Genomic DNA, 163,485 nt, shown 5'->3' on the forward strand with positions numbered 1-163,485 from the left:
GAATCGCTGCTGAATCCACAATTTATAGGGATTAAATATTTTGCACAACATTATAAGGCAAAAGAAAATTTATTTGTAAAGGACCTGACACAGGATCAGTATTTTAATACCCTACAGCTTTGGGGTAAAATTCCTCTGACAAAAAAGGTAAGTGTCTATGCGAGTCTTCCATACCACTTCCATGAGAAAAAAACAATGCAGGGAGATATCAGGATCAGTGGAATCGGGGACTTGAACCTGATGGGAATCTATCAGATTCTTAATTCAAAAAACAGTTTCCATCAGTTGAGTGGAGGTCTGGGGATAAAGATTCCTCTCGGGAAATTTGATGAAAAAGGAATTTCCGGGGTGAATCCGAGTTTTCAATTGGGAACAGGCAGTTGGGATTATCAGGCAGTTTTGAACTATAAATTTCAAAAAAATAAAATTGCCGTTCTGGTCAATACCGATTATACCGTTAAAACTGAAAACAGGAAAAATTACCGCTTTGGCAACCAGTGGAATTATGCCGCTACAGGGTTTTACCAGATTACAGGTAATGAAAAATCAGTTTTTTCAGCCAAAACAGGCCTGCAGGGAGAGATATATGCAGGGAACAAACAATTTGATGAAGAATTGCCCAATACTGCCGGAAGTGCATTATATGCAAAACTGGGATTTGAAACTTCTTATAAAAAATTGAGCCTGGGAAGTGAAATCATGCTTCCGGTATATACCCGTCTTGCCGGAGGGGATATTGAAGCGAGATCAAGATTCAGTATCTTCCTGAATATTGGTATTTAAAAACATGAAGCTGTCTCATTGAGGCAGCTTTTTTTACATCAGAAATTTTTCCGGCATAGTGAATTTCAAGGCTTGGATAAGCTAATCGGTTTTTTTCTATGCTATAAATGTAAAAATGACCTCGGAGTAATGTATTTATTTTTTGTCTGGTTTTAAAATAATTCAATACTGTTTCTGTTTATTTTTTAAATTGATTGTATACTTTAATGGGAATATAAATGAATATTATCTTGTAATTGTCTGTTTTGTTTTAAAAAAAATATATAAAATTAATTTCTCTTAAGGGAGTGGGAAATGGATTTTTTTAAGTTCCATTAAAAAGATAAATAGCAACGTATAATTCCTGTTTAAAGGATTTTATTTTGCGTGTAGTAGGTTTGTGATCTCTGTTAGTGGGAGAAATAAATTAATATGTTGTATCTGTGTATTAGCATGTGTTTAATAGAGTATGATCTATGTGGCAAAAATGATGTAGGGCTCTTTAAGGTAAATTACTGTTGGATATGGTAGTTTTGCCTCAAAATAATACAAATGGGAAACAAAAAAAATTATTTATTATTGATGGTGTTCTTTATGAATACCGTTTTTTCTCAAGTGGGAATAGGCACTGCTAATCCCAGAGGAGCTTTGGATGTTAATAAGGGGACGGCAAACAATATGGGGCTGGTCCTTCCTACGAATGCAGACCCGAAAAACCTTGTCAACCCGATGGGTGGCGATGTGGCAATAGGTACTATTATGTATGATTCTACCTTAAGCTGTGTACGGGTATTTAAACCTACAGGATGGTCAAATTGTTTATGTGACCAATGCGGCCCGACACCGGGGTTTACGTTAGATTGTTCCAGCGGAGCACTTTCCGGAACTTTTACAGCAGGTATGGCAGGAGCCGGTTCTAAAGTAATTAATTATACTAACGCAACCGGTCAGTCCTACGGTGCGATTTCGATTGCTTCCACAGGCGTAACCGGTCTTACAGCCACCGCACCGGCAGGAACCCTGGTTACCGGAAACGGAAGTTTGACACTTGCCATTACAGGAACTCCTTCTTCATCAGGTACTGCCAGTTTTGCCGTAACAATTGCCGGACAAACGTGTACTTTTAATGTGCAGGTAAATGGGAGCTCACCTTCGTTTACCCTGGATTGCGCGAGCGGGGCTGTTTCCGGGACATTTGCAGCGGGTACACCAGCCAGCGGGTCTAAAGTAATCAATTATACTAATGCAACAGGCCAGTCCTATGGTACTATTTCAGTTGCTTCCACGGGAGTAACAGGACTTACCGCTACAGCACCGGCTGGAACACTGGCTAACGGAAATGGAAGTATTACTCTTGCTATTACAGGAACCCCTTCTGCTGCAGGAACCGCAAACTTTACATTGAACCTTGCCGGACAGACTTGTACATTCAGTGTTACTATTCAATCTTCATTAAGGACTATCAGAGTATTAAGTTTTATTCCAGATTCATGGAATGCGAATTTATCCAACGGGGTTTATTCCCAGGTAGCAAGAGCCAAGATGAATAATCCTGCTAATTTTGGTCCGTTTGGAACGGTGAAAGTAGCTAATTTTTCTTATTCCACAATTAATGTAAGTTCTGCCTCTGCTGCAGAGATAGGAGCAGCAATTGATAATGCTGATATTGTATGGATCGGATATATTGCTACAGGTTATTTACCGGAAAACTCAGACAAAAGACAGATTCTGGAGCAAAAAATTGCAGATAAAAAGAAATTTTTCTTTATAGGAAATGATAATTATAATGGTAGCTTTTTCCCGGCCAAAACCTCTTTCGCAGGTAGCACTTATGATTACTTTGAGTTTGGAACACGTCAGATTTTTATAATAGGCGGAGGGCTTGCTAACGGAATCTTCGGTAATGTTTCACCTGGAGCTACCATACAACAGAGCCGTGCTATAGGAAAAATGACACAATATTCTGGAACACCATTCCTCAGGAACCCTGACGGAAGTGTAAATGCGGTAGAAGGAGATAACTACGTGATTGTAGGAGATACAAACTGGTATACTTCAAACGAAACGACAGATGGCTTTTACAATGGAACGCCAAGCTGTAGTGAAAATAATTCTTCAATTATATTCTGTAATATAGTTGAAAAGGGAGTTAAATATATTCTGGCCCACTAAATACTATATTTATTATTGTTAAAAAAGGTATTAAAGCAATTTAAAGGAAACCGCTTCTACTTATGAAGCGGTTTTTTCTATTTGATTTAAAATTGAGCCGGGTTATAAAATTTTCAGGTTCCGCTGATGAAAGGTACCATAAGACGGAATAAAATAGCTCAGGCAGGCCGAGAGGCCTGCCTGAGCTTTATCTGACATATAATTTATTTAATCATGACCTTTTGTGAGTAAGATTTCCCTTCTTTAGTCTGAAGTGTCATAATGTATACTCCTTCCGGTTGATTGGTTTCAAATGTATTGGATTGTAGTTTGGTTCTAAATACTTCTTTTCCTGAAGTATTGACTAAGGTTACCTCTGAGCCTGCTAACGGAAGATCTCCCCCGATCGTTACCTGTCCATTTTTGCTATGAGCCATGAAGCTGATATAAGGATCTTTATACTGGTAAGCATAGTAAAGTCTAAGGGCTCCGTTTACGCTAAGCAATCCTCCATTCAGGTTAATTTTAATACGGTCATAGGGTTTGTTCATTGTAAATTCAATTTCACCTTTGCTTGGATCGCTGCCTCCTAGCTTGATATTATTGGAATCAAGGTATTGGTAATCATTGTTGGAGACGTTACCATTAAACGTTTCTATTGAAATACTGCTTGCTATCTGTGCTGCAAGCATTGTTTTGTCAGCACCGAAACCAATGACAAGTTTATTTGTACCGGCAGCGACATTAGTTTGAGGGAAAATCAATGTTTGTTCCGTTCTTGCGATAAGTCCCACGGAAACTTCCAGGGTAGAGTAAGTGATTTCATTACCATCTACGGCATTATCCGGATTCAGAACACCACAACCCAGACAAATACCCACTACCTGGTTGGTTTGGCTGGTTGCATAGATTTTGGTGATTTGTGCAAAAGACAGTGAAGTCATCAGGAGCATCGATGAAGCCAATACTACTGTTTTCTTCATAAACTGGCTTGCTAATAAATTTGCTTTCATATGTTTAAAATTTAGTTTTCTGGTTTTATTTTTACAAATGTACACATAAAATGATTATGTTGGTATATTTATTTCATTTTTGTGTGATATTGTAATAATTCACTTTTTTTATATATAAAAATTAAATTTTATTGAATTTAATGTTGGTTGGTCAAACGATTAGGAGAAGAGATTTTCAAAGCCTGGATAGAGACGCGTTCTGCTGTAAATTAAAGAAAAAGTTTATGTCGAACTAAAATGTTGATTATAAGTTTTTTATGGTAAAAATATTTTCTGATAATGAGTTTGATTTCATTGTTTACATTTTTGACTAATAGTTAAAATCAAATGTAAGAATTAAATGAAAAAATAAAAAATAATATTTCATTTTACGGTGATATTTATTGTTTATTTATAAAAAATTAACAATATATTCATGTTATATGAAATATATTTATAAGATTAAAGACAGGTGGGGCCTGTCTTTAATAAGTCTGATTTGAGACAAAACTATCTTGTCAGGATGATCTTACGGGTGTATATTTTTTGATCTTTCGTCTGCACGGTTAATATGTAGACTCCTCCGGGAAGGTTGGCCGGTACATCAAATGTTTTGGTTTTAAAATCGGTACGATAGACTTCCTTTCCGGATGTATTCCTGATAGAAATATTTGAACCGACTAAAAGGAAGTTCCCGTTTAAAGTGATTTGGCCTGCGGTCGGATTGGGAGAAACCGTGAACAGGTAACTCTCTGTAGCCGCTTTTTGAATTGGAGATGAGATAAGGGTTGAGGGTTGATTGTATGACTGTGCCAACTGTAAGATCTCATCTGGCCCAAGTATCCGGTTATAAACAAGAAGTTCGTCAATTTGAGAGCCATTCGGAAGCCGCACCAGTATCTGATTATTCGGATTGGGTAAACTCTCTTCTTCCTCTGTACAACCGACATAATTCCCATTTTTGTATAGGCATTGGCGGGTATCGGCTCCATTATCAATATAAACTATCGCATAATGATTCCATTGATTAAGAGGACTTGTGGTATGTACCGCTATCTCATCTATACTTTTATCAGGGCTGAAAGTATGGGGATAGGATTTAACCTGCTCGTGGTTAATGAGGGTAATGGTGTTGAACGCTGTTACTTCCACACCGGATGAGTTTCCATCTGTGCGACCCCAAAAAGCAATTGTTTTGGAATGCTTTAAAGAGTCAGGCAGTGTAGTAGTTGATAAATCTCCTGAGGTTATAGCTTTACTACAGATTGTTCCGTCAGGGAATGTTTTAGTAGCATTTGTAATCTCGTTCAGGTTAAAACCATTAATGATGTCTTTAGCATCCCCATTGAACGGATAATAGGCAATAGGATTAAGTGGTAGTTTGCCACATGTAGTGAATGTTCCATGGGTGTAATAAGTATAATATATCCTAAATTCTTCACCCAAGCCAAGCAAACCGCTGTTAAAATATACTTTTACTCTGTCAAAACGCTTAGGAGAAGTGAATTCTATGGTTCCTGTTTGCGAATTGGGGGTGAATTTCAGCATGTTGCTGTCTACTTTTTTATAATCATTATTAGAGGTGTTTCCAAGGAATGTTTCTACAAACATTTTACCTGGCAATTGAATATTAAAAACGTCTTTATTGGTTCCTATTCCTATGACTATTTTTTTGTAATTAGAAGGAGTAGGAGTTGGGTATATTAATGTTTGTACCATTCCTCCGGCAATGCCCACAGGAATTTTTATGGATGTATAATCATATTCATTATTTCCTACAGCGTTCTGCTGATTTTCTATAGAGCATAGAAGGCAAACTCCGGAAGTTTGGTTTGTTTGGGAAGCTGCATAGGTTTTCGGATTGGGTGTCTGGTAAGCATAATATATTCTGCGGGGATTATCATTTAATACATCGTGGAAATAGAGTTTAATGCGATCATAGCGTTTATAAGGTATAAATTCAATCATTCCTTTATTTGAACCTAAGGATTTTAACATATTGTGATCGACTTGTACCAGGTCATTGTTAGAGTTATTTCCTAAAAAGGATTCTATGGAGATTCCTCCAAGATTTAAGATGTCTAGAGATGCATTTTCAATTTCTATACCAACGATTACCTTATTAAAATGTGCTTCTTTAGCAGCAGGGAAAATCAATGTTTGTTCAACCAATCCGTTGCTTTTATAGGGAACTTTTATGGTGGTATAATCATTTTCATTATTTCCCACAGCGTTTTGTGGAGACTGGATTGAACATTGCGGGCATGTATCAATAATTTGGGTAATCTGACTGCTTGCATAAATCTTGTTTTGTGCATACAATATAGCACCGGTAACGAGCAGGGAAACGAAAAATGCTATTTTTCCGATCATGCTTTGTTGTAAAAATGAATTTTTCATATAATTAAAAATTTAGGTGTCGTCTGAATAAAAATTTTTAAGTTAATCTGATATCAATTACTGCTGCATTTGCTCTTTCTTTCAGAGTAATTTTCAGGTTAGTCATATTGGATTAAAACAGTATAGTAAAGCTCTATCTGAAGTATTTCAGTTAGAGTCTATAATACCTCCGGAGTAATATTCTGCTCAGGATAGGTTGTATTGTTGTTGTGCTGGTGGTACAATGGTTTATAGGAGATTCAGCTGCCTGAAGGGTATTTGAAGTAGCTCGTCCTCGTTTTCTCCTTATCGGAGTAATATTCCATAATCAGATGTGCTGTAGTTTTGTTTATTAATAAGAAACCTATAGCAGGCGGTAAAATAAAATAATGAGGGATTGGGAAATTCCGTAAATAAATTGATTTTCATATTTTGAGATCTGAGTGTTTGGTGATATAAATTTACATATAAAATGATTATGCTAACTATTTTTTTTAATGTTTTTAGATTATTTAATAGTATGTTCATTATATCATTCAAATATTAAATATTCTTTAATGTTTGAAGGTGGGTTTCAGGTAATTTTAAAAAGATTCCGGCAGGCTTCAGCCTGCCGGAATCTTTTTAAAATTTGATCAGAATACGGTATGTCTTTATCGTGTCAAAATAATTTTACGGGTATATACTTTTTGGTCTTTTGTCTGAAGAGTAAGTATATAGATTCCTCCGGGAAGATTGGCAGGTAGTTCAAATGTTTTGGTTTTGAAAGCGGAGTGATAAACTTCCATTCCTGATACATTCCTGATAGAAATGTCAGAGCCGGTTAAAGGGATGTCTCCATCGATGGTAATCTGTCCTGTGGTTGGATTAGGAGAAACGGCTAATGTTTTGCTTTCTATCTGAAATGATGTTTTTGCCAAAATGGATGAACCGCTGTTATTTTGTGGGTAAGTATTAAACAGCAGTTTTGGATCAGCCTTTTTATCATAAATAAGAAACTCATCCAGCTGTGCCCGTTTAAAGGAAATACTAAACTCGTTATTCATCAGGTCTGCCCCCTTAGTGTAATAAGGAGCCCAATGGGTAGTGTAAATAACCGTAGGATAGCTGCTGGTGGCACCTGTAAAAAACAGATAAGGACCGGGAAGGCCTTCTCCATTTACAGTTGGATAAACATCTACAGGATAATACGGAGGATTGACTTCTGCATTATTTTTTATGTAGAACGTACTTGAAATAGAATAAGGAGGAGTTGGATCATTGTTGAAGTTTATGGTATAGAGGTTTAATCTTCCTGAAGTGGCCGGATTACGTCTGAACATTCTCCCAAAATAGCTTTTTTGAAAACTATGGTTCTCGTTGACTGGTTTTATAATGATGCTATCTGGAGTAATTTTTACTTTTTCTCCGTAAATGGTGAGATCAATATAACCACCCTGATCAATTTGTGCCCAGAATGAAACCGTTCTTGGAGCCCGTGGAAACGGTACATTCAGATAATCTTTACCTTTGAATGTGTAGGTAGGATCTGTTGTAGAGTAGCTAAGTCCCTGGCCGCATATCATATTAGGTTTAAACAGTTCTGTATCTATACTGGTACGGGTTAAATCAAAGTTTCCGGCATGGTCATAAGTTGTACCATCAAAGGGATAATAATGAACAGGATTATGGGGAGGCGGGCACATGCTGGTGTGCTCTGTGTAATAAGCGTAATAAATACGAAGTCCGCCCGTTAATGTGAGAAGTCCTCCCAGCAACGTTATTTTGGCATATGAAAATTGGCTGATTCCAAGGTCTAGTTCAATGGTGGCTCTTTTTTGATCTTGTGAGCTGACTTTGAGGATGCTGTTGCTGATGGTTTTGACATTCACATTGGATTTTGTTCCCAAAAGATCTCTGTCCCCGGTCTCTACAGTAAGAGATCCCAGTAGTTCAATGAATAAGGGAGTGCTCTCAGTACCGATGCCAATTACGAGCTTTCCGGGCATTTTCGTTGTTGGTTCAAAGAGTAAAGTTTGCTCAACTCCGGCAACTACCCCTGCATTAAGTTTCAGGGTAGAATACGTATCTTCATTAGCATCAACCGCGTTTTCAGGGTTCTCTACCCCACAACCCAGGCATAGTAAAGCATTGGTATTGTTTTCTTGCTGATAAGCATACTTTTTAGTTTGGGAAGGGAACAATGTGCTCACTATGAATAACAGAAAAGCCATTGCCTTAGTTTTTTTTGAACAGTGTTTTGTCAATAAATTGATTTTCATATCGTTGGGATTTAGGTGTTTTAGTTTTTATAAATTTATACATAAAATTATTATGTTGATATTTTTATTTCATTTTTTAATGATTTATTAAGATTTTGATTGTAGTATTTGACAGTTTTAGAAAATGTCATTCTTAGGGGGATATGAAATCACTGATGTTGATTCTTGTTGTGGATGGCTAGCCATATGGTTTCATCCCGGAAGTTTCTTCTATTCAGATTAACTAAACTTTTGTCTGGTCCTCAGCTTTTGTAACTGATCCCAGCAAAGTCAGTGAAAGTGGATGAATATGCGTATGCTTAGAAAAGATTAAATGAACTTGGCCAGATCGTAGTATAGGAAGAAATAGAAGGAAAGTAGAGAAAACAAAAAAAGGACCTTATAAAAGTCCTTTTTTGTAGCCCGTAGGGGAATCGAACCCCTCTTACCAGAATGAAAATCTGAGGTCCTAACCGATAGACGAACGGGCCCTCTATCTTCCACTGAATTTTTCAGTGTGTTAGCTTTTGTTTTTATAAGTATCAACTCTTAGTTTGTAGCCCGTAGGGGAATCGAACCCCTCTTACCAGAATGAAAATCTGAGGTCCTAACCGATAGACGAACGGGCCTACTATATTCTTACGCTAATTTATTAACGTGTTTTGTTAATTTGCTTTTCAAGTTAGCAGCTTTGTTCTTGTGGATAATATTTTTCTTAGCTAATTTATCCAATAAAGCGATAACTTTTGGCAGTTGCTCTGTAGCAGCAGCTTTGTTCTCCTCATTTCTCAAGGCTTTCAACGCTGTTCTAGCAGTCTTGTGATAATATCTGTTACGAAGTCTTCTAGTTTCGTTTTGTCTGATTCTCTTTAATGCTGATTTATGATTTGCCATATCGTTCAAATGTGAGTGCAAAACTATAAACTTTTTTTTTATCTGCCAAATTTTTTTTCAAAAATTTTTAATTTTCTTCTGACAGGTATTTTCTGAGTTTATCTATTGCTTGTTCTATTTTTAAATTTTCTTGTTCCTTTTCAATTTTCTTGATTGTGTTTCCCAACATAATCATTGCATTGTTCCATTCTCCAGTCGTATTGGTGAAAGTAAGTTCATCTATTGTTACTTCGAAAGCTACCCTTTCTCCGGTCCTGTAAAGCCTGAAACTTATTTTATCATCCCTGCCTGTAATCCCGTCTTCATTGATTTGTAAATCATAACTTTTTGGGTTAGAGTGGATTTTCTTAAAAAGCAATTTTGCTTCTTGTATTTTTAAATCCGGCATGATATAAAATTTGGTAGCCTATAGGGGAATCGAACCCCTGTTGCAAGAATGAAAATCTTGAGTCCTAACCACTAGACGAATAGGCCAAATTTTGAGGTTGCAAAAGTAATCATTAACTTCTAAACTTCAAAATTATTTTAACATTATTTATACACTTTTTGTATTACCGTATTTTTAATTCCTTTAGTCTCAAGTTCTTTCTGAAGTTTTACAGCATCTTCTAAAGTATACACTTTTCCATAGGTGTAATAGAAGACTCCGCTGTCTTTTTGCCTTTCCACATCTTTTAAGGTTTGAAGAATATAAGAGTTTCCATTAAGTTTATCTCCTGCATAAACCTCTATGGTATAATACCCCATGCTGATTCTCTGGTTAGGCATAAATCCTACTGCAAAGGCATTTCTGAAGCCTGCATCCTTAGCTGTCTTAAGATTGATGTCTTTTACGGAAGCCATATTGGTTACAGCGTAATAGTACTTGTATTGTCCGTTTTCTTTAAGGGTAAGAATATAATTTAAACCTTTAAGGGCGGGATCTCCATCATTGTATTTCGTAGGGGAGCTCATCAGTAATATTCTGAAATCATTTTTCAGAGGAACTTCCGCCGGTTTTTCAGGTTCAGGCTTTTTGGCAGCAATAGCGCCTCCTGTTTTTCTGTCAATAGCTTTTTTGTAATCAATGACAGCATTGTAAATACTTTCTGCAATTTCATTCTGTCCTTTTTCGGAAGCGATATAATGGCTTTCTTCAGGGTGATTGATAAAGCCGGTTTCTATCAGAACGGAAGGCATCGCGTTCATACGGAGAACGTGAAGGTTTTTCTGGAAAACACCTCTTGAAAATCTTTTGTCCTTATTTACAAAATTGTCTTCCACCAGGCCGCCCAAAAGAAGGCTTGATTCGAGATATTTGCTTTGCTGAAGTTTTAAAGCAATTAAAGATTCCGGGGAATCCGGATTATAAGAGCCGAAGATCTGTCTGTCTTTTTCGTCCAGGTAGATCACATCATTTTCCCTTTTAGCTACCTCAAGGTTTTCATTATTCTGGTTGGGGCCCTGTACATAGGTTTCCGTTCCATAAGCGGTAGGCCTTTGTGAAGAATTGCAATGTATGGATATAAAAAGATCCGCTTTGCTCCTGTTGGCCAGGTTGGTCCTTTCGGATAAAGAAGGGTATTCATCAATTTTACGGGTGTAAATTACTTTGAAATCCCTGTTTTTCTCCAGCATTGCACCTACCTTTAAGGTAATGGCAAGGGTAATGTCTTTTTCTGCGACCCTTCCAATATCAGCATAGGTTCTGTTGGCTCCATGGTCACTTCCCCCGTGTCCTGCATCCAGAACGATGGTAAACTTCTTCTGAGAGAATATAAAGTTGGAGATAAGGATAAGGAGAAATGATAAAATTATTTTAAAATTTTGTTTGTGCATCTTACAGTTATAAAAATTATATTAATTTTGGACCTTAATTATATAGAATAAAATTGGCCAAAACCGTCTTCAAAAATATATTACAAATTTTAATTATCCTAATTTTTAACAATTTTTTAGCACAGAAAACACCTGAAAAATTGCCTAAAAATGCGGTTAACGATACTATTCCCAAAAAGGATACCATTGTTGTAAAAAAAGAAGCCTTAGAGGATGTTCTGCGTACCAAAGCTGATGATCAGAGAAGGGACGTTCCTAAAAAAATGACATTCCTTAATAAAAATGCGCAGGTAAAGTATCAGGATATGCAGATCGATGCAGATTATATCTCTATTGATGATAATAAAAATATAATCTATGCCCGGGGAAAACAGGATTCTTTAGGGAAAATCATTGAGCCGGTGATTACTACACAAGCCGGAAAAAAATATGAAACCAATGAGTTCAGCTATAATACCAAAACCAGACAGGCCATTGCTTTTAATGCGAGAACTGAGGAAAGTGAGGGGGTGATTATAGCTCAGAAAACAAAGAAATATAACGACTCGGTATTCGCCATGAGAAGAGCGGATTATACCACTGATGATTATTTCATCAAAAAGAAAGATACGGCAGCAGACTATTTTATGAGGGCTTCTAATATCAAACTCATAAAATCCAAAAGTAAATCTCAGATTGTTACAGGGCCTATTCAAATGTATATAGAAAAAGTTCCTACACCGTTGGTTTTACCATTTGCTGTTTTGCCGTTTTCGGATAAAAGGGCGGCCGGAATTTTGATTCCGAGTTTTGGTGAAAGGGAAGATGTAGGTTTTTTCCTGAACGGAATAGGATATTACCAGCCGATAGGAGAACATTTTGACCTTAAGGTGCTTGCGGATATTTATACAAAAGGAAGCTGGAACCTGCGGCCACAGATGAACTATCAGAAAAAGTACAGGTATTCCGGTAACTTTACAGCCGATATAGGAACTATGGTCCGAGGAATAAAGGGCCTGGATGATTATACCAAAAACAGTACCTACAGAATTTCCTGGACACACTCACAGGATACTAAGGCTAATCCTTTCCTTACATTCAGTGCTTCTGTAGATATTGTAAGCACTAAATTTTACAATAATCCGCTCAACAACAATTATATTTTCAACCAGAATGTGTTAAATACACAGCAAAATTCAACAGTTACAGTAACGAAGAGATTCCTGAAACTTCCGATGACGATTACCGGGACGGCTTCTTATTCACAGAATTTTGCAACCGGTTTAGCAGACCTGCGTCTTCCACAAATGAATGTGGCCATCAACCAGTTCTATTTATTCAAATCCAAAACAGGGATCAGAAGTGGACTTCTTGAAAATATTACTGTGAATACCGGGTTTAACCTAACCAATTTTGTAAATACCCAGGAGAATGAGCTCTTTACGAAAGCTATGTGGGATAAGATGCAGACAGGATTAAAAAACAATATTGCCATTGCCACCAATACTACTTTAGCGAAGTTCTTTACATTCAGCTTAAGTGCCAATATTGATAATGCATTAACGACAAAATCATTGAACAGGTATTATGATCCTATCAAAAACGTGACAGTAGATGAAATCAGGAAGAACTTTACAGGATATTCCTATTTCTCCACTACAGCTAGTCTTCAGACAACATTGTACGGGATGATGAAGTTTAAAAAAGGATCTGCCGTGGAAGCGGTGAGGCATATGATGACCCCAAGTATCGGGTTTACCTATTCACCGGATTTCTCAAGCCCAAATTTCGGCTATTATAAAAATTACTATAATGCCTCGGGAGCTCTTACCCCTTACTCTATTTTCGAAAAAGGAATTGTAGGAAGTCCTACTAACGGAATGGTGGGTGCTCTTGGCTTTAATATCGGGAACAATATCGAAATGAAGGTGAAGTCTAAGAAGGATTCCACGGGAGTAAAGAAAATCAAGATTTTTGAATCTTTAAACCTTTCAGGAAGCTATAACTTTGCAGCCAAAGATCATCCCTGGTCTGTACTTTCCATCAATGGTCAGTCTTCTTTCTTTAATAACAAGCTTACCGTTAATACAAGCCTTAGCCTGGATCCCTATAAAATTGTTTTTCTTCCGGGACAGGATACGGGAATCAGATCGGAGCAGTTCGGACATTTCAGTGTACAGGGATTCAATGTTCAGATGTCATATCCTTTAAGCAGTGAGCTTTTTGGAGAAAAAACAGATTATGCCAAGAAATATTCTTCGAAGGGAGAGGTACGAAATGAAAATTACTACTTTGATGATGACAATTATGCTCACTTCGACCAAGCGTGGACACTGAACGTAAACGCCAATTATGCTTATACCAAAGGTCTTAGCAGGGTAGGCTCAAAAATTGCATCTATAGGTCTGGATGGAAGCATAAAACTGACGCCTTACTGGAATGTAAACGGAAGTACCCATTATGATTTGGTGACTAAACAACTGGCCTATACAAGAATCGGATTCTCCAGGGATCAGCGAAGCTTTACCATTAATTTTAACTGGGTTCCTTTTGGACAATATAAAGTATATGACTTCTTTATCGGGATTAAAGCCAATATCCTGAGTGATGCTTTGAAATATAAAGACAGAAGTTTTACCCAGCCTAACGCACCTTTCTAATGTCACATTGGCATTTGAAAATATAAATTTTATATTTGCAATCGAAATATATTCTAAAAAAATCACTGTTGAAAAGATTCCCAACGGTAAATACAGAGATGGTGATTGGAAGATAACCCTGAAAAAAAAATAAATATCCAGATATGAAACAAATAATCAACATAGTTAATGCACCTGCGGCTATCGGGCCTTATTCACAAGCTAATATGGCAAACGGGGTTTTATATATCTCCGGACAGATTCCTGTAGATCCTGCAACTGGTAAATTGGTAGAAGGGATTGAAAAGGAAACGCATCAGGTAATGAAAAACCTTGAAGCTATTCTTACAGAAGCAGGAATGACTTTTAAAAATGTGGTAAAAGCAACAATCTTCCTGAAAAGTATGGATGACTTTGCGGTAATGAATGATATCTATGCATCTTATCTGGACGCAGAAAGTTACCCTGCACGTGAAACAGTACAGGTTTCTTGCCTGCCTAAAAATGTGGATATCGAAATTTCTATGATTGCACATCAGGATTAATGAATTTTTTAAGAAATACAATTGCGGTGTTGTTGGGTCTTGCTATAGCAGGGCTTATTATCACTCTTGGGATAAGGGCTTTTCCGCAATGGGTTACTTTTGAAGCTTTCGCTCCTTTTGAGCACTGGCAAAGATTTCTTTACAGTATGAAAGACGATAAAGCTTTTTTTGGCTTCCTGCTGTTTATTTCAGGATTAGGAACAACAATTGGCGGCGTCGCTACAGCAATTATCGTTAAATATGCCAAAGTAGCCTATGCTATTCTTATTGGTTTTATCATGCTGTTCATTGCGATGCTGGACATAATTATATATCCTTATCATCCTACATTTTATAAAATTTCTATTTTCCTTACCTTTTTCCCGTTTTCATGGGTTGGAGGTAAAATTGTAGAAGTGATGTATGAGCGGAATAAAAAGAAAAGGATCGCTGAGAAAATGAATAAACCCCAATAAATAAAAACGCTGTAGATTTTCTACAGCGTTTTTTATGAAGTATTTTATTACTGGTTATGGCATTTTGAAACCTTTTGTATAGATTCTACCATAGTCATCTACAAATTTTACTTGTACATTCCCCTGGTATTTATCCAGAACTTTTTCTACATCTTTTTGAGAGTTGACAGGTTTACCATTGATCTCAATAATGATATAGTTGTCTACAATTCCGATTTTAGCCATTTCGCTGCCTTCAGATACATTTTTAGCCACTACACCGCTTGTCAGTCCATATTCGGTTTTAAATCTGTCATTCAGCGGGTCAAATTCAGCTCCTATCTTTTCCGTTACGCTAAGATCAGCCTTGGTTCTTGTGGAAGTACCTCCTTTCTGATCTCTAAGGGTTACGGTAGTAGTAGATTCTTTACCGTTTCTGGAATACGTTACCTGAACTTTATCTCCAGGACGTTTGCTTCCGATGGACATTGACAGATCAGCGAAATCAGTGATATCATAATTGTCTACTTTGGTAATGATGTCTCCTTTTTTCAGGCCGGCATCTTCTGCTCCACTGTTATCACCAAATCCGGTTACATATACTCCTGAACCTACCTTCAGACTTGTTTTGTTCTGCCTGTTATAAGCCTGAACCAACTGATCATTGGACAGGTCTAATGACTGAACTCCAAGGAAACCTCTTTGTACAATCCCGAATTTCTTGATATCCTCAACAATTTTTCTCGCCAGGTTAGCAGGAACGGCAAATCCATATCCCTGGTAGTATCCTGTGGTAGACTGAATAGCAGAGTTGATACCGATAAGTTCACCATTTGTATTCACCAATGCTCCTCCCGAGTTTCCAGGGTTGATGGCAGCATCCGTTTGAATAAAGCTTTCAATAGGATTGGCAGCTTTTCCCTGGCTTCCCAAGATTCCAATACCTCTTCCTTTAGCAGAAACAATACCTGCCGTTACAGTCGAATTTAAGCCCAGCGGATTTCCTACAGCCAATACCCATTGTCCTACTTCGATATTGTCTGAGTTGGCAAAATTTAAATAAGGAAGCCCTTTTTCTTCAATCTTTAGTAAGGAAATATCCGTGTTAGGATCAGTACCTACTAAAGTGGCTATATATGATTTTTTATTACTCAGCACCACTTCCAGTTTATTGGCACCCGCCACTACGTGGTTGTTGGAAATAATATACCCATCCGGAGAGATAATTACCCCGGAACCCATTCCTGAAGGCATATTATCCGGAGCCTGCTGCTTTTGTCTCTGTTGACCTCTTCCTCCGAAAGGATCTCCGAAGAAGAAATCAAATAAATCCTGCTCTGAAGCTCTGCTGGATGTTCTGTTCTGGTAATTTTTAATGGTAACTACAGCGGGAACGGTTGTTTTGGCTGCTTTTACAAAATCATCACCTACTGCTCCGGTATTCATGCCTGCAAATGAGGCTGTAGGAGCTGATGTGGTAAAATAAGATTGATCTCCATTGTTGGAACCATGACCGAAATATTGTATTGCTCCAACGGTAGTAGCTCCTGAAACGACTCCAACTACTGCAAATGGTAATAGTTTTTTTAAAGTACTCTTCATTGTATATCTTTCTTGTTTATTAATTAATTTTTATATATGTTTTTGAGTAAACAAATTTAATGTTAAATAAGTAAGCAATTAGTATGCTATGTTTCAATTTTAACTAAAATTTAACGGGTATTGTGTCATTTTATACATTATGTCATAATTATTAATGTCACAGTTAACAAAACTTAAAAAAATATTAAAGATTGCCTGATTAAAAAGCAATGATAACCTTTTTTATCCGTATCCCTATGCGCTGATCGGTTAGGACTATAAATATACTTATTTAAAAATGATTATCTTTGCAAAAATATTTTTCTCACTTAAAACGTTTATAGCATGCAACTGTATAACACCTTAAGCGCAGAAGAAAGAGCTAGACTTATTGATGAAGCTGGTAAGGAACGTCTTACTTTATCTTTCTATGCGTATGCCAAAATTGAAGATCCAAAAAAATTTCGCGACGATTTATTTATAGCCTGGGATGCTCTTGATGCCCTTGGCCGTATTTATGTTGCCCATGAAGGAATTAACGCTCAGATGAGTATTCCGGCGGACAATTTTGAGGCTTTTCGTGATACGCTGGAAGCATATGATTTTATGAAAGGCATTCGTCTGAATGTAGCAGTGGAGCAAGATAACCATTCCTTTTTAAAATTAACAATAAAGGTCAGAAATAAGATCGTTGCCGATGGATTGAATGATGATACTTTCGATGTTACCAATAAAGGAATCCACTTAAAAGCACATGAATTTAATACTATGCTGGAAGACCCGAATACGATTGTAGTAGATTTTAGAAATCACTACGAAAGTGAAGTAGGGCATTTCGAAGGCGCTATTACTCCTGATGTAGAAAACTTCAGGGAAAGCTTGCCGATTATTAATGAACAGTTACAAAACTTTAAAGAAGACAAAAACTTACTGATGTATTGTACAGGAGGAATCCGTTGTGAAAAGGCGAGTGCATACTTCAAACATCAGGGCTTTAAAAATGTTTATCAGCTGGAAGGCGGAATTATTGAATATACACGCCAGATAAAAGAAGAAGGAATAAAAAGTAAGTTCATTGGAAAGAACTTTGTATTCGACCATAGATTAGGAGAGAGAATTACAGATGATATTATTGCACAATGCCATCAATGTGGTAAACCTTGTGATAATCATACGAACTGTGCCAATGATGCCTGTCATTTGTTGTTTATTCAATGTGATGAATGCAAAGCTGCAATGGAAAACTGTTGTTCTACAGAATGCCAGGAAATTATACATTTACCGTGGGAAGAACAGGTAAAACTAAGAAAAGGCTTGCAGGTTGGAAATAAAGTATTCAGAAAAGGGAAATCAGAAGCCTTAAAATTCAAAAAATCCGGAGATCTGCCCACTCAGCCTTTAGCCAAAGCTACAAAAGCTGAAACAAAAGATATCCGCCAGAAAATAAAAACCAAGAAAACTTTAATCGGAAAAGCTGAGCATTACTATTCAAAATCGAAAATTGCCCAGTTCTTAATTGAAAACAAAGAGCTTTCAATTGGGGATAAAGTTTTAATATCAGGACCTACAACCGGTGAGCAGGAGGTTATTATTACTCAGATTTATGCCAACGGTGGGTCTGCTGAAACAGCAAAAGCAGGAGATCAGATTACTTTTAAACTCCCTTTCAGGGTTCGCTTATCAGATAAGTTATATAAAATTTTAGAAGCTGAAAACGCATAGATCCATGTTGAAAGCTGAACTTAGAAAAAAATATATGCAAAAAAGAAAAGCCTTGTCTTATGATGAGGCTTTCTTGTTATCCGGAAAAATACTGGAGCATTTTATCGAATATTTTAATCCTGAAGCAGGACAAAAGATACATGTTTTTATTCCTATTGAGAAGTTCAATGAGATAGATACCCGGCTCTTTATTCACTATTTTTTATCACATGATATCCGTGTTTTCGTCCCTAAAGTAATAGAAGGTCAGTTGCTTAATATTGAGATATTTGAAGAAACAGAGTTTGAGGTAAGCAGTTGGGGAATCCCGGAGCCTGTTTCGGGACAGGATTCCGGGGAGACATTTTTTGATTATGTGATTACTCCTTTACTATATTGCGACAGAAGAGGAAACAGGGTAGGTTATGGTAAAGGCTTTTATGACAGGCTTTTTCAAAGTATTTCGCCGAGCGCAAAAAAAATCGGAGTCAATTATTTTGACCCCGAAGAATATATCGATGATGTCTGGGAGAATGATATTCCCCTGGACTATTTGGTCACTCCTGTGGAAGTGCTGTCCTTTTTAAGCGGCTTGGAATAGAAATCCAGGAAATAAAATTTGAACTCCTTTTTAAATTTTGGAGTTGAAATTAAAATATACTGTGCATTCTTCTCAAAATTTCCCAAGGATTTATTTTTGTTATCAAAATATTCTACATTGAATCTGGCATAGTCAAGGGTATCCTTTTTATAAAATTCTTTGTAGACATTCAGATTATTTACTTTTACCGATTTTACTTTCATGCTGTCCAGTTCTTTGAACAGCCTTTTAAATGTTAAGGAATCGGGTTTGTGGAAATAGCTCTGCATCTGTGAATAGATCACAGTATCTATTTCTGTATTTCTGTTCCCGGACAGGTAGAGTGTCGACAGATCGAGAAGCTCCTGTACTTTTTGTTTGGTAATGGAATTGATGGCCTGCATGCTGTCCATTTGTACGGCAGGATAACTTTTTGCGTTATTGCTGTTTCTTAATTTATCGAGATCGCTTACTTCTGTTTTTTTATTATTGCAGGCAACAAATGCTAAAAGAAGCATTGCGGAGATTAAAAAATTAGGGATTCTTTTCATCTGTGGAGGCAATTTTAAATTTGATGGATATGATCTTTCCTTTGTCTTTTTTCATTTCTATTACGCTCAGGTTTTTCAAAGAGGTAGTAGGAGTGGTTACAAGTGTAATATATTTTTGTTTATCGAGTCTTTCAATTCCGTAAGTATTATTATCATACACCTGATAAATAACTGCATTGTTACTGATCAGGTTTTCCAATTGACTTCTTTTCTGCTTAAGGAGTTCCGGATTTCCATTGGCATCTTTTACTGAGAAATAATTGACAGCCATTTTATAATCATCGGGTTTTAGCTCTATCATTTCCTCTTCAGGAGCATTTTCCAGATTCCTGTTGATTTCCATGTATTCATAAAAAGGAGCATTGATCTGCATTTTTATATTTTTATCTTTTGTAGAATAATAAAAGCATTCGCCCGGTTTTATTTTATAGAGAAGAGGAGATTCATTTTGTTTGATAACCCGTATTTCAAGTGTGTTAATTACAGCAACCCCGCGATCTTTATCGGTGAAGCAATATTTATATGTTTTAGAAAAAAGGACATCTTTAAATCCTAATACTCCGGTTATGGCAATAAGAACTGAAGTAACAAGAGCCCATGCATTTTTTTTGAAGAAATTTTTCTCAGGTAATGCTGGCGGAATTTCAGAAGGGTGTGGAATTTCTGTATTTTTTGTAACTATTTGATTGTCAATAGTTGTTTTTTGTAAATCAGTAATTTCCTGAATAGTATTCTCTTCTTTTTTGGGTGAAAACTCCGTTTTTGGAAGATCCTGAGCTTCGGAAACAACTTTTTCCAATTCATTGATATCTTCTTCTTCCAGATTATCATTTTCCTGTAACAATTCTCCTGCAAAAAGATGTTGCTTTTTGAATTCGTACCATGAGTCGTATCCTGCATAAATACTCAATAAATTGAGCATATCAATTCTTGGTAATTTGGTTACCGGTGAGGTTTTGAAATAGGTGTAAAATGATTTTTCACTGATGTTACCTTTGGCTTTTTTGCGAAGGTCTTCCTGGAAATATATGATATCTATACCCTTCCACTTTGAAATATCATCGTGAGAAGGGGTGTGTTCTTTTAAATATTGCCCCTGAACATCCTTTTTCAACTGTTCAAAGTGTAATAGATCTAAATCTGTCAATTTTTTAAAAAATGATTAAATTATTGATTATCAGTTATGTTTTTTTGTAAAACTATTTTACAAAGGTATTACAATTATTTTTCATAGACAAATTTCATATCTGCTCTACCTTTGTCTTGTTCAAATAACAGAACAGAAGAAAATTTTATAAAACAATATTAACAAAATTAAATTTAATTTATTATGAAAAAGTCATTATTCGTAGCTGCTATCGCTGCAATCTCTCTAGTTGCTTGTAAAAAAACTGAAGCTACTTCTACTGAAGGTGCTACTGATTCTGCTGCTGCTCAAGTAGCTGATTCTGCTGCTGTAGTTTCTGATTCTGCTGCTAAAGTTGTTGATTCTGCTGCTACTGCTGCTGTAGGTGCTACTAAAGATGCTGCTGCTGCTACAACTGCTGCTGGTGCTGAAGTTGCTAAAGATGCTGCTAAAGGAGCTGCTGACGCTGCTAAAGGAGCTGCTGATGCTGCTAAAGGAGCTGCTGACGCTGCTAAAGATGCTGCAAAAGACGCTGCTAAGAAATAATTTTAGCTTACGCTTAACAATAAAAGAACCGTTTCACCCAGTGAGACGGTTTTTTATGTTTTACACTCAAGTCTCGTATCAGTCTCAAAAATTGGGGACATAATAAATTGGGTCTGAATATAAAAAATTCTGTCCATTATTGATTAGCATCAAAATTATCGAGCTCGTTTTTCACGCAAAGTTTTAAAAAATAATGTCTATTTCAAGTAGGCAAAGAAGGCAGCATAGCTCCTACGAATTATGGGATACCTCCGAAAATAATATATTATTTAGCCCTTCTTCTGTCTTAACGATTCATAGCAAGTAATTGCCACGGCATTGCTCAGGTTCAGTGAATCAATGCTGCCGGCCATTGGGATCAGCGTATTCTTTCCTTTTCCCATCCAAAAATCACTGAGTCCTGAATGCTCAGTGCCAAACAGAACAGCTGAACGCTGCTTAAAATCTCTTTTATAAAGGTCTTCAGCACTTTCGTCCATTAAGGTCGTATAAATATTGAATTGGTTTTGCTGAAGAAATGCCAGCGTTTCTTCATTTTCAGCCTGGTACACTTCCATACCGAAAAGACATCCCACACTGGAACGGATCACATTGGGATTGTAAAAGTCTGTTTTCCCGTCAGCAACAATTAATGCATCGATTCCGAATGCTTCACAGCTTCTTAGAATGGCACCAAGATTTCCGGGTTTTTCCACTCCTTCTACTATGATTACAGTAGCATTGTCTTTAGGAATAAACGAAGAGAGAGATACTTCTTTTGTCTGATATATTCCGATAATACCTTCTGAAGTTCCCCTATAGGCTATTTTTTCATATACTTTTTCACTTACAAAATGAATTTTACCGGCGGGAATCTTCCCCTTAAAGATATTTTCACAGATAAAATATTCTACAGGTTCATAATGGAATTGTTCAGCCCTTTCATTTTCCTGCTTACCTTCTACGACAAAGACCTTTGATTTTTTACGGAATCTGTTGTCAGTAAGAAGCTTAGTGACATTTTTTATTTTTTCGTTTTGAAAACTTTCTATCAACATGCCGCAAAATTATGCAAAATTTATGATTGAATTTCCCTGATTTTGATAAAATGGCCTCCGCATACTGAGAGAAGTTGATATTGCCGGTAAGTAGGAAAGAGGACCTATCACCCGGAAGAAACTGTTTTATTCTAATATATTGCTGTTGTCAATCAGGCTCGGAGGAAGGTCTTTTTTATTTTTAATACCCAGTGATTTCAGTTTCTGGGTTTGGAGTACCAGATTATCATTTCCGGTATGAAGCTGCTTATAGGCTTCATTATATACATTCTTAGCCTGGTCAAGATTTCTTCCTACCCTCTCAAGATTTTCCACAAACCCAACGAATTTATCATATAACCGGGCACCACGTTCTGCGATTTCAAGGGAGTTTCTGTTTTGGTATTCCCGTTTCCAAAGGTCGGCAATCAATTTTAAAGAAGTAATCAGGTTGCTTGGATTTAGTAAGAGAATCCTTCTCTCGTAGGCATAATTCCAAAGGTTCTGGTCTGCCTGCATGGCCGCAATATACGCAGGTTCACTCGGAATGAACATCATCACGAAATCCAGAGATTTTCCATAATCATCGTAAGCTTTCTGACTAAGCTGTGTGATATGGTTTTTAATAGAGCTCAGATGTTGATTCAGTTTCATCAGATAAACATCCTGGTCCGTTTCATCTACCAATTCTGTGAAAGCTGTGAGGGATACTTTGGAGTCTATGATGACATTTCTTTCATCGGGATATTTTACCACGGCATCGGGACGCATCTTCTTACCTGAAAACTCTGAATACAGGGCTTTATTATCTTCATCACGGAGCTCATGTTCCAGAAAATACTCCCTGCCTTTTACCAATCCTGATTTTTCAAGGATGCTTTCAAGAATCATTTCACCCCAATTTCCCTGGGTTTTACTTTCCCCTTTTAAGGCTCTGGTCAGTTTTTTAGCATCCTCGGAGATTTGCTGATTCAGCTCCGCAAGTTCCTTTACTTTTTCAGCCAAGGAGAAGCGCTCTTTATTTTCTTTTTCGTAGGCCTCATTGACCTTGTTCTTCAGATCTGCGATTTTTTCCTGGAAAGGCTCAAGGATGTTTTTCAGGTTATTTTGATTCAAAGTAGTGAACTTTTCCGTTTTTTCTTCCAGAATCTTATTAGCCAGATTTTCAAACTGCAATTTTGATTCTTCCTGAATTCTTGTAATTTCTTCTTTCTGAGACTCCAGAGATTTCTGAAGGCTTTCATTTTGAGCTGAAAGCTCAGAGTTCTTAGCAAAAAGCTCCTGTTTTTCGTTGATGAGTGTTTCGATATGGGAGCCCTGTTTAATATTAAGTTGTTTCAGCTCCTGGAACTGGAGATTCAATGATGAATATTCCGCCGAAATTTTTGAAAACTCGTTTTTCAGATCATTCATCAGGTCCTGATGAAGAAGATGCTGTTCTCTTTCTTTTTGAATGTCAAGATTCAGCTCCTGGATTTTCGTTGTCGCGTTGGAAAAGTCTGAATTACTTTTAATATATAAAGTATTCAGTTCATCATAAGAGCTTCTTGAAACCATTGATGATTTCAGGGCAAAATATAAAATAACCGCCCCCAGTATTCCGCCGGCAATACAACCTATAATTAAATATATCATCTCCATCTTCCAAAATTATGAAAAAAGGGCGTAAGTTGTAGAAAAGGTGGCAGGAATAGCTGAACCATTTGATTTTTTATGTCTTCGGAAACTTCTGTGCTGCGGGTTCCTTTTTCGAAAGATTACCTATATTTATGGGAAATTTCTGAAAGTATGAATATTTTGTTGGTAGAAGATGATCAAAGAATCAGTAATTTCCTGGTAAAGGGCCTTTCTGAAGCAGGCTACAATATGACGCTGGCAGATTCAGGTGAAAAGGCCAGGAAGTTTCTCAACGATTATGATTTTGACATTATTCTTATGGATATCATGCTTCCGGGATTGGATGGTATGCAGCTCACTCAAATTATAAGGTTTAAAGGAAACTATACTCCAATTATTGTTCTGAGCGCCTTAAACAGCCCGGATGATAAGATCAAAATGCTTGATCTGGGAGCTGATGATTATTTATCCAAACCTTTCCATTTTGAAGAACTTATTTCCCGTATTAAGGCCTTGACAAGGCGTAATAAATTAAGTTACCAGAAAGATAGTAAGCTTTTGACCTGTGGAAATATTGTGATTGATACAGACCTTTATAAGGTAACCCAAAACGGAAAGGATATAGAGTTTTCTCCTACAGAATATAAACTTTTTGCTTTCCTGATGGAAAATAAAAATAAAGTATTAAGCAGGACCCAGATTTTACATGCGGTATGGGGAATAGATTTTGATAACAGCACCAATGTGGTGGATGTATATATTTCTTATATCCGGAATAAAATTGATGAAAATGAACAGAAAATTATTCACACAGTGAAGGGAACAGGATATCTGATCAAAGACTGATATGACTTTAAGAAACAGATTTACTCTTATTTCGAGCCTGTCGTTTGGTATTGTGTCTATCATTACTTTTGGGGTGATATTTTTTGCCTATTACGATAGTACCAAAATTTTTTATTTTGAAAAATTAAGGAATACGGCTCTTATTTCTGCGATTTATTATCTTGAAAAAGATGAGCTTCCCAAAGACAGGCATGACCAGATAAAAAAGGAATACAATCATCTTATTCAGAATAACAGAGTAGCGGTTTATAATCAGAACAATGAAGTTACATTCGGGCAAAATCTGAATGATAAGAATATCCGGCCTTTTCATTTACAAGCTGTCAGGAATAACAAAGGAATGCAGTTTATGTCTGACAACCAGTTTTACTATGGAATCTTTTATCCTGACAACCAGGGAGACTTTGTTGTATTTGTAAAGTCACCCAATGATTCCTTCCGTTCACAGATCCTGAGACTCTCTATTATTATGCTTTCCGTATTGGTGATTGGTTTGCTGGCTATTTATTTTTTAAGCAGATATTTGTCAAAGATCGTTTACAAACCTATCTCCAACGTTGTTGCACGTATCAATAAAGTAGATTACAATAATATTTCTACAGCCATTACCTCTACCCATACGAATGATGAAGTTGATGAACTCATCAAATCTTATAATAAACTGATAGGGAGAATTTCTGAAAATGTATTGCTGCAGCAGAATTTTATTAATTATGTATCTCATGAATTTAAAACCCCGCTGGCAGCTATATCCGGAAACCTGGAAGTATTTGCCCAAAAGGACCGAACCCCTGAAGAATATAGAAAAGTAGCCAAAGAATCCCTGGATAATGTATATGAGATTGAAAATATTCTCAATAATCTTCTTCTGATGTCAGGAATGACCAAGCTTGAATCTTCACATCAACAGGTAAGAGTGGATGAGCTGGTCTGGAAGATTTATGAAAAGCTGGAAGCCAGAGCAAAGGAAAACCGCTCTGCAATTAAAATTCAGCTTGAAGTGACGAAGCCTGCATTACTGGAATTTCCCGGGAATGAAACCCTTTTATACCTGGCTTTATACAATATTGTGGAAAATGCCATTAAATATTCTGAAGATCATCCTGTCACGATCCGTTTGCTGGAGAAAGAAGACAGGCTGAATATTGAAGTGAAAGATCAGGGGAGGGGAATTCCTGCAGATGATCTTATTAAAATCTCTGAAACTTTTTACAGAGGAAAAAATGTAGATCAGGTTAAGGGAAGTGGTATTGGCTTATCATTATCCAAAAGTATTTTTGACCACCATCATATTGCCATGAAAATTGATTCTGAAATAGGGGTTGGCACAAATGTTTTGCTTGTGTTTCCTTCTGATGTTTAAAATTGCTGCACCTTCTAAGTTTTGGCTGAAGCCAATTGAATTTTAATTAAAAGATAAACGGACTAAAGTCCGTTTGATATTCTTAAAAGGATGAGTGGTATTCCTGTTAAACCTGCCCTTTTTTGATTGTTCTAATCAAACTCTAATGTTGGGCTAATTGAATTTTAATCCCATTCGAAATTGGGTCTAATACTGGAAAAATAGTTTTGTAGTCCTAAATATGAGACTTTGAAGAAGACTATTTTTATTTTATTGTATATCCATTTTTTCAGTTTTTTCTCAGCACAGGTTTCTGACACTCTGACGATCGGCAGAAAAGATGCTGAAGCTATGTTTCTTGCGAGAAATCTTGATCTTATTGCCCAAAAACTAGAGATTTCCCAGGCTGAAGCCCGTGCCGTACAGGCTAAATATTGGCCTAACCCTAAATTAAGCGTCAGCGAAGTTAATCTATGGCGGACTTACGACATTGAAGAACAGCCAGCCCTTATTGGAAACTGGGGGAAAAACACCCAGATTTCTGCGGAAATAGAACAGGTGATTCAGACTGCCGGTAAACGAAGGAAAAATATAGAACTTCAAAAAATAGAGGTAGAAGGAGAAAAATATGAATTACAGGAAGTATTGCGAGAGCTGAAAAAGAGTTTAAGAAATACTATTACCGAAATTCTTTACAATCAGGAACAGCAAAAAGTCTATCAGGGGCAGATTGCATCCATCGATAAATTAACAAAGTCCTATCAGAATCAATTAAATCTTGGGAATATCAGTAAAGCGGAATATGTCCGTTTAAAAGCGCAGGAAATTGAATTCAGGAAAAAACTGGTTTCATTAAAACAGGAAATTGAAGATCAGCAGGTAGAGCTGAAAGCTTTACTAATGATTCCGTCCCATTCTTATGTGATTATTTCTGATTCTTTGCATATGCCAGAAAGAGAGCTTTCGGAAATAGAGCTTACCCAATGGCTGGAGAAAGCGAAAGAAAACCGCCCGGATATTCTGATTTCTAAAAATAAAGAGAAACATGCCGAAAAAAACCTGGAAATACAAAATGCAATGAAGACCCCTGATATTGCTGTTTCCATAGGATATGACCGGGGTGGAAACATTATGAAGGATTTCATAGGGCTGGGGCTGTCTGTTGATCTTCCCATTTTCGACAGAAATAAAGGAAACATTCAGGAAGCGAAACTGGAAATAGAAAAAATGAAAAATGAAACCCGCAAAAATGTCCTGAAGTCTGAAAATGAAATAGTTTCCGTTTTCAGGAATTATATCCGGACCCAAAAGGTATCTGAAGAAATTGATGAGTCATATGAGTCTGTCCTGGACGGATTATTGGTAAGCCATGAGAAAAATTTCAGACTCAGAAATATCAGTATGCTGGAATATATGGACTTCTTGGATACATATATCGGCAATAAAATGATCATCCTGGATACTAAAAAAGAACTTAATCAATATTACGAAAACCTGCAATATGTTGTAGGACAAGATTTATAAGATATGAAATCACCATTAGTGAAATTTCCTCACCAACCGATACAAATGAAAATGAAAACAACCCGATATATTGCTGTGATTTACCTGTCCGCATTAGTGGCTTTCACAGGCTGTAAGGATATGAAGCAAAATGACGAAGTTAATAAAAGTTACTGCATTAGTAAAGAGCTTAAAAAAGATCTTAAACTGGTAAGAGTGGAAAGGCTGCCCATTGAAGAAAGTATTACCCTTACCGGTGAGGTTGAAAGTAATTCGGACAAAACTGTTCCTTTTGTAAGTCTTGTAGATGGGGTAGTGACAGATACTTATTTTTCTTTAGGAGATTATGTGAAAAAAGGCCAGGTACTGGCAACGGTAAAAAGTACAGCAGTCAATGAAATGCAGGATGATACCCAGACTTTACAGGCACAGCTGGCTGTAGCCAGGAGAAAACTGGCCTCCGTGGAAGCAATGTATAAAGATGATATTGCTTCTCAGAAAGATTTGCAGGAAGCCCGGTCTGAAGTAGCCATATTACAGTCCAATATTTCCAAAACCCGGAAAAACATGCAGCTGTATTCTGCAGGAGGAAATACAATTCAGATTAAAGCCCCGGCAGATGGATATGTTATCTCAAAGAATGTATCTAAAGGAATGCCGGTTACTGCAGGAGGAGATCAGCTCTTTACAATTTCCAATCTGGATAAAGTCTGGGTAATGGCGAATGTGTATGCCACCAATATGCGGAATGTATATGTAGATCAGCCGGTAGTGGTGAAAACACTGGCGTATCCGGATGAAAGTTTTTCAGGAAAAATCAATACAATTTCACAAGTGTTTAATGAAAATGAAAGAGTGTTGAAAGCTAAAATCATTATGGATAACAATGGGATGAAGCTAAGGCCGGGAATGTCGGCAGATGTTGTTTTACCAATCAATTCACAGAACAAAAATGCCCTGGCCATTCCTGCAAAAGCTTTGATTTTTGATAACAATCAAAGCTATGTAGTAGTGTATAAAAAAGACTGTGAGCTGGAAATAAGACCGGTAACGGAGATCGCATCCAACAGTCAGTATATTTATGTAGAAGGAAACCTGAAGGAAGGAGAAAACGTGATTGCTTCCAATGGCCTGCTTATTTATGAAAACCTGAAAAATCAATTCAATAACACTACGAAGTAATGCGAAAATTTGTACAGAATATAGTTTCCTTTTCTTTAAAAAACTCCCTGATTGTTCTCCTGGGAACTTTCCTTTTGCTGGCCGGAGGGATCTATTCCTACATACATACTCCTATTGAAGCCTTTCCTGACGTTACCAATACGAGAGTAAGGGTAATCACCCAATGGCCGGGAAGAAGTGCGGAGGAGATTGAAAAATTCGTCACGTTGCCGATTTCTAAAGAAATGAATGCCATCCCGAATAAAACTTCGGTACGGTCTATTTCATTATTCGGATTGTCGGTGGTTACAGTGATTTTTGATGATCATGTGAATGATTTTTATGCACAGCAATATGCTTCCAATAAACTAGGAAACGTAAGCCTTCCCAATGGAGCCGAATACAGCATTGAGCCGCCTTCCGGGGCTACCGGTGAAATTTACCGGTATATTATTAAAAGCAAGCTTCCCATTAAAGAAATAACATCTGTACAGGATTGGGTAATTGAGAGGGAATTGCTGGCAGTGCCGGGAGTTGCAGATGTTGTAAGTTTTGGTGGGGAAGAAAAGATATATGAAATAAAAATTAATCCTACGGAATTACACAATTATGACCTTTCCCCCCTGGATGTGTATGAAGCGGTATCGAAGAGTAATATCAATGTAGGTGGAGATGTGGTGGCAAAAGGAGATCAGGCGTATGTAGTGCGGGGGATTGGTCTTTTGGAAAGGAAGGAAGATATTGAAAATATCCAGATTGAGGTGAAAGGATCTACCCCTATTTTGGTAAAGCATGTTGCAGAGGTAAAAGTTTCTGCAAAACCAAGATTAGGGCAGGTAGGCTATAATAAAGAAAATGATGTTGTTGAAGGAATTGTCATCATGCTTCGGGGAGAAAACCCCAATGATGTTATTGCCAGGCTTAAAGAGCGGATAGAACAGCTGAATGGAGGAGAATTGCCGGGAGATATCCAGATTGTACCGATTGTTGATCGTACAGAACTGGTAAATACCACCGTTCATACTGTTTCCAAAAACCTGATTGAAGGTGTGGTTCTGGTATCCATTATTGTATTTATATTCCTGTACAACTGGAGAACCACCTTTATTGTGGCTTCAGTTATCCCACTGGCTTTTCTTTTTGCGATCATTATGCTGAGAATACAGGGACTCCCTGCAAACCTCATTTCCATGGGAGCGCTGGATTTTGGTTTACTGCTGGAAGGAACCCTTGTGATCGTTGAACATGTATTTGTTGCCCTTGAGCATAAGGCAAGAAAAATCGGGTTGAGGAGATTCAATAAAATCTCAAAACTTGGGATTATTAAGAAAAGTGCCGGAAGCGTGGCAAGTTATATATTCTTTGCATTGCTGATACTCATTGTTGCCCTGATGCCTATCTTCTCTTTCCAGAAGGTGGAAGGGAAAATGTTTTCACCTCTGGCATTCACGTTAGGCTATGCATTATTAGGATCCTTGATTTTAAGTTTAACGTATGTTCCGGCAATGTGTAAGCTTTTACTGACAAAAAATATTGAAGAAAAAGAAAACTTTATCTCGAGGTTCTTCAGAGTTAATATCTTCAGGATTTACGAGTTCAGTGACCGTTATAAAAAAGGCTTTATTATAGGGTTTGTAGCATTGCTGGCCGTTTGCGGATGGAAATTTTCCAATTATGGATCCGAGTTTTTACCGAAGCTGAATGAAGGGGCTATTTATGTGAGAGCCACACTGCCCAATAGTGTAAACCTAGATGAATCAGTACGGCTGACTAAAGAAATGAAAGAACTTCTGATGAAATATGACGAAGTACAGTTTATTATGACGCAGACCGGAAGGCCTAATGACGGAACCGATCCCACAGGTTTCTTTAATATTGAATTCAATATCCAGCTGAAACCGGAGAGCGAATGGAAGAAAAAGATATCCAAGGAAGAACTTCTCGAAGAAATGAGAGTGTCTCTTGAAAAATATCCGGGAATCAATTTTGGATTCAGCCAGCCTATTCAGGATAATGTAGAAGAATACGTGGCAGGGGTAAAAGCCCCGTTGGTCATTAAAATATTCGGAAACGATTTGTTCGAGCTTGAAAATTATGCCAATAAGGTAGCCAATTCTATCAGAACCGTTCCGGGGATTTCAGATGTGAACGTTTTTAAAAATATTGGCCTCCCGGAATTGAGAATTCAGCTCCATGATTCAAAAATGGCAAAATATGGGGTCTCTACAGCCGATGCACAGGCGGTCATCGAAATGACCATCGGTGGTCAGGCAGCAACTAAGTTTTATGAACAGGAAAGAATGTTTGATGTCATGCTGAGGTTTGAAAAACAATACCGGGATACTCCTGAAAAAATGGGAAATATTTTGATTCCGACCCAGGATAACAAAAAAGTACCTTTAAAGGAAATTGCTACAATTGATTATCATACCGGGCCTTCATTCATTTACCGTGAAGGGAACAGCAGGTATATCGGTGTAGGCTTTAATATTGAAGGGCGTGACCTGGGCAGTACCATTAAAGAAGCTAAAGCTAAAGTGGATAAAGAAGTGAAGCTTCCGAAGAATCATAAAATGACCTGGGCAGGAGAGTTTGAGAGTAAGGAAAGAGCTGCAAAACAGCTGGCAATGGTGGTTCCGATTTCACTGACGCTTATTTTAATGCTGCTGTATTTTAATTTTGGTAATATAAAAGATACGCTGATTTCTTCCATTACCCTGGCTTTTGCTTTTATCGGCGGGTTTTTATCCCTCTGGTTTACGGGTACTATTTTCGGAATTTCCGCAGGAATCGGTTTTATAATCCTTTTTGGAGTGGCTACTATTGACGGTATTGTTCTGATAGGAGTAATGAAAGAAAACCTTCAAAACAGGATGTCACTGAAAGAATCCATATCCAGGGGAGTTCAAAGCAGGATCCGACCTGTTGTTATGATCGCTCTCATGGGATCTATGGGGCTTTTTCCTGCGGCGATGTCCAACGGAATGGGGTCGGAAATTCAAAAGCCTTTAGCCATTATGATTGTAGGAGGACTGATTATCTGTATGCTGTTGTCCTTTACCATACTGCCTGCTGTGTTCTATTTTGCCTATCGTAAAAAACATAGGGAAGCAATATAGTTTCTCATCATTTTGTTCATTCTTTAGGCCGGGATTTTGAGGAAGGTCCCGGCCTTTTTGTTGTACCAGAATTCAAAAAGAGCTGTAATGGCTCACTATATTTATTTTTCAGGGACGGATTCTATTGGATTATTATTATCATACATTTTTCTGATGGCTTTTTCCTGTTCCTTCAGAAACTCACTCAATGTTTTTCCATCATTGTAGGGCTTATTCATCATATCTTCCGGAAACATGCCGCGTAGGCTGCTTAACGGATCTTTTTTATAGGCTGTTTGTACTTTTAAGAACTTTTCCGGGGTGATTTCTATGAGCTTTTCACTATTGGGAAGCTGTTTTTCAGCCAAAGAAATTTCGCTGTAATTTTCAATTTTTTTATTTCCTTTCAATGTCCAGGAATAATTCTGAGAACTATCACTGATTCTAACGATCAATCCTGGCAATCCGTAAAATTTATAAGGCCCGTCCTGAAAAGGAATGTCTTTTGAAAACCATGCGGTCCATTTTCTTCCTCCGAAGTCGACTTCTGCTTTTTGTGTATCATATTCCCCGATTTTTTCTTTTTCCGGAAGAATCTTCCATTGCAAAGTGGTAGATAAAGGATAAGAGAAATTGGCCTCCAGGAGGTATTCCTGGTACTTCTGCTTCATAGAAGGATATTCTTTAATGATCTTATACGGTATAGAAGGTTTTTTCAGTGAGGCTGAAAGATCATAATACACCCCGTTTTTTTGCCGGGCTTCAATCTTCGCTGAGATTAAAGAATCCTGTGAATAATAAGTATAATCCTGATATATTGATCCTTTATCGGTAATATCCAATATCGTATATGCTTTTTCTGTTGCTTCTGAATTCTTTTGAGGCTTAAAAATCAGCTCATAAAAAAATCTGTTTGCTGTTTGGGCATTCAGGAAGAAAGGAATAAAGATAATATTTAGTAGGAAGATTTTCATAAGATTAATCAGTCTATATATTTTTCTGTTAAATTATACAGCGGGAGGTTAAAAATAATATAAAAGTGAGCCATATGACTCACTGTATTTTAAATGTTCAAGATTATTCTATGGGTACTAAAAGTCCGGGATCAATGGGACCAATGGGGCCGATAGGACCAATAGGTACATTTGGGCCGCAGAATCCGGTTTCAAGCATACATTTTCCTCCCATACAGGAATAACCGGTCATGGAAGTTGTGCCGTTAGGACATTGAACCATAGCTTCACCATAGCGGCTGCAATCTCTGTTGGAGTAGCATTCTAAAGCAGGATACAAAGTTCCTCCGGAAACATTTTTCAATTCTTTTCTTGAAAGTTTTGTTACGTTCATTTTTTTCATGGAATTAATTTTTTATGTTGGTAATAATTAGTGGGTAAATGGGTTAATGAATTGTTTACGTAAGCTAAAATAATAAAAAAAATCAACTCATTATAGGTTAATGGGTTGATTTTTAATTTTTTATGATTTTAAATAAAACATTACAGATTTTCTTTTGTTATCTCTTTATGGTGTTTAAGATATAATGGAAGTGCGGCAGAGCCGTACCAGGGAAAAATCTCATAACTGAAAATGCCGGCCTGAACCGCGGGATCTGTCTTTACCCATTGTTCCGCCTCTTCTTTTGATTGAGTATTGAAGATAAACATACCACGGTAGTTTTCTTTATTCTTTTCTAAAAAAGGACCTGCTACAATCACTTTTCCTTCATCAGCCAATTTCCCGATATTAGTCATATGACCTTTCATCAGTTCCGCCATTTTGGTTTCATCTGCAATCTGTGTTGCACCGGTTGTAAGCATTACAATAGTATAACCTTTCATCCCGTATCTGTCGGCTCCAAGCGAAGTGGCCAGTTCCTGGTTGAATTTTGACTTTTCATTGGCCTTTTTCTGAGCAGAAGATAAACTGAACGTCAGAATACTGAGGATTACATAAAATTTTACTTTCATAACAATAACTTTTATTATAGGATCTGTAACCGGATTCTAAGCTTTTATTCTTAAGAACTCTTTAGCCAGTTCGATCATTTTAGGATCTCCCGTATATTTTCCATGTTCGTCAGAAAGTTTTACCGTAGGAATCCATTCTTTATTGGGAGCCTGTACTCCAATCAATTTCATTACAATATTCATGGGTTTTAGTCCTACATCATTGGTAAGGTTGGTTCCTATTCCAAAAGAGATTCCTATCTTTCCACGGCAATAATTGGTGATTTCCTCTACTTTTTCCAGATTCAGCGCATCTGAGAAAATAATGTATTTAAACATTGGATTAATGCCGTTTTTCTGATAGTGAGCAATGGTTTTATCGGCAAATTCCAAAGCATCCCCACTGTCATGACGGACACCGTCAAACAGTTTAGCAAACTTTTTGTCAAACTGCTGGAAGAAAACATCCGTCGTGTACGTATCGGAAAGAGCCACTCCCAGATCCCCCCTGTAGACATCCACCCAATGTTCCAGTGCCAGTTCATTGGCCATTTTGAAACCATACTCCGCTGCATGGAACATAAACCACTCATGAGCATGGGTCCCTATAGGTTTTACCCCGTATTTCATGGCAAAATGCACATTGGAGCTTCCTATAAAAGTAGAATCTTTTTTCTGGGTTAAGGCTTCCATCACCAGGTTTTGAACTTTGTAAGAATGTCTTCTCCGGGTTCCGAATTCTGCAAAGGTCACCCCAAGCCTTCCCAATGAATCAGCCTTTTCTATGGTTTTGCTCATAACTACCCCGTTGGAATCTCTCTCCATATGATTCATTTCGTAATGAAGCTCGCTGATCAGCGCCAATAAAGGAACTTCCCAAAGAATAGTCCTGTACCAAAGCCCCTCTACCACTACAGAAAGATCGCCTCCTTCCTGATGAATCTTTACTTCAGACGGATCATAATGGTAGCCTTCAAGAAAATCCAGATAAGGAAGGTCGATATAAGGGCAGGTTCTCGCCATGAACTTTTTCTCATCCTTGGTTAATTTAAGCTCTGCCATTTTATTGACTGCTTCCTTCAAAGCTACATCAAAACCTTCCGGAAAGTGATGTTTCCCTCTGTTGATAAATTCATATTTTACAATAGAATTAGGAAAGAGTTTCACCACTGCATTTTGCATGGTTATTTTATAAAAGTCATTATCTAGAATAGAATTCAGTCTCACGTCATTCATAATATGTGTAATTTTAACGCAAATATAAAAAAATAAAAATAAAATCGCCTAAATGTAAGGCGATTTTTTTGAAATATTCCGATGATGTATCGATTTACTTTCCTAAATACGAGTTGTACATCCAAACTTCTTTTTCCTGTTCAGTGATGTAGTCGCTCATCTGAGAGTTGGTCCCTTCATCCCCGGCTTCATCCGTAATATCTAAAAGTTCCCTCTGAAGATCAATCACTACTTTAAATGAGCTTAGAATTTGTTCAACACTTTTATTTCCGTCAGTTACTTCTTTGCTTTCCTTGATGGTAGCTACTTGTAAATAATCTGAATAATTATGTGCCGGAGTTGCCCCAAGTGTAAGAATTCTTTCAGCAATTTCATCGATCTTTAAAACTAAGCTGTTATAAAGCTCTTCGAACTTTGGATGAAGCGTGAAAAACTGATCTCCTTTAATATTCCAGTGAGAGCCTCTTGTGTTCTGATAAAATACGGAATAATTAGCTAACAGTACATTCAGTTTTTCTGCGATTTTCTTACAGTCGGCTTCTTTAAGGCCGATAATACTAGCGTTTTTCATATGTATATATTTATTTTTAGGTCAATGTGATCACCGTTTTCTGTCTGTAGCAGGGTACAAAAGTTAAAAAAATGGTGATTTTATTTAAGTCAATCATTTGCCTGTAACAAATTTAGAAAATATTATGCCGAATACGGTTGATTATTAATAGATGATAACTATAAGAAAATTTTTTAAAATAGTTTGGAAGTATTAATATTGCAGATGATGAAAACCTTTCTGATAACAGCAGCTGTTTTTTTTGGAGTTTGCCTGATCTATATCCTGATCATGCTTTCTTCTACCGATAATTATTTTACTTATCTTTTAGACGATGCTTATATTCATATGTCAATTGCCAAGAATTTTTCCACTTATGGAGTGTGGGGAATTACCAGATATGCATTTTCATCATCTTCCTCATCTCCTGTTTTTACTTTTATTCTTAGTGTTTTAATTGCTGTTTTCGGGAACCAGATTTTGATACCGCTGATTTTTAATTTAATTACAGCCGGTTTTCTTATTTTTTTGCTCAATAAGTATTACATCCATTTTTTTGGTCAGAAACCAATTGTTATTGTTGCTAGTCTGTTTACTCTTTTTCTGGCGGTATTGCATGTACAGGTTATGACCGGGATGGAGCATATCTTACATGCACTGATGGTTGCAATCAATATATATTACTTTCAGCAATGGTCGGAAAGCCATTTTAAAAACAACCGTTTTTCTTATGGTTTTTATACAACCATTGCACTATTGGGGTTGATACGTTTTGAAAGTATGTTTTATTTCGTGGCTCTTGCTTTTGTTTTTTTTATTACCAAGAATGTTAGAAATGCATTGCTTGTCCTTATTTTAGGTTTTGCACCTGTTTTTGTCTTTGGCTATTTTAATTATGGCAAAACGGGGTATTTTCTTCCCAATTCAGTTGTCTTAAAAGGCCCTCTGTTGGATTTATCAGAAAATATGGGTAAACAGATCATAGAAATTTTTGTTGAAAGAATCCTTATTAACCTTAGTTTTTATAAAATAGGCCTCTTCCCGTTACTGATCAGTATAGCTTTAGTGGCTAAAGATTATAAAAAGGGAACCGGTCTGCAAAAAATTATTTTACATCATTTTCTTATTATAGCCTGGTGCCTGGTTTTATTAATGCATAGTATATCGGGCCGTCTAACGGGTATTTTCAGGTATGAGGCCTACCTTTTAGTTGCTTTTTCTATGATTTTAATTCCGAAACTGAAGCTTTTTTTAGTACATCCTCTGGCTGCATTGAAAGCAGAGAAAGTAATTGGTCTTTTTGTTGTTGCCAATTTCATATTGCTTATCTATAAATCCGGATATGCCCATCTTATCATTGCCAACGGTAGTGCCAATGTGTATCAACAACAGATACAGTCTGCAAGATTTTTAAAGAAATATTATAATAATTCTAAGGTGGTTGCCAATGATATAGGGGCGATCAGCTATTTTACCGATATTCATTTACTGGATTTTATGGGGTTGGGGTCTAACGAAATTGTACATTTCAGAGCTAATACTAAAAAGCTTGATGAAGATTTTTATGGCTTTTTGTCCCAATATTCTGAAAAGGAGAACTATAAACTGGCTATAGCTTATGAAGAATGGCTGGATTGGCAGACTCCTGAAAACTGGAGAAAAGTGGCGCGTCTGGAAATAAGTGGAAGAAATCTGGTCCTTGGGGAAAAACATTTGTTTATTTATTCTATTGATCCCCGAATTCATGATTCGCTGAAACAAAATATAAAATCTTTCCGGTGGGACAAAAATGTAAAGGTTACCCTGTTGGAATAAGTGGGAGGCTTTATATATAAGGTGTGAAATTTCCCTTGTTGTTGAATTTTTAAGAAATAGATAATAATCTGTTAACAAAAACTCGGATCCTGTTTTCCTAGCTTTGCACTCAAAATCCACAAATATAAAAAGCTATGAAAAAAATCTTCATGTATTTAATCCTGTCAGTTGCTGTTTTCTCATGCAGCAATGATAAAGACGAAACAATCAGAATTGAAGAAAAGTATCAAACAAAAAATGTTGTTCTTTTAGTTGTTGACGGACCCCGTATTTCAGAAACCTGGGAAGCGCAGGGTAAGGAGAATATTCCCAACAGGGTTGCTCTTTTAAACCAGGGGGTATTTATCAGCAATTTTAAAAATAACGGAACCACGAATACCAACCCGGGGCATAGTGCTATGTGTTCGGGAGTATATGAAAATATCAAAAATGATGGAACTGAATTGCCAGGGTTCCCATCTGTAATGCAGCAATGGCTGAAGTTTACCGGTGCGGATAAAACCAAAGCCTGGGTAATTGCATCAAAAGATAAGCTGGAGGTTTTGAATGACTGTAAACTTGCAGACTGGAAAGGCAAATTCCAGCCTAGTACTGATTGCGGGGTGAGTGGAAACGGATCAGACTATCGTGATGATGTTATTACCATGACCAATACAAAAAAAGTAATGAAAGAATATAGCCCGAATATTATCGTAATCAATCTTAAAGATGTAGATTCCTACGGACACGCTAATAATTGGAATGAATATATTAAGGCTATAAAAACCACTGATGCTTCAATAAAAGAAATCTGGGATTATATTCAATCACTTCCTGCCTATAAAGACAAAACGACTTTGATTGTTTCTAACGATCATGGAAGACATCTTGATGCTAAAGGCGGGTTTAAAAGTCACGGAGATAGCTGTGAAGGATGCAGGCACATCGAATTTTTTGCAATAGGGCCGGATTTTAAAAAGAATACCATCATTACTACCGGAAATTACGAGCAGATTGATATTACCAGTACTATTGCCGAGCTTCTGAGATTCCCTTTACAATATGGAAAAGGAAAAGTAATAAAAGATGCCTTTAAATAAAATAAAAAATATTTTTTCTACCAGCCTTCATGATTTTAAACCGTTTTAAATCATGAAGGTTTTTGTTAGTTATGGAGACAAATAAAAATATTGTGAAGAAATAAAAATACATAACTGCTTGTCAATTAAAAAAATATTATTATTTTTGCAGCCTAAAATAAAAAGCAATTAAATGCCTACTATTCAACAATTAGTAAGAAAAGGAAGAGCCACGCTTGCCAAGAAGAGCAAATCGGCTGCCCTTGATTCTTGTCCACAAAGACGTGGTGTATGTACGAGAGTATATACGACTACACCTAAGAAACCTAACTCAGCACTTAGAAAAGTTGCAAGGGTAAGACTTTCTAACGGTAAAGAAGTGAATGCCTATATCCCGGGCGAAGGACATAATCTTCAAGAGCACTCGATAGTATTGGTTAGAGGCGGAAGGGTGAAAGACCTACCGGGAGTACGTTACCACATCGTAAGAGGTGCATTAGACACAGCTGGTGTAAATGGAAGAACACAGAGAAGATCTAAGTACGGAGCTAAGAGACCTAAACCAGGACAAGCAGCTGCTGCACCTGCAAAAGGAAAGAAAAAATAATCATTAAATAAGGTACAGAAACAATGAGAAAGACAAAAGCGAAAAAAAGACCGTTGTTACCAGATCCGAAATTTAATGATCAATTGGTAACTAGATTCGTAAACAATTTAATGCTTGACGGTAAGAAGTCAATCGCATTCAAAATTTTCTATGATGCATTAGATATCGTAGAAACTAAAAAAGGAGATAGTGAAAAAACTGCACTTGAAATCTGGAAAGACGCACTTACAAATGTAATGCCTCACGTAGAAGTACGTTCCAGAAGAGTAGGTGGAGCTAACTTCCAGATTCCTATGCCAATCAGAGCTGATAGAAAAATTTCTATGGCGATGAAATGGTTAATCAAATATTCTAAAGCCAGAAATGATAAGTCTATGGCTTTGAAATTAGCTAACGAAGTTGTAGCTGCTTCAAGAGAAGAAGGTGCCGCTTTCAAAAAGAAAACAGATACTCACAAAATGGCGGAAGCTAACAAGGCTTTCTCACACTTCAAATTCTAATCTGAAATGGGAAGAGATCTTAAATATACAAGAAATATTGGTATCGCTGCTCACATTGACGCAGGTAAGACTACCACTACAGAAAGAATTCTATTCTATACAGGTAAAACTCACAAAATTGGTGAGGTTCACGAAGGTGCATCTACGATGGACTGGATGGAGCAGGAAGCAGAAAGAGGGATCACCATTACTTCTGCTGCCACTACTTGTACTTGGAATTTCCCAACAGATCAGGGACAAAATTTACCTGAAACTAAAGGATATCACTTCAACATCATCGATACACCGGGACACGTTGACTTCACCGTAGAGGTAAACAGATCTTTAAGAGTATTAGATGGTCTTGTATTCTTATTCTCTGCGGTAGATGGAGTAGAGCCTCAGTCTGAAACCAACTGGAGACTTGCGGACAACTATAAAGTTGCTCGTATGGGATTCGTTAACAAAATGGACAGACAAGGTGCTGACTTCCTTAACGTTTGTAAGCAAGTAAAAGAAATGCTTGGATCTAACGCAGTTCCAATCGTTCTTCCAATTGGTGCAGAAGAGGATTTCAAAGGAGTTGTTGACTTGATCAAAAACAGAGCTATCGTATGGGATGAAGCAGGACAAGGAGCAACTTTTGAAGTAGTTCCAATTCCTGAGGACATGAAAGACGAAGTTCTTGAATATAGAGAGAAATTAGTAGAAGCTGTAGCTGACTATGACGAGACTTTGATGGAGAAATTCTTCGAAGATCCGGATTCAATTTCTGAAGAAGAGATCAACGAAGCATTAAGAAAAGCTACTATCGACCTTTCTATCATTCCAATGACTTGTGGTTCTTCTTTCAAGAACAAAGGAGTACAGTTCATGCTTGACGCTGTTTGTAAATATCTTCCTTCTCCAATGGATAAAGATGATATCAAAGGAACAGACCCAAGAACTGACGCTGAGATCACAAGAAAGCCAGATGTAAACGAACCTTTCGCTGCATTAGCATTTAAGATTGCTACTGACCCGTTCGTAGGTAGATTAGCATTCTTCAGAGCTTATTCAGGAAGATTAGATGCTGGTTCTTATGTATTGAACACCCGTTCAAACAACAAAGAAAGAATCTCAAGAATCTATCAAATGCACGCTAACAAGCAAAACCCAGTAGAATTCATTGAAGCTGGAGATATCGGTGCAGCTGTAGGATTTAAAGATATTAAAACAGGAGATACCCTATCTGATGAAAAGAACCCAATCGTTCTTGAATCTATGATCTTCCCGGATCCGGTAATCGGTATTGCTGTTGAACCTAAAACTAAAGCTGACCAGGATAAAATGGGTAACGCTTTAGCTAAATTGGCAGAAGAAGATCCTACTTTCACAGTGAAAACTGACGAAGCTTCCGGACAAACTATTATCTCTGGTATGGGTGAGCTTCACCTTGACATCATCGTTGACCGTATGAGAAGAGAGTTCAAAGTAGAAGTTAACCAAGGACAGCCGCAGGTAGAATACAAAGAAGCTCTTACTCAAAAAGCTAACCACAGAGAGGTTTACAAAAAGCAATCTGGAGGTAGAGGTAAGTTCGCAGATATCGTATTCGAAATCGGTCCAGCTGACGAAGGTAAGACAGGTCTTGAATTCATCAACGAAATTAAAGGGGGTAACATTCCTAAGGAATTCGTTCCTTCAGTTGAAAAAGGATTCAGAGAAGCAATGAAGAATGGTCCATTAGCTGGATTCGAAGTTGAATCAATGAAAGTGACATTGAAAGATGGATCTTTCCACGCGGTTGACTCTGACCAGTTATCATTCGAATTAGCTGCTAAATTAGGATTCAAAGAATCCGGTAGAGCTGCTAAAGCTGTTATCATGGAACCAATCATGAAACTTGAGGTAGTAACTCCTGAAGAATACATGGGTGATATCGTAGGTGACCTTAACAGAAGAAGAGGTACTGTAAACGGTATGGATGACAGAAACAATGCTAAGGTAATCAAAGCTTTCGTTCCACTTTCTGAAATGTTTGGTTATGTAACTTCATTAAGAACATTATCTTCTGGTAGAGCTACATCTTCTATGGAGTTTGAAAGATATGAAGCTGCTCCGCAAAACATTGCTGAAGAAGTAATCGCTAAAGCTAAAGGTTAATATTAAATTAGATTAAAATGTCACAAAGAATCAGAATAAAACTTAAGTCTTACGATTACAATTTGGTAGATAAGTCTGCAGAGAAAATCGTAAAAACGGTAAAGGCTACTGGTGCTGTTGTAAACGGACCCATTCCATTGCCAACCAATAAGAGAATCTTCACTGTGTTGAGATCTCCGCACGTAAACAAGAAAGCAAGAGAGCAGTTCCAACTTTCCGCTCACAAGAGATTGATGGATATCTACTCTTCTTCTTCTAAAACTGTTGATGCTCTAATGAAATTGGAGTTACCTTCAGGTGTAGACGTAGAAATTAAAGTGTGATACTTGCATACTTTGCAATGATTATAGAATCCGTTCCTTTTCAGGAGCGGATTTTTATTTTTAAAACTTATTTTTGTATTTAAGCTAAGATTATAACTAATTTCTATGAACCAACAAATAAAAAGAACGGCAGAATCATTTGGAATTTACTATGACAGCTTTTATTATGAAACCAATAGTTCCGGAGAAGTTATTGAGCTGGAGCTATATGAACCGGAATATAATAGACTTACTGATGAAGACAGGGCAAACCATCTGCGTTTTGCGACAACATTCGATAAACTTGAAAGCCTTGAAATTTCCTTTTACGATTATGAAATTACCGACCTTAGCTTCCTGTCCGGTCTAAAAAAACTTAAATACCTGTCGATAGATTGTAATTCGCAATTTTTTGACCTGAGCGGTTTCCTTCATCTGACGGAGCTTGAGATGCTTCATATCCAGGGATCAAAATTAGAGTCTATAGCAGGTATAGAATTATTTCATAAGCTTGAATATCTGAGTTTGGGATATAGTAAAATTAAAGATATCAGCCTGCTTGCAAAATTATCAGCTACTTTAAAGGGAATTTATTTAAGTGATAATCAGATTACAGATATATCATGTTTTGCTTTGTTACATCAACTTGAATATTTTCATGTATCCAAGAATTATATTTCCGAAATCCCTGATCTGACCGATTTAACTGATCTGACTGAAATAATGGTAGATGATAATCAGATCAGTTCCCTTGAAGGTTTGAGTAATTTGAAAAAGCTTACAAAACTTGAAGCAAGTGGTAACAGACTTACTAATATTGATTCGCTTACCAATCTTCCCGCAATTCAGGAGCTTTATTTGAAAAACAATCTGATTTCTGATATTTCATGTCTTTCCGGCCTGCAGACACTTGTCAATCTTGATATTTCAGATAATAAAATTGAATCTTTAATTTCCGTAAGCAGCTTGAAAAAACTCAATTTTTTAAGCTGTAATAATAATGCAATTAAAGATTTTGACAAGACCCAACTAAGTTCCTCCATAAAGTTTTTATATCTGAATAATTGTGGCATACGTGACATTCGATTTTTGAACAGACTGGCAGAATTGAACACATTGTATTTAAATGATAACCATATATCAGAATTTTCATCTTTTAAAAATACAGGCTGCTTAAGGTATTTGTCTTTAGAGAATAATAATATTGCGGAACCATTCTCTCTTAATGATTATCCTAATATTCATATGGTTTCTCTTTCTGGTAATACATTTGGTAATAAAAAATTTGCTGTAAATCCGTCTGATAGATCTGTAGGAACAATCAAAGAGCTTTCAGCAATGAGTAATCATTCTACATCGGATAAGGTAACCCATGAACTTGATAAGGGACCTTCAGACTTTGTATTCAATAAAGTTAGGAATGAACATCACCCTTTTATAAAAGCTGTGAGAATAGCTCTTCTTGTTTTTCTCATCGTAATGCTGATAATCTTAGTCAAAGCAATTGGTTTTGGCTTATAAATGTTATCGTATGAATATCTTTAGTGTTTCCAGTTATACCTTTAACAACGTTTTTTTGACACCATAAAACTCCCCTTTTTTATTTTTAGTTAAAAGAAATATTTTACGTACTAAGTTAAATTATAATTATAGTCGTTTATATGCTTTTGCTGATAAATTCAGAGTTGATACTATGATATTGATTTTTTTTGTAGGTGACATATGTCATCCGACTTTCTTTATTTAGAATCAATAAAAACAATAAATTTGCAAAAAATTATCAGATGAATAAAGTAGTATCCTTTTCTCTGCTTGTATTGGGTGGGGTTTTTGTAAATGCACAGAAAGTAAATGATTCAATTAAGCATAAAAAAATTGAAGAAATAGAGCTATTTGGAGACAGAAAAAAACAACCGGAGGGCTTAGAGGCTATTACAAGGCTGCCTTTGAAAACCAGGGATCAGATTCAGAGTATTTCTGTCATCTCCCATAAAGCAATTGAAGAGTTAGGAGCACTTACCGTTACCGATGTTGCTAAAAATGTACCGGGGGTTACTTTATTCTCCAGCTATGGAGGAGGTAGTGAAAGTATGTCAATCAGAGGGTACAGAGGGGTTCCTGTTTTAAAAAACGGAGTTCAGATGGATTCGGATTTCCGTACAGCCGGAATGATGACTGATATGCAGGGAGTAGAAAGCATTCAGGTGATCAAAGGATCTGCGGCAGTAAGCCAGGGAATAGGAAATGGTTTAGGCTCTGCAGGAGGTGTAATCAATGTAGTGACCAAAAGACCTCAGTTTATTGATCAGACTAATATAGGATTTCGTTATGGAAGCTGGGACTTTTACAGACCTACACTAGATTTCCAGAGAGTATTGGATTCTCAGGGGAAAGTAGCCGTAAGATTCAATGGAGCTTATCAGAATAACAATTCATTCAGAAGTCATGTTTCAGGCGAAAGAATTTATGTAAACCCATCAGTAGCATTCCGCCCGGATGATAAAACTTACATCAATGTTGAGCTGGATTATTTGCATGATAAAAGAACTCCGGACAGGGGAACCATCAATACGGCTCCGGGAGATGTGGAAGCACTATACCATATGCCGAAAGGTAAATTCTTAGGATATTCTTCGGATTATTTAAAAACACAGACTTATAATTTTGCTACTACTGCAGTAAGGAAACTTACCAATAAATTGAAGGTAAGAGCAGCTTTTGTAAACTCTGTTACCAATACAGATAATCTGGCTTCTTCCATTGCATTGCCAAAAGGAGAAACCAATTACAATATAAGACAGCGTACCATTGGAAGGTCAGAATCAGAGGATATCAATAGAGTATTGCAGCTGGACTTCATTGGTGAGCAAATTAAAACAGGCATCATCAACCATACCTTCCAGGTTGGGTTTGACTGGCGCGAAACAGAAACCTCTTCAGTAGGATATAAAATTTATAAAAACTTTGTTTCCCCTGAGAATCTTCTTAGCTCTGCTGCTCCGGTTAATGGAAAACCTTTTACTTCTGTTCCGCTTGATCGTTTTGATGTAGTGAACGGGACAATTCCAAATGAACTTCCGTTCAATCTTGTATTCCAGAGCTTAGACCGTTCCAATCCTATTATGACTCCAAGTATTGGGGCAATGGCCCAGGATGTGATGTCAATCGGGAAATATGTAAAAGCACATTTGGGTATCCGTTATAGCAGGCTTAATGGTTCATCGAGCCAAACGGTAGATGCATGGAATCCGTCTTTGGGATTAATTGTTTCCCCTATTGAAAATATTAATGTTTTCGGATCATATACCACCACCACTTCATTGAGGGCTGCCAATAATATTTTACAGGCAGGCGGATTTGTCGGAGCATCAAACACAAAGCAATGGGAGGCGGGAATTAAATCAGATTGGTTTAATGAGCGTTTGAGATTTAATGTTACATGGTTCGATATTAATACAGAAAATTTATCCTTCCAGATATTGGATGATTCTTACCAGCCGATCAGAGATGCCAACAATAATGTGCTGTATGGGCTGGCCGGTAATTTAAGAAGAAAAGGTTTGGAAGTGGAGCTTATCGGAAGAATCTTACCGAATCTGCAGGTAATGTCAGGATGGGCGTACCTTGATGCCCAATATCAGGACAGCCCGGCGTATGTAAACGGTTCAAGACCTATGAATGCCCCGAAACATACAGCCAATGCATGGTTGAACTACAAATTTAACAGGGGAATATTGGATGGCCTGGATCTGGGTGCCGGGATTTATTATGTTGGCAGCCGTCCGGTAGATGAATGGACTCAGAAAACATTTACAGCAGCCCATGTGAATAGTGTACAACCCGGGGTAAAGCCATTTAATATGCCGGAATATACAACGGTAGATGCCCAGGTAGGATATTCTTTGAAAAATGGTATGGGAGTACGGGTATTCTTTAATAACATCTTTGACGCTGTGGGATATAGTTCTTATTTCCGAGGTGGATATATCGATCAGATTCAACCTAGAAACTTTGCCGTACAGGTAAACTATAAATTTTAATAAACGAACAGGCCTTTATAGCCACTCTTATATTAACTTTTTTTAATTATTCATATCAATTTTAATTTTGGAAACATTAAGGCAGTAAACTGTCTTAATGTTTTTTTATATGGATACTCTATGAATATCAATCTAAAGTGATTTTAAGCTATTTTGATTCCTCTTTCCAGTTTTATGTTCTTCATTTTAATTTTATTTTTTGAATTCATGTTAATTTTATACATTTATTAATAGAAAAATAAATATTATGAATCGGAATAATAATAATTTTTTTGAAAAATTTTCAAACTGGGCCGTAAAATTTACCGGGAGTGCCAGTGCTTTTATAGGAGCAATGCTTATTGTGGTAATTTGGGGTATTTCAGGGCCTCTTTTTAACTATTCCGAGACCTGGCAGCTTGTCATCAATACCGGAACGACCATCATTACCTTTCTAATGGTTTTCCTGATTCAAAAGGCACAAAATAAAGATTCGAAAGCCATACAGATCAAGCTGAACGAGCTCCTTGCTGCCCATGAAAAAGCCAGCAACAGAATTGTAGATATTGAGGAGCTTACAGAAGAAGAGCTGGATCAGATTCATCATTATTATGAAAATCTGGCACAATTTGCCAAGAAAGATGCCGATATCCATACCTCGCATTCCATTGATGCTGCACAGAGGAACCAGGATTACAAATATGAGTTCTTTAAAAAGAAACATGAGGAATGGCTGCAAAAGCAGGAACAACAAAAAAAGGAATCTTAACGATTCCTTTTTTATAAGCCTTAGCCTATCTTATTTTGTAATAATTATCTCTTCATAAAGTAACTGAAATAAGAACAGCTTCCCATCAATCCTTTTGCAACTTCAGTATCAGAATACTGGGCTTTCAGCTGGGTAAAGTAAGTTCTGTACTTTTGGTTTCTGAGGTTGTTAAGCTCTTTCTGGTAGGCCTCTTCTTTTTCAGACCACTTCGGGTCAGAATAGTCATACTCCTTTTGGTTTTTTGCCTCATACTGGTAATACTTACCCTGCTCGGCACTTGCCATCTGGAATAAAATCCTGGCTTTTTCTTCTTTATTGCCGGAAAGCTTCAGGGCTTTCTGATAATACCCGATGGACAGATCAAAATTATCCGGTTCAATATAAGAGGTATCCAGGAAATTTTTATAGTAATATTGATAAGGGTTGGATCTTTCTGTGTTCCAGAAGTTATATTTCCCTCCATTGCTATTGTCGATATCCATAACGAATAATTCACGATAATACCCTAAAATGGAGGTGTTGTATAACAGGTTTCCGATAAGTTGGTTCGCTTTTGCCGCTTTTTCATCAGTTCCGTTTCCAATTTTTTTAAGCTGTATTAAAATATCGGCTAATTCCAGTTTATTCATGCTGTTTTTGATAAACGGGAAATAAGAATAGTCCTCTGCCTTCATACTTTCGGTATCGGGACTTTGGTAACTTTCCCAGACATTATGTCCAAAGACAAGACTGGAGATATTTTTAAAGCCATTGTATTCCGTACTGCTGTACTGTTTGGTGGTGATTTTTTCCCCTTTGTCTGTCCAGTCATAATTGAGCCTTGGAATTCCTGTAAAATTCTGAGCTTTTTCATAATATGATCTCGCTTTTTCAAAGTCTGCCTGCCTCATTGCCCTGTCTCCGTAGATCGTATTGAAGAATGCATCAATATTGCCTACACTGTCCATATTTTTAGCGATGATCTGCTGCTCAAACCGGGTTTTATTGGCTTTCCTGTAGAAATCTTCAACACTTTTCACCAGGCTGGAATTTGGGTTGTACTGAAGATCAGAAAGCTTATTGCTCATCAGGAAAGATTTTCCGTCTTCACCTTGCAGGAAGTAACGGTTGGCAAGCACATCTCTAAGGAAATCTGCGGTAGAGGGAACCTCTCCGTAATAATCAAAATTATCGGTAATGGTACTATCTTTTTTTACTTCTTTCTCTACAAAATATTCAGGATAATCTTTCATCAGATGGTCTTCATAAGCGGCATCAATTTTAGGCTGGGAAACAATATCGTTAAGAACCTTCATCCTTTTGATCTGTTCCTGATATTCGGGATTGGAAGTTTTGATATTAGCAAGGACCTCACTGCTTCCCTTATAATCCTTTTTCAAAAATTTTAGATAGGCATCAGCGATCTGCCAGTATTCATCTTTAGACTTTTCCTTTGTTTTTTCTGTGAATTTTTCCAGATCATCAAGAAAGTCCTGCGTTTTATTATCATAATAATAAGCAGTTCTGTTGTAAAACGGAATCCGGTCCGGATTGCTGAACAATTCATCATCGCTTTGATCAGCTTTGGTACTATTTCCGGCTTTATCCGATTTTGAGCCCCCGAAAAGATTTTTAAAGAATCTTACAATTTTTTGCCAGAACGAAAGTTTTTCTTCTTTTACTTCAGTGGTAGAACTGCCTTTGCCGGCATCTTTTGTATCACCGGTTCCTGTATTCCCTTTTTGGGCAGAAGCCTTTTGGGATGCATCAGAGGAATAATAATAGGTGGGAAGATAGCTTCTTTCCAGCTCATTAATACTTCTCACCGCCATTACTTTCAGGATTTCAGAATCAGGATTGATGTCATACATTTTTTCCATAATAGGAATCGGATTGTTGAAGTCCTCATAACCCAGAAGGAAATAAGCCATATTTTTTTCCTCATTCGTGTTGGCTCTTTTCATAATATTACTGAAAGAGGCTGTATCAGAAAGTTTCATCGAAACGAAAGCAGACTCTTTGCGGTCCTTACTATTCATAAACACCTGGAAAAAGTTCCAGTTGGCTTCATTATTCATAGACAGGCCTCTTTGAGCTCCTGCCAGCTGATCCAGAGCCATAAAATAGACCGTGCCTTTCAGTCTGACTGGTTCCACATACATTTTGAATGCCTGCAGTGCCGAGTCATAATTTCTTGTATAATGATTCAAACGTACCAGCTGATAACCGTAGCGTTGTTTGATCTCGGGATTTCTTGCAGCATTATATAACGAAGTCAGCGCAGAGATGGTTTTATTATAGTCAAGGCCTGTAGCATCCTTTCTGTTGGCGTCTCTGTCATAATAAAATGAATTCTCACTTTCGACATAATTGATGCTCATGTAAGGCTCGAGGTATTTGGCCTCAATCAAATAGTCAATCCCTTCTCTATATTTTTGGTAAAAACCCGTACCTAACTTTTGCAGCAGGGGGTTGGTGGGTGCCCCGTTCTTTAGGGCATTAAGGTCATTCATGCTTACCTTGTAGACCAGGTTCTCTGTTTCGGCATAGCTGAGCTGGTTATTAAAATATTTTTTCCATGACTCCACATTATCGTCAGGAACCAGAGCAGCATTGTATCCCGTATAAAACCTTGTAGAATAACTGTGTAAAAAAGGCAGATATGATTTGTCTTTAATGATGCTTTGCGTAAAAAGATTGAAATACTCATAATCAGGATCTGACCAGGCACAGGCATCAGATTTTGTATAGAAAAGTGATGCAACAGCAATTGAAAGAATATACTTTTTCATATGGGTTGTGGTTTTTTATTTAAAATAGTTAATAGTAAAGTCGTGACGGGGATAATATGAGCTTGGTAAATATTCCTCCTACAACTGGCCGACTGATTTTCCTCCGGGATTAAAACTGCCGATCTAACACAAATTTACTATCTAATTGATAATATATAATGTTAAAATGAGGTATTTTTTTCTGGAGAAACAGAATGACATCTTCCAGCTGTTCAGGGGATATTTCTTCTACTTTTATTCTGAACCCTTTGTTCAGGTAATTCCCGAAATAAAACCCGTCTTTCAGAATTTCAGCTTCGTTTTCAGTAATTTTTTTAAAGTCCGGATTGTTCAGATCGTTTTTGGATAGTGCATTGATCAATCTGTGTTTTTCGAGATGATTAGTCACGATTCCCCATGAATAGATGGGCAAGGCTACTTCAATTTTCTTAATGGGATAGTCTTCAATTTTAGAAAGGTAACTTTTTAAAACGCCAACATCCAGAATGGAATTCTTATCAGATTTTTCCAACGGTGAGGAAGTGGAGTAGCACATCAGGTATACCTTTTCTACAGGAGGAATCCCTGTTTGCTTTTTATCCTTTACCTGATGAAGGCGCAGGGTACAGGTGACTTCTTTTCCTGAAATTTTTTTCAGTTCCTTTAAAAATTTGAAATAATCATTTCGTGTTCCGGCTGTCCAGTCGCAGTCGATCTGGATTTCGTTTGCTGTTTTTAAGTGATATTCTTTCGTTTTCTTCTGTATTAATTGATAAATTCTTTCCGCCAGAAACCTGATCTCTCCTGGCGAGATATTGAATAAGGCCTGATTGGTAATAAATACAGTGGGAACAATTTGTTTTTCGGTTTGAAAGCTTGGATCTTTTGTAATCACAGCTACCGGCTGAAATCTTCCATTGATTTTATCCACATCGAAAAACCTTGTATATAAATAAGGAACAGAAGACTGGTCCAAGACTTTTTTTTCCTCCCGGTCCAACCTGAGATTGGTTTTCCAATAATAAAAAGTATGAGCATGGTCGTCCTTCTTACTGCATGAGACAATAAAAAATAAAATCCATAAAGCCAGTAGTCTTTTCATGCTTTGGTCAATATAATTCTTCAAAAGTAAAATTATTTAAGCAAAGAATAAACCGTAAAATCCCGGTAATTCTTTATTCAAGGCTATTTCTGTAAATTCTCTGTTCTGCTTTCCTTAAAAATTCATATTTATATACCTGCCTTTCACCGGAAGGAAGCAAGTCACAGATGTACGGATGGTATCTCATAACAATAAAAATCCACTCCCGGGGAGTGGCTATGATTTTATTCGTATAATTCGCTTTCGCATTTACAGGTGTCTTTATCAATGCTTTCCCTGGAAGAGCAGCAGCCTTCAAGGCTTTTAATATTTCCTTTTTCGTCGGTAAGATAGATCTTATCCTTATTAAATTTTACGAAGAATGTTTCTTTGAATTTCTTAAATTGTACTTTCATCACCTTGTTGGGGATATACTTGCCGGCATTCATTTCCTCTGTTGTCTCTTTCCCATTTGCCTGGTTGACCTGAATGTATCCGAAAAAGACATCTCCATTCTTTTTTACATCCAGGTAATAATGAGGAGTGCCGGTACCACTGTAACCTTTCATGATATCAAAAACCCTGCGTCCCGTAAAAGGAGTTTTTACCTGTGCTAGCGCGAAAATACTGATGCATAAGATGATTACACTTAAAACCTTTTTCATAGTTTCTTTTTTTCAAAATTAAAAATATTTGTTTAAACCATAAGCCGTAAAATCCCGGTGATTCTTATCCGGTATCAATTGCATATCCGACTCTTTTCAATATACCTGGTGATTTGTATAACTACTCCGTTCACAGGTATTGGTGTAACAAAAACCACCCCAAAAAAGGAATGGTTTTCTATATAATTTCAGCTGAAATTAAAAAACAGTCGCAGCCAATTGAATCCTTGCATACTTATTAGAAGGATTCCACATGGCCATCATAGCAACAGGAAGACTGTAATGATCGGATATTTTAATAACTTTTCCTGCTTTTAGACCTACGTTTACGATATCAAAACTATTCTTTCCGTTTCCGTACAGAAAGGTGTTGTCATTAAGTGCAAAACCGGCACCTACAAAAGCATCCAGATTTACTTTCTGATCTTTGATTACCGGATAGCTTGCCTGGATATAAGTAGAATATCTGTTTTTCTTATAACTTCCGTCCGGTTCAAGAATAACCTCTCCGGCGTTGGCGCCACCATACAACATGATATCGGCTTCTATATTGATCGGAAAAGAAGGCCCGAAAGTATAATTGGTTCTCAGATCTATAATATGGGCCGTTCTCCTTTGGGAATAACTGAAGATATCATCAGCAGCCACTGCTGTATTGATGTTTCTGGAATTATAGAGATCCCATAAACCTATATAAAAACGACCGTCAGAATACTGAACGTAATAATTGATCTCTTTGTAATGAGTGTTGTCCTTATCATCTGCCAATGCTGATGCACCCCAGATCCCTACCTTCCATTTCTTTTCTGCATCCAGGGCATAAGATAGATTTCCCATTACCACGGGTTTGTCTGTAATAATCAGTCCTCTCCATAAATGGTTGTTTTGAATGTTGGCTGTAAAATCGAGCCTGCCTTCTTTAGCTTCTGTGTTTTCCTGAGAAAACAATCTTCCGATGCTTAAGGCAGAGAGAAAGATTCCTTGTAAGATTTTTTTCATCATTTGTCTTTTATTTTAAAAATCCATATAAAAAAGCAGCGATAATAGCGCCTATTACAGGTCCTATCACCGGAACCCAGGCATAGCTCCAGTCGCTGCTGCCTTTTACGGGCAAAATAGCATGCATGATTCTTGGGGCAAGATCTCTGGCGGGGTTAATGGCGTACCCTGTTGTCCCCCCTAAAGACAAGCCTATTACCCATACAACAAAAGTAACCGGTATGGCTCCTATGGAACCTAGCCCTACTTTCGCTGTAGGATCAGCCTGTAAAGAAAGGCTGGGATCTGCAAAATAAAAAATCGTAAATACCAATACAAATGTTCCGATAATCTCACTGATCAGATTGGAAGAGAACTTCCTGATAGCGGGTCCTGTGCTGAAACATGCCAGTTTGGCTCCTTCGTCCTCTGTAATGGCAAAATGGTCTTTATGAAATAGCCATACCAGAAAAGCCCCCAGCATTCCTCCGATCATCTGGGCAGCAATATAAGAAGGTACCAAATCCCAGGAAAATTTTCCTGCAGTAGCGAGACCAATGGTGACAGCGGGGTTCAGGTGCGCACCACTTACCGGTCCTGCTACGGTTACTCCTACAAATACAGCCAGTGCCCATGCAGTCGTAATAACAATCCATCCGGAATTATTCCCTTTAGTATCTTTTAATACAACATTGGCCACAACGCCGTTGCCTAGCAATATAAGAAGCATCGTGCCGATAACTTCTGCAATAAATGGGGTCATATAAGTTTTTTTAGGTGAGGTAAATTAATCTTCTATCCAGCTTTGTGCACTCTTGATGGCCTTCTTCCAAAAGTGAATCATTTTATCCACTTGATCTTTACCCAGTTGAGGGTGGAAATCTTTGTCTACAATCCATTGCTCCTGGATTTCGTCAATGTTTTTCCAGTATCCTACTGCAAGTCCGGCCAGGTAGGCTGCTCCAAGGGCTGTCGTTTCAAGGGTTTTCGGGCGGGTTATTTTAAAGCCGAAAAGGTCAGATTGTATCTGCATCAACAGGTCGCTTGCCGACGCGCCGCCGTCTACTCTCAGCTCAAGACTCTCTCTTCCCGAATCTGCCTCCATTGCTTTCACAATATCATACACCTGGAATGCTATTCCTTCCAATGTAGCTCTTGCAATATGTCCGTCAGTGGTACCACGGGTCATTCCCACAATAGTTCCGCGGGCATATTGATCCCAGTAGGGAGCACCAAGGCCAGTAAGTGCCGGAACGAAATAAACTCCCCCGTTATCTTTTACAGAAGCAGCCAGCTTATTGACTTCCTCAGAAGAGTGAATAATTTTAAGCCCGTCTCTCAGCCATTGAATAGCCGCACCACCTACAAATACACTCCCTTCCAGGGCATAGTTTACTTCCCCGTTAATTTTCCAGGCTACAGTGGTAAGCAGGTTGTTTTTGGAAGAAACAGCTTCTTTACCTGTATTCATGAGTAGGAAACATCCTGTTCCATAGGTGTTTTTTACCATTCCAGGAGTGGTACACATCTGCCCGAATAAAGCTGCCTGCTGATCTCCGGCAATACCAGCTATTGGAATTTTTGTAGAGAAAAGGGTTGTGGCCGTCTCTCCGTATATTTCGCTGCTTTGCTTCACTTCAGGAAGAATAGCTTCAGGAATATCAAATAGTTCCAACAGGTCGTTGTCCCATTCCAAAGTGTGAATGTTCAGAAGCATAGTTCTGCTGGCATTGGAAACATCTGTAATAAACATTTTTCCCCGGGTCAGTTTCCATACCAACCAGGTGTCTACAGTTCCGAAACATAATTTCCCCTCTTCAGCCTTTTGCCTTGCTCCTTCTACATGATCAAGGATCCATTTCAGCTTGGTGGCCGAGAAGTAGGCATCAAGGACCAGTCCTGTTTTTTCTTTAATCGTTTCTGCGTGCCCTTGTTCTTTCAGTTCATCACAGTATTTTGAGGTTCTGCGGTCCTGCCATACGATAGCGTTGTAAATAGGGTCACCTGTTTCCTTATCCCATACAATAGTAGTTTCACGTTGATTGGTAATTCCGATTGCAGCAACTTCCAGTCCGGATATTCCGGCTTTTGCTATCACTTCTGCAGCTACGGATATCTGTGAAGACCAGATTTCATTGGGATCATGTTCTACCCAGCCCGGAGTAGGGAATATCTGTCTGAAATCTTTCTGAGAAACATATTTTATTTCTCCGCTGTGATTGAAGAGAATCGCTCTGGAGGAAGTTGTTCCCTGGTCTAGAGCGAGAATTAATTTTTCATTCATATAAAGCGTGTTAATTTAGGTTAGTAACTTTAGGTGAATAAGGAGTTAATAAATATCCTTTTGCCAGTTCAATAAATTCGTTTTCCTGCTGCTGTGCCCACTCTTCAGAATATCCTTTTTCTTCAGCAATAATTCTGGCTACATGATGAGCGCTGTCTATCGCTGCCCTTGCATCCAGGAATAACAGGCGGACTCTTCTTGCCAGGATATCCTCAATGGTTTCTGCCATCTCATTTCTTACAGCCCAAACCACTTCTGCAACAGTAAAGGGATGGTCAGGATGTATTTTTTGAGCATAACGCGGGTTGCTTTCCTGTAAAGCTTTTATAGCTGGAATATCAGAACCGTAAACATATAGATGATTGGTCCTGTCTACCTGTTCAGGTTTTACATTTCCATGGATGGAAAGATGTTCTGTTTTAGAAGGGGTATTGCCTAACCGGTGAACTTTCATGGCTTCATTCACAGTATCTTCAGCCATTTTACGGTAAGTAGTCCACTTACCTCCGATAATGGAGACCAATCCTGTGTCAGAAGCAATCACCTTATGGCTCCGGGAAACTTCTTTGGTGCTTTTGCTTCCATCTTTAGGAGCGGCAAGGGGACGAAGCCCTGCAAAAACTGATTTTACATCTTCGCGGGTTGGTTTTTTGGCAAGGTATTGTCTTGCGGTATTCAAAACAAAGCTGATTTCTTCTTCCAAAGCGCGAGGCTCAAAACTTTCATTTTCCAAAAGCGTGTCTGTAGTTCCTACTAATGCCCTGTCGTGCCATGGAACGACAAACAGAACCCTGCCGTCTGATGTTTTCGGGATCATGATCGCGTCATCACTTTTCAGGAATGACTTATCCAGCACCAGATGGATCCCCTGACTTGGAACAACAAGCTTTCCGTGCTTAGGATTGTTCATATTGAGGATATCATTAGTAAACACGCCTGTCGCATTGATCACGACATTCCCATGAATCTGATATTGCTGTTGGGTAAACTGGTCTTCAGCGGTAACCCCGATAATCTTACCTGAGTCATTTTTCAGAAGTCCGACTACTTTCATATAGTTGATAGCGGTTCCCCCTTTTTCAATAATAGTCTGGGTTAAGTTGATCGCTAATCTGGCATCATCAAACTGTCCGTCCTGGTAAACAACACCACTCATCAAGTGGTTTTGTTCAATAGTAGGGAGTTTTTCAACGGTTTTCGATTTGCTGATGTATTTTGTTTTCCCCAAGCTCAGTTTCCCGGCAAGAAAGTCATAGATTGATAGTCCTATTTTATAGTAAATTCCGCCCCACCAGGTATAATTAGGGATAATAAAAGACTGGTTTTTGACAATATGAGCTGCATTTTTTGCCAATAATCCTCTTTCTTTTAAGGCTTCTTTTACCAGGCCAACATCTCCCTGTGCCAGATATCTTACTCCACCATGTACCAATTTGGTACTTCTGCTGGACGTTGCTTTTGCAAAATCATGTGATTCAAGCAATAAGGTTTTAAAGCCTCTGCTTACTGCGTCTAAAGCTGAACCTAAACCACTGGCTCCTCCTCCTATGACTATAAAGTCCCATTCTTTTACATGGTTTAATTTGCTGAGTTCTTCGTTTCGTTTCATAAATGTTTCGTTTATGTTTCGTTTTCAAATATATAAATTAAAAATGAAAGCAAAAAGAAAATAAATGAAATTTCAGCATATAAGAAAAAAATGGTATTTTTGAGCAAACGAATAAAATGGAGAAGCTGATACACAGGCATGACCAAATATTAAAAGAGCTTGATGAAAAAGGCCATGTGCTTGTTCAGGACTTGTGTGAGAAACTGAACGTATCTTCAGTTACGATCCGAAAGGATCTGAACTATCTCGAAAGTCTCGGACTGCTCTTTAGAAACCATGGGGGAGCGAGCAAACAGGTAAGATATGCATATGAAAAAAATGTAGGAGAGAAGGAAAATATCAATGTGGAAGCCAAACAGGCTATTGCAAAAGCTGCTTTGTCTCTGATTCAGGAGAATGACTGTATTATACTGGCTTCGGGAACAACAATGCATTATCTGGCAAGGATGCTGGTGAATTCCGGGCCGCTTACCGTATTGACATCTTCCCTGCGGGTGGCCATTGAATTATGCAATAATCCCAATATTAATATTATACAACTGGGAGGTGAAGTTAGGAAGAGTTCCACTTCTATAGTAGGATCCATTTCGGAAGGCATTCTTAAACAGTTTTCCTGCAATAAACTTTTCCTGGGAGTAGACGGGATTGATCCCGAATTCGGAATCAGTACTTCTAATGCGGCCGAAGCCCATTTGAACCAGGTGATGATAGAGTGTGCTGATCAAACGGTAATCCTTGCTGATTCTTCCAAGCTGAACAAAAAGGGATTTGGTAAAATTGCCTCGTTGGATAAAATAGATTATCTGATTACTGATGCGGGAATTTCTGATGAAGATAAACTTGGTCTTGAAGAGCTGGGAGTAAATGTTATGATGTAAAACCGGACCCTTTCCGGCTTCTTTTTTTAAAATCAAAATAATTTCCGGGAAAATTTGTTCTGAATTTTTTCAAAATCATCTAATTGATTAAAAATCAAAATATTTTAGTCAAAATATTTGTCAGTTATAAAATTATTCATAAATTTGCACACTCATTTTAGGGGCGTAGTATGCCTATATCAAAAGTAGAAATTACTTCAGACTCCCGGGAAATGGTGATAAATAAAGGATAAATTTTATTATAATATAAACAATGTCAGGTATTATTGGTAAAAAAATCGGTATGACATCTTTGTTTAACGAAGAAGGGAAAAACATTCCTTGTACAGTTATTCAGGCTGGTCCATGCTCGGTTTTACAGGTCAGAACCTTAGAAAAAGACGGTTATAAAGCTGTTCAATTAGGTTTCGATGACAAGAGTGAGAAGAACGTTGGTAAAGCGTTAGCTGGTCATTTTAAAAAGGCTGGTTCTGCTCCTAAAGCTAAATTGGTTGAATTCTACAGAGAATTCGTTGATGAAGTGAAAGTAGGAGAAGAAGTGAAAGTTGATTTATTCACAGAAGGTGAGTATGTTGACGTAACAGGAACTTCAAAAGGTAAAGGCTTCCAGGGTGTTGTTAAAAGACACGGATTTGGAGGTGTAATGCAGGCAACTCATGGTCAGCACAACAGACTTAGAGCTCCAGGTTCTATCGGTGCTGGTTCAGACCCTTCAAGAGTATTCAAAGGGATGAGAATGGCTGGAAGAATGGGAGGTAAGCAGGTAACTGTTCAAAACCTTCAAGTGTTAAAAGTTGATCAAGAACAAAATCTTTTAGTAGTAAAAGGTGCTGTTCCGGGAGCTAAAAATTCTTATGTAATTATCAGAAAATGGAACTAGTAGTATTAAATACATCAGGAAAAGAGACCGGAAGAAAAGTAACTCTAGACGAAACAGTATTCGGAATTGAGCCAAATCAGCACGCGGTTTACTTAGAAGTTAAACAGTATCTTGCTGCTCAAAGACAAGGTACTCATAAAGCGAAAGAAAGAAGCGAAATTACTGCTTCTACTAAAAAGCTTAAGAAGCAAAAAGGATCAGGATCTGCTAGATACGGGGATATCAAGTCTCCAGTATTCAGAGGTGGAGGTAGAGTATTCGGACCAAAACCAAGAGATTACAGATTCAAATTGAACAAAGCTCTTAAGAGATTAGCTAAAAAATCTGTTTTATCTCAGAAAATGAGAGACAACAGCATCAAGGTTTTAGAAGATATGAGCTTTGCAGCTCCTAAGACTAAAGATTTCATCAATGTATTAAACGCATTGGAACTTAACGGTAAAAAATCTTTATTCGTTCTTCCTGAAGCTAATAAGAATGTGTATTTATCTTCAAGAAACTTACCTAAAGCTAAAGTAATGAACTACAATGAAATCAGTTCTTACGATTTAGTAAATGCTGGTGAGATCATTTTCTTTGAAGGTGCAGTTGAAAAATTCCAGGAAAATTTAAAGAAATAAGTCATGTCAGTTATTATTAAACCAGTTATTTCAGAAAAGGCTAATTACCTTACAGATTTAAGAGGTTCTTATTCTTTCTTAGTGAATCCTAAGGCGAATAAAATCGAGATCAAAAAGGCTGTTGAAGCAGCTTACGGTGTAAAAGTAGCAGACGTTAACACAATGATTTATGCTCCGAAGGTTTCTTCAAAATACACTAAAAAAGGTCTTCAAGTAGGAAAGACAAACAAATTGAAAAAAGCGGTAATCAAACTTGCTGAAGGTGAGGTTATCGATATTTTTGCTGTAAATTAATTATTAATTATAAATAATAGTAATGTCTGTTAGAAAATTAAAACCTATCACCCCGGGACAGAGATTCAGAATTGTAAACAATTTTGAGGAAATTACTACTAACAAGCCAGAGAAATCTCTAGTAGTTGGTATTAAAAAGTCAGGTGGACGTAACAACACAGGTAAAATGACCATGCGTTACACCGGAGGTGGACACAAAAAGAAATACAGAATTATTGACTTCAAAAGAAACAAAGCAAACGTTGAAGCTACTGTAAAATCTGTAGAATACGATCCAAACAGAACTGCATTTATCGCTTTATTAGAATACGCAGACGGAGAGAAGAGATATATCATCGCTCCAAACGGTATCAAAGTAGATCAGAAAGTAGTATCAGGAGAAAGCGTTGAACCAAACGTAGGTAACGCAATGAAATTGAAAAATATTCCATTGGGTACTGTAATCTCTTGCGTTGAAATGAAGCCTGGACAAGGTGCTATTTTAGCAAGAAGTGCTGGTTCTTCAGCTCAATTAACTTCCAGAGATGGTAAATATGCAATCATCAAGTTACCTTCAGGAGAATCAAGAATGATCCTTACTGAGTGTATGGCAATGATTGGTTCAGTTTCCAACTCAGATCACCAATTAACGGTATCAGGTAAGGCTGGTAGAAGCAGATGGTTAGGTAGAAGACCAAGAACAAGAGCGGTTGTAATGAACCCTGTAGATCACCCGATGGGTGGTGGTGAAGGACGTTCTTCAGGAGGTCACCCAAGATCTAGAAACGGTAAACCGGCTAAAGGTTACAAAACTAGAAAGAAAAACAAAGTGTCTAACCGTTACATCGTATCTAAAAGAAAATAATTATGGCAAGATCACTTAAAAAAGGACCGTTCATTCATCATACTTTAGATAAGAAGGTTCAGGCAAATATAGAGTCTGGTAAGAAGACAGTTATCAAAACTTGGTCTAGAGCATCTATGATCTCTCCGGACTTCGTAGGACAAACTATCGCTGTACACAACGGGAAATCTTTTATCCCTGTTTACGTTACAGAAAACATGGTTGGTCACAAGTTAGGCGAATTTTCTCCAACAAGATCTTTCAGAGGTCATGGTGGTAACAAAAACAAAGGAAGCAGATAAACATGGGATCTAGAAAACAAGATAGCGCAATCGCAAGAAAAGAAGCAAACAAAGACGTTGTTAAAGCTTCATTAAATAATTGCCCGTCTTCTCCAAGAAAAATGAGATTAGTTGCTGATATCATCAGAGGAGAGCAGGTAGACAAAGCACTTTATATCCTAAAGTATTCTAAGAAAGAAGCTTCTAACAAATTAGAAAAATTACTTCTTTCTGCAATTGCCAACTGGCAAGTGAAAAACGAAGGAGCTGACATTGAGGAAGCCAACCTTATCGTTAAAGAAATCTTCGTGGATAGTGCAAGACAATTGAAGAGACTAAGACCAGCTCCACAAGGTAGAGGGTATAGAATCAGAAAAAGATCTAACCACGTTACATTAATCTTAGGTAACAAAGAAAATTAATCAAGGTATGGGACAGAAGACAAATCCAATTGGTAACAGATTAGGTATCATCAGAGGATGGGATTCTAACTGGTTTGGTGGAAACGATTATGGAGACAGAATCGCTGAAGACTACAAAATCAGAAGATACCTTGAAGCTAGATTATCTAAAGGTGGTATTTCAAAAATTTATATTGAAAGAACTTTAAAATTAGTTACAGTAACTATTACTACTGCTAGACCGGGACTTATCATCGGTAAAGGAGGTCAGGAAGTTGATAAATTGAAAGAAGAGTTGAAAAAACTTACAGGTAAGGATATTCAAATCAACATCTTCGAAATCAAAAGACCTGAATTAGATGCTGTATTGGTTGCTGATAGTATTTCTAAGCAAATTGAAAACAGAATTTCTTACAGAAGAGCTGTTAAAATGGCAATGGCAAGTACTATGAGAATGGGTGCTGAAGGTATCAAAGTTCAGATCTCTGGTAGATTAAACGGTGCTGAAATGGCAAGATCAGAATCTTTCAAAGAAGGAAGAATTCCATTGTCAACTTTCAGAGCTGATATCGATTACCACTGGGCTGAAGCTCACACTACTTACGGTAGACTAGGTGTAAAAGTTTGGATCATGAAAGGTGAGGTTTACGGTAAAAGAGAACTTTCTCCACTAGTGGGACAACAGAAAAAAGGTGGTCAGTCTGACAGAGGAAACAGAGGAGGAGACAGAGACAACAGAAGACCTAGAAAAAACAACAATAACAATAATAATTAATTAGAAGTTAGAAGATAGAAACTAGAAATTAGATCTTCCGTTACAAGAACTGATTCAATTTTATCTAACATCTAACATCTAACGTCTAACATCTAATATTAAATTATGTTACAACCAAAAAGAACCAAATTCCGTAGAGTTCACAAGATGAAGATGAAGGGGAATGCCCAGAGAGGTAGTCAACTTGCATACGGAACTTTTGGGATCAAAGCTACTGAAGGAGCTTGGATCACTGCAAGACAAATTGAAGCGGCTCGTATCGCTGCGACAAGATATATGAAGAGAGAAGGTCAACTATGGATCAAAATCTTCCCGGATAAGCCAATTACTAAGAAACCAGCTGAAGTAAGGATGGGTAAAGGTAAAGGTGCTGTTGAATACTGGGTAGCTGTAGTAAAACCAGGTAAAATTATGTTCGAAGTAGGAGGAGTTCCTTACGAAGTTGCGAAAGAAGCTCTTAGACTTGCTGCACAGAAATTACCAGTAGTTACTAAATTCATCGTTGCTAACGATTTTGTTAAACCTCTATAATCTTTGAATACAATGAAAAAAGCTGATATTAAAAATCTAAGCGCGGGTGATATTCAAGCTCAATTAACTGAAGCAAAAGCTCAATATTCTAAATTGAAATTGGCTCATGCTATCAGCCCAATTGAAAACCCTATTCAAATCAAAGATTTGAGAAAAACAATCGCAAGACTAAACACTGAGTTAACTAACAAACAATAATTTCATTTTACAATGGATAGAAATTTAAGAAAAGAAAGAATCGGAGTGGTTTCCAGCAATAAAATGGAAAAGACCATTGTTGTTAGTGAAACGATGAGAATGAAGCACCCGATGTACGGTAAATTCGTATTAAAAACGAAAAAATATACTGCACACGACGAGAACAATGAGTGCAACGAAGGAGATACAGTTTTGATCCAGGAAACTAGACCTTTGAGCAAGAACAAGAGATGGAGATTAGTAAGAATCATTGAAAAAGCTAAGTAATAATGTTACAAACAGAATCAAGATTAAAAGTTGCTGATAACACAGGTGCAAAAGAAGTACTGGTTATCAGAGTTCTGGGAGGAACCAGAAGAAGATATGCTTCAGTTGGTGATAAAATCGTTGTTACTATCAAGGATTCTACACCATCAGGAAACGCTAAAAAAGGTCAGGTATCTAAAGCTGTAGTAGTAAGAACGAAAAAAGCAGTAAGAAGAAAAGATGGTTCATACATCAAATTCGACGACAATGCTTGTGTATTACTAAACGCAGCGGGAGAAATGAGAGGAACGCGTGTTTTCGGACCAGTTGCTCGTGAGTTGAGAGACAAAGAATATATGAAAATCATTTCATTAGCTCCTGAAGTACTTTAATTTTTAAAATTTTTTAAAGAAATGTCAAAGTTAAAAATAAAAAGAGGAGATAACGTCATCATTACTACTGGTAAGAAAGATATCAAAGGTAAGACTGGTGAAGTTATTGAAGTGATCAAGAAAGAAGGTAGAGACCCTAGAGTAGTTGTTGCAGGACTTAACATCATCAAAAAGCACGTTAAGCCTTCAGCTTCAAATCCTCAAGGAGGAATCGTTGAAAGAGAAGCTTCTATTCATATCTCAAACGTAGCTTTAGTAGGTAAAGACGGAAAAGCTATCAAAGTAGGTTACAAAATCGAAGGAGATAAGAAAGTAAGAATCAACAAAAAAACGGGTGAAACTTTATAATTTTAAATAACACATGGAATATATAGCAAGACCCAAAAAAGCATATAAAGAGAAAATTGTTCCTGCAATGATGGAAGAATTCGGGTACAAGTCAGTAATGCAAGTACCTAGATTAGAGAAAATCGTTGTATCACAAGGTTTAGGTGATGCTACTGCAGACAAGAAAATCATTGACTATGCTGTAGAAGAACTTACAAATATCACTGGTCAAAAGGCTGTTGGTACGATCTCTAAGAAAGACGAAGCTGCTTTCAAATTGAGAAAAGGAATGCCTGTAGGTGCTAAAGTAACATTGAGAGCTGACAAGATGTATGAGTTCTTAGACAGACTTACTTCTTCTGCTTTACCACGTATCAGAGATTTCTCTGGTATCAAAGCAGATGGTTTCGATGGTAGAGGTAACTACAACTTAGGGATTACTGAGCAGATTATCTTCCCTGAAATCGTAATTGACAAAGTGAAAAAAATCCAGGGGATGGACATCACTTTCGTAACAACTGCGAAAACAGATAAAGAAGCTAAAGCATTATTAACTCACTTCGGTTTACCATTTAAAAAGAACTAAGAAATGGCTAAAGAATCAATGAAAGCGCGTGAGCGCAAAAGAGAAGCACTAGTTGCTAAATACGCTGCTAAAAGACAAGCTCTTAAAGAAGCAGGTGATTACGAAGGGCTTCAAAAATTACCTAAAAATGCTTCTCCTGTAAGATTACACAACAGATGTAAACTAACAGGTAGACCAAGAGGATATATGAGAACGTTCGGTATTTCCAGAGTAACTTTCAGAGAAATGGCAAACAACGGTCTTATCCCGGGAGTAAGAAAAGCTAGTTGGTAACAATTACAAATTAATCGGGACAATTAAGTTGTTCAGATACTAAAGATAAAAATATCAGACCTAAGATTTTCTGAAGTCTGATATTTTACTCTTCAAGTCTTTGCAAAACTGATTGTTCTTTAACCAATAATTTATAAAAGAAAAATGGTAACAGATCCAATTTCAGATTTCCTAACAAGAGTAAGGAACGCACAAAGCGCAGGCCACAAAGTGGTGGAAATTCCTGCATCGAAAATCAAAAAGGAGATTACTAAGATCTTATTTGATCAAGGGTATATCTTAAACTACAAGTTTGAAGATAACGCTGTTCAAGGAGTGATCAAAATCGCTTTAAAGTACGACAAGCAAACCAACAAACCAGCTATCAAGTCTATCCAAAGAGCTTCTAGACCAGGTTTGAGACAGTACAAAGGTTCAACTGAACTTCCAAGAGTACTAAACGGTTTGGGTATTTCTATCATCTCTACTTCAAAAGGAGTAATGACTGACAAGAAAGCTAGAGAAGAGAAAGTAGGCGGTGAAGTAATCTGCTATGTTTATTAATTTTTAATCAGAGGAAAATGTCAAGAATTGGTAAAGCAATTATAACAATTCCAGCAGGAGTTACAATCACTGAAAACAACGGTGTGGTAACTGTAAAAGGAGCGAAAGGAGAACTTTCCCAGGAGCTTACAGCAGGAATTACTTTAGAACAAAAAGATGGTGAGCTTAACGTAAACAGACCATCTGATTCTAAACAACACAAAGCGCTTCACGGTTTATACAGAGCGTTGATCGCTAACATGGTCGTTGGTGTATCAGAAGGTTTCGAAAAGAAACTAGAACTAGTAGGAGTAGGATACAGAGCTTCTCACTCAGGTCAAAAACTTGAGTTAGCTTTAGGATTCTCTCACGGTATCGTATTAGAACTTCCAAGTGAAGTAAAAGTAGATACATTGACTGAAAAAGGTAAAAACCCAATTATTACTTTAACGTCTCATGACAAGCAACTTCTAGGAATGGTTACTGCAAAGATCCGTTCTTTCAGAAAGCCTGAGCCATACAAAGGAAAAGGTGTAAGATTCGTTGGTGAAAATGTTAGACGTAAAGCTGGTAAATCTGCTTAATAAATTATAAGTATTATGGCATTAAGTAAATTAGAAAAAAGAATAAGAATCAAAAGAAGAGTAAGAGGAAAAATCTCTGGTTCTTCTGAATTGCCAAGATTATCTGTATACAAAAGTAATAAGGAAATTTACGCTCAGTTAATCGACGATAAAAATGGTAAAACTTTAGCATCAGCTTCTTCCAGAGAGAAAGGCGTAGACGCTAAAGGGACTAAGACAGAAGTTTCTACAGCTGTTGGTAAAGCTATTGCTGCTAAAGCTATCGCTGCAGGAATCGAAAATATTGTATTCGACAGAAACGGATTCGTATACCACGGTAGAGTAAAAGCTTTAGCGGATGGTGCGAGAGAAGGAGGACTTAAATTCTAATCATTAAATTTCGGAAATATGTTAGGACTAGATAATATAGAAAGAGTAAAACCGGGAGGATTAGAATTAAAAGATCGTCTCGTAGCTGTTAACAGAGTAACAAAAGTAACTAAAGGAGGTAGGGCTTTCGGATTTTCTGCTATCGTTGTAGTAGGAAATGAAGAAGGTATTATCGGTTTCGGTTTAGGGAAATCTAAAGAAGTTGCTTCTGCAATTGCTAAAGCAGTTGAAGATGCTAAGAAAAACCTTGTGAAAGTTCCTGTAATGAACCATACTATTCCTCACCAGACTACTGCCAGATACGGTGGTGCAGATATCTTCCTGAGACCTGCTTCTCACGGTACCGGATTGATCGCTGGTGGTGCGGTAAGAGCAGTATTGGAATCAGCTGGTATTCACGATATCCTTTCAAAATCTAAAGGATCTTCTAACCCTCACAACGTGGTGAAAGCTACTTTCAAAGCGTTATTGGATATCAGAAGACCTGAAGAAATCGCTAGAATGAGAGGAGTTTCTCTAAGTAAAGTGTTTAACGGTTAATAATTAAAACAATGGCAACAATTAAAGTAAAGCAAGTAAGAAGCGCTATTGGTAGAACAAAAACCCAAAAGAGAACGCTTGAAGCATTAGGATTAAAGAAACTTCACCAAGTTGTAGAACACGAAGCTACTCCTTCTATCTTAGGAATGATAGCTGCAGTAAGTCACTTACTTGAAGTTCAAAAATAATTTTATAAAAGAGAAATTAAAATGAATTTAAATAATATACAACCAGCTGCAGGATCTACTTTCAATTCAAAAAGAATTGGTAGAGGTCAGGGTTCCGGAAAAGGAGGTACTTCAACAAAAGGACATAAAGGTCAAAAATCCAGAGCTGGTTATTCTCAGAAGATCGGTTTTGAAGGTGGACAGATGCCTTTACAAAGAAGATTACCTAAATTCGGATTCAAAAACGTAAACAGAAAAGAGTTTAGAGGAATTAACCTTGATACTATCCAGACTTTAATCGAGAACAAATCCATCACAGGAGATATCACGAAAGAAGTTTTAGTAGAAAACGGTTTAGTTTCTAAAAACGAATTAGTGAAAATTATGGGTAGAGGAGAATTGAAATCTGCGGTTTCAATCTCTGCTGACAAATTCACTAAATCTGCTGAAGAGCTTATTGCTAAGGCAGGTGGAAAAGCAATTACCTTATAATACTTACTAATGAAAGAATTTATACAAACACTTAAAAATATTTGGAGTCTTAAAGAATTGAGAGATAAAATTCTCTTCACTTTAGGGATAATCCTTGTGTATAGATTCGCATCTTATATCTCACTTCCGGCAATTAACCTTGCAGAAGTGGGAGATCTCTTAGAGCATTATAAAAATCAAGGCGGTAACAAGCAAGGAGCAGGTCTCCTTGGCTTGCTTTCGTCGTTTACGGGGGGAGCTTTCAGCCACGCTTCCGTAATGGCGTTGGGTATCATGCCTTATATTTCTGCTTCTATTATTGTTCAGTTGATGGGGATGGCTATTCCTTATCTTCAGAAGCTTCAGAAAGATGGAGAGTCAGGTAGAAATACATTGAACCAAATTACAAGATGGTTAACGATCGGGGTTTGTCTGGTACAGGCACCTTCTTACTTAACTTCTATTACTCAATTATTCTTACCGTATGCTCAGTTCCAGTCTGCATACTATGTAGAGCCAAATTCAATCATGTTCTGGTTACCAAGTATTGTTATTTTGGTTGCCGGTTCAGTATTTGCAATGTGGCTAGGTGAAAAGATTACCGATAAGGGAATCGGAAATGGTATCTCTATCCTGATTATGGTGGGGATCCTTTCAAGATTACCTGAGGCATTCGTACAGGAGATAGCCGTGCAGAACGGAAAAGGGGGAATGGGATCTATCATGATCCTTATTGAAGTATTATTCTGGATGTTAGTAGTTCTTTTAGCAGTGATCTTATCAGTAGCTGTTAGAAAAATTCCCATTCAGTATGTAAGCAGAGCTCAAGCAAGAGGAGGTGTAAACAGAAATCTTATGCAGGGAGCAAGACAATGGATTCCATTGAAAGTAAATGCTGCTGGTGTAATGCCGATTATCTTTGCCCAGGCATTGATGTTCGTACCAGGATTATTAACCAAATTCGATGAGTCTAATACTTTTCTTGCAGGTTTCAAGAATGTTTTTAGCTGGCAGTACAACGTATTGTTTGCGCTATTAATTATTATCTTCTCATTTTTCTATACTGCGATTACAATTCCGGTAAACCAGATGGCTGATGATTTAAAGAGAAACGGAGGTTTAGTACCAAAAGTAAGACCCGGAAAAGAAACCGCTGATTATTTAGATGATATTTTATCAAAAATTACCTTGCCAGGTGCAATTTTTTTATCTATCTTTGCAGTCCTTCCGGCAATTGTGCATGGAAGCTTTGTTCAGACAGATGCGTTTGCCCTATTTTTCGGGGGAACGTCCCTATTAATTATGGTGGGTGTAATTTTAGATACAGTTCAACAGATTAATACATATCTGCTGAACCATCATTATGATGGCTTAATGCAGTCTAAATTATCAAGAACGACTGGATATTAATTTATGGCAAAACAAAAACATATTGAACAGGATGGCGTGATCGTGGAAGCACTTTCGAACGCCATGTTCCGTGTAGAGCTGGAAAATGGGCATATCCTTATTGCTCATATCTCCGGCAAAATGAGAATGCATTATATTAAACTTTTACCTGGAGATAAGGTGAAACTAGAAATGTCTCCTTATGATTTAACGAAAGGGAGAATCACATTTAGATATTAAACAATTAGCCAAATGGAATACTCATTCCATTTGGCATTTGTAAAAAATAAATACTATCAAAAATGAAATCTCATGATTCCATTCGATAGTTATAAAAAAATAAATATTTTCAAATGAAAGTAAGAGCATCAATTAAAAAAAGAAGCGCTGATTGCAAAATCGTACGCAGAAAAGGTGTACTGTTCGTAATCAACAAGAAGAACCCAAAATTTAAACAAAGACAAGGTTAACATTAAATTATGGCGAGAATTGCAGGTATTGATTTACCAAAAAACAAAAGAGGTGTTATCGGTTTAACTTACATCTATGGAATAGGAAGAAGTACTTCTTCTGAAATCCTTAAAGCTGCCGGTATCAGCGAAGACAAGAAAGTCAACGAATGGAATGACGATGAATTGGCTGCAATCAGAACCTATATCTCTGAAAACATAAAAGTAGAAGGAGAATTGAGATCTGAAGTGCAATTGAACATCAAGAGATTGATGGACATAGGATGCCAACGAGGAATACGTCACAGACTTGGATTACCTTTAAGAGGCCAGAGAACGAAAAACAACTCTAGAACACGTAAAGGGAAGAGAAAAACTGTTGCTAACAAGAAAAAAGCTAGTAAATAATCGTTAGGAATTATGGCAAAACAAACTAAAGTAGTTAAGAAAAGAAAAGTAAAAGTTGAAGCTATTGGTGAAGCTCATATTCAGGCTTCTTTCAATAACATCATCATTTCTTTAACAAATAAAAACGGAGAGGTTATCTCTTGGGCTTCTGCCGGTAAAATGGGTTTCAGAGGTTCTAAAAAGAATACTCCATTTGCTGCTCAGATGGCAGCTGAAAATTGCTCTGCTGTAGCTCACGAAGCTGGTTTAAGAAGAGTAAAGGTGTTTGTGAAAGGACCAGGTGCAGGTAGAGAATCTGCCATCAGATCTATCCACAATTCAGGAATTGAAGTTAGCGAAATCATTGATGTGACTCCAATGCCACACAATGGATGTAGACCACCAAAAAGAAGAAGAGTTTAATTTTTAGAATTTACCCATTATGGCAAGATATATTGGACCTAAAACTAAGATTGCTAGAAAGTTTGGTGCTGCAATCTACGGAGATGATAAAAACTTCGAAAAAAGAAAGAACCAACCGCCAGGACAACACGGTCCTAACAAGAGAAGAGGTGCTAAAAAATCTGAATACGCAGTTCAGTTGGCTGAAAAGCAAAAAGCTAAATATACTTATGGTATTTTAGAAAGACAGTTTGCTAACTTATTTGATAAAGCACACAGAAGTAAAGGTGTAACAGGTGAAGTACTATTACAACTTTGCGAATCCAGATTGGATAACGTAGTATACAGATTAGGTTTTGCTAAAACAAGATCTGCTGCTAGACAATTGGTTTCTCACAGACACATCACTGTGAACGGAGAACTGGTAAACATTCCATCTTATTTGCTTAAAGCTGGTGATGTAATCGCTGTAAGAGAAAAGTCTAAGTCTCTTGAAGTGGTAACCAATGCATTAGCTTCTAAAGCAAACTATGAGTGGTTACAATTCAACGATGAGAAGAAAGAAGGTACTTTCGTTTCTGCTCCTGAAAGAATCCAGATTCCGGAGGACATTAAGGAACAGCTTATCGTCGAACTTTACTCTAAATAATTTTTTAATCAAATTTTTGCTCAACCCAATAATATGGCAATTTTACAATTCATAAAACCCGATAAAGTAATTTTACTTAACTCTGATGAATTTAAAGGTCAATTTGAATTCAGACCTTTAGAACCAGGTTTCGGGCTTACAATCGGTAATGCTTTGAGAAGAGTGTTGCTTTCTTCTCTGGAAGGATACGCTATTTCATCTATCAAAATAGAAGGTGTAGAGCACGAATTTTCAACTATTCCAGGAGTAATCGAAGACGTTACCGAAATTATTCTTAACCTTAAGCAGGTAAGATTAAAAGCTGCAGCAGAAAACCAGGCTAACGAGCAGGTAGTTGCTAAAGTTTCAGGTCAAACGGTTATTACTGCTGGTGATTTAGGAAAATCGATCAACGGATTCGAGGTTTTAAACCCGGATTTAGTGATTTGTAACCTAAATACTGATGTAACTTTCGAAATTACTTTCAATATTGAAAAAGGTAGAGGATATGTTCCTTCAGAACAAAATAAGTCAAACAATGCGCCTGTAGGTACTATTGCTATTGACTCTATTTTCACGCCAATCAAGAAAGTACAATACAGCATTGAAAATTATCGTGTAGAGCAAAAAACAGACTACGAAAAACTTGTATTAGATATAGAAACTGACGGGTCTATCAGCCCTCAGAATGCTTTAACTGAAGCTTCTAAGATATTAATTTATCATTTCATGTTATTCTCTGATGAGAGAATCACGCTTGAAACAGAAGCGGTAAAAGCATCTATCCAATACGATGAAGAAACTCTTCATACAAGACAATTACTTAAGTCTAAATTAGCAGATATGGATCTTTCCGTAAGAGCCCTTAACTGTCTGAAAGCTGCTGAAGTAGAAACTCTTGGAGAGCTGGTTTCTTACAGTAAGTCTGATTTGATGAAATTCAGAAATTTTGGTAAAAAATCTTTGACAGAACTAGAAGAATTAGTGCATTCAAAAGGTCTTAACTTCGGTTTCGACGTTGCAAAATATAAGTTAGACGCTGATAAATAATTAATAATGAGACACGGTAAAAAATTCAATCACTTAGGAAGAACAGCTTCTCACAGAAGTGCTTTACTTTCTAATATGGCTTGTTCTCTAATTGAGCATAAAAGAATCAACACTACTGTAGCTAAAGCTAAAGCTTTAAGAGTATATGTTGAGCCTCTATTAACAAAAGCAAAAGAAGATACTACACACAATAGAAGAGTAGTATTCTCTTACCTTCAAAATAAATATGCGGTTGCTGAATTATTCAGAACTGTAGCTCCTAAAATCGCTGAAAGAAACGGTGGTTATACAAGAATCATCAAAACAGGATTCAGACCAGGTGATGCTGCTGATACTGCTCTTATCGAATTGGTAGATTTCAACGAGCTTTACAACCCTAATGCTGAAGAGAAAAAAGCTACAAGAAGAAGCAGAAGATCTACATCTGCTAAAAAAGCTGAAGCAGTAGTTGCTGAAGCTCCAAAAGCAGAAGAGAAAGTTGAAGAGCCTAAGGCTGAAGCAGCTGACTCTGCTGAAGAAAAAACTGAAGAATAATATTCATTCAGATATTGAAAAACCATCCGGATCCCGGATGGTTTTTTGTTTTCTGTTTATTCGGATTTTGATGGAAATTCATCAAAAAGTTTATGGTTGTAAAGTAAATGTCCCTCAACATTGGAGGGACATCCTTATTCTAGATCTTTGTTCTTTTTAACTCAATAATGTTATCCCCCTGTTCAAGATGCAGACTGTCTCCCTTTACCCTTGCTGTCATATCATCTTTCTTATAGATGGTTTCATCACCTTTGGTTTCCGCTTTAGGTAAGGTAAAAGTTTTCTTATTGCTGGTAATAGCTACCGTACTTTCTTTCGGATCATTTTTGAATACGACTTTTACCAGGGTGCCATCCGTTGCTTTATAGACAAAATCGGTTTTTTCATACCTTTTCCCGTTTACATCTACTGTTGAAGAACTCTGGCTTACAGAATCAATTTTACCATTGGTATCCGTAACAATTGTTGCAGTACTATCGGTTTTGATAACGCTTTTATTTCCGCTTTCACTTTTTTTACAGCTGATCACTGCCAATGAAAGAATAGCGCCAAATGTTAAGAGGCTTTTTTTCATGATTATTTTTATTTGATATCCAATATAATTTTTTCATCTTTAATTTTACAAAAATCATGCCTTATCATATGAGAATTTTCAGCAGATATTTTTACATAATTCTTTTTATTTCCTCAATAAATCTCATGTTTTGCCAAAAAGGAAAGTTTGGGATTGAAGATGGTCATTTCATGTTAAATGGAAAACCTTTCAGCATCTATTCGGGAGAAATGCATTACCCCCGGGTTCCGTCACAATATTGGAAGCACCGTTTACAAATGATGAAAGCAATGGGGCTGAATACTGTTACCACATATGTATTCTGGAATTACCATGAAGAAGAACCCGGCAAATGGAATTTTTCAGGAGAGAAAGATCTACAGAGATTTATTAAAACAGCACAGGAAGCAGGCTTATTTGTGATAATACGCCCGGGGCCATATGTTTGCGCGGAATGGGAGTTTGGAGGATATCCCTGGTGGCTGCAAAAGAACAAAGGATTGGAAATAAGAAGAGATAATCAAGCATTTCTGGAAGAATGTGAGAACTATATCAGGCAGCTTGCAAAACAGATCGTTCCATTACAGATTGATCATGGAGGTCCTGTCATCATGGTTCAGGCCGAAAATGAATTTGGGTCTTATGTTGCCCAAAGAAAAGATATCTCCCTGGAAGAACACCGTAAATACAGCCATAAGATCAAGGAAATGCTTTTGAAAAGCGGAATTTCGGTACCATTATTTACTTCAGACGGGAGTTCACTGTTTAAAGGAGGCTCCATTGAGGGAGCTCTGCCAACTGCCAACGGAGAAGGTGATATTGATGTTTTAAAGAAAAGTATTAATGAATACACCGGAGGAAAGGGCCCCTACATGGTTGCTGAATATTACCCGGGATGGCTGGATCATTGGGCGGAGCCTTTTGTAAAAGTGAGTACAGAAGAAGTGGTAAAGCAAACAGAGCTCTATTTAAAAAATGGTGTTTCTTTCAATTATTATATGGTTCATGGAGGAACTAATTTCGGTTTTACCAGTGGGGCCAATTATGATAAAGACCATGATATTCAGCCGGATCTTACCAGCTATGATTATGATGCCCCGATCAGTGAGCCGGGATGGGCTACTCCAAAATATAAAGCTTTACGGGAGATCTTTCAGAAAATAAATCATGAAAAGCTTCCGGATATTCCCCTGCCTGCAAAAGTAATTACAATTCCGGAAATCAGGTTTACAAAAATAAATAACCTATTTGATTTAATTGCTCAAAAGAAACCCATTGTGAGTAATGTGCCTCTTACCTTTGAGGATCTGAATATTGGAAATGGATATGTATTGTACAGGAGAAAGTTTGATAAAAATCAAAACGGAGTTCTTGATTTGTCGGGGCTGAGAGATTATGCCAATATTTATATTAACGGAATCTGGAAAGGAGAAGTAAACCGGGTCTTCAAAAAATATAATCTTAATATTGACATCAAGGTAGGTGACCAGCTGGACATTTTGGTTGAAAACATGGGCAGAATCAATTACGGAGCCAATATCATTCATAATCTAAAAGGGATTATAAGTCCTGTGAAAATTAACGGTGTTGAGATTTCCGGAAATTGGGAAATGTTCCCGTTACCTTTTGATAAGTTTCCCAGCTACAATTACCAATTTAAAAATATTGCAGACCATTCACCGGTTATTCAGGAAGCAGAATTTAATCTTTACGAAACAGGAGATACATTTCTCGATATGAGAAAACTGGGAAAAGGAATTGTTTTTATTAATGGCAGGAATATAGGCAGATATTGGAGTAAGGTTGGTCCCCAGCAGACCTTATATATCCCGGGTGTCTGGCTAAAGAAAGGTAAGAACACCATTCAGGTTTTTGAGCAGATTTTTGAGGGAACCCGTTCCATTAACAGTATTGATCATCCTATTCTGGATCAGCTTGTGAAATAACAAGCAACATTTATTAATTAACGTCAGTTCAGGAGAGAAATTCTGATTTAATCAGGTTTGAAACAAGAAGGTTTTTATACTTAATTTCCTTAACCAGATCTCAGATTAATTATTTAAAATGAAATTGAATTTATAGTGAATAAATAACTAAATTTAATCAAAAATTAAAAATATAACCGCGAACTCAATCATTAAGATTACACAAAGGGGTAATTGTTTCCGATCTGTTTTCTGTTGAAATTTGCTTCAAACAAAAAAGACATGAGCATTTCTATAGTCATAGTGGAAGATGAGAAAAACTACAACAATGCGTTGAAGAAGATCATCAATTATCAGCATGATATGAAAGTAATTGCTCAGTTTTTTGATGGCAATGAAGCATTGAAAAATCTTCCCGGTCTTGCTCCCGATGTTGTAATGATGGATATCCAGCTGCAGGATATGCTGGGAATTGAAATTATCGGAAAGCTTAAAAAAGAAATGCCGGGAACCCAATTCATCATGTGTACCAGTTTTGAAGATGATGAGAAAATATTCAGTTCTTTAAAAGCCGGTGCTATGGGATATCTTGTGAAAGGAGAAAGTATGGACAAAATCCTATCTTCGATCCGGGATGTATATAACGGAGGTGCTCCGATGAGTTTTTCCATCGCCAGAAGAGTCCTGAGCCATTTTGAAAGAAAGCTTCCCGAAATTAAAAATTTTGGTGCACTTACTGCACGCGAAAAAGAGATCCTCGAACTTCTTTCCGAAGGGCTGCTATACAAAGAAATTGCCGATAAAAAATGTATCAGTATGGATACGGTGAAAAAACATGTAGGCAATATCTATAGAAAACTGCACGTCAGCAATAAAGTAGAAGCAGTTAATAAATTTAACCATTTTAAAAACTAAGAAATCATGGAGAACTTAAATGAAACCAACCAGACAGCTATTATTGAAACGATGTTGTACAACGGACCAATCGGAAATAAATTTGAACAACTGGTTGAAGGAGTAGAATTTACACCAATCAGTCGTATTATAGCAGAAAGTTTTATTGATAACGCAAAAAGAGGAACCTTATCTTTTTTGAAAGCTCAAAACGTGAATTTTAATCTCGGAGGCATTTATGAGATAAAATACTCGCTGCTGAAGGACATTTGTGAGGTTATGGAAGAAATTCAGGCCACTTATTTAACATTTACTTTTGTACAGATAGATCCCCGGGATCAGAGATTGCAGTGTAAACCATATTCTGAAAACAAAATGATGTATATGATTGCCTCTTTACAAACGCAGTCTAAAGAAACTATTGAAGAAAATAATTACCTGATCATTAATGTAAAACAGGATCTTTCGCTCGGGGATTTGAAAATTTCAGATGAAGACCTAAACGGTTTTAGGGAATCTTATCTTAAGAATGGTCACCTGCTTTTGACGGATTACCTAAAGAATAACAATACGCTTTATATAAGCTATCATATTGTTGATCTGCTGGATACTTTATCAAAGGATGTTTGTGAACAATTTATAATCAACCTTTGTGAGATCAGTGATGTGAAGAAAGTGATTTTTGAAAATAATCTCGGAGACAGACTTCTGCAGGACCAGTATAAAAAATTCTTTGAAAGCCGCGAAAAACAAATGACACTGGTTTTTGGTACAGACAAAGGGTATTACGATATGGGCTCATTATATCCATAGCATGCTGATTCAGATCCTGTATATTGCAGTACTCTTTGCAGCTACTGTAAAGTCTGTAGTTTTAGCTGGAAAAAAGGGCCTTTCCAGCCAAAACTTTCTGGCAGCTTTTTTAATAATTTCGCTGGGACTGGAGTTGTATGGGCATTATAAAATTTATATCAAAGAATTTGATTTTGCTTTTCTGTTCAACTACTACAGTATCTTTATGATTGTATTTTTTTACAGCTATTACAGTAAAATATTTCCGGGTAAATTAAAAACAGCCTCTTTGTGTATTGTTATTGCTATCCTTGTTTATATTTTGTTGTTCGTAAAATTTTATGAGGAAAATTATCAGAACGAGCTCGGCATCCTGGTTTGCCTTTACTTTATCATGAACACTCTGGTCTGGTTTTATTTCAGGCTTAAAAATTTTGATGAAATTAAAATAACACATGACCCTCATTTTTGGGTGTCATGTGGGCTGCTTTTTTGGAGCATCTTTTTTATTTTCCGGTCCATTCCGATGTTTTTTCTTAAAGATAACGATCCCGCTTTCCTGGAGGTTTTAAAGAATATGCAATATGGAGTGAATATTGTCATGTATGGAATGTTCTATATTGCCTTGACCCAATTTGACAAATCAACAAAATAGGAGATTACCATGAAACAGCTGCCGGATACAATCAGATTGACATACATTATTGCAGCGATTTTGTTAATTGCATTTGTGGTATTCATTGTTTTGATGGTAATTTTATATAATAAGAGACAGATTTTTTTCATACAGCAGCAAAGACTTAGAGATATGGAACATCAAAACGAGCTGCTGCAGAAAGAACTTGAAAAACAAAAATCAATAGAAAAAGAAAGGGAACGGATTTCCCATGATATGCATGACGATCTGGGAGCAGGCATCTCAGCAATAAAACTGCAGGCAGAATTTTTAAGACAGAGGGTCCGCAATGAGGAATTTCAGGCTGATATTGATGAGTTGCTGAAAACTTCTGAAGAAATGAACATTTCTATGAGGGAAATGCTCTGGAGTCTTAATTCAGGAAATGATACTCTGGGAGGTTTTATAGATTATGCCATCCTTTATACCGGTAGCTTTTTAAAAAAAACAACAATTCTGCTGCATTCAGAGTGTGAAGGTATTGCTGTCGAAACCCCTATCTCTACAGAATTGAGACGTAACCTTTTTCTGTGTTTAAAAGAAGCCGTCAATAATGTTTATAAGCATAGTGGTGCAGATTGTCTCAACCTTTCTTTTTTCCAGGAAAAAAATAATTTCATTATGAAAATAGCAGATAATGGAATCGGAATCTCGGAGAGCCGGCAGGAAGGTAACGGACTCAGGAATATGAGGCGAAGAATGACAGAACAAAAAGGTGAGTTCAGGTATTTGTCCGGAAGCCCCGGGACCTGCTTATTTTTTAAAATAACCGTGTAACTGATGGCCGGAAGAATGATACAGACTTTTATAATTACCCTTTTGTGTAATTGACAGGTGTATTTTTTTTGTGGAACTTTGAAGTGCAAAACCAAAACAATTAGCCATGGAACTTTATTCCAACTGTGATATATTACAGGGAGGAAAGCAATGACTCCCGGATATAGAGGAGTATTGTCATAAATCAGGTAGTCCCATTATCTATAAACAATATTTAAAACCGGAATCATGAAAAAATTAACATTAAACCTTACCGTATATGGCGGAATTTCTGTTTTAGGAATTATTTTTAAACTTTTTAAAAAAGGAATCGCCGATCCGGTAGTTGAGGAAACAAAAAGCGGATCTTTCTCTTATGATTTTGAATTAGAACCCGATACAGAATATGACCTTTACATCATTGGCTCAAATCCTATTTCTGAAAATAAGAGGACATTCATAAAACTTGATCACGATCACTTTACTTTTGATCCGACATCTGATAAAAATCCTGTCACTAAAACAGGAAAAGCATATCTGGTAACCTATTCATTTAATACGAATTAATATCATGAAAACACTGTTTTATAAACTTCTTATCTTAGTTTCTCTCCACAACCTGATTATGACGTCAGCCCAGGAAACCCAATTGAATACGCGGGCCATAAGCTCAGATGAAGTGTATAAGAGTATGCAGGAAATGAAATCAGGCAACTGGAAGGATGTAATGACTGATTTTATGCAGGCAGCAGTTAAAGATCTTACGGGTGATAAAAAATCCTTTCAGTATAAAGCGAGTATTTTTTCCATAAAATCAAAGGCGGACAGTACATTATTAACTGACTATAATTATACAAAAGAAACATTCAGCAGAAACTTTCAGGTAGCCATTGGACTGAATCTCGATAATGATTATAAATTCACAGGCTTTGAATACGGATTTGACTGGGCAATTATTAATAAAAGAGACCTGAGTGTTGCAAAGCCGGCCCAAAACCTGCAAAAAATGTTTCAGGATTCTAACCTGCTTCTTATTGAAAAATTACAACTTTACAAAGAAAAAATAAATGATAGCAAGGAGTTCCTAAGAGTAAAAAAAATAATTGATGATGCTCTGGATAAAGGAGAATACATTCCCCGTGAGAATTTACCGGAAGAATTTTTAAGTTTATTGCCGGATAGCTATAACGATACCTCTGTAAGATTTGAAAAGGAATTTAATGAAGAAATTGAAAAAATTAAAATGCGCCCGCTACTTACATTGGGATTTCGGAGTAACTTCCGGAAAGATGCTAAGTTTTTAGATGAGTTTAATGCAGATCTGGTCTACTTGCAAGGATTGAAATCAAAAAACAACAGTAAGCTGGAAATTGATTTTAGAAACCGGTTCAGCGCCAAAGATAGTATGACAACCTCCATAATTAAAAGAAAAGAATTTTCTTCTCAATTGGGTTTGAATATTTCCGTCCTTAAAAAAGGAAATAAATCTTTGATAGAGTTCAAACCTAATTTTGAATTTAAGAGGGTTATTTCAGGATTAATGGATGAAGAAAAAAATAATCAGTTTCTGGCCAACGCAGATCTGAGGCTGAGAGTTTTAAAAAATCTTTGGATTCCTCTGGTATTAAAGTATGATATTGAAAATAATAACCTTTTCGGGTTTTTGAATGTTAGTTTCAATTTTGAAGCAATAAAAAATGATTAGAATTCAACAAAAAACTCCTGGTATTAAATCTCCGGGAGTTTTTTGGATATCAGGTTCCAGAACCCAATATTCCGTATAATAGCCTTGAATAAATTGACAGATTTATCATAATATAAAGTAACTGTAATTTAACTTTGAATTGTTTCAAAAAGATACTTCCAAAATACCCTTAAAAGTTAAATTTTGATTAAATTTGTCTAAACTAAAAAAAATAAAAAATGAGTGCAATTTCTTACATAGAAGCAAGACAGATTTTAGATTCCAGGGGTAATCCTACCATTGAAGTAGATGTATTTACAGAAAACGGAGCAATGGGCCGTGCTGCTGTACCATCAGGGGCATCTACAGGAGAACATGAAGCCGTGGAATTACGTGACGGAGGTTCAGACTACCAGGGGAAAGGAGTCCTGAAAGCTGTTGAAAATGTAAAAGAAATAATTGCAGAAAATTTAGTTGGCCAGCCTGTTTTTGAACAAAACTATATCGATCAGATTATGATTGATCTTGACGGATCGGCAAACAAAGGAAATCTTGGTGCTAATGCAATTTTAGGAGTTTCCCTGGCGGTGGCTAAAGCAGCGGCGGCAGAATTAGGAATGCCTTTATACAAATATGTAGGTGGTGTGAATGCCAATACACTTCCTGTTCCGATGATGAATGTAATCAATGGAGGATCTCACTCTGATGCTCCTATTGCGTTCCAGGAATTTATGATTATGCCGGTAAAAGCAGATTCTTTCTCTCACGCTTTGAGAAAAGGAACTGAAATTTTCCACAATCTTAAATCAATCCTTAAATCAAGAGGACTTTCTACAGCAGTAGGAGATGAAGGTGGTTTCGCTCCGACGTTCAATGGAACTGAAGATGCCCTGGATACCTTATTGCAGGCTATTGAAAAAGCAGGTTATAAGCCTGGTGACGATATTATGTTGGCATTAGACTGTGCTTCTTCAGAATTCTATAAGGACGGTACGTATGATTACAGAAAATTTGAAGGAGATAAAGGAGCTCACAGAACAAGAGAAGAGCAGGTTTCTTACCTTGCTGAGCTTACCCAGAAATACCCGATCATCTCCATCGAAGACGGAATGCAGGAAAATGACTGGGAAGGTTGGAAAATGCTAACAGATAAAATCGGGGACAGAGTACAATTGGTAGGGGATGACCTGTTCGTAACCAATGTGGAAAGACTATCCAGAGGAGTGAAAGAAGGTATTGCCAATTCAATCCTTGTAAAAGTAAACCAGATCGGTTCCCTTTCTGAAACTATGGCCGCTGTACAAATGGCTCAGAATAACAAATTCACTTCAGTAATGTCTCACAGATCAGGGGAAACTGAAGATGCTACCATCGCAGATTTGGCAGTAGCAATGAACTGTGGGCAGATCAAAACAGGTTCTGCTTCAAGATCAGACAGAATGGCAAAATACAACCAGCTATTGAGAATTGAAGAAGCCTTAGGTGAAACTGCAATTTTCCCAGGATTAGAAGCATTTAAAATCAAAAGATAATCGAATTTATAAATAACGGCAAGCGATAATTTTTGTTTGCCGTATTTTATGGAAAGTAGTATATTTAAAAAAAAATAAATAAATGTCAGACAACAAAGTAATATTGAATTACGACGGTAATTCATATGAATATCCAATCGTGGATAGTACTATCGGAGACAGAGGGATTGATATTTCAAAATTAAGAGACCAGACAGGTTTAATCACTCTGGATTTAGGTTACAAAAATACAGGAGCTACCATTAGCGACATCACTTACTTAGACGGAGATAAAGGAGAATTATTCTACAGAGGTTATCCAATCGAACAGATTGCTGAAAAATCAAACTTCACAGAAGTAATGTATCTTTTATTACATGGAGAATTACCTACTCAGGATCAGTACACGTCTTTCGAAAACAATATCAAAAAATATAACTTTATTGCAGACGAGATGAAAAAAATCATCGATGTTTTCCCTCGTTCTGCTCACCCTATGGGAGTTTTATCTTCTTTAACTTCTGCATTGACTGCCTTCAACCCGAAAGCCGTTAACGTAAACTCTAAAGAGGAAATGGATCATGCTGCTGAGCTAATGATCGCTAAGTTCTCTCACCTTTGTGCCTGGACTTACAGAAAAACTCAAGGTTTACCATTAAACCACGGAGACAACAACCTAAACTACGTAGAAAACTTCTACAAAATGGCATTCAGATTGCCAAATGCCGATTTCGAAATCGATCCGGTAGTTGTAGATGCATTGGATAAATTATTAATCCTTCACGCTGACCACGAACAAAACTGTTCTACTTCTACAGTAAGAATGGTAGGTTCTGCTCATACCGGTCTTTTCGCTTCTATCTCTGCAGGGGTGTCTGCACTTTGGGGACCTCTTCACGGTGGAGCTAACCAGGCGGTAATCGAAATGCTTGAGCTTATCGAAAAAGATGGTGGTGACGTAGCTAAATATGTAGCTAAAGCTAAAGATAAAAACGATAGCTTCCGTCTAATGGGATTCGGACACAGAGTATACAAAAACTTCGACCCGAGAGCAAAAATCATCAAGAAAGCTGCTGACGATATCCTTAAAGCTTTAGGAATCCAGGATAAAGCTCTTGATATTGCAATGCAGTTGGAAAGAGTAGCCCTTGAAGATGAGTACTTCGTAGAAAGAAAACTATACCCGAACGTAGATTTCTATTCAGGAATTATCTACAGAGCGCTAGGAATTCCTACAGAAATGTTTACCGTAATGTTCGCATTAGGAAGATTACCAGGATGGATCTCTCAATGGAAAGAAATGAGATTAAAAGGAGACCCGATCGGAAGACCAAGACAGGTTTACCAGGGTGCTCAGCAAAGAAACTACATCGATATTGCAAGCAGATAATATTTGCTTTTACCATATCAGAATCCCAAAGCTTGCTTTGGGATTTTTTGTTGCTTTAATACTCCAATGGAACGTTCATTTTAAAATATTTATTCAATAGGCTTTAGCCCCAAGCGTACAACGGGAATAAAATTTTCAGTAAATAAAAGGTATCTTGTTGAAATTGAATTCAATAAAATTACTAAATTTACTCTTGCAGAATATAAGGTTTTGGCTGAAGCCCGACAGATGATCTTTATTGATTAACGGACTAAAGTTCGTTTCTATTTAAATTGTCAATTATAGGAATTAGTAAAGGTTGTTTAATAAATAGCTGGTTCATTATGACTTTCGGACAACAGATGTTATTTTTTTTCAGTGCAGTGGGAGCTTTCAATGGGCTTTTGCTGGGGATTTATCTGCTGTTTATCAAAAAACTAAGGTACCTGCCGGATTTTTTTCTGGGGCTTCTTCTGTTAATGTTGAGTATCAAGGTCGGAATCTCGGTTTGCTTTTATTTTTATCCTGACTGGCCGGGGATCATCGGACATCTGGGATTATCAGCATTGTTTTTTACAGGACCGGCTCTGTTTTATTACATTAAAGCTTCTTTTCAGCAGGAAGAATTTGATTTGAAAAACTGTCGGAAAATATTCGGAATATTAACGCTTGTATTAGGGGCTGTAGGATTATTGTATTTGTTTTTCCCCATTATCTGGAACCATTATTATGGAACCTTTATCTATACAGTCTGGTCAATATTTATAGTCTTGGCGGTGTATCAGTTTTATGTTTTTTCAAAACAGAATACTAAAAGCTCACATCCGTTTGTTTTCCCTGTTGTATTCAGCAATGTAATTATTTTTCTAACTTATCAGTTAATTTCTACAGGCTGGGTACAGATTTATTGTGCAGGCGGAAGCCTGGTGTTTACATTCGTATTATATGCTAATTTCCTCATTTTATTTGATAATAAATATCAGCGGATATCAGCTAAAGAGCCCAATAAATATTCCAATAAAAAAATTCCGGGGGAAAAGGCCGGTAATTTTGCTTCAAAACTGGAACAATTGATGGATTCAGAAGAATTGTATAAAAATCCTAATCTTAAGCTAAGTGATCTTGCTGCCAGAATGAATATACCGGCACATCAGCTTTCCCAATTGCTGAATGATAACCTGGGAAAAAGTTTTTCCACTTATATCAATGAATACAGAATCAGTGAAGCCTGTGAAAAAATAGAAAATGGTTCTTATCTGAAAATTGAAGAAATAGGATATGAGGTAGGATTTAATTCCAAATCAACTTTCTTTTCAACATTTAAAAAAATTAAAAATACAACCCCGCTTTTGTATAAACAAACACAAACCCCTTCTGAGCCGAGACTTCAGGGTTCAAATTTATAATTCCGTACTGCGGAATTTAGAATTCAAAACCTTATTTTTTCATCAAGCCGTTACTTTTGATTTCATAAAATATAAAATTTATGATGTTCAAATTATGGCTGTTCCTGCTGCTTTTATTTCTTTCTCTTTTTGGCAAAGCGCAGGAGATTGCAAAAGGAAAAATATCAGATTCCCTGAAAGAAGAATCTTCAACAACAAGTATCTCAGAAGTCGTTCTTCGGGCCGCTCCCCGGAATCTGAAACTGAATGACGGAAATATCGTAATGTCTGTTGCCGGTAACAAGAATTTTAAAACTTCTACCAATCTTCTCGAAGTTTTGAGGAAAACACCTGGCGTAACTATAGATCAGGAGGAAGGAATCTTCATCGGCGGCAGGATAGCACCGGCAATTTTTATTGATGGAAAAGCAGTGGTAATGAGTAGCCAGGAACTGCAGGGCTATTTGCGGTCACTGTCTCCGGAAATGGTAGAATCTGTAGAAATCAATACTAACCCGTCTTCCCGTTATGATGCAGAATTTAAAGGAATCATTGATATAAAACTGAAAAAAAATATGAACCTTGGCTGGAAGGGTAACTATAATGGAAATATGTATATCAATAAGTTCACTTACAGGGAAAATTCCTTAAACCTGTCATATAATACTGAGAAAGTCGCTTATCATTTTCTGACAGGCTATAACAACGGAATTTATACTTACCGTTATAATGCTTTGCAGAATCTTGCCAATACCAATATCATGAGGACCCGTATGTATCAGATTGATGATGGAGCTGTATACAATATTCAGGCAGGCATGGATTTCAGACTGAATGAAAAAAACAGGTTAGGAATTAATATAAGAAGAAATCTGCGGGAAAGTCACCGGACACGGTCAGGAACCTTATACATTACTGGGAAAAACGAGTCTGAGGTGGTTCTTAATAGCGAGAACGATAATCCTACAGATTATTCACAGGGAAATTATGGTATAACAGCGGATTATACTTTTCAGAACAAGGATTTTAAGCTTAACTTTCTGGGAAATTATCTTGCTGTAAAAAATAAACAGCAGGATGACTTTATTAACAGGGATAAGCCCACATCTGACCTCTTATCATACTGGAAGTCCGATCTTTTGAATAAAATTAATATCCAGACTGTTCAGGCAGATGCTTCCTACAAGGCCGGAAATGCTGATTTTGAAGCAGGAGTTAAATACAGCCATTCTGATACGAACAACAATATCAGATACGATACATTATCTACCGGCAATCAGTTTGTATTTGATCCTACAAGGAGTAATATATTCAGATACAAGGAAAAAATACTGGCAGGATACATTGCCTACAAGCAAAAATTTGGTCAGCTACAGATTAATGCCGGACTAAGATTTGAAAACACGCAAAGTATTTCCAACGCAGTGACCGTTGACTCCGTTGTTTCAAGAAATTACCTCGAATGGCTGCCTTCTTTCAGTGCCAGTTACTCATTCAATTCATCCCATGAACTGTCTTTTTCCTATAGCAGAAAAATAACAAGACCTGTTTTTTCACAGCTGAATCCGTTCAGGTTCTATTTCAGCCCATTGAATTATTGGATCGGAAATCCCTACCTGCAGCCATCCTTCACCAGCCAGATTAAAGCGACCTACCGGCATAAAAACTGGGTTATAAGTTTCACGATTGGAAAAGAAAAAGATGTAATGACCCGTTATCCGCTGTATAATCCAGTGACCAATGTACTGGAATATTTGGGGACCAATCTCCCTTACCGGAACTTTGCTATCATGGAGACGAGCTTTCCTGTGAAGATTGCAAAATGGTGGAATATTACAGGACAGGTTACGGGATATTATAACTATGAATTCAGGCCGTATCTGGATGAAGTTTTTGCTTTAGATACTTATAACTATGAAATCAGAATCAATCAGGTTTTTTCGCTTCCCAAGGGGTATACCATTAATTTATTTGGGAATTACGAATCAAAATCAGGAAACAGTCTTTATCGTATTAAGCCACGTTATTCAATTGACTTGTCAGTACATAAATCCTGGTTTAATAATACGTTACATACAAAAATTGGTTATAATAATATTTTCGACTCCTATGATCAACGGCTGGAATTCAGGCATAAACAAATTATGGACAATCAGTTTACACATTGGTGGGATAGCAGCCGCGTATTTTTTTCGCTGAGCTATAATTTCGGAGATTCAAAATATCAGACTAAAGAAATCCAGAAGACGGACGAAGAAAATAGGACAAGATAAAGAAAACCTGCTTTTTAGGCAGGTTCTTCTTTTTATGGACATGCACAGTTACCACATGTCCAGATGCTGCAGCTGCCATCATCATTCCATTCACAGCAGTACCTTGGTTTGGTGATACCTGCTCCTCCAATAATAGATTTCTGTTCATCTCTTCCTAACTTTTGTGCATTTTTAGCACTGATTTACTCTTGTTCATGATTTTGTTGTTTGATGTTAATAGTAAAGTTTTAATGGGTATAATTCCGCGAAAATTATATCACTAAAGTATGAAATTAAATTGTAAAAATATCTGTTTTATTATGTTTATGTAGATGAAATATAGTAGGTTGTAGATGTTTTTGTATACTGTTTACTACAGTTTGTTTAATAGAAGGAGATTTTTGCTGAAGAATGTGTTTTGGAGCGGCTAAAATTCATACATAAAATAATCCAAAAGTTTTATAGGTAGAGACCTTTACTTATATTTGTAGTATTGCATAAATCTTTATGAGACTAAACATTAAAAACGAAACAGGAAGGCTAAAGTCAGTAGTTTTGGGCCAGCCTAATTCTTTGGGGCCGGTTCCCACGCTGGAGGAAAGTTATGACGCCAAGTCATATTACTCAATCGAGCACAACATTTATCCTAAAGAAGAGGATATTATCAATGAAATGAACGCTTTTGAAGCGGTTTTAAAAAAGTATGACGTGGAAGTACTGCGTCCAAGCATTATAGAGGACTATAATCAGGTTTTTTCAAGAGATGTAGCCTTTGTAATTGATGATAAAATGATCATTTCCAATGTGATTGCAGACAGGGCTGATGAGCAGGAAGCCTATAAAAACGTCTTCGAAAAAGTAGCCTGGAGGAAAATAATCAACCTTCCGGAAACTGCGCATATTGAAGGAGGGGATGTGATTGTATGGAATGATTTCCTTTTTATCGGAACCTGCTTTAGTGAAGATTACAGAAACTATAAAACGGCAAGAACCAATGAGTATGCTATCGAAATATTAAAAGAATATTTTCCGAAGAAAAGAATCATTGACCTGGAGCTGAAAAAGAATGATAAAGTTCCGCTTGAGGGCATTCTTCATTTAGACTGTACTTTTAATCCCGTAGGAGAAGACAAGTGTATTATTTATAAAAATGGATTTGTAGACGAAAGCGACTACCGTCTGATTATCGATATTTTCGGAGAAGAAAACTGCTTCCATATTAATGATGAAGAGATGTTTGAGATGTTCCCGAATATTTTTTCCATTTCGCCAGAAGTCGTTGTGTCTGACAAAACATTCACGAGAATGAATAATCATCTGAGAAACGAATGGGGAATGACCGTAGAAGAAATTCCTTACCGGGAAATCTCTAAAATGGGCGGTTTGTTGAGATGCTCCACAATGCCGCTTGTGAGAGAGTAATGGTGTGGGAGAGTTTAAGGGGTGAGAGTCGGAGTGTTGACGTGTATTAGAAACAGCTCAACTGATTTACGAACTTTCAAAATCCTTTCCGAAAGAAGAACTTACTCTCTTACAGACCAGATTCAGAGGGAAAGGCATGAGAACCAGATATGGCTTCAGTTTGCTTTTATCTGTAATTATATGAATGAAGAGCAATATGAAAATTTGCACAAAGAATATAACCAAATAATAGGAATGTTAGTTAATATGATGAGTCAGTCAGAAAAATGGTGTTCATTTTCTCCAGGCAATAAAGAAGAGAAAAATCCATAAACGATAGCAAAAACTCTCATACTCTAACATCCTCAAAATTATTAAATAATGCAAACAACAGATACCGTATTAATGATAGAACCGATAGCATTCGGTTACAATGCAGAAACTGCAAAAAATAATTACTTTCAGGTTGAACAGACAGGTTCCGATATCCAGTCGAAAGCCTTGGCAGAGTTCAATACCTTTGTTGGGAAACTGAGAGAAAAAGGCATCAATGTTATCACGATAAAAGATACATTGGATCCACATACGCCGGATTCGATTTTCCCGAATAACTGGGTGAGCTTCCATAAGGATGGGAAAGTGGTTTTATACCCGATGTTCGCGTCGAACAGAAGAGTAGAAAGAAGAGAAGATATTATTGAAAGTATCGAGAAGCAAGGATTTGAAGTTGCTGAAATTGACGACTGGTCATTTTCTGAAACTCAGGGACATTTCCTGGAAGGAACGGGAAGTATGATTTTCGATCACGATAATAAAATTGCTTACGGCTCCGTTTCTTTGAGACTGGATGAAAAACTGTTCAGAGAATTCTGTACAAAATACGGGTTTACTCCTGTTGTTTTCCATTCTTTTCAGACGGTAGGAACAGAAAGGCTTCCAATCTACCACACCAATGTAATGATGTGTGTAGCAGACAGGTTTGTGGTAATCTGCCTTGATTGTATCGATGATGAGCTGGAAAGGGAAAAGGTAGTAGAAACTATCAAAGGTTCCGGAAAAGAAATCATCGAAATTTCAGAAGAACAAATGCAGCAGTTTGCAGGAAACATGCTTCAGGTTCAAAATAAAGAAGGTAAAAAGTTTTTGGTGATGAGCCAGACCGCTTATCAGTCATTGACTCCGGAACAGGTAGCCGCTATTGAAAAATACTGCGAAATTATTTACTCAGACCTGAATACCATTGAAGTAAATGGTGGAGGAAGCGCAAGATGTATGCTTGCCGAGGTCTTTCTTCCAAAAAAATAATTGAAATATTCTTAAGTAAACTATATCTTCTGATTCTGGAAACAGGGTCGGAAGTTTTTTTTAAAAGAATGGACTATCAAGGCCACATTTCATGGCTTCAGATATAAAGTAAGAAACCCGAAAAGTTGTTAACTTTGCCCTGAATGTAAAAAATCTAAAAATGAGACAATACTTTTTATTATTAGCAATTTTCCTTGGAATGGTTGTAGGAGCTCAGCAAAAAACCTTCTGTAATCCTATCAACATAGATTATGGATATACTCCTTTTGAAGCCTTTTCAAAACAAGGAAAGCACCGTGCCACGGCAGATCCGGTGATTGTTAATTTTAAGAATAAATTGTTTCTTTTTTCTACCAATCAGGAAGGATACTGGTATAGTGATGATATGCTGGACTGGAAGTTTGTTAAAAGGAAATTTCTCAGGGATAACAAATACATTCACGACCTTAACGCTCCGGCAGTGTGGGCAATGAAAGACACCCTGTATGTATATGGCTCTACCTGGGAACAGGATTTTCCGATCTGGAAAAGTACCAACCCTACTAAAGATGACTGGAAAATTGCCGTGGATACTTTAAAAGTCGGTGCATGGGATCCGGCATTCCATTATGATGAAGATAAAAATAAGCTGTATTTGTATTGGGGTTCCAGTAATGAATGGCCTTTATTGGGAACAGAAGTTAAGGTTAAAAATCTTCAGTCCGAAGGTTTCGTAAAGCCGATCATTAAGCTGAAATCGGAAGACCATGGCTGGGAAAGATTCGGGGAATACAATGATAATGTTTTCCTTCAGCCTTTTGTAGAAGGAGCGTGGATGACAAAGCATAACGGGAAATATTATATGCAGTACGGAGCACCGGCCACAGAATTCAGCGGATATTCAGACGGAGTATATGTAAGTAAAAATCCACTGGAAGGTTTCGAATACCAGCAGCACAATCCATTTTCATATAAGCCGGGAGGTTTTGCAAGGGGAGCAGGGCATGGTGCTACCTTTGAAGATAATTACAAAAACTGGTGGCATGTTTCAACTATTTTTATTTCCACCAAAAATAATTTTGAAAGAAGGCTGGGAATCTGGCCCGCAGGTTTTGATAAAGATGATGTGATGTACTGTAATACGGCCTATGGTGATTATCCTACTTATCTTCCGCAATATGCACGGGGAAAGGATTTTACCAAAGGACTTTTTGCCGGATGGATGTTGCTGAACTATAACAAGCCTGTCCAGGTTTCCTCTACCCTAGGAAGTTATCAGCCCAATTTTGCGGTAGATGAAGATATTAAAACGTATTGGAGCGCCAAAACAGGAAATGCAGGAGAATGGTTTCAGACAGATCTCGGTGAAATTTCTACCATCAACGCAATACAAATCAATTATGCAGATCAGGATGCAGAATTTATGGGTAAAACCTTAGGAAAAATGCATCAGTATAAAATCTACGGATCCAATGACGGAAAGAAATGGAGTGTCATTGTTGATAAAAGCAAAAATACTAAAGATGTTCCCCACGATTATGTTGAATTAGAGAAGCCGGCAACGGCAAGATTCCTTAAAATGGAAAATCTGAAAATGCCTACCGGGAAATTTGCTCTGAGTGGTTTCCGGGTATTTGGAAAAGGGGCAGGTGAGAAGCCTGAAAAAGTAAAAGGGTTTGTTCCTCTGAGAGCAGATCCTAAGAAATATGGTGAAAGAAGAAGCATCTGGATGAAATGGCAACAGAATCCTGAAGCAGACGGCTATGTAATTTATTGGGGTAAATCTCCTGATAAAATGTACGGAAGCATTATGGTCTATGGTAAAAATGAATATTTCTTTACCGGTGCAGACAGGACGGATGCCTATTATTTTCAGATTGAAGCCTTCAGTAGCAATGGTATTTCAGACAGAACGGAAATTGTAAAATCTGAATAAATAAAAAAATAATTAAAGACAAGTTTTGAATTATCAAAGCTTGTCTTTAATTTGAACTAATTCTAAGGAATTACATTGAAAGTTAAATTACTATTAAACCTTCAATTGGAAAAGATTGATGCTGATATTCTGGTAATGTGCGGGTAGCCCTTGAGTATTAGCAGGTGTTTTAACGCCCAGGTAAGTGAATCCGCAGTTGACATAATAATTAACCAGCTTAGGGTTTAAACCAACAGTATCCATTCTTACATATTGCTTATTATTTTGCTCTGCAAATGATTTTGCCCATATAGCAATTTGCTCAACAAATTTTTGTCCTCTGAAGCTTGGATGAGTTGCAATCCTGTGAATGTAAAGGGATGGATCCGAATTTTGTTCTTCCCAAATTTGAGGATCTTCAAAAGCTATACTCCATATACAGGCTATTTTACCTTCTATCGTGAATTTGTATAAGCGGTTTTCCTTTATTTCGGTTTCTATCATATTATAACCGAATTCCGGCCATTGAATATTTGATTTTACTTTTTTAAAATCAGATGCTTGTTTGTACAGGCTGAAAATTTCATCAATATCCTGTAAGGTGTTGGTTGTGATCATTGGTATTTTTTAATTATTTATATCAAAAATAATTAAATATTCACTTAATAGTGAAAATAATTATATGATATAAATATTAAATTATATGGGCACAATTATTCATAATAATGTAATATACTGCAATAATATATTATCATAATGCCTTATTTATCATGTATTTGTATGTTTAAATAAGCTATGTGAGAATAAAATTATAAACACATTACCAATAAAAATGTTAATCATTACTATTCATAAAAATTAAAAAATCCGATGAAGATCACCGGATTATACAAAATAATTTGATTGATATGAAGAAAGATAACTTTTATCTTGTTCTGCTTTTAATAGAATCGGAAGCTCCTTCAATGTCTCTTACTTTTTTCACTTTCTGATTTCCAAAATTATAGGTAAGGCTTACGGTTAAACTTCTTGGATATTGATTTTGATGAATATAGTTGTAGTTCCCGTTCGATTGATAATCTTCAATTTTAACAATATTGGTTCTTAAAATATCGTTTACATTCACTGCAAAGGTCCATTCATTCCATGTTTTTTTGATGCTGAGGTCCAGGCTCATCAGGCTTTTCAATGTACCCAGCTCAATCTGTTGCTTGTCTACAAAGAAATAATTGATCCCCAGGAACCATGTTTTCTTTTTATCCAGCCGGATGGTGTTATTAGTCTGGATAATAAGACTGGTAGAATTGTTTTTATTGGTATACACGATTAACTCTCCCTGTTTATTTTTGAATCTGTCTCCTGTAGTAGGATCGGTGTCAAGGCTTCCATCATTAATGTTGTGCTGAACCCCAATATTGAAATTTGTAGTCCAGTATTGTTTGAAGAAAGATTTCTGAATGCCTAACATTGCAGACATTTCCTGTTTATCCCCAAAATTTGTTCTGATATACCTTAATACCGGATTTTCTCCTACGCTTCCATCGGGAGCTACAGGATAGCCTTGCAATGGTACCTGGGTAATAGCATCCTTAAAATAAGAATGATTTAAAATCAGGAAATATGAATTTTTATACATATAGGTAAGTTCCTGGTTATAGGTAGAAGAGGCCTTTACAAAAGGGTTATTCTGTGTATAATTATAATCTGTCAGAATATTTTTTACCGGATTGATTTCCCAGAAGCTTGGTCTTCTCATTCTGCTTGAAAACGAGTATGAGATGTTATTTTTATCATTGATGGCATAATTAAAACTTAGATACGGAAGAAGATTATTATAATTTCTTTCAATTCTTCTGAGATCCGCTGTAGGCGCATTGTCGGATGTGCCTAAACTGTTGGTGATTTCATATCTTGCCCCGATTTTTCCAGAGAATTTATCGGAAAACTTTTTTTCAGCTGTTACATAAAAGCCATAAATGTTTTCATCATAAATAAAATGATTCGGTTTTGAATCCGGATCTTTTGCCGGATCAAAAAAATAAGTAATGTTTTTAGAATCGTTGTCTGTTTTGGTTTTGTTATAATTTCCTCCTACTGAAATGGTGAGATCATTTTTGAATTTCTGGATGTAATCTACCATTCCCGAAAAGTTGTTAATGATCTGGGGCAAATCCTGAAATACCTGCGTCGTCATGTTTCCCAGCCCTCTGTTGATATTGGAGGCGTAAGTCCTGTTATCAGTAAACTGAAATCTCTTATAGTTCAGGTAGGCTGCATTTACATTTATTTTACTGCCCAGGGAATCTGTTTTTAATTCATAATTTAAATTGACAGAATTATTGTAAGATCTTGCATCCTCCTTATTTTTCGACCAGGTATATATTGTGTTCTCCCCGCTTTTGACAGTATTGAACAAGCTTACCGTAGAATTATAACTTTTGTTGGCCCACGTGTTCCAGGAGAGGGCAATATTGCTCTTATCAGTAAGTTGATAATCAATATTCAGATAGCCCCCGATATTCTTGTTCGGATCATCAATATCTCCGGTAGATTCATTTGAGGTAGTGGCGGTACCGTTTCTTAAAGTATAGGTCTGGGCTTGTATATTTTCGCCCCCGTTGAGGTTGGCACTGATTCCCAGTTTATCCTTTCTGTAATTGGCAGAAAAGCTGGCCTGGCTTCCGTTGTATTTACTTTGTGTATTGGAGAATCTCATATTCCCGTTCAGCCCGTCACTCATTTTTTTCTTTAAAACAATATTGATGATTCCATCAGATGATTCTACCTGATATTCACTTCCCGGAACGGTGATTACCTCAATTTTCTGAATGTTTTCCGCAGGTGTATTTTTTAGAAACTGAACCAATGATTCGGCATCCATATTCGTTTTTCTTCCGTTGATATAGATTAAAGCATTGTTTTTTCCTGCAATTTTCAATGTCTTATCATCAGTTGAGGACAACAGTGGAGTTTGCTTCAGAAGATCAAAGGTTGTGTTTCCTTTAGCAACAGGGGATGCGGCAACATCATATACAAAACGGTCGCTTTGTTTTTTAAAGACCTGTTTCGTCAGGGTGATACCTTCTATACTTTTTGTTTTTGCCGTATCGGATTTCTTTTCCTGGGCAAAAGCACAGGTTCCGGAGAGAATAACTATGGCAAAGAGAATACGTTTCATGTTTTTGTTTTTAGAGTGGTGAATAAATGATATAATTAGGTTCTTGATTTTACAGCATCATTAGCAGACTTCATTTCCCGTGCTTTTTTCAGTTTCTGATTTCCGAAATTGTAGGTAACTCCTATATTCAGCAACCTTGGATAATAGAAGTTCGTTATATTATTATAGCTTCCGTTGGGTTGTACTCCCTGAACCCGGTAATAACTTTGATTAAATAAGTCGTTTACTTCCGCTACAATAGTCCAGTCGCCTATAATTTTTTTAAGGCTGATATCAAAACTTTGCCGTACTCCTATTGTACCGGCTTCCATTGCAGTTTTACTGGCAAAGAAATAATTAACCCCTAGAAACCAGTCTTTTTTGGAAGAAAGCCGGATCACATTATTAATGGTAGCAGACATATTATAGTTTTTAACATCAATAATGTAAGGCTCGATAATTTCGGTTTCTCCAGGAACCGGTATAGACGTAGGGTCTTCCAGTACTGCACCCTTGAAAGCAATATAACCCAGGTTGACAGAGTAATTGGTGGTCCAGATATCTTTGAACCAGGATTTGTTCATCCCAAGAGTTAAACCAAGTTCTCTGCTCTTTCCATAATTGGTTCTTATATATCTCAGAAACTTTGTTGTTGACATAATCTGATTGCCACTGCCATCATATATGATATTGCCGTCAGCATCTTTTTTAGGAGCAGTTACCGTTCCCTGTAACGGAATCAGATCCGTAGCCATGGCATCCTCTACCATCGTGAAGCTGAGGTTGGCATAGAATGCATTATTATACATATAATTGAGCTCCTGATTGTAATACTTGGCAGCCAGAATGAATGGATTGTTCTGAGTATAATTAGTAGGAGTGAAGTAAGTTCTTGAAGGATTTAACTCCCAGAATCTGGGTCTTCTGATCCTGCTGGAAAAAGTATAGCTGAGATTATGATTGGCATTGATGGCATAATTCAAATTCAGGGAAGGCAATAGATTATTATAATTTCTTTCAAACCCGGTTTTTTCTACAATATCTCCGGTGCTTCGGGTCATTTCGTAACGTGCTCCTATTTTTCCGGTAAGCTTCTCTGTTAGTTTTCTTTCATAATTAAGATAAATACCTAAGATGTTTTCCTTATAAATAAAGTGGTTGGTTTGATTGGGATCAATGATAAAATCTCCGTTAATAAGCTTATCCTGCTGGGTGTCATTATCCGTTTCGGTGTGGTTGTAGCTTACTCCGGTCAGCCAAGTTGCCCCATTAGCCGTCTTTTTCATATAATCTATATTGCCGGCGTAGTTATTGATGATCTGTGGTACCGATTGATGTAGTGCAGAATATTTATTATTGGGATCACTATTCAAAGGAAAACTTTCATTAAGGCTTACTTTATCCCTGTTATACCAGAAATAAGAGACATTGGAAGTAAGCTTACTGCCTATAGAATCTGTTTTGAGTTCATAGTTTAAATTAAAAGAATGATATCGTGTCTGAGCATCTTCGTTATTCACAGTCCTGTTGGCTAATACTCCATTTTGCCAGTTGGTAATGTCCAGCACTGAGTTGAAACTCTTGTTATACCGCATGTTGTAAGAAAATCCTAAGCTCTGCTTCCTGTTAATTTCATAATCAATATTAAAGCCTCCTGTGAAGTTTTTATTAGGATCATCATTATACCCGTAAGACTCATTTCTGAAGGTTGGATCTCCATTGGATAACGTGTATTTCTGACGGTCTGTCCAGCTTCCCATTCTGAAATTAGAATTCCCGGACCATTTGCCCTGCCTGAAGTTGAAAGAACCTCCAGCTGATGGATTATTATAATAAGCCTGCTCATTCTGCATTTTCATTGTCCCATTGTACCCGTTATTCCTGTTCTTTTTCATGACTATATTAATAACCCCTTCTTTAGACTCCACCTGGAATTCACTTCCCGGAACAGTAATCACTTCAATTTTTTGTATATCCTCTGACGGGGTAGACTTCAGCATTTCAATTAATGCTTCAGAATCCATATTGGTTTTTTTATTATTGATATAAATGACAGCGTCAGACTTTCCTAGAATTTTTAATGTTTTCCCATCTATACTGGAAATCATAGGAGTCTGTTTCAAAAGATTGAATGTATTAGTGCCTTTAGCGATAGGTGAGGAAGCCACATCATAAACCAACCGGTCCCCTTCTTTTTTGAAAACCTGTTTTCTGATAGTAACAGCTTCGATCGTGTTCACTTTCAAACTGTCTTTCTTTTGCTGGGCTGCAGCAAATCCACTGAAAAATAAAGCGGCAATAAGAAGTTGAGTTTTCATGATTATTATTTTTTAATTTTTAATAGCTTGTATGGATAGTTATTTAACATAGCAAAGATATATAATAAATTTAGTATTATGCAATACAAAGTACTTAAAAATGATTATTTAAAATTTTAACTATTTGATTTTCAGTATGTAAAATTTTAACTAAAAAAATAAGTAGCTTAACTTTCTACATAATAAGACACCTGTAACAATAATTTTGTTACATAAAAATTGACGTTTTTTTAAAAAAAGAAATTATTCTCTGTCGAATCGGGCTAATTTTTTATCAACCCAAACAGTGGCAAAAGGGAAAAATGCAGCCAGTAAAGCGAATACAAAATCTTCATCATCCCAATTAAAGATTTTTCTTACAGGAAGGCAAAATAATAAATAGAGCGTAAAAAATAAACCGTGGATATTACCAACGATTATAATAAAAATAGTAGGCAGAATACCTTCATCATCATATCTCTTCCAGATCATGGCAATTCCGTAAAGAAGAAAACAGGTAATTGCTTCAGCAAGGCAAATTTGCTTAAACCATTTAATGATTTTTTCCTGGGGATACTTTGAGAAAAATTTATTAATGAAGTCCATTCTATATTGATAAGTTGAATAGTAGAAGTGAAGAGTCTTTCTCTAACTTCCGGCTTCTGATTTCTTATTGCCAAAATTACTTATAAAAACTGCTTCCATCCAAATATTCAAAAACTTCAGGAGGAAGCATGGGCCTTACATTTTTTCCATCCCTGATCATATTGCGGATTTCCGTAGCAGAAAGCTCTATGACAGGGGCTTTTATCAGAGATATATTTTCATGCTGCAAATATTCAGAGTCCTTTTTCTCACCTACAAAAACCCTGGGATACACTATAATATGATGATTTTTGATCAGGATGTCAGAATTTTTCCATTTATGCAGGCTTTCCAGATTATCTTCTCCCATAATAAGGCTGAAAGAATATTCGGGATATTTTTCATGAAGATAAGTGAGAGTATCAATTGTATAACTAGGTTTTGGGAGTGAAAATTCTACATTGGAAGCCCTCATATTAGGATAGTTTTTTACAGCAAGCTGTACCATGTCTAATCTGTTGTGGTCTTTTAATAAAGACTTTTTATCTTTAAAAGGATTTTGAGGGCTTACCACAAACCACAATTCATCCATATCAGAATTTTCCAATATATAATTGGCTAAAATAAGATGTCCGATATGAATAGGATTGAATGATCCGAAAAATAAACCTATTTTTTTCATTGTTTAAGGAGTAGATGGCAGGCAGCGGAAAGCAGTTGCTAATCTCTGAACTTTACATCTTTAATATTAAGATAATGGGTGACATTGCCTTTCCAATGGTTTTCTTCCAAAGTGAAAGCAAGATCAAAATTCTTGTTTTTAAAATCTTCGGCAAAAGGGCCCAGCTTAAAACCTACACATTCAATATTCCTTCCTGTAGATTCCTGTTTAATATAAAACTTAAGGTGATTATTGTCTTTTCCCATGGTTTTCACATAGCCTGAAAGCTTTTGATTCGTCAGGGTAAAGATAGGTTTCATATTGTGAGGTCCAAAAGGAGCTAATTTTCTATGGAAGTTAATAAACTCTCTGTTGATGTCATCAATCCGGATTTCAGAATCAATTGTGATAGAAGGTTCTTTCTGATGTTCCTGAATTTTTTCAGAAACAATTCTCTCAAACTTTTCTTTAAATGCATCAAATTTATCTTTTTCCATGGATAGCCCGGCAGCTGCGTGGTGCCCTCCGAATTTCAGAAAGTATTCTGAACACATATCCAGTGCTTCATGTACATCAAAATCAGAAACAGACCTTGCTGATGCTACCATTTCTCCGTTATTTCCATCTGTAAATACCAGGGTGGGTTTATAATAAGTTTCGATAAGTCTTGAAGCAACGATACCGATAACTCCTTTATTCCATTCAGGATGGTAAACAATGGTTGTATGTTTTGTTTCCTGCTGTGATTCAATAATCTGATTCAGGGCAGAAAGGGTAGAATTCATGTCCAGTTCACGCCTTTCATCGTTGAGGTTCATGATATCATTTACGATCTGATTGGCATGTTTTAGGTTATCAGAAACCATTAGCTCAACGGCTGCTTTACCATGTGAAATTCTTCCGGCAGCATTGATTTTAGGAGCAATTTCAAAAACAATATTTGAAATTTCAAAATGAGAGAGTTTGTCTTCCGGGATTAATAGCCTTAATCCCATATTTCTTGTTTTCCGGAGGATTTTTAGACCCATTTTGGCCAGTACCCTGTTTTCCCCGGTCATCGATACGATGTCGGCAGCAATGGAAATGGCTAAAAGGTCCGTTAATTCAAATAATTCCGCTTCAGGAATTTTATAAATGGTATTTAATCCCTGGCATAGCTTGAAGCCTACACCACAACCGGAAAGTTCTTTAAAAGGATATCTGCAGTCGCTTCGTTTGGGATCCAGAACCGCTGCGGCATTGGGAATTTCCTCACCCGGAAGGTGATGATCGCAGATGATAAAATCTATTCCCAGACTGGCGGCATAATTGATCATATCAATTGCCTTGATTCCACAATCCAGAGCGATAATCAAAGAAAAACCGTTCTCCTTGGCGAAATCAATTCCCTCGGTAGAAATTCCATATCCTTCAGAATTTCTGTCCGGAATATAATAATCCAGATATTTTTTTTCTACAATTTTGCTGAGATAAAGGTACATTAAGGCAACAGCCGTAGTTCCGTCTACATCGTAATCGCCATATACCAATATTTTTTCGCCATTTTCAATTGCAGTGGCAATACGTTCTACCGCTTTTTGCATATCTGCCATTAAAAACGGGCTGTGTATATCGTTAAGGTTCGGTTTAAAAAACTCTCTGGCCTTTTGATAATTGTCAATCCCTCTCAGAACAAGAAGTTTAGATTCAAAAGTACCAAAACCGAGTGACGAACTTAATCCGTCCACAATTTCCTCATCGGGTTCGGGTTTATAAATCCATTTTTGACTCATTTCACAAAAATAAGGAAAAAAAATAGCATTTTGAAATGATATAGAACGAAGTTTTGCCTTTGTAATTATTAAAAATTATCTATCTTCGTGCACCAATTAAATGACTATGAAAAAAATTATTGTCTGTCTGTTGTTTTTAGGAACAATGCATTCGATGGATGCTCAAAAAATTAATCTCGGAAAAGCAGCCGGAATCGTTTCAAACGGAGCAAAAGCTTTAACATTCACTAATGAAGACGCTATTAAGTTATCCAAAGAATCTGTAGATTGGATGGATAAGAATAATCCTGTAGCCGGACCAAAAGATCCGTATACCGTGAGACTGAATAAATTGTTTGGTAAACATAAGTCCCAGGACGGACTGAACCTGAATTATAAGGTTTACAAGGTAAAAGATATTAATGCTTTTGCCTGCGCAGACGGTAGTGTAAGAGTATTTTCTTCTTTGATGGATATCATGACGGATAATGAGCTTTTGGCAGTTATCGGACATGAAATTGGACATGTTAAAAATCAGGATACAAAAGATGCAATGAAATCCGCCTATTTAAAGGCTGCGGCATTAGATGCTGCATCATCGGCTTCTTCTGCAGTGGCTACCCTTAATGACAGCCAGATCGGTAAAATGGCAAACGCCTTTTTAGATGCTTCCCACAGTAAAAAACAAGAATCTGAAGCTGATACATATTCTTATGATTTTATGAAAGCCAATAAGTATGATGTGGTAGGCGCTTATTCTGCTTTCAAAAAACTGGCATTGCTTTCAGAAGGAAGCAAGCAATCAGGATTTGAGAAAATGTTTAACTCTCATCCGGATAGTGAGAAAAGAGCCCAGGCTATCAAAAAAAGAGCAGAAAAGGATGGGTTATGGAAAGATCCGGGAACTATTTCTATTCCGACTACGAAATTGACAAAATAATTAATTATTTATTTATTGTTTAAACAAAAATACCTCAAAGCTCTGCTTTGAGGTATTTTTATAATGTATTGATGATGGTTTCAGATTAAGAATACATTTTTTCTCTTAATTCTTTTACCTTTTTATCAGCAAGATATTCATCATAAGTCATTTCTCTGTCAATAATTCCTTTAGGAGTCAATTCTATGATTCTGTTACAAACCGTCTGAAGCATTTCATGGTCATGAGAAGCCAATAAAATATTTCCTTTAAAGTTAGACAAGGAGTTGTTCAAAGTCGTAATACTTTCAAGATCCAGGTGGTTGGTAGGTTCATCCAATAAAAGTACGTTGGCTTTCTGAAGCATCATTCTGCTGAACATACATCTCATTTTCTCACCTCCCGAAAGTACTTTACATGACTTCAATGCTTCATCGCCCGAGAAGAGCATTCTTCCTAAGAATCCTCTTACAAATTCTTCATGGCGCTCTTCATCATTTTTTGTAAATTGTCTCAGCCAGTCTACCAGGCTTAAATCTTCCTGGAAGAAATTAGTGTTATCTAAAGGCATATGAGATTGGTTAGTAGTAACCCCCCATGCGAAAGTTCCTTTATCAGGCTCAACATTTCCTGCCAGAATTTCAAAAAATTCTGTAATTGCTAAAGAGTTTTTAGAAAGGACAGCTACTTTATCTCCTTTTTTAAGATTCAGGTCGATGTTTGAGAATAGCAATTCACCGTCTTTAGTTTTTTCAAGTCCCTTTACGTCCAGGATCTGATCTCCGGCTTCTCTTTCCATTTCAAAAATAATTGCCGGGTATCTTCGTGAAGTTGGTTTAATGTCATCGATGTTTAATTTATCGATCATTTTCTTTCTTGCGGTAGCTTGTTTTGCTTTTGCTACGTTAGAGCTGAATCTTGCAATGAAGTCCTGAAGTTCTTTTTTCTTCTCTTCAGCCTTTTTATTGGCTTGTGCTCTCTGTTTGGTTGCCAGCTGGGAAGCCTGGTACCAGAAAGAGTAGTTACCTGTATAAAGATTAAGTTTGGAATAATCCAGGTCACCAATGTGTGTACATACTGTATCCAGGAAGTGACGGTCGTGAGAAACTACGATTACGGTGTTTTCATAATCAGCAAGGAAATCCTCCAACCAGGAGATTGTATCAATGTCAAGGTCGTTGGTAGGCTCATCCAGGATTAGAACATCAGGGTTACCGAATAATGCCTGAGCCAATAGAACTTTTACCTTGTCCTTGTTCTCAAGTTCACCCATCAGCTGCCAGTGCATATCTTCTGTAATACCTACGTTTGAAAGCATGGTTTGTGCATCAGATTCGGCAGTCCATCCACCCATTTCATCGTAAAGTACCCCCAGTTCACCTGCTTTAATACCATCTGCGTCAGAGAAATCTTCTTTTGCGTATAACGCATCCATTTCCTCTTTTATCTCAAATAATTTTTTGTTTCCTCTCAAAACCGTTTCAAGAACAGTAAACTGATCATAAGCAAAGTGATCCTGCTCCAAAACTGACATTCTTTTTCCTGGCTCAAGAGATACATTTCCTGTTGTGGGATCCTGCTTTCCTGTTAATATTTTAAGGAATGTAGACTTTCCCGCACCGTTTGCTCCGATGATCCCGTAGCAGTTTCCTTTGGTAAACATAATATTTACCTCGTCAAAAAGAACTCTTTTCCCGAATTGTAAAGATAAGTTAGATACTGTTAACATATAGTTTTGTAAATTTGGCGCAAAAATACAAAAAGAATTTGGGTATTGTGTAATAATATAATAGTCAAGTTTTTAAATGTACGGTATTTTTTATTATATTTCATTAACGAAATTTTAAAATGATGAAGATTGAGAAAACAGTTAATATATTAAATAGAAGAGCCAGGTTTGAATATGAAATTCTGGAAGAATATGAAGCCGGAATGGTTTTGACGGGAACCGAAATAAAATCTTTACGTTCTTCAAAAGCATCTATCACAGAATCGTTCTGTCAGTTTATTGATGGGGAATTGTACATCATCAACATGATGATTGATGAGTATAAATTAGGAACTTTTTACAACCATAAGACAAAAAGGGAACGGAAATTGCTGTTGCACAAAAAAGAATTGCAAAAACTTGAGAAAAAGTTAAAGGATGCCGGAAATACTATTATCCCTTTAAAATTATATATCACCGATAGAGGGAAAGCAAAGGTGCTGATAGCGCTGGGTAGAGGGAAAAAGCTTTTCGATAAAAGGGAGGCCATAAAAGATAGAGAAAATAAACGGAACCTGGACAGAATATTAAAGAAAAGTTAAAAATCATTTGAAAAACTTTGTGTATAAAGAAAAATTATATTTATTTTGCATTATCAATTATTTAATCATTTAATTCTATGAAAAATCTAAAATTAGGAATTTCAGCATTGGCGCTTACTGTTGCCTCTACTGTTTTCGCACAGACTACCAACAACCCGTGGTTAATCGGTGTTGGTGCTCATGCAGAAAACCACGTAGCAGCAAGAGGTAATTTCAGTAATACGTTCTCTGCTCAAAATTTAACAAAGAGAATGTTCAATGTGAACAATTTCTCTATTACACCTCCATTATCTAAGTTAACAGTTGCTAGAAACGTTGGAAAAGGTTTAGTTATCGACTGGCAAACTTCTGTTGGAAATGTTGAAAACAAAAGATTCAACATGGGGAAAGAATTTTTCCTAATGACAGGTCTTGGTTTCCAGGCTCACGCTGCAGGTCTTTTATGGAACGAAGAATCTTGGTTTGATCCATATTTAAGAGTTGGTGCTAACTACTTAAGACATGATTATACTGCACTTAGTTTCCCAAGAACAAGTGTAGATGCTAACGGTAATCCAATCGAAACTGTATCAAACGGTAAGGATGGTAACGAAAACGGTAAAGCTAACCACTTTGCAGTAGCTACAGGTGCTGGTGCTAACTTCTGGGTAACTAAAAACTTCGGTCTTGGTATCCAGGGAGATTATGTATCAACTCCAGGTGATAAATCTACAGTTGCTAATTTCTGGCAAGCTTCTGCATCTATCCTATTCAGATTCGGAAACAGAGATAGAGATAAGGATGGTATCCTAGATAAAGATGACCTTTGTCCAGATACTCCAGGTTTACCAGAATTCCAGGGATGTCCTGATACAGATGGTGACGGAGTTCCAGATAAAGACGATCAATGTCCAGATGTTGCTGGTCCAGTTGAAAACAATGGTTGTCCTTGGCCAGATACAGATGGTGACGGTGTAATCGATAAAGATGATGCTTGTCCTACAGTAGCAGGTCCAAAAGAAAACAACGGTTGTCCTTGGCCAGATACAGATGGTGACGGTATCCTAGATAAAGACGATGCTTGTCCTACAGTTCCAGGTCTTCCAGAATACAACGGATGTCCTAAGCCAAAAGATGTTATCGCTAAAGAAGCTACTGGTGCGCTTAAAGATATCTTATTTGATTTCAACAAAGCTACTATCAGACCAGAGTCTAGTACTAAATTAGATCAAGCTGCTACAATCATCAAGCAATCTAACGATGGTACATTCTTAGTAACTGGTCACACAGATAAGAAAGGTGCTGATGCTTACAACTTGAAACTTTCAAGACAAAGAGCTGCTGCTGTAGTTGCTGCTCTTGAAACTAGAGGTGTTAGCGGAACTCAATTGAAATCTGTAGGAGTTGGTGAAAGAGACGCTACTGTTTCTGAAAAAGCTTCTGATGCTGAAAGAATGGTAGACAGAAAAGTAGTTGTTGAAGCTGTAAACGGTGCTGCCTGGGATGCACTTAAGAAATCTGATCTAGATGTAGTAGAGAAGAAGACTGTAGTGAAAAAAGGGAAAAAAGCTCCAGTTAAAAGAAAAGCTCCAGCTAAAAAAAGAAAATAATTAATTTTTCTAAATAATGAATACCTCCAATTTTTTGGAGGTATTTTTTTTTTGTTGACTTTTAAGTAATTTTGTTGAAAATTTAAAAATTAAAATGGGAAGAGCATTTGAATATAGAAAAGCTTCTAAAATGGCCAGATGGGATAAAATGGCCAAAACATTCTCCAAAATAGGTAAAGACATTGCATTGGCAGTAAAAGCAGGAGGGCCGGATCCGGAATCAAACCCTGCCTTAAGGAGATGTATCCAAAATGCAAAAGGGGCCAATATGCCTAAAGATAACGTAGAAAGAGCCATCAAAAAGGCCAGCGGTGCAGATGCAGAGAACTATGAAGAAGTTACTTATGAAGGATATGGGCAGGGAGGTGTTGCCTTCTTCGTAGAATGTACCACTAATAACACCACAAGAACCGTAGCTAATGTAAGAGCCGTTTTCAATAAGTTTGACGGAAATCTTGGTAAGAATGGTGAGCTTGCATTTATCTTTGACAGAAAAGGAATTTTTACTATTGACCTGGCTCAGATCAAAATGGATTGGGATGATTTTGAAATGGAAATGATTGATGGGGGTGCAGAAGATGTAGAAAAAGATGAAGAAGAGGTAATGATTACAACTGCCTTTGAAGATTTCGGTTCTTTATCCCACAAACTGGATGAACTTGGCATAGAAGCCAAAAGTGCCGAGCTGCAAAGAATTCCAAACAATACAAAAGAGGTAAGTGAAGAGCAATTCAAAGCTAATATGAAAATGCTTGAACGTTTCGAAGAAGATGACGATGTTCAGAATGTTTATCACAATATGGAAATTACAGAAGAGTTAATGAACTCTCTATAAAAAATAATATAGCATTCATATACAGTTAACTTTCAATGAGTTTCTTTGTATAAAATCTGGGAATGCCTTGTTCAGCTTTTTTATATTTTAAAAAACATTCGGACATTCCCCTGGCTAATTAAAAGCTGAAAATTATACGGATGAAAAGAAACGTAGAGTTAGTTGTTATTTCGGATGTTCATTTGGGAACTTATGGATGTAAGGCTAAAGAATTGCTAAGATACCTTAATTCTATACAGCCTAAAACGTTAGTATTGAATGGTGATATCATTGATATCTGGCAATTCAAAAAGTCTTACTTCCCTAAACCTCATTTGAAAGTGATCAGGAAGATCCTTTCATTCGCTACCAAAAGTACGGATGTCTATTATATTACGGGTAATCACGATGAAATGTTTCGTAAGTTTACCGATTTTGAGCTTGGTAAGCTTAAGGTCTGTAATAAAATATGCCTGACTATAGATGAAAAGAAAACCTGGATCTTTCACGGTGATGTTTTTGATGCATCGGTACAACATTCCAAATGGATCGCCAAACTTGGCGGGAAAGGGTATGATCTTTTAATTGTTATCAATAACATTGTCAATTGGTTTTTAGAAAAAATGGGTAAGGAAAAATATTCATTTTCAAAGAAAATCAAAAACAATGTGAAAAAAGCAGTCAAATATATCGGGGATTTTGAACTTACCGCTTCTGAATTGGCTATTGACAACAATTATGATTACGTCATTTGCGGACATATTCATCAACCGCAAATTCGGGAGGTTATCAATAAAAAGGGGTCTTGTACCTATCTGAATTCCGGAGACTGGATAGAAAACCTGTCAGCATTGGAATACCATGATAAGCAATGGAAGATCTTTTATTACGATGAGCATAAACATTTGCTGAAAGATGATGAAGCAGAAGAAATTCAGGAAATGGACAGCTCAACACTTTTAAAAATGGTAACTAACTTTTCCTGATGAAGATCTTGTATGCCTTTCAAGGAACCGGAAACGGACATGTAGCAAGAGCTCAGGAAATTATTCCGATTCTCAAAAAATACGCATCGGTAGATACTTTAATCAGCGGACATCAATCACAATTAAAGGCTGATTTTGACATTAATTTCCAGCATAGGGGCATTTCCCTGCTTTATAATAAAACAGGCGGATTATCCTACCTCAAAACATTTACTGAGAATAAGTTTCTGGAGGCGATAAAAACCATACATGAGCTGGAACTTACCAAGTATGATCTGATTATTAATGATTATGAACCTTTAACGGGATGGGCTTGTAAGCTAAAAAAGCTCTCAATGATAGAGCTCAGCCATCAGGCATCCATGAGTTTTCCGGAAACTCCAAAACCTGAAAAGAAGGATTTTCTGGGGGAACTGATCCTGAAATATTATGTTCCTGGCGAAAAGAAGATCGGCTTTCATTTTGAAAACTATCACCCGCAGATCAAAAAACCGGTAATCCGTAAGAAAATCAGAAACCTTAATCCTTATAAGCAGGGATATTACCTTGTATATCTGCCGAGTTTTGCCGACGAGAATATCATTAAAGTACTTAGAAAAATCCCGGTACAATGGAAAGTCTTTTCAAAGTACAGCAAAGTACATGTCAAATTGAAAAATATTGAAGTATTTCCTATTGATGAACTTCAGTATCTGAAATATTTTGAAGGATGTGACGGGATTCTATGCAATGCAGGCTTTGAAACTCCTGCAGAAGCTTTATTCATGAACAAAAAACTATTTGTAATTCCTATTCATAATCAATACGAGCAGGAGTGTAATGCATGTGCCCTTGACCGAATGGGAATCCCAAATTCCAAAGTTTTAAATCTCCGGGAAATTATGGAATGGGTAGCTTCTGACCATCATCTCCAAGTGGATTATCCTGATAATATTGAAGAGATCCTGGTCAATGAAGTTTTAATTCTTTAAAAAAATATCTTCCACATCATTCATTCTCATCATGACAGACCTTGCATAGGAACAATGAGGATAAACTTTCCAGTTGTTTTCCCTGGCAAACCTGATTGCTTCTTCCACCAGATATTTTCCCATTCCTCTACCCTCAAATTCTGGATGCACCAGTACAAAGGAAATAATCAGCCTGTTATCTTCCGGAAAAATGGTATAAGTAAGCCTTCCAATTTCTTTAGTTTCGTTATTCAGGGTAAGAACTCCTCCATTTCCTGATTTGTTATTTTCAAATTTCATAATTCAGAACTTTACTGTTAAAGATACAAAAATTACACCGGGCTCAATGATGGATAAAAACAGACCTTATTACAAACTGTTACATTAGGACAAAAAGTAAAATTGGAAAAAATGGTTATAGCTTAATTGTCTTTACCTGTATAGTAGTTGTAATCTTTTATGATGATGTTAATAAACTGCCTTTCCGTCATTTTGGTAGGATCGATCTCGAGTTTCAGAATACTTTTGATTTTATCGGAAAGTTTACTGATAATCTGACGGTCATCGATTTTTAAGGCTTTGGTATAATTGTCCTTGATAATTCTCATATCGTTATCACTCAATGCAATAACCTGAGGAAAAGAAGGAATATAATCTTCGTGAATATTTTCCAGGATGGTATGGGAAATATTGATGTTATTTTTTAAAGAAATCACTGCTGTCCCGGCTGCAATATCCCCTAAACGCTGATTGTTTTTCGAGATAATCATTGACGTTAAGCCTACAATTCCTCCAGAAGTTACATCAATGAGCCTGAATACCCACCGGATGAGATAATCTCCAAAACTTGCCTGATACCCGTCAATCTTTACGACTTTAATTTTCAAAAGCTTTTTTCCGGGAGTCTGTCCTTCCATCAGGCTTTCCAGCACAAGAGGATAAATATAAACAGGAAAGGTGAGAATAATGTAAATGGCCATTACAGACCACTGATCGAGGCCGCTCAATAAATATCCCAAATCAAAAATATTAAAGAAAAGATACATGACAATAATGACATACGCAACCCTGATCAGAAGATCGATGATAAATGCAAGCATCCTTTCTCCCACACTGGCTGTATTGAAGTTAATATTTACATTTTGTGAAGTATTTATCGCAATTTGAGACATAATTTTTATTATTTTAGCCTTTACAATTATGAGAGAAGTTTATTTCATTAAACAAAATAAAGAAAAATGGTTGGGAATTGAACAGGTTATTCAAGGGAAAATTAAAAAAAATCCTGATGACCTGTCTTCATTGTATATCAATCTGATCAATGATCTTTCTTTTGCCCAGACCTACTATCCTAAAAGCAATACAACGGTCTACCTGAATCATTTATCAGCCCAGGTATTCCAGAAGATCTATAAGACAAAAAGGGTAGAGGAGAACAGGATTCTTTATTTTTTCAAAACAGAAGTCCCTTTATTGGTGTATCAGTATAGAAGATACCTGATGTATGCCTTCCTTTTCTTTATTCTGTTTACATCAATAGGTGTGCTTTCAGCAATGTATGATAAGGATTTTGCCAATATTATTCTTGGAGAAAGTTATGTGAACGAAACTATTGAAAACATAAAGAATAATAATGCTGTAGGGATTTATCAAAGCGGTTCCACATGGGGGAGTACCATTGGAATAATTTTTAATAATATTCAGGTAGGTGCAAAATTGTATATCTACGGAATTACAGGAGGAGTGGGGACATTATTTGCACTTCTTTCCAATAGTGTGATGCTGGGGTCTTTTCAGTATTTTTTCTATGATTATGGAGCCTTGAAAGATAGTGCGAGAGGGATCTGGCTTCACGGCGTTTTTGAAATTTTTGCTATGGTTGTCGAGGCCATGTGCGGATTGATTCTCGGAGCTTCTATTCTTTTCCCGAGAACATTTTCAAGATTTAATTCTTTTAAAAAAGGATTTAAAGATTCTTTTAAAATATTTCTGAGTACGATTCCATTTACAATTTGTGCCGGAATCATTGAAGGCTACGTTACGAGACATGCTTTAAAGATGCCTTTAACTTTAAATCTGGCGATCATTATCAGTTCGCTTACGATTATAGGATTTTACTATTTTGTATATCCGTCCATTGTTAATAAAAAAATGAATAACCATACCCATGATACAATTTTATAAAAAAAGAGATTTCGGAACTTTCATCAGTGATAGTTTTAATTTCTTCAAATTATATGGAAAAAACTATTTTAAGAATTATATTCTGATAAATGGTTTGCTGTTGATTTTAATCATTACCATTTTTATTTTTGGATATAAAGAGCTCTTTTCACAGATATTCGGCTCCAATTTAAGAGGAGAAACCTATTATTTTGAGCAATACTTTTCAGATAATGCCGGGATGCTGATTGTAGTTGGTATACTGACATTTTTACTTTTTATTGTGCTGGCAATTGTCAATTATCTATATCCTGTTTTTTACCTGAAAAGGATTGCACAGGGTGCAGAAAAAATAAAAACTGATGATATTTTAAGTGATTTTAAAAACAATACAGGCAGAATTGCAAGGCTCTGTCTCGGAATGATCTTTATTGTAGTTCCGCTTACTCTTTTTGTTGTAGGATTTTCTTATATGCTGGTTTTCATTATCATAGGCTTGTTTCTGATATTGCTTCTTTATCCTACTATTTTTAATGTCAACACCTTTTTAATGTATGATTATTTTAACTCAAACAGAGGTTTTTTAGAAAGTCTGAGTTATTCAATACGTGCCCAGTTTTCTTATCCCAACGGAAGTGAGAAATCTCCCTACTGGAAGTATTGGGGATCGGCATTTGTTATGTTTATTATTATATACATCGCAACTTCGGTTTTTACAGTTATTCCTATGATTTTTTTTTACGGATCTGTTCTCACCTCTTCTCCGGATGGAAACTTTGAACAAAATCCGTTTACCGGAGTTGCCGGAGTTATATTTTTTATATTCTACGGAATTTCTATTTTGTTATCATTAGTTCTTTCCAACCTGATGTATATAAATGCAGGATTGATGTATTATGACAGCAGAACGGATCTTCATCAGAAAGCTGAATTGGCAGAAATAGATACTATTGGTAGCAATGAATAATTTCTTTTCTTTTCTGATACTGCTTTTCACTCTTGGAACTTTTCAGGCCCAGGAAGCTTCTCCCGTAGATGATTATCTGGGAGATTCTTTAGGCATGGGACACTATCGCAATATGCTGCGTGCAGACTCTGTTCTGATGAAAAACCCGGTTTCAGAAAATACAGTCTATCCTAAACAATTTAAAGAAAATATCCCGGCAAGATACAAAGGGAATGAATTTGATTATTCCGTATCAAAACCAAGAGAATCGTTTTGGCAAAAATTATTAAGAAAAATAGACCGGGTTCTGAGAGGAATCTTTGGAGATACAGTTTTTACCAGATCCGAGCAGTTTACAACAAATCTTATCCGTTTCTTTGCCATTATTCTCGTAGGATTCCTGCTTTATTTTATTATTAAATACATCTTAGGAAAAGACGGTAGCTTTATTTTTGGCAAAAAGAATAAAAAACTGGATTTAAATGTAGAAGAACTTCATGAAAATATTCATGAAATCAATTTTCCGGAAAGCATTGCAAAGTTTGAGCACACCGGAGATTACCGGTCTGCAGTTCGTTACCAGTTTTTATTTATTTTAAAAAAGTTAAGTGACAAAAAACTGATCAGCTGGAATCCGGAAAAAACCAATAAGGATTATGTTGCAGAGATGAAGGCAGATCACCTTAAAGAAGCTTTTGCAGACCTTTCCTATATTTTCGATTATGTTTGGTATGGGGAATTTAAGATTGAAGAACAAAGCTACCGGAAATTTAAAGATCAATACCAGGCATTTAAACCATAACAAAACTGACCATGAACAAAACTTTCAAAATATATGCTGTAATTTTCATCGTAATGATGCTTATTCTGGCATTGCTTGAAGTTAATAAAAAAGAAACTACAGACTGGCGTAAGAATTTTGATCCCAATGAGAAGTCCCCTTTTGGGTTATTTGTTTTTAGTAACGAAGCCAAAGATCTTTTTAAGAATAAGCTGAAAGAGATTGAGCAGACTCCTTATGAATATTATAACCAGAAAAAAGGAGCTCACAATATTATCGTTATCGAGCATGATATTGACAGGGAATCATGGAAGAAAATTCTGGAACAGGTATCTGCCGGCTCAGATGCAATGCTGATGGTAAGCAATATTCCTAAGGAAATTTCCGATAGTATTGGCTTCTATGATTCAGATATTTCTTTTGAAGAAGAAAATGTTCTGAAACTTACGGATAAAAAATATCAGAATGACTTCATTCAATTAGACAAATTTCCGTCGGGAAGAGGATTTTCTTACATCAAACCTCAAGCTGAGATATTGGGGAAAACGGTGGAGAAAAAGAATACCGATCAGGCAAACTTTATTAAGGTACAATTTGGAAAAGGAACCATTTATGCTCATAGCGAACCTCTTTTCCTGACGAATTACTATCTCCTTAAACCCGGAAATGTAAAATATGCACAGGATGTATTTTCTTACCTTCCGGATAGGGAGACACTTTGGTTTGTAGAAAGCAAATCAAAAGTTTCCCGCTTCTTTATGAGATTTGTATTGTCTAATCCGGCATTAAAGTATGCATGGTGGATATTCCTGGGAGGGCTAATCCTGTTTATCTTCTTTAATGCAAAAAGAAAACAAAGAATCGTGCCTGTGATTGAACCTTTACGGAATACCTCTGTCGATTTTGTGAAAAGTATCGGAAATCTCTATCTTCAGGAAGGCGATTTTCATGATATGATGGCTAAAAAAGCCCAATACTTTCTGAATAAAGTAAGAATGGATCTTCTGATCGATACCCAAAACATCGACGAAGAATTTGCTAAGAAGCTCCAGATGAAAACCGGAAAACCTATTGAAAAGATTAATGAAGCAATCAGCCTTATCAAAAGAGCACAGGATCCTTATGCGAGTGTAATGAAGGAAGACCTGGAAAAAATCAATAAACTACTAGACGAAATATTAAAATAAGAGTCCCGAAGGGACGATTTAGTCAAAGATAGAACGAAGACCTATCAAACCCAAAATAAAAAATTATGGAAAATCTTGATAACCCGAACATAGAAAATCAACCCCCAATCAATCTAAATAAAAACGAAGAACAGTTCCAGTCGAGAATTGATATGATAGAACTTCGTGCAAGTTTAGATAAGGTAAAAGCAGAAATAGGAAAAGTAATTGTAGGGCAGGAGAACATGATAGAGCATCTTCTTGCAGCATTACTTTCAAACGGTCACGTTTTGATAGAAGGTGTTCCCGGAGTAGCCAAAACCATTACAGCAAAATTGCTGGCTAAAACCATCGATGTGGGATTCAGCAGGATCCAGTTTACACCGGATCTTATGCCTTCTGATATTCTGGGGACCTCTGTTTTCAATGTGAAAAATTCAGAATTTGAATTTAAAAAAGGACCTGTTTTTTCCAATTTTATTTTAATTGATGAAATCAACAGATCTCCAGCGAAAACACAGGCTGCTTTATTTGAAGTGATGGAAGAAAGGCAGATTACTATGGATGGCGTCCGTTATATCATGGATGAACCGTTTCTGGTTGTAGCTACCCAAAATCCAATAGAGCATGAAGGAACCTACAGGCTTCCAGAGGCACAGCTGGATCGTTTTTTATTCAAAATCAATGTAGGATATCCCAACCTTGAGCAGGAAATTGCCATCATCAGAAATCAGCACGAAAGTAAAAAAGAAGATAAAACAGAGGGAGTCAATCGTGTAATTACTGCAGAGCAGCTGAGAAACTATCAGCATTTGGTAAAAGAAATCATTGTGGAAACTCAGTTGATGGAATATATTGCTAAAATTATTATTAATACCAGGGAAAACCAGTTTTTATACCTGGGGGCTTCGCCAAGAGCCTCTCTCGCACTTCTTACTGCTTCAAAAGCATTTGCTGCACTAAGGGGAAGAGATTTCGTCACTCCGGAAGATATTAAAGAAGCAAGCAATGCTGTGTTACGCCACAGGGTTATTGTATCTCCTGAAAGAGAAATGGAGGGTCTTACAGCAGATGAAATTATCCGCCAGATTTTAGAGGGAATAGAGATCCCCAGATAAAACATCATTCATTATTGCAAAGAATTTCAAATTTTAAAAAAGATGTTAAAGAAGGGGGTTGATATAAATATCTAAATGTTGAACAAACCCATTAATCCCTGCAATAATATTGATGGTGAAAAATATAATAAATATACTCCCAAGACCTGGGATCTATAATCAGCAACCCTGACCAATGAAAGACCTATACATCAATACCCGTTTTTTCTTTACACTCATCGGAGTGGGAGTTTTGTATGTCCTGGCATTTTTCTTTCCGTTTCTGATGTGGGTGGCACATATTGTTCTATTGATATGTTTTCTGGCAGCTATGGTTGATTATCTGTTACTTTTTAATCAAAAAAATGCATTACAAGCCCAAAGAATATTGCCGGAAAAACTTTCGAACGGAGATGAGAATTTTGTGAAAATTGATATTAAAAATAATTACAGCTTTAAAATTACGTCCAGAATTATTGATGAAATCCCGTTTCAATTTCAGAAAAGAGATTTTTTAATAGAAAAGAATATCAACAGCGGATCAAATACATATTTCCAATATAGCCTGGAACCTAAGGAAAGAGGAGAATATCAGTTTGGAAGCCTTAATATTTATGCATCTTCACCACTGGGTTTTGTTTCTAAACGATTCCGTTTTCAAAAAGATGCGATGTTACCTTCCTATCCCTCCTTCATTCATCTCAGAAAATATGAGTTGATGGCTCTTCAAAGTGAATTTTTGCTGGGAGGAATTAAAAAAGTCAGAAAATTAGGCCATACAATGGAGTTTGAGCAGATCAAAGACTATGTTCCCGGTGATGACATCAGAACCATCAACTGGAAAGCTACCTCCAAAACAAATCGCCTGATGGTTAATCAATTTCAGGATGAAAAATCACAACGTATTTTCATGCTGATTGATAAAGGTAGAACAATGAAAATGCCTTTTAATGGCTTAAGTTTACTCGACTATTCCATTAATGCAACGATGGCATTGTCTCATATTATTCTGCGGAAAGGAGATCGAGCAGGGATGATGACCTTTTCCAAAAAAGCGGAGAATAAAATTGCAGCAGATAATAAATCGGGACAGCTTAAAAAAATTTCTGAAGCACTTTACAATATCAAAACAGATTTTTTTGAAAGTGATTTTAATCGTCTCTATCAGGATATAAAATACTCTATCAATCAAAGAAGTTTGATTCTGCTTTTTACCAATTTTGAAACATTGGACGGATTAAACCGCCAGTTAAAATATCTCCGGGGTATTGCCAAAAACCATCTTTTAGTGGTGGTGTTTTTCAAAAATTCAGAACTTCAGACATTAATCCATAAAAATCCTGAAAATATACAGGAAATATATGATGAAATTATATCTGAAAAATTTGAATTTGAAAAAAAACTCATCATTCAGGAACTTCGTAAATACGGTATTTATACAGTATATACACTCCCGGAAAATTTGAATATTGATGTTATCAATAAATATCTGGAAATAAAAGCGAGAGGAATTTTATAATTTTGCAATAAGCAATAAGCAATAAGCAATAAGCAATAAGCAATAAGCAATAAGCAATAAGCAATAATGAAAATAACACTTAACAGAATCAACGACGACTTTTTATTTGAATGTACCAATTCGCAGGGGAATTCTATTCTTTTGGACAATACTTCCCAGCCTGGAGCAAAAGGGGTTTCACCAATGGAAAGCGTATTGATGGCAGTAGCAGGCTGTAGTGGTATTGATGTAGTTTCTATTTTAAAGAAGCAACGTCAGGAAATTACCGGTTTTAAAGCAGAAGTAGAAGGAGAGAGAATTCCTGTAGATGATGCGAAACCTTTTAAATCTATGAATGTAAAATTCCTTTTGGAAGGAGAAATTGATCCTAAAAAGGCTTTAAAAGCAGCACAACTGTCTTTTGAAAAATACTGTTCCGTATCCAAAACTTTAGAACCGAATGTAGAGATCCGATACGAAGTATACGTTAACGGAGAAAAAATTTAAATGCATAGATGAGGCTTTCGAGCCTCATTTTTATTTACCACGGCTAAAGCATAAACGTTATAGGTTTCAAAAACCTATAACGTTTTAATCCTCGTCTTTTTAAATAAAATTTCAGTATAAGCTAGTGGGGTAAAAAGAAATTCATTTTTTCTCTTCAGATTAACCAACTTTTTTAGTACTCATTACCTATTATTCATTGCTCATTAAAAGGTAAGTCTTGGTTTGATTAACTTCGCTACCGTAGCTGTCCAGCCCGTCTGGTGAGAAGCCCCTACGCCTCTTCCGTTCTTTTGGACAATACTTCCCAGCCTGGAGCAAAAGGGGTTTCACCAATGGAAAGCGTATTGATGGCAGTAGCAGGCTGTAGTGGTATTGATGTAGTTTCTATTTTAAAGAAGCAACGTCAGGAAATTACCGGTTTTAAAGCAGAAGTAGAAGGAGAGAGAATTCCTGTAGATGATGCGAAACCTTTTAAATCTATGAATGTAAAATTCCTTTTGGAAGGAGAAATTGATTCTAAGAAAGCATTAAAAGCAGCACAGCTGTCTTTTGAAAAATACTGTTCCGTATCCAAAACTTTAGAACCGAATGTAGAGATCCGATACGAAGTATACGTTAACGGAAAAAAATTTAAATGCATAGATGAGGCTTTCGAGCCTCATTTTTATTTACCACGGCTAAAGCATAAACGTTATAGGTTTCAAAAACCTATAACGTTTTAATCCTCGTCTTTTTAAATAAAATTTCAGTATAAGCTCGTGGGGTAAAAAGAAATTCATTTTTTCTCTTCAGATTCACCAACTTTTTTAGTACTCATTACCTATTATTCATTGCTCATTAAAAGGTAAGTCTTGGTTTGATTAACTTCGCTACCGTGGCCGTCCAGCCCGTCTGGTGAGAAGCCCCTACGCCTCTTCCGTTATCACCATGGAAATACTCAAAGAATGTAATATAATCTTTAAAGTGTTCATCATGATTAAACTTAGGATTTCCCCCATTGAAAGCTCGCTCTCCATGTTCATTTTTTAAAAATATGGAACAGAGCCTTCTGCTGATATTCTGTGCCACTTCATCCAGATTTCTTTTATCACCGCTGCCAGTGGGAAATTCTACTTTCAGGCTGTTTCCGTAATAATAATGGAAGCGTTGTAAACTTTCCACAATCAGGAAATTGATAGGAAACCAGATCGGGCCACGCCAGTTGCTGTTGCCGCCAAACATTCTGCTGTCACTTTCGGCAGGAGTATAATAGACCACATTTTCCGTACCATGCACAGAAAATACAAACGGGTTTTCCTCATAAACTTTGGACATAGCCCGTATTCCATAAGAGCTCAAAAACTCTTTCTCATCAAGCATTCTTGTTAAAACTTTTGTTAACCTGTTTTTACGGAGGATGCTCATCAGATGTTTTCTCCCTTGCCCTTCCTCATCCCAGTGAGAGACAAGCTTGGTCAGCTCGGGCTTGTTTTTTAAAATCCATTCCATACGGCTCCGGAAGTTGGGCATCTTTTCCAATAAGCGATGATCAACAATTTCTACCGCAAACAAAGGGATGAGTCCAACAATACTTCTCAGCCTTAAAGAGACACTGTCTCCATTTCCCAGTTGCAGAACATCATAGAAAAATCCGTCTTCCTCATTCCATAATCCTTTTGTTCCTTCACCCAGGTTTTCCATGGCTTCTGCGATATAAAGATAATGTTCAAAGAATTTAATAGCCATATCTTCATACACCTGGTAATACTGGGCAAGTTCCATGGCAATCCTCATCATATTGAGGGCATACATAGCCATCCAGCTGGTACCGTCTGCCTGTTCAAGGTGTTGCCCGTCCTTTAAAACCATATTTCTGTCAAAAGCTCCGATATTATCGAGGCCAAGGAAACCGCCACCAAAAATATTCTTACCGTTCTTGTCCTTCCTGTTCACCCACCAGGTGAAATTTAAAAGAAGTTTTTGGAAGACCTTTTCAAGAAATAGCAGATCAGGATTTCCATTATTTTTTTCATCTATTTTAAAAACCCGGAAACATGACCAGGCATGTACAGGAGGATTTACATCACTCATATTCCATTCATAGGCAGGAAGCTGTCCGTTGGGATGCATATACCATTCTTTGGTAAGAAGTAAAAGCTGTCCTTTTGCAAACTCAGCATCAATAATGGAAAAAGGAACACAATGAAAGGCGAGATCCCAGGTTGCGTACCAGGGATATTCCCACTTATCAGGCATAGATATAATATCCTTATTGTGAAGATGGTTCCACTCTGTATTTCTTACATATTCGTTGAAGTTTCGGGGGGCTTCAAAATTAGGATCACCTTTCAGCCACTTTCCAATATTATAATGATAGAATTGCTTATTCCAGAGAAGACCTGCAAAAGCTTGTCTCTGAACGTTCTTTTCATCTTCATCAGTGGTTTCATTTTGAATCTCACTGTAAAACTCTTCCGCTTCGGCAATTCTGGTGTTGAAAATTTCATCAAAATCTTTAAAAGGCTCGTCAACTCCGTCAGGGCAAAACCTGAAATCGAATGTTCCGGACTGTCCTGCACCAATCATTTCATCAATCAGAAAAGCAGCTTTGGTACCTCTTTTCTCAGGATTTATCGTATTGCCCTGATGAATAATAAAATCATTGATTCCATCTTTATAATAGGTGTTTTCTGTTTTAGGGGCACCATATAGTTTTGGAGTATTGGTTTCATTATCACAAAATACACTTTGTGCATTCAAATTTCGGGAATAGATCTTTTTGATTGAAATACTGTCATGATTAACATTGATACATCCGTCGTGAGAAGCATTCATTTCTGCTTTATAAGTGTTGTAACCCCATTTCCAGTTATTCCTGAACCAGGCTGTAGGAGCCAGAACAATGGGAGCATCAGATTGGCTTCTGTTGTAAACTGTAACCCTGGCCAGAATGTCATTATGATCGGCCTTACAATACTCAATGAAAATGTCAAAATATTCATTATTATCAAAAATTCCCGTATCGAATAGTTCATATTCAGGTTCCTTTTTACTGCGTCTTCCGTTTTCAGTAAGGAGATCATCATAAGGAAATGCATTGATAGGGTATTTATACACCATTTTCATATAGCTATGCGTAGGTGTATTATCCAGGTAATAAAAAATTTCTTTGATATCCTCCCCATGGTTACCTTGGGGATTGCTCAACCCAAAGAAACGTTCTTTGACCATTTTGTCTTTCTTATTCCAGAATGAAAAGGCAAAACATAAAAGTTGTCTTGTATCAGAAATTCCGGCAATACCTTCTTCTCCCCACCGGTATGCATAGCTTTCCGCATTATTATGATTGGTATAATTCCAGGCATTTCCGTTGGGACTATAATCTTCCCGTACATTTCCCCATTGCCGGTTGCTTACATAAGGTCCCCAGTTTTTCCAATTGGTATCTTGTAATCTTTCTTTTTCGGCAGTCATATATCATCATTTTCCATACGAAGTTAGTTTTTTTGGAAAATAATTCCAATTCTTTTCATCTGAAGAATTATTAATATGCACTTGGAATACTTGTATTTAAGGCATTTTTTAAATATTAAATTATTTTTTTTTTTGAAATTCAAAGAAAAGAATTACCTTTGCACCATTCGTTCATTCAAATATTGAAAATGTTATCAAGAAAGGTTGAGGGATTAGACCCTATGAAACCTTAGCAACCCTTTGTGAAAGCAAAGAAGGTGCTACGTTCTACCAAAACTATTTTGGACAGATAACTTACTGAAGTTCTTTCAGCCATTTCCTGTGGCATTTTCAATTGTATTAAAATAATAGAATTGAAAACAGAACTAAACTATATTAATCTTTCGTATCAAACCAATTCCAATAAGGAATATAATATCCCGTTGAGTTATGAGCTTTTCGGGAAAGACCTGTTTACTGCCCCCATTATTTTGATTAACCATGCCCTTACCGGAAATTCCAATGTTTCAGGAGAAAAAGGATGGTGGAAGCAATTGATCGGAGAAAATCAGGTGATAGATACCCAAAAATACACTGTTCTGTGTTTTAATATTCCCGGAAACGGTTACGATCATTTTTTAATTGAAAATTATGAAGATTTCACTCCTTCAGATATCGCCGGTATATTTCTGAAAGGGCTGGAAGCACTGCATATCAAAAACGTGTATGCCATTATTGGAGGCTCCTTAGGAGGAGGAATTGCCTGGGAGATGCTTGCCAAGCAACCCGAACTGGCCGAAATTTTTATTCCCATAGCCTGCGATCACAGAACCCACGACTGGCTCCATGCACAATGTCTGGTTCAGAAATTTTTATTAAATGATAAAGATGAGCCATTACAAAAAGCAAGAATTCATGCCATGTTGTGTTACAGAACTCCACAATCACTTAACGACAGATTTCAAAATAAATACAATCAGGAAAAAGAAAGGTTAGAATCAGAAGACTGGCTTATTTATCATGGTAATGCTTTAAACGAAAGATTTAGTTTAAAAGCCTATAAACTGATGAATCATTTACTGATGAATATTAATACTGATGAATCAGCATTGGAGAAAATACAAGCACGAATGCACATGATCTCCGTTGATACCGATCTATTCTTTCCCGCTTCTGAAATACGGATGTGTTTTGAAAATCTAAAAAGGAAAAAAAAGAATATTTCTTATCACGAGATCCAATCTGTACATGGGCATGATGCCTTCCTAATGGAATATCAACAATTAAACAATATCATAAAAAACATTTTATAGTAATGAAAAATGCTAACGAAATAAAATTTTTGAAGAACAGATCAATCATCAAATTTGAAGGAGAAGATTTTTTAGGCGAAATTGGAATTGACGGACGAATTTTTAAAGCGCTGACCCTGGCGCGCATCAGTGTAGGCGTAATTTCTCAGCAGGCCATAGAAAACGGAATTTCCATATTAGTACATGAAAATGATGCAGAGAAAGCTGTAACGTGCCTTATTGATGAATTTGAAGAAGAAAGAAAATCAGGTAAAGTATCCCAGATATATAGTATTAATAATGTTTCTGTTATTGGTTTTGTAGCAGAAGACTTCAATAAAGTATTTGCCGAACTGGCCAGAAATAACGTTTTTCCGTTGCTTTTAAATCAAGTGGCCGGTGAAAATAGAGTAAATATCGTTGTTACATCATCGCAGGATGAGAAAACTAAAAATATTATAGAATCCGAAATTTTCAAAAAACCGAAAACTGTTCATCTGGCAATCATTGGACATGGAAACGTTGGAAAAACACTCATAGAACAGGTGCTGGAATCTTCGGATGAAATTAAAAAACGTAAAAATATAGACCTTAAGGTAGTGGCTGTAGCCAATTCAAAGAAAATAGCTTTCAATAAAAAAGGGTTTGATACCCAATGGAATGATGAGGTGCTGGCGGCAGAAAAACCTTCCAATATTGAAGAGCTGATCAGTTTCTCAAAAGAAAATCAGTTGGAAAATCTCATTGTTGTAGATAACACGGCAAGCAAGGACTTTGTTAAAAATTATCATGCATTGGCGGAAAATGGTTTCGACCTGGTTTCTTCCAATAAAATTTTCAATACACTCCCTATCGAAGAATACCGTAAACTAAGATATACGTTGAACAAAAATAACAGACGTTATTTGTACGAGACTAATGTTGGAGCTGGTTTGCCATTAATTGATACGATTAAATTATTGCACCTTTCAGGAGAAAATATCACAAGGATCAAAGGAGTATTTTCAGGAACACTAAGTTATGTTTTTAATAATTTCTCTTTGAGAGATGATAAATTCTCAACCATCATTAACGAAGCTCTGGAAAAAGGCTACACCGAACCGGATCCAAGAGAAGATCTGTCCGGAAACGACGTAGCCAGAAAATTATTGATTTTAGCAAGAGAACTGGACCTGATCAATGAGTTTGAAGATATCCATATTCAAAACCTTGTTCCGGAAAACTTACTTTCCGTTTCAAAATCAGAATTTCTTTCGAGACTTGGAGAACTGGATGAAGAATATCAGAAGATCAAAGAAAATCAAGAGCCCGGCCATGTATTGAGGTATGTTGGTGATTTACATGGAGACTTGCAGAAAGACAAAGGAGAACTGGATGTGCAGCTGATTTCTGTTCCGGCAACTTCAGCATTGGGACAGCTAAAAGGTTCAGACTCCATTTTTGAGATTTATACAGAAAGCTATGGAGAAAATCCTATCGTGATTATGGGAGCCGGAGCGGGAGCACAGGTAACAGCAAGAGGCGTATTCGGAGATATTTTGAGAGTAAGTGAAACAAAATAAAAACTAATGTAAAAATCTGGCAATATAACAGTGTACCAATGATGGTTATTACCGTTCTGGGCAAAATGAAGAATCTCATTGTTATATTGTTAGACTGCTACATTGGTAAATTGACAAATTAAAACTATATGGAAAATTTTGAAACATCAGCAATAAGAACACAAACGGAGCGAACACAGTTTGATGAACATTCTACTCCGCTATATCTTACATCCAGCTTTATTTTTCAGGATGCTGAAGATATGAGAGCGAGTTTTGCAGAAGAAAAACCTAAAAACCTCTACAGCCGTTTTTCTAATCCGAACGTAACAGAATTTACAGAGAAGATCGCAAAAATGGAAGGAGCAGAAACCGGATATGCATTTGCAACAGGAATGGCTGCTATTTATTCAACATTTGCCGCATTGTTAAGCGCAGGAGATCATATTGTAAGCTGTCAGTCGGTATTCGGTTCTACCCATACATTGTTTACGAAGTATTTTCCGAAATGGAATATCGAAACAACCTATTTCAAAGCCGAAGATGCAGAAAACGTTGAAAAACTGATTAAACCCAATACAAAAGTCCTATACCTCGAAACCCCTACCAATCCGGCCATTGAAATCCTGGATCTTGAATTTTTCGGGAAAATTGCAAAGAAACATAATCTTATTTTTATTGTAGATAACTGTTTTGCAACTCCTTATCTTCAGCAGCCCGTTAAATATGGTGCGGATGTTGTTGTACATTCTGCGACGAAGCTGATTGACGGACAGGGAAGAGTGCTAGGAGGCATAGCAGTAGGAAAAGCGGAACTGATCAGGGAAATTTATCTCTTTGCAAGAAATACCGGGCCTGCATTATCACCTTTCAATGCATGGGTTTTATCAAAGAGCCTGGAAACATTGGCGATCCGTGTGGAGAAACACTGTGAAAATGCATTGAAAGTAGCAGAATTTCTGGAAAGCCACCCCAATGTAGAACTGGTAAAATATCCGTTCCTGAAATCTCACCCGAGCTACGAGATAGCTAAGAAACAAATGAAGCTTGGAGGTAATATTGTCGCTTTTGAAATTAAAGGAGGCATAGAAGGCGGAAGAAACTTTCTTAATAAGATAAAAATGTGCTCGCTTTCTGCAAACCTCGGGGATACAAGAACAATCGTCACTCATCCGGCATCTACAACACACTCGAAACTGACTGATGAAGAAAGAAACGAAGTAGGAATTACAGCAGGCCTGGTGCGTTGTTCAGTTGGTTTAGAGAATATAGATGATATTATCGCAGACTTAAAACAGGCATTAGGTTAATCAGACAGAGAGCCCCGAAGGGCGATTTAACACAAAACAGGACGCAGTCCTGCCATTCTCATCAAAACAAGAGACTATGACCAATATAGAATCACTAAACAAAGCCCTTAATGAACGTATCCTCGTCCTCGATGGGGCAATGGGTACCATGCTTCAGCGGTACAAGTTCGAGGAAGAAGATTACCGTGGTGAACGCTTCAAAGATTGGAAATATCCGGTGAAAGGAAATAATGACCTGCTTTCCCTGACACAGCCTCAGGCTATAGAAGAAGTTCATAAAAAATACCTGGAGGCCGGTGCCGATATCATTGAAACCAATACATTCTCAGGAACTACGATTGCCATGGCAGATTATCACATGGAAGAACTCGTTTATGAGCTGAACTATGAATCCGCAAAGATTGCCAGAAAAGCCTGTGATGAATATACAGCAAAAAATCCTGATAAACCAAGATTCGTAGCAGGATCTATCGGACCTACCAACAGAACGGCAAGCTTAAGTCCTGATGTTAACGATCCGGGATACAGAGCTATTACTTTTGAAGAATTGCGGGTAGCATACAAACAGCAGTGTGAAGCTCTGTTAGATGGCGGCTCTGACATCCTTTTGGTAGAAACCATCTTTGATACACTCAATGCTAAAGCAGCTTTATTTGCGATCGATGAGCTACAGGAAGAAAGAGGAATTGAAATTCCTATCATGGTTTCAGGAACAATAACCGATGCCTCAGGAAGAACATTGAGCGGACAAACAGCAGAAGCCTTTCTCATTTCGGTTTCCCATCTGAATTTATTAAGTGTGGGATTCAATTGTGCATTGGGAGCAGATCAATTAACACCTTACCTGGAAACACTAGCCCACAATTCAGAATTCTATGTTTCAGCCTATCCCAATGCAGGCTTGCCCAATGCATTCGGGAAATATGATGAAACACCGGAAGATATGGCAAGGCAGATTAAGGAATATGTAGAAAAAGGTTTGATCAATATTATCGGAGGATGCTGCGGAACAACTCCCGAACATATAAAAGCAATTGCTGATCTGGTAGAAAAATATGAGCCGAGAAAATTGAGGAAATTAGTATGATTTAATAGATTTTTTTAATTAAATCAAAGATGTAGGCTGGCTTATAAATATTAATTTTAAATAAACCACAAAATTTAATGTAATGGAAAAGCCGATTTACTTGAAAGATCCAGAAGATGCTAAACTGTTTAATGAATTAAGAAAGAAAGTGAACCAACGTGTAGAAGCCATTCCTGAAAACAGGGATATTTATATTCAGATCAAAGCAGTTATTCTGCCGTTGAGTTATGTTGGGTTATATTTATTGGCTGTTTTAAATGCAGAAAAGCATTGGCTTTATATATTGAGTTTTATTCTGATGGGAATCTTTCTGGTCCTGATTTATTTAAATCTAATTCATGAAGCAGCTCATAATAACATCTATAAAAGCAAAAAACTGAACTGGCTGGTCTTACACATCTTTGACTTCGTAGGGGCCAATTCCTACATCTGGAAAAAAAGGCATATTGTAAGTCACCATGCATATCCTAATGTGGATGGATGGGATACAGATATAGAGCAAAGCGGTTTGTTATTAATCGTTCCATGGATCAAAGCCAAAGGGATTCAGAAATATCAGCATAAGTTTTTCTTTTTAGTATACCCGTTGTATTTGTTCAACTGGATGTTTATAAGAGACTTTAGAGATTTCTTTGATAAAGATAGAGTGATTTTAAAAACACAAGGCAGCATACCTGTTGTAGAAAAAATAAAAATGGTGGGTTATAAACTATTTTACTTTTTTTATCAGATTGTAGTTCCTGTTGTGTTCTTTAAAGTATCAATAGGCTTAGCATTAGGAGCCTGGTTTTTACAAGTGATATCAGCAAGTATCTTTGCTTTGTTTGTGCTTTTGCCTTTACACCCGCTACCGGATAACGCTTTTCCGAAATTAAGTAAAGATAACGGACTTCCGTTTAGCTGGCTTCGTCACCAGCTGGAAGTGACTAATGATTTAAAAGAAAATAACTGGTTGGTAAGAAATGTATTGGGGAACTTTAATTTCCATGTTGCCCATCATCTTTTTCCCAATTACAGTTATATGTATTATAATGAAATCACGGAGGAAATTGAAAAATTTGCCAAAGAACATGGGCTGGCGTATAAAAGATTTCCGTTGATGACTGCTTTAAGCAAGCATAGAGATTTATTGAAGCAGAATGCCAATAATGCCTACTATATTTTAGAAGAATAAAAAATTGATGAAATATTTAAGATTATCAGGCCTTGAGCCTCTGATCATAACACCGGAGAGTAATTTCATCAACGTTGGTGAAAGAACTAATGTTGCCGGTTCCAAAAAATTTTTAAGACTTATTAAAGAGGAAAAATTCTCTGAAGCATTAGATATTGCCCGCCATCAGGTAGAAGGAGGGGCACAGATTCTTGATGTAAATTTTGATGACGGATTGATCGACGGAAAAGCTTCCATGATCAAATTTCTGAATTTAATTGCCTCCGAACCGGATATTGCGAGAATTCCAATCATGGTAGATTCCTCCAAATGGGAGATTCTGGAAGCAGGTCTTCAGGTGGCACAAGGAAAATGTGTGGTGAATTCCATCAGCCTGAAAGAAGGTGAGGAAGAATTTATCAAACACGCAAAAGCAATCAAAAGATATGGGGCAGCAGTCATCGTAATGGCATTTGATGAGGTAGGACAGGCAGATAGTCTTGAACGGAGGATTGAAATCTCAAAGAGATCTTATGATATCCTGGTTAATCAGGTGAAATTTCCTGCAGAAGATATCATTTTTGATTTAAATATTTTCCCGGTGGCAACAGGAATGGATGAGCATAGAAGAAATGCGATCGATTTTATCGAAGCTACGCGCTGGGTAAGACAAAACCTTCCTTATGCCTCTGTGAGCGGAGGAGTCAGCAATGTTTCTTTTTCATTCCGTGGAAATGACACCGTAAGAGAAGCAATGCATTCCGTATTCCTTTATCATGCCATTCAGGCAGGAATGAACATTGGAATTGTAAATCCTGCTATGCTGGAAGTGTACGACGAAATCAATAAAGAATTACTGGAGCTCGTAGAAGACGTTATTCTGGATAGGAGAGAAGACGCTACAGAAAGGCTTCTTGAGTATTCAGAGAAGCATAAATCAGTAAAAAAAGAGAAAACTGAAGATTTAGAATGGAGAAGTTATCCTCTTCAGGAAAGGATCACCCATGCCCTGGTGAAAGGGATTGATCGCTTTATTGAAGATGATGTGGAAGAAGCCAGACAACAGGCCGAAAAGCCACTGCATGTTATTGAAATTAATCTGATGACGGGAATGGGAGTTGTAGGGGATTTATTTGGAAGCGGAAAAATGTTTCTTCCCCAGGTGGTAAAGTCTGCAAGAGTAATGAAAAAAGCAGTTGCTTATTTACAACCTTTTATAGAAGCAGAAAAAGACAATACAAAACCTGCTAATGGAAAAATTTTAATGGCTACTGTAAAAGGCGATGTTCATGATATCGGAAAAAATATTGTGAGTGTTGTTTTAGGCTGTAACAATTATGAAATCGTTGATCTTGGGGTGATGGTTCCTGCCGAAAAAATTATTCAGACTGCCATTGAAGAAAAAGTAGATGTGATTGGACTAAGCGGATTGATTACCCCAAGTCTGGATGAAATGGTATATATCGCATCAGAATTAGAAAGACAAAACCTGGATTTCCCGTTATTGATAGGTGGTGCCACCACTTCAAAAGCACATACCGCCGTGAAAATCGATTTAAAATATAAGAATGCTGTAGTTCACGTTAATGATGCATCAAGAGCAGTAAATGTGGTAAGTTCCCTATTGGGGGACAGAAATAAAGAGTATGTTTCTGACCTGAAGAATGACTATTCGGATTTCAGAGAGAAGTTCCTGAGCAGGCAGGTTGATAAAGATTACGTTTCCATTGAAGAAGCAAGAGAAAATAAATTCAAAATAGACTGGGAAAACGAAGAAATTTTTACACCGAATAAATTAGGGATAACCGTAATCGAAAATCAGGATTTGAGAGAACTATTGCCCTTTATAGACTGGTCTCCGTTCTTCAGAAGCTGGGATCTTCATGGGAAATACCCGAATATCTTAGAAGATGAGGTGGTAGGAGTACAGGCAAAGGAGCTTTTCAAAGATGCACAGGTTATCTTAAATAGGATTCTTGACGAAAAGCTATTAACAGCAAAAGCCATTTTTGGAATTTTCAAAGCTAATTCCAATGAAACCGATGATATCATAATTTTTGATGAAAATAATAATGAGCAGGCTAGATTTTTAACCTTAAGGCAACAAGCTCAAAGATCAAAAGGAAAAGATTATCTGGCATTAAGTGATTTTATTGCACCGCAAAGTTCCGGTAAAACTGATTATATGGGAGTGTTTTGCGTCACAACAGGTTTCGGAACAGATGAACTGGCAGAAGAATATGAAAAGGCCAATGATGATTACAACGCTATTATGGTAAAAGCGCTGGCAGACCGTTTTGCAGAAGCCTATGCAGAATTTCTACACAAAAAAGTAAGAACAGAATACTGGGGATATGCTAACCAGGAAAACTTAAGTAATGAAGAGCTTATTGCTGAAAAATATAAAGGAATCCGTCCTGCGCCGGGATATCCGGCTTGCCCGGACCATCTGGAAAAGAAAACCATCTGGGATCTTTTAAAAGTAGAAGAAAATACAGGGGTTTTTCTTACCGAAAGTTTGGCAATGTTTCCAACAGCATCAGTTTCCGGTTACTATTTCGGTAGTCCCCGTGCAAAATATTTTGGTTTAGGAAAAATTACGGAAGATCAGCTTGAAGATTACGCAGCAAGAAGAGGTTGTAGTATTCAGGAAGCTGGAAAATGGTTGTCACCCAATTTAGCAGATTAAATTAGATATGAAGATAACAGAACACATAAAAAATGCTAACGGAAAAACTTTATTTTCTCTAGAAGTTGTTCCGCCACAAAAGGGAATTGGTATTGAAGATTTGTACACGAATATTGATCCGTTGATGGAATTCAAACCACCATTTATCGACGTTACCACTTCAAGAGAAGAATATATCTATATCGATAAAGGAAATGGACTGATGGAACGCCGCATCACAAGGATGCGTCCCGGAACCCTTGGTATTTGTGCAGCGATTCAGCATAAATATAATGTGGATACTGTTCCGCACCTATTGTGTGGTGGCTTTACCAAAGAAGAAACAGAATATCTTCTGGTAGACTGTATGTACCTTGGTATTGATAATGTAATGGCATTAAGAGGAGATGCGATGAAAGGGCATCAGTATTTTGAACCAACCCAGGGCGGCCATGCGAGTGCGATGGAGCTTGTGAACCAGATTAATGACCTCGGAAGAGGGAAATACCTTCACAATGAAGAACAGGTTTGTGACGAACTCAACAAATTCTGCATCGGAGTTGCCGGATATCCCGAAAAGCATATGGAAGCTCCCTCCATGAATTATGACTTGAAATGGCTGAAGCAAAAAGTGGATGCCGGAGCAGATTATATTGTCACCCAAATGTTTTTTGACAATAAAAAGTATATCGAATTCGTTCAGAAAGCAAGGGAAATGGGAATTACCGTTCCTATCATTCCGGGAATTAAACCGATTGCAACAAAGAGACATTTGAAAATCCTGCCACAGGTTTTTAAAATAGATCTCCCTGAAGAACTGATCAACGAAGTAGAAAACGCAAAAAATAATGAAGCTGTAAAGCAGATAGGAATAGAATGGGCAATTACCCAATGTAAAGAATTACTCAATTTTGGAGTTCCTGTTTTGCATTTCTATTCCATGGGGAAAAGCGATAATATTAAAAAAATAGCCGGTGAGCTATTCTAATAAAAGTACCAGAAATGAAGGAATCCCTGTCTTAACCGGCAGGGTTTTTATTTTTTCTGAATCCAATACAAAAAACATAAATAGACAGATAAAAAATCCGAAGACTATCCACTGCTAGAAAAAATCAATAAAGTTGATTTCACCTTCGTCTCCTCAAAATATAACAGCAAACTAATAGAAATCTTTACGTCAAATAATATCGGGCTTTCCAAAAAGTAAACTGAATCTTTAGTTAATCAAAAACATCAATAACTCCCAGCTTCCAGCATTCATCTTCCCTACTAAAGAATGGTATGCCTCTCAAACTCCTTATTCCTGTCAAACAAATACCGGTAAGTAGCCAATTTTCTGGTTACTGTGGTATCAAGCATTTCCGCAATCTTAATCATTTTCGGATTAAAATCACCAATCCACTGAAGTTCAGTAATCGTAAAATCGGTATGCCTTCTCAAATGTTGTGTACCTTCCCAAATCATATAACCGTCTATTCCCCTTTTTTGCCATTCCGGAACCACACCAAATACGAGCCCCACCATTTTTTCATTTTTTTTGAACCGCTTTAACCATAGAAACTGAAGTTTTTCGAACATTCCTAGTTTTCCATTTAAATATTTTAACCATTGATTCAGATCAGGCAGATTGATCCACATAGCGATAGGCTTTTCATTTTCATAAACAAACCAGGAAATATGCTCATTGATAATGGGTTTCATTTTATTGAACATTCTTAAAACTTTTGCTTCTTCCAATTGTTTTCCTTCCCCATGAGATGCCCAGGCTTTGTTATAAATTTCTGTAAAGTCCTTAGCAAACTTCCCAAGATTATTTTTTTTCATAGGTTTTGCCAAAATAGCAGGGTTTCTTCGGTTTCTTTCATGGGCAATAGTGAAGACCCTTGAAACTTCTGCAAATATAGACCTCGTAAAGCAAAGTTGTTCAAAGTAAATCTGAAATCCATAATTTTCAAAAAGATCTTTATAGTAAGGAAAATTATAGTTCATTCCATACAGAGGTTCAGTAAACCCTTCAATCAGAAGTCCCCAGAACTTATCCCGCTCTCCGAAGTTGATTGGCCCGTCCATTGCCTCCATTCCTCTTTCCTGAAGCCAGTTTTTACAGTAATCGAAAATAAAATTGGCGGTTTCCTGGTCATTGATGCAATCAAAGAATCCCAATCCTCCGGTAGGTTGTTTTTGCTGATAATTAGGACTGATAAAAACGGCAACTTTTCCTACTGTTTTGTTATTGTTTTTGAATAGAAATCTTTTGCATGCTCCTTCTCTGAAAAATTTATTTTTTTCCGGATCAAAAATATCCTCAATATCGCGGTCTAGGGGGCGTATATAGTTTTTGTCGTTTTGATAAAGTTGTGCCGGAAATTCCAGAAATTCCCTTTTTTGGTCTTTGCTTTGTACTTCTGCGACAATAATCATAGGCTTTCTTAATCAGAGTAGGTTATAAAAGATAATGTTTTCGTCCCAATTGAATACAGAGGAACAGATATTATCCGTATTTTTGCTGCAAATTAAATAAAAATGGTTGATTTTACTGATAACGACGATGATATTTTCACAGGAAAAGAACATACGCCTATAAGGGAAGATGCTTTTGATAAATCGCCACAGGAAAAAATAGAAAAGATTACCGAGCTTTTCGGAGAGATTATGGAAACCCTGGGATTAGATATGACAGATGATTCTTTGAAAGATTCTCCAAAACGGGTAGCCAAAATGTATGTCAATGAAATTTTTGGAGGGCTTCTTCCTGAAAACAAACCGGGGATATCTACTTTTTCCAATAAATATAAATATCGTCAGATGTTGGTGGAGAAGGATATCACTGTATATTCTTTCTGCGAACACCACTTTTTGCCCATTATAGGAAGGGCCCATGTTGCCTATATTTCAAATGGCGAAGTTATTGGTTTATCTAAAATCAATAGGATTGTTGACTATTACGCGAAAAGACCCCAGGTTCAGGAAAGATTGACAATGCAGATAGTAGCCGCTTTAAAAGAAGCATTGGGTACAAAAGATGTGGCATGTATTATTGACGCCAAGCACCTTTGCGTAAACTGCAGAGGAATAAAAGATACAGCAAGCTCTACGATTACAGCAGAATTAAGTGGTATCTTCAGAACGAACCCAATTACAAGGCAGGAATTTTTACATTATGTAGGAAGCCATGCAAAACTAGACTAGTCCATGAACTACCAGATCCTTAAAAATATTATAGATGCAGAACTTCAGAGATTCCAGACGATTTCTGAAGAAGAATGGGAGTATAAAGCCGCCCCTGAAAAATGGTCTAAAAAAGAAATTATAGGCCACCTTTGTGACAGTGCTTTTACAAATATCCGTAGATTTGTAGTCACTCAATATAAAGAGAACGAGAATATCGTATATGATCAGAATATTTGGGTAAAGGCCCAGAACTATCAGAACATTCCCATTTCCGAATTGATTAATCTTTGGAAAGCGTTGAATGATCAGATTGTTCATGTTGTAGAAAATATTCCCGATGAAGCACTGCAAAGAACCTGCGATACTACCAAAACAGAACTTCAAAGGTTTACCCTGGAGTTTATCATTAAGGATTATGTAGATCATTTGCAGCATCACTTAAAAGCGATTTAATGATGATAAAATTTAAAAAAGTTTCATATAAAATTTTTATCACGACAATTATTTGTTGTGTCGGATTTTTATTTTAACTAATTTTTGAATCTTAAAACTATTGAATCTTTTAATAAAAAATAAATGCAACTAAAAATATATAACTCGCTTACAGCGGAAAAAGAAATATTCAAACCGATCTTGGAAGGAAACGTAGGAATGTACGTCTGCGGACCTACTGTGTATAGTAATGTGCATCTGGGGAACGTTAGGACCTTTCTTTCCTTCGATTTTATCTACCGTACCTTAATGCATTTAGGATACAAAGTAAGATATGTAAGAAACATCACCGATGCCGGACACCTTACTGATGACGGAAATGTAGATAACGACAGATTCGTAAAACAAACCAGACTGGAAAAGCTGGAACCTATGGAAATTGTTCAGAAATATACAGTAGATTTCCATAAGGTCTTAGATATGTTCAATTTGCTTCCTCCAAATATTGAGCCTACAGCAACAGGACATATCGTAGAACAGATTGAGCTGACCCAAAAATTAATAGACACAGGTTTCGCTTACGAAAGCAATGGTTCCGTATACTTCGATGTATTGGAATACAATAAAAGAGGGTTAAACTATGGTGAACTTTCAAAACGCAATATTGAAGAGCTTTTTGCCAATACCCGTGATCTTGACGGACAAGGAGAGAAGAAGAATCCACAGGATTTTGCCCTTTGGAAAAAAGCATCTCCAGCCCACATTATGAGATGGAACTCGCCTTGGGGAGAAGGTTTTCCGGGATGGCACCTTGAATGTACTGCAATGAGTACAAAATATCTGGGTGAAACTTTCGATATCCATGGTGGAGGGATGGACCTGAAGTTCCCACATCATGAATGTGAAATTGCCCAGGGGAAAGCTTGCAATGGTGCTGCTCCGGTACATTATTGGATGCATGCCAATATGCTGACGATGAATTCCCAGCGTATGAGTAAATCTACAGGAAACTATATTCTTCCGATGCAGTTGGTAACAGGAGAAAATGACTTTTTTGAAAAGCCTTTCCATCCGTCAATTGTACGTTTTTGCTTCCTGCAGGCCCATTACAGAAGTGTTTTAGACATTTCCAATGATGCAATGATCGCCAGCGAAAAAGGATTTATCAGATTGATGGAAGCTGTGAAAGTATTGAACTCCATTATCCCTGACGAAAGCAAACAATCAGGGTTCAGCCTTACAGAATGGAAGAAAAAATGTTATGACGCATTAACAGATGATTTCAACTCTCCAATCCTGATCGCTCATTTATTTGAAGCCGTAAAATATATTTTTGCTTTAAATGATGGCAAAGAAACGATTTCAACAACAGATCTTGAAGATCTAAAGTCAACATTGAATGCCTTTATCTTCGATGTTCTGGGATTACAAACTGTAGAGGAAAACAATAACGAAAAATTGGATCAAACCTTAAAAGTTTTAATTGAGCTAAGAAATCAGGCAAGAAAATCCAAAAACTTCGAACTTTCAGACCAGATCAGAGACAAGTTGCTTGCTGAAGGGATAGAATTAAAAGATGGTAGAGATGGAACATCCTATGTTCTGAATTAAAAATAAACGTTTAGTTTTATAAAAATTCCGTAAGAGTCTGTGATTTAGGATTCTTACGGAATTTTTTTATTCTATTTAGAATTTAACCTTACTCAGATAAGAAATTCAGGCTCTCTCAACTCAAATTTGCATCTTTATTCCTATTTCCTTATAGTATCTCCATATAAATAAGTGTGGAAAATCAAGCAATACATGTATGATATTACTAACTGTAATGCTGAATTTATTCTTATCACAGATCTATTTCTTTGTATTATTTATCTTCTTATTGCAGGCCATTGTTCCACTATCATCTTAATGAGCTAGCATTCTACTTCGTATTTATAAAAATTAGGCCTATCTAATGAATTGCGTGGACCTTAGCTGCTAACATATAGCTCGTTTAGCTTTCCTCCCCGAACCAACTCTCCACATTCCTCTGTGCCAATCCGTGTAATCTGTGGTGAAATAAAATAGCAATGTCTTTTTTCATTACGATATCAATATGTTTTGGCTAAGGCCAGTGGAATCTTATGGTTATTGATCCCGGGCTAAAGCCGGGCCTATTGAATAGGTATATTTATAATATTCTCAAAACTTAAAAACAATGATTAATTTACATCCAGCCGTCATTGATAAAAAAATACTCCAACTTTTAATTTTCCAATTGCCCCCTTTAAACATTTGTTTATAATTTTATCGCTAATTGCCAGCCTTTTAGCTTAAAATAGGAATTGGAAATGAATTTTATGTTAACTAGACTTGTTTTGCGTTGTATAAAGTTGTTATCTTTGCCCCACTGAAAACGAGAGAGTATCAGTCAAGCGCAGAAGAGCTTTTAGATAAGCAAGGAACATTATTTACTTTATAAGATAAAGACAAAAAAACTTTAAATTTTTTAACAAAAAAGATTGTGAGTTAAAATAAAGTTTCTATCTTTGCAGTCCGAATAAATCGGAGCGCAGGAGTAGGGGGTGATTGAGGTTTTGAGAAGAATTAAGGTTACTTAAAAAACTTTAAAATTTTCTTTAGGAACATTTGGTCATTACAAAATAAAGTTTTACTTTTGCACTCGCAAATACGGAGCGGATAGACAGAAAGATTGCTTCGTTAAAAAGCGGAAGATATAAAGATCATTGACATACAATATAACAACCAAGTAAGGAAAAACTAAAGCGTTAAAAACTTTGAGTGAGTCAGACAAACATACAATGGAGAGTTTGATCCTGGCTCAGGATGAACGCTAGCGGGAGGCCTAACACATGCAAGCCGAGCGGTAGATTGCTTTCGGGCAATTGAGAGCGGCGTACGGGTGCGGAACACGTGTGCAACCTGCCTTTATCTGGGGGATAGCCTTTCGAAAGGAAGATTAATACCCCATAATATAAGAGACGGCATCGTTTTTTATTGAAAACTCCGGTGGATAGAGATGGGCACGCGCAAGATTAGATAGTTGGTGAGGTAACGGCTCACCAAGTCGACGATCTTTAGGGGGCCTGAGAGGGTGATCCCCCACACTGGTACTGAGACACGGACCAGACTCCTACGGGAGGCAGCAGTGAGGAATATTGGACAATGGGTGAAAGCCTGATCCAGCCATCCCGCGTGAAGGACGACGGCCCTATGGGTTGTAAACTTCTTTTGTATAGGGATAAACCTTTCCACGAGTGGAAAGCTGAAGGTACTATACGAATAAGCACCGGCTAACTCCGTGCCAGCAGCCGCGGTAATACGGAGGGTGCAAGCGTTATCCGGATTTATTGGGTTTAAAGGGTCCGTAGGCTGATTTGTAAGTCAGTGGTGAAATCTCACAGCTTAACTGTGAAACTGCCATTGATACTGCAAGTCTTGAGTGTTGTTGAAGTAGCTGGAATAAGTAGTGTAGCGGTGAAATGCATAGATATTACTTAGAACACCAATTGCGAAGGCAGGTTACTAAGCAACAACTGACGCTGATGGACGAAAGCGTGGGGAGCGAACAGGATTAGATACCCTGGTAGTCCACGCCGTAAACGATGCTAACTCGTTTTTGGGATGTAAGTTTCAGAGACTAAGCGAAAGTGATAAGTTAGCCACCTGGGGAGTACGAACGCAAGTTTGAAACTCAAAGGAATTGACGGGGGCCCGCACAAGCGGTGGATTATGTGGTTTAATTCGATGATACGCGAGGAACCTTACCAAGGCTTAAATGGGAAATGACAGGCTTAGAAATAGGCTTTTCTTCGGACATTTTTCAAGGTGCTGCATGGTTGTCGTCAGCTCGTGCCGTGAGGTGTTAGGTTAAGTCCTGCAACGAGCGCAACCCCTGTCACTAGTTGCCATCATTAAGTTGGGGACTCTAGTGAGACTGCCTACGCAAGTAGAGAGGAAGGTGGGGATGACGTCAAATCATCACGGCCCTTACGCCTTGGGCCACACACGTAATACAATGGCCGGTACAGAGGGCAGCTACACAGCGATGTGATGCAAATCTCGAAAGCCGGTCTCAGTTCGGATTGGAGTCTGCAACTCGACTCTATGAAGCTGGAATCGCTAGTAATCGCGCATCAGCCATGGCGCGGTGAATACGTTCCCGGGCCTTGTACACACCGCCCGTCAAGCCATGGAAGTCTGGGGTACCTGAAGTCGGTGACCGTAAAAGGAGCTGCCTAGGGTAAAACAGGTAACTAGGGCTAAGTCGTAACAAGGTAGCCGTACCGGAAGGTGCGGCTGGAACATCTCATTTTAGAGCGTTGAAGAACGTTAAACAAAATTAGTGTCCTAGAGACACAGTACTTACTTAAAGTAAAGCTTTAGTTTTTTGTTTGGTTGGTTATATTATAAATACACAACCCACTAGAAATTAGTAAAGGGATTGAGACAAAGAGGCAAGATAAAAGAAGGAAGCGCAGTCTGATATCTAATATCTGAAATCTGTTAGTCTAACAGACAGTCTCGTAGCTCAGCTGGTTAGAGCGCTACACTGATAATGTAGAGGTCGGCAGTTCGAGCCTGCCCGAGACTACTAATTAAGGCGGCTGGCAAATAGCTTATAGCAGATGGCAAGAAAGCCAAAAGCAAGAAGCAAATCGCTAGAAGCACCTAGAGGGGGAATTAGCTCAGCTGGCTAGAGCGCCTGCCTTGCACGCAGGAGGTCAAGGGTTCGACTCCCTTATTCTCCACATAGTGGATGGTTTAGTTTTAAACAAGCAGATAGAGCCAAAAACAATATTTGCGAATTAAACTTGAAATAGCAATTAAGATCATTGACATTAACGGTAAAGACATCACAAAGAGAAAACCGAGCGCATAAAGCGCTTGAGTAACCAAAAATAGGAAAGAAATCGTTAAGGGCGTATGGCGGATGCCTAGGCTTTCAGAGGCGACGAAGGACGTGGTAAGCTGCGAAAAGCTACGGGGATTGGCACACACGAATTGATCCGTAGATATCCGAATGGGGCAACCCAATACATTGAAGATGTATTACCTCGTAAGAGGGGCAAACCCGGAGAACTGAAACATCTAAGTACCCGGAGGAAAAGAAATCGAAGAGATTCCGTAAGTAGTGGCGAGCGAAAGCGGATTAGCCCAAAAGTCTTTATATATTTAGAAGAATGTTCTGGAAAGAACAGCCATAGACGGTGATAGCCCGGTATTCGAAAGGTATATTTGGATGATAAATGAGTAGGGCGGGACACGTGAAATCCTGTCTGAATATGGGGGGACCATCCTCCAAGGCTAAATACTCCTGAAAGACCGATAGTGAACAAGTACTGTGAAGGAAAGGTGAAAAGCACTTCGAATAGAAGGGTGAAATAGAACCTGAAACCGTACGCCTACAAGCGGTCGGAGCAGCGTAAAGCTGTGACGGCGTGCCTTTTGCATAATGAGCCTACGAGTTAATTTTACTAGCGAGGTTAAGTAATTAAGTTACGGAGCCGGAGCGAAAGCGAGTCTGAATAGGGCGGATAGTTAGTAGGATTAGACGCGAAACCTTGTGATCTACCCATGGGCAGGTTGAAGCTCTGGTAACACAGAGTGGAGGACCGAACCGGTTGACGTTGAAAAGTCTTCGGATGACCTGTGGGTAGGGGTGAAAGGCCAATCAAACTGGGAGATAGCTCGTACTCTCCGAAATGCATTTAGGTGCAGCGTCGCAACAAAGTTTATTAGAGGTAGAGCTACTGATTGGATGCGGGGGTTTCACCGCCTACCAATTCCTGACAAACTCCGAATGCTAATAAATGTTTTGCGGCAGTGAGGGCATGGGTGCTAAGGTCCATGTCCGAGAGGGAAAGAACCCAGACCAACAGCTAAGGTCCCCAAATATATGTTAAGTTGAAGCAACGCGGTTGGACTGCATTGACAGCTAGGATGTTGGCTTGGAAGCAGCCATTCATTTAAAGAGTGCGTAACAGCTCACTAGTCGAGCGGTCCGGCATGGATAATAATCGGGCATAAACATATTACCGAAGCTATGGATTTATATTTTATAATATATCTGGTAGGAGAGCATTCTATTTGCGCCGAAGCAGTACTGTGAGGTATTGTGGAGCGGATAGAAAAGAAAATGTAGGCATAAGTAACGATAAAGGGGGCGAGAAACCCCCTCACCGAAAGACCAAGGCTTCCTCAGCCATGCTAATCAGCTGAGGGTTAGTCGGGACCTAACGCGAACCCGAAAGGGGTAGTGGATGGACACAGGGTTAATATTCCCTGACTTGCTCACGATAAAAGGGGACGGTTGGATGTATCTGCTGGAGACTGACGGAATAGTCAAGGCCTAGCCTTCGGGCGAAGCTGCTGTAGAGTAATCTGATCCAAGAAAAGCCGAAGTGAAGCAACCCGTACCAAAACCGACACAGGTGGTCGAGGAGAGAATCCTAAGGTGCTCGAGTGAGTCGTGGCTAAGGAACTAGGCAAAATAGTCTCGTAACTTCGGAAGAAGAGACGCCTCCCTCCGGGGAGGCCGCAGTGAAGAGGCCCAGGCGACTGTTTATCAAAAACACAGGACTCTGCTAAATCGAAAGATGCTGTATAGGGTCTGACACCTGCCCGGTGCTGGAAGGTTAAGGAAGGTGCTTAGCGTAAGCGAAGGCATTAACTGAAGCCCCAGTAAACGGCGGCCGTAACTATAACGGTCCTAAGGTAGCGAAATTCCTTGTCGGGTAAGTTCCGACCTGCACGAATGGTGTAACGATCTGGGCACTGTCTCAGCCACGAGCTCGGTGAAATTGTAGTATCGGTGAAGATGCCGATTACCCGCAATGGGACGAAAAGACCCTGTGAACCTTTACTATAACTTCGTATTGACTTTGAGTAAGTAATGTGTAGGATAGGTGGGAGGCTTTGAAGCAGGCACGCTAGTGTTTGTGGAGCCGTCGTTGAAATACCACCCTTTACTTACTTGGAGCCTAACTTCCTATGGAAGGACATTGCGTGGTGGGTAGTTTGACTGGGGTGGTCGCCTCCAAAAGAGTAACGGAGGCTTTCAAAGGTACCCTCAGCACGCTTGGTAACCGTGCGTAGAGTGTAATGGCATAAGGGTGCTTGACTGTGAGACCAACAAGTCGATCAGGTGCGAAAGCAGGACATAGTGATCCGGTGGTTCCGTATGGAAGGGCCATCGCTCATAGGATAAAAGGTACTCCGGGGATAACAGGCTAGTCTCCCCCAAGAGCTCACATCGACGGGGAGGTTCGGCACCTCGATGTCGGCTCGTCACATCCTGGGGCTGGAGAAGGTCCCAAGGGTTGGGCTGTTCGCCCATTAAAGTGGCACGCGAGCTGGGTTCAGAACGTCGTGAGACAGTTCGGTCTCTATCTATTGCGGGCGTTAGATGTTTGAGAGGGCTTGATTCTAGTACGAGAGGACCGAATTGAACAAACCTCTGGTGTATCAGTTGTACCGCCAGGTGCACCGCTGAGTAGCTACGTTTGGAAGAGATAAGCACTGAAAGCATATAAGTGCGAAACTCGCCTCAAGATGAGACATCTTTTAAGGGTCGTTGTAGATGACAACGTTGATAGGCTATAGGTGTAAAGGCAGTAATGTCATAGCCGAGTAGTACTAATTACCCGTAGATTTATAGCCTATGGTTGCTATAAAATTATCATATTAAACATATAATAAATGACAAGTACTTTATGCGCAGTAAAGGTTTTGTCTTTGTGAGAGTTTTTATCGCTTAAAACCGCAAATGGCAGTAAGCAGTTAGCGATTGGCAAAAAAGCCAAAAGCCAGCAGCAAATAGCCAGATGCTATATACCTTCTTTAGGGTGGTTTTAGCGGTGGGGCTCACCTGTTCCCATTCCGAACACAGAAGTTAAGCCCACCAGCGCCGATGGTACTGCTAACGCGGGAGAGTAGGCCGCCGCCAGTTTTTATTTTATTTTAAAAGTCTCATACAGTAATGTGTGAGACTTTTTTTGTTATAGACCCATCCCATCTATATTATATCTATCCCACGCCTATGTACCTGGAACTATCCCTGCACTTATACAGGGTGAAGAGTGAGAAACAGATAATAGATAATAGATAATAGATAATAGATAATAGATAATAGATAATAGATAATAGATAATAGATAATAGATAATAGATTCCGGATAGTGAATAGGTTTTGGCTAAAGCCTGGGGAATTTTATGGTTTTTATTGAGCACGGGCTAAAGCCCGTGGCTATTGAATAGCTGTGCTCATCATATCTTTTTCTAAACATTAAAGCATATCCGTATATTCCTTGACCTTTTCCCAACCCAAATCTCCACATTCCTCTGTGTCAATCCGTGTAATCCATGGTGAGATAAAATAGCAATGCTTTTTCCATTATGGGTTTATCACTAGCTTTATTTAGCACGGGTCGTTATTTATAATAAAACCCGCAAATCTGAATAGAAATTGCGGGTCTAATTTAACATTCCTAGCTCTGGTAGCCCAGTAATTTTCTGATCTGATAGAAGAATCTTTCAATAAGTCTTAAATCCTGGGTAACGATTTCAGCATTTCCTCTAAGCTCTTTATCGAAAACCAGTGTTTGGTTATAGCTTGTTTTAAGACCTTTGGGAAGGATGACATCCACATAATAATTTCCTTTGTCATCGGGTATAAGAGAAATATTCTGAACTTTTCCTTCTATAATACCGTATTCCTGAAATCGGTAATTATCGAGTTTTATCAAAACTTTTTCACCAGGGACAATCTTACCGGAATTAGTTGACGGTACAGACATCCTGCCTACCAGCTTTTCTTTTTTCTCAGGTAAAATTGATAAGATAGGATCTCCTGCTTTTACAAACTGATTCTCTCCGAAAAATTGCTGAAAACTGGCCACGCCATCTGTAGAAGAAATCACAAGATAGTTCTGTTCCCATTGTTTTAAAGATTTGCGCAATTGTTCGAACAATTGTAACGTTTGAGATGAATAAGTGATTCTGTCTTTTTCTGTATTGATGGCAGCCCCGCTTTTGGTTTTGTTCAGATTGGAAATTCCTTCTTCTATCTGGGAAATAGAAATATTAAGATTTTCAAGGTTCTGCTGGGCCTGAAGAAATTTGATTTTTTCATTTTCAAGTTCCATGGATGAAATTACTCCTTGATTGAACAGGTCCTGAGAGCGCTGGAAACTCTTTTTTGTCAATTCATATTTAGCACTTTCAAGGCTTTTTTGCTGTTTCAAGGTGGCAATTCTTACACGGTTTTCGGAAATACTCTGATTGGCTGCAATATTTTCAGGTGCATAAGGCTGCAGCCTGATAAAAAGCTCTTCATCCTGAAAGGCTTTTGCAAAATTGTTGTATTCTGCCTGCAGTTCTCCCAGTTTAAATCTGGAAGTCCGGGTAAGAGGAAAAGATCGTAGCTGATCAGGGGTAATTGAATCTACCAGTTTTTTCAGCTCAAGAACATCTTTATAGTTGGCAGCAGACTGCATTACCATAAGGACGTCATTTTTTTTAACGTGCTGATGGTCTTTAATAAATATCTTTTCAATTTTGGAGCTTACCCTTGCTTCTATTTTTTCCGGAGGATTTTGTGAAGTTACAATAATAGGAGCCGGAACAAATTCCGGATATTTGATAATATAACTCATCACAAGAATTAACAGGAGAATAATAAATATAAGCGTATTTCCCCAGCGGATCATCCAATGAGGAGGCTGGGTAAGAATATCCTGTACACTTTCCGAACGGAGTTCAATATTGTCTAAAATGTCTTCTTTCATAATCTGAATATATAATCCCTTCAGTGGGGGATTATGATCTTTAGTATATTAATTACCTAATTCTAATTGGTTCTTCACAAGTCTGTAATACTCTCCTTTGAGAGCTACCAGCTCAGCATGGTTTCCTTCTTCTACAACTTTTCCATGATCCAGTACAATAATTTTGTCTGCATGTTTTACTGTTGAAAGCCTGTGAGCAATAACTACTGCCGTTTTTCCTTTAAAAAACTGTTCAAGGTTTTCCATAATGATTTTCTCGTTATTGGCATCCAAAGCAGAAGTGGCTTCATCAAATAAAATATATTCAGGGGATTTATATACGGCCCTGGCAATAAAAAGCCTCTGTTTTTGCCCGCCGCTTACTCCCACACCTTCATTTCCGATTTTTGTATTGTAACTTAAAGGAAGCGTTTCTATAAACTCTTTGATATTGGCAATTTCTACAGCACGTCTTAATTTTTGTTTATCGATATGATCTTCACCTACAGCAATATTATTGGCAATAGTATCATTAAAGACATAGCCTTCCTGCATTACTACTCCACAATGATCTCTCCAGAACCGTGGGGAAATATTTTTAAGGTTGGTACTTCCGATTTTAATTTCTCCCTGATCGGGATCATAAAACTTCATGAGTAACTTTAGCAAGGTAGTCTTTCCACTTCCACTTGCTCCTACAATGGCTGTAGTTTTTTGATAAGGAATTGTAAGATTCAGATTTTCAAAAACCGGAACATCTGATCCGATATACCTGAATGACATGTCACTGATCTCAATATCTTTATGAGGAATATCTGCGGCATATTGTTCATTCTTGTTTTCTTCATCATCTTTATCGTGAATTTCGCCCAACCTTTCAAGAGAAATTTTGGCGTCCTGTGTTTGTTTAATAAAGTCAATAAGCTGTAACAAGGGGCTGTTAAGTTGTCCAATAATGTATTGTACTGAAAGCATCATCCCTAAAGTAAGGTTTCCACTCAATACCAATTTTGCAGAAAGGAAGCTTACCAGAATATCTTTCATCTGGTTGATAAAATTTCCCCCCACAGATTGCCATTGTTCCAGAGAAAGCGACTTTATTCTTATTTTAAATAATTTTACCTGTAAGAATTCCCAATCCCATCTTTTCTGTTTTTCTGCATTGTGCATTTTAATTTCCTGCATGCCGTTGATGAGTTCAATGACCTTACTTTGTTCCTGGGAAACCTGGGAGAATCTTTTATAATCAAGCTCTTTTCTCTTTTTCAGGAAAAAGCTGATCCATCCGATGTATAATCCTGCTCCTATAAGATAAACGATAAATAACCTATAATCATAAAGCAGCAGTACAATGCTGAAAATAATAAGGTTGACCAATGAGAAAAGGGTATTCAACGAGGAGCTGGTAAGGAGTTGTTCTATCCTGTGGTGGTCATTGATCCTTTGCATGATATCTCCTGTCATTCTCGTATCGAAAAAGCTGATAGGGAGTCTCATTAACTTAATAAAAAAATCGGAAATGATAGAAATATTAATTCTTGCGGAAAGGTGAAGCAGAATCCAGCTTCTGATGGTTTCTATGCCCATCCTTCCCAAAAATAACATGATTTGTGCCAGCAATACCAGATAGATGAAGTTAATATCCTGATTCTGTATCCCAACGTCTACAATACTTTGGGTAAGAAAAGGGAATATCAGGGAAAGTAAACTTCCTGCCAGAAGCCCAACAGCTAATTGGATAACTAAAGATTTGTACTTTAAAACATACTTTGATAAGAAGGCAAAGCTGGCTTTACTTTGCTCTGTATCAAATTCAGTCTGGAAAAATGCTGGGGTAGTTTCAAGAATAAGAACAATGCCTTCTTCTGTATTTTCATTGGCATTCTCCCCGATCCAGGATCTGATAAACTCTTCCCTTGTATAGGTAATTAAGCCATAGCTGGGATCGGAAATATATACTTTATTGTTTTTATCAATCTTATAGACAACTACAAAATGGTTCTTATTCCAGTGGGCTACACAGGGAAGCGGAACTTCTTCTACAAGGGTATTAAAATCAATCTGGACTCCTATTGAACGGAATCCCAGGTTTTCTGCCGCATCGCTCAGTCCCAAAAGACTACTGCCTTCACGGGTGGTTTCAGAAAGATTGCGAATCTGCTGTAACGAAATGTTTCTGCCGTAGTGTTTACTGATAATTCTAAGACAGGTTGGTCCACAATCTTTAGTGTCCGGTTGCTTATAAAAGGGAAATTTCTTCAAAACTAATGTTCATTATAAAATGTCGTCAGAACGTGACGACATTTTTAATTTATTCAATATTATAATTCAATGAATGGTTGTCTGGAAATACTACCATTGGACGTTCAGGTCTAGTACACCTTTACAGGTGTTTTTTTTGAAATTTTTGACTGCTTTTGCCTGCTGTAGGTCTTCGGGCATAAAGCTCCTTTTCGGGATATGTATCTTATCTTTTAAAAGTCTTTTCTGGTCTTTCATAATAATAGTTTTTAGTTGCTTTTTTAAAGAGTCTGGCTATTGATTTTTGCTTTTCCTAATATAGTGAAATTTTCGAAAGCTGTATCCTGTCTAGTAAAAGTCATCATCTTCTATTAATTCATCAACAAAGTACCAGATATCCTCACGGTCATATTTTTCCGGGAACTGATATCCGTTGATAATAAAAATAGGCGTGAAGTTTAGGCCTGCATTACTGTTTTCCTGAGACATGGCAATCAATGCATCCAGATTTTCTGACGTAGGATTTCCTCCGGATAAAATATTGATCTTATTTTCATCTTTTGTTTCAAACCATTCTTCTACAGCATTCAGGAATTCTTTTTCCGGTTTGTTCTTATAAATATAAGTAAGGTCAGAGATTAATTGAGTATATTTCTCATTTGCCCTTTCAGGAGTATAATTGAATCTCATCTGTATGGAGATATCATTTGGATATCTCTTTAAAAGATCTTCTGCGATTTTGTGAGCTCCTTTACAGAAGCCGCAGTAAGGATTAGAGATGATGGAAATATGAAGTTTTGCATCTTTATTCCCTACGAGAAATGTCTGGTTATCCCCGAATTCTATTTTTTCATTTTGTGCCAACTGACTTTTAAAAAGTTCATAATTTCTTTTGAATCTTAGATTTTTGGCATTAGATTTTTGAAGCTCTTCTTTTTGAGTAAGCAGGTTATTGAAATATAAAACGGCTGAAAAGATAAGCGCCCATAAAATTACTGCTAATAAAAGTGCACCGATTCCGAATGAAACTTCCGTGAAAAGCAAGGTGCTGATCACTAACTGGCCAATAAGAATTGAAATAATTAAAAGGCAAATCCTGCAGAATGTTTTTTCTACAAATGCCTGGATATATAATGAATAGCCTATAGCAATCACAGAAACAATAGTAAAACCTTTGATAAGATATGCTGAAGCAGGAAGAAAAAGGCCAAGAACAGCAAGCCCTGTAAAATAAATCAATGAAAAGTCAGAAAACTTTAATCCTAAAATACTTGTCTTATCCTGTTTGATGATTTTATCACATGAATTGGTCGTTTGAACGGTTGCATTATTGCCTCCACATATACTTCCGATAACGGTAGACGTATTACCGAATTTCTGGTTAAAAATTTCAATAGAGATGTACACCCCGGCCAGGGAGAGAATATTGAATATTGCTTCATATAATGTCTGGCTGATGAAAGAGTAAACAAGTACCATAGCAAAAATGCAATAAAGAACCGGCTTGAAGTTGAATGCCAGCTTACTTTCCGCATTTTCCGTCTTTTCAAATAAAAGAACAAAATTGGTGGATTTTTGATGAAGCTCTTGCTTGTCTATTGTTTTTGCTTTTTCGGAATAAACAGAATAATTATTTCCCGTTTTTTTTACCAGGGAGAAAGAATTGTCGACAATAGCAATAAACTCTTCAGGTAATTCATCCCAATATTCCTTATCAAGTTCGTAAGCATCATTTTTCACTCCCATAAAGTTTAGGGTATCACTAAAAGCTAGTGCTGACGGGTAATTAGGATGAGAATTGAACTGGAAAATGAATTCCTGTTTGTCAAGTTTTAGGTAGTTAATTAGTTTGTCGAAAAGCATATTAATATTTTTATCTAAAATACACAGATGTTTTAAATAAACAAAAATTTTTTTCTTTTATTAGTGAGATATAAACGTGTATTGCTGGATATGATTTGACTTTCAATATTTTATTTTTTTACGTAATGTTGCTTTCATTATTGTCTTTTATTAAATTCCGATACTTTTAAATTCTTCTTTATCCAAAACTTTCATTTTACAGGTAAAAATAAAGAGATGGATTTTGAAAACTGACTAAAAATTAAAATGAATCCCTTTAATTGCTAGTAAACATTAGTTATATAAAAATTAGAAATATATTATTGATTAGATGAAATAACTCTAATTTTTGCTTCTTGGAAAACATCTGTTAATCATGATGTTCTTATTTTAATAAAATGTTTAATTTTTTATTTTATTTTCAGTAAAATTTACATTTAGCTAGGGAATTGTATTGTTTTTACTGGATTCTACATGATTATTGATTATCTGTAACGAACTCAAAAAAACTTAAAAAATCATAAAGTTTTCATAAAGTTTTAAAAAAGAAAAGAAATGTTTTTGTATTTATAAAATATGTCGTACTTTTACATCGCCTTGAATGAGGGAACAAGTCAAGGTAATAAATTTTTTTTCATCATTTGTGTTTTTAGAATCGTATCGCCTGATACGATTCTTTTTTTGCTTTTTTATTTTTCGTAGTTCAGAAGGAGATCTATAAAGTAAGAATAAGTAACAGAGCCTTCCTGTTGATTGCTTTTTAAAAACAGATTGTTAGTCAGACCAAAGAAATCATCCAGCCAGCCCTGATGGCTGAAGACAAATTCTCTTTCATAAGCCCTGTCTCTTTTCATAGCAGGAGAATATTGGGTAAGAACAGATTTTACGAATTTTGGATCTTGTTCTGCAATGAATCTTAGCAGACTCTTTAAAGTAAAATATTCAGTGCTGTATCTTAGCTCCGGGTTGTTGGAGTGAATACCTGTTAAATATCCGATGAAATTAGCTTCCTGCTCTCTGGCAAAACCCAGCTGATGGGAGCTTTCATGTGCTGTTGTAAAAGGAATGAAGGTAGACGGAAGCTCAGAATTATATTGTGCTTCAGCTGTAAAAGGATTATAATATCCTAAAATACCCGTAAAGCTCATCACGTTTTTAAATAAACTGGGTTTGATGACAGGAATCCGGGTGGTTTTTTTGTCCGAAATATAGGTTGGAAGACGGGTTTGCTGCAAGAGAATTTCCTCCTGTATAGCTTCTAGATTGGTAATAATGAATCTTCCTTTATGATCTTCCTGTACAGATTGTCGGGTTTTTTTACACCTTTCAAGATAGATAAAGGCAAGCTTTTTTGCTTTGTCAATTTCTGGTTTTTCCTGGCTCGGAAGCTTTTTAATAACAGGAGGCTGAAAGTAAAGCATCCCCCAAAAGATTTGATACGTAAAGTAAAAGATATTAACAACTATCAGGATTCTTATAAGAGATTGGGCTCTTTTTCTCCTCTTAAATAAAATAATAAGGCAGTAGAGGAAAAATATCCCCAGCAAAATATAAATGACATCGCCCACTGAAAAGGAGATCCAGCTAAAAAGTAGCTGATGGATTCTTTTTTGAAATTCAAAAAAAATTTCAAAAAATGAAATCATGAATGTTAACTTTGAGAAAGCATAAAACAAAAGAAATTGGGCAAGTAATAAACCTGCCCAAAATCTCTTCTTCTTATATATTGTTTTAGTTATCTTAATGTCCATTTCCTTTAGTAACATTATCCAGATCAATACCCTGAGCTTTTAAAATTCCGGTGACACGTATTGCATAGAATGCAAGATACACAAAACAAATAACCCCCACGATATAGCTGAAATGAATATTTGTAATATCCGCTATATAACCTTGTATAAAACTTACGATACCTCCTCCCATGATCATCATGATGAGATATCCGGATCCCTGATTAGTATGCTTTCCTAGTCCGTTAATAGCTAAAGCGAAAATACACGGCCATAACGTAGAGCAGAAAAGACCTACACTGGTAAATGCATATACAGATACCATTCCTGTTGTAAACATACCTATAAGCAATGCTGTAATTCCTGCCAATGAGAAGATCAGAAGCATCCTTGCCGGATTTCCTTTACTCATAATATCGCAGATAATCATCGCAATAATAACGAATCCGTATACATAGAAAGGAGAAAGATCATGTTTGGCAACAGCATTCACAAATAAAAATACACCGAATGCAAGATAAGGCGCTAAAAATCTTAAGATTTTTTTGAATCCCGCGCTGAAGTCAAATGCTTCTACTGCTCCGGTCCACCGGCCAATCATTAATGATGCCCAATATAACGAAATATAAGGTGCTACCTCTTTGGTTTCGAAACCTAATCCTTTTTCCATATAGGCAGGCAGGTTACTTGCTGTGGAAACTTCTACTCCTACATATACAAAAATAGCGATCATTCCCATGACAAGCTGAGGATACTGGAAAGCAGAGCTCCTGTGTTCCCCCGGAGTCGTATCATCCGTGTCTGTCATATTGGTTGGCGTTACGGCAGGGAGTGATGAGAATTTGAGCATTAAGGCTACTAATGCAAAAGCAGCTCCCAGAATCAGGTAAGGTACTTTTACACTTTCTATACTTGCTTCAGTATTAGCAGCACTTGCAGAACCAAAAATCGCAAATGCAACAATAAGAGGCCCTATGGTAGTCCCCAGGTTATTGATTCCTCCGGCCATTGTAAGTCTTTGTGATCCCGTTTCTGTAGGACCTACTTCAATAGCAAGCGGGTTTGCAACAATCTGCTGGAGAGAGAATCCTAAACCTACAATAAATAATCCGGAGATCATTAACGGGAAAGACTGCATATTGGCAGCCGGATAGAATAAAAGTGTTCCTAATGCAGAAATAAGAAGCCCGACAATAAGCCCGTTTTTATAACCAATTTTATTGATCAGGTCCTGCTTTAAGCCCTTTGATACTATCATATAGATTAAAGAACCTACAGTATATGCTACATAAAAACATATTTGTACCAACATGCTTTCTGTTTGGGATAAGTTGAAGGCTTTTTGAAAAACAGGGATCAGAATATCATTGCTGGCGGCTACGAATCCCCAAAAGAAGAATACGGTAACCAATGGAATGAATTGTGCCCAATTGGTTTGTTTAGAATAATTTGACATATTTTATTGAAAATTTCGCAAACAAATATAACTAATTCTTTTAAATGGAATGCTGTGTCAGAGTTTTTTTAATAACTTGGTAAGCCTTTTCCTTTAGGACTTTCGGAGAATCAGTAGGTTCTATAATTCCATTGAAATAAACCTTTACTCTTCCGGGGTAGCCTTTGGAGTTCTCAAAAGGAAACATCTCCTTGAGTCCGATAAAAGTATAAACTGCAATAGGGGAGTGGTGTTTCGAAGATAAAATAAAAGCACCGTCCTTAAAGTCGTCAAGGATAATAGAGGTGTCATCCGGTACTCCTCCTTCCGGAAAAATGGCAATACTGTTTCCTTCTTCCATTTTTTCTGCACACCTCCGGTATACATCCGCACGGCTCCTGGCGCTGGTTCTGTCTACCATTACACAGATTCTTTTATAGATGGTTCCGAAGATAGGAATCTTAACAAGCTCTTTTTTTCCTACAAAACATACAGGGTGATGAGGGAACAGAATGCAGGTAAGCATGATATCCATGATAGAGGTATGATTGGAGATAAAAACATATTGCTGGCTTTTATCCTTCTCTTGAGTCGAAAGTTTAATAAGGTCATACCTGAAACCCATTCCATAGAACATTCCGAAACACCACAGGCGGACAAATTTATAGGCATACCGGTAATGTTTTTTACTGAAAGATAAAATATAAACAGGAATCCCAAGAATAATTGTTAAGACAAATGCTAATAACAATAACCAAAACCTCCAGAGATAATTTAAAACTTTTGTCACAGTTTAACCATTAAAGATTACTTTCTTTTTAACCGAATAATTAAGAATGGAAACCAATAAAATTGCTGCAATTTTACTGATCATTTCAGGGCTCAAGGTATAAAAAAATAAATTGATATTATCCTTAAAAATAAAACTGTAAAATATCTGGAAGAAGCCCAGGCTCAATAATGTGGAAATAAAAGATACTCCCATAAAATAGGCGAACTCCTTTTTCTTAGAATGTTTTCCTCTTTCAAAAACAAACCAGATGCTAAGAAAATAATTGGTGAGGATTCCACAACCTGTAGAAAAAATGTTACTTAAAGGATAGTGCACCCCATGGAAGTTGGTCTCTCTGGCAATAAAGAGAGGAAGTGAGGTACTGAACGCCTTAAAACTGCCAATTTCTACAATAGCACTCAATCCTCCTGCGATAATGAAGAACAAGACCTGTTTCTGGCGTATGAGTATTTCTTTCATTTAATTAAATATAAAACTAAAATATCTTACATATTATTTGAGTAGTAGGATGTTTTACAGTCGGATAGGCCATCTATAGCCTTTATTCCGGTCATTTAAAATGGCTTTTAACTGTCATTATTGAGGGCACTCAGTAATATGAATATGCAAATTTATAACTATATGTTAAACACTGAAAAAAGTTGTTAAAATATTTTTTTAAATAAAAATTATTTCTAAATTTAATATTCCAAACGATATAAGAATAACCTGATAATAAATTCATTTTCAACTCTTTGTGTTGATGGTTTTTTCTATCTTGTAATGCGTGGTTGAAAGCATACTACTCCAACATTTTGTGACCCAATTTATAATAATATTTGTATGAAACGTCAAAACAAATACAGAAAATTCCAGCTTCAACAAAAAAATATTGAAGTTCTTGAGAGAGAAAATTCCCGCTTCAAAAGGGTATATTCTGAATACGAAAATATGTCTGATGAGCTTTGGAATCTGGAAAACTCCAATGGAGAACCTGTTCCTGATGATTTTATCAATGCCATGGTTTTGCAGACGTCTTACCTGGAAGATGAAATTGAAGATTGGCTTCTGCAATTCAATGAAAAAAAAACTGATATAAAACAGTAGTGATTTTGGACAGCTTCCGGGTTGTTTTTAAACGCTAATTAAAGATAAATTCATAATTTAGCATCCTTAAATTAAAAACTAACATATGGTTGCTATTGTAGATAGTGGTTCTACTAAATCGGATTGGGTAATACTTGATGACTTTAAAAAAGTCTTTCTGAAAACAGAAACGATTGGCTTTAATCCGAATTTTATCAATAGAGAACTTATTACTCCTGAAATACAGAAAAACAGCAACCTGATATCGGTCAAAAATTCAATTACCAAAGTTTTTTTCTATGGTTCCGGCTGTGGAGTGAAAAAAAATTGTGAGATCATAGAGGAAGAACTTAAGAAAGTTTTCGGGAAAGCTGAAATTATTGTTAAGGAAGATCTGATGGCTGCTGCTTATGCTGCCTACAACGGAAAACCCGCCATTGTGTGCATTCTGGGTACAGGCTCAAATTCTTGCTTTTTTGATGGAGAAAATCTGAAAATAGAACTGCCTTCCCTTGGTTTCCTGATTGGAGATGAAGGGAGCGGAAGTGCGATCGGAAAACAGCTTGTCCGCAGGTATTTTATGAAAAAACTGCCGGCGGACCTTCACAGTGAGTTCGAAAAAGATTATCAGCTTACCATAGAAGATGCATTGAAAAACATGTATCACTCCCCAAGACCCAATGCTTATTTGGCTAATTTCAATAAATTTGTTATCGAAAGAAAAGAACATCCTTATTTTATGGATATGGTCTTTGAAGAAATGAAAAGTTTCTTCGAATATCAGGTTCTTCCTTATCAGGAAGCACAGGAAGCTGAGATCAATTTTATTGGCTCTATAGCCTATTATTATGAAAATATTCTACGTTCTGTTGCTACAGAACTTCATTTAAATGTGGGACATGTTGTTCAGAAACCAATTGAAAGTTTAGTTGATTACCACATTAAATATATCCTTTAACAAAAAACAAAATTTTATGTCAAGTAAAAACCATCGCGACGAAAAGAACTTTAGCCAGGCCGCGTTAGATTATCATAAAGCAGAACCCAAAGGTAAAATTGAAGTTATCCCATCAAAACCACACTCTTCCCAAAGAGACCTGTCATTGGCCTATTCTCCGGGAGTAGCGGTTCCCTGTATGGAAATACATGAAAAGCCGGAAACCGTATATGATTATACAGGAAAAGGCAATCTGGTAGCGGTAATTTCAAATGGTACAGCCGTACTTGGATTAGGAGATATCGGTGCCGAAGCTTCAAAACCGGTAATGGAAGGAAAAGGTCTTCTATTCAAAATCTTTGCAGATATCAATGTTTTTGATATTGAAATCAACGAAAAAGATCCGGACAAATTTATTGAAATCGTAAAAGGGATTGCTCCGACTTTCGGAGGGATCAACCTTGAAGATATTAAGGCTCCTGAAGCATTTTACATTGAGCAGAGACTGAAAGAGGAATTGAATATTCCTTTGATGCATGATGACCAGCACGGGACGGCTATTATTTCTGCTGCAGCACTGATCAATTCATTGCAGATAGCCAATAAGAATATTGAAGAAGTAAAAATGGTCGTGAATGGAGCAGGAGCAGCAGCGATTGCCTGTACCAAGCTTTATATTTCATTAGGTCTTAAAAAAGAAAATGTCCTGATGTGTGACAGTAAAGGGGTTATTAATCATAAAAGAGAAAATCTTACTCCGGAAAAACTGGATTTTATTGCCCAAACTGATATTGAAACTTTAGAAGATGCTGTAAAAGGATCTGATGTTTTCGTTGGGCTATCGAAAGGAAATGTAATGACTCCGGAAATGCTGTTGAGCATGAATGAAAACCCTATCGTATTTGCCCTGGCGAACCCGGATCCGGAAATTGCATATGACCTTGCCCTTGAAACCCGTAAAGATGTAATCATGGCTACAGGGAGAAGTGATTATCCTAATCAGGTAAACAACGTATTAGGATTCCCTTATATCTTCCGTGGTGCATTAGATGTTCAGGCGACAGGAATTAACGAAGAAATGAAGCTGGCAGCAGTACATGCTATTGCCGACCTGGCAAAGGAGCCGGTGCCTGAGGCGGTTATTTTAGCTTATAATGTTCAGAATTTACAATTTGGAAGAGAATATTTTATTCCAAAACCGTTTGACAACAGGCTGATCACAAAAGTATCCAGTGCTGTTGCAAAAGCTGCTATCGAAAGTGGTGTTGCAGGAAAAACAATTACTGATTTCGAAGAATACGAACATCAGCTTCTGGACAGAATGGGTAGGGATGAGAGGCTGGTAAGAATGATGCAAAGCCGTGCCAAGTCTAATCCGAAAAGAATTACCCTTGGAAATGCTGAAGAATATAACGTATTGAAAGCAGCCCAGATTCTTTATGAAGAAGGAATTGCTTATCCAAGTCTTTTAGGAGATAAAAAATACATCAAAGAGCAGATGGAGCGTTATGGAATTACCCTGGATGTTCCTATTATTGATCCAAGTGATGATGACCAGAAGGAGAACAGGAAAAAATACAGGGAAACCCTTTGGAAGCTTCGCCAGAGAAAAGGCATGAACGAATATAAAGCGAAAAGATATGTTCGTCAGAGGGATTATTTCGGGCCTTTAATGTTGAAGCATGGGGATACGGACGGTCTTATTGTAGGTTTTTCTAAAAATTATACTTCGGTATTGCGCCCTATTTTAGAAGTTATTGAAAAAGACAAAGGAGTAGATAAAGTTGCAGCTATGATGATGATCCTGTCTGAGAAAAAACCTATTTTCTTTGCGGATACTTCCATCAATCAGAATCCTACGGCAGAAGACCTTGTCAATATTGCTAAAATGGCAGAGATTACAGTGAAATCTTTTGCTATCGAGCCAAGAATTGCAATGTTAGGGTTTGAAAACTTTGCTGCGATCTCCGAGACTTCAAAAAAAGTAGCCAAAGCGGTGAGCATTCTTCATGAGAAATATCCTAAAATGATTGTGGATGGTGAAATTCAGCCGGATTTTGCCATGAATGCAGATCATTTAAGTGACTATCCTTTCTCAAAATTAGGAACAACGCCGGCCAATACATTTATTTTCCCTAACCTTGAAAGTGCAAACCTTTCCTATAAAATTATCAGAGGAATGAAAGTGGCACAGGTAATAGGCCCAATCCTTATGGGGCTGAAGCAACCGGTACATGTTCTTCAGATGCGTTCCAGCGTGGACGAAATCGTTAACCTTGCTACCATTGCGGTACTGGATGCCCAAAGAAGAGAAAAAAAGTAATCTGAATAGATAATCGGATTATTAAAAATACGCTTTTATAGATCAAAAGACTCCATATTTTTGGAGTCTTTTGTTTTTATGTTAATTCCTTGAATTTTCATTTTAAATTTAAGTTAAAAATCATTCGTACGTGAAATGAAAACATTAATTAGTTTAAATTGCTATATTTGGGAGTTTTAAAAATTAATAATGATATTTTCTTTACAAGGCACAGTTCAGGAACTTACGCCTACCTACGCGGTAATCAATGTGCAAGGTGTTGGTTATTATGTGGGAATCAGTTTAATGACCTCACAAACGCTGGTTTTGAATCAGCAGACTTTTTTATTTATCCAACAGATCATCCGGGAGGATGCTCATCTCCTCTTTGGATTTAACACTCGTTCAGAAAAAGAAATGTTTAATCTGTTAATAAGCGTTAATGGAGTAGGAGCTGTTTCTGCCCTTATTTTGCTGTCGACCTTAAGCCTTAATGAGATTGCTACTGCAGTCCTTTCAAAGAACAGTGCGCTGATTCAGAAAGCCAAAGGAATTGGTGCAAAAACAGCAGAAAGAATAATTGTTGATCTTAAAGATAAAGTCCAGAAATTCAGCGGTACAGAAGATAATATTTCTGCTATGGTGGATAATAAAATTAAGGAAGAATCGTTATCTGCATTAGAAGTTTTAGGGATTCCTAAGCGAATGAGCGAGAAGATTGCTGATAAAATATTAAAACAAAATCCAAGCATCTCAGTTGAAGACTTGGTTAAACAAATTTTAAAAAACATTTAACATTTGGTGGCGAATAATAAGCATCTTAACATATTTTTGTTCCTGTCGTTTCTGTGTATGTCTGTAAGTGCTTTTGCGCAGCAGGTAAAAAAAGATACGGCCATCATACGAAAGGAATATGAAGTGGCCGACCCTACAAGGTACGAGGCCTACTACGACATAAAAACCGGGATGTACTTTGTGTATCCTAAAATCGGAAATACGATCACCGGTCCTCCTACCGCGATGTCTCCGGAAGAGTATAAAGAATACATGCTGGCTGCCCAGACTAAAGCGTACTATAAAGAAAAATCCGAAAAGTACAATCTCCTTTTCAGGAGAGACAGAAGTGATGCCAGAAGAAAAGGGCTGATCCCTTCATTATTAATCAATAATAAGCTATTTGAAACCATCTTTGGAGGAAATAAAATTGAAATTATTCCTTCGGGATATGCATCTCTCGATTTTGCAGGACTTTATCAAAAAATTGATAACCCACTGATTTTACCACAAAACAGGACCAGTTTCACCTTTGATATTGATCAGAGGATCCAGTTGGGATTATTAGGTAAAGTGGGAGAAAATCTTCAGCTAAAGGCTAATTATGATACCCAGAGCGGATTTGCCTTTGAAAACAGGATGAATATTGCCTGGCAGGCGAAGGGAAGCTGGAAAGATCTTCAGAAAAAAGGCCTTGGAAACGTAGATAAACCCAGTGAAGGAGGAGAAGATAAAATTATTAAAAGGGTAGAATTCGGTAATGTAAACCTGCCCCTTTCAACAAGCCTTATCCGGGGTTCACAATCTTTATTCGGGGTAAAAGCTGATTTTCAATTGGGGAAAACCTTTGGGACAGTTGTTCTTTCCCAGCAACAAGGGGAAGCCAGGAATATTGTGGTACAGGGTGGCGGAGTTATGAATAATTTTAAAGTCAATGCCATTGACTATGAAGATAATCAACACTACTTTTTAGGACATTATTTCCTTGGCAAATATGATGATGCCCTGGCCAATTATCCCCAGATCAATTCTACCATTAATATTACCAGATTGGAAGTATGGGTATTGGATCAGGGAAACAGTAACCTGGCTTATCAAAAAAGTATCATAGGAATCAGGGACCTGGGAGAAGGCGGCGGCGTATTGCCGGATAACTCGCTGAACGGATTATATGATGCTGTTTCCAATGCTGTGGGAACCAGGGAAGCCGGTAAGAACTACTCAACTGTTTTTCAGGGACAGATTTTTCCGGGAAGTACCACGCCATACGACAACGGAGAAGAATTCATCTTTAATACCAAAGCAAGAAGGCTGAATAGCAATGAGTATACCATGCAGCCGCAATTGGGATATATCTCATTAAACCAAAGGCTTAATGAAAACCAGCTTTTAGCGGTATCATATTCATATACCGTTAATGGAAGTAATAAGGTATATAAAGTAGGGGAATTCTCAGAAGAAAGCCCTGTTTTGGTGACAAAAGTATTAAGACCTAACAATAAAGTTAATGTACAGTCGCCTATGTGGGATCTGATGATGAAGAATATTTATTCTTTAGATGCAGGACAAGTGGCACAGGATAATTTTATCCTTAATGTATATTACAGGGATCAAAAAACCGGAGGTAAAGTCAATTATCTTCCGGATACACCTGTACAAAACCAAAATTTACTGAAGTTATTCAACTGGGACCGCCTCAATATGAACGGGGATATCCAGAATAATAAAGACGGAACAAGAGGTGATGGTATTTTTGACTTTGTTAACGGAATTACCATAAGGCCGGAAACCGGAAGGATTATCTTTACTAAGGTACAGCCTTTTGGAGATTATATGCAGAATGTGTTAGGAAGCAACGACCCGCAATATGTTTTCCATGACCTGTATGATAAACAAAAGCAGGATGCTTCTGCCAGTAATCTTGCCCAGAGGTATACCATGGAAGGACGTTACAAAGGAACCCAGGGACAAGGGATTTCTTTAGGAGCTGTAAACGTACCGCAAGGATCTGTTAAAGTTTCGGCAAACGGGGTGCAGCTTACCGAAGGTATAGACTATACGGTAGATTATATGCTTGGAACGGTGACCATCATTAACGAAAACGTAAAACAATCCGGTCAGGCTATTAATATTTCATTGGAAAACCAGTTGACATTTAATACGCAACGAAAAAGGTTCCTGGGATTAAATCTTGAAAGAAGATTTAATGAGCATTTTATTTTAGGAGGAACAGTAGTAAATTATTCGGAATCTCCTCTTACCCAGAAAGTGAATTACGGGCAGGAAGCAGTAAATAATACAATGGCTGGAATTAATTTGATGTATAACAATCAAATGCCTTTCCTGACAAGGCTTACCGACAAAATACCATTGGTAAACACGGAAGCTCCATCCAACTTAAACTTTAAGATGGAAGCAGCTTACCTGCTACCGGGATTGAATAAAGGGACCAACAACCAATCCTATATTGATGATTTTGAACAGACAACTTCCAAAATATCTTTAAAAGAACCGGCAGCATGGAGCCTGGCATCAAGACCGGAAAAGAATAAATCAGCACCGTTCAATGGAGCCCCGGCCAATGATGATCTGTCGAGTGGATATGGAAGAGGATTGTTATCCTGGTATAATATCGATCCTAGATTCTGGGGAGTAGGAGGAAAAGCACCTTCCGGAATAACCCAGCAATCAGTGTCTAACCACGCTTCAAGAAGGGTACAATATTCTGAAATTTATAACAACAGGGATTTTGTAGCCGGTGAGCAGACTTTTACCAATACTTTTGATATTTCCTATTATCCTCAGGAAAGAGGACCTTATAACGTGAATACGGGAACTGAGCTGGCTCAAAACAGATGGGCCGGTATTATGAGATCGATCAGCGTCCCTAACTTTGTAACTTCTAATATTGAATATGTAGAGTTCTGGATGATGGATCCTTATGCAGATGGGAATCAGTTGGGAACTGACCCTAAACTTTTATTGCATTTAGGAAATGTTTCGGAAGATATCTTGAAAGATGGAAAGTTACTATATGAGAACGGCCTTCCAACTCCCGGAACTCCATCTACTACAACCAGCTCAAACTGGGGAGTACAGCCAAAACAGCCACCTATTCTTTATGCATTTTCTACTGAAGGAGACGAAAGAAGAGTACAGGATGCGGGTTATGACGGTCTGAGTTCAGATCAGGAATCCATGAAATTCGGAAATACTTTTGTAAACCCGGTAACGAATGTTGTAGACCCGGCAGTGGATGACTTTGTATTTTATATGTCAGATAAATTTACAGGCAGTCAATCAGCATCCCTTGTTCAGCGATATAAATACTTTAGAAATCCGGAAGGGAATTCACAGGCTAATTCTCTGGAAGTAGCATCACAGACTCCGGATGCGGAAGATATTAACAGAGATTACAATCTTGATCAGACGGAAAGCTATAATGAATATGTAGTAAAACTTGATCAGGCAAATCTTTCATTGGGAAAAAATAATATTGTAGATGTAAAAACGGTAAAGGCTAATTTCCAGAACGGGCAGTCTTCAGATGTAAAATGGTATTTATTCAGAATTCCGGTTTCCAAATATGCTGAAGATGGAGCAGAAGGAGAGCGTAATGCATCAGTACTGAACAATGTGAGATTTGCGAGGTTATTACTGACAGGATTCGAGCAAACTTCTACCCTGAGATTTGGAACAATGGATCTTGTAAGATCGGATTGGAGAAGATATCCTAACCTGATTTCCAGTCAGCTTGTTACTGCTCCTGAAGAAGGAACAGGAGGAGGTGTGACATTGAATAATAATTTTGAAGTAGGAAGTGTAAATATTGAAGAGAATGCCTTGAATCAACCACCATATGTATTGCCTCCGGGGATTGATCGTCAGGTATTAAGTGGAAACGCTGGAGCTCAAAGACAAAATGAAGCGTCACTTTACATGAAAGTAACTGATCTAAGAGCTGAAGCCAGAGGAGTATTCAAAAACACTTCATTGGATATGAGAAGATACAAGAAGCTTAAACTTTTTGTTCATGCTCATGATCCGTTGAATAGAGATATGAATGTAGGAAAGATAGATCCTAGAACTAAATTCTTTATTCGTTTTGGTAATGATGCTACAGATAACTACTATGAATATGAAGCATCTTTATTACTGACAAGTACTACAGCAACAGCTCCAATGGAGATATGGCCAATGGAGAACCAGGTGGATTTTGATGTTCAAAGTTTTGTAGATGCAAAAATCAGAAGAGATAAAAATTCTGCGGTTAAAATCACTGATAGAACGGAAGATCCTGTTTTTGGAGAAGCTAATAAAAATAATTATAAAAAGATATTTATCAAAGGACGCCCTAGTTTAGGAAATATCTCTACCATTATGATTGGTATTAGAAACGATGACAGAACATCCGGACCGATGACCAGGGTCCTTTGGGTTAACGAAATCCGCCTTTCAGAAATTGAAAATGACGGAGGATATGCCGGAAATGCAAGTTTGAATTTCAATCTTGGTGATTTTGCAACAGTGAATACAAGTGCTTCATATACTTCGGTAGGTTTCGGAAATATTGATTCAAAACCTTCGGAAAGGAATCAGTCTACACAATCTGCGTTTAGTATCAATACGGCAATCAATGTCGATAAGTTTTTACCGGCAAAAAGTGGAATGAAGATTCCATTGAACTACTCTTATTCCCAAACGATCGAAGATCCTAAATATAACCCTCTGGATACCGATGTTGAATTTAGCAAAGCGCCTAATAAGGAGCAGCTCAAAAAAGTAGCAAGAACCTATACACAGCAGAGAAGTATAGGAGTTGTCAATATGCGTAAGGAAAGAGTAAACCAGAATAAAAAGCCTAAGTTCTATGATATTGAAAACGTTTCTGTAACGGCGGTTTATAACGATGATTATTTCAGGGATATTTATACCAAGAGAAATTACAGACAATATCTGAAAGGATATATTGATTATAATTACACGTTCAAACCATGGGTGGTAAAGCCATTCAATAAAATGATCAGTGATACAGCAAAATCAGCAAAATATCTGAAATGGATTAAAGAATTTAACTTTAACCCTGTTCCAACAAGATTATCTTTCAGAACGGAAATTGACAGAAATTATAATGAGCTTGAGTTTAGAAATGTAGAAGCTATTTTAGGAGGGAACACTACAGGTAATTTTGATGCTATCAGAAACAGAAACTTCTATTTTGGCTGGCAGTATGGATTAGGATTCAACTTCTCAAAATCATTAAAGCTGGAAATCAATTCGGCAACAAGAACTCTTAATGATAATGTGGATGTGAATACAATGGATAGTAAATCGATCTTTGGAAACGTATTCAGAGCAGGTAGACCGGTATTGTATAACCATAGAGTACAGCTTAACTATAAATTACCTTTCCAGTATCTTCCTTATCTGGATTTTATTGATGCGGAATTAGGGTATGGATTTACCTACAATTGGAACTCCAGGTCTACGGCAATTCTTGCCAGCCCGGAAGGTGCTTTAGGTTCTATAGGACAAAATACCAATGTAATCCAGGCGACAGCAACTGCTGATATTCCGAAATTCTTCGGACAGTTTAAATATTTTAAAAATATTGCAGCCAAACTTCAGAAACGTAAACAGGAGATTGATTCTTTGAACAATGTATATACAAAACAATGGGAAAAGAACAGATACCGGTATAAGAGCTATAAATTCAAAAATAAACTGACTGTACTTCAGAGTGCAGCATTCTTCCTGACCTCGTTCAAACAATTGGATATTAATTATACAGAGAATAATGGTACTGTACTTCCCGGGTTATTATCCGCACCAAACTGGTATGGATATGGCCAGACTCTTGGAGGACCTACGCTAGGATTTTTATTAGGCTCACAGGCAGATATCAGAAGAACAGTCATGGAAAATGGCTGGGTAAGTACTTCTAATTATATGACCGATCCGTATGTAAGAATGTCAACAAGAGAGTTAAGAGCTAATCTACAAATTGTTCCAATCAATGATTTCAGAATTGATCTGAATGTGTTGCATAATTATAACAGGAATTTTTCACATACAGGATTTAATTATACCAACGGAGGCGTTCCGAATCCGGATTTTACCTTTGCTAATGACTTGGTAACTTATTCCAATTCGACAATACTTTTAAAAACTTCGTTTAGTGAAGGACAAGCGGTTTATCAGGCGCTTAGAGAAAATGCAAGAGCACTTTCTCAGCGGTTAGGGGGGCCGGGAGCTATATTGGATAATGATGGATTTGCTGAACATTATAGTATTGCGAATGCATATGTATTGATTCCGGCATTTAGAGCAGCTCTGGAAGGTAAGTCTGTTAAACAGATGGGTAATCCTAAAAAAGCTGGATTCCCGTTACCAAACTGGAGAGTAACATATTCAGGATTAAGAAATGTCCCGATGATTAACGGGCAGTTCTCTAAGTTTGATATTTTACATGGATATACTGCTACTTATACAGCTACAGGTATACAATCAAGTATTGACTATTTTAATAGCCTTGTTAATAAAGTTTCCAATCCGGACTCTGCATTTGATGTTAATAATGATTATATTAATCCATTCACTTTTGCTCAGGTAGGATATGTGGAATCTTTTGCACCACTTATCGGGGTAGATGTTACTATGAGAAATAATATGCAGTTTGGTTTACAATACAACAGAAACAGGATGATGGTGCTGGGATTGGTAAACCATACCCTTACTGAAGATTCCAACTCGGAATATGTGGTGAGATTAGGATATATTATCCGGAATTTCAGATTGGGTACAGCCAATATAAGAAGAGGAGGCAGAGGAAAAGGAAGTGATCTGAATATCAGGGGAGATATTTCATTAAGAGACAGCAAAACTTCCATTATGAATATCCTGTTGAATGATTCCCAGGTGACAGGAGGGCAGAGACTTTTGAACATTAAACTTTCCGCAGATTATAATGTCTCCGAAAATTTAAACCTTAGGGTATTCTATGAACAGATGACCTCTAAATATAAAATCTCGACAGCATTTCCACTGTCAACTATTAGGGCCGGCATTTCTGCAACATTTACATTTGGAGAATCCGGAGGTGGATTCTAAAAATGATGTATACATAATAAAGCCTCTTTCTGAAAAGGAAGGAGGCTTTTTTATTTAATAACAGACTATTTATGGATTTAAATGCTATTTTTGCGGTGATTGAACTATAAACTAAATAACTATGAAGAAAATATTTATGCTATACACTGTCTTGTGTGTAGGGCTGGCAGCAGCACAATTGTATACTCCTGCAGGAGTCGTTGGAACAACATCAAATCCATCTACCACAAATATTGGTATAGGAACAAATAATCCTTCCGAAAAACTTACCGTTTCAGGCTCGCATATTGGATCTATGATTTTATTGAATTCATCCGGTGACGGTGCCAGCAGACCTGCTAATTTAACACTTTGGGCTTCAGAACCCCAGGAAACTTATACAGGAGTAGGAATTGGTAATAATGTGAAAAACTATCATAGCATCAGCAGTCAATCGTTTCCACGCATAAATAAAGCTGCGGGAGGTTCTTATATGAGATTGCTGGAGAATCAGATTAATTTTAATCTGGTCTCTGATACAGGGGATAATAAACAACTAGTTACTTTAGTCAGAGATATGCTTGTCGTAGATGGACAATTAGTTTCTCGAATAGGCTCAAATGAAGGAGGGGCTATCACGCTGGAAAACCTTTCAAAAACAGCTCCGAATACAGCCAGAAGATGGACTATATACAACATGACAGGTCAATACGGAAATACGCTGCAGTTTTGGAGTTATTCTAATGATGGAGCTATGTATGGATCAAGATTAGTGCTTTCTGATACCGGAAACATGGCATTATATGGAAAATTTGAAGCAAAGGAAATGAAAGTTACCCTGACACCAACTGCTGATTTTGTATTTGATGAGCAATATGATTTACCAAAACTGGAAGCTGTTGAAAAACATATCAGAGAAAAAAAGCATCTTCCTGAAATTGCCTCTGCCAAAGAAATGGAAAAAGAAGGCGTAAATATAGGAGAGTTTCAGATTAAGTTACTACAAAAAATAGAAGAATTGACATTGTATACCATTGAGTTGAATAAGCAGGTCAAAAAACAAGCTGAAGAGATTGAGTCGTTGAAAAAGATAAAAAATAAATAAACATACTATTACTTGAATCACTGTGAAAACAGTGATTTTTTTAGTTGCAATTAAAATTTTGTGAAGATGCCCATTAAGGCTTTGAACCTTTTATAATTTTGAATACATTTGTACAAAATAAAAATTAAAAAATGAACACACCATCAGAATTAAAGTACACGAAAGATCACGAATGGATTAAGATCGAAGGTAATGTGGCTACAATTGGTATTACTGATTTCGCTCAGGGTGAACTTGGAGATATCGTATATGTAGACGTAGATACTGTAGATGATGACCTTAATGGCGGAGACGTTTTCGGAAGTGTAGAAGCGGTAAAAACTGTTTCAGACTTATTCTTACCTATTTCAGGAAAAGTTATTGAGTTCAATTCAGAACTGGAAGATCAACCTGAATTATTGAACACGGATCCTTATGGAAACGGATGGATTATTAAATTAGAAATTGCTGATGGTGCAGATCAGTCTGAATTACTTTCTGCAGAAGATTATCAAGCGATCATTGGATAAAATTTCAAAAATATTTAGTAAGATATTGCCCATTTACTGGGCATTTCTTACATATATGCTTCTTAAACCGGGACAGGAGAACCATGAATATTGGTTTATGTTCAATGGTATAGATAAAGTTTTACATGTAAGTATATTTGCAGCCTTAGGTTTCTCTTTTGTTGCTACATTTCCCAAAATTAAATTCTCATACTTTTTTCAGATCATCCTGATCTATGCGTTCCTTACTGAAATATTGCAGGAGGAAATGGGACTAGGAAGGTCTATGGAAACCCTGGATATCGTAGCCGATGCGATTGGTTGTCTTGTAGGCTACTATATGTATAAGGTCTTAGTGAAGCATTTTTTTTAATTACATCTGGATGATGACATATTAAACTAACTTCCAATTTTCTTATTCTCATCTTCCTTTTCAAATTCCCATATTCCTTGACCTTTCCTCCTCAACCCAACTCTCCACATTCCTCTGTGTCAATCCGTGTATAAATAAAAATGAGTCATGTATGAGGTATTATTATATATATGTTTTGGCTAAAGCCGGTGGATTTTATGGTTTTTATTGATCCCGGGCTAAAGCCCGTGCCTATGAATAGGTGTATTTATAATATTCTCAAAGCTTAAAAACAATGATTAATTTACCATCCAGCCGTCATTGATAAAAAAATACTCCAACTATTAATTTTCCAATTGCCCCTTTAAACATTTGTTTATAATTTTTATCCCTAGTTGCCAGCCTTTTAGCTTAAAATAGGAATGGAAAATGAATTTTATGTTAACTAGACTTGTTTTGCGTTGTATAAAGTTGTTATCTTTGCCCCACTGAAAACGAGAGAGAGTCAGTCAAGCGCAGAAGAGCTTTTAGGTAAGCAAGAACATTATAATACTTCAAAAAGAGACGGACGAAAAAAACTTAAAAACTTTTTGCAAAAAGAGTTGTGGTTTTAAAAAGAGTTTGTATCTTTGCAGTCCGAATAAATCGGAGCGCAGGAGTAGGGGGTGATTGAGGTTTTGAGAAGAATTAAGGTTACTTAAAAAACTTTAAAATTTTCTTTAGGAACATTTGGTCATTACAAAATAAAGTTTTACTTTTGCACTCGCAAATACGGAGCGGATAGACAGAAAGATTGCTTCGTTAAAAAGCGGAAGATATAAAGATCATTGACATACAATATAACAACCAAGTAAGGAAAAACTAAAGCGTTAAAAACTTTGAGTGAGTCAGACAAACATACAATGGAGAGTTTGATCCTGGCTCAGGATGAACGCTAGCGGGAGGCCTAACACATGCAAGCCGAGCGGTAGATTGCTTTCGGGCAATTGAGAGCGGCGTACGGGTGCGGAACACGTGTGCAACCTGCCTTTATCTGGGGGATAGCCTTTCGAAAGGAAGATTAATACCCCATAATATAAGAGACGGCATCGTTTTTTATTGAAAACTCCGGTGGATAGAGATGGGCACGCGCAAGATTAGATAGTTGGTGAGGTAACGGCTCACCAAGTCGACGATCTTTAGGGGGCCTGAGAGGGTGATCCCCCACACTGGTACTGAGACACGGACCAGACTCCTACGGGAGGCAGCAGTGAGGAATATTGGACAATGGGTGAAAGCCTGATCCAGCCATCCCGCGTGAAGGACGACGGCCCTATGGGTTGTAAACTTCTTTTGTATAGGGATAAACCTTTCCACGAGTGGAAAGCTGAAGGTACTATACGAATAAGCACCGGCTAACTCCGTGCCAGCAGCCGCGGTAATACGGAGGGTGCAAGCGTTATCCGGATTTATTGGGTTTAAAGGGTCCGTAGGCTGATTTGTAAGTCAGTGGTGAAATCTCACAGCTTAACTGTGAAACTGCCATTGATACTGCAAGTCTTGAGTGTTGTTGAAGTAGCTGGAATAAGTAGTGTAGCGGTGAAATGCATAGATATTACTTAGAACACCAATTGCGAAGGCAGGTTACTAAGCAACAACTGACGCTGATGGACGAAAGCGTGGGGAGCGAACAGGATTAGATACCCTGGTAGTCCACGCCGTAAACGATGCTAACTCGTTTTTGGGATGTAAGTTTCAGAGACTAAGCGAAAGTGATAAGTTAGCCACCTGGGGAGTACGAACGCAAGTTTGAAACTCAAAGGAATTGACGGGGGCCCGCACAAGCGGTGGATTATGTGGTTTAATTCGATGATACGCGAGGAACCTTACCAAGGCTTAAATGGGAAATGACAGGCTTAGAAATAGGCTTTTCTTCGGACATTTTTCAAGGTGCTGCATGGTTGTCGTCAGCTCGTGCCGTGAGGTGTTAGGTTAAGTCCTGCAACGAGCGCAACCCCTGTCACTAGTTGCCATCATTAAGTTGGGGACTCTAGTGAGACTGCCTACGCAAGTAGAGAGGAAGGTGGGGATGACGTCAAATCATCACGGCCCTTACGCCTTGGGCCACACACGTAA

Annotated in this window: 141 protein-coding genes, 5 tRNA genes, 4 rRNA genes, 1 pseudogene and 1 riboswitch (2 of these 152 cut by a window edge); of the genes and pseudogenes, 104 read left to right on the plus strand and 47 right to left on the minus strand. The window is 37.2% G+C overall.

Going from position 1 to position 163,485, the window contains the following annotated elements; translation table 11 throughout:
• On the plus strand, nt 1-783 hold the 3' portion of the coding sequence (locus OK18_RS09810; RefSeq protein WP_050020566.1) for a transporter. Its footprint begins 165 nt before the window's first position; 783 of the gene's 948 nt are visible here — the last part of the coding sequence; its start codon lies beyond the left edge, outside the window; the stop codon is at nt 781-783.
• A 531-nt stretch (nt 784-1,314) separates the two neighbouring features.
• A complete protein-coding gene (locus OK18_RS09820) occupies nt 1,315-2,934 on the plus strand; it encodes a hypothetical protein (protein ID WP_053327899.1) in 1,620 nt (539 codons plus the stop codon).
• A gap of 203 nt (nt 2,935-3,137) precedes the next feature.
• Here OK18_RS09820 and OK18_RS09825 read toward each other — a convergent pair whose 3' ends face one another.
• From OK18_RS09825 to OK18_RS09865, 9 genes are all read right to left on the minus strand, one after another.
• A complete protein-coding gene (locus OK18_RS09825) occupies nt 3,138-3,926 on the minus strand; it encodes a T9SS type A sorting domain-containing protein (protein ID WP_050020570.1) in 789 nt (262 codons plus the stop codon).
• A gap of 489 nt (nt 3,927-4,415) precedes the next feature.
• Nucleotides 4,416-6,305 carry a T9SS type A sorting domain-containing protein gene (locus tag OK18_RS09830; RefSeq protein ID WP_053327900.1) on the minus strand — a complete coding sequence of 630 codons (1,890 nt, stop codon included), beginning with the start codon at nt 6,303-6,305 and terminating at the stop codon, nt 4,416-4,418.
• A gap of 632 nt (nt 6,306-6,937) precedes the next feature.
• Nucleotides 6,938-8,497: a T9SS type A sorting domain-containing protein gene (locus OK18_RS09835; RefSeq protein WP_167336360.1), complete on the minus strand. Its 1,560-nt coding sequence runs from the start codon at nt 8,495-8,497 to the stop codon at nt 6,938-6,940.
• A gap of 446 nt (nt 8,498-8,943) precedes the next feature.
• Nucleotides 8,944-9,015 (minus strand) — tRNA-Glu (locus tag OK18_RS09840).
• A 66-nt stretch (nt 9,016-9,081) separates the two neighbouring features.
• A tRNA-Glu gene (locus OK18_RS09845) sits at nt 9,082-9,153 on the minus strand.
• A gap of 10 nt (nt 9,154-9,163) precedes the next feature.
• Entirely contained in the window at nt 9,164-9,418 is a 255-nt protein-coding gene (rpsT, locus tag OK18_RS09850) for a 30S ribosomal protein S20 (protein WP_002983073.1), read from the minus strand.
• Between the two features lie 67 nt (nt 9,419-9,485).
• Nucleotides 9,486-9,806 carry a hypothetical protein gene (locus OK18_RS09855; protein ID WP_053327902.1) on the minus strand — a complete coding sequence of 107 codons (321 nt, stop codon included), beginning with the start codon at nt 9,804-9,806 and terminating at the stop codon, nt 9,486-9,488.
• Between the two features lie 11 nt (nt 9,807-9,817).
• Nucleotides 9,818-9,892, minus strand: a tRNA-Glu gene (locus OK18_RS09860).
• Nucleotides 9,893-9,949: 57 nt separating this feature from the next.
• Nucleotides 9,950-11,236: an N-acetylmuramoyl-L-alanine amidase family protein gene (locus OK18_RS09865; RefSeq protein WP_050020575.1), complete on the minus strand. Its 1,287-nt coding sequence runs from the start codon at nt 11,234-11,236 to the stop codon at nt 9,950-9,952.
• Nucleotides 11,237-11,289: 53 nt separating this feature from the next.
• Here OK18_RS09865 and OK18_RS09870 point away from each other — a divergent pair, with 53 nt between their 5' ends.
• The 3 genes from OK18_RS09870 to OK18_RS09880 all read left to right on the plus strand — a co-directional run bounded on the left by OK18_RS09870 (nt 11,290) and on the right by OK18_RS09880 (nt 14,854).
• Entirely contained in the window at nt 11,290-13,875 is a 2,586-nt protein-coding gene (locus tag OK18_RS09870; RefSeq protein ID WP_053327903.1) for a putative LPS assembly protein LptD, read from the plus strand.
• 143 nt (nt 13,876-14,018) lie between these two features.
• Nucleotides 14,019-14,399 carry a RidA family protein gene (locus OK18_RS09875; RefSeq protein WP_053327904.1) on the plus strand — a complete coding sequence of 127 codons (381 nt, stop codon included), beginning with the start codon at nt 14,019-14,021 and terminating at the stop codon, nt 14,397-14,399.
• On the plus strand, nt 14,399-14,854 hold the full coding sequence (locus tag OK18_RS09880) for a hypothetical protein (protein WP_050020576.1): 456 nt from the start codon (nt 14,399-14,401) through the stop codon (nt 14,852-14,854). Before OK18_RS09875 ends, OK18_RS09880 begins: the two co-directional genes overlap by 1 nt.
• A gap of 54 nt (nt 14,855-14,908) precedes the next feature.
• Here OK18_RS09880 and OK18_RS09885 read toward each other — a convergent pair whose 3' ends face one another.
• Entirely contained in the window at nt 14,909-16,435 is a 1,527-nt protein-coding gene (locus tag OK18_RS09885) for a trypsin-like peptidase domain-containing protein (RefSeq protein ID WP_053327905.1), read from the minus strand.
• 324 nt (nt 16,436-16,759) lie between these two features.
• On the opposite strand from OK18_RS09885, the gene trhO reads away from it, so the two are divergent.
• Entirely contained in the window at nt 16,760-18,136 is a 1,377-nt protein-coding gene (trhO, locus tag OK18_RS09890; RefSeq protein WP_053327906.1) for an oxygen-dependent tRNA uridine(34) hydroxylase TrhO, read from the plus strand.
• A gap of 4 nt (nt 18,137-18,140) precedes the next feature.
• Entirely contained in the window at nt 18,141-18,716 is a 576-nt protein-coding gene (locus tag OK18_RS09895) for a 5-formyltetrahydrofolate cyclo-ligase (RefSeq protein ID WP_050020579.1), read from the plus strand.
• Here the strand turns inward: OK18_RS09895 and OK18_RS09900 are convergent.
• Nucleotides 18,665-19,246, minus strand: a complete 582-nt coding sequence (locus OK18_RS09900) for a hypothetical protein (RefSeq protein WP_050020580.1) — start codon at nt 19,244-19,246, stop codon at nt 18,665-18,667. The genes OK18_RS09895 and OK18_RS09900 overlap by 52 nt on opposite strands.
• Complete coding sequence (locus OK18_RS09905) at nt 19,230-20,393, minus strand: hypothetical protein (protein WP_053327907.1); 1,164 nt, start codon at nt 20,391-20,393, stop codon at nt 19,230-19,232. The genes OK18_RS09900 and OK18_RS09905 overlap by 17 nt, the downstream gene beginning before the upstream one ends.
• A gap of 183 nt (nt 20,394-20,576) precedes the next feature.
• Between OK18_RS09905 and OK18_RS09910 the strand changes: the two genes are divergently transcribed.
• On the plus strand, nt 20,577-20,918 hold the full coding sequence (locus OK18_RS09910) for a hypothetical protein (RefSeq protein ID WP_050020581.1): 342 nt from the start codon (nt 20,577-20,579) through the stop codon (nt 20,916-20,918).
• Nucleotides 20,919-21,187: 269 nt separating this feature from the next.
• Here OK18_RS09910 and OK18_RS09915 read toward each other — a convergent pair whose 3' ends face one another.
• Both OK18_RS09915 and rmuC read right to left on the minus strand, forming a co-directional pair.
• Nucleotides 21,188-21,955, minus strand: coding sequence for an RNA methyltransferase (locus OK18_RS09915; RefSeq protein WP_053327908.1), 768 nt, complete (start codon nt 21,953-21,955; stop codon nt 21,188-21,190).
• Between the two features lie 126 nt (nt 21,956-22,081).
• Nucleotides 22,082-23,575, minus strand: a complete 1,494-nt coding sequence (gene rmuC, locus OK18_RS09920; protein ID WP_053327909.1) for a DNA recombination protein RmuC — start codon at nt 23,573-23,575, stop codon at nt 22,082-22,084.
• A gap of 147 nt (nt 23,576-23,722) precedes the next feature.
• Here rmuC and OK18_RS09925 point away from each other — a divergent pair, with 147 nt between their 5' ends.
• From OK18_RS09925 to OK18_RS09945, 5 genes are all read left to right on the plus strand, one after another.
• Nucleotides 23,723-24,397, plus strand: coding sequence for a response regulator transcription factor (locus OK18_RS09925; protein WP_050020662.1), 675 nt, complete (start codon nt 23,723-23,725; stop codon nt 24,395-24,397).
• Between the two features lies 1 nt (nt 24,398).
• Nucleotides 24,399-25,760: a sensor histidine kinase gene (locus OK18_RS09930; protein ID WP_053327910.1), complete on the plus strand. Its 1,362-nt coding sequence runs from the start codon at nt 24,399-24,401 to the stop codon at nt 25,758-25,760.
• Nucleotides 25,761-25,988: 228 nt separating this feature from the next.
• On the plus strand, nt 25,989-27,263 hold the full coding sequence (locus tag OK18_RS09935; protein ID WP_053327911.1) for a TolC family protein: 1,275 nt from the start codon (nt 25,989-25,991) through the stop codon (nt 27,261-27,263).
• A gap of 3 nt (nt 27,264-27,266) precedes the next feature.
• Nucleotides 27,267-28,424, plus strand: a complete 1,158-nt coding sequence (locus tag OK18_RS09940) for an efflux RND transporter periplasmic adaptor subunit (RefSeq protein ID WP_228377718.1) — start codon at nt 27,267-27,269, stop codon at nt 28,422-28,424.
• Nucleotides 28,424-31,522 (plus strand): efflux RND transporter permease subunit, encoded by a 3,099-nt coding sequence (locus OK18_RS09945; RefSeq protein WP_053327912.1) that lies wholly within the window; start codon nt 28,424-28,426, stop codon nt 31,520-31,522. The genes OK18_RS09940 and OK18_RS09945 overlap by 1 nt, the downstream gene beginning before the upstream one ends.
• A 101-nt stretch (nt 31,523-31,623) precedes the next feature.
• On the opposite strand, the gene OK18_RS09950 is transcribed toward OK18_RS09945, so the two are convergent.
• The 5 genes from OK18_RS09950 to OK18_RS09970 all read right to left on the minus strand — a co-directional run bounded on the left by OK18_RS09950 (nt 31,624) and on the right by OK18_RS09970 (nt 35,254).
• Nucleotides 31,624-32,475 (minus strand): GLPGLI family protein, encoded by an 852-nt coding sequence (locus OK18_RS09950; protein ID WP_053327913.1) that lies wholly within the window; start codon nt 32,473-32,475, stop codon nt 31,624-31,626.
• 103 nt (nt 32,476-32,578) lie between these two features.
• The gene (locus OK18_RS09955) at nt 32,579-32,857 is read right to left on the minus strand and encodes a hypothetical protein (RefSeq protein WP_050020586.1); all 279 of its coding nucleotides are present in this window, start codon (nt 32,855-32,857) and stop codon (nt 32,579-32,581) included.
• Between the two features lie 140 nt (nt 32,858-32,997).
• Nucleotides 32,998-33,468 (minus strand): YciI family protein, encoded by a 471-nt coding sequence (locus tag OK18_RS09960; protein WP_050020587.1) that lies wholly within the window; start codon nt 33,466-33,468, stop codon nt 32,998-33,000.
• A gap of 36 nt (nt 33,469-33,504) precedes the next feature.
• A complete protein-coding gene (pncB, locus tag OK18_RS09965; RefSeq protein ID WP_050020588.1) occupies nt 33,505-34,683 on the minus strand; it encodes a nicotinate phosphoribosyltransferase in 1,179 nt (392 codons plus the stop codon).
• 94 nt (nt 34,684-34,777) lie between these two features.
• Nucleotides 34,778-35,254, minus strand: a complete 477-nt coding sequence (locus tag OK18_RS09970) for a Dps family protein (RefSeq protein WP_050020663.1) — start codon at nt 35,252-35,254, stop codon at nt 34,778-34,780.
• 204 nt (nt 35,255-35,458) lie between these two features.
• On the opposite strand from OK18_RS09970, the gene OK18_RS09975 reads away from it, so the two are divergent.
• The 9 genes from OK18_RS09975 (at nt 35,459) to OK18_RS10015 (ending at nt 46,427) form a co-directional block, all read left to right on the plus strand.
• Complete coding sequence (locus tag OK18_RS09975) at nt 35,459-37,048, plus strand: hypothetical protein (protein ID WP_156173259.1); 1,590 nt, start codon at nt 35,459-35,461, stop codon at nt 37,046-37,048.
• A 134-nt stretch (nt 37,049-37,182) separates the two neighbouring features.
• Nucleotides 37,183-38,127 (plus strand): alkaline phosphatase family protein, encoded by a 945-nt coding sequence (locus OK18_RS09980; RefSeq protein ID WP_053327915.1) that lies wholly within the window; start codon nt 37,183-37,185, stop codon nt 38,125-38,127.
• Between the two features lie 172 nt (nt 38,128-38,299).
• Nucleotides 38,300-38,713, plus strand: a complete 414-nt coding sequence (rpsL, locus tag OK18_RS09985; RefSeq protein ID WP_002983146.1) for a 30S ribosomal protein S12 — start codon at nt 38,300-38,302, stop codon at nt 38,711-38,713.
• A gap of 23 nt (nt 38,714-38,736) precedes the next feature.
• Nucleotides 38,737-39,213, plus strand: coding sequence for a 30S ribosomal protein S7 (rpsG, locus tag OK18_RS09990; protein ID WP_050020592.1), 477 nt, complete (start codon nt 38,737-38,739; stop codon nt 39,211-39,213).
• Between the two features lie 6 nt (nt 39,214-39,219).
• The gene (fusA, locus tag OK18_RS09995) at nt 39,220-41,337 is read left to right on the plus strand and encodes an elongation factor G (protein WP_053327916.1); all 2,118 of its coding nucleotides are present in this window, start codon (nt 39,220-39,222) and stop codon (nt 41,335-41,337) included.
• Between the two features lie 17 nt (nt 41,338-41,354).
• Nucleotides 41,355-41,660 (plus strand): 30S ribosomal protein S10, encoded by a 306-nt coding sequence (gene rpsJ / locus OK18_RS10000; protein ID WP_002661363.1) that lies wholly within the window; start codon nt 41,355-41,357, stop codon nt 41,658-41,660.
• Nucleotides 41,661-41,765: 105 nt separating this feature from the next.
• Nucleotides 41,766-43,160 carry a leucine-rich repeat domain-containing protein gene (locus OK18_RS10005; RefSeq protein ID WP_053327917.1) on the plus strand — a complete coding sequence of 465 codons (1,395 nt, stop codon included), beginning with the start codon at nt 41,766-41,768 and terminating at the stop codon, nt 43,158-43,160.
• 263 nt (nt 43,161-43,423) lie between these two features.
• Nucleotides 43,424-45,679, plus strand: a complete 2,256-nt coding sequence (locus OK18_RS10010) for a TonB-dependent siderophore receptor (RefSeq protein WP_053329345.1) — start codon at nt 43,424-43,426, stop codon at nt 45,677-45,679.
• A 247-nt stretch (nt 45,680-45,926) separates the two neighbouring features.
• Nucleotides 45,927-46,427: a low affinity iron permease family protein gene (locus OK18_RS10015; RefSeq protein ID WP_053327918.1), complete on the plus strand. Its 501-nt coding sequence runs from the start codon at nt 45,927-45,929 to the stop codon at nt 46,425-46,427.
• Nucleotides 46,428-46,471: 44 nt separating this feature from the next.
• Here the strand turns inward: OK18_RS10015 and OK18_RS10020 are convergent, their stop codons facing one another.
• The 7 genes from OK18_RS10020 to OK18_RS10050 form a co-directional block, all read right to left on the minus strand.
• Entirely contained in the window at nt 46,472-49,198 is a 2,727-nt protein-coding gene (locus OK18_RS10020; protein WP_053327919.1) for a hypothetical protein, read from the minus strand.
• Nucleotides 49,199-49,307: 109 nt separating this feature from the next.
• Nucleotides 49,308-50,279: a hypothetical protein gene (locus tag OK18_RS10025; RefSeq protein WP_053327920.1), complete on the minus strand. Its 972-nt coding sequence runs from the start codon at nt 50,277-50,279 to the stop codon at nt 49,308-49,310.
• Between the two features lie 224 nt (nt 50,280-50,503).
• A complete protein-coding gene (locus tag OK18_RS10030; RefSeq protein ID WP_053327921.1) occupies nt 50,504-50,923 on the minus strand; it encodes a hypothetical protein in 420 nt (139 codons plus the stop codon).
• Nucleotides 50,924-51,121: 198 nt separating this feature from the next.
• Nucleotides 51,122-51,925 (minus strand): hypothetical protein, encoded by an 804-nt coding sequence (locus tag OK18_RS10035; RefSeq protein WP_053327922.1) that lies wholly within the window; start codon nt 51,923-51,925, stop codon nt 51,122-51,124.
• A 7-nt stretch (nt 51,926-51,932) separates the two neighbouring features.
• Nucleotides 51,933-52,664, minus strand: coding sequence for an MIP/aquaporin family protein (locus tag OK18_RS10040; RefSeq protein ID WP_053327923.1), 732 nt, complete (start codon nt 52,662-52,664; stop codon nt 51,933-51,935).
• Between the two features lie 24 nt (nt 52,665-52,688).
• Nucleotides 52,689-54,185 carry a glycerol kinase GlpK gene (glpK, locus tag OK18_RS10045; protein ID WP_050020599.1) on the minus strand — a complete coding sequence of 499 codons (1,497 nt, stop codon included), beginning with the start codon at nt 54,183-54,185 and terminating at the stop codon, nt 52,689-52,691.
• A gap of 10 nt (nt 54,186-54,195) precedes the next feature.
• The gene (locus OK18_RS10050; protein WP_053327924.1) at nt 54,196-55,794 is read right to left on the minus strand and encodes a glycerol-3-phosphate dehydrogenase/oxidase; all 1,599 of its coding nucleotides are present in this window, start codon (nt 55,792-55,794) and stop codon (nt 54,196-54,198) included.
• 116 nt (nt 55,795-55,910) lie between these two features.
• Between OK18_RS10050 and OK18_RS10055 the strand changes: the two genes are divergently transcribed.
• From OK18_RS10055 to rplQ, 29 genes are all read left to right on the plus strand, one after another.
• Nucleotides 55,911-56,672 (plus strand): DeoR/GlpR family DNA-binding transcription regulator, encoded by a 762-nt coding sequence (locus OK18_RS10055; RefSeq protein WP_050020601.1) that lies wholly within the window; start codon nt 55,911-55,913, stop codon nt 56,670-56,672.
• Nucleotides 56,673-56,925: 253 nt separating this feature from the next.
• Entirely contained in the window at nt 56,926-57,552 is a 627-nt protein-coding gene (rplC, locus tag OK18_RS10060) for a 50S ribosomal protein L3 (RefSeq protein ID WP_050020602.1), read from the plus strand.
• Complete coding sequence (rplD, locus tag OK18_RS10065) at nt 57,543-58,172, plus strand: 50S ribosomal protein L4 (RefSeq protein ID WP_050020603.1); 630 nt, start codon at nt 57,543-57,545, stop codon at nt 58,170-58,172. Before rplC ends, rplD begins: the two co-directional genes overlap by 10 nt.
• Before the next feature lie 3 nt (nt 58,173-58,175).
• A complete protein-coding gene (gene rplW, locus OK18_RS10070) occupies nt 58,176-58,466 on the plus strand; it encodes a 50S ribosomal protein L23 (RefSeq protein ID WP_002983204.1) in 291 nt (96 codons plus the stop codon).
• Between the two features lie 22 nt (nt 58,467-58,488).
• Nucleotides 58,489-59,310 (plus strand): 50S ribosomal protein L2, encoded by an 822-nt coding sequence (gene rplB, locus OK18_RS10075; protein ID WP_002983208.1) that lies wholly within the window; start codon nt 58,489-58,491, stop codon nt 59,308-59,310.
• Between the two features lie 2 nt (nt 59,311-59,312).
• Nucleotides 59,313-59,591: a 30S ribosomal protein S19 gene (gene rpsS / locus OK18_RS10080; RefSeq protein WP_002983209.1), complete on the plus strand. Its 279-nt coding sequence runs from the start codon at nt 59,313-59,315 to the stop codon at nt 59,589-59,591.
• 2 nt (nt 59,592-59,593) lie between these two features.
• Nucleotides 59,594-59,992, plus strand: coding sequence for a 50S ribosomal protein L22 (gene rplV / locus OK18_RS10085; RefSeq protein ID WP_050020604.1), 399 nt, complete (start codon nt 59,594-59,596; stop codon nt 59,990-59,992).
• Nucleotides 59,993-59,999: 7 nt separating this feature from the next.
• Nucleotides 60,000-60,746, plus strand: coding sequence for a 30S ribosomal protein S3 (rpsC, locus tag OK18_RS10090; protein WP_050020605.1), 747 nt, complete (start codon nt 60,000-60,002; stop codon nt 60,744-60,746).
• Nucleotides 60,747-60,851: 105 nt separating this feature from the next.
• Nucleotides 60,852-61,277, plus strand: coding sequence for a 50S ribosomal protein L16 (gene rplP / locus OK18_RS10095; RefSeq protein ID WP_002983219.1), 426 nt, complete (start codon nt 60,852-60,854; stop codon nt 61,275-61,277).
• A gap of 12 nt (nt 61,278-61,289) precedes the next feature.
• On the plus strand, nt 61,290-61,475 hold the full coding sequence (gene rpmC / locus OK18_RS10100; protein WP_002983223.1) for a 50S ribosomal protein L29: 186 nt from the start codon (nt 61,290-61,292) through the stop codon (nt 61,473-61,475).
• A gap of 12 nt (nt 61,476-61,487) precedes the next feature.
• Nucleotides 61,488-61,742, plus strand: coding sequence for a 30S ribosomal protein S17 (gene rpsQ / locus OK18_RS10105; protein WP_027381310.1), 255 nt, complete (start codon nt 61,488-61,490; stop codon nt 61,740-61,742).
• 2 nt (nt 61,743-61,744) lie between these two features.
• On the plus strand, nt 61,745-62,113 hold the full coding sequence (gene rplN / locus OK18_RS10110) for a 50S ribosomal protein L14 (RefSeq protein ID WP_002983226.1): 369 nt from the start codon (nt 61,745-61,747) through the stop codon (nt 62,111-62,113).
• A 21-nt stretch (nt 62,114-62,134) separates the two neighbouring features.
• Nucleotides 62,135-62,461 carry a 50S ribosomal protein L24 gene (gene rplX, locus OK18_RS10115; RefSeq protein ID WP_002983229.1) on the plus strand — a complete coding sequence of 109 codons (327 nt, stop codon included), beginning with the start codon at nt 62,135-62,137 and terminating at the stop codon, nt 62,459-62,461.
• A 13-nt stretch (nt 62,462-62,474) separates the two neighbouring features.
• Complete coding sequence (gene rplE / locus OK18_RS10120) at nt 62,475-63,026, plus strand: 50S ribosomal protein L5 (protein ID WP_050020607.1); 552 nt, start codon at nt 62,475-62,477, stop codon at nt 63,024-63,026.
• A 3-nt stretch (nt 63,027-63,029) separates the two neighbouring features.
• Nucleotides 63,030-63,299, plus strand: coding sequence for a 30S ribosomal protein S14 (rpsN, locus tag OK18_RS10125; protein WP_002983233.1), 270 nt, complete (start codon nt 63,030-63,032; stop codon nt 63,297-63,299).
• Between the two features lie 144 nt (nt 63,300-63,443).
• Nucleotides 63,444-63,842: a 30S ribosomal protein S8 gene (gene rpsH, locus OK18_RS10130; protein ID WP_034694686.1), complete on the plus strand. Its 399-nt coding sequence runs from the start codon at nt 63,444-63,446 to the stop codon at nt 63,840-63,842.
• A gap of 17 nt (nt 63,843-63,859) precedes the next feature.
• A complete protein-coding gene (gene rplF, locus OK18_RS10135) occupies nt 63,860-64,405 on the plus strand; it encodes a 50S ribosomal protein L6 (protein WP_050020608.1) in 546 nt (181 codons plus the stop codon).
• A gap of 15 nt (nt 64,406-64,420) precedes the next feature.
• Entirely contained in the window at nt 64,421-64,774 is a 354-nt protein-coding gene (gene rplR / locus OK18_RS10140) for a 50S ribosomal protein L18 (RefSeq protein ID WP_050020609.1), read from the plus strand.
• Between the two features lie 18 nt (nt 64,775-64,792).
• Complete coding sequence (rpsE, locus tag OK18_RS10145; RefSeq protein ID WP_045491132.1) at nt 64,793-65,314, plus strand: 30S ribosomal protein S5; 522 nt, start codon at nt 64,793-64,795, stop codon at nt 65,312-65,314.
• A gap of 11 nt (nt 65,315-65,325) precedes the next feature.
• Nucleotides 65,326-65,502, plus strand: a complete 177-nt coding sequence (gene rpmD / locus OK18_RS10150; RefSeq protein WP_029297759.1) for a 50S ribosomal protein L30 — start codon at nt 65,326-65,328, stop codon at nt 65,500-65,502.
• 21 nt (nt 65,503-65,523) lie between these two features.
• The gene (gene rplO / locus OK18_RS10155; protein WP_050020610.1) at nt 65,524-65,973 is read left to right on the plus strand and encodes a 50S ribosomal protein L15; all 450 of its coding nucleotides are present in this window, start codon (nt 65,524-65,526) and stop codon (nt 65,971-65,973) included.
• Between the two features lie 9 nt (nt 65,974-65,982).
• On the plus strand, nt 65,983-67,362 hold the full coding sequence (gene secY, locus OK18_RS10160; RefSeq protein WP_053327925.1) for a preprotein translocase subunit SecY: 1,380 nt from the start codon (nt 65,983-65,985) through the stop codon (nt 67,360-67,362).
• A 3-nt stretch (nt 67,363-67,365) separates the two neighbouring features.
• Complete coding sequence (gene infA, locus OK18_RS10165) at nt 67,366-67,581, plus strand: translation initiation factor IF-1 (protein WP_002983257.1); 216 nt, start codon at nt 67,366-67,368, stop codon at nt 67,579-67,581.
• A gap of 113 nt (nt 67,582-67,694) precedes the next feature.
• Nucleotides 67,695-67,811, plus strand: a complete 117-nt coding sequence (gene rpmJ, locus OK18_RS20895) for a 50S ribosomal protein L36 (RefSeq protein ID WP_007839480.1) — start codon at nt 67,695-67,697, stop codon at nt 67,809-67,811.
• 9 nt (nt 67,812-67,820) lie between these two features.
• Entirely contained in the window at nt 67,821-68,198 is a 378-nt protein-coding gene (gene rpsM, locus OK18_RS10170) for a 30S ribosomal protein S13 (protein WP_050020611.1), read from the plus strand.
• Between the two features lie 12 nt (nt 68,199-68,210).
• Nucleotides 68,211-68,600 (plus strand): 30S ribosomal protein S11, encoded by a 390-nt coding sequence (gene rpsK, locus OK18_RS10175; RefSeq protein ID WP_002983263.1) that lies wholly within the window; start codon nt 68,211-68,213, stop codon nt 68,598-68,600.
• A 19-nt stretch (nt 68,601-68,619) separates the two neighbouring features.
• Nucleotides 68,620-69,228 carry a 30S ribosomal protein S4 gene (gene rpsD / locus OK18_RS10180; RefSeq protein WP_029297746.1) on the plus strand — a complete coding sequence of 203 codons (609 nt, stop codon included), beginning with the start codon at nt 68,620-68,622 and terminating at the stop codon, nt 69,226-69,228.
• Nucleotides 69,229-69,261: 33 nt separating this feature from the next.
• Nucleotides 69,262-70,257 carry a DNA-directed RNA polymerase subunit alpha gene (locus tag OK18_RS10185; protein ID WP_050020613.1) on the plus strand — a complete coding sequence of 332 codons (996 nt, stop codon included), beginning with the start codon at nt 69,262-69,264 and terminating at the stop codon, nt 70,255-70,257.
• Between the two features lie 6 nt (nt 70,258-70,263).
• Nucleotides 70,264-70,791 (plus strand): 50S ribosomal protein L17, encoded by a 528-nt coding sequence (gene rplQ, locus OK18_RS10190; protein ID WP_053327926.1) that lies wholly within the window; start codon nt 70,264-70,266, stop codon nt 70,789-70,791.
• A 139-nt stretch (nt 70,792-70,930) separates the two neighbouring features.
• On the opposite strand, the gene OK18_RS10195 is transcribed toward rplQ, so the two are convergent.
• Nucleotides 70,931-71,365: a hypothetical protein gene (locus tag OK18_RS10195; RefSeq protein WP_050020616.1), complete on the minus strand. Its 435-nt coding sequence runs from the start codon at nt 71,363-71,365 to the stop codon at nt 70,931-70,933.
• 68 nt (nt 71,366-71,433) lie between these two features.
• On the opposite strand from OK18_RS10195, the gene OK18_RS10200 reads away from it, so the two are divergent.
• The 11 genes from OK18_RS10200 (at nt 71,434) to OK18_RS10250 (ending at nt 84,609) form a co-directional block, all read left to right on the plus strand.
• Nucleotides 71,434-73,290 (plus strand): glycoside hydrolase family 35 protein, encoded by a 1,857-nt coding sequence (locus OK18_RS10200; RefSeq protein WP_050020664.1) that lies wholly within the window; start codon nt 71,434-71,436, stop codon nt 73,288-73,290.
• 261 nt (nt 73,291-73,551) lie between these two features.
• Nucleotides 73,552-74,184 (plus strand): response regulator transcription factor, encoded by a 633-nt coding sequence (locus OK18_RS10205; RefSeq protein ID WP_053327927.1) that lies wholly within the window; start codon nt 73,552-73,554, stop codon nt 74,182-74,184.
• 6 nt (nt 74,185-74,190) lie between these two features.
• Entirely contained in the window at nt 74,191-74,976 is a 786-nt protein-coding gene (locus OK18_RS10210; protein ID WP_053327928.1) for a hypothetical protein, read from the plus strand.
• Between the two features lies 1 nt (nt 74,977).
• On the plus strand, nt 74,978-75,610 hold the full coding sequence (locus OK18_RS10215) for a hypothetical protein (protein ID WP_053327929.1): 633 nt from the start codon (nt 74,978-74,980) through the stop codon (nt 75,608-75,610).
• Nucleotides 75,611-75,763: 153 nt separating this feature from the next.
• Nucleotides 75,764-76,408, plus strand: a complete 645-nt coding sequence (locus OK18_RS10220) for a sensor histidine kinase (RefSeq protein ID WP_228377719.1) — start codon at nt 75,764-75,766, stop codon at nt 76,406-76,408.
• A gap of 228 nt (nt 76,409-76,636) precedes the next feature.
• Nucleotides 76,637-76,954 carry a hypothetical protein gene (locus OK18_RS10225; protein WP_053327931.1) on the plus strand — a complete coding sequence of 106 codons (318 nt, stop codon included), beginning with the start codon at nt 76,637-76,639 and terminating at the stop codon, nt 76,952-76,954.
• A 4-nt stretch (nt 76,955-76,958) separates the two neighbouring features.
• Complete coding sequence (locus tag OK18_RS10230) at nt 76,959-78,092, plus strand: hypothetical protein (protein ID WP_053327932.1); 1,134 nt, start codon at nt 76,959-76,961, stop codon at nt 78,090-78,092.
• Nucleotides 78,093-78,310: 218 nt separating this feature from the next.
• Nucleotides 78,311-79,603, plus strand: coding sequence for a phosphopyruvate hydratase (eno, locus tag OK18_RS10235; protein ID WP_053327933.1), 1,293 nt, complete (start codon nt 78,311-78,313; stop codon nt 79,601-79,603).
• An 82-nt stretch (nt 79,604-79,685) separates the two neighbouring features.
• Nucleotides 79,686-80,972, plus strand: coding sequence for a citrate synthase (locus tag OK18_RS10240; RefSeq protein WP_050020623.1), 1,287 nt, complete (start codon nt 79,686-79,688; stop codon nt 80,970-80,972).
• Between the two features lie 323 nt (nt 80,973-81,295).
• Nucleotides 81,296-82,357 (plus strand): helix-turn-helix domain-containing protein, encoded by a 1,062-nt coding sequence (locus tag OK18_RS10245; RefSeq protein WP_053327934.1) that lies wholly within the window; start codon nt 81,296-81,298, stop codon nt 82,355-82,357.
• 80 nt (nt 82,358-82,437) lie between these two features.
• Nucleotides 82,438-84,609, plus strand: coding sequence for a TonB-dependent receptor domain-containing protein (locus tag OK18_RS10250; RefSeq protein ID WP_053327935.1), 2,172 nt, complete (start codon nt 82,438-82,440; stop codon nt 84,607-84,609).
• Here the strand turns inward: OK18_RS10250 and OK18_RS21180 are convergent.
• Nucleotides 84,566-84,757 (minus strand): hypothetical protein, encoded by a 192-nt coding sequence (locus tag OK18_RS21180; protein WP_156173260.1) that lies wholly within the window; start codon nt 84,755-84,757, stop codon nt 84,566-84,568. The genes OK18_RS10250 and OK18_RS21180 overlap by 44 nt on opposite strands.
• Nucleotides 84,758-85,095: 338 nt before the next feature.
• Between OK18_RS21180 and OK18_RS10255 the strand changes: the two genes are divergently transcribed.
• The 4 genes from OK18_RS10255 (at nt 85,096) to OK18_RS10265 (ending at nt 89,209) form a co-directional block, all read left to right on the plus strand.
• Nucleotides 85,096-86,010: a dimethylarginine dimethylaminohydrolase family protein gene (locus OK18_RS10255; RefSeq protein ID WP_053327936.1), complete on the plus strand. Its 915-nt coding sequence runs from the start codon at nt 85,096-85,098 to the stop codon at nt 86,008-86,010.
• A 180-nt stretch (nt 86,011-86,190) separates the two neighbouring features.
• Nucleotides 86,191-86,322 (plus strand): hypothetical protein, encoded by a 132-nt coding sequence (locus OK18_RS21850; RefSeq protein ID WP_262486632.1) that lies wholly within the window; start codon nt 86,191-86,193, stop codon nt 86,320-86,322.
• Nucleotides 86,323-86,370: 48 nt separating this feature from the next.
• Nucleotides 86,371-87,294: a citrulline utilization hydrolase CtlX gene (gene ctlX, locus OK18_RS10260; protein WP_050020626.1), complete on the plus strand. Its 924-nt coding sequence runs from the start codon at nt 86,371-86,373 to the stop codon at nt 87,292-87,294.
• 160 nt (nt 87,295-87,454) lie between these two features.
• Nucleotides 87,455-89,209 carry a discoidin domain-containing protein gene (locus OK18_RS10265; protein ID WP_053327937.1) on the plus strand — a complete coding sequence of 585 codons (1,755 nt, stop codon included), beginning with the start codon at nt 87,455-87,457 and terminating at the stop codon, nt 89,207-89,209.
• Between the two features lie 93 nt (nt 89,210-89,302).
• On the opposite strand, the gene OK18_RS10270 is transcribed toward OK18_RS10265, so the two are convergent.
• The 6 genes from OK18_RS10270 to recJ all read right to left on the minus strand — a co-directional run bounded on the left by OK18_RS10270 (nt 89,303) and on the right by recJ (nt 97,660).
• Complete coding sequence (locus OK18_RS10270) at nt 89,303-89,806, minus strand: GNAT family N-acetyltransferase (RefSeq protein ID WP_053327938.1); 504 nt, start codon at nt 89,804-89,806, stop codon at nt 89,303-89,305.
• Between the two features lie 307 nt (nt 89,807-90,113).
• Nucleotides 90,114-92,366 (minus strand): outer membrane beta-barrel family protein, encoded by a 2,253-nt coding sequence (locus OK18_RS10275; RefSeq protein WP_053327939.1) that lies wholly within the window; start codon nt 92,364-92,366, stop codon nt 90,114-90,116.
• Between the two features lie 35 nt (nt 92,367-92,401).
• Nucleotides 92,402-94,663, minus strand: a complete 2,262-nt coding sequence (locus OK18_RS10280) for an outer membrane beta-barrel family protein (protein WP_053327940.1) — start codon at nt 94,661-94,663, stop codon at nt 92,402-92,404.
• A gap of 243 nt (nt 94,664-94,906) precedes the next feature.
• Complete coding sequence (locus OK18_RS10285) at nt 94,907-95,248, minus strand: DUF3817 domain-containing protein (RefSeq protein ID WP_050020632.1); 342 nt, start codon at nt 95,246-95,248, stop codon at nt 94,907-94,909.
• A 76-nt stretch (nt 95,249-95,324) separates the two neighbouring features.
• Nucleotides 95,325-95,909 carry a nicotinate (nicotinamide) nucleotide adenylyltransferase gene (gene nadD / locus OK18_RS10290; protein ID WP_050020633.1) on the minus strand — a complete coding sequence of 195 codons (585 nt, stop codon included), beginning with the start codon at nt 95,907-95,909 and terminating at the stop codon, nt 95,325-95,327.
• Between the two features lie 38 nt (nt 95,910-95,947).
• Nucleotides 95,948-97,660, minus strand: coding sequence for a single-stranded-DNA-specific exonuclease RecJ (gene recJ / locus OK18_RS10295; protein WP_053327941.1), 1,713 nt, complete (start codon nt 97,658-97,660; stop codon nt 95,948-95,950).
• A gap of 106 nt (nt 97,661-97,766) precedes the next feature.
• On the opposite strand from recJ, the gene OK18_RS10300 reads away from it, so the two are divergent.
• On the plus strand, nt 97,767-98,579 hold the full coding sequence (locus OK18_RS10300) for a M48 family metallopeptidase (protein ID WP_053327942.1): 813 nt from the start codon (nt 97,767-97,769) through the stop codon (nt 98,577-98,579).
• 85 nt (nt 98,580-98,664) lie between these two features.
• On the opposite strand, the gene OK18_RS10305 is transcribed toward OK18_RS10300, so the two are convergent.
• A complete protein-coding gene (locus tag OK18_RS10305; protein ID WP_053327943.1) occupies nt 98,665-100,287 on the minus strand; it encodes an ABC-F family ATP-binding cassette domain-containing protein in 1,623 nt (540 codons plus the stop codon).
• A 122-nt stretch (nt 100,288-100,409) separates the two neighbouring features.
• Here OK18_RS10305 and smpB point away from each other — a divergent pair, with 122 nt between their 5' ends.
• From smpB to OK18_RS10330, 5 genes are all read left to right on the plus strand, one after another.
• Nucleotides 100,410-100,868: an SsrA-binding protein SmpB gene (gene smpB / locus OK18_RS10310; protein WP_041462062.1), complete on the plus strand. Its 459-nt coding sequence runs from the start codon at nt 100,410-100,412 to the stop codon at nt 100,866-100,868.
• Between the two features lie 77 nt (nt 100,869-100,945).
• On the plus strand, nt 100,946-102,457 hold the full coding sequence (locus tag OK18_RS10315; protein WP_053327944.1) for an OmpA family protein: 1,512 nt from the start codon (nt 100,946-100,948) through the stop codon (nt 102,455-102,457).
• A 94-nt stretch (nt 102,458-102,551) separates the two neighbouring features.
• Nucleotides 102,552-103,292 (plus strand): YebC/PmpR family DNA-binding transcriptional regulator, encoded by a 741-nt coding sequence (locus tag OK18_RS10320; protein ID WP_050020637.1) that lies wholly within the window; start codon nt 102,552-102,554, stop codon nt 103,290-103,292.
• Nucleotides 103,293-103,432: 140 nt separating this feature from the next.
• Complete coding sequence (locus OK18_RS10325; protein ID WP_050020638.1) at nt 103,433-104,257, plus strand: UDP-2,3-diacylglucosamine diphosphatase; 825 nt, start codon at nt 103,433-103,435, stop codon at nt 104,255-104,257.
• Nucleotides 104,257-105,228 (plus strand): glycosyltransferase family protein, encoded by a 972-nt coding sequence (locus OK18_RS10330; RefSeq protein ID WP_053327945.1) that lies wholly within the window; start codon nt 104,257-104,259, stop codon nt 105,226-105,228. The genes OK18_RS10325 and OK18_RS10330 overlap by 1 nt, the downstream gene beginning before the upstream one ends.
• Here the strand turns inward: OK18_RS10330 and OK18_RS10335 are convergent.
• Together OK18_RS10335 and OK18_RS10340 are read right to left on the minus strand one after the other, a co-directional pair.
• Nucleotides 105,217-105,507, minus strand: coding sequence for a GNAT family N-acetyltransferase (locus OK18_RS10335; RefSeq protein ID WP_050020639.1), 291 nt, complete (start codon nt 105,505-105,507; stop codon nt 105,217-105,219). The genes OK18_RS10330 and OK18_RS10335 overlap by 12 nt on opposite strands.
• A 122-nt stretch (nt 105,508-105,629) precedes the next feature.
• Nucleotides 105,630-106,379: an RDD family protein gene (locus OK18_RS10340; protein ID WP_050020640.1), complete on the minus strand. Its 750-nt coding sequence runs from the start codon at nt 106,377-106,379 to the stop codon at nt 105,630-105,632.
• Between the two features lie 28 nt (nt 106,380-106,407).
• Here OK18_RS10340 and OK18_RS10345 point away from each other — a divergent pair, with 28 nt between their 5' ends.
• The 8 genes and pseudogenes from OK18_RS10345 to OK18_RS10380 form a co-directional block, all read left to right on the plus strand.
• Complete coding sequence (locus tag OK18_RS10345; protein WP_053327946.1) at nt 106,408-107,391, plus strand: stage II sporulation protein M; 984 nt, start codon at nt 106,408-106,410, stop codon at nt 107,389-107,391.
• Nucleotides 107,375-108,337, plus strand: coding sequence for a DUF4013 domain-containing protein (locus OK18_RS10350; protein WP_053327947.1), 963 nt, complete (start codon nt 107,375-107,377; stop codon nt 108,335-108,337). Before OK18_RS10345 ends, OK18_RS10350 begins: the two co-directional genes overlap by 17 nt.
• Nucleotides 108,330-109,118 carry a DUF4129 domain-containing protein gene (locus tag OK18_RS10355; RefSeq protein WP_053327948.1) on the plus strand — a complete coding sequence of 263 codons (789 nt, stop codon included), beginning with the start codon at nt 108,330-108,332 and terminating at the stop codon, nt 109,116-109,118. The genes OK18_RS10350 and OK18_RS10355 overlap by 8 nt, the downstream gene beginning before the upstream one ends.
• An 11-nt stretch (nt 109,119-109,129) precedes the next feature.
• The gene (locus tag OK18_RS10360) at nt 109,130-110,284 is read left to right on the plus strand and encodes a DUF4350 domain-containing protein (RefSeq protein ID WP_053327949.1); all 1,155 of its coding nucleotides are present in this window, start codon (nt 109,130-109,132) and stop codon (nt 110,282-110,284) included.
• A 65-nt stretch (nt 110,285-110,349) separates the two neighbouring features.
• The gene (locus OK18_RS10365) at nt 110,350-111,381 is read left to right on the plus strand and encodes an AAA family ATPase (RefSeq protein WP_053327950.1); all 1,032 of its coding nucleotides are present in this window, start codon (nt 110,350-110,352) and stop codon (nt 111,379-111,381) included.
• A gap of 175 nt (nt 111,382-111,556) precedes the next feature.
• Nucleotides 111,557-112,879: a DUF58 domain-containing protein gene (locus tag OK18_RS10370; RefSeq protein ID WP_050020644.1), complete on the plus strand. Its 1,323-nt coding sequence runs from the start codon at nt 111,557-111,559 to the stop codon at nt 112,877-112,879.
• Nucleotides 112,880-112,945: 66 nt separating this feature from the next.
• A complete protein-coding gene (locus tag OK18_RS10375) occupies nt 112,946-113,365 on the plus strand; it encodes an OsmC family protein (RefSeq protein ID WP_053327951.1) in 420 nt (139 codons plus the stop codon).
• Nucleotides 113,366-113,625: 260 nt separating this feature from the next.
• Nucleotides 113,626-113,988: pseudogene (locus OK18_RS10380) on the plus strand (OsmC family protein); the annotation flags it as partial.
• Nucleotides 113,989-114,202: 214 nt separating this feature from the next.
• On the opposite strand, the gene OK18_RS10385 reads toward OK18_RS10380, so the two are convergent.
• Complete coding sequence (locus tag OK18_RS10385; protein ID WP_053327952.1) at nt 114,203-116,818, minus strand: MGH1-like glycoside hydrolase domain-containing protein; 2,616 nt, start codon at nt 116,816-116,818, stop codon at nt 114,203-114,205.
• 188 nt (nt 116,819-117,006) lie between these two features.
• A riboswitch (SAM riboswitch) is annotated at nt 117,007-117,114 on the plus strand.
• A gap of 57 nt (nt 117,115-117,171) precedes the next feature.
• Between OK18_RS10385 and OK18_RS10390 the strand changes: the two genes are divergently transcribed.
• The 7 genes from OK18_RS10390 to metF all read left to right on the plus strand — a co-directional run bounded on the left by OK18_RS10390 (nt 117,172) and on the right by metF (nt 126,836).
• Nucleotides 117,172-118,110 carry an alpha/beta fold hydrolase gene (locus OK18_RS10390; protein WP_053327953.1) on the plus strand — a complete coding sequence of 313 codons (939 nt, stop codon included), beginning with the start codon at nt 117,172-117,174 and terminating at the stop codon, nt 118,108-118,110.
• A gap of 2 nt (nt 118,111-118,112) precedes the next feature.
• The gene (locus tag OK18_RS10395) at nt 118,113-119,651 is read left to right on the plus strand and encodes an ACT domain-containing protein (RefSeq protein WP_053327954.1); all 1,539 of its coding nucleotides are present in this window, start codon (nt 118,113-118,115) and stop codon (nt 119,649-119,651) included.
• Nucleotides 119,652-119,779: 128 nt separating this feature from the next.
• On the plus strand, nt 119,780-120,940 hold the full coding sequence (locus OK18_RS10400) for an O-succinylhomoserine sulfhydrylase (RefSeq protein WP_053327955.1): 1,161 nt from the start codon (nt 119,780-119,782) through the stop codon (nt 120,938-120,940).
• 76 nt (nt 120,941-121,016) lie between these two features.
• Nucleotides 121,017-122,027, plus strand: coding sequence for a homocysteine S-methyltransferase family protein (locus OK18_RS10405; RefSeq protein ID WP_050020647.1), 1,011 nt, complete (start codon nt 121,017-121,019; stop codon nt 122,025-122,027).
• Between the two features lie 82 nt (nt 122,028-122,109).
• Nucleotides 122,110-123,201 carry a fatty acid desaturase family protein gene (locus tag OK18_RS10410; protein WP_053327956.1) on the plus strand — a complete coding sequence of 364 codons (1,092 nt, stop codon included), beginning with the start codon at nt 122,110-122,112 and terminating at the stop codon, nt 123,199-123,201.
• 7 nt (nt 123,202-123,208) lie between these two features.
• Complete coding sequence (gene metH / locus OK18_RS10415) at nt 123,209-125,869, plus strand: methionine synthase (protein ID WP_053327957.1); 2,661 nt, start codon at nt 123,209-123,211, stop codon at nt 125,867-125,869.
• A gap of 7 nt (nt 125,870-125,876) precedes the next feature.
• Entirely contained in the window at nt 125,877-126,836 is a 960-nt protein-coding gene (gene metF, locus OK18_RS10420) for a methylenetetrahydrofolate reductase [NAD(P)H] (RefSeq protein ID WP_053327958.1), read from the plus strand.
• A 281-nt stretch (nt 126,837-127,117) separates the two neighbouring features.
• Here metF and OK18_RS10425 read toward each other — a convergent pair whose 3' ends face one another.
• Nucleotides 127,118-128,269, minus strand: coding sequence for a hypothetical protein (locus OK18_RS10425; protein ID WP_053327959.1), 1,152 nt, complete (start codon nt 128,267-128,269; stop codon nt 127,118-127,120).
• 102 nt (nt 128,270-128,371) lie between these two features.
• Between OK18_RS10425 and folE the strand changes: the two genes are divergently transcribed.
• The 8 genes from folE to rrf all read left to right on the plus strand — a co-directional run bounded on the left by folE (nt 128,372) and on the right by rrf (nt 137,402).
• Complete coding sequence (gene folE / locus OK18_RS10430) at nt 128,372-129,037, plus strand: GTP cyclohydrolase I FolE (protein ID WP_050020653.1); 666 nt, start codon at nt 128,372-128,374, stop codon at nt 129,035-129,037.
• 3 nt (nt 129,038-129,040) lie between these two features.
• Nucleotides 129,041-129,472 carry a DinB family protein gene (locus OK18_RS10435; protein ID WP_053327960.1) on the plus strand — a complete coding sequence of 144 codons (432 nt, stop codon included), beginning with the start codon at nt 129,041-129,043 and terminating at the stop codon, nt 129,470-129,472.
• 123 nt (nt 129,473-129,595) lie between these two features.
• The gene (gene cysS, locus OK18_RS10440) at nt 129,596-131,062 is read left to right on the plus strand and encodes a cysteine--tRNA ligase (RefSeq protein WP_050020655.1); all 1,467 of its coding nucleotides are present in this window, start codon (nt 129,596-129,598) and stop codon (nt 131,060-131,062) included.
• Nucleotides 131,063-132,249: 1,187 nt separating this feature from the next.
• A 16S ribosomal RNA gene (locus tag OK18_RS10445) occupies nt 132,250-133,766 on the plus strand.
• Nucleotides 133,767-133,971: 205 nt separating this feature from the next.
• Nucleotides 133,972-134,045: transfer RNA gene (locus OK18_RS10450), tRNA-Ile, on the plus strand.
• An 83-nt stretch (nt 134,046-134,128) separates the two neighbouring features.
• Nucleotides 134,129-134,202, plus strand: a tRNA-Ala gene (locus tag OK18_RS10455).
• A gap of 155 nt (nt 134,203-134,357) precedes the next feature.
• Nucleotides 134,358-137,113: ribosomal RNA gene (locus OK18_RS10460) — 23S ribosomal RNA — on the plus strand.
• Between the two features lie 181 nt (nt 137,114-137,294).
• Nucleotides 137,295-137,402 (plus strand): 5S ribosomal RNA (gene rrf, locus OK18_RS10465).
• The 16S, 23S and 5S rRNA genes sit together here with 2 tRNA genes alongside, the layout of an rRNA operon.
• 537 nt (nt 137,403-137,939) lie before the next feature.
• Here the strand turns inward: rrf and OK18_RS10470 are convergent.
• From OK18_RS10470 to OK18_RS10500, 8 genes are all read right to left on the minus strand, one after another.
• Entirely contained in the window at nt 137,940-139,238 is a 1,299-nt protein-coding gene (locus OK18_RS10470) for an HlyD family secretion protein (protein ID WP_053327961.1), read from the minus strand.
• A 48-nt stretch (nt 139,239-139,286) separates the two neighbouring features.
• Complete coding sequence (locus OK18_RS10475) at nt 139,287-141,479, minus strand: peptidase domain-containing ABC transporter (protein WP_053327962.1); 2,193 nt, start codon at nt 141,477-141,479, stop codon at nt 139,287-139,289.
• 90 nt (nt 141,480-141,569) lie between these two features.
• Nucleotides 141,570-141,716, minus strand: a complete 147-nt coding sequence (locus OK18_RS21185) for a hypothetical protein (RefSeq protein ID WP_156173261.1) — start codon at nt 141,714-141,716, stop codon at nt 141,570-141,572.
• Nucleotides 141,717-141,806: 90 nt separating this feature from the next.
• Nucleotides 141,807-143,321, minus strand: a complete 1,515-nt coding sequence (locus OK18_RS10480) for a vitamin K epoxide reductase family protein (protein ID WP_053327963.1) — start codon at nt 143,319-143,321, stop codon at nt 141,807-141,809.
• A gap of 668 nt (nt 143,322-143,989) precedes the next feature.
• Entirely contained in the window at nt 143,990-145,066 is a 1,077-nt protein-coding gene (locus OK18_RS10485; RefSeq protein WP_316932794.1) for a DUF3810 domain-containing protein, read from the minus strand.
• Nucleotides 145,041-146,486: an MFS transporter gene (locus OK18_RS10490; protein ID WP_053327964.1), complete on the minus strand. Its 1,446-nt coding sequence runs from the start codon at nt 146,484-146,486 to the stop codon at nt 145,041-145,043. The genes OK18_RS10485 and OK18_RS10490 overlap by 26 nt, the downstream gene beginning before the upstream one ends.
• A gap of 40 nt (nt 146,487-146,526) precedes the next feature.
• Nucleotides 146,527-147,255: a lysophospholipid acyltransferase family protein gene (locus OK18_RS10495; RefSeq protein ID WP_082129177.1), complete on the minus strand. Its 729-nt coding sequence runs from the start codon at nt 147,253-147,255 to the stop codon at nt 146,527-146,529.
• Nucleotides 147,256-147,258: 3 nt separating this feature from the next.
• A complete protein-coding gene (locus OK18_RS10500; protein WP_050022432.1) occupies nt 147,259-147,717 on the minus strand; it encodes a GtrA family protein in 459 nt (152 codons plus the stop codon).
• A 363-nt stretch (nt 147,718-148,080) separates the two neighbouring features.
• On the opposite strand from OK18_RS10500, the gene OK18_RS10505 reads away from it, so the two are divergent.
• The 9 genes from OK18_RS10505 to OK18_RS10545 all read left to right on the plus strand — a co-directional run.
• Entirely contained in the window at nt 148,081-148,344 is a 264-nt protein-coding gene (locus OK18_RS10505) for a hypothetical protein (RefSeq protein WP_053327965.1), read from the plus strand.
• 85 nt (nt 148,345-148,429) lie between these two features.
• Nucleotides 148,430-149,281: an ATPase gene (locus tag OK18_RS10510; RefSeq protein ID WP_050022430.1), complete on the plus strand. Its 852-nt coding sequence runs from the start codon at nt 148,430-148,432 to the stop codon at nt 149,279-149,281.
• 16 nt (nt 149,282-149,297) lie between these two features.
• Nucleotides 149,298-151,583 carry an NADP-dependent malic enzyme gene (locus tag OK18_RS10515; RefSeq protein ID WP_050022438.1) on the plus strand — a complete coding sequence of 762 codons (2,286 nt, stop codon included), beginning with the start codon at nt 149,298-149,300 and terminating at the stop codon, nt 151,581-151,583.
• A gap of 189 nt (nt 151,584-151,772) precedes the next feature.
• The gene (ruvA, locus tag OK18_RS10520; protein ID WP_053327966.1) at nt 151,773-152,357 is read left to right on the plus strand and encodes a Holliday junction branch migration protein RuvA; all 585 of its coding nucleotides are present in this window, start codon (nt 151,773-151,775) and stop codon (nt 152,355-152,357) included.
• A gap of 57 nt (nt 152,358-152,414) precedes the next feature.
• On the plus strand, nt 152,415-159,446 hold the full coding sequence (gene sov, locus OK18_RS10525; RefSeq protein ID WP_053327967.1) for a T9SS outer membrane translocon Sov/SprA: 7,032 nt from the start codon (nt 152,415-152,417) through the stop codon (nt 159,444-159,446).
• A gap of 121 nt (nt 159,447-159,567) precedes the next feature.
• Nucleotides 159,568-160,530: a hypothetical protein gene (locus tag OK18_RS21695; protein ID WP_053327968.1), complete on the plus strand. Its 963-nt coding sequence runs from the start codon at nt 159,568-159,570 to the stop codon at nt 160,528-160,530.
• A 131-nt stretch (nt 160,531-160,661) separates the two neighbouring features.
• Nucleotides 160,662-161,039 (plus strand): glycine cleavage system protein GcvH, encoded by a 378-nt coding sequence (gcvH, locus tag OK18_RS10535; protein ID WP_050022426.1) that lies wholly within the window; start codon nt 160,662-160,664, stop codon nt 161,037-161,039.
• Between the two features lie 55 nt (nt 161,040-161,094).
• On the plus strand, nt 161,095-161,391 hold the full coding sequence (locus tag OK18_RS10540) for a VanZ family protein (RefSeq protein ID WP_316932796.1): 297 nt from the start codon (nt 161,095-161,097) through the stop codon (nt 161,389-161,391).
• 878 nt (nt 161,392-162,269) lie between these two features.
• Nucleotides 162,270-163,485, plus strand: a 16S ribosomal RNA gene (locus tag OK18_RS10545) (it continues 301 nt past the right edge of the window).

Source organism: Chryseobacterium gallinarum (assembly GCF_001021975.1).
Classification (GTDB): domain Bacteria; phylum Bacteroidota; class Bacteroidia; order Flavobacteriales; family Weeksellaceae; genus Chryseobacterium; species Chryseobacterium gallinarum.

Excerpts from the sequence above, each read along its gene's own strand:
- OK18_RS09825 (WP_050020570.1), bottom strand. The coding sequence starts at position 3,926 with ATGAAAGCAAATTTATTAGCAAGCCAGTTTATGAAGAAAACAGTAGTA.
- OK18_RS09855 (WP_053327902.1), bottom strand. The coding sequence starts at position 9,806 with ATGCCGGATTTAAAAATACAAGAAGCAAAATTGCTTTTTAAGAAAATC.
- OK18_RS10200 (WP_050020664.1), top strand. The coding sequence starts at position 71,434 with ATGAGAATTTTCAGCAGATATTTTTACATAATTCTTTTTATTTCCTCA.
- OK18_RS09900 (WP_050020580.1), bottom strand. The coding sequence starts at position 19,246 with ATGAAAAGAATCCCTAATTTTTTAATCTCCGCAATGCTTCTTTTAGCA.
- OK18_RS10035 (WP_053327922.1), bottom strand. The coding sequence starts at position 51,925 with ATGATGAAAAAAATCTTACAAGGAATCTTTCTCTCTGCCTTAAGCATC.
- OK18_RS09970 (WP_050020663.1), bottom strand. The coding sequence starts at position 35,254 with ATGAAAAACGCTAGTATTATCGGCCTTAAAGAAGCCGACTGTAAGAAA.
- OK18_RS10350 (WP_053327947.1), top strand. The coding sequence starts at position 107,375 with ATGATACAATTTTATAAAAAAAGAGATTTCGGAACTTTCATCAGTGAT.
- OK18_RS10370 (WP_050020644.1), top strand. The coding sequence starts at position 111,557 with ATGAAAGACCTATACATCAATACCCGTTTTTTCTTTACACTCATCGGA.
- OK18_RS10385 (WP_053327952.1), bottom strand. The coding sequence starts at position 116,818 with ATGACTGCCGAAAAAGAAAGATTACAAGATACCAATTGGAAAAACTGG.
- OK18_RS10185 (WP_050020613.1), top strand. The coding sequence starts at position 69,262 with ATGGCAATTTTACAATTCATAAAACCCGATAAAGTAATTTTACTTAAC.
- OK18_RS09835 (WP_167336360.1), bottom strand. The coding sequence starts at position 8,497 with ATGGCTTTTCTGTTATTCATAGTGAGCACATTGTTCCCTTCCCAAACT.
- OK18_RS10340 (WP_050020640.1), bottom strand. The coding sequence starts at position 106,379 with ATGTCTCAAATTGCGATAAATACTTCACAAAATGTAAATATTAACTTC.
- rpsE (WP_045491132.1), top strand. The coding sequence starts at position 64,793 with ATGTTAGGACTAGATAATATAGAAAGAGTAAAACCGGGAGGATTAGAA.
- OK18_RS10255 (WP_053327936.1), top strand. The coding sequence starts at position 85,096 with ATGAGACTAAACATTAAAAACGAAACAGGAAGGCTAAAGTCAGTAGTT.
- OK18_RS09945 (WP_053327912.1), top strand. The coding sequence starts at position 28,424 with ATGCGAAAATTTGTACAGAATATAGTTTCCTTTTCTTTAAAAAACTCC.
- OK18_RS10470 (WP_053327961.1), bottom strand. The coding sequence starts at position 139,238 with ATGAAAGAAGACATTTTAGACAATATTGAACTCCGTTCGGAAAGTGTA.
- OK18_RS10480 (WP_053327963.1), bottom strand. The coding sequence starts at position 143,321 with ATGCTTTTCGACAAACTAATTAACTACCTAAAACTTGACAAACAGGAA.
- OK18_RS10015 (WP_053327918.1), top strand. The coding sequence starts at position 45,927 with ATGAATCGGAATAATAATAATTTTTTTGAAAAATTTTCAAACTGGGCC.
- OK18_RS21185 (WP_156173261.1), bottom strand. The coding sequence starts at position 141,716 with ATGAAAGACCAGAAAAGACTTTTAAAAGATAAGATACATATCCCGAAA.
- rpsM (WP_050020611.1), top strand. The coding sequence starts at position 67,821 with ATGGCGAGAATTGCAGGTATTGATTTACCAAAAAACAAAAGAGGTGTT.
- OK18_RS10500 (WP_050022432.1), bottom strand. The coding sequence starts at position 147,717 with ATGAAAGAAATACTCATACGCCAGAAACAGGTCTTGTTCTTCATTATC.
- OK18_RS09885 (WP_053327905.1), bottom strand. The coding sequence starts at position 16,435 with ATGAAGAGTACTTTAAAAAAACTATTACCATTTGCAGTAGTTGGAGTC.
- OK18_RS10335 (WP_050020639.1), bottom strand. The coding sequence starts at position 105,507 with ATGAAATTTGAAAATAACAAATCAGGAAATGGAGGAGTTCTTACCCTG.
- OK18_RS21850 (WP_262486632.1), top strand. The coding sequence starts at position 86,191 with ATGAATGAAGAGCAATATGAAAATTTGCACAAAGAATATAACCAAATA.
- trhO (WP_053327906.1), top strand. The coding sequence starts at position 16,760 with ATGCAACTGTATAACACCTTAAGCGCAGAAGAAAGAGCTAGACTTATT.
- OK18_RS10395 (WP_053327954.1), top strand. The coding sequence starts at position 118,113 with ATGAAAAATGCTAACGAAATAAAATTTTTGAAGAACAGATCAATCATC.
- OK18_RS10355 (WP_053327948.1), top strand. The coding sequence starts at position 108,330 with ATGAATAATTTCTTTTCTTTTCTGATACTGCTTTTCACTCTTGGAACT.
- OK18_RS21695 (WP_053327968.1), top strand. The coding sequence starts at position 159,568 with ATGAAGAAAATATTTATGCTATACACTGTCTTGTGTGTAGGGCTGGCA.
- OK18_RS10285 (WP_050020632.1), bottom strand. The coding sequence starts at position 95,248 with ATGGACTTCATTAATAAATTTTTCTCAAAGTATCCCCAGGAAAAAATC.
- ruvA (WP_053327966.1), top strand. The coding sequence starts at position 151,773 with ATGATATTTTCTTTACAAGGCACAGTTCAGGAACTTACGCCTACCTAC.
- OK18_RS10485 (WP_316932794.1), bottom strand. The coding sequence starts at position 145,066 with ATGTTACTAAAGGAAATGGACATTAAGATAACTAAAACAATATATAAG.
- rplC (WP_050020602.1), top strand. The coding sequence starts at position 56,926 with ATGTCAGGTATTATTGGTAAAAAAATCGGTATGACATCTTTGTTTAAC.
- glpK (WP_050020599.1), bottom strand. The coding sequence starts at position 54,185 with ATGAATGAAAAATTAATTCTCGCTCTAGACCAGGGAACAACTTCCTCC.
- OK18_RS09950 (WP_053327913.1), bottom strand. The coding sequence starts at position 32,475 with ATGAAAATCTTCCTACTAAATATTATCTTTATTCCTTTCTTCCTGAAT.
- OK18_RS10010 (WP_053329345.1), top strand. The coding sequence starts at position 43,424 with ATGAATAAAGTAGTATCCTTTTCTCTGCTTGTATTGGGTGGGGTTTTT.
- OK18_RS10050 (WP_053327924.1), bottom strand. The coding sequence starts at position 55,794 with ATGAAACGAAACGAAGAACTCAGCAAATTAAACCATGTAAAAGAATGG.
- rplR (WP_050020609.1), top strand. The coding sequence starts at position 64,421 with ATGGCATTAAGTAAATTAGAAAAAAGAATAAGAATCAAAAGAAGAGTA.
- recJ (WP_053327941.1), bottom strand. The coding sequence starts at position 97,660 with ATGAGTCAAAAATGGATTTATAAACCCGAACCCGATGAGGAAATTGTG.
- folE (WP_050020653.1), top strand. The coding sequence starts at position 128,372 with ATGGTTGATTTTACTGATAACGACGATGATATTTTCACAGGAAAAGAA.
- OK18_RS21180 (WP_156173260.1), bottom strand. The coding sequence starts at position 84,757 with ATGAACAGAAATCTATTATTGGAGGAGCAGGTATCACCAAACCAAGGT.
- OK18_RS10435 (WP_053327960.1), top strand. The coding sequence starts at position 129,041 with ATGAACTACCAGATCCTTAAAAATATTATAGATGCAGAACTTCAGAGA.
- OK18_RS10540 (WP_316932796.1), top strand. The coding sequence starts at position 161,095 with ATGCTTCTTAAACCGGGACAGGAGAACCATGAATATTGGTTTATGTTC.
- OK18_RS10225 (WP_053327931.1), top strand. The coding sequence starts at position 76,637 with ATGAAAAAATTAACATTAAACCTTACCGTATATGGCGGAATTTCTGTT.
- metF (WP_053327958.1), top strand. The coding sequence starts at position 125,877 with ATGAAGATAACAGAACACATAAAAAATGCTAACGGAAAAACTTTATTT.
- infA (WP_002983257.1), top strand. The coding sequence starts at position 67,366 with ATGGCAAAACAAAAACATATTGAACAGGATGGCGTGATCGTGGAAGCA.
- OK18_RS10330 (WP_053327945.1), top strand. The coding sequence starts at position 104,257 with ATGAAGATCTTGTATGCCTTTCAAGGAACCGGAAACGGACATGTAGCA.
- smpB (WP_041462062.1), top strand. The coding sequence starts at position 100,410 with ATGAAGATTGAGAAAACAGTTAATATATTAAATAGAAGAGCCAGGTTT.
- OK18_RS10030 (WP_053327921.1), bottom strand. The coding sequence starts at position 50,923 with ATGAAAAAGGTTTTAAGTGTAATCATCTTATGCATCAGTATTTTCGCG.
- ctlX (WP_050020626.1), top strand. The coding sequence starts at position 86,371 with ATGCAAACAACAGATACCGTATTAATGATAGAACCGATAGCATTCGGT.
- OK18_RS09940 (WP_228377718.1), top strand. The coding sequence starts at position 27,267 with ATGAAATCACCATTAGTGAAATTTCCTCACCAACCGATACAAATGAAA.
- OK18_RS10195 (WP_050020616.1), bottom strand. The coding sequence starts at position 71,365 with ATGAAAAAAAGCCTCTTAACATTTGGCGCTATTCTTTCATTGGCAGTG.
- rpsC (WP_050020605.1), top strand. The coding sequence starts at position 60,000 with ATGGGACAGAAGACAAATCCAATTGGTAACAGATTAGGTATCATCAGA.
- OK18_RS10365 (WP_053327950.1), top strand. The coding sequence starts at position 110,350 with ATGGAAAATCTTGATAACCCGAACATAGAAAATCAACCCCCAATCAAT.
- rplO (WP_050020610.1), top strand. The coding sequence starts at position 65,524 with ATGAATTTAAATAATATACAACCAGCTGCAGGATCTACTTTCAATTCA.
- OK18_RS09865 (WP_050020575.1), bottom strand. The coding sequence starts at position 11,236 with ATGCACAAACAAAATTTTAAAATAATTTTATCATTTCTCCTTATCCTT.
- OK18_RS10320 (WP_050020637.1), top strand. The coding sequence starts at position 102,552 with ATGGGAAGAGCATTTGAATATAGAAAAGCTTCTAAAATGGCCAGATGG.
- rpsT (WP_002983073.1), bottom strand. The coding sequence starts at position 9,418 with ATGGCAAATCATAAATCAGCATTAAAGAGAATCAGACAAAACGAAACT.
- OK18_RS10410 (WP_053327956.1), top strand. The coding sequence starts at position 122,110 with ATGGAAAAGCCGATTTACTTGAAAGATCCAGAAGATGCTAAACTGTTT.
- OK18_RS10490 (WP_053327964.1), bottom strand. The coding sequence starts at position 146,486 with ATGTCAAATTATTCTAAACAAACCAATTGGGCACAATTCATTCCATTG.
- OK18_RS10265 (WP_053327937.1), top strand. The coding sequence starts at position 87,455 with ATGAGACAATACTTTTTATTATTAGCAATTTTCCTTGGAATGGTTGTA.
- OK18_RS10005 (WP_053327917.1), top strand. The coding sequence starts at position 41,766 with ATGAACCAACAAATAAAAAGAACGGCAGAATCATTTGGAATTTACTAT.
- rpsS (WP_002983209.1), top strand. The coding sequence starts at position 59,313 with ATGGCAAGATCACTTAAAAAAGGACCGTTCATTCATCATACTTTAGAT.
- rplP (WP_002983219.1), top strand. The coding sequence starts at position 60,852 with ATGTTACAACCAAAAAGAACCAAATTCCGTAGAGTTCACAAGATGAAG.
- rpmD (WP_029297759.1), top strand. The coding sequence starts at position 65,326 with ATGGCAACAATTAAAGTAAAGCAAGTAAGAAGCGCTATTGGTAGAACA.
- rpsD (WP_029297746.1), top strand. The coding sequence starts at position 68,620 with ATGGCAAGATATATTGGACCTAAAACTAAGATTGCTAGAAAGTTTGGT.
- OK18_RS10400 (WP_053327955.1), top strand. The coding sequence starts at position 119,780 with ATGGAAAATTTTGAAACATCAGCAATAAGAACACAAACGGAGCGAACA.
- OK18_RS09880 (WP_050020576.1), top strand. The coding sequence starts at position 14,399 with ATGAATTTTTTAAGAAATACAATTGCGGTGTTGTTGGGTCTTGCTATA.
- rplD (WP_050020603.1), top strand. The coding sequence starts at position 57,543 with ATGGAACTAGTAGTATTAAATACATCAGGAAAAGAGACCGGAAGAAAA.
- rplN (WP_002983226.1), top strand. The coding sequence starts at position 61,745 with ATGTTACAAACAGAATCAAGATTAAAAGTTGCTGATAACACAGGTGCA.
- OK18_RS10270 (WP_053327938.1), bottom strand. The coding sequence starts at position 89,806 with ATGATCACAACCAACACCTTACAGGATATTGATGAAATTTTCAGCCTG.
- OK18_RS09910 (WP_050020581.1), top strand. The coding sequence starts at position 20,577 with ATGAAAAAGTCATTATTCGTAGCTGCTATCGCTGCAATCTCTCTAGTT.
- OK18_RS09875 (WP_053327904.1), top strand. The coding sequence starts at position 14,019 with ATGAAACAAATAATCAACATAGTTAATGCACCTGCGGCTATCGGGCCT.
- rpsH (WP_034694686.1), top strand. The coding sequence starts at position 63,444 with ATGGTAACAGATCCAATTTCAGATTTCCTAACAAGAGTAAGGAACGCA.
- OK18_RS10510 (WP_050022430.1), top strand. The coding sequence starts at position 148,430 with ATGGTTGCTATTGTAGATAGTGGTTCTACTAAATCGGATTGGGTAATA.
- rpsK (WP_002983263.1), top strand. The coding sequence starts at position 68,211 with ATGGCAAAACAAACTAAAGTAGTTAAGAAAAGAAAAGTAAAAGTTGAA.
- OK18_RS10515 (WP_050022438.1), top strand. The coding sequence starts at position 149,298 with ATGTCAAGTAAAAACCATCGCGACGAAAAGAACTTTAGCCAGGCCGCG.
- rpmJ (WP_007839480.1), top strand. The coding sequence starts at position 67,695 with ATGAAAGTAAGAGCATCAATTAAAAAAAGAAGCGCTGATTGCAAAATC.
- OK18_RS10020 (WP_053327919.1), bottom strand. The coding sequence starts at position 49,198 with ATGAAAAAGTATATTCTTTCAATTGCTGTTGCATCACTTTTCTATACA.
- OK18_RS09820 (WP_053327899.1), top strand. The coding sequence starts at position 1,315 with ATGGGAAACAAAAAAAATTATTTATTATTGATGGTGTTCTTTATGAAT.
- rplF (WP_050020608.1), top strand. The coding sequence starts at position 63,860 with ATGTCAAGAATTGGTAAAGCAATTATAACAATTCCAGCAGGAGTTACA.
- OK18_RS09895 (WP_050020579.1), top strand. The coding sequence starts at position 18,141 with ATGTTGAAAGCTGAACTTAGAAAAAAATATATGCAAAAAAGAAAAGCC.
- OK18_RS09925 (WP_050020662.1), top strand. The coding sequence starts at position 23,723 with ATGAATATTTTGTTGGTAGAAGATGATCAAAGAATCAGTAATTTCCTG.
- rpsL (WP_002983146.1), top strand. The coding sequence starts at position 38,300 with ATGCCTACTATTCAACAATTAGTAAGAAAAGGAAGAGCCACGCTTGCC.
- rplB (WP_002983208.1), top strand. The coding sequence starts at position 58,489 with ATGTCTGTTAGAAAATTAAAACCTATCACCCCGGGACAGAGATTCAGA.
- rpsN (WP_002983233.1), top strand. The coding sequence starts at position 63,030 with ATGGCTAAAGAATCAATGAAAGCGCGTGAGCGCAAAAGAGAAGCACTA.
- OK18_RS10240 (WP_050020623.1), top strand. The coding sequence starts at position 79,686 with ATGTCAGACAACAAAGTAATATTGAATTACGACGGTAATTCATATGAA.
- OK18_RS10425 (WP_053327959.1), bottom strand. The coding sequence starts at position 128,269 with ATGATTATTGTCGCAGAAGTACAAAGCAAAGACCAAAAAAGGGAATTT.
- metH (WP_053327957.1), top strand. The coding sequence starts at position 123,209 with ATGAAATATTTAAGATTATCAGGCCTTGAGCCTCTGATCATAACACCG.
- OK18_RS10305 (WP_053327943.1), bottom strand. The coding sequence starts at position 100,287 with ATGTTAACAGTATCTAACTTATCTTTACAATTCGGGAAAAGAGTTCTT.
- OK18_RS09830 (WP_053327900.1), bottom strand. The coding sequence starts at position 6,305 with ATGAAAAATTCATTTTTACAACAAAGCATGATCGGAAAAATAGCATTT.
- secY (WP_053327925.1), top strand. The coding sequence starts at position 65,983 with ATGAAAGAATTTATACAAACACTTAAAAATATTTGGAGTCTTAAAGAA.
- OK18_RS10345 (WP_053327946.1), top strand. The coding sequence starts at position 106,408 with ATGAGAGAAGTTTATTTCATTAAACAAAATAAAGAAAAATGGTTGGGA.
- OK18_RS09975 (WP_156173259.1), top strand. The coding sequence starts at position 35,459 with ATGATGAAAACCTTTCTGATAACAGCAGCTGTTTTTTTTGGAGTTTGC.
- fusA (WP_053327916.1), top strand. The coding sequence starts at position 39,220 with ATGGGAAGAGATCTTAAATATACAAGAAATATTGGTATCGCTGCTCAC.
- OK18_RS10315 (WP_053327944.1), top strand. The coding sequence starts at position 100,946 with ATGAAAAATCTAAAATTAGGAATTTCAGCATTGGCGCTTACTGTTGCC.
- OK18_RS10300 (WP_053327942.1), top strand. The coding sequence starts at position 97,767 with ATGAAAAAAATTATTGTCTGTCTGTTGTTTTTAGGAACAATGCATTCG.
- OK18_RS10405 (WP_050020647.1), top strand. The coding sequence starts at position 121,017 with ATGACCAATATAGAATCACTAAACAAAGCCCTTAATGAACGTATCCTC.
- OK18_RS10205 (WP_053327927.1), top strand. The coding sequence starts at position 73,552 with ATGAGCATTTCTATAGTCATAGTGGAAGATGAGAAAAACTACAACAAT.
- rpsJ (WP_002661363.1), top strand. The coding sequence starts at position 41,355 with ATGTCACAAAGAATCAGAATAAAACTTAAGTCTTACGATTACAATTTG.
- OK18_RS10055 (WP_050020601.1), top strand. The coding sequence starts at position 55,911 with ATGGAGAAGCTGATACACAGGCATGACCAAATATTAAAAGAGCTTGAT.
- rplW (WP_002983204.1), top strand. The coding sequence starts at position 58,176 with ATGTCAGTTATTATTAAACCAGTTATTTCAGAAAAGGCTAATTACCTT.
- rmuC (WP_053327909.1), bottom strand. The coding sequence starts at position 23,575 with ATGGAGATGATATATTTAATTATAGGTTGTATTGCCGGCGGAATACTG.
- OK18_RS09955 (WP_050020586.1), bottom strand. The coding sequence starts at position 32,857 with ATGAAAAAAATGAACGTAACAAAACTTTCAAGAAAAGAATTGAAAAAT.
- rplX (WP_002983229.1), top strand. The coding sequence starts at position 62,135 with ATGTCAAAGTTAAAAATAAAAAGAGGAGATAACGTCATCATTACTACT.
- OK18_RS10325 (WP_050020638.1), top strand. The coding sequence starts at position 103,433 with ATGAAAAGAAACGTAGAGTTAGTTGTTATTTCGGATGTTCATTTGGGA.
- pncB (WP_050020588.1), bottom strand. The coding sequence starts at position 34,683 with ATGAATGACGTGAGACTGAATTCTATTCTAGATAATGACTTTTATAAA.
- OK18_RS10505 (WP_053327965.1), top strand. The coding sequence starts at position 148,081 with ATGAAACGTCAAAACAAATACAGAAAATTCCAGCTTCAACAAAAAAAT.
- OK18_RS10360 (WP_053327949.1), top strand. The coding sequence starts at position 109,130 with ATGAACAAAACTTTCAAAATATATGCTGTAATTTTCATCGTAATGATG.
- OK18_RS09980 (WP_053327915.1), top strand. The coding sequence starts at position 37,183 with ATGAAAAAAATCTTCATGTATTTAATCCTGTCAGTTGCTGTTTTCTCA.
- OK18_RS10025 (WP_053327920.1), bottom strand. The coding sequence starts at position 50,279 with ATGAAAAGACTACTGGCTTTATGGATTTTATTTTTTATTGTCTCATGC.
- eno (WP_053327933.1), top strand. The coding sequence starts at position 78,311 with ATGAGTGCAATTTCTTACATAGAAGCAAGACAGATTTTAGATTCCAGG.
- OK18_RS10220 (WP_228377719.1), top strand. The coding sequence starts at position 75,764 with ATGGAACATCAAAACGAGCTGCTGCAGAAAGAACTTGAAAAACAAAAA.
- rplQ (WP_053327926.1), top strand. The coding sequence starts at position 70,264 with ATGAGACACGGTAAAAAATTCAATCACTTAGGAAGAACAGCTTCTCAC.
- gcvH (WP_050022426.1), top strand. The coding sequence starts at position 160,662 with ATGAACACACCATCAGAATTAAAGTACACGAAAGATCACGAATGGATT.
- OK18_RS10250 (WP_053327935.1), top strand. The coding sequence starts at position 82,438 with ATGATGTTCAAATTATGGCTGTTCCTGCTGCTTTTATTTCTTTCTCTT.
- rpsG (WP_050020592.1), top strand. The coding sequence starts at position 38,737 with ATGAGAAAGACAAAAGCGAAAAAAAGACCGTTGTTACCAGATCCGAAA.
- OK18_RS10275 (WP_053327939.1), bottom strand. The coding sequence starts at position 92,366 with ATGAAACGTATTCTCTTTGCCATAGTTATTCTCTCCGGAACCTGTGCT.
- rplV (WP_050020604.1), top strand. The coding sequence starts at position 59,594 with ATGGGATCTAGAAAACAAGATAGCGCAATCGCAAGAAAAGAAGCAAAC.
- rpsQ (WP_027381310.1), top strand. The coding sequence starts at position 61,488 with ATGGATAGAAATTTAAGAAAAGAAAGAATCGGAGTGGTTTCCAGCAAT.
- sov (WP_053327967.1), top strand. The coding sequence starts at position 152,415 with ATGTCTGTAAGTGCTTTTGCGCAGCAGGTAAAAAAAGATACGGCCATC.
- OK18_RS10210 (WP_053327928.1), top strand. The coding sequence starts at position 74,191 with ATGGAGAACTTAAATGAAACCAACCAGACAGCTATTATTGAAACGATG.
- OK18_RS10375 (WP_053327951.1), top strand. The coding sequence starts at position 112,946 with ATGAAAATAACACTTAACAGAATCAACGACGACTTTTTATTTGAATGT.
- OK18_RS10245 (WP_053327934.1), top strand. The coding sequence starts at position 81,296 with ATGACTTTCGGACAACAGATGTTATTTTTTTTCAGTGCAGTGGGAGCT.
- rplE (WP_050020607.1), top strand. The coding sequence starts at position 62,475 with ATGGAATATATAGCAAGACCCAAAAAAGCATATAAAGAGAAAATTGTT.
- OK18_RS10230 (WP_053327932.1), top strand. The coding sequence starts at position 76,959 with ATGAAAACACTGTTTTATAAACTTCTTATCTTAGTTTCTCTCCACAAC.
- OK18_RS09915 (WP_053327908.1), bottom strand. The coding sequence starts at position 21,955 with ATGTTGATAGAAAGTTTTCAAAACGAAAAAATAAAAAATGTCACTAAG.
- OK18_RS09930 (WP_053327910.1), top strand. The coding sequence starts at position 24,399 with ATGACTTTAAGAAACAGATTTACTCTTATTTCGAGCCTGTCGTTTGGT.
- OK18_RS10040 (WP_053327923.1), bottom strand. The coding sequence starts at position 52,664 with ATGACCCCATTTATTGCAGAAGTTATCGGCACGATGCTTCTTATATTG.
- OK18_RS10280 (WP_053327940.1), bottom strand. The coding sequence starts at position 94,663 with ATGAAAACTCAACTTCTTATTGCCGCTTTATTTTTCAGTGGATTTGCT.
- nadD (WP_050020633.1), bottom strand. The coding sequence starts at position 95,909 with ATGAAAAAAATAGGTTTATTTTTCGGATCATTCAATCCTATTCATATC.
- OK18_RS09960 (WP_050020587.1), bottom strand. The coding sequence starts at position 33,468 with ATGAAAGTAAAATTTTATGTAATCCTCAGTATTCTGACGTTCAGTTTA.
- OK18_RS10215 (WP_053327929.1), top strand. The coding sequence starts at position 74,978 with ATGCTGATTCAGATCCTGTATATTGCAGTACTCTTTGCAGCTACTGTA.
- rpmC (WP_002983223.1), top strand. The coding sequence starts at position 61,290 with ATGAAAAAAGCTGATATTAAAAATCTAAGCGCGGGTGATATTCAAGCT.
- cysS (WP_050020655.1), top strand. The coding sequence starts at position 129,596 with ATGCAACTAAAAATATATAACTCGCTTACAGCGGAAAAAGAAATATTC.